Here is a 230,686-nt window from a genome sequence, read left to right on the forward strand (position 1 = left end):
CCTTCGCGTTGCCCCTGACAGCAGCCGGCTGTCAGATCTCGCCCTCGTTACCCGGACGGAAGCCCTTCATGAGCCTGCACGGTCTGCTGGATGTCGTCGTACATGACCCGGCGCTGTCCGAAGCGGTGAAGGCCGCCGGAGACGGCCACCGGATGCACATCGACCTGGTCGGCCCGCCCGCCACGCGGCCCTTCGCCGTGGCGGCGCTGGCCCGGGACACCGGACGGACCGTGCTCGCCGTCACCGCGACCGGGCGCGAGGCCGAGGATCTGGCGGCCGCGCTGCGCACGCTGCTGCCGCCGGACACGATCGCGGAGTACCCGTCCTGGGAGACGCTGCCGCACGAGCGCCTGTCGCCCCGCTCCGACACCGTGGGGCGCCGGCTGGCCGTGCTGCGGCGCCTGGCGCACCCGAGGGAGGACGACCCGGAGACCGGGCCGGTCTCCGTCGTCGTCGCGCCCATCCGTTCCGTGCTCCAGCCGCAGGTCAAGGGGCTCGGCGACCTGGAGCCCGTGGCGCTGCGGATCGGGCAGAGCGCGGACCTCGGCAAGACCGTCGAGGCGCTCGCGGCCGCCGCGTACTCCCGGGTCGAACTGGTCGAGAAGCGCGGCGAGTTCGCGGTGCGCGGCGGCATCCTGGACGTCTTCCCGCCGACCGAGGAGCACCCCCTTCGGGTGGAGTTCTGGGGCGACGACGTCGAGGAGATCCGCTACTTCAAGATCGCCGACCAGCGGTCGCTGGAGATCGCCGACCACGGCCTGTGGGCGCCGCCCTGCCGCGAGCTGCTGCTGACCGACGAGGTCCGCGAGCGGGCCGCCGCGCTCGCCGAGGCCCACCCCGAGCTGGGCGAACTCCTCAACAAGATCGCCGAGGGCATCGCGGTCGAGGGCATGGAGTCCCTCGCCCCGGTCCTCGTCGACGACATGGAACTGCTGATCGACGTTCTGCCCGAGGGCTCCATGGCCGTGGTCTGCGACCCCGAGCGGGTCCGTACCCGGGCCGCGGACCTGGTCGCCACCAGCCAGGAGTTCCTGGAGGCGTCCTGGGCGGCCACCGCGGGCGGCGGCGAGGCCCCGATCGACGTCGGCGCGGCCTCGCTGCGCGGGATCGCGGACGTCCGCGACCGGGCCCGCGAGCTGGAGATGATGTGGTGGTCCATCTCCCCGTTCGCCGCGGACGAGGAGCTCGGCGCCGACACCCTCAAGCTCCGGATGCACGCCCCGGAGGCGTACCGCGGCGACACCGCCCGCGCGCTCGCCGACACCAAGGGGTGGCTGGCCGACGGCTGGCGCACGGTGTACGTCACCGAGGGCCAGGGACTCGCCTCCCGTACCGTCGAGGTGCTGAGCGGCGAAGGCATCCCGGCACGCCTGGACGCGGACCTCGGCGAGATCTCCCCGTCCCTCGTCCACGTCTCCTGCGGCGCCATCGACCACGGCTTCGTCGACGCCGGGCTCAGGATCGCCGTCCTCACCGAGACGGACCTGACCGGCCAGCGCACCGCCATCAAGGACCTGGGCCGGATGCCGGCCCGCCGCCGCAAGAGCATCGACCCGCTGACGCTGGAGACGGGCGACTACATCGTCCACGAACAGCACGGCGTGGGCCGCTACATCGAGATGGTGCAGCGCACGGTGCAGGGCGCCACCCGCGAGTACCTCCTCGTCGAGTACGCCCCCGCCAAGCGCGGCCAGCCCGGCGACCGGCTCTACATCCCGACCGACCAGCTGGAGCAGGTCACCAAGTACGTCGGCGGCGAGGCGCCCACCCTGCACCGCCTCGGCGGCGCCGACTGGACCAAGACGAAGGCGCGCGCCAAGAAGGCCGTCAAGGAGATCGCCGGCGACCTGATCAAGCTCTACGCCGCCCGGATGGCGGCCCCCGGCCACGTCTTCGGCCCGGACACCCCCTGGCAGCGCGAACTGGAGGACGCCTTCCCGCACGCGGAGACGCCCGACCAGCTCACCACCATCGCCGAGGTCAAGGAGGACATGGAGAAGTCCGTCCCCATGGACCGGCTGATCTGCGGCGACGTCGGCTACGGCAAGACGGAGATCGCGGTCCGGGCGGCCTTCAAGGCGGTCCAGGACGGCAAGCAGGTCGCCGTCCTCGTCCCCACGACCCTCCTCGTCCAGCAGCACTTCGGCACCTTCACCGAGCGGTACTCCCAATTCCCCGTCAACGTACGGGCGCTGAGCCGCTTCCAGTCCGAGTCCCAGTCCAAGGCCACGCTCGAAGGGCTCCGCGAGGGCTCCGTCGACCTGGTCATCGGCACCCACCGCCTGTTCTCCTCCGAGACGAAGTTCAAGGACCTGGGCCTGGTCATCGTCGACGAGGAACAGCGCTTCGGCGTCGAGCACAAGGAACAGCTGAAGAAGCTCCGCGCCAACGTGGACGTCCTCACGATGTCCGCGACGCCCATTCCCCGTACGCTCGAAATGGCGGTGACCGGCATCCGCGAGATGTCGACGATCACCACGCCGCCCGAGGAGCGCCACCCGGTCCTCACCTTCGTCGGCCCGTACGAGGAGAAGCAGATCGGCGCGGCCATCCGCCGCGAACTGCTCCGCGAGGGCCAGGCGTTCTACATCCACAACCGGGTCGAGTCCATCGACCGCGCCGCCGCCCGCCTCCGCGAGATCGTGCCCGAGGCGCGGATTGCCACCGCCCACGGCCAGATGTCCGAACAGGCCCTGGAACAGGTGGTGGTGGACTTCTGGGAGAAGAAGTTCGACGTCCTGGTCTCCACCACGATCGTCGAGTCCGGCATCGACATCTCCAACGCCAACACCCTGATCGTGGAGCGCGGCGACAACTTCGGCCTCTCCCAGCTCCACCAGCTGCGCGGCCGCGTGGGCCGAGGCCGCGACCGCGGTTACGCCTACTTCCTCTACCCGCCGGAGAAGCCCCTCACCGAGACGGCCCACGAGCGCCTCGCCACGATCGCCCAGCACACCGAAATGGGTGCGGGCATGTACGTGGCCATGAAGGACCTCGAAATCCGCGGTGCGGGAAACCTCCTGGGCGGCGAACAGTCCGGCCACATCGCGGGGGTCGGCTTCGACCTGTACATCCGCATGGTCGGCGAGGCGGTCGCCGGCTACCGGGCCTCCCTCGAAGGCGAAGCGGAGGAGGAGCCGCCGCTGGAGGTCAAGATCGAGCTCCCGGTCGACGCGCACGTCCCGCACGACTACGCCCCCGGCGAGCGGCTGCGCCTCCAGGCCTACCGCTCGATCGCCTCGGCCTCCTCGGAGGAGGACATCAGGGCGGTGCGCGAGGAGCTCACCGACCGCTACGGCAAGCTCCCGGAGCCGGTCGAGAACCTCCTGCTGGTGGCCGGCCTGCGCATGCTGGCCCGCGCCTGCGGGGTCGGCGACATCGTGCTCCAGGGGTCGAACATCCGGTTCGCGCCGGTGGAGCTGCGCGAGTCGCAGGAGCTGCGCCTGAAGCGCCTGTACCCGAAGACGATCATCAAGCCCGCCCTCCACCAGATCCTGGTGCCGCGGCCCACCGCCGGAAGGATCGGCGGCAAGCCGGTCGTGGGACGCGAACTGCTGGCGTGGACGGGGGAGTTCCTGACGACGATCCTGGGGTCGTGAGCGGGCGGATGCCGGCGAGGGTCCATGAACGTGAGAGTTGACTCTCACGAATTGTGAGAGCATGCTCTCACGTCATGGACTCCAGTAATCGCCTGGGCGATATCGAGATCACTGATCCGCAGGCGATGCGTGCCCTGGCGCACCCCGTACGGCTGGCGATCCTCGACCACCTGCGCCGGAACGGGCCGGCGACCGCGACCGAGCTCGCCCCGGATGTGGAAGCGACGCCCTCGGTGACCAGCTGGCACCTGCGCCATCTCGCGGGCTTCGGCCTGGTCCGGGACAGCGAACCCGGACCGGACCGCCGCCGCCGGCGGTGGGAGGCGGTGGCGCGCGGCTTCCGGTTCGAGGAGCCGCAGGAACCGGCGGACGAGGAGGGCCGGTCGGCCGCGCGGGAGCTCTCGCGCCAGATGTTCCTGCGCTACGCGGACGTCCCGTCCCGCTGGGCCGCCGAGGTGGAGCCCGGACTCGATCCGGCCTGGAGCGGCCCGGCCGGGCTGGCGTACACACGCGTCATGGTCTCGGCCGACGAACTCGCCGCCATTCAGGACGAGATGGAACGCGTCCTCGCGCCGTACGTCACCCGTGACCCTGCCGACCGTCCCGCCGGCAGCCGTGGCGTCCGGCTGATGCGCTACGTCCTGCCGGAGGGTGACGGGGGAGTGGGCGAGGGCCAGCCGGGCCGGCCGTCATGACCGGCCAGGGTGCGCCTCCCGTCATCTCCCTCTGGCGGGACGGGCGGTTCTCCCGCTTCTGGGCGGGGCATTCGGTCTCGCAGTTCGGTGACCGGATCACCGAGCTGGCTCTGCCCCTGATCGCCGTCGGCACCCTGAACGCCTCGGCCAACCAGGTGGCGTGGCTGACCGCACTCATCTGGACCCCCAACCTGCTCGCGATCCTGCTGGGGGCCTGGGTCGATCAACAGGTCCGCAAACGGCGCCTGATGATCCTCGCCGACCTCGTACGCGCCGCAGTCCTGCTCAGCCTCCCGGCGGCCTACGCCCTCGGGGCGGTGACGCTCACGCACCTGTACGCCGTGGCGATCCTGACGGGAGCCGCCGGGGTGCTGTTCAACACCGCCTATCCGCCGTTCTTCGTACGCCTCGTACCGCGCGCCTCCTTCGTCGACGCCAACAGCAAGCTCAGCGCCAGCCGTTCGGTCTCCCAGGTGGCGGGCCCCGCGGTCGGCGGCGCGCTGATCCAGGCGCTCACCGCACCGGTGGCCATCGTGGTGGACGCCCTGACCTTCCTGGTGTCAGCGGTCCTGATCGGCCGGGTCCGGATCGAGGAACCGGCGGCGGCCACGGCCGACCCGGCCGCACCCTCCCTGGCGCGACGCGCGCGGGAGGGCCTCGCGTTCGTCGTACGTCACCCCGTGCTGCGGGCCACGCTCGGCTGCGCGGCCACCGTCAACTTCTTCACCTTCGTCGCGGGCAGCGGCCTGCTCGTGCTGTTCGCGAGCCGGAGCCTCGGCCTGTCCGCCGGAGTGATCGGCGCCGCGCTGGGGGCCGGCGCGACCGGCGCCCTGCTCGGCGCGGTGTGCGCCCCCGCGATCTCGCGGCAGCTCGGCGTGGGCCGCAGCATCGTGGTGGGCGCCGTGCTGTTCCCCGCGCCGATCGCGCTCGCCGCCGCCGCGGACGGCCCGCTCTGGCTCCGCGCCGGGGCGCTGGCCGCGGCCGAGTTCCTCTCCGGCTTCGGCGTCATGCTGTTCGACGTCAACCTCAACTCGCTCCAGGCGTCGGTCATCCCGGACGGCATGCGCAGCCGCGTCGCGGGCGCGTACAGCACGATCAACTACGGCGTGCGCCCCGTCGGCGCCGTCGTCGGAGGTGCGCTCGCCACATCCCTCGGCCTGAGGCCGACGCTCCTCGTCGCCGCGGTCGGCGGAGCCCTTTCGGTGCTGTGGCTCCTTCCCTCACCGATACCCCGCATCCGCTCCCTGGACGCGACCGGGGGTGCGGGGGCGGACGCGACCGGGGGTGCGGAGGCGGACGCGACCGGGGGCGCGGGCTCGGCGTCGACCGGCGCTGCGGATCCGCCCATATCTCTCCCCACTTGATCCGAGTGGGAGCTTTGCATTGATCTGGGCGCCATAGAAGCGGGTGGCTGGGGGAATTGGGAGTGCTACGGGCGAAGGCCCGACGCGGACGGCACCCGGTTGCCATGCCGCCGAAGGGGTACGCCTCAGTCGAGCGGGAAGCGGTAGACCGTCGACTCGCGGGCTTGGAAGCCGAGCCGTTCGTACAGCCGGTTCGCTGCTGCGCGGTCCGGCCGGGAGGTGAGGTCCACCGTCCGTGCGCCCGCCTCCCGGGCGATCCGCAGGGCCTCCTGCGTGAGGAGCGCTGCGACTCCCTGGCCTCGCGCCGCGCTGTCGACGACCACGTCTTCGACCCGGGCCCGCAACCCGGACGGCACGGGCAACAGCACCAGAGTCAGGGTGCCGACGATCACCTCGGACGCCCGAGCGACAAGCACCGTGTTGGCGTCCCACGTCACCATCCGGTCGACGGCGTCGTGGTCCAGGGGCTCGGCCGTCGCCGATAGCTGCGGCAGCAGCCGGCCGAAGGCGTCGACGAGTTCCTGGCCGGCTTCCCGGATGATCTCTACGCGGATGTCCACGGCAGGAGCCTATCCATCGACGAACCCCGCGCAGTGCCCACGGCCTCATGGGCCTCCGGATGATCCGCCGCCGTAGCGCGCCCGGCCTGCACCGGGGCTCAGGCCCAGCGGCGCTGCGGGTGGGCACGAACCACCGGTCACTCGTCGGCAGGGCTGTTCGGATCGAACAGCAGGTATGCGAGCGTCCTGAACACCGCCTCCGGGTCCCGGCCCTCCATTGCCCGGTTCAGGTTGCCGCTGAGCAGCAGGGTGGCGAAGCCGTGGGCCAGGGACCAGGCGGCCACGCCCGCGAGCCGGGCGTCGTCGCCGCGTCCGGCGGCGGGGAGTTCGGTGACGCCCGCCCGCAGCTCCGCCGTCGCCCGTTCCTTCGCGGCGAGCAGGTCCGGGTCGTCGCCGCGGTGGAGGTCCGGCTGGAACATCACTTGGAAGTGGGCCGGGTGCTCGGTGGCGAACCGTACGTACCGCACGCCTCGTTCCCGCAGGTCCGGGGCGTCGGCCAGGGCGTCGGCGAAGAGACCGTAGCCCTCGGCGGCGATGGCGGTGAGCAGGCCGGTGCGGTCCTTGAAGTGGTGGGCGGGGGCGGCGTGGGAGACGCCGGCCCGGCGGGCCAGATCGCGCAGGCTCAGCGCGGCGGGGCCCTCGGTGCGGATGACGTCGAGGGCGGCGGCGAGGAGGGCCCGCCGCAGGTCGCCGTGGTGGTAGGTGCGGTCGCTGCTCATGGACAGCACCCTACGCAGAATCTAGGCATTGACAAGTTTGCGAGGTGAGGTGCACTCTGGGGCTCGATGAATATCTAGTCAGTGACAAGATTGAAGCTGCTGCGGAAGGCGGAGACATGTCCGACGAGCTGGGTCGCGTACGGCAGATGTGGCACCTGTTGGAGCCCCTGCACGCTGTTCTCTACTACGCGCCGGAGGCCTTCGAGGAGGCAGCGGCGCTCGGGTACGCCGTCGACGAGCGCTGGCCGAGCTACTTCGCGTGGCGGGCGGCCCCTCTCGGGGAGGAGGGGGTCGGGGCCGGCCGGGTCGCGGAGACCTTCTACAGCTTCAGCCCGGCGATGGTGGACGAGTACGTTCCCGCCGTCTGGTCCGTCGCCTCGCCCGACACCGTGCTCGCCGCCCGGCGCCGGGCCGTCGACCGCACGTACCGGACGCTGCTGGGGGAGGCGGCCGCCGCTCCGGGGACGGCCGAGGCCGCCGCGCTCCTGCGGCGCGTGGCGGAGGCGGCCGACACGACGGGCCGCCCGCTCGCCGCCGCCAACGCCGCACTACCCTGGCCGGACGAACCCCATCTCGCGCTCTGGCACGCGGCGACCGTCCTGCGCGAACACCGCGGCGACGGCCACCTCGCGGCGCTCGCCGGCGCGGAGCTCGACCCGGTCGAGGCGCTGGTGTCGTTCGCCGCCATCGGTGCGGCGCGCCCGGAGGTGTTCGCGAGCCGGGGGTGGAGCGACGAGGAGTGGTCGCAGGCCCGCGAACGGCTGGTGAAGCGCGGTCTGTTGGTGGACGACGGTACGGCGACGGAGGCGGGCAGGGCGTTGCGTGCCGAGGTCGAGCGGCGCACGGACGAGGCGGCGGCCGCCCCGTGGCGGGTGCTGGAGGACGAGGAACGGGAGCGGCTCGTGGAGCTGTTGGGGCCGTTGTGGGTGGCGGCGATCGGTTCCGGGCTGCTGCCGATGGAGACGACGCTGGGCATCGGCAAGGTGTGATCCGGGACGCATCCGGAGCGAACGGATGCCATGAACACGTCCCGGCGGGGAAGAAGTCCGTAGGATTCCCGGGTTGGTTCGGCTTTCTCCCCGTCAGGACGGCTTCGAGTGATATCTCCCCGCGATTGTCGAGTGATCGTTCCCGCCCTCGGTGTGGTGGCGGTGCTGGCCCTGACCGGCTGTGATCCCGAATCGATCACGTCCGGTGCCGAGTCGCCGAGCGGCAGCTCGGACGGCGGCGGCCGGCCCGGCACCGGCTTCGGCGCCAGCCCGCTGGACAACCCCGACGGTACGAAGCCGGGCCTCGCCCCCCTCACCTCCGACGCGGACCGTGCGGCGGCCCGGAAGGTCATCGAGAAGGTGGCGACCAAGGGGCGCGGTCCGAAGACCGGCTACGAGCGGGACAAGTTCGGGTACGCCTGGAAGGACTCGGTCGACGGCATCCCGCTCTCGCGCAACGGTTGTGACACGCGAAACGATCTGCTGAATCGCGATGGCCGGAAGGTCAGGTTCCGCGACGGCTCGGACTGCGTGGTCGTCGCCATGACGCTCATGGATCCTTACACCGGCTCGGCCATCGACTGGCGCAAGCAGCAGGCCACCAAGGTCCAGATCGACCATGTCATGCCGCTGTCGTACGACTGGCAGATGGGCGCCGCCCGCTGGAACGAGGCCAAGCGGCAGCAGATCGCCAACGACCCACTGAACCTCCTTCCCGTGGACGGCCCGGCCAACAACGCCAAGCGCGACTCGGGCCCCGCGTCCTGGCTGCCGCCGTACAAGCCGGTGCGCTGCTCGTACGCGCTGCGGTTCGCGCAGGTCTCGCTGAAGTACGAACTGCCGGTCACGGCTGCCGACAAGAGCGCGATGCTTCGTCAGTGCGGAGGCTGAAGAGATTCCCTCCCCTCCCGCCCGAGCGCCGTCGAGACCCATGGTGCGGGTCTCGACGGCGTCGGACTTTCGAGGGTGTGACGCGATCTCCGAATCGCGACCCGGTGATCTTCGCCCAAGGTCAGGAATCGGCCCGCTGCGGGTCCAGCGCGAGAATCAGTTCACTCACGTTCTCGGCGATCCTCTGCCAGAAATCCCCTTCCCCCAGAAGGGCCACGCTCGGATCGTCGGGAGATTCCCGGTAATCCAGGACGAAGGGAAGGTCCGGTCCGAGATTCCCGATGATCACGGTCTTCATCCGTGACATGTGGCCGGGGGTGGAGTCTTCCTCGGATGTTCCGAAGTAGCACTGCAAGGTTTCTTCGTCGAGCTCTTCGCGCCACCACTTCGTCATTCCGGTCATGCCGGAAATCGAATGAAACGCGGGGCGGATCGGGGCCGGACCGAAAACCCTTTCGATTCTGGGGGAATGGGCCAGATCCATCCAGCTGCCATCCTTGATCGATGCGATCAGGTGGGCAGGGAGGGCCATGTCGAAAACCGACTCGCGGAGTTCTGCGCCGCCGTACATCTGGACCTCACCCGCCTGCCCGTGGCGCCGGCTACCGCGTCCATGATCGCCTGCCTTTCTTCGAGAGGGGCCATGGGGTCACCATTTCTTCTCCGATTCACGCTTCGAGAGAGCCAGGCCACGGAGATGCCGTCCTCCTCGAAGAATATGTTGAATCCGATGGTCTCCCTGGATCCGCTGAAGTGCCAGAAGTTGACCTCCCCATGCCCTCCTTGCGGGACGGCATTCGGGAATCTCGCAGGATCCTTGTCGTCGATGCTCAGGCGGGCATAGAACACTCCATCATTCGGGTTGTAGGCCCCGCTATAAACATCTCCCGTTGCCGCCTGGGAAAGTTCTGCCGAGTTGTCGAACCCGTCTGCATTGGAAATGATGTTCTCGTTGCAGTTGTGAACGAGAACCGGCGTTGCCCCCGCCAGCGCATAGTACGAGTGCTCGTCGAGGCCCCGCAGGTCGCCTGGCGGGGCCTCGACAAGAACTGATCTACCGCAATACATCGCCCTTCAGGGCCACACGCAGGCATGCGATCAGATCTTCGGCTGGTACGTCGACCCAAGCGGCCTCAGGTACGCCGACGCGGATAACTTCATAACGCCCACCATCCAGCTCCCGCACCAAGATCTGGCGACTCGCCCAGTCCAACGGGTCTGTGCGCAGCCGAACGGCACCGTGGGAGATCGTCGGGAAGAACTCTCGCAACACCTCATCCGCATGAACGCAGCGCAGAAGGTTCCACTGCCCGCGATAGAAGTCGCTCGTGAGGAGGTCGGACCATTGCGCGACGACAAGTTCTCCACTTTCGATCACCCTAGCGAATTCATCGACTTCCATGAATTCGAATCTCGCCTTCAGCTCGTCGAGCGCTACCCCCGCCCGCCATGCCGCGACCGCCTCCACGACCAGACCCAAGTCATCCGTGGAGCCAATCTCCCAGTCGAACCCGGGAATATGGACACCTACCCGGAACAGTCGCTCCTCGACCGAAGGATCAACCCACACGATTCCGCGCTTCGTCTCGACCCGGACGACGTCTGGCGCCAATGGGATCGCCCCGAGGTCACATCCGCGCAACCGAGCTTCCTCTCGCATAGCCGCCCCAAGCCCGCCCAGGGAAACCACGTCCGGATAGATACCCTCCCAACGAGTATTCACTCCGCCTCCTCAGCAGTGACAGGATCCAATAACCGAACCCTTCAATCGGTCCAGTTCTCCAAATACCGAGAAGTCCGGCATGGCGGTCGGGGCATCCAGCATCATGGCGCCCCCCGGACCCGACGGAGAGTAGAATTTCACCGATTCCCACGACCTCTGACCGCTGGCAACTGCCCTCGCAATCATGCCCATCTCATTGTCAGTAGCGAATCCAGCAGATCCAACCCTGAGGCCACGGCCAGCGGCAGCCATGAAGCCTCCCAGGTCATTCATCCCTGTCATGTTGACATGCAACGCCACATTCGGGTCGGCAATGGCCTTTTCTGCAATCTGCTCAACATCTGCCGGACTGACGGTGGAGTAGGTATCAAACCCATTTTCTCCAGCCCAGCTGTCGAGCTTGCCCTTATTCTGCCAGCCCAAGGCAATATTGCAGTTGTGAACGAGTACCGGAGTAGCCCCCGCCAGCGCATAGTACGTGTGGACGTCGCTGACGGTCAGGTTGTGAACGGTCGCGTCCTGGACCGTCCAGCGGGCGATCGCCGTGATCTGGACGCGCGTCCCCGCGCTGGTGCGCAGCCATTCGCCGGACTTGAGGTCCGTGGCCTTGATCCAGTCGTTCAGTTCGGGGACCCAGAAGGGGTGGCCGTCGGTCGCGGTGACCTGGGCCGTCCTGGTGCCCTTCTTGCCGTCGGTGTCGATCGTGACCTTGACCAGGTGCTTCAGGCCCTGGCCCTTGATCTCGGCCGTGACCGTCTCGGTCCGCGTCTCGCCGGTTGCCGGGTCGGTCGTGACGACCTTGTCGCCGGTCTTGACCTTCTCGATCGGCTTCGTCGAGCCGTCGGCCATCAGGACCTTGGTCCCCGGCACGAAGCTGTTGCACGTCCCGCCGGACTCGCCCGACGACCCGGCCTTGCCCGAGCCGCCGCTGCCGCTGGATCCGCCGCTGCTCTTGGCGGACCCCCCGGACTTCCCGCCCGGCTTCGAGCCGCCTCCGCCGCCGCCGTGGGACGACACCTTCGGGGCCGCCTTGGCCTGGGCCCGCTTCTGGACCCCGTTACCGGTCTTCTTCGCGGCCGCGAGCGCCTTGTCGGCGGTTCTCTTCGCGGCCTCGGCGGCCTTCTTCTTGGCTCGCTGCGCCGCCAGCTTCTTGGCTCGCTCGATCGCCAGCTTCTTCGCCCGTAGCGCCGCCGCCTCGGCAGCCTTCGCCGCCTTGAGGACGATCTGGGCGGCCTTCTTCGCCGCCTGGAACGACTCGACCGCCTTGATCGTGCGCTTGACCGCCTTGATCACCGACGGGATCTTGCCGAGCTTCGTCCAGGGGATGGCGTCGACCGCGATGCTGACGCACGACCACATGTCACCGCCGAAGCAGGCCATGGCGTCGTTGATGCCGATGAAGTCCTTCAGCGTCTCCCATGCCACGGCGAGGATCACCGAGGTCATGGACTTGCCCATCATCGACTGCGCCTGCGCGACCTGCGCCGCCGACAGACCCGCGCCGGCCAGCGCCGCGGCCCGTTCGGTCGCCGAGAGCGAGATGGCCAGACCCGTTGGGTCGGACATCGTCACCGGGTTGTTGTGCGCGTAGGAGTACCCGTTGGACTGCAGTACGTCGTTCAGGTCGAGCACCGGGTCGGCGGACAGGAAGCGTCCCACCACCGGGTCGTACAGGCGGGCGCCCAGCGGGACGAAGCCGGACGCGTTGTCCTCGACGGCGCCCAGGAAGCCGGTGTGCGCCCGGAGGCCGGCACCGACCGTGTCCGCGCCGCGCTGGTTGCCGAACGGGTCCTGCTTGCGGATCCGTACCTGCATTCCGCCGTCCAGGGCGACCTCGGCGTAGGTGCTGCCCTGGTGGTCACCGGTCTGGGCGACGAGCCGGTCGGCGTTGTGGCCGTTGGCGTAGCGCATGACCGCGCCGCCGGGAGCGGCGTAGGTGCGCTGGGTGGTGACCAGGACGCCGCCCTGCTGGACGGAGACCTCGGCCTCGCCCAGGTACAGCGTGGCCTGCTTCCCCTTGATCGTCAGCAGGCGGGAGCCGTCGGGGCCGTAGATGTAACGGGTGTCGTTCTGCGGCGCCCACAGTTGCTCGGCCTTCGTGCCGGCGCAGGCGGCCAGTACGACGGCGGTGCCATCCGCCGAGTCGGCGTTCTTGACCGACAGGCACAGTGTCGAGTCGACATGAATGAGCTGGCCGGAGGCGTTCCGCTTCAGCTCCTGGCCGGTCGAACCGTTGCACTTCTGGATCTGGACCGCGGACCCGGCGGCGGTGCCGGTGGGCTGGACACACCACTTGCCGTAGATGCTGAGCGTGCCCCGGTCGGGGTCGGTCTGTTCCTTACCCGGGGTGGGGGTGAAGCGCCAGTCCTGCGCCAGGGAGGAGTTGCAGGAGTACAACTCGACCGGTGTGCCCGCCACCGTCAGGCTGCTCGTGAGGTCGAGACACTTGTCGGCGAGGCCCACGTACGGGGTCTTGCCGCCGGTGCCCGCGCCCTTGATGCGGTCGACCTTGCCGTCGTACGTCCAGGTCAGGTCCTGCTTGTCACCGTTCTCCACGGAGGTGACGGACTTGGTCTCACCGGTCAGCTCGTACAGCCGATCCGCCTCGGCCTTGACCTGCGCGCCGGTCGGCGTGGTGTAGGTCTTCGACACCTTGGCCAGCGTGTGCGGCTGGGTGCCGTCGGCCTTGCCGTAGGCGTAGGTGGTCGTGGCGTCCTTGGTGGTGTTGCCGGTGAGGTCCTTCTCGGTCAGCTTGGTGCGGTTGCCGAGCAGGTCGTACTCGTACTCCTGCCAGTAGCCGGAACCGTCCTTGCCGGCGGCCACGCCGATCGCGCCGGCGCTGTCCTTCGGGCCGGTGCAGGCGGTCTGGTCCTTGGCGGTCCAGGCGGTCTTCAGCTGGCCCAGCGGGTCGTAGGCGAAGCACTGCCGTTCATCGATGCCGGTCGCGGCCTCCTGGATCGAGGTGACGTTTCCGGCCGGGTCGTAGGTGTACGACCGCTTGGAGACGAGGGTGCCGGGGACCACGGCCTTGTCGCCGCTCTGTTCGCGGTAGACCTGCTGGTCCTTCAGTTCGCCGCTGGACTCGTCGAACGTCGACTGCGTCCACACCCGGTAGGGCTGGGCGCCGAGCGTGGAGCGCAGCACCTGGCCGTAGGGGTCGTAGACCGTCTCGGCGCCGTACCAGTCCTTGCCGGAGACCGACAGCGGCTTGCCGTCCTCGTTGTAGCGGACGACGAGCTTCTCCGCCTCGAACGCGCCGACCTTCGGCAGCGTGGAGCTCTCCAGTACGCCGTCGGCGGCGTACTCGTAGGAGTACGTGTACGACTTGTCCAGGCCCCAGGTGTCGGCCAGCGTGGCCGGCAGGCTCATCGTGGTGGACGTCGGCTGGTAGTCCTTGGTGTAGCCGTCGACCGTCTGTGTGTAGGCCTGGCCGTCGGTGTAGCGGGTGGCGGTGGAGGGCAGGCCCTTGCCGCCGGGGGCCAGGTCGTAGCCGTAGTCGGCCAGGAGGGTGCCGTTCGCGTCGTTCAGCCGCTGCTGGGTGGGCCTCGACAGCTGGTCGTAGCCGTTCCATACGGTGACGCCCCGGGCGTTCCTCGTGGTGAGGACGCGGTCGTGGTTGTCGTACGTGTTCCGCGTCGTGCCCGTGTCCGGGTCGGTGGCGGTCTCCTGACGGCCCCGGCTGTCGTACGTCCAGGTCCACGGGTGCGCGGTGTCGGCTGAATTGACCGCCTTCGCCAGCTGTCCGCGGGCGTCGTACTGGTAGCGCATCGACGTGAAGCCGTCGGGTGCGGCCGGGTTGAAGGTGTCCACGCGGGACGTGCGGCCGAGGGCGTCGGTGTAGACCTGGTAGGACGAGGCGCCCTGCGGGTTGATCACCTTCGACCAGTCCAGGCCGTACTCGTAGCGGGTGGCCCGCTCCTCGACCGGCTGGGACGACGACTCGTGGGTCAGCGGGTCCTCGACCTTGAGGTAGGGCGTCTCCTTGAGCACGCGGCCGGAACCGTCGTAGGCGTAGCGGGTGATGTTGGGGACGGCCGTGTCGCTGACCGGGGTGAACAGATCGCCCGCTGTGGCCTCGTACGTCAGGTAGGCGTTGTTGGTCTGCCACACCTCACCGGAGCTGTTGTACAGCGTGTCGGTGATGAGCCGGCCGCCGCCGTCCGCCTGCTCCTGCGTCTGCCGCTCGCGGCCGAGGCCGTCGTAGAGCGTGACGGAGGTCTCGATGCGTTCGTCGTGGCCGCGCGTGTAGGTGGTGACGTAGGAGGGCTTGCGGTCCTCGCCGGCCTGGTACTTCGGCACCGTGTAGACCGCCTTGAAGTCCGGCACGGCTGTGTCGGAGGGGGTCCGGTCGGCGGCCCAGGCCTTCTCGAGCCGGCCCAGAGGGTCGAACTCGGCCTGGCTGACGTGCTTGTTCGCGTCGGTCGTCTTCAGGGTGGTGCCGCGGCCGGGCTCGACCTCGCGGATCTCGGAGTGTCCGGCGGCGTTGGTCTGGGTGACCTTGAAGACCTGGCCGGTGTCCGGCTCGTACGTGATCGAGCCGGCGGGCTTGTCGTCCTGGTCGGTCATGCTCACCACACGGCCGACCGCGTCGAACGCGGTGCTGCCGTCGGACTGCCAGCCGGTTCCGGTGCCGTTGACCGACCAGGTCCGGGACGCCTCGCCCTTCGTGGTGGACGCGAGCGCCGCACCGTAGGCCTGGCCGTCGTACGCGGTCCTGGTGCCGCCGCTCAGCGTCGACAGGGTGGCGAAGTCGGCCGCGGCGCAGGTGGTCGGGGAGACCAGGACCTGCTTGGACAGACCGATGAGGTTCTTCGCGGTGTTGTGGACGTACTCCGACTTGGTGCAGGACTCGTCGCCGGGCTTGCCCGTGTCGCCGAACGACTCCACCTGGACGGGCAGGCCGTAGACCGACTCGTAGGTGGTGTGGGTCTTCACCATCCGCTCGGTGCGGACGTCGTCGCTGTTCATGCCGGAGGACCTGGTGTACGCGATCTCGTCGGGTTCGGTCACCCGCCAGGCGCGCAGCGGGTCCAGGCCGTCGTCGCGGTCGCGGTGGGCGAGTTCGGTAGCGGCCGGGACGGTGAGGGAGCGGGAGACCCAGTCCGTGTCGGCGTCGTCCGCCTCGTCGTAGTCGAGTTCCTCGGCGATACGGCCGGCGAACGGTTCCCTGTCCTTGGCGATCTCGGCGCCCTTGATGTCCTTCACCGAGACGTCGTCACCCATGCCGCGGAAGAAGCGGGTGACGGACTTGGAGCGCGTGGAGCCGATCGCCTTGTCGTCGGCACCGGTGATCACCGAGGTCTGCTCGAACCCGGCGAACTGCGAGTAGGTGCGGGTGGACTTCTTGGTGAACTCGGCCTCGGCGAGCTTCCAGCCCGCGTTCTTGTACTGGTACGCGGTCTGCGTCGTGTACGCCCCGTTGACGTTGGGGAGTTCTTCGATGGTCCCCACCACGTACTTGTGGAACCAGTCGATGTCCTCGACCTCGGGGTCGGGGTGCCAGAACGACGGGTAGCACAAACGGGTGTTGGACTTCAGCGCCGCCTTGTCGGACTTGCCGGGCAGGTCGGTGCCGGTGGCGCAGTCACCGGCGGGCTGTTTGTAGGTGACGACGGTCTCGCCGCCGTACTCGTTGATGACGCGCGCGATGCGCAACCGGGAGAACCCGGGCCGCGGGTCGTTCGGGCGCTTCACCCGGTTCGGCATGTCCTCGGCGTTGGACTCGAAGCGCACCGCGTTCATGGGGACGTTCTTGTCGGTGCTGCCGTTGCGGGCGTAGCCGGTGCGCTGCACGGACTCCAGCCACAGGGCGGTGTTCGGACCGGTCTTCAGGACCGGGAAGTTCTGTGTCAGCGTGAACCGGTCGACCACCTGCCGTGCGGTGGTGTCCGTTCGGCGCTGCGCCGATGTCTGGATCTGCACCAGGCGCTTGCGGCTCCAGAAGGAGGGGCCGGCGTTCCAGCACTTCGTCTTGTAACTGGTGGTGACCTTGCGGCAGTTCAGGTCTGCGGGAGTGTCGTACCAGATGCGGTACTTGCCTGGGTCCTTGTCCTCGAAGTTGGCGTCCGAGCAGGTCAGAGCGCCTTCGTCGAGGCAGCGGTCGTCGACGGTGAAGTCGACGCGGGCCGGGGCGGGCGCCGAGAACAGGGTGTTCTTGCGCTGGCCGTATTCGATGTGGTCGAGCCAGCCGTCGCGGTCGTAGACGACCGGGGCCTTGAAGTCGAAGTTGCGGGCGTAGTAGTTCGTGTCCTTCTTCCACCAGAAGGACATGGCGTTCTCGTGGATGTCCTCGACGTAGTCGAGGCTCCAGCGCCAGCCCTGGGTGCACGCGGAGTGGGCCCAGTCACCGGCCTTGTAGCAGTCCTCGCCGTCGTGGTTGCCGTACACCGGGACGGTCAGCACCGAGTCGGTGACCGGCTGGCCGGAGGTCCAGCCGGGCAGCTTGTTCCGGCCGAACCAGTAGCGGGTGCCGTCACGGGTGGTGACGACCCAGTACTCGCCGTTCCTGGCGCCGTTGTCGTTCTCGGCGTCGGTCAGCCGCTCCACCTGGGAGCCGTCGCCGTTGGCCGTGAACCACTTGCCCTGGCCCTTGTCCCAGACCAGCTCGGTGGTCATGCCGCCGAGCGACAGGGTGGCGTTGTCGGAGCCCCAGCACAGGTCCGCGGTGCGGTGCGTCTTGTTGTTGGAGCCTTCCTTCTTGGAGTCCTCGCGGCAGTTGGCGTACGTCCGGGTGATCGATCCCGGGTTGTAGTCCCAGCCGTCGCCGATCCAGGAGGCCTGGTTGTTGGTGGAGGACGTACGGCCGTCGACCGACTGCGAGGAGTAGCCCAGGGAGATCTTGGGCGACAGGCCTCCGGGGCTCTCCGGCACCTGCACGTCGTAGGAGTACGTGAAGGCGCCCGAGGAGGAGCCCGCCGCCCAGGAGCCGGAGGACAGCAGCGGAGTCGCGGTGAAGTCGCCCGAGGCCGAGGCCCCGGTGTCCATCGCGCCGATGACCTGCGGGCCGGAGGCGTCCACGACCGGCAGGACGTCGCTGTCGCGGTAGGACGCGGAGCGGACGCTCGCGCCCGACGTCGTCGAACCGGTGTCGCCGCCCAGCAGGTCGGCGACCGGAACGGAACCGGTGAGGATCTTGCGGGTGGCCGACTTCTTCGCGGCCGCGGTCCGGGTGGGCGCCTTGCCGGCGGGGACCACCTCGACCGAACTGCGCAGCCGCTCCGGCTTCTTGTCGGCAGTGCCGGACATGGTCGTCACGCCGTCGTCGGTGGCGCAGTCGCCGGTGTCGGGCGCGTCGAGGACGCAGTCCGGGAGCAGGACGAGACCGAAGCGGTCGGCGGCCTGCGGGCCGTAGAGGTCGGCGAAGCCGGTGGTGTCGACGGCGATGGAGACCTGCGCCGCGGGGTCGGCACCGGCCGGCGGCGTGACCCTCATGATCATTCCGGAGACGCCCGCGTCCTGGGACGTGCTCGGCGCGGCCAGGCCGACCTTCCAGTCACCGGCGATCGCGGTCGGGTCGGTGCCCTCGGGCACGCCGACGGCGATGGGGAGGTCGTCGACGGCAACCGTCGTACCGGGCGCGGTGTCCGCTGTCAGCGTGGCGACACCCTCGTCGGGCGACCAGGGCGTGACGGCGGTCGGCTGGTACGGGTCGACGGGTACTTCGTCCGCGGTGGTGAGGTTCTTCTCGGCTTCCTCGTCCCCCTCGAGCGCGGTGCTCTCGGGCAGGTCGGGGAGCTCGACCTCCTCGCGGCTCATGCCGGGGCCGGGTATCGCCCACGCCTCGGCGCTGAGGCTGCCCACCGAAAGGGACAGCGCCAGCAGTAGGACGGTCGCCACCCGGCTCTGCCTGAGGCGACGTCGATGTGACTTCGTCCCGACCGGGCGTGAACGCCCCAGCCACGACGGCGGACTTTGAGCACGCATACGCGTCGACCCCACCCAAGGCATGCGAAGAACAACAGATGGTCCCGAACCCTCTGTCATGAACCCCGCAGATTTCAAGATCGGTCGAGAGGGGTGCGAACGGGTCCGTGTGATCTCCGTCATGCGGCATGCGCTGACATACCGTCAACTTCGCGGATAAGTCGATAAAATGTCGAGAAGCCCCGCCTACTGCACCACTTCGGGTGATCAAAAGCCGCAGATGACGCACAGTCAACGGCTGGTCATGGGCGCACCATCTCTTCGTCACGACTTCATAAATTCTCCATATGCGGATCTCGTGTGGAGTTCGTGTGATGGTGTGCGCGCCCATGCCCGTTCACTTGGTCCCACACGGGAGTAGACCGCCGCCGTGTCCGCGCCGCATCGTTTCCTCAGCCCCTTCGTGCGCACGCGCACCAGGTTGGCCCTCACCCTCGGCCTCGTCCTTGTCGCCCTGACCACCGCGCTGTTGCCGTGGCGGAGCTCTGACGAAGCCTCACCGCCCCTGTCGCACAAGGCCACCGAGGCACGACCGGCGGCAACCGGCCCACGCGACGAAGCCGCCGCCCAGGCCGAGGCCCTGCGCACCCACAAGCAGGTGCTCGTGGACACGGCCACCACCGCGACCTCGCAGACCTGGGCGCGACCGGACGGGTTGATGCGCACCCGGATCACCGCGCTGCCCGTCCGGGCGAAGACCGCCGAAGGCACCTGGGCCCCCGTCGACAACCGGCTGCGCCGGGTGGAGGGCGCCGCCGACGGCCTGGGTGTCAGGCCGGTCAACCCGGCTCAGCCCGTCCGCTTCTCCAGCGGCACCCCGGGCCCCCGGGCCGACCGCTCCTTCGTCCGCCTGCCACCGTCCGAGGATCCGAAGGCATCGGGGACCGCGTCCGCCGCAGGCCCGAAGGCGTCGTCCCGCACCGTGCTGGCAGAGTTGGAACTCGACGGGAACACCGTGGCCTACACCTGGCCCGGCCCACTGCCCGAGCCGGTGCTCGACGGGCCGCGCGCTCTGTACTCCGAGGTGCTGCCGGGCGTCGACCTGTTGCTGGTCGCCCGCGAGGAGGGCGGCTTCGCCCAGCTGCTGATCGTCAAGAACCGTGAGGCCGCGCAGAGCAAGGCGCTGACCACCGTGGCGTACGGGCTGAGTTCGACGACCGCGGTGTTCCATCACGACGAGGGCAGTGGACTCGTACGCGTGAAGGACCGCTCCGGCAAGGAGATCGGCTCGATCCCGACGCCCTTCGCCTGGGACTCCAACGGCCGTGACCCGGAGCTGGGTGAGGGCCGGTCCACGCCGCGCACCTCGGTCGCCACGCCGGCGGACGTGCTGAAGCTGTCCGGTCTGAGTGGCATCGAACCGGGCTCGCACCAGGCCCCGATGCCGGTCGAGTTGAAGGGCGACGGAACCGGCACCGCCCGGCTCGACCTGCATGTGGCCCGCAGCGGACTGCTCGACGACCCCGACGTGCGCTACCCGGTGTTCATCGACCCGCCGTTCAACGGTGACTGGCTGGGGTGGACCGTCGCCTACAAGCCGCACCCGAACACCAGCTTCTGGAACGGCACCAACTTCAGCTCCGGCACTTCGGACGCCCGCGTCGGCCACGAGAGCGAGACCAACGGCACGGCCCGCTCCTTCTGGCGGATGAGATACAGCGCCAGTCTGAAGGGCGCGACGATCAGCTCGGCGAGCTTCAAGGTGCTCAACAACCACTCCTGGTCCTGTACCAAACGTGAGTTCCAGTTCTGGCTGACGGGGGGAATCTCCTCCGGTACGACATGGAACAAGCAGCCGAGCTGGGCGACGGAGATCCAGCGCAATACGTTCGCCCACGGATGGTCCTCGTCCTCATGCCCGGACGACTACGAGGCGTTCGACGTCAAGTCCGCCGCTCAGAAGGGCGCGGACAACGGCTGGTCGAACATCACCTTCGGCATGCGTGCCACCAGCGAGTCCGACGATCAGACGTGGCGCAAGTTCAAGGCCACCAGCGCCGTGATGGAAGTGGACTACAACCGGCCGCCCGCCACCCCTTCCAGCGTCTCCAGCACCCCCGGCGGCACCTGCAACCAGACCACGGCCGGCGCCACGATCGGCAAGACGAACCTGGTCCTGTCGGCGAAGTCCACCGACCCCGACAACAACCTCAAGGGCCTGCGCTTCCGCTTCTGGAAGAAGGGCGCCAGCACCCCGACGGGCACCCTGGTCACCAGCCTCTCCAGCGGCAAGGCAACGCTGACCGTCCCCTCGACCACCCTGGTGGACAAGACCGTCTACTACTGGGACGTGCGCGCCGAGGACTCCGGCGGCAGGACGTCGGCGTACTACCCGACCAGCGGCAACCGCTGCACCCTCACCGTCGACGGCTCGGGGCCGCCGCCGCCCACCGTGGAGAGCGACGTCTTTCCCGAGGCCACACCCGACGGCCAGACCTGGGCCACGGTCGACTTCGGCAAGACCGGCCCCGTCACCTTCACCTCCGAGGGGGCCAGCAAGTTCCGGTGGTCCATCGACGGCGTGAACCCCAAGGACGTGGCCGCCACCAACGGCACCCTCACGCTCACCGCTTTCACTCCGTCCCACGCCGGTCCCAACGCGCTCCAGGTGTACGCCTACGACGCGCTCGGCAACCCGAGCAAACGCACCGACTACAGCTTCTACGTCCCGCCGCGGGACAAGGCGGACGGCCCCTTCGACACAGGCGGCGACAGCATCCCCGACCTGCTGATCGTGGACGCCGACGGCCACCTCCGCAACTGTGTGGGCGGACCCGAGGGCGACCTGTACGGCTGCCTGGCCGCTTCCTACGACGCGGACAAGCAGCCCCACCCGCAGGGGCACTGGTACGACCCGGCCACCGGCAAGGCGGCGCTGATCACCCACTACCAGGACGTCTACCCGGGTGATGGCTCCACCGACCTGTTCGCGGTCAACCCGGACGGCCGCTTCCGGCTGTACCCGGGCGACGGCTACGGCAGCTTCGACGTCACCCGGCGCCTGGAGGTCCGCCTGCCCTCGAACGCTCCGGCGCCGTCGACCTGGACGCAGATCAGGGCCACCGGCGACATCACCGGTGACAAACTGCCCGACTTCGTGCTGCGTTCCGGTACCCAGTTCTGGCTGCTGTCCGGCTACACCGGCGCCACGTTCCGGACGGCCACGCTGATGAACGACGACGCGTGGGGCCGCCGCGACATCGTCAACGTCACCGACATCAACGGCGACAAGACGCCCGACCTGCTGTGGCGCAACCTGGACAACGGCAACATGTACCTCCGCCAGGGCAGGCCCGGCACGGTCACCGGCAGTGTCGACGTGGCGTCGTTGAAGGTGGCGGCCGACTCCCTCACCGGGAAGGACGAGCCGTACGGCACGGGTTGGACGGAGGCGAGCATCGCGACCGCGATGGGCATCCCCGACGTCAGCGGCGACGGCATCCCCGACATCTGGTCCCGCTCCGGCACGGACGGCCAGACGCGGATCTACTTCCCGTCCCGAACCAACACCAACCCGGCGGTCAGGGTGGTCCTGTCGGTGGACTGGAGAACACTGAAGGCGCTGGGCTGACCCACCGGTCACCGGCCAACAGCCATGGGCTCCGGCCACCCCCTCAGGGGGTGGCCGGAGCCCATGGCTGTTCAGTAAGCCCTCCCGGTGTTACGCGGGCGCTTCGGTGCGGGTCAGAGCTTCAGGTCCCACTGGGTCGCTTCGTACGTGAAGCCGGGGTTGACCTCGACGGTCAGGTTCTTGGCGTCCGCGGGGGCGTCGAAGGCGTAGAGGACCGTGACCTTCTTGCCCGGCAGGACCGTGCCGCTGAAGCCCTCGCCGACCTTGCCGTCGAAGATCTCCTCGGCATCGACCCCGTCCTGCCCGGCGCGCGCCCCGACGCTGACGAGTGCGGAGTCGAACTTCTCCTTGCCCGCGTTCTCGATGACGACGGCCACGCGGTAGGCCTTGTTGCCCTTGGTGTGACCGGCGGCGAAAGAGCCCGCGGAGTACGAGGTCGCGTCGCCGACCGTGACCGTGAGGTCGTCGTCGTAGACCGCCGAGTCGCCGGCCTCCAGGGCCTCGGCGGTGTCCTCCTTCTTCCCTTCGTCCTTCTTCCCCTCGCCTCCGGTGCCCGCGGCGTCCGCGTTCTTGCCGGTGTCCTTGCCCGTGTCCCCGCCCGCCTTCGGCTTCGCGGAGGCCGTCGTGTCCGACACCGCCTTGTTCAGGTCGCTCACCGCGTCGTCGACCGCCTTGAACGTGATCACGGCGCCGACCACCGAGAGGATCAGCGCGATCAGTCCGAGGGCAGCGCCGAACGTGGCCATGTTCTTGTTCGTCGCCTCGCCCCTCTTGGCGCGGCCGCGGCCCACCAGGCCCAGGATCAGCGCGATCAGTCCGAGGATGCCTGCCAGCCAGAAGAGGAACGGGATCAGACCCGAGACCGCGCCGATGAGGCCGAGGATCAGCGCCGCGACGCCGAGCCCGTTGCGCGCGGGGCGCAGGCCGGGCGTCTGGGCGGGGATGTACGGCTGCTGCGGCTGCGACTGAGGGGACTGCGGCGGCTGGGTGTACTGGGACATGGCTGTGCCCTTCGGCAAGTGCGGAGTTGAGTGGTGAGCGGTTCCACGCGCCGCCTTGTGCAGCGACAGGTCAATGACATCATTTCTTGTGAACCGAGTCAACATGGTTCACGATGGTTGAGGGTGTCCGAGCCGTGAATCGAGTGGTGTGAACAGGTCGGTATGCTCGCCGACGCAGCAGTGAGCACGGACGGGCAGCAGCGGTACGAGCACCAGGGAGACAGCAAGTGCCGGAGAACGCGACAGAGGTGACCGCCGCAGGGATCGCCCGGCTGGCAGGGGTGGGGCGCGCCGCCGTCAGCAACTGGCGCCGCAGGCACGCCGACTTCCCCAAGCCCGTCGGCGGTACCGAGACAAGCCCGTCGTTCGCCCTGCCCGAGGTCGAGCAGTGGCTGCGCGACCAGGGAAAACTCGCCGAGGTCCCGCTCCGTGAGCGCGTCTGGCAGCAGCTGGCCGGACACCCCGCAGGCGCCGTCCCCGCACTGTTCCACGTCGGATGCGCCCTGCTCCTCGTGCGGGAGCGGCCCTCCGCCTGGCGGGAGATCACGGGGGTGTCGGACGAGCGGATGGCGGGCGTGCTCTCGCTCACGCTGAACGAGGTGCTCACCGACCGGTTCGGACCGGCCACCGGGACCGGGCGCGCGGTTCACAGCCCGGACCGCTCCGAGCTCCTGCCGTCCGTCCCCCTGCTGCGGGGCGCCGCGGAGCTCGCTGCCGCAGCCGGGGTCCGCGAGACGTTCGAGTTCCTGCTCGGGCGGCAGCTGGATGCCAATCCGCGCCAGTACACACTCACCCCGCCCGGCCTCGCGGAGCTGATGGCCGCACTGGCGGACACCGGAGGACGGCCCCCGCGCACCGTCCTCGATCCGGCGGCGGGTACCGGGGCACTGCTGGGCGCCGTCTCGCAGCCGGGTGCGCTGTACGCGCAGGAGAACGACCCGGACCTGGCGGCGCTCACCGCACTCCGGCTCGCCCTGCACGCCGACTCCGCCGACTGCGCGCTCACCGTGCGCACCGGCGACACCCTGCGCGCCGACGCTTTCCCCGGCCTCACCGTCGACGCCGTGCTCTGCCATCCGCCGTTCAACGAGCGCAACTGGGGACACGACGAGCTCGCCTACGACCCGCGCTGGGAGTACGGCTTCCCGGCCCGTACGGAGTCCGAACTCGCCTGGGTGCAGCATGCGCTGGCCCATCTGCGCGAGGGCGGCACCGCGGTCCTGCTGATGCCGCCGGCCGCAGCGTCGCGCCGCTCCGGCCGCCGTATCCGCGCCGATCTGCTGCGGCGCGGCGCCCTGCGGGCCGTCATCGCGCTCCCGGCCGGCGCCGCACCCCCGTACGGCATCCCGCTCCACCTCTGGGTCCTGCGCAAGCCGGATGCCGGGCCGCACCCCTCACCCGAACTGCTCCTGGTCGACACTGCCGAGCCCGCCGAACCGGCCTCCTCCCAGAGCGGCCGCGACCGGCTCGACTGGCCGGCCCTGCACGCCGCCGTGCTCGACGCCTGGCGACCGTTCAGCGGTGAGAGCGGTGAGGGCGGTGAGAGTGGTGAGAGCGGTGAGGCCGGTGAGCGCGGCGAGAACAACCGCTTCCGGCTCGGCACCAGCCGCGTCGTCCCGGTCATCGAACTCCTCGACGACGACATCGACCTGGCCCCCGCCCGCCACCTGCCCGCCGCAGCCGCGGCGGACGGACCCGCCGAGCTGATCGACGTACACGAACGGCTGACGAAGAGTCTCGGGCTCGCAGGCCGCCTCACCCCGCCGCCCGTCGAGGTCTCGGCCCCCGCCCGCTGGCCGCTCACCACCGTCGGTGAACTCGCCAGGGCCGGCGCCCTCCAGCTCCGCACCGGCGGCTCGGGCACCGGCACAGGACCCGTCCTCACCGAGCACGACGTCCTCGGCTCCGCCGCCCCCTCCGGGAGCCTGCCCGCCGACGGACCGCACGAGGAACCCGTGCTCGTCGAACCGGGCGACGTCGTCGTCCCCGTCCTCGGCGGCGGCTCCGTCGCCCGCGTCATCGACGACGCCACCGCGGGCGCCGCGCTCGGCCGCAACCTCCAGCTGCTGCGCCCCGATCCGGCCGCACTCGACCCCTGGTTCCTCGCCGGCTTCCTGCGCGGCACCGCCAACAACCGCCAGGCCAGCAGCTACGCCTCCACCGCGACCCGGCTCGACGCCCGCCGCCTCCAACTGCCCCGGCTGCCGCTGGCCGAGCAGCAGCGGTACGGCGAACGCTTCCGCACCCTGGCCGCGTTCGAGGACGCACTACGCCTCGCCGGCCAACTCGGCGGACGGCTCGTCCAGGGGATGTACGACGGACTGACGGACGGAACGGTCACGCCGAAGTGAGCGGAACCACAACGGTTCCGTACAACCCGGGGCCCCTTGTCGGTGTCGCCCTTTACGCTCGGTTCTGCGCGCACGCCCAGCTGCGCGCGGACGTCCCATGACCAGGAATCCAGGAGCAGCCATGTACGCCCCGGGCCAGCCGCCGACGGCGCCGCGCAGAGTCCCCAGCAGGGCCTGGATCGTGTCGATGCGCGTGCTGTTCACCGTGCTCTCGGTGTGTTCCTTGGGCCTGCTCCTGTGGGCTCCCCTGCTGCGGCTGGCGATCGTGCGCCGCAGAGCCTTCGACTGGTGGGTGACCGGAGCCGGCTTCGCATTCGTCTGCGTGCTGCTGCCGATCATCGGAAGGGACGGCGGCGACACCGACCCCCACGGAGTCGACAACGTCCTCATCCCGCTGCTGCTGCTCGCCATGGTGGGCGCCCCCGTGCACTACATCGTCGCCGACATCCGCCACTACGCGCAGCAGACGCGGCAGAACGTGAGGGGCGGCCCCATGCCGCCGGTGCCGGGCTACGCATACGCGCCCACGGTGCCCATGCAGACACCCGCACGGCCACTCGGACAGCCCCCGGCCCCGCAGCACTACGCACCGCAGCCCTATGCCCCGCCGCAGTACCAGCAGCCCCACCCCACACCTCAGCCCCACCCCGCACCCCGCCCCACGCCCCCCACCCACCAGCCGCAGCCGCCCACCTCCCAACCGCACCCCACGCCCCACCCCCAGCGCCTCGACCAGGTCCGCGCCGAGCTCGACGAGCTGAGCGACTACCTCCGTAAGGAGGAGGGCCGGTGAGCGGTCGCCTCATCGGCGGGCGGTACGAGCTGGCGACGATCCTCGGCCAAGGCGGCATGGGCCAGGTCTGGACGGCCTACGACCAGCGCCTGGACCGCCGGGTCGCGGTCAAGCTGCTGCGCCCCGACCGGGTCACCGGCCCCATCGGCAGCGACGCAGCGGGCGAGCTGCGCAGCCGCTTCGTCCGCGAGTGCCGGGTCACCGCGCAGGTCGACCACCCCGGCCTCGTCACCGTCCACGACGCCGGCAGCGACGGCGACGAACTGTTCCTCGTCATGCAGTACGTCGAGGGCGCCGACCTCGGCGACCATCTCGCCGAGCACGATCCGTACCCCTGGCAGTGGGCCGTCGCAGTCGCCGCCCAGCTCTGCGCCGTCCTGTGCGCCGTGCACGCGGTGCCGATCGTCCACCGGGACCTCAAGCCCCGCAATCTGATGGTGCGCCCGGACGGCACCGTCGTCGTGCTCGACCTCGGCGTCGCCTCCGTCCTGGACACCGACACCACCCGCCTCACCCACACCGGCTCGCCGATCGGATCCCCGGCCTACATGGCCCCCGAGCAGGCCATGGGCGGCGCCGTCGGCCCGTACACCGACCTGTACGCCCTCGGCGTACTCCTGCACGAACTCCTCAGCGGCGACGTGCCGTTCGTCGGCTCCACCGCCCTCGGCGTGCTGCACCGCCACCTCTACGAGCCGCCGGCCCCCGTCCGTACGATCCGCCCCGACATCCCCGAACCCCTCGAAGCACTCGTCCTGCGCCTGCTCGCCAAGGACCCGCAGCACCGCCCGGCCAGCGCCCAGGAGGTGTACGAACACCTCGCCCCCCTGCTGCCCACCAGGAACACAGGGCACCCCTCGGGCCCGCTCGACCCGACCCGCCCCTTCCTGCGCCCGCACGCCCCGTGGCCCGACCGCGCCACGACCCCGCCCGCCGACCGGCCCGCTCCGATGCCCGCCCGGCCCGACGTCGCGGCCGCCGTCGACGAGGTCAAGAGGCTGCTGGGCGAAGGCCGGATCACCCAGGCCGTCGACATGCTCGGCGGCATCCTCCCGGCCGCCGCCGAGCAGCACGGCGAGGGCTCCCCGGTCGTCCGCATCCTGCGCAAGCAGTACGCGGCGACACTGATGGACGACGGCCAGTACCGCCGCGCCCTGCCCGAACTGCGCCGGCTGGCCGACGACCGGGCCGCGGAGGCCGGCCCGGCCGACCTCCAGACCCTGCAGTTCCGATACGACGCCGCACAGTGCCTGGAACAGCTCGGCGAACCCGCCGCCGCACTCGCCGAGTACCGCGCGGTCCTCCCGTACTACGAGAACCAGTACGCGACGAACAACGGCCCGGCACGCTCGTACGAGATCCGCCACCGCATCTGCCAGCTCCTGCTGGCCCTCGGCGACCACACGGGCGCCCGCGGCCAGCTCCAGGCACTGCTGTACGACACCGAGCGGATGTACGGCCCGCACCACCCGCTGCCCGTCGAACTGCGCCGGCAACTGGAGCGCCAGCTGAAGGTCAGGGGCGGCTGAACCGCCGCCGGACCGAGAAAGGGGACGAGCGATGAGCGGTATGCCGCCGAGTGAGGAGCGCCGGGCCCTCCGGGCGGCACTGGCGGGAGTGGAGAAGGCCGAGTTCGGTGAGGTCGACATCGAGGCGGCCTGCGCGGCCTACGAGCGGGCCGGCTACGAAGTCACCCCTGCGCTTCGGGAGTTCCTGGGAAACTACGGCGAGACCGTCATCGGCCGGACAGCACCGGGAACGGGCGAGGAGCTTGTCCTGACGATCTCCGTCGTGGAGGCGATGGGCGTCCATCCACTGAACGTACGCAGTTACTCCCGTCAGCTCGGAATGCCTGCGGTGCCGATCGGAATCGCCCTGGTGACCGAGGAGAACGTGCTGCCGGCAGAGAACGGCGACATCATCTTCGCCGGTGACGCCGGGATGCAGCGCATCGGAAACGGGTTCGCTGCGGCGGTGGAGGCATTCGTCACCAGCACCTGGGACAAGACCTTATTCTGAGCAGAGTCCGTGCCCGCCATGAGCCACGCTCGTACGGACACGACCGGCTCGCATCGAAACGACATGAGAGGTGACCGTGGCTGTTCTGATCGACCACCTGGAGGCACGTCTGGGCCGACTGGCCGGAGCGTGGTCGGTCAGGGACGGCGCTCCCGAAGGCGCGGCGCAGGTGGGCTGGTTCACCGGTGGTGTCTTCGAGGACATCCAGTCCTGTGCCACCACCACCCTGCACCGGACGCACCTCGTATCACCCACCACCGGGGAGCCCCAGCACCTGGAACTGCTCGGCTGCGGCCGCCCCCTTGCCGGGGACGAGTACGGCCCGTTTCCCGGAGTGCTGGAGTGGGTGGCGGAGCGCCTGGCGACGACCGGGCGGGCGGTCCTTCGCGGGGACGTCGTGCCCTTGCCGATGCCGTTGACCCCGGGCGGTTCCCTGACCGCGCTGTACGCGGCCATGCCGGTCTGCTTCGACGACTCCTTCTTCTCCGTCACGTTGGAGAACGGGACACACGTGTCCGTGGTGTGGCTGGTGCCGCTGCACGGCATCGAGGCGGAGTACGTGGAGAAGCACGGCTGGCCGGACTTCGAGAGCGAACTGACGAAGCAGAACCCCGACCTGTTCGACCTCGGCCGCCCGCAGATGAGCCTGTAGAACCCGACGCCCGCGCGGCGCTCCGGCCCGTGCAAGGAGACGCATGTCCCGCACCACCCCCTCCCGTCCGGTGGACATCGAGAGGCTCTTCCCGGAGCTGGCCGCCCACCGGCGCACCACCACACGGCTGCACCCGCGTCCGGGAGCCCCCGGGCATCACGACAGTTCGGTGGGCGGGCCGCTGCTGTGGCCCGCCGCCGAACCATGGCCGGTCTGCACGGAGCGGCACCGGCGGGGATACGGGGAGCGGACGGCGGACGTACGGCTGAGCCGGCGCATCCTCGACGAGGCGTGGAGCCGGGTTCCCGCTCCGGGCCGGCGTCCCGGCCCCACGGACGAGGAGGGGGACGTTCTCCGGTCGTTCAAGCGGGCGCGCCATGCCCCCTCTCTCGGGGACACGGATCCCCTTCCGCTCCTTGCGCTGGCCCAGTTGTTCCGGCGGGACGTGCCCGACCTCGGAGGCCCGGCCGATCTCGATCTGCTTCAGATCCTGTGGTGTCCGTTCGACGCCCACCACGGGCGTCACGAGCCCGCTGTCGAACTGCGCCGACGCCGGTCGGTCGAGGTCGGCGAGGTCCTGGCCGATCAGCCGGAACCCGAGGTGGTGGGTTCAGAGGGGTACGTTCCCGCGCCGTGCCTGCTCGACCCCGAGCAGGTGGTCGAGCATCCGGACATCGGCCTGCTCCCGCCCGACGTGCGACAGCGCATCGACGCGTGGGAGGGCGACGAGGACGACCTGGACGAGGATGCGGTCCTCTACCGGTCCGACCTGTCGGTCGCGCCGGGCTGGAAGGCCGGCGGCTTCGCCTCCTGGAACGCGACGGACCACGTCGACCTGCGCTGTCCGTGCGGAGCCCGGACGGATCTCCTGATGACGGTGGCGAGCCAGGAATGGGACGGCGGGAACCACAGCTGGATCCCGCAGGAGGACCGCGCGACGGCGAATGTCATGGGCGCCAACGTCCCGACCCGGATCACCGTGGGCCGCTGGGGCTCCATGAACATCTTCGTCTGCCGGGCGGACCTCACCCACCCGCCGCAGATCGGCTTCCAGGGCTGAGATCCGCCATGTGCGCCATCTGTACGGCTACGGAGGCCGGGTCGCCGTCCGGTGTCGAGCACCGCCGTCCGTGACACCGCGCGTGCGGCCTCACCCGACCGGGCTCCGGGGCCAGTTCACCCAATCGTCGCCCCCAGGCCACACCCGCCATCCGCTCCCGACACTTTGACCGGCTGATGTACATTCGTGCTGATCTCCCTGGTGGTGCCCTGCTTCAACGAGGAAGAGATCCTCGAACGCTTCCATGAACGCGTGACGGATGAGCTGACCCGCCTCGGTCATGCGTTCCAGATCGTCTACGTGGACGACGGGAGTGCGGACCGGACCCTGCCGATCCTCCAGGAGCTGGCAGCCGCCGACCCCCGCGCCCGCTACGTCTCCTTCAGCCGCAACTTCGGCAAGGAGGCCGCCATGCTGGCCGGTCTCCAGCACGCCGAGGGCGACGCCGTCGTCATCATGGACGCCGACCTCCAGCATCCGCCGGAACTCGTCGGCCGCATGCTGCAGGAGCACGCACAGGGCTACGACCAGGTGATCGCCCGCCGCACCCGCAAGGGCGACCGCGTCACCCGCACCCTCACCGCCCGCGCCTACTACTGGCTGATCAACCGCCTCGTCGACGTCGAACTCGTCGACGGAGTAGGCGACTTCCGGCTGCTGTCGCGGCGGGCCGCCGACGCCGTACTCGAACTCACCGAGTACAACCGCTTCTCCAAGGGCCTCTTCGCCTGGGTCGGCTTCCCCACCTCGACATTCAGCTACGAGAACGCCGTCCGGGAACAGGGACGCTCCGCCTGGACCTTCGGCAAGCTGCTGAACTACGGCCTCGACGGACTCCTCTCCTTCAACAACAAGCCACTGCGCGCCGCGCTCTATCTCGGCATGCTCCTGATGTCCGTGGCCCTCGCCTACGCCGCCTGGATCGTCGGCGTCGCACTCGTGCAGGGCGTCGACACCCCCGGATACGTCACCCTGATCGTGGTCTTCACCGCCCTCGCCGGGGTCCAGATGGTGATGGTCGGGGTGGTCGGGGAGTACGTCGGCCGGATCTACTACGAGGTGAAGCGCCGCCCGCACTTCCTGGTGAAGGCCACCAACACCCAGGTCCGCAGGCCGGCCCCGGAGCCGGAACCCCTGGAGTCCGTACGCCGATGACGGTCAAGGCACAGCTGGCCCGTTTCGCCCTCGTGGGCGCCGTGAACACCGGCACGTACTACGGCTGCTACCTCGTCCTGCTGCACTGGCTGCCGTACATCGCCGCGCACGTACTGGCCTTCACGCTCAGCATGACCGGCTCGTTCTTCCTCAACTCCTACTTCACCTACCGCACCCGGCCCACCTGGCGGAAGTTCCTGCTCTTCCCGCTCACCAACGCGGCCAACTTCGTCATCACCACCGGCGGCGTCTACCTGCTGGTCGACCTGGCCGGATTCAGCAGCCGGTACGCCCCACTGGTCGCGGCCGCGGCCGCCATCCCCATCACTTTCGTCGTCTCGCGCACGATCATGCTGCGGCCGGACACCCCGCCGAAGCCGGTCGAACGGGTCGGCTGAGCCGGACGGTGCGGAGCCGGGCATTCCGTGTGGCAAAGTGTCCCGGTCATATGCGCTGAACCGGGCAAAGCCGTCGCGCCGCGCAGCCCCGGTGAGGCGCTGCCTCGCGGCATGACCTCTTGCGACCGGCTCACCGCACCCCAGTCCTTGATCATCCAGAGGTGTGTTGTGAACGCGAGAAGACGCCGGGCCCTGCTGAAAGCCGTCACGGTCATGCTGGAGCCCGGTGAACAGATCGAGGCGACGTCGCTGGTGAACCTCAGCGAGGTCTCCGTCAAGAAGAACGTGGCGATGGGCATCGCCGCGGCGGTCCTGAGCGGCGGGACGATGATCGCTGCCGCGGCCCCCCAGCCGATGTATCTCGCGGGCAGCCGCGAACGCCTCTTCCTCTTCCAGGCCAACCCGACCTTCGCGAAGCCGGACCGGCACCTGGCCACGTTCGAGATCAAGGACGTGAAGCGGACCGAGATCAAGCGCGGATTCGTGAAGCACTCGTTCATCCTGATCGACGAGTCCGCCGGGAGCGCCCTGCGCATCTTCTTCCCGTGGTTCGGCGTCAAGGACATGGACGCCGTGGCAGGACTCGTTCCTACGGCGACAGCGACGGTGTAGCGGCCAGACGGTCCGGGGGCGGGCCTCGACCCACGAGAGACCCGCCGAAACCCGGCGAACGCGCCGCCCGAGCCGCGCCGCCGGACGCCCACATCCCCAACTCCTCCCGAATCGTTGGTCGAATCAGTGGCCCGGACCAGTTCCACTGCCTAACATCGATCACCGCAAGGCTTTGTGCACCGCCGCACAATCTCCTCGGGAGGCTCCTTTGCACCGCCGCCGTCGCACCGCGCTCACCGTCTCCGCCGCACTGCTCGCCGCAGCGCCGCTCCTCGCCGCCTGCGGCAGCCAGGCCCACCCGGGCGCCGCGGCCCTCGTGGGCGGGGACCGGATCACGGTGGCCACCGTGCAGGGCCAGGTGGCCGACGTGCGCCAGGCGCAGGACAGCTCGAAGCAGGCCGCCCAGATCACCAACCAGTCCGGCCAGCTCGTCCGCGCCAAACTGCACGGGCTGATCCTGGACCGCGTCCTGGACAAGGCATCGGCGGACGCGGGAGTGACCGTCTCCCGTGCCGAGATCCAGCAGATGCGGCAGTCGGCCGTCGCCCAGTACAAGGGAGAGGCCGGACTGCGCGCCGCGGTGCTCCAGGAACGCTGGATCGCCCCGGACCAGATCGACGCCTTCCTGCGTGAGCAGGTCCAGCTGAACAAGCTCGGCCAGGCACTCGGCGCCGACCCGACGACCCCGGCCGGCACGAAGGTCCTCGGCGACGCGCTGACGAAGGCGTCCAAGTCGCTGAAGGTCGACGTCAACCCGCGCTTCGGCACCTGGAACAACCAGCAGATCCAGCTCGCGGAGTACAAGGCCCCCTGGATCACCCAGGTCACCAAGCCGGCCCAGTCGGCCGCGGAGGCCGGGGCCTGAGGACTGTCCGACGGCCGGGGTAGATTCGCATGGTGAACGCTGAAGACCCCGGCCGCATCGTCCTGCTCACCGCCAGCCACCGCGTCGCGCCCGGACTGCTGTCCTGGCCCGCCTGGCAGACCCTGCACGCCGCCGACCACGTGCACTGCGGGGAGCAGGACCAGCCCCAGCTGCCGTATCTGCGCGAGGCGGGCATCACCGTCACACCCGGCGTCCCCGACGCGCAGGAACTCGTGGACGCGTGCGCCGGCGGCCGGACCGTCGTCGTCCTCACCGGCGGCGAGGGCAACCAGCCGCTGACCGACCAACTGGCCAGGCTGGCCGGTTCGGGGCGGGTGCAGATGCCGAACCTGGAGCTGCTGCCCGGTTCGTACGACCTGCCCGGCGCCCGGCTCCTCGATCTGGTCCAGGTCATGGACCGCATCCGCCTCGAATGCCCCTGGACCTCGCAGAAGACCCACAAGGGCCTCGCCAAGTACGCCATCGAGGAGGCGTACGAACTCGTCGAGGCGATCGAGGACGGCAACCGCGAAGAGCTCCGCGAGGAGCTAGGGGACGTACTGCTCCAGGTCGTCTTCCACGCGCGCATCGCCGAGGAGGATGAGGAGGAGCCGTTCTCCGTCGACGACGTCGCGGCCACCCTCGTCGAGAAACTGATCCACCGACACCCCCACGTCTTCGGCGACGAGACCGCCGAGACACCGGAGGACGTCCACGCGCACTGGCTGCGAACCAAGGCGATCGAGAAGCAGCGCGAGTCGGTCACCGACGGGGTGCCGCTCGGCCAGCCCGGCCTGGCACTCGCCGCGAAGCTGGCAAGCCGGGTCCGTACCGCCGGACTCGACGTCCCGCTTCCGGGGAGCGGGGGCGAGGGTGACGACATCGGCTACCGGCTCCTCGCCCTGGCCGTGCGCGCCCAGGAGGACGGCATCGACCCGGAGGCGGCTCTGCGGGCCGCGGGGCGTGCGTACCGGGACGCGATCAGGGCGGCGGAGGGCGTCGGGTAGCAGCGGATAACGTCGGGGGGTGAACGACCGACCCGCCGACGCCCCCTCCGGCTGCCCCGCCCACGGCGGCGACGCAGCCGCGCCCGAACTCTTCACGTGGGAGTTCGCCACCGATCCGTACCCCGCCTATGCCTGGCTGCGCGAGCACAGCCCCGTGCACCGCACCACGCTGCCCAGCGGGGTCGAGGCCTGGCTGGTGACGCGGTACGCGGACGCCAGGGAGGCCCTCGCCGACAGCCGGCTGTCCAAGAATCCGGTGCACCACTCCGGGTCCGCCCACGCCAAGGGGAAGACGGGGATCCCGGGCGAGCGCAACGCCGAGTTGATGACGCATCTGCTGAACATCGACCCGCCCGACCACACCCGGCTGCGCCGCCTCGTGTCCAAGGCGTTCACCCCCCGGCGCATCGCGGAGTTCGCCCCGCGCGTGCAGGAGCTGACCGACCGGCTCATCGACGGTTTCATCGAGAAGGGGGAGGCGGACCTCATCCACGAGTTCGCCTTCCCGCTCCCCATCTACGCGATCTGCGACCTGTTGGGCGTTCCACGCGAGGACCAGGACGACTTCCGGGACTGGGCGGGCATGATGATCCGCCACGGCGGCGGCCCTCGCGGCGGGGTGGCCCGTTCCGTGAAGAAGATGCGGAGCTATCTCCTCGAACTGATCCACCGCAAGCGCGAGAACCCGGGGGACGACCTGATCTCGGGGCTGATTCGGGCGAGCGACCACGGTGAGCATCTGACGGAGAACGAGGCCGCCGCGATGGGCTTTATCATCCTGTTCGCCGGTTTTGAGACCACCGTGAACTTGATCGGCAACAGCGTGCACACCCTGTTGGGTCACCCGGAGCAGCGCGCGCAGCTCCAGCGTTCCCTGGCCGCGGGGGAGACGGAGCTGCTGGCCACGGGTGTCGAGGAACTGCTGCGGTACGACGGCCCGGTGGAGCTGGCGACCTGGCGGTATGCCACCGAGGCGCTGACCATCGGCGGGCAGCGGGTCGGCGAGGGTGACCCCGTACTCGTCGTGCTGGCGGCCGCCGACCGGGACCCCGAACGCTTCGACGGGCCGGACACGCTGGACCTTGCGCGGCGTGACAATCAGCACCTCGGATACGGGCACGGCATCCACTACTGCCTGGGAGCACCGCTCGCCCGGCTGGAGGGGCAGGCCGCCCTCGCCACGCTTCTGAAACGCCTTCCGGACCTGCGACTTGCGGGGGATCCTGCCGATTTGCGATGGCGTGGCGGGCTCATCATGCGCGGACTGCGCACGCTGCCGGTGGAGTTCACGCCGGGGCCGGCGCACGACGAAGGTGACACTCTGTCAACTCTGTGACTTTCACGTGATCTCTGCTGCATCGACTTGTGACACACGTTCGAGTCCCGCTAGGTTCACCGTCGACTCACCAGTCACTCGTCAGTCACACGGAAGGCATCCCCATGGGCTCCGCTAACGGCAGACACCGTCGCCCTCGGCAGGCACCCGCGATCATCGTCGCCGCAGGCGTGACCGGTTCGGCCATCGCCATCCCGCTGCTCGGCGCGGCAGGCGCGCACGCCGCAGACGCCTCGACCTGGGACCGGGTGGCCGAGTGCGAGAGCGGCGGCATGTGGAGTGCCGACCTCGGCAACGGCTACTACGGCGGCCTGCAGTTCTCGCAGGAGGTCTGGAAGTCGTACGGCGGTGATTCGTACGCCGAGCGCGCCGACCTCGCCAGCCGCTCGCAGCAGATCGCCGTGGCGGAGAAGGTCCTGGAGGACCAGGGTCCGAAGGCGTGGCCGAGCTGCGCGGTCATCTCCGGCCTCGCCGTGGACAGCGGTCTGCCGGGTGTGGACCCCGGGACCACGCCCTCCGCCGACCCGACCGGAAGCGCGGATCCGTCCGCGAGCGCCGACCCCTCCGGGGATGACGCCGCGTCGGACGACACGTCCTCGGACGCGACGGAGCCGACGGACGAGGCCACGGGTGACGCCGCGGACGAGGCCAAGGGCAAGGGCGGGACGCCGGACGCGTCCGCCTCTCCGTCGGCCACGCCCTCCACCACGCCCTCGGGTGACGCCTCCGGCGCCGAGGAGGACCCCGCCGGGGGTCAGGAGAAGGCCGGCAAGCACCGGGGCGCTCCGGCTCCCGAGGAGACCCGGGGGAGCGGTCGCGGCGCTGACCGGGACGCGGGGCGGCACGCCTCGCGCGGTGACAGTGACGCACGCGACACCGGAGCCCCGGCTGCTGACGGTACGTACACCGTGCGCGCGGGCGACAGCCTCTGGGCCATTGCCGACGCACAGGACCTGTCCGGCGGCTGGACCCAGCTGTACGAGGCCAACAAGGCGGAGGTCGGCTCCGATCCGGACCTCATTCTTCCTGGCCAGAGCCTCGATCTCGGCGTGAAGGCCGAGTGAGCGCGGTCTGATGATCAGCTGAAAACACCCCAAAAGTTGGGGTAGTTAAGAGGCCTATGTCCCACTTTTGACCGAGTGAGACATGGGTCTCTTTGCGTGAACTGGCGTGTCTTGTCCGGGAGGTCCCGCCGCATCCGTTCCGACCTGCGCAAACGATGGTTCTTCGGATGCAAGTAAGGGCTGTTTATCCGGTATGTCCATCTTTGGATATGAGGGCGGGTGTGTTTACGGTCGGAACCGCTCGCACCGCGGGCCCCGTCGATCGTCACGCCGAATCCTGCCGTCGGTCGAAGGGAACAGACGCGTAAAGCGCCGTAGGCAGGAGCGGGGGACCCAGGTAAGCGCCGGGCCCGGTCGTCGAACACGACGCATCGGGAGCGGCTAGGGGTTAAGTCGTGCGCTAGGACGTGCGACCGGGCAACTCACTAGGCCCGAACCCGACAGCTCACCTCGTAGGCGTCGGTGAGGAGAAGTCTCGATGCTGCTCAACAGCAAGGGCAACAAGCACCGTCGCCCGTCCAAGGCCGTCCGTATCGCCACGCTCGCCGGTGTCGCCGGTGCCGCCATCGCCGTGCCCCTGATGGGTGCCACCGGCGCCTCCGCCGCCTCCGTCTCCACGTGGGACGCCGTCGCCCAGTGCGAGTCCGGCGGCAACTGGTCCATCAACACCGGCAACGGTTACTACGGTGGCCTGCAGTTCTCCCAGTCCAGCTGGGCCGCCGCCGGTGGCACCCAGTACGCGGCCCGCGCCGACCTGGCCACCAAGGCCCAGCAGATCGCCGTCGCCGAGAAGCTCCTCGACCTGCAGGGCCCGGGTGCCTGGTCCTGCGCCGGCGCCGGCAACCTGAGCAACGACGGTGTCGACCCGGGCGTCGACACCGGCTCCTCCGCCGCCAAGACGGAGACCGCCCCCAAGGCCGAGGCCGCCCCGAAGCAGGAGTCGGCGCCGGTCCAGCAGGCCGAGCCGAAGAAGGCCGAGCGCACCGAGGCCCCCGCCACCAACCGCTCGGACCGCTCGGCCGCCCCCAAGGCCGAGTCGAAGACCGTCACCACCCCGACCGGCAAGAAGGTCGAGAAGGGTGACGGCGAGTACAAGGTCGTCACCGGCGACTCGCTGAGCAAGATCGCCGCCGACCACCAGGTCAAGGGTGGCTGGGAGCAGCTCTTCAAGCTGAACAAGGACATCGTCACGGACGCCGACCTGATCTACCCGGGCCAGCAGCTCCACCTGACGAAGTAGTCGCGATCTCTCCTCGCTGACCATTCCGGCCGCCCCGGCCCGGTGCGCACCTTCCCCCCGTGCGTACCGGGCCGGGGTCGGCCGGTTTCGGCGTTGATCGTTCAACTGTTGTAGTTACTCGTCAGTAAAATTCTGACCGTTTGCCCCACTCTGCCTGTCCTTGGGTCCTTTTTCGTCCCAGGGGACGGGCGGTCGGCCGGTTGAGGCGGCCAGGCCGGTTAGGCTCTTGTCGCAAGGCCAAAGCGACCCTGCACCACCAGCGTCATATCCCAGAAGGAGATGCCTCGTGCCGTCCATCGACGTCGTCGTAGCCAGGGAAATCCTCGACTCCCGCGGAAACCCCACGGTCGAGGTCGAGGTCGGCCTCGACGACGGCAGCACGGGCCGTGCTGCCGTTCCGTCCGGCGCCTCCACCGGTGCGTTCGAGGCCATCGAGCTTCGTGACGGAGACCCCAACCGCTACCACGGCAAGGGTGTCGAGAAGGCTGTCCTCGCCGTGATCGAGCAGATCGGCCCGGAGCTCGTCGGCTACGACGCGACCGAGCAGCGGCTGATCGACCAGGCGATGTTCGACCTGGACGCCACCGAGAACAAGGGCTCCCTCGGCGCCAACGCCATCCTCGGCGTCTCGCTCGCCGTGGCCCACGCCGCTTCCGAGGCCTCGGACCTGCCGCTGTTCCGCTACCTCGGTGGCCCGAACGCGCACCTGCTGCCCGTCCCGATGATGAACATCCTCAACGGTGGGTCGCACGCCGACTCCAACGTGGACATCCAGGAGTTCATGATCGCTCCGATCGGCGCGGAGTCCTTCTCCGAGGCCCTGCGCTGGGGCGCCGAGGTCTACCACACGCTGAAGAAGGTCCTGAAGACCAAGGGCCTGTCCACCGGTCTCGGTGACGAGGGCGGCTTCGCGCCGAACCTGGAGTCGAACCGCGCCGCCCTGGACCTCATCGTCGAGGCCATCAAGGAAGCCGGCTACGCCCCGGGCAAGGACATCGCGCTCGCGCTCGACGTCGCCGCCTCGGAGTTCTACAAGGACGGCAAGTACGAGTTCGAGGGCAAGTCCCGCTCGGCCGCCGAGATGACCGAGTACTACGAGGAGCTCGTCTCCGCGTACCCGCTGGTCTCCATCGAGGACCCGCTGTACGAGGACGACTGGGCCGGCTGGAAGGTCATCACCGACAAGATCGGCGCCAAGGTGCAGATCGTCGGCGACGACCTCTTCGTCACCAACCCGGAGCGTCTGGCCCGCGGCATCGAGGAGGGCTCCGCCAACGCCCTGCTCGTCAAGGTCAACCAGATCGGTTCGCTGACCGAGACCCTGGACGCCGTCGAGCTGGCCCAGCGCAACGGCTTCAAGTGCATGATGTCGCACCGTTCCGGCGAGACCGAGGACGTCACCATCGCCGACCTCGCGGTCGCCGTGAACTGCGGCCAGATCAAGACCGGTGCCCCGGCCCGCTCGGACCGCGTCGCCAAGTACAACCAGCTGCTGCGCATCGAGGAGATCCTCGACGACGCCGCGGTGTACGCCGGCCGCTCGGCGTTCCCGCGCTTCAAGGGCTGACACACAGCAGGCCCGGTAAAGCCCGGCGGGGTCAAGTGCCCCGGCCTCCGTCCGTCCCCGCACTCGGTCCCGTACCGTGTGCGGGGACGGACGTGCGTAATGGGGAGGCGGAGACATGGCCGCGAAGGACCGGGACCGGTTCTCCACCGCGACCCGGCTGCGGTTGCTCGGCGAGCAGACCGCGGCCCGCGTCTACCGGTCCCAGAACCGCCGGCAGGCCCGCCGCTCCCGGCTCACCGGCCGGGCCGCCTTCCTGGCCCTGATCGTCTGCTCACTGATCGTCGCTCTCGCGTACCCGATGCGGCAGTACGTGTCGCAGCGTGACGAGATCGCCGACCAGGAGCGGCTGGCGCAGGAGGCCGAGGCCCGTACCGAGGAGCTGCGCGACGAGAAGGCGCGGCTCCAGGACGACGCGTACATCAAGCGGCTGGCCCGTGAGCACCTGCACTACCTTCTTCCCGGGGAGACCGGCTACACCGTGGTCGACCCCGACGCGGTCAAGGAGCGCAACGGGAAGCCGGAGGAGTCCGACCGGCCGTGGCACTCCAATCTGTGGGACGGCGTCGACAGCGCCGACCGCGGCTGAGCCGCAGCCCCTCTTCGCCGTACACCCGTACACCCGCACACCCGTACATCTGCAGAACCGCAGTTCGAGCAGTCCGATCAGAACCCTAGGCAGGCATGGAAACGCCCCCTCCCCAGACCGAGTCCACCGCGCCCTCCGACGCGGACATCGCCGCGTTCCAGCAGCAGCTGGGGCGCCCGCCGCGGGGGCTGCGCGCGATCGCGCACCGCTGCCCGTGCGGCAACCCGGACGTGGTCGAGACGCAGCCCCGGCTGGAGGACGGTACGCCGTTCCCGACGACGTTCTATCTGACGTGCCCGCGCGCGGCCTCCGCGATCGGCACGCTGGAGGCGAACGGGGTCATGAAGGAGATGACCGAGCGCCTCGGTACGGACCCCGAGCTGGCCGCGGCGTACCGGGCCGCGCACGAGGACTACATCGCGCGGCGTGACGCCATCGAGGTGCTGGAGGGCTTCCCGAGCGCGGGCGGCATGCCGGACCGGGTGAAGTGCCTGCACGTGCTCGTCGGGCACTCGCTGGCCGCGGGGCCGGGCGTGAACCCGCTCGGGGACGAGGCGATCGCGATGCTGCCGGAGTGGTGGCGCAAGGGACCGTGCGTTTCGCCTTGCGGCGGGGCGGACGGGGACGAGGGCTGAGGTTCCTGCCGGGGGCTCTGCCCCCGGCCCCCGCTCCTCAATCTCCCCCGGACTTCGTCCGGGGGACCCCCAGGGGCTTGAAGTGCCGTCGGTGGGGCTTGAAAGACATGATGAGCCGGAGAGGCTGAAGAGATGACGCGTGTAGCCGCCATTGACTGCGGTACCAACTCCATCCGACTGCTCGTCGCGGACGCCGACCCCGTCACGGGGGAGCTCGTCGAGCTCGACCGGCGGATGGAGATCGTCCGGCTGGGGCAGGGGGTCGACCGGACCGGGCGGCTCGCCCCCGAGGCGCTGGAGCGGACCTTCGCCGCCTGCCGGCAGTACGCGGCGGTGATCAAGGAGCACGGTGCGGAGAAGATCCGCTTCGTCGCCACCTCCGCCTCCCGCGACGCGGAGAACAGGGCCGACTTCGTCCGTGGCGTGCTGGACATCCTGGGCGTCGAGCCGGAGGTGATCACCGGCGACCAGGAGGCCGAGTTCTCGTTCGACGGGGCCACCAAGGAGCTCGTCGGGCGCGACGACCTCGCCAAGCCGTATCTCGTCGTGGACATCGGCGGCGGCTCCACCGAGTTCGTCGTCGGCGACGACCGGGTGCGGTCCGCCCGGTCCGTGGACATCGGCTGCGTCCGGATGACCGAGCGCCACCTCATGCGGGACGGTGTCGTCGCCGACCCGCCCGCGCCGGCCGCGATCGACGCGATCCGGGCCGACGTGGACGCCGCCCTGGACCTCGCGGAGGAGACCGTCCCGCTCACCTCTGCGGCCACGCTCGTCGGCCTCGCCGGGACGGTCACCACGGTGGCCGCCATCGCGCTGGGGCTCGAGGAGTACGACTCCGAGGCGATCCACCACTCACGGATCTCCCTGGAGCAGGTCCGGGAGATCACCGGGCGGCTGCTCGCCTCGACCCATGCCGAGCGTGCGGCGATCGGTGCGATGCACCCGGGCCGGGTCGATGTGATCACCTCGGGGGCGCTGATCCTGCTGGCCGTGATGGAGCGGACCGGGGCACGCGAGGTCGTCGTCAGCGAACACGACATTCTCGACGGCATCGCCTTCTACGCGGCCCGCTGAGACCTGTCCCGCAGCCGGCCGCGAACGCTGCTCATCAGCACTCCGGCCTGCACTTTTGAGCCGCTCGGAACCCTTCTGCGGGCACCTTCGGGGACACGGCGCGACGAAGTTCGTGAACTTCTTCACAAGGAAATCGGCCCCCTGGGGCGGACTTCTGCTCCGAACGGGCCCACGGGAGGGTGTGCGGGGTCGCCCGCGCCGCATACGGGAGGGTTCCGGACGCGTTGCGGGAGTGTGAATCGGAGGGGTGGTCCACCTCGCTCGGCGGCTCAAGGGCCAGCTCACAAGCGGTGAACAACGTTCGCCAGGGTGTTGTGGTTCCCCTGCGGGGCCATGACCTGGGTCACGTGGGCGGCGAAGTGTAGCAGAGGGTGGGCCATACCTTGTGAAGGGGCTCACGAGCGTGCCCCCCGAGGGGGGTGGATACTCGATGGCATGAGCACCACGGAGCGTCCCAGGATCCTCGTAGTAGGCGGTGGGTACGTAGGCCTGTACGCAGCTCGGCGCATTCTGAAGAAGATGCGCTACGGAGAGGCGACCGTCACGGTCGTCGACCCCCGGTCGTACATGACCTACCAGCCCTTCCTCCCCGAAGCTGCTGCCGGCAGCATCTCGCCTCGGCATGTCGTCGTCCCACTGCGACGCGTGCTGCCCAAGGCTGAGGTTCTCACCGGCCGAGTCACGACCATCGACCAGGACCGCAAGGTCGCCACGGTTGCGCCGCTCGTCGGCGAGGCCTACGAGCTGCCCTTCGACTACCTGGTCATCGCGATGGGCGCCGTCTCCCGTACCTTCCCGATCCCCGGCCTGGCCGAACAGGGCATCGGCATGAAGGGCATCGAGGAGGCCATCGGCCTGCGCAACCACGTCCTGGAGCAGCTGGACAAGGCTGACTCGACGACCGACGAGGACGTCCGCCGCAGGGCGCTGACGTTCGTCTTCGTGGGCGGCGGTTTCGCCGGTGCGGAGACCATCGGCGAGGTCGAGGACATGGCCCGCGACGCGGCGAAGTACTACACGAACGTGAAGCGCGAGGACATGCGCTTCATCCTCGTCGACGCCGCCGACAAGATCCTTCCCGAGGTCGGCCCGAAGCTGGGCACCTGGGGCCGGGAGCACCTGGAGTCCCGGGGTGTCGAGGTCTTCCTCTCGACCTCCATGGACTCCTGCGTCGACGGTCACGTGGTGCTGAAGAACGGCCTGGAGGTCGACTCCAACACCATCGTGTGGACCGCCGGTGTGAAGCCGAACCCGGCGCTGGCCCGTTTCGGCCTGCCGCTCGGCCCGCGTGGCCACGTCGACACCAACGAGAAGCTCCAGGTGCAGGGCACCGACTACATCTGGGCCGCGGGCGACAACGCCCAGGTGCCGGACATGATCGGCCGCAAGGCCGGCAACCCGAACGCCTGGTGCCCGCCGAACGCCCAGCACGCGCTGCGTCAGGCCAAGGTCCTCGGCGACAACGTCATCTCCGGGATGCGCGGCTTCCCGCAGGGCGAATACAGCCACGCCAACAAGGGTGCGGTCGCCGGTCTGGGCCTGCACAAGGGCGTCGCGATGATCGTCATGGGCAAGGTGAAGATCAAGCTCAAGGGCCGTCTCGCCTGGTACATGCACCGCGGATACCACGGCATGGCGATGCCGACCTGGAACCGTAAGATCCGGATCTTCGCCGACTGGACCCTGGCGATGTTCCTCAAGCGCGAGGTCGTCTCGCTCGGCGCCATGGAGACTCCGCGCGAGGAGTTCTACGAGGCCGCCAAGCCGGCGCCGGCCCCCGCCGCCGCGAAGCCCGTGGGCGAGAAGGCCAAGGCCTCCTAGTCCACACCCGGACGGGAGGGCTCAGCTCCTCCGGTCCGGTCCGCGGATCTCCGTATCCGCGACAGACAGTCGCACGACGCCCGAAGGGGCCGTCCGCCATCCGTGGTGCGGACGGCCCCTTCGGCGTATCGGCGCAGGTCGGCGCGGCAGCCGCCGCGGGAGTGCGGGGGCCAGCCTCCCGGCGGATGCATGTGCGGTACAAGTATTTTGCCGTTCCATTGCGCAGTAGCGGTATGGCCGGGCCGCCGGAAACTGTTGTGGGGGGTGTACCTCGCCGTGGCGCCAAGGGTGCCGGGGCGTGGTCCGAGACATGTCTGGGCATGTCTGGGCACGTTGGGAAACACCATCACGGAGGTGTGCGCCATGGCAGACGCCGCATCGCGGCTGACCGCTCTCGCCCAGGAGTTGCTGGGAGAACCCCTGCCGGTCCGTATCCGGGCCTGGGACGGCAGCGAATCCGGACCCCCCGGTGCCCCTGTCCTCGTCATCAGGAACCGCCGCGCCCTGCGCCGACTGCTGTGGAAGCCGGGCGAACTGGGCCTGGCCCGCGCCTGGGTGGCCGGCGAGCTCGACATCGAAGGCGATCTGTACGCGGCCCTGGACCTGATGGCCGGGCTGATCTGGGAGCGCGGCGGCGACGCGAAGGACAGCGTCCATCCGGTCCGCGACCCGAAGCTGCGGTCCGCCGCCAAGGGACTGCTGCAACTGGCGGGCCCCTGGCCGCCGCCCCCGCCCCCGCCCGAGGAGGTACGCCGGCGTTCCGGCACCCTCCACACCAAGCGCCGCGACAAGGAGGCCATCAGCCACCACTACGACGTGGGCAATGACTTCTACGAACTGGTCCTCGGCCCGTCCATGGTCTACTCCTGCGCCTACTGGGAGGACGGCGGGAACCTGGAGGACGCTCAGCGCGACAAGCTCGACCTGGTCTGCCGCAAGCTCGCGCTGAAGGAGGACGACCGCCTCCTGGATGTCGGCTGCGGCTGGGGCTCCATGGCCATCCACGCCGCCCGCGAGTACGGCGCCCGCGTCACCGGAGTGACCCTCTCCGTGGAACAGGCCGCCTTCGCCAGGAAGCGCATTGCCGAGGAGGGCCTGACCGACCGGATCGAGATCCGGGTTCAGGACTACCGGGACGTCAGGGACGGCCCGTACGACGCCATCTCCTCGATCGGCATGGCCGAACACGTCGGCTCGGTTCGCTACCGCGAGTACGCCGACGACCTCTACGCACTCCTCAAGCCCGGCGGGCGTCTCCTCAACCACCAGATCGCCCGCCGCCCGGAGAAGGACGAGTCCGCCTACCACGTGGACGAGTTCATCGACGCCTACGTCTTCCCGGACGGCGAGCTGGCCCCGGTCGGCCGGACCGTCGCGACGCTCGAAGAAGCCGGTTTCGAGACGCGCGACGTCGAGTCGCTCCGCGAGCACTACGCCCTCACCCTGCGCCGCTGGGTCGCCAACCTGGAGGGGGACTGGGACAGGGCGGTACGGATGACCTCGCCCGGCAGGGCCAGGGTCTGGCGCCTCTACATGGCCGCCTCCGCGCTCTCCTTCGAGCACAACAAGATCGGCGTGAACCAGATCCTCGCGGTCCGCCCGGCCGACGGCGGGGGCGCCCGCATGCCGCTGCGCGCCCGCGACTGGAAGGCCGACGCGACCGGCTGATCCAGGACGGCACGGCAGAGGGCCGGTACCCGCCATGGCGGGTACCGGCCCTCTGCCGTGTCCTGTTCCGTGCTACTCCGTCTTGATCGCCGTCAGCATGTTCAGCTTCGCGGCGTTGCGGGCCGGCCACAGGGCGGCCAGCACCCCCACCAGACCGGCCAGGAGCAGGAAGAGCGCGATCCGGCCCCACGGCACGACCAGGACGTACTGCGGGATCTCCGCCGCCACCGTCTGACCGATCGCCCAGCCGAGGAACATGCCGAGCCCGATGCCGACCACCGCGCCGAAGAGCGAGATGACGACGGCCTCCAGCCGGATCATGCGCTTGACCTTGCGCCGGTCCAGGCCGATGGCCCGCAGCATGCCGATCTCCTGCTGCCGCTCGAACACCGACATGGCCAGGGTGTTGACGACCCCGAGCACCGCGATGATCAGCGCCATGGCCAACAGCCCGTACATGATGTTCATCGCGAGGTTGATGCCGCCGCCGAACATGTCACGGATGTCCTTGCGGTCCATGATGCTCATGCCGGGGTTGTCGCCCAGGGCGTCGACCAGCGCCTGCTCGTGGGCCGCGCTCGCGCCGCCGTCCGTCTTCACCCAGATCTCGCGGATGTCCGCACGGCCCTGGTGCGGGGCCACGACGTCACGGGGGATCAGGACCGGCGAGAGGAACTCGTTGTCCTTGTAGAGGGCGCCGACCTTCAGGTTGCCCTTCTTGTCGTCCTCGTACGTGACCGGGACGGTGTCCCCGGTCTTCCAGCCGTTCGACTTCGCGGTCTTGTCCGAGACGGCGATCTCGCCCTTGCCCAGGGAGTCCAGGGAGCCCGCGACGGTGTCGACGGTGAGGACCTTCTGCACATCGCCGGGGGTGACACCGGAGGCCGAGAGCGAGGTGTCGCCGATGTCCAGCCAGACGGCCTGCTGGGGCGAGAGGGCGGTGACGCCGGCGGCCTTCTCCAGGGCGGTGAGCGCCGACTCGTCGAGTGCGTCGCCGCTGGCCATCGAGACCATGTAGTCGGCCTTGATGTTGTCCGTCGTCATCTTGTCGACCGCCTGGCCGAGGGTGACGCCGAGCACCGAGATTCCGGTGACGAGGGTGAGCCCGATCGCCAGTGCGGACGCGGTGGCTCCGGTACGCCGCGGGTTGCGGACCGCGTTCTGCGCGGCCAGCTTGCCGGAGACCCCGAACAGCCGCAGCAGCAGCGGGCGCACCAGGGCGATCACGGGGCGGGAGAGCAGCGGGATCAGGATGATGACGCCGATCAGGGCCAGGAAGGCGCCGCCCGCGAGGAGAAGCTGACCGTTCGACCCGGCCTTCGCCGCGCCTGCCACGACAACCGCGCCGCCGAGCAGGGTGATGACGCCGCCGATCGAGTTGCGCAGCACGAGGGACTTCACCGTGGCCACCGCGTACTGGCTGTTCATCGCAGCGACCGGCGGGATCTTCGCGGCCCGGCGGGCGGGCAGCCAGGCGGCCAGCACGGTGATCAGGACGCCGACGCCGAAGGCGGCGACGACGGTGAGCGGCGCGATCACCAGCGGTCCGGCCGGGATCTTTCCGCCGATCAGGCTCATCGCGGAGCGCAGTCCGGTGGCGAGGCCGAGGCCCAGGGCGAAGCCGACGACGGACGCGATCAGGCCGACCACGGCCGCTTCGATCAGCACCGAGCGCTTGACCTGGCGGCGCGAGGCGCCGACGGCGCGCAGCAGTGCCAGCTCCTTGGTGCGCTGGGCGACCAGCATGGTGAAGGTGTTGGCGATCAGGAAGATGCCGACGAAGAGGGCGATGCCCGCGAAGGAGAGCAGCAGCTTGTTGAGGCTGCTCAGGGCGGTCTCGGTCTGGTCGGCCTGCTCGTCCGCGCGCGCCTTGCCGGTCTTGGCCTCGGCGTCCTTGGGCAGCAGCGGCTCGACGGCGGTCAGTACCTGCTGGTCGGAGGTGCCGGGGGCGGCGGTGACGGTGACGTCCCTGAACTCGCCCGGCCGCAGGAACAGCTTCTGGGCGACGGGGGTGTCGAACAGGACCAGGCTGCCGCCGGCGTTGACGGCGCCGTCCTCGGTGGTGAAGACCCCGGACAGGGTGTACTCCTTCACCGGCCCGTTGGTCGCGACCCGTACCTTGTCGCCGACCTCGTACTCACCCTTCTTCGCGGTGTCCTCGTCCAGGGCGACCCCGCCTGCCGCGGTCGGTCCGGAGCCGTCGGTGAAGGTGTACTGCGCGTCCTTGCCGTCCTTGCCGGGGGCGAAGTTGGAGCCGGTGTTGGACCAGCCGTTGCCGATGAGCTTGCCGTCGGGGTCCGCGACCCCGGCGAAGCCGTCGACCCGGCCGGTGGCGGAGGCCACGCCGTCCAGGGCCTGGATCCTCTTCAGGGTGGCGGCGTCGATGGCGGCGGACTTCTCGTCGCGCTGGTCGGCATGGGTGGTGACGGCGACGGCGATGTCGTCGTAGCTCTTCGCCGACTGGTTGCGGAAGGCGTTGCCGAGGGTGTCGGTGAAGACCAGGGTGCCGGAGACGAAGGCCACGCCGAGCATCACGGCGAGGACGGTCATCAGCAGCCTGGCCTTGTGCGAGAGCACATTGCGCAGGGCGGTACGGAACATGTCAGTCAGTCCTGGGGGAGGGGGCCGGAAGGGGGCGCGGGAGGGAGCCCGGGCTCAGCTGGTGCGGCCCTTGGCGTCGAACGCCTTCATCCGGTCCAGCACCCCGTCCGCGGTGGGGTGCGTCATCTGGTCGACGATCGCCCCGTCCGCCAGGAAGATCACCCGGTCCGCATAGGAGGCGGCGGCCGGGTCGTGGGTCACCATCACCACGGTCTGGCCCAGTTCGCGCACCGAGTTGCGCAGGAAGCCGAGGACCTCGGCGCCGGAGCGCGAGTCCAGGTTTCCGGTGGGCTCGTCGCCGAAGATGATCTCGGGCTGCGAGGCCAGGGCGCGGGCGACGGCGACGCGCTGCTGCTGGCCGCCGGAGAGTTCGGTGGGCCGGTGCTTCAGCCGGTCGGCGAGGCCGACCATGTCGATGACCTTGCGCAGCCAGTCCTGGTCGGGCTTGCGGCCCGCGATGTCCATCGGCAGCGTGATGTTCTCCAGCGCGGTCAGCGTCGGCAGGAGGTTGAACGCCTGGAAGATGAAACCGATCTTGTCCCGGCGCAGCTGGGTGAGCTGCTTGTCCTTGAGGGACCCCAGCTCCGTCTCGCCGATGCGTACCGAACCGCTGCTGAAGCTGTCGAGGCCGGCCACGCAGTGCATCAGGGTGGACTTGCCGGATCCCGACGGGCCCATGATCGCGGTGAACTCGCCCTGCGGGAAGTCCACGGTGACCCGGTCCAGGGCGGTCACCTTGGTCTCGCCCTCTCCGTAGACCTTGGAGAGTTCCGTGGCGCGGGCGGCCACCGCGGTGGCGCGGTGAGCGGTGGACATGGTGGTCACGGGAGACTCCAGGGTCGGGTTCGTACGGGACGGGCAGCCCGCCCGACGGCCCCGCCGGGCGGCGGAGGCCCGGGGCAGGGCACTGCTCCATCGTCTCCGCCGGCCGGCCGCAGGTCGTCACTCCCGGTGCCCGTTCCCGGGGCAGCCTTGAGTCGCATCGCGGGGGCCCGGTGTCCTCCTGCGGTATGACATCGGCCCCGAGGGCCGTCCGCGCCTCCTACCGCGGCGGGGCCGTCGACCCGCGCGGGACCAGGCGGGCCGCCGCGTCCTCGAAGCACGCCGCCGCTCCGTCGGTGACCAGGGACAGCAGGGTGCGCGCGGCATGCCCCCCGTACGCGGGGATGTCGCGGCTCAGCGCGGTGAGCGGCGGCCGGACCACCCGGGAGAGCTGGGAGTCGTCCCAGGCGACGAGGGAGAGGTCGCCCGGCACGTCGAGCCCCATCTCCTGGGCGACCGAGAGACCGGCCACGGCCATGATGTCGTTGTCGTAGACGACGGCGGTGGGGCGCTGCGCGGAACTGATCAGCCGTCGGGTGGCATGCGCCCCGTCCTGCCCGGAGTAGTCCGTGTGGACGATGACCGGTTCACCGAGGCCGAGTCCGGCGCAGATCTCGCGCTGGGCCCGGTCGCGCAGCTCCGTGTGGTTGAGGCCGGGCATTCCCGCGACCCGGGCGATGGACCGGTGGCCCAGCGCGGTCAGATACGTGAGGGTGTCCCGGAGCGCCGCGTGTTCGTCCGACCATACGGAGGGCAGGGGGCCGGCCGCCGAGGGGTGGCCGATGACCACGGCCGGCAGGCCCATCCCGGCGACGCCGTCGATCCGGGGGTCGGGGCTGCGCAGGTCGGCGAGGAACACGCCGTCCACCCGGCCCTCGCCCCACCAGCGGCGGTAGACCTCCAGCTCCTGCGCCGGATCGGTGACGACCTGGAGGAGCAGGGCGCAGCCGCGCGGCGAGAGTTCGCTCTCGATCCCGCTGATCAGCTCCATGAAGAACGGCTCCATGCCGAGCAGCCGGGCGGGCCGGCACAGGGCGAGACCGACCGCGTCGGCCCGGGCGCGGGTGAGGGCGCGGGCGGCGCTGTTGGGCTGCCAGCCGATCTCCTGCGCGATGGCCTTGATGGTGGCGCGGGTCGTGGGGGAGACGCCCGGCCGGTCGTTCAGCGCATAGGACACCGCGACCTTGGAGACCCCGGCGCGGCGCGCTATGTCGGCGATCGTGGGGCGGTGTCTGGGCAATGCGACCTCGCTTAACCGGTTCGTACTACATGAAACAACATGGTCTTCAGCTCTCGCGTGCGCGGCTTCTCTCTCGGAAGGATGATCGCCCAACTGCCCATGAAAATAAAGGAATGGGAGCGCTCCCGCTCTCTTGACATGCTCTCGCGGCGGCCTTAGCTTCACGGCACTTACCCGGTTCAGTAACTCCGCTCGGCAAGGACGGCGGGGAGAAGGAGGGACGATGGGCACGGGATTCCGGGGACGGACCGCGGCCACGCTCGCCGTGATCGCACTCGCCGCCACCGCGTGCACGGGGGGCGGCTCCTCGGCGGGCGGCTCGGGCGGATCGGGCGGCGGGGGCGGCGGTGCGCTTCCGCGCAACGAGACGCTCTACACCACCGGTACGCAATGGGGGCCACCGGCCAACTACAACCCGCTGCACAACTGGGACCACGCGACCGGCACCAAGGGGCTGGTCTACGAGACGCTGTTCCACTTCGACCCCAACGCGGGCAAGCTGACGCCCTGGCTGGCGGAGTCGGGCAGCTGGACCGGCGCCAAGACGTACGAGATGAAGCTCCGTCCGGGCATCACCTGGTCGGACGGCAAGCCGCTGACCGCCAAGGACGTCGCGTACTCCTACGGGATCGGCAAGATCGAGGCCTCGTCCTTCCACACCCTGTGGAGCTGGCTGTCGGACGCCAAGGCGGTGGACGCCACGACGGTCCGCTTCACCTTCAAGGAGGCCCGCTACCAGGAGTGGGACTTCACCCTCTACGGACAGCCGATCGTCCCGGAGCACATCTGGAGCAAGCGCGCCGAGAAGGAGATCCTCGACGGCGTCAACGACAAGCCGGTCGGCACCGGCGCGTACACGCTCAAGAGCCACTCCCAGGACCGGGTCGTCTGGCAGCGCCGCGACGACTGGTGGGGCGTCAAGGCGCTCGACATGAAGCCCGCGCCCCGTTACATCGTCGACGTCTCCAACCCGAGCAACGAGGTCGTCATCGGTCAGCTGGGCCAGGGCCAGCTGGACCTCAGCAACAACTTCCTGCCCGGCGCCTCCTCGCTGATCAAGAGCAAGAAGGTCGTCTCGTACTACGACAAGCCGCCCTACATGCTCTCCGCCAACACGGCCTGGCTGGTGCCCAACACCACGAAGAAGCCGATGAACGACGCGGCCTTCCGCAGGGCGCTCGCCGCCTCGGTCGACACCGGGAAGATCGTCAAGGGTGTGTACGGGGAACTGGTCAAGCCCGCCAACCCGACCGGTCTGCTTCCGCAGTGGGACAAGTTCGTCGATCAGGACCTGGTCTCCCGTGAGGGCTTCTCCTTCGACACCGACAAGGCCAAGCAGATCCTCGCGGACGCCGGGTACAAGGACACCGACGGCGACGGCCTGGTGGAGAACAAGGACGGCTCGAAGCTCAGTCTGAAGCTGGCCGTGCCCACCGGCTGGACCGACTGGATGGAGGCCGCCAAGGTCATCGCCTCGTCGGCCAAGGACGCGGGTATCAGCATCACCACCGAGTTCCCCGACGCGAACGCGCTCAACGAGACGCGCGGCAAGGGCAACTTCGACCTCGTCGTCAACAACGAGCGCCAGCTGTCCAGCACCCCGTGGACGTACTACGAGTACATGTTCCAGCTGCCCGTCCAGAAGCAGCAGAACACGGTCAACTTCGGCCGGTACGAGAACCCCGAGGCATGGAAGCTCGTCCAGGAACTCGGCGCGGTGAAGACCGATGACGTCGAGGGCATGAAGAAGGTCATCTCCAGGATCCAGGCGATCCAGCTCAAGGAGATGCCGGTCATTCCGCTCTGGTACAACGGCCTCTGGGCCCAGTCCACCACCGGAAACTGGACGAACTGGCCGTCGGATGCCGCGGGTGCGCCCAAGTACGCGCCGGCGCTGTGGCGCAACTGGCTGGAGATGGGCGGCTTCGAAGCCCTCACCCAGCTCAAGCCCGCCAAGTGACACGCCCGTTCTGAGAGAGCGGCCGCCCCTGCGCCGGCCGTTCCGAGAGAGCGGCCGACCGTGCGCCGGCCGTTCCGAGAAGGCGGCCGGCCCAGCACCGGCCGTTCCGGGAGAGCGGCCGGCCCCGCGCCGGTCGCTCTCGATTCCATGACCGCCCCGCCGCGCGTGTGCCGCCCTGACCGCCGCCTGCACGGCGGGGCTCTCTCCGGGGAGCTCCCTTGCGCCGCTACTTCGCCCGCAAACTTCTGATCTACGCACTGACCTTCGTCGTCGCCGTCACCGTCAACTGGATGATCCCGCGCTTCATGCCCGGCGACCCCGTCGCCGCCATGGTGGCCAGGGCCCGGGTCTCGCAGCCCGAGGCCGTCGAGGCCATGCGCGCCTACTACAACAACCTCTTCGGCTTCGACGAGCCCGTCTGGCAGCAGTACCTGCACTTCTGGAGCGCCCTGCTGCAGGGCGACTTCGGGCTGTCCATCTGGGTCTTCCCCAAGCCCGTCGCCGACGTTCTGCTCGACGCACTCCCGTACACGCTCGGGCTGATGATCCCGTCCGTCCTGCTCAGCTGGTTCGTCGGCAACTGGGCCGGGGCGCTGGCCGCCCGCCGCAAGGTGCTCGACAACACCGTGCTGCCCGCCGGGTATCTGCTGACCGCGATGCCGTACATGTGGATCGCCGTCATCCTCGCCTGGGCGCTCGGCTCCAAGGCGGGCTGGTTCCCGATCTCCGGCGGTTACAGCCTCGACATCCAGCCGAACTGGTCCACTGACTTCGCCTTGGACCTGCTCCAGCACTGGGTGCTGCCGTTCCTCTCGCTGTTCCTGGTCGCGCTCGGCGGCTGGGCGATCGGCATGCGCAACATGATCATTTACGAGCTGGAGTCCGACTACTCCTCGTATCTCTCGGCCCTCGGCGCACCGCAGCGGCTCATCCGCCGCTACGCCTTCCGCAACGCCGTCCTGCCCCAGATCACCGGACTCGCCCTCCAGCTGGGCGTCCTGGTGGCCGGAGCCCTCGTCACCGAGATCGTCTTCGCCTATCCGGGGCTCGGCTCACTGATCCTGGCCGCGATCCAGAACCAGGACTTCTTCCTGCTCCAGGGCGCGTTCCTGTTCATCGTCATCGGCGTACTGATCGCCAACTTCCTCATCGACATCGTGTACGTCGTCGTCGACCCCCGGACCCGTACCGGCATGGCAGGAGGCCAGTCATGAGCACCGTGCCCGAACCGGCCACCGACACCGGCCCCGCAGCGGGGCCCGCGGCCGCCGCGGCCACACCCGGCCGCGAGACGCTCCACTACGCGGTGCGCAACCCCAAGCTCATCATCGGGTTCACCGTCGTCGTGCTGCTCCTGCTCGTCGGCGTCTTCGGCCCGCCGCTGCTCGACAACGCCGACCCCAACGAATACGTGGGCCCGCAGGCGTCGCCGCCCGACGGCACGTACTGGATGGGCACCACCACCTTCGGCCAGGACGTGTACGCCCAGTTCGTGCACGGGCTGCGTGCCACCTTCCTGGTCGGCGTCGTCGGCGGGGCCATCGCCGCCGTCATCGCCATGCTCGTCGGCTTCCTGGCCGGCTACCGGGGCGGAGCGGTCGACGAGATCCTCAACATGCTCACCAACGTGGTCCTGGTGCTGCCCGCCCTCGCCGTGCTGCTGATCATCAACGCCTACCTCGGGGTCCGGTCGGTTGCCGTGCAGGGCCTGTTCATCGGGCTCACCTCCTGGCCCTGGGCGGCGCGCGCGATCCGCGCGCAGACGTTCTCGCTGCGCACCCGGGAGTTCGTGGACCTGGCCCGGCTCAGCGGCAGCGGCACCTGGCGGATCGTCTTCCGCGAGATCGCGCCCAACATGAGCTCGTACCTGTTCATGATGTTCATCCTGCTCTTCGGCGGATCCGTGCTGATCGCCTCCTCGCTCGACTTCATCGGGCTCGGCCCCACCGAGGGCGTCTCGCTCGGGATGATGCTGCAGAGCGCCCAGCAGTGGAGCGCGCTCCAACTCGGCATGTGGTGGTGGTTCGTCCCGCCGGGCGCCGGGATCACCGCGATCGTCGGCGCGCTCTACGTCGCCAACGTCGGCCTCGACGAGGTCTTCAACCCGAAGCTCCGGGAGGCCTGAGACATGACTTCCACCGTGACCGATCCCGGAGAGGCCCTGAGCACATGACCCTGACCGTGACCGACCTGCGGGTCCACTACCGCACCCTGCGCGGCGAGGTCCGGGCCCTGGACGGCGTCAGCTTCGATCTGGCCGACGGGGAGATCCTGGGCCTGGCGGGCGAGTCCGGCTGCGGCAAGACGACGCTCGGCAAGTCGCTGATCCGCCTCGACGGCCGGATGCGGCACGCGGGCGGCACCATCACCCTCGACGGCGACGACGTCCCGATCTCCGACGACCGGGCGATGAACGCCTTCCGCTTCCACCGGATCTCGCTCGTCCCGCAGTACTCCATGAGCGCCCTCAACCCGACCCGCCGCATCGGACGCATGATCCGCGAACTGCTCGCCTCGCGCGGCGTCAGCGTGGACACCACCGAACTGCACCGCCGGCTCGACCTGGTGGGCCTGGACCACGACGTCCTGAACCGCTATCCGATCGAGCTCTCCGGCGGCATGAAACAGCGCACCGTGATGGTGATCTCCACGCTCCTCGACCCGTCCGTCCTCATCGCGGACGAGGTCACCTCCGCCCTCGACGTCTCCACCCAGCGGGCCGTCGTCGGCGCACTCACCGGGCTGCGCGACAAGGGCCTGGTCACCAGCATGATCTTCGTGACGCACGACCTGGGCCTCACCTCGCACATCGCCGACTCGATCATGGTGATGTACGCGGGCAAGCTCGCCGAGAAGGCGCCCACGAAGGTCCTGACGACCGCGCCCCGCCACCCGTACACCAAGCTGCTGCTCGGCTCGCTCCCCGAGGTCGGTGCCCGGTACGCCGACAAGCCCCTCAAGGGCATCGCGGGCGCCCCGCCCTCCCTCCTGAACCCGCCGGCCGGCTGCCGCTTCCGCGACCGCTGCCCCATCTCCGACGACCGGTGCGCCGAGGAGCCCCCGGTCGTGGAGATCGCCCCCCGTCACTCCGTCGCATGCTGGAAGGCCTGATGCTGACCCTCGACCACGTCACCAAGACCTACCGCGCCGGAGCGTTCGGCGGCGGTTCCGTCACGGCCGTCGACCGGGTGTCCTTCACCGCCGCACCCGGCGAGGTCGTCTCCCTCATCGGTGAGAGCGGCAGCGGGAAGTCCACCATCGGCCGGATGATCCTCGGCCTGACCGGCGTCAGCTCCGGCAGCCTCACCCTGGACGGACAGCAGGTCCGGCCCGGGAAGGACTTCTACCGCCGCGTCCAGGGCGTCTTCCAGGACCCCTTCTCCTGCTACAACCCGGTCTTCCGGGCCGACCGCGTCTTCGCCCTCGTCCGCCGCGCCTACCACCCGGGCGTCCCCGACAAGGAGTGGGCCGACCGCGTCGAGAAGGCCGTACGGGACGTCCGCCTGGACCCCGGACAGGTGCTCGGCCGCTATCCGCACCAGCTCAGCGGCGGCCAGCTGCAACGCCTCCTCATCGCCCGCGCCCTCCTGCTCGACCTGAGCTTCCTGGTCGCCGACGAGATCACCAGCATGCTCGACGCCTCCACCCGCATCGACGTCCTCAACCTCCTGGCCGTCCTCAAGGAACGCGGCCTCGGCGTTCTCTACATCACCCACGACCTGGCGCTCGGCACCTACCTCGCCGAGAAGACCGTGGTGCTGCGCCGTGGCCGCGTCGTCGAACGCGGCGACACCCAGAAGGTGTTCGGCAACCCGCTCCACCCCTACACCCGCACCCTGCTGGCCGCCGTGCCCCGGCTCAACACCCCGTGGGACCCGCCGCAGCCGCTGGAGAGCTGCGCCTTCCACGAGGCCGGTTCGCCGGACACCGATCTGTACGAGACCGAGCCGGACCACTTCGTCGCCTGCGCCCAGCTCCCCGACTGCGGAAGGACCTCCGCATGACCCTCCGCCACCTGCCCCTGCACGACGGCTGGACGCTCACCGCGGACGGCCCCGTGCCCCTGGGGCTTCCCACAGGGGGCGTCCCCGCCACCGTGCCGGGCTGCGTCCACACGGACCTGCTCGCGGCGGGGCTGATCGACGACCCGTACCTGGACGACAACGAGAACCGGCTCGGCTGGATCGGCCGCACCGACTGGACGTACCGCACCACGTTCGACTGGACGCCGGACGGGCACGACCACGCCGACCTGTGCTTCGACGGCCTCGACACCGTGGCCACCGTCCTGCTCAACGGCATCGAGGTGGGCCGCAGCGCCAACCAGCACCGCAGCCACCGCTTCCCCGTCCACGCGGTGCTGACCGAGGGCGCCAACACCCTCGACGTACGGTTCACCGCCCCGTACACCTACGCCGAGGAGCTGCGCGAGCGGCTCGGCGACCGGCCCGGCGCGTACGCGGAGCCGTACGCCTTCATCCGCAAGATGGCCTGCAACTTCGGCTGGGACTGGGGGCCGACGCTGGTGACCTCCGGCATCTGGCGTCCCGTGGCCCTGGAGACGTGGAGCGGCCCGCGCATCGCGTCCGTGAAGCTGCTGCCGGACCTCGACGAGGCCGGGGTGCCTCGCCTGACCGCGGAGCTGGAGATCGAACACGACGGCCTGGAGCCGCTGTCGGGCGAGGTCGGGGTGATCGGGGCGGGCGCCGTCTTCGTCGCCAGGGAGGACGAGCACCGCATCTCGGTCACCCTCTCGGTGCCCCAGGCCGAGGTCTGGTGGCCGCACAGCCACGGCGAACAGCCGCTGTACGACGTCAAGGTCCGGGTGGGCGACGACGTCCGCCGGCTCAGGACCGGCTTCCGCGGCGTCACCCTGGAGCACGAGGCGTTCCGGATCTCGGTCAACGGCGAGCCGGTCTTCGTGCGCGGCGTCAACTGGATCCCCGAGGACTGCTTCCCGCACCGCGTCACCCGGCAACGGATCTCCGACCGCCTCGACCAGGCGGTCGCCGCCGGGGTCAACCTGATCCGCGTCTGGGGCGGCGGCCTCTACGAGAGCGACGACTTCTACGAGCTCGCCGACGAGAAGGGCCTGCTGGTCTGGCAGGACTTCCCCTTCGCCTGCGCCGCCTACCCGGAGGAGCAGCCGCTGTGGGACGAGGTGGCGGCCGAGGCCCGGGAGAACGTCACCCGCCTCGCCCCGCACCCCTCCCTCGTCCTGTGGTGCGGCAACAACGAGAACCTGGAGGGTCACGCCGACTGGGACTGGCAGAAGGAACTGGGCGACCGCACCTGGGGCCACGGCTACTACCACGAGCTGCTCCCGGCGATCGTCGCCGGGACCGACCCGACCCGCCCCTACTGGCCCGGCTCGCCCTACTCCGGCACCGAGGACATCCACCCGCAGGACCCGGCGCACGGCACGATCCACATCTGGGACGTGTGGAACCGGGCCGACTACCGGGCCTACGCGGACCGGGTGCCGCGCTTCGTCGCCGAGTTCGGCTTCCAGGGCCCGCCCGCGTACGCCACCCTGCGCCGCGCCGTCAGCGGCCCGCTGGCCCCCGACGCCCCGCTCCTGGCCCACCACCAGAAGGCCGAGGACGGCAATGCCAAGCTGCTCCGGGGCCTGGGCGACCATCTTCCGCAGCCGGGCGCGGACTTCGACGACTGGCACTGGCTCACCCAGCTCAACCAGGCGCGCGCCGTGGCGTTCGGCATCCGCCACTTCCGCTCCCACACCCCGTACTGCATGGGCACGATCGTGTGGCAGCTCAACGACTGCTGGCCGGTCGTCTCCTGGTCGGCCGTCGACGGCGACGGCCGCCGCAAGCCCCTCTGGTACGCCCTGCGGGCCGTGTACGCGGACCGGCTGATCGCCGTGCGCGACGGTGCCGTCCACCTCGTCAACGACGCCTCCACGCCCTGGGCCGGCACGCTGCGCCTGACCCGGCACGGCCTGGACGGGGCCGTGCTGGCCGAGGAAGAGGTGGTGGTGAGCACGGCCGCGCGCTCGGTCTCCCGGGTCCCGCTGCCGCCGTCGGTGGCCGAACCGGCCGACCGGACCCGTGAGCTCCTGGTCGCGCGCATCGGCGACACCCGGGCGGTGGAGTTCTACGAGGAGGACACCCGCCTCGCGCTGCCGCCGGCCCGGTACGACGTCACGGTGACGGAGAGCGGGGGCGAGGCGCCCGGCTACCGCGTCGAGGTGACGGCGCGCACCCTTCTGCGGGACCTCGCGCTCTTCCCGGACCGGCTGGACCCGGCGGCCGAGGTGGACGAGATGCTCGTCACGCTGCTGCCCGGTGAGAGCACGGTGTTCATGATCACAGGAGCGGTCCTGGCGGACCCGGAGGCCCTGGGCGCGCACCCGGTGCTGCGCTGCGTCAACGACGCCGTCACCCGGTAGGGGTGGCGCGGCCCTGGCGTTCCATGGCGCGACCCTGGCGAATCGGCTGTGTGGGTGCGGCGACTTTCCGTCAATTCGGATACGGTGCCGCCGCACCCGCCATCCGGCCCAGGCGTGTGACTATGCCGTCCGACTGTGCTGACGGACACTCAAGAGATCAATAAAATAGGACAACATCGAGCCACTGTCCGTCTGCCGGGGGGAAGCCCCCGGATAGGGTCATGTGCCAACGCGGAGCCGCGCGCCAAGCCCGGATGGTGGAATGCAGACACGGCGAGCTTAAACCTCGCTGCCCCTCGGGGGCGTGCCGGTTCGAGTCCGGCTCCGGGCACCATCGCGTGGTTCATCCCTGGGGAGCCGGCCGGCCGGCGGCGGTCCGCCGTTCGAGGGTCCTGAGGCCGGACCCGCCCTCGCCCGCACCCCGTTCCGTCCTCCGGAGCGGGAGGGGGCGAGCGCCCGGCGAGCGGCCCTCCTCCCGGTGGGAACCGGCACCGTCCGGGCCGGGGAAGCGAGGGATAAGGTTCCGGGCGAGAGGATTCCGCCCGGTGCACGCGAGCTGCGCCAGGGCCGGACACGGGCGCGTCGCCCGGGGGAGGAGCCGGATGCTGCAGGCGCTGGGGCTGAGCCCGTCCGAGGAGGCCGTCTACACGGCGCTGTTGGTCCGCCCGTCCGCCTCCGCCCGGGATGTCGCCCTGCAGGCCGGTCTCGGGGAGGCCGAGAGCGACAGGCTCCTGCTCGACCTTGCCGCGCGTGGTCTGGTCGCCGTCGTCCGTGAGTCCGTGACCGCTGTTCCGGAGGACGGGCCGCGGCCCGCCCGCTACCGGCTCACGCCACCGTCGGTCGCTCTGGCGCCACTCCTCGCCGAGCAGCGCAACGCCCTGCACCTGGCCGAGACCGCGTTCTCCAAGCTGACCGAGCAGTACCGCACCACCGCCGCGCGCACCGCCGGAGGCGTCGTGGAGGTGGTCGTGGGCGTGGAGCAGGTCGCTCACCGCTTCCTCCAGCTCCAGCGCGGGGCGCAGCGTGAGTTGCTCGTCTTCCTGGTCGGCGAGCCCATCGCAGTACCGCGCGAGGACACCGACACCTCGGAGAGTTCCGCGCTCGAACGCGGAGTCGATTTCCGGGTCGTGGCCGACAAGGGCTACCTCGCCGGTCATGAGGTGGTGCAGGACGTGCGGCAGGCCGTAGCGGCGGGCCTCGTGCTCCGGCTGGCCGACTCGCTCCCGCTGAAGATGGTCATCTCGGACCGCGAGCGCGCCATGGTGCCGCTGGACATGACGGAGTCCGGGGGCGAGCCGAGCGCGATCGTGGTTCATCCCAGTGGCCTGCTGACGGCCCTGGTCCACCTCTTCGAGAGGGAATGGGCCCAGGGAAGGCCGATGTTCACCCCCGGCGCGGGGGTGGGCGAGGAGCCGGCGGGCGATCAGCAGCCGACCGAGGAGGAACTGGAGGTCCTCGCCCTCCTGCTGGCCGGGATCTCCGACCGGCGGGCAGCCTCCGAACTGGGACTGTCCATCCGCACGGTGGAACGGCGGGTGCGGCGTCTCATGGATCTCTCCGGCGTGGAGTCGCGGCTCCAGCTCGGCTGGCACGCTGCGCGCGTCGGCTGGCTCTGAGTCGGCCCGCCCCCGCGTCGGCCCCTGCGGCTGGTCGGGCTGTGGAAGTGCCCTAGAAGGCCCCGACTGCCTTTCACGGTACGGAAGTTGGTCGTCCGGCATGCCAATTATGGCTGGATGTCGGACTTCCGCCACGTGGGAAACCCGCCAGGCGCGGGCACCCCTGAGCGGTCCATATCCCTGCCAGGATGCAGCCGCAGCACGGCATGTTCATGGCTTCAAGCAGGGAGAATCATGCATCCAGTAGGGCGAATAGCCTTGGGCGCGGCGACCGCCGCCGTCCTGGCCTTGACCGCGGTCACGCCTTCCGGGGCGGCGGGTACACCCACCGACGGCGCCTCGGGGAAGAGACCCCTCATCGGCAGCGGAACCCCGGCTTCCGGTGGCAAGCAGGTGACGGTCACCCTTGTCACCGGTGACAAGGTGCTGGTCACCACGGACCCGTCGGGCCGCAGCTCGGCAGCCGTCCTGCCGCGCAAGGACGGGTCGCAGCCGATCGTGCAGACCTACCAGCTGGGCAAGGACCTCTACGTCTACCCGGAGGGCGCCTCGCAGGCGATCGCCCAGGGCAGGGTCGACGAGCAGTTGTTCAACGTCAGCGGGCTCATACGGCAGGGGTACGACGACGCCCACGCCGACGCGCTTCCCCTCATCGCCACGTACGAGAACCGCGTCGACGTCGCCGCTGCCGCGCAGGCGACCCCTCGCGGGGCCGAGCGGGGTCTGAGCCTCCCGGCGGTGAACGGAGTCGCGCTCAAGGCCGACAAGGACGGTGCCGCCGCCTTCTGGCAGGACGTCAACGCACCCCGTTCACGTGCGGCCGCTCCGTTGAAGAAGCTGTGGCTGGACGGCAAGGTCAAGGCCACGCTGGACCGTTCCACCAAGCAGGTGCACGCGCCGGAGGCCTGGGCCGAGGGCTATGACGGCAAGGGCACCAAGGTCGCCGTGCTGGACACGGGCGTGGACGCCGAGCACCCCGACCTGGTGAACCGGGTCGAGGCGGCGAAGAACTTCACGGACTCCGCCGACACCGCCGACCGGCAGGGTCACGGCACCCACACCGCCTCCACCGTCGGCGGCTCGGGTGCGGCCAGCGACGGCAGGAAGAAGGGCGTCGCCCCCGGGACCGGACTGCTCATCGGCAAGGTCCTCAACGACGGCGGCTCCGGCCTGAGCTCGTGGATCATCGCCGGTATGCAGTGGGCCGTCGACCAGAAGGCCGATGTCGTCTCCATGAGCCTGGGCAACCCCGAGATCGGTGACTGCGCCGATCCGCTGGCCATGGCCGCGCAGGAGCTCTCGCGGAACACCCACAGCCTGTTCGTGATCGCCGCGGGCAACTCCGGCTCCGGCACCGAGACGGTGTCTTCGCCCGGCTGCGCGCCCGGCGTGCTGACCGTCGGCGCCGTCGACCGTGACGACACCACGGCGTGGTTCTCCAGCCGCGGTCCGGTGGCCGTCACCCACACCCTCAAGCCCGAGATCGCCGCCCCCGGCGTCGACATCTCGGCGGCCGCGGCGGGCGGGCGTGGCGTCTACGCGTACCAGTCGATGTCGGGCACCTCCATGGCGACCCCGCACGTCGCGGGCGCCGCCGCCGTCGTACGGCAGGCCCACCCCGACTGGACCGCACAGCAGATCAAGGCGGCCCTCGTGTCATCCGCCCGTACCGGCGGCAAGGTGGCGGGCGCCGACCAGACCGGTGCCGGCGTCCTCGACGTGCACGCGGCGGTCCACCAGAAGGTGCTCTCCGCACCCGCGGTCCAGGGCGGCAGCTACAACTGGCCGCAGGACGCCTCGGACCGCAGCACCGTCGAGGTGCCCTTCACCAACACCGGCGCCGACGACGTCGTGCTCGGCCTCAAGGTCAGCGGTGTGCACGGCAACGACGGCAGCGATGTCCGCTCCGGTGTCATCGAGCCGGCACTGGGCAAGGTGACCGTTCCCGCCGGGGCCACGGTCAAGGTGCCGGTGCGGATCGACCCCGCCGCCCGTCTCAAGGCCTCCCAGTACGGTGCCGTCACGGGCAGGATCATGGCCTCCGGCGGCGGCACCCACATCTCCGTGCCGGTCACGCTCTACGTCCAGCCGGAAACCGTCACCCTCCGCGTCAAGGTCGTCGACCGCAACGGCAAGCCCGCGGCCGGCGCCTCGTCCCTGGACCTGGTCAGCCTCGACACCGACAAGGGCGAGCGCCGCAGCAACCAGGGCGCGGCCGACCAGACGTTCAGCGTGCGCCCGGGCGACTACGCCCTCTCCGCGTTCGTGGCCACCAACAACGCGGAGAACACGGCCGACTCGATCAGCTACGTCGGGCGCCCGCAGCTCCGCATCACCGATGACACCACCGTCGTACTCGACGCCCGCAAGGCCCACCGGCTGAGCGTGCGCACCGACCGGCCCTCGAAGATCAGCCACACCACGTTCAGCTACGCACGCACCTGGGACGACACCTGGCAGCTGAGCGGCTCGCTCATGGCGGGCAGCGCCGTGCAGAAGTTCTACGCCTCCGTCGACGGCCGCGCCAAGAACGGCTTCTTCGAGTTCCGCCCCACCTGGCGCGCGACCGGTTCCGAGGGCGGCTCGCCCTACGTCTACAACCTCACGTTCCCGACCCAGGGCCCGCTGCTCTCCGACCGGACCTACCGGGTCGGAGACTCCAAGCTGGCCCAGGTCACCGAGAAGTGGAACGCCCTCGGCAAGGAGACCGACTACCTCGACGGACTGTTCATCGTCCCCTCCTGGAACCCCAACACCTCCATCACGGTCAACCTGCTCGACCCGGTCCCGGTGCCCGGCACCCGTACCGCCTACTACACGACGGGTGACGACGTCTGGCTGCACGGTGCGTTGACCAGCTTCCCGTTCGCCGCGTTCATGGGCGACAAGGACCGTACCTACAGTGCCGGGGAGCGGCGTTCCGAGGAGTGGTACGGCGGCCCCATGCGGCCGGGAGCGGCCCGGGACCGCGCCGGCGACCTGGCGCTGGCGGCCGAGCGGCAGGGCGACCTGATCGGCATCCAGACCGCCCTGTGGGTCGACGGCTCCGGTGACCACTGGTCCTACGGCGGATCGTTCGGCGACCTCGGCAACCTCGCGCTGAAGCGCAACGGTGAGCAGATCGCCACCAGCATCTATCCGTACGACGCGTTCGAGGTCCCGGCCGAGGACTCCGCGTACGAGCTCACCCAGAACCTGGAGAAGATCCCCACCTCGGACAAGCCCTGGCTGCGCTCCACCGCGGTCACCACCACCTGGAGCTTCCGCTCCCACCTGGAGCCGGAGGTCTACTCCCGCGGTCTGCCGATCCTCTTCCCGGCGTACGACCTGCCGGCGGACGGCATGAACACGCTGCCCGCGCGCGACGGCATCAAGGTCGGCCTGTCGGCCGAGGGCCACGCCGGGTACACCCCGGGCGCGATCACCGAGGCCTCGCTGTCGTACTCCTACGACGGCGGCGCCACCTGGACCGCGGCGCCGACGAAGAAGCAGGACGGCAAGTGGACGGCCGTCCTCGACCACACCGGCGCCACCGGTGAGCAGGTCATGCTGAAGGTCGGCCTCACCGACTCCCACCACAACGCGGTCACGCAGACCATCACCCGCGCCTACGACGTGCGGTAACCGCACCACAGCCCCCGGCCGGGCGGTCCCCACGACAGGGGACCGCCCGGCCTTCCGCGTGCGGGCGGAGAAGCAGTCGGGGCGCCACTCGTACGGGCGCACTTCAGCAGGGCGGCGGCCAGCCTCCCTAAGGCACCTCGACCGGAATGGATGATCGAGGCTTCCCGGTCCGCTGCCACGAACGGCACGCGCATGCGCGACCACATCGCTGCTGGAGGATGCCCGCATGTTCCGTCCGCTGCGTGCAGCGATGTCCTCGGCACAGAGCTCGGCGGACCACGACGACATCACCACCATCCGCACACCCGCCACCCGTGACGTCGTCCTGGCGACCTTGGCGACGACGGCCGTGGTGATCGTCCTCGGTCTGCTGACCGGGACCGCGGTGCTCCTTCTAGGGCTGCTGGTGTTCCTGCCGGCGTTCGCCGCCGCCCTGTGCAGCCCGCGCCAGACGGCGCTGGTCTCCGCCTGGGTGAGCCTCGTCGTCATCGCACCGGTGGTCTTCCAGCCCGGGGAACGGATCCTCGACCGGGTGATCCTGACGGTGTTCGCCGTCGGCTTCGGCGCGCTCGCCGTCTACGGTGCCCGGGTGCGCATCACGCGGGAGAACGCCCTGGTGCGGCTGCGGTCCACCGCCGCGGCGATGCAGAGGCAGATCCTGCGGCCGTTGCCGCTGCTCACCGACGATGTCCTCGTGGACGGCGTCTACGAGCCGTTGCAGCAGGACAAGCTCGTCGGGGGCGACATCTACGACGTGGTGGCCACTCCCTGGGGCACCCGGGTCCTGATCGGCGATGTCCAGGGGAAGGGGCTGCCCGCCATCGGCATGGCCATCGACGTGGTGGGGGCGTTCCGCGAAGCCGCCCACCGCGAGCCGACCGTGACCGCGCTCGTCGATGCGCTGGAAGCGGCGGTCGTCCGGCACAACGACTACGCCGGACAGCGCGGCGAGCCCGAACGGTTCGTCACCGCGCTCGTCCTGGGAGTCGACGCGGGTACCGACACCCAGGTCGTCGGCTGCGGCCACATCCCGCCCTACCTGCTGCACGAGGGCGCCGTCACGGTCGTCGGTGCGGGGGATGAGCACGTACCGCTGGGCCTGGCCAACCTGGTCGACGAACCACGCACGGTGGCGTGGTTCCCCTTCCCCGCCGGGGCCACACTGCTGCTGTGCACCGACGGCCTGACCGAGGCCCGTTCGCCCGAGGGCGCCTTCTATCCGCTGGAGGCGCGTCTCGACGGCCGCGGCGACATCACCGCCGGCCGGCTGATCAGCTCGCTGATCGACGATGTACGCGACTTCACCGCAGGGGCCCAGCAGGACGACCTGGCGGTCCTCGCGGTACGACGCACTCCGCGCCAGTCCTCGTAGGGCGAGTCCCTGCCGGAGCGCCGCCGGCCGACGCGCCGGTCCCGCCCGGACCCAGTGGGCCCACTGCCCTTCGCTCGTACGTCCACGATGGGGCCCCGCATTTGGGCCCACGGGCCCGTGCTCGAACACCTGCACCTCTCGTAGCCTCCGAGCCCTGAGGCCATCGGGGAGGACACAAACATGCCGCGGACGAGGTGTCGGGGGACCATGTCCTCGTGCAGTGCATGGGGTGACCGGGGTGGAACCGCCCTGGAGTACGTCGGCATGGTCATGGTGGCCGTGGCCATCGTGGGCGCCCTGCTGGTGACCGGCCTGGCCGGGCAGGTCAGCGAGAGGTTCTCGTGCGCCATCTCGTCCGTCACGGGCGGCGGGGGATGCACCGGCGGTGGCGGGGACGAGGCCGGCGGCGATCCCAACGCCGAGTTCGAGCCGCTCACCTGCGCCACGGTGACCAAGGCCGGAACCCAGGGTGGCAAGTTCGGGGTCTCGTTCGAGACGCTCGGTGTCGAGTTCGGCGGCGAGTTCGGGTTCGAGGAGACGACGACCAGGGCGAAGACGGACGTCAACAAGGACGGCAAGATCGACGACAACGACGAGCAGGTCTCGCTGACCTTCACGGACGCCGGGTCGATCAAGGGCACCGAGAAGCCCAAGGGCCGCATCAAGATCGGTGACGTGGGCAAGGACAAGGTGGAGATCGCCGCCGGTCTCACCGTCACCACGGGCGACACCTGGGTCTTCGACAGCCAGGAGGAGGCGGACCAGTTCCGCAAGGACCTCCAGGAGTACAAGAAGCTCAGCCGGCTGAACAAGCTCTCCAACCTCAGCCCGATCGTGGGCGGTTCCACCGAGATAGCCAGCTGGTTCGGCAAGGGGCCGAAGGCCGAGGAGAGCCGCCTCAAGCAGAACATCGAGGACAGGCTCGGCAACAAGCACATCACCACGCAGAAGATCAGCCTCGAAGTCGCCGCCCAGGCCGGGTTCCAGTTCGGCGCGGGCATGAACGCCCCCGACACGACGAACGCCGACGGCACGACCACTCCCGCTCCCAAGCCCGGCGCCACCGTCGAGGCCGGCCTCAAGATCTCCGAGGCCCAGGAAGTCACGCTGACGCAGAACCACATCAACAACACCGACGCGTACACCTACCAGGCCAAGGCCACCGGCGGTGCGTACGCGAAGGGCGAGGCCGGACCGGTCAAGGCGGGTGCGGAGGCCGCCGGTTCGGCGGCGGGCGCCATCACCGTCACGGTCGACAGCAAGACCGGCAAGGTGAAGAGCATCACGATGACGCGGACCCTGGAGGGCAAGGCGGAGGCCAACGCCGGTCTCAAGGGCGACGTCAACGGCAACGCGAAGGGCGGCGGGACCACCACCCAGGTCATCACCACCACCGTCCCCCTCGACGACAAGAACATGTCCAAGGCCGAGTCCGACGCCATCAAGGCCCAGATGTTCTCCGGCCAGGGCATGAACAGCGCCTTCAACTACCTCTTCACCGGCACTCCGGTGCCGACCGAGGACCCCGGTGCGGGCGACCCGTTCGGCCACTACGCGTTCAACCACGGTCAGGTCAGCAAGCAGGAGTACGACGGTTCCTCCTCGTCCGAGGAGATCGGTCTCGACGTCAACCTGGAAGTCGCCGGCATCAACGGCGCCTACACCAGCTCCGAGTCGCAGAAGAGCCTGACCAAGGCGGAGTTCCTGGGGGCTCCCTCCGGTGGCCGGCGCGCGTTCTTCCCGTACAGCTACTGTGCCAAATGATTCACAGGTACAAGGAGACGTGATCATGACCAAGCTTTCCGTCCGGCGGACGGTGCGGGCTGTCGCCGTCACCACCGCTGTGCTCACCACCGGCCTGATGCTCACCGCGTGCGGGGGCGAGGACAGCTCGGACAAGGCCGCGCCCGCCACACCGAGCGGCTGGAAGAAGCTCGCAGGACCGACGGTGTCGCTCGCCTACCCGGCGGAACTCACCGAGCAGAGCAAGGCGGAGCGCGGCAAGCTCAACGACGCCGCGGCGCTGCGGAGCGAGGGGGACCGCCCGACGGTGAAGGTGTCGATCCAGAGCGGCTTCGCCGACGCCTCGACCGGCGACGACGCGGCCTCGGTCGGCCGGGCCCTCCTCATGGCGACCACCGAGGTGAAGAGCACCAAGGACGCGGACATCCCGGGTGCGAAGGACGCCAAGCGCATCGACTTCACCTACACCGGTACGGGAGTGCCGCAGTCGCCCCCGAAGGGTGCGACGGTCGAGGGCGTGGTCATCACGGGCGTCGACTCCGACGGAAAGATCTACTCCGTCCGCATCGACGCCCAGGCGGGCAAGCTCAGCGACGCGGACCGGACGAAGATCGTCGACAGCATCCAGGCGAAGTAGCGCCCGAGACCCGGGCGAAGCAGCGCCCGAACGCCGGGCGACGACGAAGAGGCAGCCGAATGTCCCGATATGACATAGACCGTGGGTACGCCCCCGCCCCCGCATCCGGCCACGACCGGCCGCGGCTGCTGAACTTCATGCTGCCCTGGGCCGCCGGCATCGCCGTGATGCTGGCGTCGCAGCTGGCCCTCGCCATCCTCGTCTGGGACGTCATCACGGGCGACGACGTCTCCACCATGGACTCACCGGTCCGCACCGTCCTGCTGCTCCACCTGCCGGCCGCGGCCTGCGTCGCGCTCGGCGTCTGGGCTGCGGCGGCCGTGCACCAGGGGGCCTCACGGGAGTCGCGGGTACGGCACTGCGTCGCGGCGTTCACCCCGGCCGTAGCTCTTCAGTTGGTGGTCTTCTTCTCGCAGGGGAGCGACCTCACCGTCCTCACGTTCCTGGTGCAACTGGTCGTCCTGGTGGTTGGCTGTGCGGTGGGCTTCCTCGTCGACAGGCTGCGCAACGATTAGAAGGTTCTCCATGGACACGTCGCTCGTCATCACCGGTGTGGTCGCGCTGGTGGCGCTCAGGTCCCTGGGCCGGACCGCCCGGCAACTGCGCGGTGCCCGCGCGGGCGTGTCCGCTCCGGCACGCTGCGTCCGGGTGGACGAGCGCGACTCGGCGACGGGTTCGTCGGGCGACCGGCGTACCTCGTACGTCTTCGCGTTCACCGCGCAGGGCGGGGAGTGGGTCGAGTTCCGGAACGGCGGCAACACGCGCTTCCACGAGGGGGCGCGGGTCACGGTCCGCTACGACCCGGCAGACCCGCACCGGACGGCGACCCTGGCCGGCAGCCCGCGCGCGGCCCTGACCGAGGGTGTTGTCTCCCTGCTGCTGATGGGGCTGGTGCTGCTGATGTTCCTTACGGACTTCCCGGAGAGCCTGTTCGACTGACCGACCGGACCGCCGATTGTCAGTGCCCTCTGCTGTGATGACGTACGGAAGCGACGACGGTCGACGACGCACAGCGCGGAGGCGGAACAGTGGGCACGTGGGGCGCGGGCAACTTCGACAGCGACACGGCGGCGGATCATCTCGGGGACCTGGTGGGCCGGTTGGTGGCCGAGGTGACCGAGGCGATGGCCGGCGATCCGGTGGAGCTCGAACCGGATGAGTACGGGGGCGTGACCGTCCCCTGCAACCTGGAACTGCTGCTCGTCCTGGACCGCCAGGGCTGGGTGGGCGTGACCCTGCCGCCGGCCGAGCTGATCCGGAGCTGGCAGAAGACGTTCCTGGCGGTGTGGGAGTCGACGATCGACGGCCTGGAGCCGGACGCGGCATACAAGGACGAGCGCCGGAAAGTGCTCAACGAGACGTTCGAGCACCTGGCCGAGGCGTCGGCGGTGGCGGCGGGGGCGGTGGTGGAGTAGGGCCTCACGGCTGCGGGAACCGGACCTCGGGATATGCGGCGGCGGGTCCGTCGAGGAGTGCCGGGCGCGGATAAGCCGTTGATCGCGGAGCGGGCGACCGGCACGTTGGTGCCATGACCGGAACTGAGCACAAGAAGGACCTGCACGTGTACTTGCAGGACGCCCGCGACGCCTTCCTGTGGAAGCTGGACGGATTGTCGGAGTACGACATCCGGCGCCCCCTGACCCCGACCGGCACCAATCTGCTGGGCCTGGTCAAGCACGTCACCGGAGCCGAGGCGTTCTACTTCGGCGACGTCTTCGGACGCCCGGTCGACGCGCCGGAGCTCTGGATCGCCGGTCGAGCCGAGCCGAACGCGGATCTGTGGGCGACGGCGGACGAGACCCGTGCGGACACGGTCGCGCACTACCGCCGGGTGTGGGCCCACTCCGACGCGACGATCGACGCGCTGGACCTCGACGCGACGGGCCTGCTCCCCGGGGGAGAGGGCAAGGAGCTGACGCTCCACCGGGTCCTCGTCCACATGGTCGCCGAGACCCAGCGCCACGCGGGGCACGCCGACGTCGTACGGGAGCTGATCGACGGGGCCACGGGGCAGCGGGAGAAGGGCCGCAACATGGCGCCCGGCGACGCCGCGTGGTGGGCGGGTCACCGGGCCCGGGTGGAGCGTGCGGCGCGGGAGGCGTCGGGGGGCTGAGCGGGTCGGCTTCCCGTTGGTCCGGAAAGATCCTCCCCTGGCACTAGGGAGATTGTTTTGCCTACCCATTACTCTTGTGGGAAGGCCACGCTGGGTGGCCATGGAGGAGTGAGATGAGGAGCAGCAACCCGGTCTTCTCGCGACGGGGCTTCAGCCGCGACAACGGTTACGCGGGCTTCAACGCGTCACCGCAGGCCGGGGCCCCCGCAGCGGGTGCCAACCCGTACGCACAGGGCACCGCCCCGAACCCGTACGCCACGAACCCCTACGCCCAGCAGGACAGCCAGTACGGCGCCCCGCAGGCGCCGGTGCGCTCCGGTGTGATGACGATCGACGATGTCGTCACCCGCACGGCGCTGACGCTGGGCACGGTCGTGCTCGGCGCCGCGGCCGCCTGGGCCCTGCTGCCGGTCGACGAGGCCAACCTGGGCAAGTCGTACGGCATCGCGATCGGCGCCGCGATCGTCGCCTTCGTGCTGTCGCTCGTCCAGTCCTTCAAGCGCAAGCCCGTCCCCGCGCTGATCATCGCGTACGCGGCCTTCGAGGGCGTGTTCCTCGGGGTCATCTCCAGCGCGGTCAGCACGTACATCTCGCCGGGCGTCGTGATGCAGGCGGTGATGGGCACCATGTGTGTCTTCGCCGGTGTGCTGATCGCGTACAAGATGCGCTGGATCCGTGTGACCCGCCGGTTCTACGGCTTCGTGATGGCCGCGGCCATGGGCTTCATGCTCCTGATGGTGGTCAACCTGCTGTTCGCCGCGTTCGGCGGCGGGGACGGCCTGGGCTTCCGCAGCGGCGGCCTCGGCATCCTCTTCGGCGTCGTCGGCATCCTTCTCGGCGCGTGCTTCCTGGCCCTGGACTTCAAGCAGGTCGAGGACGGCATCGCGTACGGCGCTCCGCGCGAGGAGTCCTGGCTGGCCGCCTTCGGCCTCACCATGACCCTGGTGTGGATCTACCTGGAGATGCTGCGCCTGCTCTCCATCCTCAGCGGCGACGACTAGTCACACGCCGACACCTGATCGCGGGAACGGCCTGCAGGCTCCGGAACGACGGAGCCTGCGGGCCGTTCCTCATTTCCTCGGCGTCGCCTCGGCCCGTTGGCAACCAACCGGGAGGGGCGCGTAGGGTCGCGGGGTGCTCGATACGACGCCCCTGATCACCGCCGTGGACCGATTCGCCGACCGGCTGCGCGCCGCCCCGCAGAGCAGGCTGCAGCGGGGTGCGGCGGCCGAGGGGCTGGCTGTGGCCAGGGAGCTGGCGGTGCGGGCCCAGCGCGTCGAGGCGCCGGGGCGGGAGCCGCGGATCATGCCGGACGCCGGGATCTTCGCCATCGGCGACCAGCTCGCCGTCGCGGGGCGGGATCTGGCCGTGGCACTGGAAATGGCCCCGTCCGTGGAGCTGGACGAGGCCGTGCAGTTCGTCGGGGAAGCGGCCGCGCGGGCGTTCGCCTGAGCGGTGCGCGCGGGAGTTCGGCCGGGCGTTCGGTCGGGCCGTGTGCGCGGGCGTTCGGTCGGGTGGTGCGCGCCGGGTGACCGCGCGCGCCGTCCCGGGGCAGCGGCCGGCGAGAGCCGCTGTGCTGTGCCACGGGTGGGGTCGGGCCGGAGACCGGTCCGCGGGCTAGAAGCTCGCGATGACGCGGTCGGCCAGTATGTAGACGTTGTCCTTGCCGCACGAGAACGTCAGCGCGTACGCGCCCGAGACGCCGGAACCGCCCAGGAGCACGGGGTGCTCACCGGCCCGCAGCGACGCGGCCAGCTGCTCGGCCGTCTCGCGGTGCCCGGGGGTCATACAGAGCGTGGTGCCGTCGGCGAAGACGTACACGTCGAGCGTGCCGAGCGGCCCGGGGCGCACGTCGGAGAGCTCGGTCCGGCTGTCGGCCAGCTCCTCCAGGCGGTTCACCGTGCGCTCGTGATCGGTGACGACGGGCGTCTGCACCGGCACGAAGTCCGGGTGCGAGGGGTGGCGGCGGCGTGCCGCGGCCAGCTCGGGGGAGTCCTCGGCGAACTCGGCCGTCTCCGGGAGCTCGGCCATGTCGGCCAGTTCCGTCAGCTCGGCCAGTTCGGTCAGTTCCTCGAACGCCTCGGTGGCGTCGAGGTCCATCGACTCCAGCCCGGTGAAATCGCTCTGGCGCGGCATGAAGAACGGGGCGTCCTCGCCCAGCCCGGCCAGACCGCCCAGCAGGGACGGGGCGTCGGCGGCGTCGCGCGCCTCCTGCGTGGCCCAGAAGGCCCGCGCCTCGGCGAGCTCGCGCTCCCGCTCCTCGGCCAGGGCCTCGGCGACCGCTGCGCGTATTTCGGCGGCAGGGGTGGCTTCGTTACGGCTCTGAGGGGGGACGGCAGCACTGCGGGCGCGGCCGTCGGCCAGCTCCCTGCGCAGGGCGGATACCTGCTGACGCAGCCCGTGAGCGGCGTGCAGAGCGGCGGCGCCCACGGCCGTGGCAGCGGCGGTGGTCAGCAACAGGGCAAGAGGCATGGCGCTCACTGACATACTCCCGGTTTCAATCGATCCCCCGACTTCCTACATCAGCTTGTCCTGTACCGGCACCATGTGTCAGTGCATTACGTCACGAATTGGACAGGTCTTTGGGCCTGGGGTTTAACCCTGGTGCGGGTGTGACCTGCGGGAATGGCTCTCCCCCAGGAGATAGGTCACATCCTGGGGGAGATTCGGTCACGGTCGGGGCTCGGAACCGGCCATGCCGGCCGGCCGAAGAGCCCGGAAGGCGGTGTGGGCCCGGCGGACGCCGATGGCCGGTGATCCGGCGGATCCGGAGCGTCACGAAAACGTGGGGGGTTGCGGGGGCGGGGCGGCGCACCGACCTGCCCCGGCCCGCCCCCGCAACGACTCGGCCCGACCGGCCCGGATCAGCCGCTCATGCCGCTCGTGCCTTCGGCTCAGCTCAGCCGCTCGATGACCATCGCCATGCCCTGGCCGCCGCCCACGCACATGGTTTCCAGACCGAACTGCTTGTCGTGGAACTGCAGGCTGTTGATCAGCGTGCCGGTGATCCGCGCGCCGGTCATGCCGAAGGGGTGCCCGACGGCGATGGCGCCGCCGTTGACGTTGACCTTGTCCAGCGGCAGGCCCAGGTCGCGGTAGGACGGGATCACCTGGGCGGCGAACGCCTCGTTGATCTCGGCCAGGTCGATGTCGTCGACCGTCAGCCCGGCCCGCTTCAGGGCCTGCTTGCTCGCCTCGACCGGTCCGTAACCCATGATCTCGGGGGAGAGGCCGGAGACGCCGGTGGAGACGATCCGGGCCAGCGGGGTCAGGCCCAGCTCGCGCGCCTTGGTGTCGGACATGATCACGAGCGCAGCGGCACCGTCGTTGAGCGGGCAGCAGTTGGCGGCCGTGACCAGACCGTCGGGGCGGAAGACCGGCTTCAGGCCCTGCACGCCCTCCAGGGAGACACCCGCGCGCGGGCCGTCGTCCTTGGAGACCACCGTGCCGTCCGGGGTCGTCACCGGGGTGATCTCACGCTCCCAGAAGCCGTTCTTCAGGGCTTCCTCGGCGAGGTTCTGCGAACGGACGCCGAACTCGTCCATGTCCTGACGGGTGACGCCCTTGATCCGGGCCAGGTTCTCCGCCGTCTGGCCCATCGCGATGTACGCGTCCGGGACCAGGCCGTCCTCGCGCGGGTCGTGCCAGCTCGCACCCGACTCCTCGGCGCGGGCCGCGGTGCGGGCCTCGGCGTCGGCGAAGAGCGGGTTGTGGGTGTCCGGCCAGCTGTCGGAGTTGCCCTTCGCGAAGCGGGACACCATCTCGACACCGGCCGAGATGAAGACGTCGCCCTCGCCGGCCTTGATGGCGTGCAGCGCCATGCGGCTCGTCTGCAGGGAGGACGAGCAGTAGCGCGTGACCGTACAGCCGGGAAGGTGGTCCATCCCCATCTGTACGGCGATGATGCGGCCCAGGTTGTTGCCCTGCTCGCCGCCGGGGAGACCGCAGCCGAGCATCAGGTCGTCGATGTCCCTCGGGTCCAGCTCGGGGACCTTGGCGAGGGCGGTCTGGATGATCGTGGCGGTCAGGTCGTCCGCGCGCAGGTCCTTCAGCGAACCCTTGAAGGCCCGGCCGATGGGTGAACGGGCAGCAGAGACGATCACGGCTTCGGGCATCACGCGGCTCCATGAGGGCTGGAAGGCTGTCTGGCAGGACTGCTCTGGAAGTTACCCGGACGTACTGCTGAGGTCACCTGACCCGGCGTGTGATGCGGGCCTCTTTTCTAAGCAACCGCTCAGTTCGTCGATGTCCGGGGACGCGGAGCCTGCACGCCCCGGTCGCCGCCCTCATACGTGCCGGGGCGAGGTGCCCGTGTCGGTACCCGGGTGCCGCTCCATCCGGGTGGAGCCGCCCGCCTCCCCGTGCATCTCCGGGTGCGGGTGCGGTTCCGTGGCCGCGGGCAGGCGCCGCCGCCTGCGGTGCTTGAGGAGTGCCCAGGGCGCCCGGGCCCCCGTGACCTCCGTACCGGCCTCCCTGGCCGCCTGGGAGGCCGCCTTGGCCACCGGCAGCATGTCCTCGCGCCGGCCGCCGTCCAGCCGGTCGGTCTCCGGCCACAGCCCGAGCACCGCGCACAACGTGGGCAGGAGCGCCATCGCCGCCGTCGCGTAGCCCTCCGCCGACGGGTGGTAGTTGTCCGGGCCGAAGAGCTCCCGCGGGTTCGCCTCGAACTCCGGGCCCAGCAGGTCGCCCAGCGACACCGTGCGCCCGCCCTGCTCCACCGAACCGATCGTCTGGGCCGCCGCCAGCTGCCGGCTCACCCGCCGGGCCAGCCACCGCAGTGGCTGGTAGACCGGCTCGATCGTGCCCAGGTCCGGGCAGGTGCCCACGACGACCTCGGCCCCCGCCGTCCGCAGCCTGCGCACCGCCGTCGTCAGACAGCGCACCGACTGGGTGGCGGGCATCCGGTGCGTGACGTCGTTCGCACCGATCATGATCACGCAGACGTCCGGCACCCGGGCCGGATCCGCGAGCAGCAGCGAGACCTGCCGCTCCAGATCGTCCGACCGGGCGCCCGGCTGCGCGACGTTGCGCAGATCCACCGGCCGCTCCGACACCGCAGCCAGCCCCGAGGCGAGCAGCGCCCCCGGGGTCTGCCCGGCCCGGCGCACCCCCTGCCCGGCCGCCGTGGAGTCCCCGAGCAGCCCGAACCGCAGCGGGTCCGAGGGGCCGGCGAAGGCCACCCCGTACCGCCCGTCCGCGCTCGGCGGGACCGGCGCGATGCCACCGCCCACCAGCCGCTTCGCCAGCTGGACCTCCGCCAGCAGGACGCCTACCGCCGCGGCGCCCAGCAGCCCGACGCTGCCACCGCCATAGGCCGCGCCCGCCGCGATCCGCCGTGCCACCCTTGCCCTCGACACAGTCCGGTCCACCTCCTCGTCGCAGTACTGCCGTACACACAGCTAACTGCCCCCAAGTGGCCGTTGTTCAATCGCTTCGCCCAATCTCGTGCCCGTACGCATACTCTTGCCGCACCATCTCGGAGACCCCGGAGTACACGGTGCAATTCCACGATTCGATGATCAGTCTCGTAGGCAATACCCCGCTGGTGAGGCTGCGCAGTGTGACGGCCGGCATCCAGGCGACGGTTCTGGCCAAGGTCGAGTACTTCAACCCCGGCGGGTCGGTCAAGGACCGGATCGCCCTGCGCATGATCGAGGCCGCCGAACAGAGCGGTGAGCTGCAGCCCGGCGGCACGATCGTCGAGCCGACGAGCGGCAACACGGGCGTCGGCCTGGCGATCGTCGCGCAGCAGAAGGGCTACAAGTGCATCTTCGTCTGCCCGGACAAGGTGTCCACGGACAAGATCAATGTGCTGCGCGCCTACGGTGCCGAGGTCGTCGTCTGCCCGACGGCGGTCGACCCCGAGCACCCGGACTCGTACTACAACGTCTCCGACCGGCTGGTCCGTGAGACGCCGGGAGCCTGGAAGCCCGACCAGTACTCCAACCCGAACAACCCGCGCTCCCACTACGAGACCACCGGTCCCGAGCTGTGGGAGCAGACGGACGGGAAGATCACCCACTTCGTGGCGGGCGTCGGCACCGGCGGCACGATCAGCGGCACCGGCCGCTACCTGAAGGAGGCGAGCGGCGGCGCCGTCCAGGTCATCGGCGCGGACCCGGAGGGCTCGGTCTACTCCGGCGGCTCCGGCCGGCCGTATCTGGTCGAGGGCGTCGGCGAGGACTTCTGGCCGTCGGCGTACGACCGGACGGTCACCGACGAGATCGTCGCCGTGTCCGACAAGGACTCCTTCCAGATGACCCGCCGGCTCGCCAAGGAGGAGGGGCTGCTGGTCGGCGGCTCCTGCGGCATGGCGGTCGTGGGCGCCCTGGAGGTCGCGAAGCGGCTCGGGCCCGACGACGTCGTCGTCGTGCTGCTGCCGGACAGCGGCCGCGGCTACCTGAGCAAGATCTTCAACGACGAGTGGATGGCCGACTACGGCTTCCTGGAGGACACCGGCCCGTCCGCCCGCGTCGCCGACGTCCTCGACCACAAGGCGGGCCCGATCCCGACGCTCGTCCACATGCACCCGGAGGAGACCGTCGGCGAGGCGATCGACGTCCTGCGCGAGTACGGCGTCTCGCAGATGCCGATCGTGAAGCCCGGCGCCGGTCACCCCGACGTGATGGCCGCCGAGGTCATCGGCTCGGTCGTCGAGCGGGAGCTGCTGAACGCGCTCTTCGCCCAGCAGGCCTCGCTCACCGACCCGCTGGAGAAGCACATGTCGCCGCCGCTGCCGCAGGTCGGCTCCGGCGAGGCGGTCGAGGACCTGATGGCGGTGCTCGGCGGTACGGGCGCCGCGGACGCGGCGATCGTGCTGGTGGAGGGCAAGCCGAAGGGCGTCGTCAGCCGTCAGGACCTGCTGGCGTTCCTCGCCAAGGACGCGACGGCCGCGCCCGCCAAGCCGTAGCCGGGACGCGAGGCCGGAAGGGAACGCGGGCTTCGTGAAAACGGTACGAGCACGACACGTGGCCGCAGCACCGGCTTAACACGGCTCGGGCAGATTAGTGGGTGTCGGCAGGGAAACCCGCCGGCACCGAAACGGCGACACGGACTACGGAGCGGCTCCCGGACCTCCACCGTCGCCCGGATGCGAGACCGGCCCTGACCCGGACCGCGTCCTTCGCGGGGACCGCCGTCGTCCCGCCCCCTGGGAAACCGGGGGTGCGGCGGTCCCCGCGACACATCTATGCGCGGAGACCGCGCGAGCTCTCCTGATCCCCGTCTTCGTCCCCCGTCCGCGGCGCGGCCGTCCAGCTCGCCAGCAGCGCGATGCGCTCCGCCGTCTCCGAGCCGGGTTCCGGGGTGTAGACCACCAGGGACTGATCGGGGTCGCCGGGCACGCCGAGCGTCTCGTAGGGCAGCGTCAGCCCGCCCACGACCGGGTGGTCGATCCGCTTCACGCCGTACGTCTTCGCCTTCACCTGGTGATCCGCCCACAGCCGGCGGAAGTCCTCGCTCTTCATGGACAGTTCGCCGACCAGGGTGGCGAGCTGCCTGTCATCGGGGTGCAGCCCCGCGTCCAGCCGCAGATACGCGACCGTCTCCGCCGCGACGGCCGGCCAGTCCGGGTACAGCTCCCGGGCCGCCGGCTCAAGGAACGTCTGGCGCGGCATGTTGCGCTCAGCGGCGGGCATCCGGGAGAAGCCGACGAGCGCGTCGGCGAGCGCGTTCCACGCCAGGACGTCCATCCGGCGGCCCAGGAGGAAGGCGGGCGCCCGGTCGAGCGTGTCCAGGAGCAGCCGCAGCCCCGGCCGCACCCGCTGCGCGGCGGGCGGCGTCTCCTTGCGCGTCCCGGGACGGGCCACGGTGCGCAGGTAGGCGTGCTCCGTACCGTCCAGCCGGAGTACCCGGGCTATCGCGTCGAGCACGGCGTCCGAGACGCTGGGGCCGCGCCCCTGTTCCAGCCGGATGTAGTAGTCGACGCTCACCCCGGCGAGCTGGGCGACCTCCTCGCGCCGGAGCCCGGGGACGCGCCTTCTGCCGTAGGAGTTGAGCCCCACGTCCTCGGGCTGGATACGTGCTCGTCGTGAGCGGAGGAAGTCTCCGAGGTCGCCGTCCATGCCGCCGATCGTAGAAGACCGGCCCTCTCCCAGCCTGGTACTGCCGGACCCAGGAAAGACGCATCCCTGGGTAACCGGCGCGCGCCGTCACAGAGTGGAGCCCAGGCCGGGGAGACGCCCCGGCAGCACAGCACCAAGGAGTACGGACATGTCGTACGCAACGCTCTCGGGCCGCACCGCCGTCATCACCGGAGCCGCCAGCGGCATGGGGAACGCGACCGCCCGGCTGCTCGCCGCCCAGGGCGTCCGGGTGGCGCTGCTGGCCCGCCGCGCGGAGCGGCTGGAGGAGCTCGCCGCCAAGATCACCGCAGACGGGGGCCGGGCGCTCGCCGTGGCCGCCGATGTCACCGACCAGGCGTCAGTGGACGCCGCCGCCGAGCGGGTGCACACGGAGTTCGGCCGGGTGGACCTGGTGGTCAACGCGGCCGGTGTGATGCTGCCGAACCCCGTGGACGCGGGCCGCGCCGACGAGTGGCAGCGGATGCTCGACACCAACGTGACGGGCGTCCTGCGCATCATCCGGGCCTTCACGGCCGACCTGGTGGCGGCCGCCGCCGAGGGCCGCACCGCCGACCTGGTCAACATCTCGTCGATCGGCGCGCACATCACGTTCCCCAACTACGCGGTGTACGGCGCCACGAAGGCCGCGCTCACCTACCTGTCGGCCTCGCTGCGCACCGAACTCGGGCCGCGCGACGTCCGCGTCACGAACATCGAGCCCGGCCTCACCGACTCCGAACTGGCCGGACACGTCGACAACGCGGAACTCAGCGGCCAGCTCGACGGCATGTTCGACGCGCTCGGCGGGCTCTCCAGTGACGAGATCGCCGACCTGATCGCCTACACGACCAGCCGGGCACGCCACATCAACCTGCGCCAGGTGGTCGTGCTGCCGACCCGCCAGGCATAGTGCCCGCCGGATCAGTCCTCCCAGTCGGACGCCGGCCGCCGCTCCTTCTCGCGGCGCCCGAACAGCCGGCCGCCGTGGGCCGCCTGGAAGGCGTTGACGCCGACGATCCCGAGCCAGGCCACGACCAGCCCCTCGATCCCCGCGTTCGCGACACCGATGGCGGACAGCGGGATGGCCAGCACCAGCGAGATGATCCCGAACCCGAAGCGCTCACCGAAGTGCCCCAGCGGCGGCTCCGGAGTGCGCGCCCCTCGGGCGACGACGATCTGCTGTTCCGCGAGATGCCGCCGGACCCGCCGGTCCAGCGTGCCGTCGAGCCGCTGCTCGACCTTCTCCAGAAACGACTCGACGAGCGCGGACTCGTACTCTGCCCCCAGCTCGCCGCGGGCCTGAAGGGTGGCGTTGAGCTCCTTCTTGAGCTCGGTGTCGGGTGCGTCCATGGTCCTACGGTACGAACCGGTGGCGGCCGGGTCAGTGGGGCTAACCCCCCAGTTTCCGGGGGAGCGGGGGCCCCGCCCGGACCTACTGGTGCCAGGCCACGGCGAGGCCCTTGGAAGCCGCCATGACGAGGGCGAGGACCAGGGCCGGGACGGCGTATCCGGCCAGCGCCAGGGCCACGGCGCCCGCGCCGAACCAGCCGGTCTCGAAGACCACCCGTACCGCGCCGTGCACCTTGTGGGGCGCGTGGGGCGCGCCGAACAGCCACCACAGCGCGATCATCAGGGCCGGCCCGCCGATGCCGGCGAGCAGCCGCAGCGCCCATCCCGTGCCCAGGGTGAAGCCCCAGGTGGCGACAGCCCCGATGACGGCCGGCTCCGACAGGAAGACGATCAGCAGGTTGAGCGACTTCATGCCGTGTCCCCGAGGGCGGGTGTGCCGGTGCGGCGGGTCAGCCACCAGGCGGAGGTGAGGTGGACGCCCGCTGCGAGCGTCCCGCCGACCGCCATGCCGGGGATTCCCCGGCTGATTCCGATGTACGCGTCGCCGAGCTGCGCCGCGCCCGCCACCGCGAGGACCGGGACGAGCCCGCGCCGTTCCCCGCGCAGCAGGTACCCCAGTGCGGCGGCGAGCGGGACGGCGCGGACCGCGTACGCCTGGGCGTAGACCTGGAGTCCGGCCGTCGGTTCCGCGCCGGGCGGGAGCAGCAGCGCGGGGCGCACCACCCCGATCACGGCCGCGGCCGCCGAACCGGCCGCCATGGCCGCGTTGAGGACGATCAGTGAGCGTCGCATCTCGTCACCTCGTGAATCATTAAGACTCTGAATGATTTGCCGATGATATGGTGCGACGCGTGAAGGATGTCAAGCGGGACAAGCTGACCGACACCGTGACCTTCCGGCTCGGCACGGTCGGCGCGATCACCGCCGAGCTGTTCGCCGAGCGGATCGCCGTCCACGGGCTCAAGCCCAAGCACGCCGGGCTGATGGCCCTGCTGGCCAGTGGAGCCGCCGCCTCGCAGCAGGAGATCGCCCGCACCATGCGGGTCACGCCCAGCCTGGTCGTCGGCCTCGCCGATCACCTGGAGGAGCTCGGTGCCGTCGGCCGGGAGCGCGACCCCGGCGACCGCCGCCGCCAGATCCTCACCCTCACCGACCGGGGCCGCGAACTGCTCGACGTCTGCACGTCGACGGCGAGCACCATCGACGAGGAGCTGACGGCCGGCCTCGACGACGCGTTCGGGGACGGGCTCCGCGAGACCCTCGCCGTGCTGGCCGCCCGCGCAGGCCTGCCCGGATAGGTGCACGGCGGGCGACTGCATATGGACATTCAGTCGCCGTGCTGGCTGAATGGATTCGTCGGTGCCGGTCTCGGCGCGCACGGTCTACCGAGGGGACAGGATGAGCGGGAGCAGCCCGGCCGCACGGTTGCAGCAGCTGTTCGAGGGGCACAGGCTCACACCCACCCAGCGCCGCATCGCGCACTCGATGGTGCGCAGGGCCGGCGACGCCCCGTTCCTCTCCAGCGTCGAACTGGCCGAACTGGCCGGGGTCAGCCAGCCCTCCGTCACCCGGTTCGCCGTCGCCCTCGGCTTCGACGGCTATCCCGCCCTGCGCAAGCACCTGCGCGAGGTCGCCCCGGCCGGGCCCGCCGACGGCGGCGGGGAGGACACGTACAACGAGTACCAGCAGGCGGTGCTCGGCGAGATCGAGAATCTGCGTCACCTCGCCGAACTGCTCGCCGACCCGGGACCCGTCGAACGGGCCGGAAAACTGCTCGCCGCCTCGCGCCCCCTGCTCGTGCTCGGACTGCGCGCCGCCTCCTCCCAGGCGCGGGGTTTCGGGTACTTCGCCGCCAAGGTGCACCCCGATGTCCGGGTGCTCGACGAGGGCGGCAGCATGCTGCACGACCGGATCGACGCGGCCCGGCGGGCCGGCGCCACTGCGCTGATCTGCTTCGCGCTGCCGCGCCACCCCCGCGAGGTCGTGGACGCCCTCGGCTACGCGCGGGACCAGGGCCTGACCGTGGTGTCGGTCGCCGACTCCGCCTTCGCCCCCGTGGCCCGGCACAGCGACCTGCTCATCCCGGCCGCCGTGGGGACCGGGCTCGCCTTCGACACCGCCTGCGCGCCCATGCTGCTCGGGCGCGTGCTGCTGGAGGCCATGTGCGACGACCTGCCCGACGCGCAGGCCCGGCTGGAGGAGTTCGACGCGGCGGCGGTGGCGCGGGGCCTGTTCGTCGAGTGAGGGCTCGCCTTGGTGCGGGGTTCCTCGGTGCGGGGTTCCGTCCTCAATCGCCGGACGGGCTTGGGTGCGGGTGCCCCGCGGGGGTTCGCCGTGCCCCGGTGGGTGGGGGTCCGGGGCCCCTCCGGGGCGTCTCCTCAGACGACGAACGTTCCGCGGGTACGCGATGGACCCGGGTCGATGTTCGTCGTCCTGCGGGGACTCCCCTGCACGGCCCCGAACCCGGCCGCCCTGCGTCTGCGGAGCACTATCGCCGGTGTGCAGACGCACACGATGCAGGGTGGGGGCGTGCAGGGGAGTCCCCGCAGAAAATGGCGTACGACCCGGGTCCCTGTTCGTCGTCGGGTGCACACGCCATTTTTGAGGAGTCTCCCCGGAGGGCCCCCACCCCCACCCACCGGGCAGAGGCGCACCCGGCGGGGGACCCGCACACAAGCCCGTCCGGCGATTGAGGACGGAACCCCGCACCCCCAAACCCCGCACCCCCAAACCCCGCACCCCGTTTCTCAGAGATCGCTCATGTACGGCCCTTAATCTGCGCCCACGGAATTGAGCACAGGAGCCGTCGAGAGGGGCACGGACGTGGGGCGCGGAGCGCAGTCGTTGGCGAGAGTGGCCGTGATCGTACGGGCCGGAGCGGCGCCCATGTGGTGGCCGGGCCTGGTCGCGGCGGCCATCGGGGCACTGGTACCGGGACTCACCGGTCGGCGTATCGGACTGCTGGCAGGGGCGGCGCTGTTCCTGGTCACCCTGGCCGTCGTGGCGCTGTCGCGCGGGGGCCGGTACGCCTCGCTCGCCCGGGGCGCCACCCGGGCCGGCCGCACCGACTTCCTCCAGGACCGGGCCGTGACGGTACGAAACTGGCGCCGGGGCCACCGCTGGTGGCTGCTCGGGGCGTTCCTCGCGGCGGTCGCCAGTGCGTTCGCCGTGCCCGGGGCGGGCGGGCTGCTGCTCGCCGGGGCCGGTGCCGGGCTCTGGGCCAAGGCCGTCCGGATCGGGCAGCGGGAGCGCCGGGACGATGTCCTGTACTGGGTCCGCACGGACTGGGTGGGGCGCGGCCGCCCCGCCGGCAAGCAGGTCGAGGCCTACCGGACGACGGGGCCCGCGGCGGGCGACGCGGCGCCCGGTGGGGCGCGGCGCTCCCGCTGATCCGGGGTCAGATCTCCAGGTCGGCCTCGATCTTCTTCAGCTGGTGGCGGGCCATGGCCAGGTTCGCCCGGCCGGAGTCCAGTACGAGGTACAGGAACAGGCCGTTGTTGCCACGGGTCTTGAGCAGCCGGATCAGGTGGTACTGGGTGCCCAGCGTGATCAGGATGTCCTCGATCTCGTCCTGGATGCCGAGGTGTTCCATGGTGCGGAGCTTGGCCCGTACGACGTCGGTGTTGCCCGCGGCCGCGACCTCCAGGTTGAAGTCCTTGCCGCCGCCGAGGGTGCCCAGCGCCATGCCGCTCGTGTAGTCGACGAGGGCGACACCGGTGGTGCCCTCGATGGACGACATCGCTTCCTTCAGTGACGCTTCGGTGTTCGCCATAGTGCTCGTTTCCTTTCCCTGACCGGTCGGGACGACCGGTTCCGTTTCTGAGTCGTGCCGGGCTCGTGCGGCGTCATGTCGTGCGGTGCGGCAGGGGGCCGGGCTGCTGCGGGGTGCGGGGCACCGGGGCGCGCGGGCCGGGGGAGGGCTGGGGTGTCCGCTCCAGGGCGGCGTCGACGAGCTCGCCGATCCGGGAGCCGGACCTGCGGCCCTCCAGATGGAGCCGGCCGACGTTGATGCGGTCCTCGGCGAGCAGGGTCAGTACGGCGGAGGAGCCGGCGGCGTACGTCGCGATGTAGCCCGTCTCGCCGCGCACGAGGAGTTCGCGGAAGCCGCCGCGGCCGGTCGCGTCCGTCATCCGGATCGAGACGCCGAGCGCGGCCGCGGTCAGGGCGGCGACGCCCTCCGCCTCCACTCCCGGGGTGTCATGGGCCAGGACGAGACCGTCGGTACTGGCCGCGAGGGCGCCGGAGAGGAGCGGAACCCGGGCGCGTAACCGCTGGAGCTCGGCCAGGACATCCTGTGCTTCGGCCTCGGGCACCATCAGCTGTCTCCTCCCGGCACGCTGTCTGAGCGCGCGTATCACAGGGCCTCCAATGCGTCTCGGAGCCGGCGCAACAGGGCGACGTCGGGGTCGGCCGTGACCTCGGGGAGTGCGATGCGGCCGGCCGGGTCCGTCGGCTGCCGTACCGCGGCGACCAGACCCGCGGCCGCGAGCCGGCGCAGGTCGACCAAGGTGTGGAACGCCGACCTGCCCAGCTCCTGCGCGATGTCCGTCGCCGTACGCACTCCGTCCACGCGCTCCAGTACGCGGCGCTGGCGCGGTGGCACGGGGGAGTCGGCCGGCCGGTCGCTCCGTACGAGCGGGGCGCTGTCGGTCACGGCCTCCGGCCAGATTCGGTCCAGCAGCTCCCGGCGCCGGAGCGTCTCGCGCTGCACGGCGTCCACGGGGACGGGGCGGACCGGGCCGATCCAGTGGGCGACCCCGTAGCGGAAGCGGGCCGGGGTCCGGGTCGGGGCGAGGGCGAAGAACGCCGCGTCGTACAGGGCTCCCAGGTGGCACAGCTCCAGGGCACCGCCCGGCACCCGGCCGCTGTCCACGAGGTAGCGGCCCACCCGCCGCCCGGCACCGGCCTGGGCGACCGCGTCCCACCAGCCCTCGCGGTGCAGCGAGCCGCCCCGGGTGAGCAGGACGTCGATGCCGGGGGTGGCCGGGCTCTCGGCGTGCACCACCTTGCCGTCGGCCAGGTAGAGGGTGCCGCGGTCGCGCATCAGGGCGCCGGTGGCCCGTTCGGCGGCGAGGCGCTGGAGCATGGGCGAGAGGGCAGCGGCCGGGGCGGGGGCGGGCGAGGGAGCGGGCGTTCTCATGCCAGGACCAGCCGCTCGGCCATCTCGCCCAGCCGTATCCGGGCCAGGGCCAGATTGCCCTCGGCGCGGTCCAGCCACAGGTGGAGGAAGACGCTGCTGTCGAAGTCCGTCTCGACGAACCGGAGGATGTGGTACCCGGCACGGGTGGTGACGATGACGTCCTCGACCGGTGGCGGCGCTCCCGCAACTCCGCTGCCGTCCGCGTCGGTTGACGCGTCGGGTAAGCCGGTCGCGAAGGCGGGCTGCTCGGCCGCCATCCGCGCCACCTCCGCCGTCTCCGCGGCGGTGGCCTCGTGGTCGCCGTTGGGCGAGTCACCGATGGTGCCGAGAGCGAGACCGCTCGTCCAGTCGACCACGGCGGCGCCACGGGCGCCGGGCAGTCTCATGACGTCGAGCAGGCACTCGTCGATTCCGGGCACGCGGACTCCCCTCCGACGCTGCGTGCGGCTGTGACCCAGAGGTTACGCAACGTGCTCGCTCCAGGTGGAGGTTCTGGCATTTTCCATTGGTACATGCGAGCGGTCCGGGAAAATGCCCCGCCGTGGGCCGTGGAAGGGAGTGCGTGGTCCCTGTCCGCCCCGCCCTGTTGACTGGAGCTATTCAGCCACTCAAGATGTGAATAGAAAATTCACAGTCGCGAGGAGGCATTGCCATGTCAGGACCCCGCCCCGTACGGGCACCGCGCGGTACCGAACTGAGCGCCCTGGGATGGCAGCAGGAAGCCGCGCTGCGCATGCTGCAGAACAACCTCGACCCCGAGGTCGCCGAGCACCCCGACAAGCTCGTCGTCTACGGCGGCACGGGCAAGGCGGCCCGCGACTGGCGCTCGTTCGACGCCATGGTCCGCACGCTGCGGACGCTCAAGCAGGACGAGACGATGCTCGTCCAGTCGGGGCGGCCGGTCGGCGTCATGCAGACGCACGAGTGGGCCCCGCGCGTCCTGATCGCCAACTCCAATCTGGTCGGCGACTGGGCGAACTGGGAGGAGTTCCGCCGCCTGGAGGCGCTCGGGCTCACCATGTACGGCCAGATGACCGCCGGTTCGTGGATCTACATCGGTACGCAGGGCATCCTCCAGGGCACCTACGAGACGTTCGCCGCCGTCGCCGCGAAGAAGTTCGGCGGGACGCTGGCCGGGACGATCACGCTGACCGCCGGGCTCGGCGGCATGGGCGGCGCCCAGCCGCTCGCCGTGACGATGAACGACGGCGTCGCGATCTGTATCGACTGCGACCCGCGCGCCATCGAGCGCCGCATCGAGCACCGCTTCCTGGACGTGAAGGCGGACAACCTGGCCCACGCGCTCCAGCTGGCCACCGAGGCGAGGGACGCCCGCAAGCCGCTCTCCATCGGACTGCTCGGCAACGCCGCGGATCTGCTGCCCCGGATGCTCGCCGAGGGCGCCCCGGTCGACATCGTCACCGACCAGACCAGCGCGCACGACCCGCTGGCCTACCTCCCGCTCGGCGTCGACTTCGACGACATGGCCGACTACGCCACCGAGAAGCCCGCCGACTTCACCCTGCGCGCCCGTGAGTCGATGGCGAAGCACGTCGAGGCGATGGTCGGCTTCATGGACGCCGGTGCGGAGGTCTTCGACTACGGCAACTCGATCCGCGGCGAGGCCCAGCTCGCCGGATACGGGCGGGCCTTCGACTTCCCGGGCTTCGTGCCCGCCTACATCAGGCCCCTGTTCTGCGAGGGCAAGGGCCCGTTCCGCTGGGCGGCGCTCTCCGGTGAGGCCTCCGACATCCACAAGACCGACAAGGCGATGCTGGAGCTCTTCCCGGAGAACGAGTCGCTGCACCGCTGGATCAAGATGGCCGGCGAGCGCGTCCACTTCCAGGGCCTGCCCGCCCGCATCTGCTGGCTCGGCCAGGGTGAGCGCGACAAGGCCGGCGAGCGCTTCAACGACATGGTCGCCAGTGGCGAACTGGTCGCCCCGCTGGCCATCGGCCGTGACCACCTGGACTGCGGCTCGGTCGCCTCGCCGTACCGCGAGACCGAAGCCATGCTCGACGGATCCGACGCGATCGCCGACTGGCCGCTGCTGAACGCCATGGTCAACGTGGCCTCCGGCGCCTCCTGGGTCTCCATCCACCACGGCGGCGGCGTGGGCATGGGCCGGTCCATCCACGCCGGACAGGTGACGGTCGCCGACGGTACGAAGCTGGCGGGCGAGAAGATCCGCCGGGTACTGACCAACGACCCGGGCATGGGTGTCATCCGGCACGTCGACGCCGGTTACGACATCGCGGAGTCGGTCGCCGCGGAGCGCGGGGTCAGGGTCCCGATGCGCGAGGGCGGCCCGGACACGCAGGCAGGCACGGACGGGACCGCCGCGTGAGCCCCACCTTCCACGCGATGTGGGCGTCCCTGCGGAACATCGGCCGCAACGCCGAGTCCGGCGGCTACCGGCGCTACGCCTGGACCGGGGCCGACGCCGACTGCCGCCTCTGGTTCCGGATGCAGGCAGAGGCCCGCGGCCTCGACTGCGAGGTGGACCGCAACGGCAACCAGTGGGCCTGGCGCGGCGACCCCCTGGCCGGGGACGCCGTCGTCACCGGCTCGCACCTCGACTCCGTACCGGACGGCGGAGCCTTCGACGGACCGCTCGGCGTCGTCTCCTCCTTTGCCGCGCTCGACGAACTCCGCCGCAGGGGAGTGGAGTTCACCAGGCCGCTGGCCATCACCAACTTCGGTGACGAGGAGGGTGCGCGCTTCGGTCTCGCCTGTGTCGGCTCCCGGCTGGCCGCCGGGCAGCTGACCGTCGAGGCCGCGCACCGTCTGCGCGACGGTGACGGCGTCCCCCTGCCGCAAGCCATGGAAGCGGCCGGGTACGACCCCGACGCCATCGGCCCGGACCCCGAACGGCTGGCCCGTATCGGCGCGTTCGTCGAACTCCACGTCGAGCAGGGCCGCGCCCTCGACCTCACCGGCGACCCGGTCGGCATCGCCTCCGCCATCTGGCCGCACGGACGCTGGCGGTTCGACTTCCGGGGCGAGGCCAACCACGCGGGCACCACCCGGCTCGCCGACCGTCGCGACCCGATGCTCACGTACGCCGAGACCGTGCTCGCGGCCCGGCGGGAGGCGGAACTGGCCGGCGCGCTGGCCACCTTCGGCAAGATCGCCGTCGAGCCGAACGGCGTCAACGCCATCCCCTCCCTCGTGCGTGGCTGGCTCGACTCCCGCGCCGCCGACCAGGACACCCTGGACACCGTCGTCGCCGGTATCGAGCAGGCCGCCCGGGAGTACGCGGAGCGGGCCGGGATCGACCTCGACGTCGTACGGGAGTCCTTCACGCCCGTCGTGGAGTTCCAGCACGCCCTGCGCGACGAGCTGGGCGCGCTCCTGAAGGGCTCCGCCGTCCGGGACACCGGGCGCGACGTCCCCGTGCTCGGCACCGGAGCCGGACACGATGCGGGTATTTTGTCCGCTTCGGTCCCTACCGCCATGCTGTTCGTGCGGAACCCCACCGGGATCTCGCACTCGCCGGCCGAGTTCGCCGCCGAGGACGACTGCGTGGCCGGGGTGATCGCACTCGCCGACGTACTGGAAGGTCTCGCGTGCCGATGACAACGGAGCCGACAACGGAGCCGACGACGGAGCTCGCCACGGAGCCGGCGGGCAAGCCCGTCACCGTGACGTACTGGCTGTCCCATGCCTGGCTCGGCACCCATGTCGAACCGGACGTCGTCCTGGAGGTGGCCGGCGGACGGATCGCCGGGGTGCGGACCGGCGTCGACGCCCCGCCGCCCGGCGCGACCGTGCTGCGCGGGCTCACCCTGCCGGGGCTCGCCAACGCCCACTCGCACGCCTTCCACCGCGCCCTGCGCTCCACCGTCCAGGTCGGCTCCGGCACCTTCTGGACCTGGCGCGAGACCATGTACCAGGTCGCGTCCCGGCTCACCCCCGATACGTACTACGACCTGGCCCGTGCCGTGTACGCCGAGATGGCGCTGGCCGGCATCACCGCGGTCGGCGAATTCCACTATCTGCACCACGGGCCGGGCGGCGTCCCGTACGACAACCCGAACGCGATGGGCGAGGCCCTGATCGCGGCAGCCCGCGAGGCCGGAATCCGGATCACCCTGCTGGACACCGCCTACCTCGCCGCCGGATTCGGCCGTCGGCCCTCCCAGTACCAGACGCCCGACCGGCACCAGCTGCGCTTCTCCGACACCACCGCCGACGCCTGGGCGGAACGCGCCTCCCTCCTCAAGGGTGACGAACACGCCTTGATCGGCGCGGCCGTTCACTCCGTGCGGGCCGTCCCCGCCGACCAGCTCGCCACCGTCGCCCAGTGGGCCGAGGAGCGGCAGGCTCCGCTCCATGTCCACCTCTCCGAGCAGACCGCGGAGAACGACGCCTGCCTCGCCACCCACGGCCGCACCCCCACCCGGCTGCTCGCCGACCACGGGGTCCTCGGCCCGCGCACCACCGGCGTGCACAACACCCACCTCACCGGCGAGGACATCGAGCTCATCGGTTCGACGGCCACCGGCACCTGCATGTGCCCGACCACCGAACGCGACCTGGCCGACGGCATCGGCCCCGCGGTCGCCCTCCAGCGTGCCGGATCGCCGCTCTCGCTGGGCAGCGACAGCCACGCCGTGATCGACCTCTTCGAAGAGGCCCGCGCGATGGAGCTCAACGAGCGCCTGCGCACCCGGACCCGCGGCCACTGGACGGCCGCCGCACTGCTGCGCGCCGCCTCGGCCGACGGCCACGCCGCACTCGGCAGGCCGGACGCGGGCATCCTCGAACCGGGCGCCCCGGCCGACCTCGTGACCGTGGCCCTCGACTCCGTCAGAACCGCGGGGCCGGTGCCCCGACTGGCAGCCGAAACAGCTGTATTCGCCGCCTCCGCGGCCGATGTGCGGCACACCGTGGTCGCGGGCCGGCACATCGTCCGCGACGGACATCACGAGCTGGTCGGCGACGTCCCCGGAGCGCTCGCGAAAGCCATCGCGGCCCTGCACCACTGAGCACCCAGGCGGCGGCCACTCCGCCGCCCCCACGCAAGGAGAGCAGCCCCCCGATGACGACGACCGCCATCACCCACATCTCCGCACTGGTCACCAACGACCCCTCCCTCGGTGACAGTTCCCCCCTCGGACTGATCCAGGACGCGGCCGTCGTCATCGAGGGCGACCGGGTCGTCTGGACCGGTGAATCAAGCAAAGCACCCGCCACTGACAACGCCGTCGACGCGGGCGGCCGGGCCGTGATCCCCGGCTTCGTCGACTCCCACTCCCACCTCGTCTTCGCGGGCGACCGCACCCAGGAGTTCAACGCCCGGATGTCCGGCCGCGCCTACAGCGCGGGCGGGATCAGGACCACCGTCGCCGCCACCCGCGCGGCCACCGACGACGAGCTCTCCGCCAATGTCGCCCGCTACCTCGCCGAGGCGCTGCGTCAGGGCACCACGACCTTCGAGACCAAGTCCGGCTACGGCCTCACCGTCGAGGACGAGGCCCGCGCCCTGCGCATCGCGGCCCGCCACACAGACGAGGTCACCTTCCTCGGCGCCCACATCGTCTCCCCGGACTACGCGGACGACCCGGCCGGCTACGTCGACCTGGTCACCGGACCGATGCTCGACGCCTGCGCCCCGTACGCGCGCTGGATCGACGTCTTCTGCGAGAGGGGCGCGTTCGACGGCGATCAGGCCCGGGCGATCCTGACCGCGGGCCGCGCCAAGGGCCTCCACCCCCGGGTCCACGCCAACCAGCTCGGGCACGGTCCCGGCGTCCAGCTCGCCGTCGAGCTCGATGCCGCGTCCGCCGACCACTGCACCCACCTCACCGACGCCGACGTCGACGCCCTGGCCCAGTCGGAGACCGTCGCCACGCTGCTCCCCGGCGCCGAGTTCTCCACCCGGGCGGCCTGGCCCGATGCCCGCCGCCTCCTCGACGCGGGCGCCACCGTCGCGCTCTCCACGGACTGCAACCCGGGCTCCTCGTTCACCTCGTCCGTCCCGTTCTGCATCGCCCTCGCGGTCCGGGACATGGGCATGACCCCCGACGAGGCGCTCTGGTCCGCCACCGCGGGTGGCGCGGCGGCCCTGCGCCGCGGCGACATCGGCCGGATCGCCCCCGGCGCCCGCGCCGACCTGGTGGTCCTCGACGCCCCCAGCCACGTCCACCTCGCCTACCGGCCGGGCGTACCGCTGGTCCACGAGGTCTGGCGGAGCGGCGAGCGGGTCGTCGCACCGCGCAGCGTCTGATCAGGTCCCGGAGAACGCGGAAGGACCTGCCCCTCGGCGGGGCAGGTCCTTGATCCGGCAGTCGAACCGGCAGTCCCGCAAGCGCGCCGCGGGGTGCCCGTTCACTCCTCCAGGGTCAGTCCCTTGCGGAGCTTGACCAGGGTGCGGGAGAGCAGCCGCGACACATGCATCTGCGAGATGCCGAGCTCCTCGCCGATCTCCGACTGCGTCATGTTGGCGACGAACCGGAGCGAGAGGATCGTCCGGTCGCGGCCCGGCAGCGAGGCGATCAGCGGCTTCAGGGACTCGACGTACTCGATGCCTTCGAGTCCGTGGTCCTCGTAGCCGATCCGGTCGGCCAGTGCGCCCTCGTTCTCGTCCTCCTCGGGCTTGGCGTCCAGCGAGCTCGCGGTGTACGCGTTGCTCGCGGCCATGCCCTCGACGACCTCGTCGTGGGTGATGCCGAGGCGGTCGGCGAGCTCGCCCACAGTGGGCGATCGGTCCAGCTGCTGGGCGAGCTCGTCGCCCGCCTTGGCCAGGTCGAGCCGCAGTTCCTGCAGGCGGCGCGGTACGCGCACGGACCAGCTGGTGTCGCGGAAGAAGCGCTTGATCTCGCCGATGATGGTCGGCATCGCGAAGGTCGGGAACTCGACGCCCCGGCTGAGCTCGAACCGGTCGATCGCCTTGATCAGGCCGATGGTGCCGACCTGGATGATGTCCTCCATCGGCTCGCTGCGCGAGCGGAACCGGGAGGCGGCGAACTTGACCAGGGCGAGATTCAGTTCGACGAGCGTATTGCGTACGTAGGAGTACTCGTGCGTGCCCTCTTCGAGGGATTCCAGCCGGGCGAAGAGCGTCTTCGACAAGGCCCTGGCATCCAGCGGCCCCACTTCGGAGTAGGGCGGGATCTCGGGAAGTCCTTCGAGACCGGTCACGCCTTCGGTGCTGCGGTTGTCTTCGGTACTGCTGGTGTCACTGCCACTGCTGGTGGTGCTGTTGCGCGTGCCGTCCAGGACGACCGCAGCAGGGGAGTCTGATTCGGTCAGTCCCTGAGGACATGCTGACGTCGCGTCGTGGGTACGCGGTTCGTCGAGCCGGGGTGACATGGTCTCCTCCATCGTTCTCGGCATATGGCTGCCGATGCCCATACGTGTTCCTGCGGTGAAGCGGCGCCTCCAAAGCCGGCCGTGTTTTGGTGTCCCCCTACCCTTACCCGGTTCCTGCAGGTCGTTACAACCTCCAATTGACGCTATATGTCCGGTTTGTTGAGGTCTTCGGCTACCGCGTGGCGCACGAAACGCGTACTGTTTTAAGAGCGTCAGCGACAGCTGCAACTCATCTGCATGCGTATTGATGCAGACAGTGACGAGACGAAGAGGGACGGGCATGGACCGCGGGACGGTCGGCAGCGCGAACCGGGGTCGGCTTCAGGTCGAGGCCCGGACCGAGGGCCGCAGTGAGGTTGTCACGCCGGTGGGCGAGCTGGATCACCACACGGCGGACCTGCTGCGCGAGCCCTTGGAGTACGCGGTCGAGCAAGGGCGTGTGCGCCTGGTGGTCGACTGTTCGCAGCTCGAATTCTGCGATTCCACCGGGCTGAATGTGCTGCTCGGTGCCCGCCTCAAGGCGGAGGCGGCCGGGGGAGGGGTCCATTTGGCCGGAATGCTGCCGGTGGTGGCGCGGGTCTTCGAGATCACCGGGGCCGAGGCGGTTTTCACCGTCCACGCCTCCCTCGAAGAGGCCCTGGACACCTGATCGTGACGCGTTTCGACGCCACGGGCGCCCCTTCTGTTGCCCGTGTCACGCGTTCCGCATAGGCGGAGTGGGTGTTGTCACGAAACGGCCGGGCAGGAGACACCCCGGCGAGCCGTATCGGACCTGCGCGTTTCGTGTCCGTGCGGTACCTGTAGCAGTGTCCGTATCAGTATTCGTATCTGTATCTGTATCTGTTCGATGGCGACATGGTGAATCGGTGAGGTGAAGCGCTGATGAGCACCACCCGGCAGCATCCGCCGGGCGACCTCGGCCGCGAGCCGGAGGGCGCAGGCGTGGGTGCACGCGCCGACGCGGGCTTGCGCGCGGACGCGCGTTCCGGCGTTCCCTCCGCCGCGCACGTGGAGCCCGGGGAGCGGCAGTGGCGCACGCTGTCGCTCCGGGAGGCCAGCGGCATCGTGCCGACGGCCCGTGATTTCGCCCGCCAGGCGCTCCATGACTGGGGCTGGCTCCCCGCCTCGACCGCCGACCGCCGTGCCGCCGCCGAGGATGTCCTGCTGGTCGTCTCCGAGCTGGTCACCAACGCGTGCCTGCATGCGGACGGCCCCGACGAGCTCCGCATCGCCTGCACGCCGAAGGCGCTGCGGGTCGAGGTCGCCGACGGTGGCGCCGGGCAGCCCGCACCCCGCACCCCGCACCGGGCGGGACGGCCCGGCGGGCACGGCATGTTCATCGTGCAGCGGCTCTGCCTCGACTGGGGAGTCGTACGGGTTCCGGGCGAGCCCGGCAAGACCGTCTGGGCGGAGCTGGCCGCCCCCGCATAGCCCCCACGCAGGTTTTCCCTGCTCGTCCCCCCGGGCTCGTACGCCCCTCGAAGAGCGCGCCGGATCGGCGCGCTCTTTGTCTTCCCTCCACAAGGCCCCGGGCGTACCTTGAGCGCCCAATCTGATGTGTCGTCAGTTATTTGCGTCGTGCGAAGCGGCGCGCGGCGACTCCCGGCATGAGGGGAACTGAGGTGTCGTACCAGAAGCGAACAGCTCTCGCGCTGGCGTCCGGGCTGGCGAGCGCGGTGGTGCTGCTGGCCGCGCCCGCCGCCCACGCGACGGTCGTCGACGTCAACTACAAGTGCAAGACCCCGATCGGCGACAAGGCCGCCGTCTCGCCCATCGACATCAAGAGTGTCAAGAGCGGCAGCGGCTACAAGCTCACCATGTCCTTCCAGAAGGGGGTTTCCTCCAGTCCGGTCGAACTGGGCAAGGGGGCGATGAGCCCCAGTGCCGTGATCAAGGTGGGCGGCGCCGACCCGGGACAGGTGCAGGTCGCCGGAGCGCCCAACTCCGCGGCCATCCCCGCCAACACCCCCATCAAGATCAGTGACCTGTCGGGGACGTACACGCCGAAGAAGAGCGGCAAGGTCGACTTCACCGCCGGGGTGCTCACCATCAAGGCACTCGGTACGACGACGACCTGTACCCCGGCGAACAACCCGGGCCCCTCGCTCTCCCTCGACGTCACCGCGGCGGGCGGCGGCGGTACGAGCACGTCGGGCGGCAGCGAATCACTGCCCAAGACCGGCCCGCTGGACTCGGCGGTGGCGCTCGGCACGCTCGGCGGCACGGTGCTGCTGACCGGTGCGGCCGGCGTGCTGTGGCTGACCAGGCGGGGGCAGCGGGCCACGGGCTGACCCCCGCGCGAACCGCCGTCGCCGTCACGCACCAGGGAGCCGCCCATGCCGCCGTTGACCGGTCACGCCACCCGCCTCGTCCCAGCACCTGGCGTCTTGGGGCCTGCCGTCCCAGGACCTGTCGTCTCAGGACCTGCCGTCGCACGGCTTTCCGCCGTGCGACGTGTGGCCCGTGTCCTGCCGCTGCTCGCCGCCCTGTGGTGCACGGTCGCCATGGCGGCGGTGGCCGGGGCCACCGAGCACCCGGCCGGTCCGGCATGGACGGCACAGCCCGCGGTGAGCGGCCCCGGGCGGGGTGAGGGCAGACCGTACTTCTATCTGGAGGGTCTGCCCGGCAGCGTCCTGGAGGACCGGCTCTCGGTCACCAACCCGGGGCCGGAGCCGGTCACCGTACGGCTGCGCGGCGCCGACGCGTACAACACGGGCGACGGCGGGTTCGCGGTGCGCGGTGCGCACGGCTCCACCGGGACCGGGGCCTGGCTGCGGACGGCGAGCGAGGAGGTGACGGTGCCCGCCCGGACCCGGGCCGACGTGCCGGTCTCCTTCACCGTGCCCGAGGACGCGCAGCCCGGTGACCATCCCGGCGCGATCGTCGCCGAGAGCGGCGGCCGGTCCGTGGGCGTACGGGTCCAGCTGCGGGTCGGCGGGCCGACGCTGGCCGCGCTCACGGTGGAGGACGTGACGGTGAGCGGCGGGAGCATCCACTACGCGCTGGTCAACCGGGGCAACGCGGTTCTCGTGCCGCGCCTGTCCGTCAGCGCGGACGGGGTGTTCGGCACCCTGCTGCGGCGGGGCGCCCGCACCCTGCCCGTGGAACTGCTGCCCGGTCAGCGGGTGCGGCTCACCGAACCGTGGCGGGACGCCCCCGCCCTGGACTCCGTCACCGTACGGCTGCGCGTCACGGCGGCGGGCGGGGCGCACGGCGAGGCGACCGCCTCGGCGGCCTTCGTGCCCTGGGTGCCGGTGACCGGCGGCGCGCTGCTCCTCCTGGCCGCCGTCGCCGCCGGTGTGTACGGCCTCCGGCGCAGGCGAGGCACACGGCGGGGCACACGCGACGACGGGGCCGAACCGGCTCCGGATCCTGAACAGCACTCCGACGAGAGGCACTTGGTGAAGGCGGGAGCGGAATCGTGACTGGACGGACCGGACCGGCGGCATTCCGGAGCGACGGCCGCGGGCGGGCGGGCGTGCTGCTCGCCGTGCTGCTGGCCGCGATACTGCCCGCCCTGCTGCTGACCGCGACCGGGGCGCGGGCCGAAAGCCCGAGTGCGGCGGACCCGAAACCGGTGGTCACGCTCTCGGAGAAGCAGGCGGGCAAGGGCGGCGAGATCACCGTCAAGGGCAAGGGCTGGCGGCCCGACACCCTGCTCATGATGCTGATCTGCGGGCAGTCCACCCCGGCCCGGGGAGTGATCGGCGGCACCAACTCCTGTGCCAACGCCGACGGCCGCGCCGTCACCACCGACAAGAAGGGCGCCTTCGCGAAGAAGCTGCCGGTCGCCGAGCCGCCCGCGCCGTGCCCCTGCGTGGTCCATGTCGCCACGGTCACCGGCGAACAGGCCCTCGCCGACGCGGTGTTCGTGGTCGCGGGCCACCCGGTCGCCGCACTGCCGAAGCAGACGGGCGACGGAAAGCTCGCCGTCCTCGCGGCCACCCGGCTGGAGGGCGACAGCGGGATCCTCACCTGGTTCGGCGCACCGCCTTCGCGTCGGCTCGTGTTCACGGTCGGCAACCTGGGTTCCGCGGCGGTCAAGGACCCGGTCTTCCTGGTCGGCACCGCGCACGGCGTCTACTCCACGCAGTGGGAGGAACGCCAGTGGCGGGGGACCGTCGAGCCCGGCCGCAAGGCCCGTATCGAACTGCCCGTCGAGCTGACGGCGGGCGCCCACGGCGACTACCAGATCTCGTTGAAGTACGGCACGAAGGTGCTGGCCGAGCAGCCGTGGGGGGTCGGCCGCCCATGGGGTGTGACGCTCTTCTGGATCCTGCTCTGCCTCGTCGTGCCCGCTGCCGTCTTCCGTATCGGCATGGCGATCGTCGACAAGGTACGGCCGCGCCCCGCGCACGCGGGGGGCCGTCGGAGGCAGCGTTCGTCCCCGCGCGCCGGAGTGACCGTGAGGTTCCCGAAGCTGCGGCGTGCCCCGGCCCCGGCCGTGGGCCCCGCGCCGCCTGCGAGCACCACGACCACGGCCGCGCTGCCGTGGTTCACCCCTGATTCCGCACCGTCAGAGCACAGACCGACGACGAAGGGACATTCGTGAGTACGCAACGCAGGACGGTCGCGGCGGGAGTCGCGATGATGATCGGCGGGGCGGGCATGCTGCTGGGCGCGAGCCCCGCCCAGGCCGCCGACATCTCGTACAAGACGGAGTGCATACCCCCGGCCATCTCCGGACTGCCGCCCGTCCAGGGCACCACCAAGGTGCAGCTGACCGCGCCCGCCTCGGCGAAGGTCGGGGACACCGTCGAGGTCACGTGGAAGACGGTCCAGGCCGCCTCCAGCAACCCCGACGTCCTCGATCTCGACAAGGACACCGTCAAGCCGACCGGCACCGTCAAGCTGGGCGGTGCCGCCACCGGCGACCTGAAGATGGAGGGGCCGCGGCAGAACCCGGCGATCCCCAAGAACAGCCCGATGATCGTGTCGGACATGAAGGGCACCCTGAAGCTGGAGAAGGCGGGTGATCTGACGCTGACGCCGGACGCGTACGCCCTCAACGTGTCCAAGCCGATCTCCACGGACACCAAGTGCACCCCGAAGGAGACCGTCCAGCCGGGCGCGACGATCAAGGTCACGGACGGCGGCGGATCCACCACCGGAGGAACGACGGCCGGAGGAACGACGGCGGGTGGCACGACGGCGGGTGGCACGACGGCGGGTGGTACGACGGCCGGTGGTACGACGGCCGGGGGAACGACCGCGGGCGGCACCACGACCGGCGGCACGACCTCCGGCGGCACCGGCGGCACCGGCGGTGCGACCGACTTCCCGGGCAAGGAAGTCGTCGTGAACTTCGCCTGCAAGTCGCCAGGACCGGAGGAGGGCATCGCCTCCAAGGTGACGATCAACGCCAAGAAGAAGGGCGGGAGCTACGCGCTCACGGTCAAGACCGCCAAGGACGTGATGGACAGCCCGGCTCCGCTGCCCGCCGGCGCGCTCAAGCCGTCCATGAACATCGTCATCGGCGGCGCCGACAAGGGCTCCGTGACCGTCACCGGACCCGGGAACCCCAAGGCCCTGGAGAAGGACAAGCCGGTCAGCCTCACCGACATGACCGGCACGTACAAGCCGGGCGCCTCCGGCAAGGCCACCCTCACCCCCGGCGCCCTGACGATCGACGTCATGCTGGGAGGCTCGAAGATCACCATCCCGTGCACGGTCAAGGGCACCCCGCAGGCGTCCCTCGAACTCGACACCACCGCCCAGGAAGGCGGTGCGTCCGGTGGTGACACCGGGGGCTCCGGCGGAGCTGCGGCGGCGGGCGGCGGCACGGCGTCCGGCGGCGGGCTCGCGGCCACAGGCGCCGAGGACAACGGGTCCCTGCGCGCACTCGGCCTGGTCGCCGGTACGGCGATCCTGCTGGGCGGCGCCGTGTTCACGTTCACCCCGTGGCGCCGGCTGCGCTCGGGCCGGAGCTGACACCGGATCCCGTACGCATACGGAAGGGGCCGCCGCACCGTGGAAACGGTGCGGCGGCCCCTGCGCGTGGAACCGGAGGATCAGCTCGCGTCACTCATGTGCTGCGTGACCTTCTTGCGGTACATCCAGATGCCCACACCGGCGATGACCGCGAGGACCGCCTCGAAGGCGACCGCCCCCGTGGTGTTCAGGTCGACGCCGAGCTGCGGGGAGGTGAGCAGACCGGTCACCGAGTCGCCCGCGGTGACCGCGAGGAACCAGACACCCATCATCTGGGAGCTGTACTTCGCCGGAGCCATCTTCGTGGTGACGGACAGACCGACCGGGGAGAGGCAGAGCTCGGCGACCGTCTGGATGAAGTAGATCGCCACCAGCCACATCGGGCTGACCCGTCCGCCGTTGGCGGCGGTGTCGATCAGCGGGATCATGAAGACGACGAAGGAGATGCCGATCAGCACGAGGCTGGAGGCGAACTTGACGGCGGTGCTCGGCTCCTTGCCGCGCTTGTTCAGCCACAGCCAGCCCGAGGCGACCACGGGGGCGATCGCCATGATGAAGATCGGGTTCAGCGACTGGTACCAGGACGTCGGGAAGTCGAAGCCGAGCAGGCTGTTCGTCGTCGAGTTCTCACCGAAGATCGACAGGGTCGAGCCGTTCTGGTCGTAGATCATCCAGAAGACGGCGGCGACCACGAAGAACCAGACGTAGCCCGACAGCTTGGACTGCTCGGTCGCCGTCAGCTCCTTGTCGCGCTTCATGCGGACCAGGACGGCGACCGGGATGATCAGTCCGGCGATGGTGATCGGCAGCAGCGCCCAGTCGGCGAAGTTCCCGGTGACGCCGAGCAGGCTGTAGAACACGACCGCGACGATCAGCCAGACCAGGCCCTTGCGCAGGACGGAGCGCTTCTCCTGCTCCGTCGCCGGAGTGGAGACGACATTGCTCTCCGGGCTCAGGTGGCGGGTGCCGAGCATGAACTGGGCGAGGCCCAGAGCCATGCCTATCGCGGCGAGCGCGAAGCCGAAGTGCCAGTTCACGTTCTCGCCGACGGTGCCGATGGTCAGCGGGGCGAGGAAGGCGCCGATGTTGATGCCGATGTAGAAGAGCGTGAAGCCACCGTCGCGGCGCGGATCCTTCGGGCCGTCGTAGAGGTGGCCGACCATCGTGGAGATGTTCGCCTTCAGCAGGCCGGAGCCGAGCGCGACGAGCACGAGGCCCGCGAAGAAGGTCGCCGAGTTGGGCACAGCAAGCGTGATGTGGCCGAGGATGACGACACCGCCGCCGATGGCGACCGTCTTGCGCGGCCCCCAGAAGCGGTCGGCCATCCAGCCGCCGGGCATGGCGAGCAGGTAGACCATCGCCATGTAGACGGAGTAGATCGCCGTCGCCGTGGTGGCGCTCATGTGCAAGCCGCCGGGCGCGATCAGGTACAGCGGGAGCAGTGCCTTCATGCCGTAGAAGCTGTAGCGCTCCCACATCTCGGTCATGAAGAGAGTGGCCAGGCCGCGGGGGTGGCCGAAGAACGTCTTCTCGCCACCAGCGGTGCTCGCCGGGTCCTTCGTCAGGCTGGACGCCATGATCGATCCTTGCTTGCTCGGGACGCATCGCTCGCGAGAGGTATGCGCCCGGTGGGGGGAGGCCGGCACCGACGCGGGTACGCCCACCGCAATCGGGATCCACGCCCGGAGCACCCTCATCGGCGTCCGGGCCCGGCCCACAGGTCATTCACTGAAATTCCGGACTGGCGGGTACCAGCCCTGCACATGCAAAAGGACCTTCGGCGCTTTAGCTGCCCAAAGGTCCTTGAGTAGTGCAACAGGCGTTGAAACACCATACGACACGACTGAGAGGGATATGAAAGGACTTGAGACATGGATCACAGGTCCAGGTGCAACCACACTCCCACATTCGAAGGTCTGGACAGGAACGGGTCGTAGACCCGCAGGGCTCTTGGATCACCTCACTCCTTGTCGTCCGCGCGGACTACCATCACTGCATGACCCGTGTACTGCTCGCCGAGGACGACGCATCCATCTCGGAGCCGCTGGCCCGCGCCCTGCGTCGGGAGGGTTACGAGGTCGAGGTCCGCGAAGACGGCCCGACCGCTCTCGACGCCGGCCTCCAGGGCGGAATCGACCTGGTCGTGCTCGACCTGGGGCTGCCCGGAATGGACGGCCTCGAAGTTGCCCGCCGGCTCCGCGCCGAGGGCCACACCGTGCCGGTCCTGGTGCTCACCGCCCGCGCCGACGAGGTGGACACGGTCGTCGGCCTCGACGCCGGTGCGGACGACTACGTCACCAAGCCCTTCCGGCTGGCCGAGCTCCTGGCCCGGGTCCGGGCCCTGCTGCGCCGCGGCGCCACCGAGCCCGCCCCGCAGCCCGCCACCCACGGCGTCAGGATCGACGTCGAGTCGCACCGGGCCTGGATGGGCGACGAGGAACTCCAGCTCACCGCCAAGGAGTTCGACCTGCTGCGGGTCCTGGTCCGGGACGCGGGCCGGGTCGTCACCCGCGACCAGCTGATGCGCGAGGTCTGGGACACCACCTGGTGGTCCTCCACCAAGACCCTCGACATGCACATCTCCTGGCTCCGCAAGAAGCTCGGCGACGACGCCGCCAATCCCCGGTACATCGCCACCGTCCGGGGCGTCGGCTTCCGCTTCGAGAAGAGCTGACGTACAGAAGCAGTCATGCGCCGACGCCTGATCAACTCCACCCTCGCCGTGGTGCTCGTGGTGATCGCCGTCTTCGGCGTCTCCCTCGTCATCGTGGAGACCCGCACCATCAGCAACAGCGCCCAGGAGAGCGTCGACTCCGAGGCGCTGCGGCTGATCAGCGTCATCGAGAGCCGCCTCCTCGGCGCCGAGCGGATCAACCCCGGCGTGCTGGCCGAACAGATCGACGACAAGCGCTACGCCCTGGTCAAGATGCCCGGCCGCGCCCCCATCGAGGTCGGCGAACGCCCCAGCGGCAGTGTGATCACCGCCACGGAGGAGGGCGAACACGGCGAGAAGGTCACCGTCGAGGAGTCCCGCACCTCCGTCACCCGCGAGGTCGGCCGCACCTTGATGATCATCGGTGCGGTGGCGCTGCTGGCCATCGTCTCCGCCGTGCTCCTGGCCGTACGCCAGGCCAACAAGCTGACCTCCCCGCTCACCGACCTCGCCGAGACCGCGGAACGCCTGGGATCGGGCGACCCGCGCCCACGCCACAAGCGGTACGGGGTGCCGGAGCTCGACCGGGTGGCCGACGTCCTGGACTCCTCCGCCGAACGGATCGCCCGGATGCTGACCGCGGAGCGCCGGCTCGCCGCCGACGCCTCCCACCAGCTCCGTACGCCGCTCACCGCGCTCTCCATGCGGATCGAGGAGATCTCCGTCACCGACGACCCCGAGACGGTGAAGGAGGAGGCGAACATCGCCCTCACCCAGGTGGAGCGGCTCACGGACGTGGTCCAGCGGCTGCTGACCAACGCCCGGGATCCGCGGACCGGCTCCGCCGTCGTCTTCGACCTCGACGAGATCGTCAAGCAGCAGATCGAGGAGTGGCGCCCGGCCTACCGGAGCGAGGGACGGGCCATCGTCTGCTCCGGCAAGCAGGGCCTGAGTGCCGTCGGCACACCGGGCGCGGTCGCGCAGGTGCTGGCCGCGCTGATCGAGAACTCACTCATGCACGGCGGCGGTACGGTCGCCCTGCGCACCCGGGTCACCGGAAACCAGGCGGTCATCGAGGTCACGGACGAGGGCCCCGGGGTCCCCGCCGACCTGGGCGCGAGGATCTTCGAGCGGACCATCAGCGGCCGCAACTCCACGGGCATCGGCCTCGCGGTTGCCCGCGACCTGGCGGAGGCGGACGGCGGCCGCCTGGAACTGCTCCAGCAGCAGCCACCGGTCTTCGCGTTGTTCCTCAGCCAGGTGGCCCTGGACAGAAAGACACCGGATCGCCCGGTGAGGTGACCGGCTACGTGCGGGCCGTATCGGCCTCGATCCGTACCACCGCGGCCGGCGCGGGAGCGGGCGCCGGAGCGGGTACGGAAACGGCACGAGCCGCCCGCGCGACGTCCTGCGTGCTCACGACGACGTCGTCCGTGCTCACGATCGCGTCCTGCGTGCTCCCGACCGCGTCCTCCGTGCTCACGACCACGTCTTTGTCAGGCAGCGCCCTGAAGACCCACGTCCGGTAGGACCAGAAGCGGAACATCGTCGCGATGCCGATTCCGAGGATCTTGAAGACATTGCTCTGGACCGGGCTGTTCCAGCCGAACCCGTATGTCGCGGCGTACAGCACACCGGTCTCGATGACCGCACCCACGGCGCTGAACAGCAGGAACAGGGTCAGCTCCCGGGTCCGGCCGCTCTTGTCGCGGTCCCGGTACGTCCAGTAGCGGAAGCCGACGTAGTTGCAGAGGATCGCGACGAACGTCGCCATCAGACCCGCACGCACCGTCGGAATGTCCGTGTAGCGCCACAGCAGGTTGGATACGGCGATATTGACGACCAGGCCGACCGCGCCGACCACGCCGAACTTGGCGACCTCCCGGGCCAGCAGATCCAGCCGGGTCCGCAGTGCGCCCCGTTCGCTCATGGTGATCGCTCAGCCCGTCTGTCGGTTCGGCTTCAGGTTCCGTCAACCAAGCCATGCTAACCAGGTGGCCCGCCGGCTGCCTGTGAGTACCGGTACAGGTGTGGCGAGGTCGTGACACCGGGATCACCTTCCCGGCCCGCCCGCGGGGCATAGCCCAGGGCATCGTCGGGAGGTCCCGGACGGTGCGGATACCCTGGAGGAGTGACGTTCCCGGTAGTCGGCATGGTCGGTGGCGGTCAGCTCGCCCGTATGACCCACGAGGCGGGCATCCCCCTCGGCATCAAGTTCAAGCTCCTCAGTGACACCGCTCAGGACTCGGCGGCCCAGGTGGTGAGCGAAGTCGTCGTGGGCGACTATCGCGACCTGGACACGCTGCGCGCCTTCGCGCGCGGCTGTGACGTGATCACCTTCGATCACGAGCACGTGCCCACCGAGCATCTGCGGGCCCTGGAGGCGGACGGCATCCCCGTGCGCCCCGGCCCCGACGCCCTGGTGCACGCCCAGGACAAGGGGGTGATGCGCGCGAAGCTCACCGAGATCGGCGCGCCCTGCCCCCGCCACCGCATCGTGAAGGACCCGGCCGACGCCGCGGCCTTCGCCCAGGAGGTCGGCGGCTTCCCCGTCATCCTCAAGACGGTGCGCGGCGGCTACGACGGCAAGGGGGTCTGGGTGGTCCGCTCCGAGGCGGACGCGGCCGACCCCTTCCGGGCCGGCGTCCCCGTCCTCGCCGAGGAGAAGGTCGACTTCGTACGGGAGCTGGCGGCCAACATCGTCCGCTCGCCGCACGGCCAGGCCGTCGCCTACCCGGTCGTCGAGTCGATCCAGGTCGACGGCGTCTGCGACACGGTCATCGCGCCGGCCCCCGAGCTGAGCGAGAAGCTCGGAGGCGAGGCCCAGCAGCTCGCCCTCCGTATCGCAGCCGAGCTCGGAGTCGTCGGCCACCTCGCCGTCGAGCTCTTCGAGACCCGCGACGGGCAGATCCTCGTCAACGAACTGGCGATGCGCCCGCACAACTCCGGGCACTGGACCCAGGACGGCGCGATCACCTCGCAGTTCGCCAACCACGTCCGGGCCGTCCTGGACCTTCCGCTCGGTGACCCGCGCCCGCGTGCCACCTGGACGGTCATGTCCAACGTGCTGGGCGGCGACTTCCCGGACATGTACCAGGCGTACCTGCACTGCATGGCCCGTGACCCGCAGCTCAAGATCCACATGTACGGCAAGGACGTGAAGCCCGGCCGCAAGGTCGGCCACGTCAACACCTACGGCGACGACCTGGCGGACGTGCGCGAGCGCGCCCGGCACGCGGCCGACTACCTGCGAGGAACGATCACCGAATGACCGCACAAGGTTCCGCTCCCGTCGTCGGCATCGTCATGGGCTCGGACTCCGACTGGCCCGTCATGGAAGCGGCGGCCAAGGCCCTCGACGAGTTCGAGATCCCCTACGAGGTCGACGTCGTCTCCGCCCACCGCATGCCGCGCGAGATGATCGCGTACGGCGAGAACGCCGCGGGCCGCGGCCTGCGGGCGATCATCGCCGGTGCGGGCGGCGCAGCCCACCTGCCCGGCATGCTCGCGTCGGTCACCCCGCTGCCCGTCATCGGTGTGCCCGTCCCGCTGAAGTACCTGGACGGCATGGACAGCCTCATGTCCATCGTGCAGATGCCCGCCGGCATCCCGGTCGCCACCGTCTCCATCGCGGGCGCGCGCAACGCGGGCCTGCTGGCCGTCCGCATCCTCGCCGCCCACGACAGCGAGCTGCAGACCCGCATGACGGAGTTCCTCTCGGACCTGAACGACCAGGCCACCGAGAAGGGCAAGCGCCTGCGCAACAAGGTCGGGAGCCACGACTCCTTCGGCTTCGGGAAGTAGGAACGGTGACGGACCGACTGGACCTGGCCCGGGAACTCCTCGCCGAGTACCCCGTCGTCGACGGCCACAACGACCTGCCGTGGGCACTGCGCGAACAGGTCAATTACGACCTGGACGCCCGCGACATCGCCACCGACCAGTCGGCCCATCTGCACACCGACATCCCCCGGCTGCGCGCCGGGGGAGTCGGAGCCCAGTTCTGGTCCGTCTACGTGCGGTCCGACATGGCGGGCGACGACGCCGTCAGCGCCACCCTGGAACAGGTCGACGCCGTCGCCGAACTGCTGGAGCGCCACCCCGCCGACCTGCGCCGCGCGCTGACGGCCGACGACATGGAGACGGCCCGCTCCGAGGGCCGGATCGCGTCGCTGATGGGGGCCGAGGGCGGCCACTCCATCCACAACTCGCTGGGCACCCTGCGTGCCCTGCACACCCTCGGCGTCCGCTACATGACGCTGACCCACAACGACAACATCGCCTGGGCGGACTCGGCGACGGACGCCCCGGGCGTCGGCGGACTCTCCCCGTTCGGCCACGAGGTCGTACGGGAGATGAACCGCACCGGCATGCTGGTGGACCTCTCGCACGTCGCCGCGACGACGATGCGCGACGCGCTCGCCACCTCGACCGCGCCGGTGATGTTCTCGCACTCCTCCGCACGGGCGGTCTGCGACCACCCGCGCAACATCCCCGACGACGTCCTCGCGCAGCTCCCGGCCAACGGGGGCATCGCCATGGCGACCTTCGTGCCGAAGTTCGTGCTGCCGGAGGCCGTCGCCTGGACGAAGTCCGCCGACGAGAACATGCGCGCCCAGGGCCTGCACCACCTGGACACCACCGAGCGGGCCATGAAGATCCACGCCGCGTTCGAGGCGGCGAACCCCCGCCCGATGGCGACCGTGGCCACCATCGCCGACCACCTCGACCACATGCGCGAGGTCGCGGGGATCGACCACATCGGCATCGGCGGCGACTACGACGGCACCGCGTTCCTCCCGCGGGGCCTCGAAGACGTCTCGGGCTACCCGAACCTGATCGCGGAGCTGCTGGGCCGCGGCTGGTCCGCCGCCGACCTGGCCAAGCTCACCTGGCAGAACGCGGTACGGGTACTGCGCGCCGCCGAGGACGTGGCCCGGGAGCTGCGGACCCGCCGCGGCCCGTCCCACGCCACGATCGAGCAGCTGGACGCGCCGAAGGCCTGAACCCCGGCCGTCAGCAGGCGCAGAGACAGAACGGGTGGCCCGCCGGATCGGCGTACACCCGGAAACTCCGCTCCCGGTCCGCCGCGTCGAGCACGGTCGCACCCAGAGCCAGCGCTTCCCGCTCCGCCGCGTCCAGATCAGGCACCTTCAGGTCGAGGTGCGACTGCTGCGAGCCGTCCGCACTCGGCCACCGCGGCGGTACGAAGCCGGGCGCGGCCTGGAAGGCGAGCGGCGTGCCGAAGTCGCCGGTGAGGTCGACCCACCGGTCGTCGTTGTCCTCCATCACGGTGACCTTTCCGCCCAGCAGCCCGGCGTAGAAGCCGGCGAGGGCCAGGGGGTCCGGACAGTCCAGGACGACTGCACCCAGGGTGGCGATGGCCATGACGTTTCCTCCTTGGACGGATCTGATCGGTCGGCTGAGGAGCGGCGGAGACGGTGCGCGGGTGCGGGTCAGGCCTTCGGTCGGCCCATCGCCCGGTACGTCCACCCGGCGTCGCGCCACACCGCCGGGTCCAGCGCGTTGCGCCCGTCCAGGATGATGCGGCGGCCGGTGACCTCGCCCAGCTCCTCCGGGTCGAGCTCACGGAACTCGCGCCACTCGGTGAGGTGCAGCACGACATCCGCGCCGCGCACGGCGTCCAGGGCGGTGTCGGCGTAACCGAGGGTGGGGAAGAGCCGCCGGGCGTTGTCCATGCCCTTCGGGTCGAAGACGGTGACCTGGCCGCCCTGGAGGTGGATCTGGCCGGCGACGTTCAGCGCCGGGGAGTCGCGTACGTCGTCCGAGTCGGGCTTGAACGTCGCGCCGAGCACGGCCACCCGCTTGCCGAGGAACGAATCGCCGCCCACGGCCTCCCGGGCCAGCTCCACCATGTGGCCGCGGCGGCGCATGTTGATGGAGTCGACCTCGCGGAGGAAGGTCAGGGCCTGGTCGGCGCCCAGCTCACCGGCGCGCGCCATGAAGGCGCGGATGTCCTTGGGCAGGCAGCCGCCGCCGAAGCCGATGCCGGCCCGCAGGAACTTCTTCCCGATGCGTTCGTCGTGGCCGATCGCCTCGGCCAGCTTCACCACGTCGCCGTCGGCGGCCTCGCAGACCTCCGCCATGGCGTTGATGAACGAGATCTTGGTGGCCAGGAAGGAGTTGGCGGAGGTCTTCACCAGCTCGGCGGTCGGGAAGTCCGTCACGACGAACGGGGACCCCTCGGCGACCGGTACGGCGTACACCTCGCGCAGCAGCTTCTCGGCCCGCTCGCTCTCCACACCGACGACGATCCGGTCCGGGTGCAGGGTGTCGTTGACGGCGAAGCCCTCGCGCAGGAACTCCGGGTTCCAGGCCAGCTCGGCGCCCTCGCCCACCGGTGCGAGCTCGACGAGCCGGGCCGCGAGCCGGGCTGCGGAGCCGACCGGCACGGTGGACTTGCCGACGACCAGGACGGGCCTGGTCAGATGCGGTGCGAGCGATTCGAAGGCGCTGTCCACGTAGCTCATGTCGCAGGCGTACTCGCCGTGCTTCTGCGGGGTGTTCACGCAGACGAAGTGCACATCCCCGAATTCCGCCACCTCTTCCCACGAAGTGGTGAACCGCAGCCGTCCGGTGGCGCCCTCGATGCCCGCGACGTGCTTCTTCAGGATCTCTTCCAGCCCCGGCTCGTACATCGGGACCCGGCCGGCGGACAGCATCTCGATCTTCTCGGGCACGACGTCGAGCCCGAGCACCTCGAAGCCCAGTTCCGCCATGGCCGCGGCGTGGGTGGCGCCGAGATAGCCGGTGCCGATCACAGTGATCCTGAGGGCCATGTAGTGCTCCAGTGAGATGCGGACAGACGTGCGGTGAACGAGCATAGTCCTGCCCTTGAATCGTCCCATTCCGGCTGTCGTGAAGCTCACGGCCCGCACACATATGCCTTTACCGGAGCGGGCGCCTAAAATTGGGTTACTTAACGGTAGTTAGCATCTTGGGGAGTGAGCGTCTTGGCGGGTTCGACCGATTTCGACCTGTACCGTCCGGCCGAGGAGCACGACATGCTCCGTGAGACGGTGCGAGCCCTCGCCGAGGCGAAGATCGCCCCGTTCGCGGCCGCGGTCGACGAGGAGGCCCGCTTCCCGCAGGAGGCGCTGGACGCCCTCACCGCCGCCGACCTGCACGCGGTCCATGTCCCGGAGGAGTACGGCGGCGCCGGCGCCGACGCGCTCGCCACGGTCATCGTGATCGAGGAGGTGGCCCGCGCCTGCGTTTCCTCCTCCCTCATCCCGGCCGTGAACAAGCTCGGCTCGCTCCCCGTGATCCTCTCCGGCTCCGAGGACCTGAAGAAGAAGTACCTGGGCCCGCTCGCCAAGGGCGACGCGATGTTCTCGTACGCCCTCTCCGAGCCCGACGCGGGCTCCGACGCCGCCGGCATGAAGACGAAGGCCGTGCGCGACGGCGACTTCTGGGTCCTCAACGGCGTGAAGCGCTGGATCACCAACGCGGGCGTCTCCGAGTACTACACGGTCATGGCCGTCACCGACCCGACCAAGCGATCGAAGGGCATCTCGGCCTTCGTCGTCGAGAAGTCGGACGAGGGCGTCTCCTTCGGTGCCCCGGAGAAGAAGCTCGGCATCAAGGGCTCCCCGACCCGCGAGGTCTACTTCGACAACGTCCGGATCCCGGCCGACCGCATGATCGGCGAGGAGGGCACCGGCTTCGCCACCGCGATGAAGACCCTGGACCACACCCGCATCACGATCGCGGCCCAGGCACTCGGCGTCGCCCAGGGCGCGCTGGACTACGCCAAGGGCTACGTCCAGGAGCGCAAGCAGTTCGGCAAGCCGATCGGCGATTTCCAGGGCGTCCAGTTCATGCTCGCCGACATGGCCATGAAGCTGGAGGCGGCCCGCCAGCTCACCTACTCGGCCGCCGCCAAGTCCGAGCGCCTCGACTCCGACCTCACGTTCTTCGGCGCCGCGGCCAAGTGCTTCGCCTCCGACGTCGCGATGGAGATCACCACGGACGCGGTCCAGCTGCTGGGCGGCTACGGCTACACGCGGGACTACCCGGTGGAGCGGATGATGCGCGACGCGAAGATCACCCAGATCTACGAAGGCACGAATCAGGTCCAGCGGATCGTGATGGCCCGCAACCTGCCGTAGCGCGCCTGAGCGCCTGCGCAGGCACGTGCGCACCGGAACAACCGGCGCCCCGCACCCGGATCGTCCCGGGGGCGGGGCGTTTCGCCTTCTGGCGTCAGCGTGTTCGGGGCGGACCGCTGCGCCGCGGGTCCACCGGCCTGCGTGGCGGCTTCTCCATCCTGGTCCATTCGAGTCCGAAGCCGTACGCCCGGTCGATCTGCTCGTGCGTGGTCAGATCCGGATGGCCGGGAAACCAGCGGACCTCCCGGCGGACCCGGAAGCCGGCCGCGTCCGGGGTGACGAGGGCTATGGCGCAGGCGGCCGACCCGGCGGGGGAGTCGTCGAGCTGGATCCGGCAGCCGGGGTCGCCCGGCGCGGTGACCGTCGCCGTCGCGCCCAGCCGTCGGAAGTCGGCGGCGCCCTCGTAGAGGTACACGAAGAGCAGCAGCCGGTCGAAGAGCGCGCGGTGCTGCGGATTCACCCGGAGCGTCTCGCCGTCGGACGATTCCCCCGTCCGGTCGTCCTGGTCGAGGGCGACGTACGGCCACGAGGTGAGCGATCCGTAGTCGTCACCCAGGGACTGCACCACCTGGACCGTCCCGTCCTTGAACGAGACGAGGCAGCACAGGTTCACATCGGCGCCCGGCCCCGGCAGCCAGTTGAGATTGGCCTGAAGAGCACCCCTCCCACCGAGCCGGCTGTCCGGCGCGGCCCGTGTCAGCTCGGCCGGACGCGGATCGGTGCTGGTCGTGGAGTCCGGCACGGGTCCCCTTCGCGCACGTCCACTCGGACCGCCCAGCCGGATCACGCCACGCGGTCTGTCATCGGTACCCATGAGGCCCCCCAGCCGGCTGTTCCGTCGGGAACGAGGGTCTGGATTGTATGCCTGAGCCCATGAGCGCTGCGATACGCTCTGCGCCCACAGCGGTACTTGAGGTTTGCGCCGCTGTGCGGGGGACTAAGGCGTTTCGTGATCGCCCGTGAGCGAGAGACGCGAGGTGGGGAGTCCCCTGTGCGTCTCTCAGAGGGATGGGCATGCCCGTAAGCACATTGATGGACAGTCAGGACATCGCCCGCCAGATCAGGGGGCTCGCATCCGAGCCGGGACTGGCCCCCCGGAGTGACGAACTGTCCGCACTGGCCGATGCGTTCACCGGCAAGGGGGCCGCGGATCTGGACCCGTGGGCGGAGCTGGACCTGCTGCACGCGTACGCACGGCCGGAGAGCGTCGGCCTCGTGGGCGGCGGCGCCGAGGAGCATCGGGCGTGGTCCTGGCTGGAGGCGCTGCTCGGGGCGCTGGTCTTCGTACCGCTGATGATGACGTGGTACGGCCTGACACAGGCGTCCAGTGCCTATCAGGCGCTGACCGGCGCCGACCCCAAGTCGGCCTCCAGGCCCTTCCTGCAGTTGTGGCAGTCCGGCTTCGACGGCCATCTGACCGGTGCGTTCACCTTCGGGCACGTCGCCATGGGCGCGACGTGCGCGATCGCGTTGCTCTTCGCGCTCGTACTGGTGCACGGGCTGCGGAAGTCCGCTGTCACCCGCCGCGAGGAGAGTGCGCAACGGGATGCGGAGAAGCTGCGTGCCCGGCTCGTTCCGGTGCTGACGCGCGCTCAACTCGTACTGAACGCACACCGGTTGTCGTCACCGCAACGCTTTGCTGCCGAGCTCACCGAGGCGGCCGCCACGATGACCCGTCTCGGCAACCGTGCGGCCAAGGTGCACAAGGACCTTTCGGCCGCAGCCGTGGTCGTGGGCGGTGCGCTGGAGAAGGCCGAGGGGCGCCTCGCCGGGATCGACAGCTCGGTACGTCCGCTGGAGGACGCGGCGGACCGCATCGCGGAAGCCGTCCGGGACGGCGGCAAGCAGGTCGAGTCCGCGGTGAGCGGCAGCGGCGTCATGGTGCGCAAGGCGCTGGAGGACGTCCGGGACGTCAACGGTGCGGTGCGGGACGTGCTCGACTCGGCCGGCGACCGCGTGGAGGACTCCGTCAACACGCTGGCCGCATCACAGCGTTCGTTCACCACCGGCATCGAGGTGGCCGCCGATGTGTCCGCCCAGGTGCTGAGCCGGCTCGGTGACGTCGCCGAGGAGTCGGCCCGCGGCGTCGCGGCATCGCAGGACGTCGTACGCAGGCTGGCGGACCAGGCGGGAGCGTTGCACGAGGTGGCGGAGCGGTTCGGTGGACTCGTGGACGCCCTGCGGACCGTGCCGGCGCCGGCCGACCGGCGGGGCCGGGCCGCGGTGCGGCTGGAGAAGGCGCCCCAGCCCGAGGACGCCGTCCCGCCGCAGGGAAGCACGCGATGAGGGCGCCCCGCTTCAACCCGCTGCACCTGGCGGGATGGCTCTTCGCCGACATGCTGCTGGTGCTCGCCCTGGTGGCGATGGGGGACCGCGGCGACCCACTGGCAGCCGAGGCGGCGGCGAAGCCCGCGGCCTCCGCATCGGCGAAGCCGAAACCCTCGACCCCTCCGAAGCCCAAGGGTCCGCGTGCGGTGCGGAACAAGCCCGTGAAGGTGTCCATCGACGCAGCGCCGGGGGACCGGCAGCGCATCCAGCAACGGCTGCGTGCGGCGACGGCCGCGTACCGGGGCCGTCAGGCCGCGTTCGTTCTCACCTTCGGGCGGCACGCGGATCCGGGCGCCGGCGGCGCCTACGCCCATGAGGTCAACTCCCTTCTGGCGAAGGCGCGTCCGGACATGTTCAAGGGAGCCACCACGCGCGACTTCTGGAAGGGCGGGTCCTCTTCGGGCCACGCCGACATCGAGATCTACTTCTATACCTACTGACCGGCAACACCGGAGGTACGACCGTGCAGATCCTTCCGTTCTACCTGCTCTGCGACGAGTCGGGCTCGATGTCCGGCGACCCCATAGACGCCATCAACGACGCCCTTCCCGAGCTGCACCACGAGATCAGCACCAACCCGACGGTCGCCGACAAGACCAGGTTCTGCCTGATCGGCTTCTCCGACCACGCCACCGTGCTGCAGTCGCTCGTCGACCTGAGCGACATCGACCAGGTTCCGGCGCTGGCGGCCGGCGGGCTGACCTCGTACGGCGACGCCTTCCGCACCCTGCTGCGGTGCATCGAGACCGACGTGGCCGCGCTCAAGGGGGAGGGGCACGAGGTCTATCGCCCGGTGGCCTTCTTCCTCTCCGACGGCATCCCCACGGACGACGGCTGGGAGCAGGCGCTCAAGGAGCTGGAGCAGTCCCGCTTCTGCCCGAAGATCATCGCGTTCGGCATCGGTGATGCGGAGAGGGCGACGATCGGCCAGGTGGCCAACTTCCGGGCGTTCATCCAGAAGGACGCCGCGGTGTCACCCGCTCAGGCCCTGCGCGAGTTCGCCTCCAGCCTGACCCGTTCCATCGTGCGGTCGGCGAGCAGCATTGCCGCCGACGGCGGATCCGGCTTCACGCTGGCAGTGGACGAGACCGTGCCGGGATTCGCGACCGTTTCGCTCGACAAGCTCTGAGGACGGGATGATGCAGCAGCAGGGGATGGGCGGGGCAACCGGGTCCGGCAGGGACGGCGGGAGCGACGACCCGTTGCAGGACACGTGGAGTTCGGTCGAGGCGATGGTGTCGACCGGGCACCAGCAGCCACCGCAGCAGTTGCCCGGCCCGCTGCCACCCCAGCAGTCACACGCGCAGGTTCCCTCTTCGCCCTCTGCGCCTCCGGCGCGTGTTCCCGCCCCGCCCCTTCCGCCTCCCGCGGCCTCCGCGCGTGTTTCCGCCTCGGCCCACGCTCCCGCGCCCTCCGCGCTCGTCCCCGTGACCGATTCCGCCCCCGTGGCGGAGCCCACGCCAGTGGCAGCACCGGTGGCAGCGCAGCCGGTGCCGCTGCTCGGGGACCCGCGGCACAGCGGGAAGCGGCCCCCCAGCTACGCCCCGATTCCGCAAGGTCTGCGAAGTGCGGGCGAGGACCCGGCCGCGGCGGTCCTGCCCGACATCGTGGTGGACGGTGCGGCTTACGGCCCGCTGACCGTCAGGGCCGCCTCCGTGCGCGGGGACTCCCACCGCTATCTGGGTGAGCCCCGTCAGGACGCGCTGTGCGTCACCCGGATCGGCGGTCCGGACAGTGGGGAGCTGCTGCTGCTCGCGGTCGCGGACGGCGTCGGATCAGCTGCCCGTTCCCACGTCGGCTCCAACGAGGTCTGCCGGCGCGCGGCCGCTTACCTGGACCGGGTGGCGGACAGCCTGCTCGGCGCACTGCGCTCCGGCGACCTGCCCGCCTTCACCGAACTGGCGAACGAGGCGGTCGCCAGCATCGCGGTGCTCCTCGCCGATCAGGCCCTTCGGGAAGGGCACCGGCCGGAGGCGTACGCGACCACGCTCCGGATCTTGCTGGTGCCGCTCGACCCTGCCGTCCGCACCCGCGGATTCATGGCCGTGGGCGACGGCGGAACGGCACTGCTGCGGTCCGGGACATGGCACCTCGACGTCACGCACGAGGAGGACCCGGAGGCGTCGGGGATGATCGACACCCGTACCGCCGCGCTGCCGCTCGCCCGTACCGCGGTCACCCGACTTCTCAGTTGCCTGCCGGGTGACGTACTCGTACTCAGTACCGACGGGCTGTCCACACCGCTGTCCGGGGACCAGGAGATGCGTGACTTCCTGAGGGAGGCGTGGGGGAGCGGTACGGTGCCGGGCCCCGCCGACTTTCTGTGGCAGTCGCAGTTCCGGGTGAAGTCGTACGACGACGACCGGAGCGCGGCCGTGCTGTGGGAGGGTCCCGCGTGAGTGTGCACGACGGCCTGGACGTTCCGTACGCATCGCTGAAGGTGTTCGACAAGATCGGCGACGGCGGACAGGGGGAGGTACACGCGATCGGCGGGCCCGGTGCGCTGCTCTACAAGAGCTACCGGGAGCCGCACAAGGTCGACGGCGGGGCACTGGCCGCACTCGTATCGCTGCGGCAGGCCCTCGGCCCGGCCGACCGCGACCGGCTCGACCGCGAGGCGGCGTGGCCGCTGTGCAGGGTAGTGGAGGGGAACGGGGCCATCGGCTTCCTCATGCACCGGGCGCCCGATGCCATGACCTGGACGACGGCCAAGGGCGAGAGCAAGCTCGTGGAGCTTTCCTACCTGCTGCGGCCCCCGAAGGCCGCCTGGCAGGCGGTCCAGCAGCCCTCGCCGGCCGAGCGGTATGCGCTGGCAGTGGCGCTGGTGGCGCATTTCGAGTGGCTGCACGCGATGGGCCTGGTGATCGGGGACCTTTCCCAGGCCAATGTGCTGTGGACGGTCCGTCCCGCCCCTGCCGCCTATCTGCTGGACTGCGACGGAGTCCGGCTGTCCGGGCACGGCCCGGTGCTTGAGCAGGCGGACACTCCGGACTGGCACGATCCGCTCGCCCCGCCGGGAACCGTATCCGTCGACAGCGACCGCTACAAGGCGGCCCTGATGATCGGTCGCGTGCTGGCCCAGGACGCCTACGTCTCGCCGGGAAAGCCGTTGGTCCCGGTGCCGGGCGTGCTGGACGAACGGCGGGAGTCCGCGGTGCGGCGCCTCTGGCAGCAGGCGGAGGGACCGTGCGGCACCCGCCCAGGACTGGGGCAGTGGCGCACCGCGCTGGCCGGCCGCGACGTGATCAAACTGATCGCCGCCCGCCCGGCCCCGCGCCCGGCGGTCGACCGCTCGAAGTTCGACGGCGAACGTCAACGGGGCACGATCAACTTCCGGGACTGACGGGACTGACGGGACTGACGGGACTGAACGGAGCGGGGTGCGCGGTCGGTCCTGCGGACCCCACCCTGTGCCGTCCTACGCGCCCTCACGCCGCCGGACCAGCTCCGCGATCCAGACGGGCGCGTACGGGGATGTGCAGCCCGGGGGAGTCGGATAGTCCTTGAGCACCTCAAGGCGCTCACCTATGCCGATGGCACGGGCGCGGTATGCGGGGTGCTCGATCCCGATCTGGGCCAGGCAGTGGTTCATCGCCCACTGCAGGCGGTCCGGGGCGTCCTTCATCTCAGCTTCGATGACATCGAGCAGCCCCGCGAGGTCGAGGCCCTCGGGCTTCTTCGCCACGCGCTCGGTGGTCAGCGCCCAGCCGGCACTGGCGACCACCGGATCCGGATCGGCTGACCAGACGAGGCGCAGCTCCTCGGCGTGCGGGCTCTTCTTCACCACGTAGTTCACGAGCCAGTCGTGCACCTTGGGCCGACGCGCCTGGCGCAGCATGACGTCCAGCTCGTCACGCGCGAACGCCTTCGGGCGGCAGATCAGGATCGCCAGCAGTCGCGCCGCGGTGTCACCCGTCGCCCAGAGCTGACGCGCGAGATCCTGCTGCGTCTTCAGCCGCTTCGCGAGCGCGCGCAGCTTGCCGAGGTTCACCCCGTGATCGTCGCCGTGCTTCTCGTTGACCGCGCGCGCCTTGGGGTCTTCGAGCGCGGCGAGCTCGGCCATCACCTCGGCCACTGTCGTACTGGTCACGGGAGCCTTCTGTTCCTCACGTACGGGATTCAGGTTACGACGGGAGGCGTCCGCCCCGGCCTGAGCGCGGGTACTGCCGCCGCCCACGGGGCAGCGGCGCAACCGGCCGGGCGGGGGCTACTGGTCGGCGAAGACTTCTTCGGCGGTGGTGGCGGTGGCGGCGCGTTCGAGCCACTGGTGGACGAGGTGAGTGTCGGTGCAGGCGGTGATCTTCTCGCGGGCCTCTTCGGTGAGCACGATGCCGCGCACGTCCAGGACCAGCAGGAGGCTGTCGGCTCGGCCTTGGGCTCGGCCTTGGTCTCGGATTTCTTCGGACATGAAGGACTTGTAGAAAGAGGTATCCACGGCCACCAGGTTCCTCCATTGTTGTGCGGCCGGGCGGTTGCCCAGGCCTTGTGCGGTGAGCTCGGCGATGGGTTCGGCAATGGTTTCGGGCACGTCGCGGAGTGCGGCGGAGAGTGTTTTCAGTATGGCATCGACGTCCGGATTGTCGGCGTGTGTGATGGCGGCGAGGGTGGCGAGTGCGAGGTCTTTGCGGGCTTCGGCGACGTTGGTGATGACGGGCATGTTGTGGGGTCCGGCGACGAGTGGGTTGAGGGTGAGGGTGGGCCATTGGGGGAGGCCGATGGTGATGGGGGTGGCGGCCCATTGGGCGGTGGTGTGGTCCTGGCAGACGATCAGGAGGAGTACGGGGAGGGCGCCGTATCGGTTGTGGAGGTAGCTGACGTAGTAGGGCCAGCTGGCGGTTTTGCGTGGGTCTTTCTTGCCTTGGGCTTCGATGGCGAGGAGGTAGGGGCCGTCGTGTTGTGTGTCGATGCGTAGGAGGGTGTCGACGCGGCGTTCGACGGGGCTGTTCTCGGTGAGGTCGGTGGGCAGGACCGTTGCGGATGTGGGTGGCGGGATGTCGATGCCGAGTACTTCGGAGACGCGGGAGAAGAGGCCGGGGTACTCCTGGAAGATGCGGTGCATCGCCTCGTGGGGTGAGCTGACCATGGGGTCCGTTCCGGGGGTCGGGTGCCTGTCAGGCGGTTGTGTGCAGGTCGGTGTGTTCGGTCTGGCAGTCGCGGCAGTGGCCGGGGGTGGTGGCGCGGAAGGCGCGGTCGCAGGTGTCGCAGTTCTGGAGTGGGATGACGACGACCTTGCGGCTGGGCGGCGGGGCGAGGTCTGCGGTGCTGGGGAGTGGGGGCGGCAGGAGCGTCAGGATGCGGTGGCGGACGAACTTCGCCGGGTGCTTGACGGGGTTGGGGAGGTCGTTGGTGAGTGCGTGGCGGATGGTGTCGGGGTGGGTGTCGCGCTCGAGCCAGGTGGCGATGCCGGGGGCGAGATCCTTGATGTGGGTGTCGGTGAGGGCGAGTTGGGGTGCGTGGCGGCGTAGGTCGGCGAGGACGGCTGCGGCTGTCTGAGTCAGCCGCCTGGTGGGTGCGAGCGGCTGAGGGAGCGGTGGCTGCGGTGTCCTGGGCGCGGGGGGTGCCGGTACGTGGACGGGTGCGGGGGGCGACGGGGCGGGTGTGGGCTCCGGGCGTGGGGTCGCTGTTGGGGAGTTGGGAGCGGTTTGGGCGGTTCTTGGGGTTGGTTCGGGTGTGGTGGGCGCCTGAATCTCTTCCAACTTTGCGGCTGGGGTGGGTGCGGGCCGAGGTGTGGTGGTGCGGGGGTGGTTGTACGAGGTGGTGCGGGTGACGAAGCGGCCGTCGGGGAGGCGCACGCGGCTGCGGTCGAGGTAGCCCGCGGCTTCGAGTTCGCGTAGGGCGCTGGTGATGCGTGCTTCGCTCTCGGGGAAGCGGTCGGTGAGGACCTTGATGCCGACTTTTGCCCCGGCGGGCAGTGACTGGATGTGTGCGGCGAGCCCGATCGCGATGAGGGAGAGTTCGCGGTTCTGGGCGAGGTGGTTGCCGATGACCGTGAAGCCGGAGCTGTGGCGGATGTTGACGTGGATGACGCCGGATGTCGGCGTGACGTCGGGAAGGGTGCCGGGGGAGCCGGACTGGGCGCACGGGGGCGCGATAACCTGCGGGGTATCCATTGGGAAGGGACTTCTTCCTCGTGGTCAGGCCCCTGCTCGGGATTCTCAGTCCCGGCGGGGGCCGTCTCAGTTCTGTGGTTGTCGCGGCGAGCATATGCCAGCCAACCCGTCCCGAATCCAGCCCAGTTGTCATTGTTCACTCGCGTGGGTGACGCAGGTCAGGACCGGGGTGGGGTGGGGTTTGGTTGGGTCCTTTCACTGAGTTCTTTAAAAGCCTTTAGACGTCGTGGGCAGCCGCGTCGTGGTTCACCGGGTCGTGGTCCCGGGGGTCGTGGGCATTCACGACCCGGTGGGATCGAGCCCTTGCGTACGGTGATTGTCCGGGGCTTGTCCAGTGCCGTCCCGGCTGTCCGGAGTGACGTGCGGGGAACAGAAGCATTGAAGTGGGTCAAGAGCAGCTGCAGCGACAGCAGCAACGGCAGCGAGTGCGTCGAGGTCGCCGCCGCCCCCCGCACCGTCCAAGTCCGCGACTCCAAGAACGCGCACGGCCCCCGGCTCACCTTCGAACCGCAAGCGTGGACGGACTTCGCGGCGTACATGTCGCAGAGCTGAGCCCCCGGGGCCCCGTACGGCCGGTGCGAACCTTCAGCCGGTCCCGGTCGGCGTGATTCGTCCGCAGCTCCGGGCAACCGTGACAGAGGACTCACTATCGACCAATTCCCGGACGGGCACGCGTGGTTGCTTCGCGCCTACAATCCAGCGGTGATCACGCCGACCGGCGTGGACCGAAAGGACCGGCGAGTTGACCACGCACATACCGGGGCGCAGACCCCGGTCCCAGCACAGACGCAACACGAGCCGACGGGCGGCCTCATGCCGTTGAGCGACGACCGACGGCAGGCGAGGACGGTGGCCGACCTCCCCGAACCGCTGGGGAAGCTGCTCTGGCGGCGGCACACCGTCTACCGCGAACGCGGCGGCACCGTGGTGATCCGAGGCGAGGACGCCGGCCGGTGGATCAGCCTCGCCTCCCACGGGTCCGGCCGGGTGCGCATCCGTGCAGGCCGAATCCTGGACGGCGGAACCACCGCCCCGGCCCGAGCCGAGACCACCGTCCCCCTCGACGGCGACATGACCCGTCTCGCGGCCTGCTGCCGCGGCCTGTTGGCCGAAACGGCCGGCGCGAGGGCGGCGGAGGGTGCGACGGCCTCACCGATGACGGACCGGCCGCGGCGAGGGCCCCGGAACGGCAGGCGCAGGCAGGGGACGGCCGTCCTCGTCTGCGCCGCCGTCGTGGTCGGGCTGATCGCCGTCTCGATGCTCGGCTGAACCGAGAGACGGCGGGGCGGTCCGGTGGCGTACCTTCCCTGTTCATGACGGACATCGACAAGCTCACCGGCCTGTTCGAGGCGCTGGGCGCAGACGACGCCGCGGGCTGGGCCGACTCGGAGGCCGAGGAGAACATCCCTCAGCTGGCCCGGTACCGGTTCCTGCGCATGGTCTGGCAGGACATCGACGCGTGGAGCTCGGCGGCCCCCGACTGGATCGCGGCCTACCGGAAGGAAGGCCTGGCGAGCGGGGCCGTCGAGCGGGCGGTCCGGCTCGGGCTGACACCCGGTGAACTGGGGGAGATAGCCCGGGAGGTGGCGAAGGAGACCGCGTTCGGTCTCCTCTACGGGCTGGCAGACCCGGCGGACGGCGATCTGCCGCCCCAGGTCGAGGCGCAGCTGCCCGGGTGGCGCCTGGCCGAACTGTCGCCGGAGGGGAAGCCGACGGGGCGGATTCTGGACGCGCTCTACGAGGACCTGGACGAAGTGGAGCCGCAAGGCCCGACCGGAGGTGCCGTATGACCGCGTTCGACGTGAGCGAGCGGCGCATCTGGGGCGGGCGGGCCGAGAGTTACGCCCGCACCTTCGCCCGCCTCTGCGCCCATACGGTCCCCGACCTGCTGGACGCCGCAGTCGTCGGCGCCGGGACGCGGCTGCTCGACGTGGGCTGCGGCAGTGGCAGCGTGACGGTGGCGGCCGTCGGACGGGGTGCGGTCGTACGGGCCGTGGACGCCGAAGCCGGCATGGTCGCGGCCACCCGGCGGGCGGCGCCCGGAGTCGAGGTGCGCACCGGTACGCTGCCCCAGCTTCCGTACCCCGACGGCGAGTTCGACGCCGTCGTGGCGAACTTCGTGCTCAACCACGTCGGCCGGCCGCTGGAGGCCCTCGTGGAACTGCGCCGGATCACCCGCCCCGGCGGCCGGATCGCCGTCACCATCTGGCAGGCGCCGTACGCTCCCGGCCAGGCGCTGATCGGCCGTGCCGCCGCGGCCGCCGGACTGACCCGGCCCGACTGGCTGGCCACGGTCGACGAGGAACACAACTTCCCGCGCACCCCGGACGGGCTGGGCGCCCTGTTGACGTCGGCCGGACTCGGGGACGTACGCAGCGCACCGCTGTCCTGGGACCACCGGGCCGACGCCGACGACTGGTGGGCCGGGCCCGCGTCCGGTGTCGCCGCGACCGGGCAGCTGGTCAACAGCCGTGGACCGGAGGGGGTGGCCGCCGCGAAGCGGGAGTACGACGTGATGTGCGAGGAATTCGTGGGCGAGGACGGGCTGTTGGTGCTGCCGCATGTGGCGGTGCTGGCCCACGGGAAGGTGTAGGCGCACAGCACGGGGTCCGGACGGTTCGGTTCAGCCGTCCGGGCCCCGTGCGATGTTCCGATGTGTACGGTCAGCTACCGGTGACCGTGACCTTCTCGTCGTTGTTGAGCTGCTCGACCAGCTGCTTGACCTTGGCCTTGTCCCAGAGCAGGTTGCCACCGCTGGAGCCGGAGATCGGAATGTTCAGCGACGCGCCGTCACCACCCGTGACGCCCTTCATCGCGAAGAACATCTGGCTCAGGTCCCAGAGGGACATGTCCTTGTCGACGACGAGGGTGTCGAGACCGGCGCCCATCGTCGGGTACAGCTTGAACGGGTTGATGATCGTCGACGGTGTCGCCGTCTGGCTCGCCAGTGCCGCGAGGAACTTCTGCTGGTTCTTCGTACGGTCCAGGTCCGAGGTGAAGGCGTGCCGGGTCCGGACGAAGGCGAGGGCCTGCTGGCCGTCGAGGGTCTGCTTGCCGGCCTGGAAGTCGGCGCCGGAGTACTTGTCCTTGAACGCCTTGGGGATGTCCAGCTCCACGCCGCCGATCGCGTCCACGATCTTGGCGAAGCCGCCGAAGCCGATCTCGACGTAGTGGTCGATGTGCAGCCCGGTGTTGAACTCGACGGTACGGACGAGGAGCTCGGGGCCGTCCTCGGCGTACGCGGCGTTCAGCTTGGTCGTACGGCCCTTGCCCTCGTACCTCTTGCCGGAGTCGGAGCCGACGAAGGACGGGATCTCGACGTTCGAGTCGCGGGGCAGGGAGACCAGCGTCGGGCCGTTGGAGCCGTCGTGCAGGATCATCATCGAGTCGGTGCGCTTGCCCTCGGCGGAGCCGGTGTGCAGCTTCTTCTTGTCCTCGGCCGTCATGCCCTCGCGGCTGTCGGATCCGACGATCAGATAGTTCGTGCCGTCTCCCGACTCCGGCCGCTCGATGACCTTGGACAGGTCGACGTCGCGCTTCAGCTTGGAGTCCGCCCAGAAGTACGTACCGATGGAGACGGCGAGCACCACGACCACGAGGCTCAGTACGCCGATCTTGATCCGGCGGCGCCAGTCGGGCGCGGCCGCCGGGCGGCCCTGTACGTAGCCGCCGTCGCCGGGTCCGCGACCGCCGCCGCTGTGACCGCCGCCACCGCCGCCGCCGTAGACCTGGCCCGTGTTGTAGCCGCTGTCGTACTCGGGGGCGTCGCCGTAGCCGCCGGGCTGCTGCGGCACCGGTCGCTGCCTCGGCGGCGCCGGGCGCTGCTGGGGCGGGGCGGGGCGGCGCTGGATGTGCGGCATCGAGCGGGCGCTCTCGGGCCGGTCGCTCGCGCTTCCCTGCCCGTAGCGGTTTCCGCTGCGGTTGTCGCCGTTCCAGCCCTCGGGCCTATCGTTCATGCGATCCAGTGTGCAGGTCCGGGCCACTGCTATTACAGGGTGTGAGGGAAATCGGACCAGGGCTGTTGCGAAGCTGATGCATTGCGACGCTCTCCGGGCCCCCGCATAAGGTGGAGGGCATGACAGATCAGGCCACGAGCCCGGAATGTGACATTCCGGGCAAGCCCACCGCAGCCTCCCGGACCACCCTCAGCCACATCATGACCGGCAGCGACACGAACCTGCTGGGTACGGTGCACGGCGGCGTGATCATGAAGCTGGTCGACGACGCGGCGGGCGCGGTGGCCGGCCGGCACTCCGGCGGCCCCGCGGTGACGGCCTCGATGGACGAGATGGTCTTCCTGGAGCCGGTCCGCGTCGGTGACCTTGTTCACGTCCGCGCCCAGGTGAACTGGACCGGCCGCTCCTCCATGGAGGTCGGCGTCCGGGTCATGGCCGAGCGGTGGAACGAGTCGACCCCGGCCCAGCAGGTCGGCAGCGCGTATCTGGTGTTCGCCGCGGTCGACGCGGACGGCAGGCCGCGCCGGGTGCCGCCCGTGATCCCGGAGACGGAGCGCGACAACCGGCGCTACCAGGAGGCGCAGATCCGGCGCACCCACCGCCTCGCCCGGCGCCGCGCGATCAAGGAACTGCGCGAGAAGCGCGCGGCCGACGGCATCGAGGACTGAGCTCCCGGTCCGCGCAGCCGACGGCACCGAGGACTGAGCCCCGCTCCGCGCAGCCGACGGCGCCAAGGGACGGGCCCCGGTCCGCGCAGCCCCCTATGGGCAGACCACCTCGTCGCCCTTCACCGCGCCGAACCTGCCCGGATCGGGCTCCTCGGCCCGGACCCGCTCCACCTTGCGGTAGTCCGCGCCCGCCGTCACCTTCATCGTGCCGCCCTGCCCCTTCACGGCCTTCAGCTCGGCCCCCGGCAGCGCCGCCGCCAGTGACTTCGCGGACCGGTCCCAGCGCGGGTCGTACGTGACCAGGGTGTGCTTGAGGTCGCGCTGCGGCGCGGTGAGCGGGGCGCGGGTGGTGTCGAAGCCCGTGGCGTGCAGCGCGGCGTCGACCGTGGAGCCGAGGCCGTCCTTGGGGGTCCCGTTGTAGACCTGGACCCGGATCTGCTTCGGCGGGACGTCGACCTTCTTCGCCGGCGCCTGCTTGGGCCGCGCGACGGTCAGCGGCTTGTCGTCCCGCAGCGCCTGGAACAGCTGCTTGGACTTCTTCGCGTCCCACTTGACCGTCGAGCCGATGCCCTTGACCTGGTACGCGACGTCCCCCATCGGCACCGAGGTGAATTCCGACGAGGCGGCGGAGAAGCCCCGCATCGCCTGGCCGAGATCCAGCATCTGCTCCGTACCGAAGCCCTTGTCGGCCCGTACCGACTTCAGCATCGTCGAGGCGACCTCCCGGAACTTCACCGGGTTCAGCAGCACCCCGCTGCTCGTCGCCTGCTTGATCAGCGAGGCCATGAACTTCTGCTGGCGCTGCATCCGGCCCAGGTCGGCGGCGCCGTCGATGTGCCGGGAGCGTACGTACTGGAGCGCCTGGCCGCCGTCCAGCTCATGGGTGCCGGCCGCGAGATCGAGACCGGTGTAGGAGTCCTTCATCGGCCGGGCGGTGCAGATCTTCACGCCGCCCAGGGTGTCGACGGTCGTCATGAAGCTGGTGAAGTCGACCTCCAGATAGTGGTCGATCTTGACGCCCGTCATGTGCTCGACCGTCCGCACGGTGAGATTCGGCCCGCCCTCGGCGTACGCGGCGTTCAGCTTCACCGGGTGGGCCGCGTGCTCCTTGCCCGTCGTCGCGTCCCGGTGCTCGGGGATCTCGGCGTAGCTGTCGCGTGGCAGGCTGACGACGCTGGCACGCTCCTTGTCCGCCGACAGATGCACCAGCATGATCGTGTCGGTGCAGTGGCAGGGTGCGCCGCCCAGCCGGTACTTCTTCTTCTCCTCTGCGGTGATCTTGTCGCGGCCGTCGGTGCCGACCAGCAGCATGTTCATGCCGGTGCCGCCCGCAGGCCGGTTCTTCATGTCCTTGAACGGGTCGATCCGGTCGATCCCGGACTCCAGATTGGTCACCACGGCGTGGCCGATGCCGCCCGCGCCGAGCACCAGCACGGAGAGCGTCGTCGCCACCCGCATGCCCCAGCGTGGTCTCTCGTCCTGCTTCTTCCTGGGCCGTCCGGGCTGCGGGGGAGCGGCGCGGGGCCTCGGCGGACGGGGGGAGCGGTGCGGCGTGGGCACGGGGGGACACCTCCGCGGTGCAAGGGGGACCTTTCGCACAGTAGGCCCATACGATCTGCATCCCGGGCAGCAGGCGGGCGGCGCGCGCCGGTGTCCCCCATTCGCGGTAACGTGGCGGCCGAATACCGCCGCCTGGTGGGGTGCGAGACCCCCGGCGCTCCCGAGGACCCCCCGAGGACCACATGTCTGCCGCGCAGCACCCCGCCGTCTCCGTGATCATGCCGGTACTCAATGAGGAGCGGCACCTCCGGAACTCCGTCCGGCACATCCTGGAGCAGGAGTACGCCGGTGAGATGGAGGTGGTGATCGCGCTCGGCCCGTCCACGGACCGTACGGACGAGATCGCCGCCGAGCTGGTCGCGGAGGACCCCCGGGTCCAGACCGTGCCGAACCCCACCGGCCGCACCCCCGCCGCGCTCAACGCCGCGATCAAGGCCTCCAGTCACCCGATCGTGGTGCGCGTCGACGGCCACGGCATGCTCTCGCCGAACTACATCGCGACCGCCGTCCGGCTCCTGGAGGAGACGGGCGCGCAGAACGTCGGCGGCATCATGCACGCCGAGGGCGAGAACGCCTGGGAGGACGCCGTCGCCGCGGCCATGACGTCGAAGATCGGCGTCGGCAACGCGGCCTTCCACACCGGCGGCGAGGCGGGACCGGCGGAGACCGTGTTCCTGGGCGTCTTCCGCCGCGAGGCCCTGGAGCAGGCGGACGGGTACAACATCGAGTTCATCCGTGCCCAGGACTGGGAGCTGAACTTCCGCATCCGCGAGGCCGGCGGCCTGATCTGGTTCTCGCCCGAGCTGCGCGTGCAGTACCGCCCGCGTCCCTCCGTCCGGGCGCTCGCCAAGCAGTACAAGGACTACGGCCGCTGGCGCCACGTCGTCGCCCGTTACCACCCCGGCTCGATCAACCTGCGCTACCTGGCCCCGCCGACCGCCGTCGTCGCGATCGCGGCCGGTCTCGTGGTGGGCGCGGCCGTCACCCCGTGGGCGCTGGTCGTTCCGGCCGGTTACGTCGCGGCCATCGTCGCCGGGTCCCTCCCGGCGGGCAAGGGCCTGTCGCTGAAGGCGCGGGCGCAGATCCCGGTCGCGCTGGCGACCATGCACATGTCGTGGGGCTACGGCTTCCTGACCAGCCCGCGCTCCCTGGCGAAGCGCGTCATCGCCAGCCGCCGCCCGGCGATCACGGAGCCGAACACGCCGGTGGCCTGAGCCGCCGACCGTACGAGAGGGGGCGCCCGGTTCGCCGGGCGCCCCCTCTCGTCTGTCCCGCGCGTCCGCTACATCTGGCGGTACGGCCAGTACACGTCCATGCAGTCGTCCGTCTTGGCGCCGTTGACGGACTCGGTGCCTTCCAGCGGGTCGCTGTCGTCCTCCACGGCCTTCGGGAACGTGGAGCCGGTCCGCCAGTCCGAGCCGACCGTGAGCGTCAGCCCCGCTCCGTCCGGTGTCTCCGTCACGGCACTGGCCGGCATCCCGAGCGCCTTGGCGACGGACAGCGCGTCCGACTTGCCCTGGGCACCGGCGCTGTGCGGATAGGTCACCTCGGTCGTCGCCGCGGACCCGAGCTCGGTCGAGGTGTCCGCCTCGCTGAAGCCCTTGGCCTTCAGCATGTCCCGGACGACCCCGGCGCGACCTTCCGTGGCCGCCTGGCCATCGCCGGCGGTGCCGTTGACGACGGTCACACCGAGCGAGGCGGGGGCGCCGGCCTTCGGGCCGGCCTTCACCTTCTTCGCCGCCGCGGCGCGGTCCTTGGGGTCGAGCGACTGGTCGTCGCGCAGCAGCGCCCAGAGCTTCTCGGAGGCGCCGGGCTTCGGCAGGACGTGCGCCTCGGGGTTCTTCGGGTCGGGGATCCGCGGCATCGTCAGCATGTTCAGCTTGTCCATCGGCACGTTCTTGAGCTGCATGCCGAGGTCGAACAGCTTCTTCACCGTGCCGATCTCCTCCGAGACCTGGAGCGACTTGGTCGCGGTCTCGGCGAGGTTCATCAGACGCCCGGTGTCCGTGAACGCGTTCTGATTCTTCAGCTCACGCATGACGGAGTTCAGATACATGTGCTGGGCCTTGGACCGGCCGAAGTCGCTCTCGAAGGCGTGCCGGGTGCGCAGCCACTTCAGCGCGTCCTCGCCCTGGATCTTGTGCCGGCCCTTCGTCAGCCTCAGGTGCGAGCCACCGGGCACGTTCGGCTTGGACACGTCGTTGACGTCCTGCTTCACACACACCCAGGCGCCGCCCACGGCGTCCGCCATGTCCACCACACCGGCGAAGTCGACCATCATCCAGTGGTCGATGTAGACCTTGGTGAGCTGCTCCCAGGTGTCCAGCGTGCAGCCGGGGCCGCCGCGGAGCGACTCGTTGATGATGCCGTTGGTGGCGGCGTACTTCTGGTGGGTATCGGGGTTCTCGCAGGCCGGGATGTCCACCCGGGTGTCCCGCGGGATGCTGATGACCGAGGCGTTCTTCCGGTCGGCCGACACGTGGAGCAGCATCTGCACATCGGCGAGCGGGGTGTTGCCGACGCTCTTCTTCGAGCCGCCGAGCTTCAGGTTCTCCGCGCTGTTCCGGCTGTCGGAACCGATCAGCAGGATGTTCAGCGGGGTCTGGCCCGCGGCGTTCGGCGCCTTCTTCTTCGCCCCGCTGTTGCCCGCACTGCGCTCCCCCTTGCGGAGGTTGCTGTTCAGGTGCTCGTACCAGAGATAACCGGCCGCGCCGGTGCCGAGTATGAGGAACGCGAGGGAGAAGGCTATCCAGCGCAGTACGCGGTGCTTCTTCCGCTTGGGGGCGCGGCGGGGCCGGCCACGGCGTCCGCCGTGGCTCCCGGCGCGATGGCCGCCGCCCCCGCTTCCTGCGGACTCCGGTTTCGCGGCGTCCCCGCCGCCGTCACCGTCCTTGTCCTTGCCCTCGTAGAGGCCGTCGTCCCAGCCGAGTTGGCCGGCATGCCGGACGCGTGGTCGCGTCCCCTCCCCGGGCGTACTGCTCCGTCCCACCAGGACCCCCCTGCTGTTCAGACTCGCGGTATCGCGCAGTGACCGGGTGTCACTTGGCGCACTCTGCCTTGTCGGCGCTGGCCTTCGGAATGTCGATCTTCGCCGGGCCGGTGATGGGGGTGCCCGCGCCCTTGAAGTCGGCCCCCAACGTCAGCACCATCGCCTGCAATCCCACGGCATCCTTGGTGCCCGGCTTCATTGCCGAGGCGGGAAGCCCCATCATCTCGGCGAGCGCCCGGGCCTGGTCGGCCTGGTTCGGTGCGTACGCGAGCGTCGTCTTGGCAGCCTTCGCCGGGGCGTTGGCCTTGTTCGTGGACTTCAGGACGCCCTTGTCGTTCTGCAGCCAGGTGACGGTCTGCTGGGCGGCGCCGGAGATCCCGCCACCGTTGTAGACATCGACACGGACGTCGGCAGCTGCCGCCTTGGTTCCCTTGAGGAGCGCGTCCTGCTTGATCTTGGCGGCCTTCTTCTGCGCGGCCACCTCGGTCAGCGAGGTGTCCTCCTGCATCATCGAGAGCAGCTGGGGCGACTTCACCGGGTCCACGACCACCGTGATCGGCGTCGGCTCCGCCGGGTTGTCGATCACCGGCAGCGTGACGAACGTGATGTTCTTCGTGTCGATCTTGGTGAGCTCCTTGGCGAGCGAGCTCAGCTTCGGTACGGAGCCGATGGCGGAGTCGACCGTCAGCGCCTTGGTCGCCGAGTCCGCCAGCTTGAACAGCTTCGTCGGGCTGGTCAGCGTGTCGTCCGACTTCATCTGCCGGATCATCGAGCCGATGAACTGCTGCTGGCCCTTGATCCGGTCGAGGTCGCTCCCGTTGGCGTAGGCGTGCCGGGTCCGTACGAACGCCAGCGCCTGCTCGCCCTGAACGGTGCTCGGGCCCGCCGGCAGGTCCAGGTGCGACTTCTCGTCCTTGACCGCGTGGGCCAGGCAGATGTCGACGCCGCCGACCGCCGTGGACAGTTCCTTGACCGCGTTGAAGTCGACCATCATGAAGTGGTCGACGGTCAGCCCGGTGAGTTCCTTGACGGTGTCCATCGTGCAGCCCGGGTCGCGGCCGTCCTGGCCGAGGCTGGTGTTGAAGCGGACGTTCTGGGTGCCCGGGATGGTCTTCTCCGAGCCGTCCTCCTGCTTGGTCTTGCAGTCCGGGATGTTGGTCATGAGGTCGCGGGGGATGCTCATCGCCGTGGCGTTGGTGCGGTCCTTGGACACGTGGAACAGGATGTTGGTGTCCGCGTGGCCGACGCTGCCCGAGTCGCCGTAGCCCTCGTTGCCCTTGCCGGTGCGCTTGTCCGTACCGATGACCAATATGTTGAGGGGCGCGTTGGCCGTGATGACGTCCTTGTTGCCGCGGTCGCCGATGTCCACGGTGCTCAGGTTGCCGTTGAAGTGCTGGTACAGCCAGTACCCGCCGGCCGAGACACCGACGAGCAGGAAGGCCATCACGCCGCCCGTCCAGAGCAGCGCCTTCTTGCGGCGGGCCTTCGGGGCCTTGCGCTTGCGCCGGCCCGTGCTGTTCTCGGCGGGTCCGGAAGCCTCCTGGCCGCGCGGGCCGGAGGCCGAACGGCGGCCGCCCTGCCGCGGCACCTCACGGCCGCGACGCGCACCCTCGCCCGCCGCACCGCGACGCTCGCCGTCGCCGTTGGCACCGCGACGCTCGCCGTCGCCGTTGGCACCGCGACGCTCGCCGTCGCCCTCACGGGGAGCACCTCTGCGCCCGGAACTCCGCGGAGCCGAAACCCCTGACGCTCTGCCCGAATCCGCTCCGGAATGATTCAGTCGCAGTTCGTAGTCGCCGGTGTCCGGGTTGAGAACCCATTGGTCTGCGGGATCGATTTCTTCCGCCCGCCCACGGCCTTGTGCATCCACGGTCGCTTGAGTCCTCCGTCGGTGCCACGCGAGGCGCCTCCCCCGATAAGGCGCTCAGTCTTTCGCTCCGGAAGTGCGCGGCCAGGTGGCCGGTAGCACCGGATCGCGTCACACTATCCGTCCCGTTCGCCGTCGAGCGACGGGCGTGACATATTCCACGACCCTTACAACCGGGCATTCTTCCCATTGCACGCCGAACGCTGTTGTCCGCTTGGTCATTGCTTTACTGCTTGCACAGGTCGGTTGCCGCGTTGTTCCCCGAGTAGGTGGGTGTGGGAGTCGGACCGGAGGCGTCGGCGGCGTCGGTGACGTCGGCGTCCTTCCCGTCGTCATCCTTCAGCTGGTCCGCGGGCACGACGGCGACGGGCTTGTCGTCGCGCAGCTGCTTGAAGAGCTTGTCCGCGTCGGGCTGCACCAGTTCGTCCCGGTTCCGGTTGGCGCTGTACGGCTGCCGGGGGACGGTCAGGAACTGCACCTTGTCGGTCGGTACGTTGCGCATGCCCCGCACCAGGTCGTAGAGGTCCTTCAGGCTGTCCAGCCCCGGGTCGGTGGTCAGCGCCTTGGTGGCCGCGTCCAGCACCGGGTAGAGCCGGGTGGGGTTGAGCAGGACCCCGTTGCTCTGCACCTTGTTCACCAGAGCGCCCAGGAACTGCTGCTGGCGGTCCATCCGTTCGGTGTCGCTGCCGTTGCCGATGGACTTGCGGGCCCGTACGTACCCCAGGGCCTGCTCGCCGTTGAGCTTCTGGCGGCCCGAGGGAAGCTTGAGGTGTGCGGCGCTGTCGTCGATCGGCTGCTTGAGGCAGATCTCGACCCCGTCCACCGCGTCGACCATGTTCTTGAAGCCGTTGAAGTCGACGACCATGTGGTGATCGATGCGGATTCCGGTCATCTTCTCGACCGTGCGGATGGTGCAGGCGGTCCCGCCGAACTCGAAGGCCCAGTTGAACTGTGCGAACTGCGGCTTGCTCACACTTTTGTCCGACTTGTGGCACTCCGGGATGTTCACCATCAGATCGCGGGGGAGCGACATGGCCGTGGCGCTTTTCCGGTCCGCGGCAAGGTGCAACAGGATCGTGGTGTCCGAGCGCTGGCTGCCGCCGTCGTCGCGGCCGTACTTGCTGTTGTCCCCGGCCCGGCTGTCGGAACCGATGAGCAGGATGTTCTGTGCGTCATGGACGACGGAGGAGGGGCGCTCCTTCTCGTACGCCTTGAGTTCGGCGGCCGCGGAGGTGTCCGTCCTGATGTTGCCGTCCAGCTTCTTGTACAGCCACCAGCCGGCGCCCGCGGCGACGAGTACGACGAACGAGGCGCCCAGCGCGGTCCAACGCAGCCAGTGGCGCTTGCGCTTGACGACGATGTCGAGGGTCGGACCCGCTTCGGAGCCCTCCGGCAGCGGTCCGTGCGACGGGCCGCTGCCCGACCCGCTGCGTGTCTCGCCACCCGGGGGGCCCTCGGAGCCGCTGCCCGGGACGTGCTTCTCGCCGGGCCCTTCGACAGGTCCTTCGACAGGCCCCTCGCCGGGCGACCCGTCCGGCGCCCGGCCCTCGCCCGCGGCCGAGTTGTCCGGCGTCTGGTTCCCGCCCGTGGCCGAGTCGTCGGGGTCGGCCGGCGTGCCGGCGCTTTCGGTCACGTCTGCGTCCATCCTTCGTGTGCGGCAGCGCGATGGGCCGCCGATCGCAGAAGTAGACGGCTGAACCTCACGCTTGGTTGTGCCTTGAGTGGTCTGTACCGCAGATCATGTACCGGAGTTGGCGTTCAGGCCGGAGGGCTCGGCCCAGGCTGGGCCGGACGGGTGGCCCTCAGGCCGCTTGTCATACCGCGGTGTTGAGTTGGGACGGCCACACCCGGGTGAACGGGGCGCAGGGCGAGAGCTGGGCGCACCCGGCCGTCACGCGCTCAGCGTGACCCGCTCGCTCTCGACGCGCTGGGCCAGCCCGTCCTCGCCCAGCTGCCCGAGGTGCCGGCACAGCACCACGGAACCTCCGGTGGCGAGCGGCGCGAAGAGTCCGGCGCTGAGGCCGTCCCAGGTGTCGTACGTACGCCCCGACAGCAGCCGTGAACCGGCGCCCAGGCCCAGCGCCGCACCGTCCTCGCGTGCCCGCGCGACCAGCTCCGCCCCGGTGAACCCGACGCCACCCACGGTCAGCGCCGGTCCATCCGGGTCGACGGGTGCGAACGGGGCGAACCTGTCGCCCTGCCCCGGCACCTCGACGGCGTAGTCCGCGAAGCCCTCGGGGGCCTGCGGGAACCTGCCGCCCAGCGGGCGCAGCGCCAGCGCGATCCGCTCACCGCGGCAGGCCCGTGCGGCGTCCAGACTGTCCGGCCCGGAGACGACGAGATCGGCGGCGGCGGGATCCCCCTGCACATCGGCGACCACACCGACCGAGGCACAGGCCAGCAGCCAGACCGCGGACTGCCAGTGCGCGGGCAGCAGCAGCGCGAGCCGGTCGCCGGGCTCCGCGGCGAGGTCGCCCTGCAGGAGGTTCGCCGTCTTGGCCACCCAATTGGCGAAGGTGGCCACCGACAGTTCGACACGCTCTCCGGTGGCGTCGTCATAGAAAGTGACCATGGGGCGGGCCGGGTCCGCGGCAAGCGCGGAACGCAGCAGGTCGGCAGGGGTGCGGTCGCTGGCGTTCATTCGCAGAAGGGTACGCGGCGGTGCCGGGAGGGGCCGGGAATCGCGGGCGCCGGGTACACCGGTTCGGCAGACGGGCCGTCAATTGCCCCGGGATATCCCGGTCGCCGGAGTAGTCCCCTTATGCCCAGGATCATATGTATGCGTGCCTTCATTGCATCCTCCATTGGTGTCACCTGCGCGGCAGCTCTCGTACTGCCGCTCGCCGCGCCCGCGGGCGCCGCGCCCGACACCCCCGTCCACCCGGCCACCGCGGGATCCGTTCCCGCCGATGCGTCCGACCCGGCCCAAGTGCCCGGTTCGACGCAGTCCCTGGCCCTGAACCCGCTGGCCTCCCCCTCCGTACGGGCCACCGGCGCACCTGCCGCGGCAGCCGCCGAGCAGGGGCTGCCCGAGCGTGACGTCGAGCCGTTCTCCCTGGTCGGAGTCGTCTGGGACGACGTCGACACCGAGCTCCACGGCACCGCCCAGGTCCGGACCCGTGCCACCGGCACCGACCACTGGTCCGACTGGCAGGACCTGGAGACGCACAACGCCGAGCACTCCGCCGACCCCGGCACCGCCGAACGCGAATCCGGCGCCGCCCGCGGCTCCACCGCCCCGCTCTGGGTCGGCGACTCCGACGGCGTCGAGGTCCGGGTGCGCCCCGAGACCCCCGTCCCCGGCGAGGCCGCCGAACCCCCCGTCCCGCTGCCCGCCGGCCTGCACCTGGAACTCGTCGACCCCGGCAAGGACCCGCAGGAACTCCCCGCCACCGGCGCGGCGGGCGCCGACCGCACCACCTCGCTCGACGCCACCGTGCTCCCCGCCCTGAGCAGGGCCGAGACCGACGAGGCCGCCGGCTTCGCACCCGCCGCCAAGCCGTACATCGGGCCCCGGCCGCGCATCATCACCCGCAAGGGCTGGGGCGCCGACGAGAAGCTCCGCGAAAGCGGCTTCGCGTACACGAAGTCCGTCAAGGCGGCCTTCATCCACCACAGCGCCACCGGCAACAACTACAAGTGCTCCCAGGCACCCTCGGTCCTGCGCGGGATCTACCGCTACCACGTCAAGAGCAGCGGCTGGCGCGACATCGGCTACAACTTCGCCGTCGACAAGTGCGGAAACATCTACGAGGGCCGCGCCGGAGGCGTGACGAAGGCCGTCATGGGCGCGCACACGCTCGGCTTCAACACCAACACCATGGGCATCGCCGTGCTCGGGACCTTCACCAAGTCGAACCCGCCGGCCGCCGCCGTCAACGCCGTATCCAAACTCACCGCCTGGAAGCTCGGCCTGTTCGGCGCCAACCCCAAGGGCAAGGTGACGCTGGCCTCGGGCGGCAGCAACAAGTACAAGAAGGGCAGGAAGGTCAAACTCAACGTCATCTCAGGACACCGGGACGGATTCGCAACCGAATGCCCCGGAGCGCGTCTCTACAAGAAGCTCGGCACGGCCCGGACCAGTTCGGCCAAACTGCAGGGCCGCTGACGCGAAAGGAGCCGTGAACCGGCGCCGGCCGCGCCGGAGGCCTGCTGCGGGCTGCTGACCGGGGGACCCCTCCACCGGTCTGCATACACTGGCCAGCCGAAAGAAGCGGTTGTTCGCCGGCCCGGCCCCAGCAGGAAGCAGAGACAGTGCTGTGACAGAGGCAAAAGAAGCGATCCTCCTGGTCGGCGGCAAGGGAACCCGGTTGCGCCCGCTCACGGTGCACACTCCGAAACCCATGGTTCCGGCGGCAGGCGTTCCCTTCCTCACGCACCAGCTGGCGCGTGCCCGGGCCGCCGGAGTCGAGCACATCGTCCTCGCGACGTCGTACCTGGCGGAGGTCTTCGAGCCGTACTTCGGTGACGGTTCGTCGCTCGGCCTCCACATCGAGTACGTCACCGAGCGCGAACCGCTCGGCACCGGCGGCGCCATCCGCAACGTCGCCCGGCGGCTCACCTCGGGCCCGGACGAACCGGTCCTCATCTTCAACGGCGACATCCTCACCGGCCTCGACATCCGCGCCCTGGTCACCACGCACACCGACTCCGGAGCGGACGTCTCCCTCCACCTCACCCGGGTCGACGACCCACGCGCCTTCGGCCTCGTGCCGACGGACGACACCGGCCGGGTCACCGCGTTCCTGGAGAAGCCGCAGACACCCGAGGAGATCGTCACCGACCAGATCAACGCGGGGGCGTACATCTTCCGCAGGTCGGTCATCGACACGATCCCGGTGGGCCGCCCGGTCTCCGTGGAACGCGAGACCTTCCCCGGACTGCTCGCCGACGGCGCACACCTCCAGGGCATGGTCGACTCCACGTACTGGCTGGATCTCGGCACCCCACAGGCGTTCATACGCGGCTCCGCCGACCTCGTCCTCGGCCGCGCGCCCTCCCCGGCCGTCCCCGGCCGGTGCGGCGACCGCCTCGTGCTGCCCACCGCCTCCGTCGCCCCCGACGCCAAACTCTCCGGCGGTACGGTCATCGGCGCCGACGCCGTCATCGGTGCGGGTGCCAGGATCGACGGCTCCGCCGTGCTCGCGGGAGCCATCGTCGAACCGGGCGCCGTGATCACGGACTCCCTGGTCGGAGCGGGTGCCAGGATCGGCAGCCGTACGGTGCTGACCGGCGCGGTCGTCGGCGACGGGGCCAAGGTCGGCGCCGACAACGAACTGCTCGAAGGCGTCCGCATCTGGTGCGGGGCCCACCTGCCCGCCGCGTCGGTGCGGTTCTCCTCGGACGAATGACCGGACCGGCCACCCCCTCGCGAACCACCCGAGTGGCCGGAATCAGCCGTACCCTCGACAGGCAGCCCCGACTACCGAGGACCTCACCCGTGGCAGGACGATTCGCTCCCCGCAGCGCCCCGCGCGCGGCCGTCCCGCACCAGACGGCGGCGACGCCCGTACCGGCGCCCCTGACCCGCGACTGGACCCCGCCGGGCCCGCTCGACCTGCGGCTCGTCCTGGGCCCGCTGCGCCGCGGCCCCGCCGACCCCACGTTCCGGATGTCCGCCGACGGCTCGGTCCGCCGGGCCAGCCGCACCCCCGCAGGCCCCGGCACTCTCCATGTCGTCGCCCGTGACGGCCGGATCCAGGCTGCGGCCTGGGGTCCGGGCGCGTCCTGGCTGCTGGACCAGCTCCCCACGCTGCTCGGCGAGGCGGACGACCCGGCGGCCTTCACCCCGCGCCACCGCCTGCTCGCGGTGACCCACCACCGTCGTCCGGGCCTGCGACTGCTGCGCACCGGCCTGGTGCTGGAGTCCCTGATCCCGTCGGTCCTGGAGCAGAAGGTCACCACGGACGAGGCGTACCGCGCCTGGCGGCTGCTGGTGCGCACCTACGGAGAACCGGCGCCGGGCCCGCAGGAGTACGGCCTCTACGTCATGCCGGACGCCCGCACCTGGTCGCTGATCCCGTCCTGGGAGTGGCACCGCGCGGGCGTGGACAGCAAGCGCTCGGCGACGATCCTGCGCGCGGTCCGGGTGGCCCGCCGCATGGAGGAGGCGGCCGCCATGGAACTGCCCGAGGCCATGGCCCGCCTCCAGGCGATCCCCGGCATCGGCCCCTGGACAGCGGCCGAGACCCTGCAACGGGCGAACGGCGCGGCGGACGCGGTGACGGTCGGCGACCTCCACCTCCCCGGCATCGTCGGCCACGCACTGGCCGGCAACCGGAACGCCGACGACGAGGAAATGCTGACCCTCCTGACCCCTTACGAGGGCCAACGTCACCGGGCGACCCGCCTGATCATGCTCTCGGACAACACCCCGCCCCGCCGAGCCCCGCGCATGCAGCCGCGCAACATCGCCCGCCTGTGACACGGGGTCCGGGTCAAATCAAGCGGGTCCGGCAAATCAAGCCCGTTCGGCAAATCAAGCGGGTCCGGGTCAAATCAAGCCCGTCCGGCGATTGAGGACCGGGGTCCGGGGCAGCGCCCCGAAACCACCCCGCACCGGCCACCGCCCAACCGCACCGGCCACCGCCTCACCGCACCGCGACAAACGCCTCCGCATCGCGCCCCGCCCGAACCGAAGGCGCCACCGCGGCCCGCCCCACGGCCACCGCCCCCAGCGGATCCCACGACGCCGGCAACGACAGCACCTCCCGCACGACATCCCGGCAGAACATCGTCGAGGACACCCACGCCGACCCCAGCCGCTCGCCCGCCAGCGCCACCAGGAAGTTCTGGATCCCGGCGCCCGCGGCGACCACGAACATCTCGCGCTCCGCCCCGTCCCGCCGCGCGTCCCCGTACGTGTGGGAGCCGTCCATCACCATGCACGGCACCACCAGATACGGCGCCCGGCGCAGCACATCGCCCCGCTTCACCCGTCGAGCGATCGACTCCTCGCTCTTGCCGTCGCGCCGCAGGTCCGCGATCCACGCGTCCCGCATCGCGTCCAGCAGCCGGGTCCGGGACTCCGGCGACTCCAGCAGCACGAACCGCCAGGGCGTCGTGTGATGGGGCGCGGGCGCCGTCACCGCCGCGGCCACCGCACGCCGCACCGCCCCCGGGTCCACCGGCTCGTCGGTGAACTCGCGCACCGTACGCCGCTGGGTCACCGCCTCCCGTACCGCCTCGGACGTCCCCAGCCGGAACATGTCGTCGGCCGCGACCCGCACCATCGCGCGGGCGCCGGCGGCATCGGCCGGGTCCAGGACATGGCCCAGCCCCCGCACGACCGCGACCGGCAGCCCGTCCGCCTTGCCCTTCACCAGATCACCGGCCGAGGCCAGCTCGTCCGCGGTGGCGACCACGGTCGCGCTCAGCGGATTGCCGTACGCGTCGCTGCCGCCCCGCAGATCGTCCAGCACCCGCACCCCGGCCGCGCCGATCGCGACATCGGTCAGCCCGTTGCGCCACGGCCGCCCGAAGGTGTCCGTGACGACGACGCCGACATCGACGCCGAGCGTGTCCCGCAGCCCCTCCCTGATCGTCCGCGCCGAGGCGTCCGGGTCCTCGGGCAGCAACAGGACCGTCCCGGCGGGAGTGTTCGAGGCGTCGACCCCGGCGGCGGCCATGACCAGGCCCTGCCGGTTCTCCACGATCCGCAGCGTGCCGCGCCGCGCCACCACCCGTACCGTCTCGGCGTCGATCGCCGCCTCCCGGTCGGTGGCCTCGACGATCCGGCCCTCCGCCTTGGAGACGATCTTCGAGGTGACGAGCAGTACGTCACCGTCGGCGAGACCGGGCTCGGTGGCGGCGATCAGCTTGGCGAGATCGTCCCCGGCCCGCACCTCGGGCATCCCGGGCAGGGCCCACACCCGGAAGGAGGGCGCGGCGTCAGGAGCCGCGCTCATGCCCGTACCTCCTCGGCGAGCGCCAACGCCTGCCGCGCCATCTCGGCGGTCGCGGCGACATCGGTCATCATCAGCGGTACGGAGCGGCAGGGGATACCCGCGGATTCCACCTCGGCCACGGCACCCGCGTCCACGGTGTCGACGAGCCAGCCGTCGAGCAGCCCGGAACCGTAGTGCTGGGCAACCGCCGCCGCCGTCGACTCGACGCCCACCGCGGCGAGGACCTTGTCCGCCATCCCGCGCACCGGTGCGTCACCGACGATGGGGGAGAGGCCGACGACCGGCACCCCGGCCTCGGCGATGGCTTCGCGGATCCCGGGCACGGCGAGGATGGTCCCGACGGACACGACAGGGTTTGACGGCGGGAAGAGGATGACGTCGGCCCCGGCGATGGCCTCCAGGACGCCCGGAGCCGGCTTGGCCTGCTCGGCGCCGACGGGCACGATGGCCTGCGCCGGGACGGCGGCGCGCAGCTTCACCCAGTACTCCTGGAAGTGAATGGCCCTGCTCTCGCCGTCGACGTCGACCGCCACATGCGTCTCGACCCGGTCGTCGGACATCGGCAGCAGCCGGACGCCCGGCTTCCAGCGCGCACAGAGCGCCTCGGTGACGGCGCTCAGCGGATAGCCCGCGCCGAGCATCTGCGTACGGACGATGTGGGTGGCGAAGTCACGGTCGCCGAGCCCGAACCACTCGGGGCCGACGCCGTACGCCGCGAGTTCCTCCTTGACGTGGAAGCTCTCGTCGGTACGGCCCCAGCCCTGCTCCTCGTTGATGCCACCGCCGAGGGTGTACATCACGGTGTCGAGGTCGGGGCAGACCTTGAGGCCGAACAGATGGATGTCGTCACCGGTGTTGCCGATCACCGTGATGTCCGCGTCGGGCGCGGCCTCCTTGAGGCCACGCAGAAAACGAGCACCACCGATACCGCCGGCCAGAACCACAATGCGCATGCGGACAGTTTGTCAGGCGGAGCCCGACGGGTGGAGGCGGGCCGTCAGACGGTGGCGGGCACCGCGGTGCACTGCGCGGTGTGCATCGGCATGTCGGTCAGGCCCGGGTAGTAGACGTGCAGGCTCACGGCCGGTTCGAGGGAGCCGTTGACCACCTCGTGGACGTAGCCGGGGGCGAAGACGCGCTGTGCGCCGGCGGCCAGTGTCCGCGTTCCGCGTTCCGTACGCTCGGTCAGTTCGCCGTCCAGGACGGTCAGTACGCCGGAGGACGGGCCGTGATCGTGCAGGCCACTGCCCTGGCCGGGGACCCAGCTGAGCAGCCAGACCTCGTAACCCGGCCCGGTGCGGAGCCGGTGGTACCAGCGGGTGGTGGCGTCGTACCGGACGAGCGGGGCCCACTGGGCGCGGTCGGCGGCGATGGTGCGGGCGAGCCCGACGAATTCCGCCACCGTGGCGGGGTGCTCACGGGCGGGACGCAGGAGGTGCTGGACCTCAAGGAGGTCGCCGGCGATCTGGAGGTCGCTGTCGCTGTTCATGGGTGCGGTGGTTCCTCGGCAGGGGTGCAAGTCGTGCAGTGCGGATGCAGGGGTGTCGCAGGACCAGAGGGACCGGGTGACCACAGAGGCGGGAAGCCGCGTGGGGGAGGGTCCGGGGTCCGGGATGAGCTGTGTCGGGCTGGAGCGCGGGGGCTTCAACAGCTGAGACAGCTGGAACAGCAACAGCGAGCCTGAACAGCGCTGCGGAACCCACGGAGGTGGGTGGCACGCATGGCTGAGGTCACTGGCATGACATCAAGGAGAGCCGGAGAACCTCCGACTGTCAACCCAATGCCCGATTTGGGGGTAATGTTTCACCTCATCCGGTTACTCCGTGCGGAGAAAGGTTTATGCAGTCTCCGTACCGGAGATGTGGCGCAACAACCGCAGCTCCAAACGCGGTCGCGCCCCTGTGACCCGACTGTGATCTTGATCGCTTCGGTGATCGAATCGCAACGTGTCCGCCCTCCCGGGAGTTCTTCATCCGTGGCGAGCGAGGGCGTGAGGAGCCCGTGGCATATGTCATGTTTTTGGTGATTTGCACACTTTACGCATACGCTTGGTTCCGCAGAGTGAATCCCGGGCCCAATAGCAGATCTGAGCTTGACTGGCCCGAAGCTACACACTTGTAATTTCACTCGTGTCGTTCGGCCGATTCGATAACGGCCGCATCACGGGGACGCAAGAGACAGACGAGGGGCGCACATGACCGAGCTGTTCCAGCAACTGCTGGTCGAGGACGCGGACGAGGAACTCGGCTGGCAGGAGCGCGCACTGTGCGCCCAGACCGATCCCGAGTCCTTCTTCCCCGAGAAGGGCGGATCCACCCGCGAGGCCAAGAAGGTCTGCCTCGCCTGTGAAGTCCGGTCCGAATGCCTTGAGTACGCCCTTTCCAAGGACGAGCGATTCGGTATCTGGGGCGGTCTCTCCGAGCGTGAGCGACGGCGCCTGAAGAAGGCCGCGGTCTGACCCGGCCCCTCCGGGAACGCCTCAGCCGCAAGAAGCCGAACCCCGGGGGCGGGCCGCCCCCGGACCGGCCGCCCATGGCCCGCCGCCTGCGCTCTGCCCGCAGGCGGCGGGCCATTGCCGTACTCCCCGGCTTCCCGGGACCCGGCCCCGGTGCCCCGCTGTTGCTGTGCCGGACCCGGTCGCCGACCGCCCTCCACCGCTGTGCCGCCGCCCTCGTTCAACCGCTCCGCGCCACCCCGGTTATCCGTACCGTTAGTGTGGGGCCCCGTCCGAGACGCGCCAACGACCCGACAGGGCGCGCGTGTACACCGATGCAGCCCCCGGGGGACATCCCCCGGACCCGGCCGGAGGGCCCGTACCTCGATGTCCGTGCACAGCCAAGCAACGGCGCCGTACGCGGCTGCCGCCGCCCCAGAGTTCCCCCGGCACGTCGTCACCGCCGTGCTCGTCTCCCACGACGGCGCACGCTGGCTGCCCGACGCGCTCGCCGGGCTGCTCGGGCAGGAACGCCCCGTACAGAACGTCGTCGCCGCCGACACCGGCAGCGCCGACGACTCCGCTCGACTGGTCACCGAGGCGCTCGGCGCCGACCGGGTCCTGCACCTCGCGCGGCGTACGAGCTTCGGCACCGCCGTCGACGAGGCGAGCCGCACCGCCGGCGTCCTGACCCCGGACGACCTGCCGTACCTGAAGCGTCCGAGCGGCTGGGACCCCGTCACCAGGACCTGGCGCGACGACGCCTACGACCTCCCCGAACTCCCGCACGGCGAACCGGTGCAGTGGCTCTGGCTGCTGCACGACGACTGCGCCCCCGAGCCCGACGCCCTCGCCGAGATGCTGCGCGTCGTCGACAACGACCAGCACGCCGCGATCGTCGGACCCAAGCTCCGCGGCTGGTACGACCGCCGCCAGCTCCTCGAAGTCGGCGTCTCGATCGCCAACAGCGGGCGCCGCTGGACCGGCCTCGACCGGCGCGAGCAGGACCAGGGCCAGCACGACCAGGTCCGTACCGTCCTGTCCGTCTCCACCGCGGGCATGCTGATCCGCCGGGACGTCTGGGAGGAGCTCGGCGGCTTCGACCGCAGGCTGCCCCTGATGCGTGACGACGTCGACCTGTGCTGGCGCGCCCACATGGCCGGGCACCGGGTGCTCATCGCCCCCGACGCCGTCCTGCGGCACGCCGAGGCGTCCGCCCGCGAACGCCGCCCCATCGACTGCGCGGGCCGCTCGGTCTCCAGCCCGCACCGCGTCGACAAGGCCGGCGCCGTCTACACCATGCTGGTCAACGCCCCCGGCAAACGACTGCCCTGGGTGCTGCTCCGGCTCCTGCTCGGCACGCTGCTGCGTACGCTCGCCTACCTCGTCGGCAAGGTGCCGGGACAGGCGCTCGACGAGGTCACCGGCCTCCTCGGAACGCTGCTGCGCCCCGGCCGCATCCTCGGCGCACGGCGCAGCCGCGGCAAGGGAGTCGTCGATCCTGCCGAGATGCGCGGACTCTTCCCCGCGCCCGGCGCCACCGTCCGCGCGACCGTCGAGCAGGTCGCCGGGAACTTCGGCGGCGGCACGGAGGCCGAGTCCGGCGGCTCGCGGCACGGCGCCGTCGAGTCGGGTCCGGGCGGCGACGACGCCGACTTCCTGGAGATCGACCAGTTCGCCAAGCTGAAGCGCGTCGGGCGCAAGCCCGGCCCGGTGCTCTTCGCCGTCCTGCTCCTGGTCTCCCTCGTCGCCTGCCGCAGCCTCCTCGGCGGCGGCGCACTCGCCGGCGGCGCCCTGCTGCCCGCGCCCGGCGACGTCTCCGACCTGTGGGGCCGCTACGCGGACGGCTGGCACACCATCGGCACCGGCGGCACCCAGACCGCCCCGCCCTACCTGGCCGTGATCTCGGCCCTGTCCGCGCTGTTCCTCGGCTCCACCGGCTTCGCACTCACCCTGCTGCTGGTCTGCTCGGTCCCGCTCGCCGGACTCACCGCGTACTTCGTCTCCCGCCCGCTGCTCCCCTCGCGGCTGCTGCGGGCCTGGGCGAGCGTCGCGTACGCCTTCCTGCCCGCCGCGACCGGCGCCCTGGCGACCGGCCGCCTCGGCACCGCAGTCCTCGCGGTCCTGCTCCCGCTGATCGCCCGCGCGGCCGTGTCCGCGCACGGCATGCGGGGCGGCGGCGACAACCGCGGCAGCTGGCGCGCCACCTGGGCGTACACCCTGCTGCTCACCTTCGCGATGGCGTTCACCCCCATCGTCTGGCCGCTCGCGGTGGTCCTCGGCATCGGTGTGCTGGCGCTGCGACGCAACGACATCACGGCCTACGCCCTCCGCTTCCTCGCCGCGGTCGGCACCCCGCTGCTGGTCCTCGCGCCCTGGTCGCTCTCGCTCCTGTCCAGCCCCTCCTCCTTCCTGAAGGAAGCGGGACTGGAGACCGGTTCGGGATCGGCCTCCGCACTGGACCTGCTCGGGATCAGCCCCGGCGGGCCCAAGGCGGCCGGCGGCGTCCTGCTCCTCGGCATCGTGCTCGCGGCACTGGCCGCGCTGCTGCGCGGGGAGCGGCAGTTCGCCGTACGGAGTGCCTGGGTCGTCGCCCTGGTGGCCCTGGCCTTCGCCGGGATCGCCAACGGTTCCGGCTGGGCGGGACCCGCCACCCTCGTCTACGGTGCCGCGCTCATCGCCGCCGCTCTGGTCGGCGCGGACGGTGCCCGGATCCGCGTCGCCGAGCTCAGCTTCGGCTGGCGCCAGCCGGTCGCTGCCCTGATCGCACTGGCTGCCGTGGTGGCCCCCGTGCTGGCCGCCGTCGGCTGGATGATCGGCGGCGCCGCGGGACCCCTGGAGCGTCGCGACCCGGTGCAGGTGCCCGCGTTCGTCGCCGAGGAGAGCGGTACCCGGGACCAGCCGCGCACCCTGGTGCTCGGCGGCACCTCGCCGACCTCCGTCGCGTACACCCTGGTCCGCGGCTCCGGCGCACGGCTGGGCGATGCCGAACTGGCGGCGGCCGGCAGCGGCAACAGCCACCTCGACAAGGTCGTCGCCAACCTGGTCGCGGGCTCCGGCGCCGACCAGGGCAGTCAGCTCAGCGGCTTCGCGATCCGTTACGTGCTCGTGCGGGACGGGGCGCCGAAGCAGATGAGCCGGGTCCTCGACGCGACCCCCGGCCTCAGCAGGCTCAGCCAGCTCGACGGCAGCGCGCTGTGGCGGGTGGACCGCCAGGTCGCCCGCGTCATGATCGTCCCGTCGGCCGCCGGTGACGAGCCGCTCCCGGTGGGTTCCGAGCCCGTCGAGGCGCACACCGCGATCCCGGAGGGCAAGGCGGGTCGTGTGCTGCGGATCGCCGACGCCGCCGACCCCGGCTGGCAGGCCACGCTCGACGGGCGGACGCTGACCCGCAAGACCGTCGACGGCTGGGCCCAGGGTTTCGAACTCCCCACCGAGGGCGGCAGGCTCGACCTCACGTACGAGACCCCCTTCACGCACTCCGTGTGGATCTGGGTCCAGGTATCGCTCGTCGTGGTCCTGCTGGTCCTGGCACTGCCGGGCCGCCGCCGGGAGATCGACGACGACCTGCCCGAGGAGGACGTGGCGGTCCCCGCCGAGCCGGTCGCCGGCGAGGGACGCCGGGCCCGCAGGCTGCGCGCGGCCGCGCTGGCGGAGGGCGAGGGCGACGACGGCGAGGGCTTCGACGCCGGCGGACCCGTGGAGGCGGGGGAGCGGGCGGAGTACATCCCGGCCCAGCAGACCGGCCCGCAGACCCCCGGCCCGGAGCCGCTCGACGCCGACGACGGCCAGGACGTGTTCGTCCCCCAGCAGGCCGACGGCGACACCGGCCAGTACGCGGCGGTGCCCCAGCAGCAGTACGGGGACTGGGACGCCCAGCAGTACCAGGGCGCCGACTACCCGCAGTACCAGGAGGGCCAGTACGGTGCCCCGCCGCAGCAGCAGCCCGACGGCGCCGCCGGCTACGACCCGTACGGCTATCAGCAGCAGGGCGAGTACGCCCCGTACGACCCCAATGCCCAGTACGGCAACGCCCCGCAGAACAACAGCGGTCCGTACGACCCCAACGCCCAGTACGGCAACGCTCCGTACGACCCCGGTCAGTACGACACCGGCCAGTACGGCGCGGACCGGTACGGCACCCAGGGCGCCTACGACCCGCAGAACCCCGACGAGAACCCCGACGGGAACCCCGCCCCGGACCAGAACCCGTGGCCGACCCGTAACGCATCGCGAGGCGAGTCCGAGTGAAGTCCACCAGCCTGTCCCTCATCGCCGGGGCCGTCGCCCTCGCAGCCGTCACCGGATTCGCCGCGGTCACCGCGCCGGACGACGGGGCCACGACGGTGACGAAGTCAGCCGCGCGGCTGCCCGTGGAGCGCTCCAGCCTGCTCTGCCCGGCCCCCGGCCTGTCCGATCTCGCCGAGACGCAGTACACCTCCTTCACCCCGGCCGCGAAGAGCGGTGACGCGGCGGAAGCGGCCGGCACAGCGGAACTCCTGTCGTCCACGGCCGCCAAGGACGACACGAAGGACTCCGGCAAGAGCAAGGACAAGAAGACCAAGAAGGCGGACCCGGACAAGCCGGTCGTCCTCCTCGAGAAGCCCGGCAAGCCGGCCACCGCCGAGGTGTCCGGCGCGGACGCCCCCGCCCTCGTCGGCACCGCCACCGGCCCGCTGGCCCCTGGCTGGACCGCCCAGCAGACCACCACCGTCGAGGCGGGCGACTCCCGCGGCCTGCTCGGGGTCAGCTGCACCGCACCCGACACGGACTTCTGGTTCCCGGCCGCGAGCACGGCGAAGTCCCGCGAGGACTACGTCCACCTCACCAACCCGGACGACACCGCCGCCGTCGCCGACATCGAGCTGTACGGCCCCGACGGCACACTCAAGTCGGACGTGGGCGAAGGCATCACGGTGCCCGCCAGTTCCGGTGTCCGCGTTCTCATCTCGACGCTGACCAGCAAGGCCGCCGACGACGTGACCGTCCACGTCACCACCCGGACCGGCCGGGTCGGCGCCGTCGTCAGGTCCGCGGACAGCAAGACCGGCAGCGACTGGCTCGCCGCGTCCACAGAGCCGACGGGCACCCTCGTCCTGCCCGGCATCCCGGCGGACGCCACCTCGGTGCGGCTCGTGGCGTTCGCCCCCGGCGAGGACGACGCCGACCTCACGGTGAAGCTGCTCGGCAAGACGGGTGCCATCTCACCGGTGGGTCATGAGGACCTCCACGTCAAGTCGCGGATGACCGCCGGCGTCGACCTGAAGAACCTGACCAGGGGCGAGCCGGGCTCCCTGCTCCTGAGCCCCGCCGAGGACGGCAAGGCCACCCCGGTGGTGGCCGCGCTGCGGGTGGTCCGCGGCAAGGGCGCCAACCAGGAAGTCGGCTACATCCCGGCGACCGGCCCGGTGGGCGCGCAGGCGACGGCAGCCGACAACCGGGCGAAGGGTTCGGTCCTCTCGCTCACCGCCCCCGGCGCCGCCGGCACCGTGAAGGTCACGGCGTCCGCGGGCAGCAAGGGCGGCACACCGGTCACCAAGACGTACGAGGTCCCCGCAAGCACGACCGTCGCGGTCACCCCGCCCGTACCGGCAGGACTCAAGGGCACGTACGCGCTGACCGTCGAGACGCAGTCGGGCGGCCCCGTCCACGCCTCCCGCACACTCACGATCCCGATGGGCGGCATCCCGATGTTCACGGTGCAGACGCTGCCGGACGACCGGGGAACGGTCGAGGTACCGGCCGCCGAACAGGACCTGTCGGTCCTGGACGACTGAGAGCCGTCGACGAGCGAACCGGGGCGGGCCGCGAAACCGGCCCGCCCCCACCCGTCTACGACCGCCTACTCCTGCCCGTACCGGGGATCGACCGACTCCGGCGAGAGCCCGAGCAGCTCCGCGACCTGCTCGACCACGACCTCGTGCACCAGCAGCGCACGCTCGTCACGGTTCTTGGCGCGGATCTCGACGGGGCGCCGGTAGACGACGATCTGCGCGGGCCGCCCCTTCTCGGCGGACAACGCGCTCCCCAGCGGCACCGTCTCCTCCACGGTCCCCGGTACGTCGAGGACCACGAAGTCGACCTCGGCCAGCTGAGGCCAGCGCCGCTCCAGACGTTCCACCGAGTCCTGCACCAGATCGCGGAAACTGTCGGCCCTGCTGGCCGAGAGCGGCACCTGGGGTGGGGCGACGGGGCCACGCATGCCGCGGCCGTGTCGGTCTCGGCGCCGCGGTCGGGGCTCGGACGGGTGGGGCGGTACGGGACTGTCCATCACTGACGCAGCGTAACCCTCCGCCGGGCGAGCGGCCCGTGGCTGTCCGGGAGGGAGCCGGCCTGTCCGTTCCTGAACGATCCGGCCATGGGACGACCCGTTTCAGGCCCCGCTCCCGATCGCTGATTCCCTGCCGTATGACAGCTTTTGCGCCGAGTGATGACCGGAATCGTCGCCGTCATGACCTGAACTCCTCTCCTCCCGTGCAGGTCAGGGGAGTTGCCCGGCGCGAGCCTGTGCCCGAGGTCACAGGGCGACACGGTGGGGTGAGCCGGTGGAGAGTCGTCGCAGCCCGCTCAAGAGTGCGGTACCGTCCAACATCGTGAGCCCTGTACGTCGCTGTTCGCGCACCGCGTGCGGCCGCCCTGCCGTCGCGACACTGACGTACGTCTATGCCGACTCGACTGCGGTCCTCGGCCCGCTCGCCACCTACGCCGAGCCCCATTGCTACGACCTCTGTGCCGAGCACAGCGAGCGCCTGACCGCGCCCCGTGGCTGGGAGGTCGTCCGGCTCTCCGACCCCTCCGCGCCCACCCGTCCCAGCGGTGACGACCTCGAAGCGCTGGCCAACGCCGTACGGGAAGCAGCGCGTCCGCAGGACCGCGGGGACGGCCCCAGGGGCCGCGGCCCGCGCACCGCGGATCCGGTGGAGGTCGCCCGCAGGGGCCACCTTCGCGTGCTGCGCTCACCCGACTCCTGAGTCGGGACCGCCTCCCCGGAGCATGGGGCGCTCTCCGCCGCCGGGTAGTTTGGCGGTCCGAAGAGACCTCAGGAGGCCCGGCCCGTGACCGCAGATCTGTCGCAGCTCGTGAAGGCGTACGACGTGCGCGGTGTCGTGCCCGACCAGTGGGACGAGGCGCTGGCCGAGCTGTTCGGGGCGGCGTTCGTCGAGGTGACGTCCGCGGACGCGATCGTGATCGGCCACGACATGCGCCCCACGTCCCCCGCCCTGTCGGGAGCCTTCGCCCGGGGCGCGGCAGCCCGCGGAGCCGACGTCACCCTGATCGGCCTCTGCTCGACCGACCAGCTGTACTTCGCGTCGGGGTCGCTGGACCTGCCGGGCGCGATGTTCACGGCCTCGCACAATCCGGCGCAGTACAACGGCATCAAGATGTGCCGGGCCGGCGCGGCCCCGGTGGGTCAGGACACCGGCCTCGCCGAGATCCGCACCCTGGTCGAGAAGTGGTCGGAGACCGGCGCACCCCAGCCGGCCGCCACCCCCGGCACGGTCACCGAACGCGACACGCTCACCGACTACGCCGCCCACCTGCTGTCCCTGGTCGACCTGTCGGCGATCCGCCCCCTGAAGGTGGTCGTGGACGCGGGCAACGGCATGGGCGGCCACACGGTCCCGACGGTCCTCGCGGGCCTGCCGCTGGACCTCGTACCGATGTACTTCGAGCTGGACGGCACGTTCCCGAACCACGAGGCCAACCCCCTCGACCCGAAGAACATCGTCGACCTCCAGGCCCGGGTACTGGCCGAGGGCGCCGACCTCGGCCTGGCCTTCGACGGCGACGCGGACCGCTGCTTCGTCGTGGACGAGCGGGGCGCGGGCGTCTCCCCGTCGGCGATCACCGCCCTGGTGGCGGCCCGGGAACTGGCCCGCAACGGCGGCCGGGGGACGGTCATCCACAACCTGATCTCCTCCCTCTCGGTCCCGGAGGTCGTACGCGAACACGGCGGCACCCCGGTCCGCACCCGGGTCGGCCACTCCTTCATCAAGGCGGAGATGGCCGCACACGGCGCGATCTTCGGCGGCGAGCACTCCGCGCACTACTACTTCCGCGACTTCTGGAACGCCGATACGGGCATGCTCGCCGCCCTCCACGTCCTGGCCGCACTCGGAGGCCAGGAGGGACCCCTCTCGGCCCTGGTGTCCCAGTACGACCGCTACACGGACTCGGGCGAGATCAACTCCACGGTCGACGACCAGCAGGCCCGCACCGAAGACGTACGGGCAGCGTTCGCCACCCGCGAGCACGTGACCACCGACGACCTGGACGGCCTCACGGTCACCTCCCCGGACTGGTGGTTCAACCTCCGCCCCTCCAACACGGAACCCTTGCTGCGCCTGAACGTCGAGGCGGGCGACGAGGAGACGATGACGGCGGTACGCGACGAGGTCCTGACGCTGATCCGCAAGCCTTCCGCCTCATCTTGAGCTTTCTGCCCCTCCGGCGTTCCTTTTCAGCCCCTCCGGCGTTTGAGGAGCGGGGTCCGGGGCGGAGCCCCGGTTACGGGAAGGGGCGGGTAGGGGACAAGGACCGCCGCAGGCGCACCCCACCCACCCCGCCCCCGCCCCACCCCCCTCCGCCCCGCCCCGGCGCCCCGCACCCCCCGCCGCCCCGCCGGGGTGGCCGGGCCGCGCCCCCGCCACCCCAGCGGTAGGCTGACCTCGCCCGATCCACGCGGCACGAACAAGATCAACTGAACAGCCGGAACACGCACACGCACCACCCACTCCGCGCCCGACCGCCGGACCGCCCGAAGGGACCCACCCCATGCCGCTCGAAGCCGGCCTCCTGGAGATCCTGGCCTGCCCGGCCTGTCACTCCCCCCTCGACGACCGGTCGGCGGCCGACAGCCCCGAGCTGATCTGCACCGGCACGGACTGCGGCCTGGCCTACCCGGTACGGGACGGCATCCCCGTCCTCCTCGTCGACGAGGCCCGCCGCCCCGCGTAACCCCGGCCCCACCCCGCACGGTGATCGGCACGTGATCGGAGGACCGTCCCCATGCTCGACGAGTCGTTGCTCGACGCCCCGGAGGCCCTGGCCCGAGCCGACCGCCGCGGCCTGCTCCGCGGCGCTGCCGAAGCCGGGGCCCGGGTTCGTACCGCAGCCCGCCACGCGACGGAGGCCGGGATCAGCGAGCTGAACCCGGAGGGCCGCCCGCGCGCCGTCCTGGTCGCAGGTTCCGGCACCGCCGCATCCGGCGTCGCCGACCTGATCGCGGCCCTGGCCGGGGCCTCCGCCCCGGTCACGCGTATCCACCCGACCGGCGTCGCCCCCGCCGCAGGCGCGATGCGATGGACGCTGCCCGGCTGGGCCGGCTCCGTCGACCTGCTCCTCATCGCCACGGCGGACGGGTCCGAACCGGGCCTCGCCCTCCTCGCCGAACAGGCGTACCGCCGCGGCTGCACCGTCGTGGCCGTGGCGCCCCGGCAGTCGCCGCTGCGCGAAGCGGTCGACGGGGTGCACGGCCTCGTCGTCCCGATGGCCTCCGCCCCGCACGGCGAGTACGACGCCGAGACCTCGGCCGCCGGCCCCGGCACCCTCTGGGCCCTGTTCACCCCGCTGCTCGCGCTCCTCGACCGCGTCGGCCTGGTCACCGCGCCCCCGGAGGCGCTGCAGAGCGTCGCCGACCGCCTGGACCGCACGGCGGAGCGCTGTGGACCGGCGATCGCCACGTACAGCAACCCGGCCAAGACCCTCGCCGCCGAACTCGCGGACAGCCTGCCCCTCGTCTGGACGGAGGGCGACGCCGCGGGCCCGGTCGGGCGCCGGTTCGCCGCGGTCCTGGCCGAACTCTCCGGCCGCCCGGCCCTCTCGGCCGAACTCCCCGAGGCGCTCCCCGCCCACGGTGCCCTGCTGGCGGGGGCCTTCGCCGCCGGGGCCGACCCGGACGACTTCTTCCGCGACCGGGTCGAGGACTCCGAAGCCCTTCACGCCCGCGTCGTCCTGCTCCGCGACCGCCCCACCGGCGGCCTGAGCGCAGCCCCCGCGGCGCGCGAACTCGCCCTGGGCCACGACACGGCGATCAGCGAACTGGAGCCGGAGGAGGGCACCAGGCTCGAAGCCCTCGCCGAACTCCTCGCGGTCACCGACTTCGCCGCCGTCTACCTGGCCCTCGCCTCGGCAGCCCGCGCCTGAACCACGGCACCACACCGCGCACTTACCACCACACCGCGCACTTACCACCACACCGCGCACGCAGCACCACACCGCGTACACAGCTCAACGCATGCACTCAGTTCAACGCACGCACTCAGTTCAACGCCACACATCTCACAAGGCACGAGGACGATTTCCATGGACCGGCTCTCCAACACCGTGCGCCCGTACGCCTGGGGCTCCACCACTCTCATCCCGACCCTGCTCGGCGTCGCCCCCACCGGCGAGCCGCAGGCGGAGATGTGGATGGGCGCCCATCCCGGAGCCCCTTCCCGGATAACCCGCACCGGTGCCGCGGACGCCACTGCGGCAGCCCCCGCGGAACAAGCCCTCACCGATGTCATCGCCGCCGACCCGACCGGCGAACTCGGTCAGGCCGCCGTCGAGAAGTTCGGCCCCCGACTGCCCTTCCTCCTCAAACTCCTCGCCGCCGGAGCCCCGCTCTCCCTCCAGGTCCACCCCGACCTCGCCCAGGCACAGCAGGGTTACGCGGACGAGGAGCGCCGGTCCGTCCCGATCGACGCTCCCCACCGCGTCTACAAGGACGCCAACCACAAGCCCGAACTGATCTGCGCGCTCACCCCCTTCGACGGCCTGTGCGGCTTCCGGCGCCCCGTCGAGGCGGCCGAGGCGATGGAGGCGCTGGGCGTCGACTCCCTCAAGCCGTACGCCGATCTGCTGCGCGCCCACCCCGAAGAGGCCGCCCTGCGCGAGGTCCTCACGGCGATCCTCACCGCGGACCCGGCACAGATGGCGGACACGGTGACGGCCGTGGCGGCCGCCGCCGAACGGATCGGCGGCAGCTACGCCCCGTACGCACGCGCCGCCCACCACTTCCCGGGCGACGCCGGCGTGGTCGCGGCCCTGCTGCTGAACTACGTACAACTCCAGCCCGGCGAGGCCCTGTTCCTCGACGCCGGAGTCCCGCACGCCTACTTCGGCGGCCTCGGCGTCGAAATCATGGCGAACTCGGACAACGTGCTGCGCTGCGGACTGACGCCCAAGCACATCGACGTGCCCGAACTGCTCCGCATCGTCCGCTTCGAGGCGACCGACCCGGGAATCCTGCGGCCCGAGGCATCCCCGTCCGGCGAGGAGCTGTACGAGACGCCGGTCGACGAGTTCCGGCTTTCCCGCTTCGACCTCTCGCCGGGCGCCGCCCCCGTCGACCTCACCGCGGCCACGCCCCAGATCCTGCTCTGCACGGCGGGTGCGCCGAAGGCCGGTGAGATCGGCCTCGTACCGGGAGACTCGGTGTTCGTACCGGCCGGAGAGAAGGCCGAAGTGTCCGGTGCGGGCACACTGTTCCGCGCCACTGTGGTGGCCTGACGTACCGTCCGCATCAGCGACTGCAACAATGTCCGGCCGTACCGCGGCCGCCGGAGCCGCAGCACCGAACGAAGGGACACCAGGCACCCATGAGTGCGTCAGGCGGAACCAAGGCGATCGTGGCGGCACTCGGCGCCAACCTCGCGATCGCAGTGGCCAAATTCGTGGCGTTCCTGTTCAGTGGCTCGTCGTCGATGCTCGCGGAGAGCGTCCACTCGCTCGCCGACTCGGGCAACCAGGGACTGCTGCTGCTCGGCGGCAAGAAGGCCAAGCGCGAGGCCACCCCCCAGCACCCCTTCGGGTACGGGCGCGAGCGCTACATCTACGCCTTCCTCGTCTCCATCGTCCTGTTCTCGGTCGGTGGCATGTTCGCGGTGTACGAGGGCTACGAGAAGATCAAGCACCCGCACGAGATCGAGGCCTGGTACTGGCCGGTCGGCGTTCTGATCTTCGCGATCATCGCCGAGAGCTTCTCCTTCCGTACGGCGATCAAGGAGTCCAACGAGACCCGCGGCTCGCTCTCCTGGACCCAGTTCGTCCGCCGTGCGAAGGCCCCGGAACTCCCCGTCGTCCTGCTGGAGGACCTCGGCGCGCTCATCGGCCTGATCCTCGCGCTCGCCGGCGTCGGCCTGGCCCTCGGCACCGGCAACGGTGTGTGGGACGGCATCGGCACCCTGTGCATCGGCATCCTGCTGATCGTCATCGCGATCGTCCTGGCCGCCGAGACGAAGTCGCTGCTGCTCGGCGAGGCCGCCGGTACCGACCAGGTCGAGAAGATCAAGGCCGCGGTCGTCGACGGCGAAACCGTCACCGGCGTCATCCACATGCGTACACTCCACCTCGGCCCTGAGGAACTGCTGGTCGCCGCCAAGATCGCGGTCCAGCACGACGACAGCGCCACCGAGGTCGCCAACGCCATCAACGCCGCGGAGTCCCGCATCCGCGAGGCGGTCCCGATCGCCCGGGTCATCTACCTGGAGCCGGACATCTACAACGCCGCGGCGGCTGCGGCCGGCGTCAACCCGGCCAAGCAGCTGGGCGGAGCAGCGGCCGACGGCACCCCCGGCGACGTCCCCGACAACCCGGCCGACCCCACGGAATCCGGCCACTGACCGCACCCGACAAGCCGATGAGGCCGCTCCCGGACCTGGTGGACTGGGAGCGGCTGGGCCGTTCGGTGTAGATTCGTGGGCAGAGTCAGACGTCGCTGCTGATGGCGGTCGATCGGTCCGTACGCCGGACCGGCCGAGGGAGAGAGGGCCTCCGACGGACTGCGCTGCGAACCGCTCGGGCATTCGTGTGCCCACCGCGTGTCGCAGAGCCGCCCTACCCACCTCGACCCATCACGAGGAGCAGCCCGTTATGACGACGGTCGCCAATCGACAGGACTTCAAGGTCGCCGACCTCTCCCTCGCAGCCTTCGGCCGCAAGGAGATCACCCTGGCCGAGCACGAGATGCCCGGCCTGATGTCGATCCGCAAGGAGTACGCCGCGGCGCAGCCGCTGGCCGGTGCGCGTATCACCGGTTCGCTGCACATGACCGTGCAGACGGCTGTGCTGATCGAGACGCTGGTCGCGCTCGGCGCCGAGGTCCGTTGGGCCTCCTGCAACATCTTCTCCACCCAGGACCACGCCGCCGCGGCGATCGCGGTGGGCCCCAACGGCACCCCGGACGCCCCCGCCGGCGTCCCGGTGTTCGCCTGGAAGGGCGAGTCGTTGGAGGAGTACTGGTGGTGCACGGAGCAGGCGCTGACCTGGCCGAACACCCCCACCGGTGGCCCGAACATGATTCTCGACGACGGTGGTGACGCCACCCTCCTCGTCCACAAGGGCGTCGAGTTCGAGAAGGCCGGCGCGGCCCCGGACCCGTCGACCGCGGACAGTGAGGAGTACGCGTACATCCTCACGCTGCTGAACCGCACCCTCGGCGAGTCCCCGCAGAAGTGGACCCAGCTGGCGTCGGAGATCCGTGGTGTGACGGAGGAGACCACGACGGGTGTGCACCGGTTGTACGAGATGCACCGTGACGGCACGCTTCTGTTCCCGGCGATCAATGTCAATGACGCGGTGACGAAGTCGAAGTTCGACAACAAGTACGGCTGCCGTCATTCGCTGATCGATGGCATCAACCGTGCCACCGATGTCCTGATCGGTGGCAAGACCGCTGTCGTCTGTGGTTACGGCGATGTGGGCAAGGGCTGTGCGGAGTCGCTGCGGGGGCAGGGTGCCCGGGTGATCATCACGGAGATCGACCCGATCTGCGCGTTGCAGGCGGCGATGGACGGTTACCAGGTCGCCACCCTCGACGACGTCGTGGAGCAGGCGGACATCTTCGTCACGACGACGGGCAACAAGGACATCATCATGGCCGCCGACATGGCCCGGATGAAGCACCAGGCGATCGTCGGGAACATCGGTCACTTCGACAACGAGATCGACATGGCCGGCCTGGCGAAGATCGACGGGATCGTCAAGGACGAGGTGAAGCCTCAGGTCCACACCTGGACGTTCTCCGACGGCAAGGTCCTCATCGTGCTGTCCGAGGGCCGCCTGCTGAACCTGGGCAACGCGACCGGCCACCCGTCGTTCGTGATGTCCAACTCGTTCGCGGACCAGACGCTGGCCCAGATCGAGCTGTTCACCAAGCCCGAGGAGTACCCGACCGATGTCTACGTGCTGCCCAAGCACCTCGACGAGAAGGTCGCCCGTCTCCACCTCGCCGCGCTCGGCGTGAGGCTCACGACGCTCCGTCCCGAGCAGGCCGCGTACATCGGTGTCGAGGTCGACGGCCCGTACAAGTCCGACCACTACCGCTACTGATCCCAGCCACCACTCGCGAGGGTCCGCCGGTGACCACTCACTCCACCACCGGTCGGTGACGACCGGCCACCGGCAGACCCCCCAGTGCCTGCGGACGCACACGCGTCAGCAGCCCCGGTGACTCAGCAGCAGTTACGAACGCAGGCCCCCGCACCCCCGTGTCGGGGGCCTGCGCCGTACCGCACCCGCACAGCCCGAGGAACCCGAAGGACCCCATGCCCCGCGGCCGATATTCGCTCCACGATCTCCACGACCACACCCCCCTCGGTGAAGAACACTTCCACTGCGCACCAGGCCCCTCCGGCTGGCGCTATGTCTCCCAGACGACCGCCCCGTCCGGCGATCACCTCGGATCCGTGGACCTCACTCTCGACGAGCTCGGCCGTCCCATCCGTCTTGAACTCCACGCCGCGAGCTGGCAGGTCCGTGGCGCCGCCCTCGAAGGCGTCACCTGGGTGCGCACCGACCCGACCGGCACTCACGCCACCGAAGGCAATGTCCGCGCCCACGCCTTCAGCGGCACGTCCCCCGCGTTTCTCATCGCCACCGCACGTCTACTGCGTCTCACCCCCGCCTCCCCGCCGACCAGGCTCCGCATCGTCACCTTCACGGACCCCGTGCTCGCCCCCCGTACCGTCGACCAGTCCTGGGCCCTGGTGAACAGTGAAGCGCACCCCACTGACAACGGCCCCCTGACCGTGGACGCGTACCAGGTCAGCGCCCTGGACACCGGTGAGCAGCACACCGTCCACATCGCCGGCGACGTGGTTCTCTCGGCCCCCGGTATCGAGCTCGAAGAGCTGGAATCCCCGCCCTCGGACCGCTAAGCGGGCGGGGCGAATCCGGTAGTGGAGGGCCGCACCGGATCCACCCCGGGAGCCGCTGCCGCGCTGTCCGCCCCGGCAGGCCGGACATGGGCCACCTGCGCACGAGGGGGAGGGGCCATCGGAGCGTGGTGAGTCGCCGGGGCCGCAGCGGGGTCGGCGCCCCACGGCGCTTCCGCACCCGCACCGGCCGCGCCGAATGCGCCGGCCACGTCCGCCGTCCTGGTCTGAGGCCCCGCAACGACGGGGTCGCCGAGGGTTCCAGGGGCTGCGGCAAACGTCCGGCGCGCATCCCGCGCCTGCCGTTCGTTCACCACGGCGGCCAGGAACGCTGCGGCCGGCACATCCCCCGGCGCCGGAACCCCGGTCCGCGCGGCAAGGTCACCGGCCAGCCGCTCCGCCATGGCCCGCCCCACGCCACCGTCCAACTGGTGCATCCGCGTCAGGTACTGCCGCACCGCAAGCCACAGAGCGTCCGGGACCGCCGACAGATCAAGTCCGGCGAACCGCCCGACCAGCCAGGGCGGCGGAGGCGGCACGGCTGCCGCCCTGCCTGCCGGAACCCGCTCCCGTATGACGAGCGTTCCCGCGAAGACGTCCCCGAGCCGCCGCCCGCGCTCCGAGACCAGCGACGCGATGGAGGCGACCACACCGAGCGTCGCGAGGATCTCCACCACCCCCATCGCCCCGCGCACCAGCGCATGCCGGAACCGGATCGGGCCCCCGTCGTCGCGCACCACCCGAAGCCCGCACGCGAGCTTCCCCAGCGAACGGCCGTGGCTGAGCGTCTCCACCGCGATAGGCCCTCCCACGAGAACGAGCAGGAAGGTCGCGACGGCCACCGCCGCCACGGCTGCCTCGTCGAGCGTGGCCGTCGCGACGGCCAACCCGATCGACACCAGCACGAACGCCGTCCCGACCACCACAAGATCAATGGCCAGAGCCAGTGCCCGGCTCGGCAACTTCGCCGTTCGCAACCCCAGCACGACCGCGTCCCCGGTCACGAGCTCACTCATCGCCGCCCACCCTTCGCCGACCATCCCTGCCCCTAGGGGCCACAGTCTGCCAAGCTGACCCGCAACGCGCCGCAGTTGTACGCACCCGTACACACCCATGCCAGGAGCAGCAGCCGACCATGGACCTCGACGTCTTCGTCAACGCCCATCGCATCGAGTGGGACCGTCTGGACCACCTTCTGCACCGCGGGCGCAGGCTCACGGGAGCGGAAGCCGACGAGCTCGTCGACCTCTACCAGCGCACGGCGACCCATCTCTCCCTGATCCAGTCCAGCGCACCCGACCCGCTGCTCACCGCACGCCTCACCCAGCTGGTGGCCCGAGCCCGCTCGACCGTGACCGGCACCCGCCGCGCCTCCTGGCGCGACGCCGCGCACTTCCTCACGGCAGGCTTTCCCGCAGCGGTCTACCGCTCGCGGCACTGGTGGATACCGACCGCGGTCCTCTCCGTGCTCCTGGCCGCAGTGATGGGCTGGTGGATCGGCACCCATCCGGAGGTCCAGTCAGCCATTGCCGCACCGGAGGATCTCCGCCGCCTGACCAGCCCGGGAGGGGAGTACGAGACGTACTACTCCAGCCACCCGGCAGCCTCGTTCGCCGCTCAGGTCTGGACGAACAACGCTCAAGCAGCCGCCATGTGCCTGGTGCTGGGCGCGTTCCTCTGCGTTCCGGTGATCTGGATCCTCTTCGTCAACGTGCTCAACCTCGCGGTGGGAGTGGGACTGATGTCGTCGGCGGGCCGACTCGATACCTTCCTCGGCCTGATCCTTCCCCACGGGCTGCTGGAGCTCACTGCGGTCTTCGTTGCGGCCGGCACGGGACTCCGCCTGGGCTGGACGGTCATCGACCCCGGCCCGCAGACCCGGCGTACCGCCCTGGCGCAACAGGGGCGGGCAGCCATCGGCATGGCCATCGGCCTTGCCATCGTCCTCTTCGTATCCGGCGTCATCGAAGGCTTCGTCACCCCCTCCGGCCTTCCGACCTGGGCCCGTATCACCATCGGAATCACCGCCGAGCTGGGCTTCCTCGCCTACGTCTACATCCTGGGCGGCAGGGCGGCCCGAGCCGGCGACGCAGGCGACATCGCAGCAGCCGAACGAAGCGCCGAACTGCCGGTGGCCGCCTGATGTGCGTACGGACCTGCTGGCCTGCTACTGTCTCTCTCGCCCCAAAAACCGTTGACACGGCGGACTGGGGGAGGTAGATTTGACTAGTTGCCTTGAACTGGACAAGTTCGAGTCCAACCGTTAGATTTACCCCGCTCTCACCGGAAATTGAATTTCCGCAGAGCCATTGATTCCCACTCTCTGAAACATGAAGCCGATTAGCTCGGCGTTATTGCTTCTGATAAAGTCGAATCAGCCGAAAGGCAAGGCCACTTCAACGGCCACCGGAATTCAAATTCGAACCGGAAACGGAACGGAATGAGTCTGGTAAGGTTGAAACCGCTGGAAAGGGAAAGCGCGAAAGCGAAGAACTGGAAAGCGAAAACGCGAGGCCCGCTTCGACCGGGAATCGGACACGAAAGAGTCTGATAGAGTCGGAAACGCAAGACCGAAGGGAAGCGCCCGGAGGAAAGCCCCAGAAAATGTTCTGAGGGTGAGTACAAAGGAAGCGTCCGTTCCTTGAGAACTCAACAGCGTGCCAAAAGTCAACGCCAGATATGTTGATACCCCGACCTGCTTCGGCAGGTTCGAGGTTCCTTTGAAAGTCCTAACAGGTCTCTGGCCTGGTAGGCAATGCACACAGCGAGGATTCAGTGGACGACCGGTTATATTCCGACATGGTCGTTCCGCTCTCGTGGTGTCTACCCGATTACGGGAAAACATTCACGGAGAGTTTGATCCTGGCTCAGGACGAACGCTGGCGGCGTGCTTAACACATGCAAGTCGAACGATGAAGCCCTTCGGGGTGGATTAGTGGCGAACGGGTGAGTAACACGTGGGCAATCTGCCCTTCACTCTGGGACAAGCCCTGGAAACGGGGTCTAATACCGGATAACACTTTCCCTCTCATGGGGGAAGGTTAAAAGCTCCGGCGGTGAAGGATGAGCCCGCGGCCTATCAGCTAGTTGGTGGGGTAATGGCCTACCAAGGCGACGACGGGTAGCCGGCCTGAGAGGGCGACCGGCCACACTGGGACTGAGACACGGCCCAGACTCCTACGGGAGGCAGCAGTGGGGAATATTGCACAATGGGCGAAAGCCTGATGCAGCGACGCCGCGTGAGGGATGACGGCCTTCGGGTTGTAAACCTCTTTCAGCAGGGAAGAAGCGAAAGTGACGGTACCTGCAGAAGAAGCGCCGGCTAACTACGTGCCAGCAGCCGCGGTAATACGTAGGGCGCAAGCGTTGTCCGGAATTATTGGGCGTAAAGAGCTCGTAGGCGGCTTGTTGCGTCGGTTGTGAAAGCCCGGGGCTTAACCCCGGGTCTGCAGTCGATACGGGCAGGCTAGAGTGTGGTAGGGGAGATCGGAATTCCTGGTGTAGCGGTGAAATGCGCAGATATCAGGAGGAACACCGGTGGCGAAGGCGGATCTCTGGGCCATTACTGACGCTGAGGAGCGAAAGCGTGGGGAGCGAACAGGATTAGATACCCTGGTAGTCCACGCCGTAAACGTTGGGAACTAGGTGTTGGCGACATTCCACGTCGTCGGTGCCGCAGCTAACGCATTAAGTTCCCCGCCTGGGGAGTACGGCCGCAAGGCTAAAACTCAAAGGAATTGACGGGGGCCCGCACAAGCAGCGGAGCATGTGGCTTAATTCGACGCAACGCGAAGAACCTTACCAAGGCTTGACATATACCGGAAAGCATCAGAGATGGTGCCCCCCTTGTGGTCGGTATACAGGTGGTGCATGGCTGTCGTCAGCTCGTGTCGTGAGATGTTGGGTTAAGTCCCGCAACGAGCGCAACCCTTGTTCTGTGTTGCCAGCATGCCCTTCGGGGTGATGGGGACTCACAGGAGACTGCCGGGGTCAACTCGGAGGAAGGTGGGGACGACGTCAAGTCATCATGCCCCTTATGTCTTGGGCTGCACACGTGCTACAATGGCCGGTACAATGAGCTGCGATGCCGCGAGGCGGAGCGAATCTCAAAAAGCCGGTCTCAGTTCGGATTGGGGTCTGCAACTCGACCCCATGAAGTCGGAGTTGCTAGTAATCGCAGATCAGCATTGCTGCGGTGAATACGTTCCCGGGCCTTGTACACACCGCCCGTCACGTCACGAAAGTCGGTAACACCCGAAGCCGGTGGCCCAACCCCTTGTGGGAGGGAGCTGTCGAAGGTGGGACTGGCGATTGGGACGAAGTCGTAACAAGGTAGCCGTACCGGAAGGTGCGGCTGGATCACCTCCTTTCTAAGGAGCATCTAGATTCCGTAAGGAATCCAGAGCCACTACGCCGGCAAATGTTCGGCGGTGGTTAGCTCATGGGTGGAACGTTGACTATTCGGCACGACAGGTTGTTCTCACTAGTACTGCTTCGGCGTGGAATGTGAGGGTGATCGGTCGGGTCGGGCACGCTGTTGGGTATCTGAAGGTACGGGCTCATTTGAGTCTGTCCTTCGGTTGCCGGCCCCAGTGCACTCGTTCTTCGGAACGGGGTGATGGGTGGCTGGTCGTTGTTTGAGAACTGCACAGTGGACGCGAGCATCTGTGGCCAAGTTTTTAAGGGCGCACGGTGGATGCCTTGGCACTAGGAACCGATGAAGGACGTGGGAGGCCACGATAGTCCCCGGGGAGCTGTCAACCAAGCTTTGATCCGGGGGTTTCCGAATGGGGAAACCCGGCAGTCGTCATGGGCTGTCACCCACTGCTGAACACATAGGCAGTGTGGAGGGAACGAGGGGAAGTGAAACATCTCAGTACCCTCAGGAAGAGAAAACAACCGTGATTCCGGGAGTAGTGGCGAGCGAAACTGGATCAGGCCAAACCGTATGCGTGTGATACCCGGCAGGGGTTGCGCATGCGGGGTTGTGGGATCTCTTTTTCATGGTCTGCCGGCCGTGAGACGAGTCAGAAACCGTTGATGTAGGCGAAGGACATGCGAAAGGTCCGGCGTAGAGGGTAAGACCCCCGTAGCTGAAACATCAACGGCTCGTTTAAGAGACACCCAAGTAGCACGGGGCCCGAGAAATCCCGTGTGAATCTGGCGGGACCACCCGTTAAGCCTAAATATTCCCTAGTGACCGATAGCGGATAGTACCGTGAGGGAATGGTGAAAAGTACCGCGGGAGCGGAGTGAAATAGTACCTGAAACCGTGTGCCTACAAGCCGTGGGAGCGTCGCGCATCGAGCTTGCTCGGTGCGTCGTGACTGCGTGCCTTTTGAAGAATGAGCCTGCGAGTTTGCGGTGTGTTGCGAGGTTAACCCGTGTGGGGAAGCCGTAGCGAAAGCGAGTCCGAATAGGGCGATTTAGTAGCGCGCTCAAGACCCGAAGCGGAGTGATCTAGCCATGGGCAGGTTGAAGCGGAGGTAAGACTTCGTGGAGGACCGAACCCACCAGGGTTGAAAACCTGGGGGATGACCTGTGGTTAGGGGTGAAAGGCCAATCAAACTCCGTGATAGCTGGTTCTCCCCGAAATGCATTTAGGTGCAGCGTCGTGTGTTTCTTGCCGGAGGTAGAGCACTGGATAGGCGATGGGCCCTACCGGGTTACTGACCTTAGCCAAACTCCGAATGCCGGTAAGTGAGAGCATGGCAGTGAGACTGTGGGGGATAAGCTCCATGGTCGAGAGGGAAACAGCCCAGAGCATCGACTAAGGCCCCTAAGCGTACGCTAAGTGGGAAAGGATGTGGAGTCGCAGAGACAACCAGGAGGTTGGCTTAGAAGCAGCCACCCTTGAAAGAGTGCGTAATAGCTCACTGGTCAAGTGATTCCGCGCCGACAATGTAGCGGGGCTCAAGCGTACCGCCGAAGTCGTGTCATTCCAGCATGTACCCCCAACGGGGGCTGGGATGGGTAGGGGAGCGTCGTGTGCCGGGTGAAGCAGCCGCGGAAGCGAGTTGTGGACGGTTCACGAGTGAGAATGCAGGCATGAGTAGCGATACACACGTGAGAAACGTGTGCGCCGATTGACTAAGGGTTCCTGGGTCAAGCTGATCTGCCCAGGGTAAGTCGGGACCTAAGGCGAGGCCGACAGGCGTAGTCGATGGACAACCGGTTGATATTCCGGTACCCGCTTTGAAACGCCCAATACTGAATCAGGCGATGCTAAGTCCGTGAAGCCGGCCCGATCTCTTCGGAGTTGAGGGTAGTGGTGGAGCCGACGAACCAGACTTGTACTAGGTAAGCGATGGGGTGACGCAGGAAGGTAGTCCAGCCCGGGCGGTGGTAGTCCCGGGGTAAGGGTGTAGGCCGTGTGGTAGGTAAATCCGTCACACATTAAGGCTGAGACCTGATGCCGAGCCGATTGTGGTGAAGTGGATGATCCTATGCTGTCGAGAAAAGCCTCTAGCGAGTTTCATGGCGGCCCGTACCCTAAACCGACTCAGGTGGTCAGGTAGAGAATACCGAGGCGTTCGGGTGAACTATGGTTAAGGAACTCGGCAAAATGCCCCCGTAACTTCGGGAGAAGGGGGGCCATCACTGGTGATCCGATTTACTCGGTGAGCTGGGGGTGGCCGCAGAGACCAGCGAGAAGCGACTGTTTACTAAAAACACAGGTCCGTGCGAAGCCGTAAGGCGATGTATACGGACTGACGCCTGCCCGGTGCTGGAACGTTAAGGGGACCGGTTAGCTGACTTTCGGGTCGGCGAAGCTGAGAACTTAAGCGCCAGTAAACGGCGGTGGTAACTATAACCATCCTAAGGTAGCGAAATTCCTTGTCGGGTAAGTTCCGACCTGCACGAATGGCGTAACGACTTCTCGACTGTCTCAACCATAGGCCCGGTGAAATTGCACTACGAGTAAAGATGCTCGTTTCGCGCAGCAGGACGGAAAGACCCCGGGACCTTTACTATAGTTTGATATTGGTGTTCGGTTCGGCTTGTGTAGGATAGGTGGGAGACTTTGAAGCGGCCACGCCAGTGGTTGTGGAGTCGTCGTTGAAATACCACTCTGGTCGTGCTGGATGTCTAACCTGGGTCCGTGATCCGGATCAGGGACAGTGTCTGATGGGTAGTTTAACTGGGGCGGTTGCCTCCTAAAGAGTAACGGAGGCGCCCAAAGGTTCCCTCAGCCTGGTTGGCAATCAGGTGTTGAGTGTAAGTGCACAAGGGAGCTTGACTGTGAGACCGACGGGTCGAGCAGGGACGAAAGTCGGGACTAGTGATCCGGCAGTGGCTTGTGGAAGCGCTGTCGCTCAACGGATAAAAGGTACCCCGGGGATAACAGGCTGATCTTCCCCAAGAGTCCATATCGACGGGATGGTTTGGCACCTCGATGTCGGCTCGTCGCATCCTGGGGCTGGAGTCGGTCCCAAGGGTTGGGCTGTTCGCCCATTAAAGCGGTACGCGAGCTGGGTTTAGAACGTCGTGAGACAGTTCGGTCCCTATCCGCTGTGCGCGTAGGAATATTGAGAAGGGCTGTCCCTAGTACGAGAGGACCGGGACGGACGAACCTCTGGTGTGCCAGTTGTCCTGCCAAGGGCATGGCTGGTTGGCTACGTTCGGAAAGGATAACCGCTGAAAGCATCTAAGCGGGAAGCCTGCTTCGAGATGAGTATTCCCACCCTCTTGAAGGGTTAAGGCTCCCAGTAGACGACTGGGTTGATAGGCCAGATGTGGAAGCCCGGTAACGGGTGGAGCTGACTGGTACTAATAGGCCGAGGGCTTGTCCTCAGTTGCTCGCGTCCACTGTGTTAGTTCTGAAATAACGAACGGCCGTGTTTTTATCCGGTGTTGGTTAATTTCATAGTGTTTCGGTGGTCATTGCGTTAGGGAAACGCCCGGTTACATTCCGAACCCGGAAGCTAAGCCTTTCAGCGCCGATGGTACTGCAGGGGGGACCCTGTGGGAGAGTAGGACGCCGCCGAACTCCTTTTGATAGTTAAGCCCCGTGCCCTTGTGGCACGGGGCTTTTCTGCGTTCCGGACCAGAACGAACCTGGACCCATGTCAGCGGGCACAGCCAGTACATCTTCTTTGTGCCCGCTGACTCGTATATCGGCGGTGTCGCTACAGCCGCCCCGCTGCCTTGAGAGCCAAGTAGGCATCCGAGAGAGCCGGCGCGAGGTTGTCCGGGATTGCGTCGACGACGACCACACCATGACGCCGGAGCTGATCCGCAGTTTGACGCCGCCGAGCCTGAGCCTGGGCGCCAGCAGCAGCGTCATAGATGGCGTCCACTGTTCCTCTCGCACCTGCCATGTCTTCGACGTGCGGGTCTCTCACGGCCGCCAGCAGCACGGTATGCCGCTGGGTGAGACGTGGGAGTACGCGCAGCAGGCCCTCTTCGACAGGCGCTGCGTCAAGGCTGGTCAGCAACACGATCAAGGAGCGCCGGGGAGCGTTGGTCAGTGCGGCGGCGCTCAGGCCGCGTGAATCGGTTTCCACGAGCTCCGGCTCCAGCGGAGCCAAAGCGTCGACCATCGCCGACAGGATGTCTTCGGCTGACCGGCCTCGAACCTGGGCCCGTACACGGCGGTCGTAGGCGAGGAGGTCCACACGATCGCCGGCGCGGGTGGCGAGGGCGGTGAGGAGTAGTGCCGCGTCCATCGATGCGTCGAGACGAGGGACATCGCCCACCCGGCCCGCTGATGTCCGGCCGGTATCGAGGACGATGAGGATATGACGGTCGCGCTCGGGGCGCCAGGTACGTACGGCGACCGCTGACTGGCGAGCAGTGGCCCGCCAGTCGATCGAGCGGGTGTCGTCACCGGGAACGTAGGCGCGCAGGCTGTCGAATTCCGTGCCCTCGCCCCGGGTGAGAACGCTTGTACGGCCGTCGAGTTCGCGCAGTCTGGCGAGGCGGGACGGCAGGTGCTTGCGGCTTGTGAAAGGTGGCAGGACACGCACTTTCCAGGGAGCGTGATGACTGCCCTGGCGGGCTGCGAGTCCCAACGGGCCGTAGGACCGGATGGTGATGCGCTCGGCCTGGCGGTCGCCACGGCGGGTGGGGCGCAGAAACGTGGTGACACGCCGACGCTCGCCGGGCGGGATATCAAGTCTGTGGCGCGACGCGGCCTGGTCCGCGCCCGGGAGCCAGCTACTGGGAGGCCATGCGTCACGGAGGTGTGCCCGCAGGCGACGGCGGGAAGGATTGACTACGGTGAGTTGCACCTCAGCGCCGTCACCGAGTCGAACGGTTGTATCGCCGGATCGGGTGAACTGAAGCGGACGCACTGGTGCTGCCAGGGCATAGTCGCACAGAATAGCTAGAGAGAGCGGGGCGTTGACCGCGAGCATGCCCGTCCAGCTCGGGGCCAGGATGCCTACAGGGAGTGATCCCAGAGCGGCGAGCAGAGCGGTGCGTCCGGTAAGAGCCACCATTCACCGCCTCAACGGGGTACGGGGACGTGGGCGAGAACCGCGGTGATGACGGAGTCGGGGGTGACTCCCTCCATCTCCGCCTCGGGCCGCAGCTGGATGCGGTGCCGGAGTGTGGGGAGGGCGAGGGCTTTGACGTCGTCGGGGGTGACGTAGTCGCGGCCGGTCAGCCAGGCCCAGGCCCGGGCAGTGGACAGGAGAGCAGTGGCACCTCGGGGCGAGACCCCGAGGGCGAGTGAGGGGGATTCGCGCGTGGCACGGCAGATATCCACAACGTAGCCAGCGATCTCAGGGGAGACGGTGGTCTGGGAGACAGCGGTGCGTGCAGCCTCCAGATCGGCCGGCCCTGCGACCGGGCGTATGCCTGCCGCCTGCAGATCGCGGGGGTTGAAGCCGTTCGCATGGCGGGTCAGGACGTTGATCTCGTCGTCGCGGGACGGCAGCGGGACCGTCAGCTTGAGCAGGAACCGGTCCAACTGGGCTTCGGGGAGAGGGTATGTGCCCTCGTACTCCACTGGGTTCTGGGTGGCTGCAACGAGGAAGGGGTCCGGCAGGGGGCGGGGAATTCCGTCGACGGTGACCTGGCGTTCTTCCATTGCCTCCAGAAGGGAGGACTGCGTCTTGGGAGGCGTCCGGTTGATCTCGTCGGCGAGCAGGAGGTTGGTGAAGACCGGCCCGGGCTGGAAGGAGAACTCGGCGGTGCGGGCGTCATAGACGAGTGACCCGGTGACGTCGCTGGGCATCAGGTCGGGGGTGAACTGGACACGTTTGGTGTCGAGTTCGAGAGATGCTGCGAGCGCCCTGACCAAGAGGGTCTTGGCCACACCAGGGACGCCCTCGAGCAGGACATGGCCGCGGCAGAGCAGAGCGACGACGAGACCGGTGACCGCCGGGTCCTGCCCGACCACGGCCTTGGCGATCTCGGAGCGCAGCGCTTCCAGGGAGGCGCGGGCAGCTGCGTCGCCGCTGACGGTCCCGGTTGTCCCGGTGGGAATGGGGGGCGGGGCGCTCATGAGGTACGGACCTCTCTTTCGAGGGTGTCGAGTTGGTCTGCCAGAAGGACGAGAGCGGTGTCGTCGGAGGGGGCCGAGCCGAAGAGCAGTTGGTGGAGGCCGGTGTCGCCAGGGTTGTGGCGTGCGGACACGGCGGGGAGGAGTGTCGCGGGGGAGTGCGCGTCGATCGGGGAGACGCCGACGAGGGGAGCGATGCGGGTGCGTGTGGCGTTGCGCAGCGCATCGGCGGCCCGGTCGCGGGCGTTGGCCTTGCGCTGGAGGCGAGCACGGCCCTCTGTGGATTCGGAGGCACGGATGGCCACAGGCAGCCGTTCGGCGACCACGGGACCCAGGCGTCGTGCCCGCCAGATCGCGGCAAGCACGGCGGCGAGGGCGAGTTGCAGGGTCCCCCAGAGCCAGCCCGACGGGATGAGATCGATGAAGCTGCTTTCGTCCTCCGCGCTGTCGCCGTCCACGCTGCTGTTGTCGTTGCCGCTGGCGCTGTCTGCGGCTGAGGGGTCGCTGAGCGAGGGGAGGTACCAGATCAGATGTGGGCGCGAGCCAAGGAGTTGAAGGGCCAGGGAGGCGTTGCCTTCCTTGTCCAGGCGGTCGTTGTAGAGGAGGTCGGGGGATCCGAGCAGCACGGTGTCACCCGATGCGGGCTGCCCCAGCATGAGCAGGGAAGGAAGGCCATCGGACGGGTAGCAGGCGAAGGTGTCGAGGCCGTCCGATGTGTAGCGGAAGCCTCCTGTCTCTGCGTCGCCGGCCTGTCGTGCGCCGGGCAGGGAACACTGCGGGGCCCGTGTGGAGACCGGGGCGGAGGACTTGGCGCGCACACCGGGGGCCAGTGTGCCGACCGAGGTCGGGCCCGCAGCGAGGAGCACCGTTCGGCCGCCCGTATCGGTGGTCATGGCGCGGAACACGCTCTGCTGATGTGGCGTCAGGACATTGGGGGCGGCAACGAGCAGTGTGGCGTCGGGGCCGGCCGCAGACGTGGCGGCCTGGAGCGTGGTGACGACGCGGACGGAAACGCCGCGGTCCTTGAGGAGTTCGGCTACAGCCCTGCTGCCGTAACGGTCCGCGGAGCGGGGGTCGAGCCGGCCGTGCTGGTCTCCGGAGCGGGTGGCCGCCAGGGCGATTCCCGCAACGACGAGCACGAGGAGAGCGAGCAGCAGTCCGCGAGCGCGGCTCCAGACCTGGCGCGGAGAGGGAGAGGTGGATGTGGAGCGGGTTGTGGGCGTGGTCATTCGGCAGCCCCTGGGAGCGTGCCGGAAAACTGTGGTGTGGCGGACTCCAGGTCGAGGTCCAGGGCGAGCACGGTCAGATACGCCTGCCGGTCGGCGGAACGGCCCCCGTATGTGACGTCGTCGAACGCCTGGGCCGCCGCCCGGAGCCGTGCGGCGTGGGCAGGGAGGGTACGGCCCGCTTCCGCGGCGGCTTCGTCGGCGGTGCGTCCGGGGCGGGCGTCGAGCAGGGCGCGCTCCTCCAGAGAACGGACGATGGCGCGCATCCGCTCCTGGACGGCTTGGATCCACCGGCCGGCGGCGGCATGGGCCTCGGCGGTGGCGCGGTGTTCCGGCGCACTGGAGGGGCCGCTCTCGAAGAGGGCGTCCGCCGCTCGCAGGCTGCGCTGCGGGGTGCCCAGACGCCACAGAAGCGCGGCGGCCAGAGCGATGACGATCAGTACGAGTACGACCAGTCCCGCAGGTCCGCCCGGTGCGGCGCCGGAGGCGGACGAGAGGAGGTCGCCGATCCAGCCCCACAGGTGGTCCAGCGCACGCTGGAGCGGGTTCGGATCGTTCTCGTGGTACATCGGTTTGGACAGTTCGTGCCGTGCGGCCTCGCGAGCGGGCACTCGTGGGATGTCCACGGGTATGTCGCCGCTCGCCCGGATCAGTAGCTCTGCCGCAGCTGCCGTTGTGCCACCCGCCCCCGACACGGTGTCAGCTCCTGTTGTCGTAGCCCGGCAGACCGGCTGCCCGGGCGAGGTCGAGATCGAGCGCTTCGCGCCGGATGCGCTGGTCCACGTAGAGAAGGGCCATGACACCGGCGGACAGCGGATAGGTGATCGTGGCGATGACCACGTCGCCGATGGCGGAGACGATCAGGAACGGCCAGCCGAAACTGGTGGCTCCCTCGGTGAGGAAGGAGCCAAGACCGCCGTCGTCCACGGCCATCCCGACGAGGCCGAACGGGATGCCGATCACCAGCGTCACGATGAGCGTCAGCAGCCCGGTGAGCGCGAGGATGCCGAACGTCCGCCACCAGGCGCCGCGGACCAGTTTGGCGGAGCGGCGCATCGATGCGGTGATCGACTGCCGTTCCAGCATCAGCGCCGGGGAGGCGAGGCAGTAGCGGACCCAGAGCCAGAGGAGCACACAGCCTGCTGCGAGCAGTCCGATGAAGGCGAGACCGACACCTGCTGTGTCGCCGATCAGGTAGCCCGGGAGGATGCCCACGGCCATGATGCCCACGGCCATGACGGCAAGCAGGAGGGTCAGCCCCAGGAGCGGGAACAGCCGGGGCCGGGCCTCGGCCCAGGCGTTGGAGAGCGTGACGGGACGGCCCAGCACCGAGCGGCTGATCACCACCGTCAGTACCGCGGTGGTGAAGGTCGTGGCGAGCATCGTGATGAGCAGGGGCGGGGCGGTGTTGAGCAGGCTGGAGCGGAGCGATTCGGTGGCCTGACGCAGGGCCTCCGAGCCGGTGGCGTTCCGGTCGATCGACGGGGGCTCCGGCAGCAGGTACCGCTGCACGAGCAGGTTGGCGAGCTGGGCGATGACGGAGACGGTGAGAGTGATGCCGAGCACCGTGCGCCAGTGTGCGCGCATGGTGGAAACGGCACCGTCAAGGATCTCGCCGACGCCCAGTGGCCGGAGGGGGATAACGCCCGGCTTGGCCGCGGCCGGCGGGCGTCCCCATCCGGGGCCCTGCGGGGGAACGCCCCAGCCGGGGTAGGGAGGCGGCGTGCCGGGGCCGGGTCCGGAAGAACTCGGCGGGGACCACTGCCCTGCGGGAGGCCGCGTGGAAGACCAGTTCCCCGCAGGCCCGCTGCCGTCGACGGGCTCGGAAGGCCGGGGGACGCCTGCCTCCTGGTCGTCGGAGGGGGCAGATCCGGGCGAGGCCCAGCCCGGAGTGTCGTTCATTCTTGCTCCTTCACGGTCCTGTCCGCGCACTGGGGCGTCAGGTTGGCAGCCATCGTGCCACGCGTTGCACCCGTCCGGGACTGGCGCTGTATCTCCTTCGTTCCTTCATGCGCGGGCGGCTCACGGGGCAGACTGGACGGATGGCTGATCAGGACGCGCAATCGCCGGTGGGCTGCGAGCCCGCCGCGCTTCCCGTACTTCGCTGGGACGAGCCTCCGGAAGGTCCTGTACTGGTGCTTCTCGACCAGACGAGGCTGCCGGCGGAGGAGGTCGAACTGGCCTGCACCGACGTTCCCGCGCTGGTGGAGGCGATCCGGACGCTGGCGGTGCGCGGAGCGCCACTGCTGGGCATCGCAGGGGCCTACGGGGTGGCTCTCGCCGCCGTGCGGGGATACGACGTGGCTGAGGCCGCGGGCATGCTGGAGCAGGCGCGGCCCACCGCGGTGAACCTCGGGTACGGCGTCCGGCGTGCGGCCGGGGCGTACTGGGCGGCCGTCGACAAGGGGGCCGGCCCGGAGCAGGCGGCGGCTGTGGCGCTGGACGAGGCCCGAGCGCTGCACCGGGAGGACGCTGTGGCCAGCGGGCACATGGCCCGGTTCGGGCTCGCTCTCCTGAATGAACTGCTTCCCGGCGGCGGTCACCGGTTGCTGACCCACTGCAACACCGGGGCGCTGGTCTCCGGGGGCGAGGGAACGGCTTTCGCGGTCGCGCTCGGGGCGCACCGGTCAGGCCGGCTCAGGCGCCTGTGGGTGGACGAGACCCGTCCTCTGCTGCAAGGGGCCCGGCTGACCGCGTACGAGGCGGCGCGCAACGGCATGCCGTACAGCTTGCTCACGGACAACGCCGCGGGGTCGCTGTTCGCCGCCGGGGAGGTGGACGCCGTGCTGATCGGGGCGGACCGCATCGCTGCGGACGGATCGGTGGCCAACAAGGTGGGGAGCTATCCGCTCGCAGTGCTCGCGAAGTATCACCACGTACCGTTCATCGTGGTGGCACCGACCACGACCGTGGATCTGCATACCGCGGACGGTGCGTCCATCACGGTGGAACAGCGACCGGCAAGGGAAGTGACTGAGCTCACATCACCGCAGCTGGGGGCTGACGGGAGAGGAATCGGTGGAGTGCCCGTGGCCCCGGTAGGGACCCCGGCGTACAACCCCGCCTTCGACATCACGCCGCCGGAGCTGGTCACGGCGATCGTCACGGAGGAGGGCGTAATCTCCCCGGTCACAGGGGTCGGACTGGCAGAGCTGTGTGCCAGATCATCGCAGGTAACGATTAGCTAATGGGATGATGTCGTTTATGAAGGGACGCGTCCTTGTCGTCGACGACGACACCGCACTGGCCGAGATGCTCGGGATTGTGCTGCGTGGTGAGGGGTTCGAGCCGTCGTTCGTAGCGGACGGCGACAAGGCACTTGCTGCATTTCGTGAGGCAAAGCCGGACCTGGTCCTGCTGGATCTCATGCTGCCCGGTAGGGACGGCATCGAGGTCTGCAGGTTGATCAGGGCCGAGTCCGGTGTGCCGATCGTCATGCTCACTGCCAAGAGCGACACGGTTGACGTGGTGGTGGGCCTGGAGTCAGGGGCCGACGACTACATCGTCAAGCCGTTCAAACCTAAGGAGTTGGTTGCCCGGATCAGGGCACGTTTGCGTAGGTCCGAGGAACCGGCACCGGAGCAGCTGACCATCGGGGACCTGGTCATAGATGTGGCCGGGCACTCGGTAAAGCGGGACGGGCAGTCCATTGCCCTGACCCCGCTGGAGTTCGACCTGCTGGTCGCGCTCGCCCGCAAGCCGTGGCAGGTCTTCACCCGTGAGGTACTCCTTGAGCAGGTCTGGGGATACCGTCACGCCGCTGACACCCGTCTGGTGAATGTGCACGTGCAGCGGCTCCGCTCCAAGGTCGAGAAGGACCCGGAGCGGCCGGAGATCGTAGTGACCGTCCGAGGTGTCGGTTACAAGGCCGGACCGAGCTGACATGTCCCTGGGTAGCACTGCTCCGAAGCCCGGGGAGCCGGGAGTCCGTGCGGAGCGGGCTGCCGGTTCAGGGCACACGTCATCTCCGGTCGGGCGTTTCCTGCAGGGCGGCCGGTTGTTCCATGACCGGGCGCCCGGCGGGCCGCTGCCGCGGCTGCTGATGCGGTGGGTGCGGCGTCCGCTGCTGCCCGCCGTGCGGCTGTGGCGGCGCAACCTCCAGTTGCGGGTCGTCGCCGGCACGCTGCTGATGTCGCTCGGTGTGGTGCTGCTGCTCGGCCTCGTCGTGATCGGGCAGGTGCGTAACGGCCTGCTGGACGCGAAGGGCAAGGCTGCCCAGACACAGGCCGCCGGCGGGTTCGCGGCCGCCCAGGAGAAAGCGAACGCTCCGCTCACCCCCGGTGCGCAGGGCGGCGACGCCGCAGATGGCACGACGGCCAACAACTCCTGGCGGACCGAGCTCGTCGACCAGCTCGCCAGTGGTGGGAAGAACGCTTTCAACGTGGTGGCGCTCAGCGCCGACGAGGGGTCCCGTGCGCCACGCGGCTCCGGCAGCGTCGAGGCCGCGAGTATTCCGCAGGAGCTGCGCGAGTCGGTGAACAAGGGCCCGGGAGCGTTTCAGACGTACTCGCAGATCAAGTACGCGAACGGGCAGGAATCGCAGCCCGGTCTGGTCGTGGGCAAGCGCCTCTACGACATCGACCGCAATCCGTATCAGCTGTACTACGTCTTCCCGCTGACGCAGGAGGAGAAGTCCCTGACGCTGGTCAAGGGCACGCTGGCGACCGCGGGTCTGTTCGTGGTCGTGCTGCTCGGGGCCATCGCGTGGTTCGTGGTGCGCCAGGTCGTCACCCCCGTACGCATGGCGGCGGGGATCGCCGAACGGCTCTCGGCCGGTCGGCTCCAGGAGCGGATGAAGGTCACCGGCGAGGACGACATCGCCCGGCTCGGTGAGGCCTTCAACAAGATGGCGCAGAACCTTCAGCTGAAGATCCAGCAGCTGGAGGAGCTCTCCCGGATGCAGCGGCGCTTCGTCTCGGACGTCTCGCACGAGCTGCGGACTCCTCTGACGACCGTGCGGATGGCCGCCGACGTCATTCACGAGGCACGTGTCGACTTCGACCCGATCACGGCGCGTTCCGCGGAGCTGCTCGGGGACCAGCTCGACCGCTTCGAGTCGCTGCTGTCCGACCTGTTGGAGATCAGCCGGTTCGACGCGGGCGCCGCGGCGCTGGAGGCGGAGCCGATAGACCTGCGGCAGGTCGTGCGACGGGTGATCGGTGGCGCCGAGCCGCTGGCCGAGCGCAAGGGCACCCGGATCAGAGTGGTCGGCGACGAGCAGCCGGTGATCGCGGAGGCCGACGCGCGACGGGTCGAGAGGGTCCTGCGCAACCTGGTCGTCAACGCCGTCGAGCACGGCGAGGGGCGCGATGTCGTGGTGCGGATGGGAGTGGCCGGCGGAGCGGTCGCCGTGGCCGTCCGGGACTACGGCGTGGGGCTGAAGCCCGGCGAGGCGACGCGCGTGTTCAACCGCTTCTGGCGGGCCGACCCGGCCCGCGCACGCACGACCGGCGGCACCGGGCTGGGGCTGTCCATCGCCGTCGAGGACGCGCGGCTGCACGGCGGGTGGCTGCAGGCATGGGGCGAGCCCGGCGGGGGTTCGCAGTTCCGGCTGACGCTGCCGCGTACGGCGGACGAACCGCTGCGCGGTTCGCCGATACCGCTGGAGCCCGAGGACTCGCGGCGCAACCGTGAGAACCGGGAGCGGGCCGCGGCTGCTCCCGCCCAGGGCAGCGACCACCGGCTGGGGGCGGTGCCCTCGCAGCCGGTCGGCACGGACCGGGCAGCACTGCCCGTACCGGCCCGCGCGTCCATGCCGGCCCGGACCGCACCGGCCTCGGTCCATCCGGCAGCCCTGCCGGGCAACGGCGCGCGTGTGGTGCCGCGTCCCGCCGAGGAGCGGCCCGGCCGTCACAACGACTCTCCGGGGCAGGATCCGGGGCGGGAGGACACGACTCGTGGTCACTGACCGTGGTCAGGGCGGCCGTGGCCGTGCGGTGGGGGTGACCGTGCTCCTCGGATGCGGCGCCGTGCTGCTGTCCGCGTGCGGCTCGATGCCCGTCACGGGGGACGTCAAGGCGGTGGACGCCTCGCAGCCCGGCGACTCCCAGGTGCAGGTGTATGCGGTCGCTCCGCGCGACGGCGCCACTCCGAACGAGGTGGTCGACGGCTTCCTGGAGTCGATGACCAGTGACGACTCCGATTTCAGGACCACGCGCCAGTACCTCACGAAGGAGGCGTCGAGCGGCTGGAAGCCGAGCGCGCTCACCACGGTGCTGGCCAAGGCGCCCAACCGGAGCGACCGGCCGGTCCACGACAGCGACCGCGGTACCAACGAGGTCAGCTACACCCTGACAGGCGAGAAGGTGGCGACGGTCGACGACCAGAACGCCTACCAGCCGCTCGCGCCGTCGGACTACTCCGGCACGCTTCACCTGGTGCGGCAGAAGGGTCCGGACGGCAAGGAATGGCGCATCGACATGGTGCCGGACGGACTGGTGCTCGGGCAGTCCGACTTCAAACGGCTCTACCGTTCCGTCAACAAGTTCTACTTCGCCACCGGGCGGACCGAGGCACAGTCCACGCTGGTCGCCGACCCCGTCTACATCCGTAACCGGACCGATCCGGCCACTGGCATGGACACGGTGACGCAGGCCGTCCGCAGCCTCCTGAGGGGCCCCACCGACTGGCTGCGGCCAGTGGTCGCATCCCGCTTTCCCACTGGTACCGGGCTGCGGAAGGGCGTCACGTCCCTGACACCCGACGACCGGAACGTGCTGAAGGTCCCGCTCGACAAGAAGGCCGACGGGACCGGGCAGCGCACCTGCCGGATGATGGCCTCGCAGGTGCTCTTCACCCTCCGCGACCTGACGTCCGCACGCGTCGAGCAGGTGGAGCTCCAGCGTTCCGACGGATCGGCGCTCTGTGTGCTGGGGGCGGACCAGGCCGAGGAGTACGCCCCCGACGGCTCGTCGGGCGGGCCCGACAGCCAGTACTTCGTCGATGCCAAGGGGCACGTGGAGCGCATTCCGGGGAGCACCCGGGGCAGCGGTGAGCCGGAGCCGGTGGCCGGTCCGTTCGGCAGCGGCTCGCTGAAGGTGAGTGCGGTCGGCGTGGCCCGGGACGAGCAGTCGGCGGCCGTGCTCTCGCAGCACGGGGACGCGCTCTACGTCTCCTCCATAGCGGCGGACGGCGAGCTTCCCGTCCCGGTGGTGACGAGCAAGGCCGGCAAGTCCACGGACCGGCTGACGGCACCCAGCTGGGACGGCCGGGGCGACCTCTGGGTCGCCGACCGCGACCCCGGCAACTCACGGCTGCTGCGGCTGGCCGACGGCACGGGCAAGCCCCAGGAGGTCACTGTGCCGAGCCTGGACGGCGGCCGGATCACGGCACTGCGCCTGTCCTCGGACGGGGTGCGCATCGCGCTGCTGCTGACGCGGGAGGACGGGACGGCGTCGCTGAAGATCGGCCGGATCGAGCGGAAGGGCCCGCAGGGCAAGGAGCAGGTCTCCGTGGTGGATCTGCGGCAGGCCGCGCCGCAGCTGGCCGATGTGACCGCGATGTCGTGGTCGGGCGGCAGCCGCCTCGTGGTGGTCGGCAAGGAGCAGGGAGGGGTGCAGCAGGTCCGCTATGTGCAGGCGGACGGCTCGACACCCTCCTCGGGTGTACTGCCCGGCGTCAACCAGGTGCGGGCCATCGCGGCGGCGGACGACGAACAGCTGCCGCTGATGGCGGACACGGTCGGCGACGGAATAGTGAAACTGCTGCCCGGGGACAACTGGCAGACCGTCCTGAAGGAAGGTTCGGCGCTGGTCTACCCGGGCTGACGCCCGCAGCCGGTGTGGTGGCCGGCGTTGCCCGGAGCGGCCCGGGGACGTTGTCCACAGGGGTGGTCGGGATGCCTCGGCGCGTGCACAGTGGAGTCATGCGCGGGTGGTGGCGGGAGATCGCCGGGCTGGTCCTGCCGGTGGACTGCGGAGGCTGTGGCAGGCCGCGGACCGAGCTGTGCGAGGAGTGCTGCGCGCAGCTGTACGGCGGCGTGCCGCGCCGGGTGAGGCCCGACCCGGAGCCCGCAGGTCTGCCCGTGGTGCATGCGGCCGCCGGGTACGAGAACGCGGTACGGGCCGTGCTGCTGGCCCACAAGGAGCGAGGTGTACTCGGCCTCGCCGGAGCCGCCGGCAGAGCGCTGGCGGGTGCTGTGAGGGCCGGGGCGGGGTCGTCGGCCGGTGCGGGGCCGCTCTTTCTGGTGCCCGTACCGTCGGCGCGGCGGGCTGTCGCCTCGCGCGGGCATGATCCTGCCCGCCGGATCGCGCTGGCGGCCGCGGCGGAACTGCGGCGTACGGGCACGCCCGCCCGGGTGGCCGGGGTGTTACGGCAGCGGCGTCCGGTGGCCGATCAGTCGGGGCTCGGAGCCAGGGAGCGCCGGGTGAATCTGGCGGGCGCTCTGGGGATGGTGGCCGGGGGTGAACGGCTGCTTGCCGCCGGTCGGGTGGTGCTGGTGGACGACCTGTTGACGACAGGTGCCTCACTGGCCGAGGCGGCACGGGTGATCGAAGCGGCCAACGGGTGGGGGAGCACCGTCTCCGGGGTGCGTCACGCGGCCGTGGTCGCAGCTTCTCCGTCCGCCTTCGAAATAAACCGGAACTGGAACTGAACTTGCATCGTTGCAGGTAGTGAGTGGGTAAAAAGACCTGAACGGAGGTACGTGCGAGTAGCGGGTGCCGACATCCCACCGGGCAGGCTATGTTCGGTTGTGAGGAATGGTGAATGCCAGGCCTCGACGAATGCACCACCAGGTTTCGGGCAGGCGACCCACCGAAGTTCGGAAACCGGGAATTCGGTGGGGTGGAGACCTTGCCGACGGGGGAGGAGGAGGTGGAAGTCACCGAGTCCGCGGCTCCGGCCATCACCGGGGCCTGGTGCAAAAGGGAGATGCTCCGCCGCTGAGCGGAGCGATCCGGGAACGGAGTTCTGCGTGGACATCGTCGTCAAGGGCCGCAAGACCGAGGTGCCCGAGCGGTTCCGCAAGCACGTGGCCGAGAAGCTGAAGCTGGACAAGATCCAGAAGTTCGACGGCAAGGTGATCAGCCTCGACGTGGAGGTGTCCAAGGAGCCGAATCCTCGTCAGGCAGACCGTTCCGACCGAGTGGAGATCACACTCCGCTCGCGTGGACCGGTCATCAGGGCAGAAGCGGCCGCAGGCGACCCGTACGCAGCGTTGGACCTGGCCACAGGCAAGTTGGAGGCGCGGCTGCGCAAGCAGCACGACAAGCGCTACAGCCGCCGCGGCACAGGTCGTATCCCCGCTGCGGAGGTCGGCGAAATGGTGCCGGACGCGGCGTCGTTCAACGGCGACGGCGAGCTGGTCGCCGACGAAGCGGTACAGCCCGTACCCACCACCAGGATCGGCTCGCTCGAGGTACAGGGCGAAGGACCGCTGGTGATGCGCGAGAAGACGCACGTCGCGGCACCCATGTCGCTCGACCAGGCGCTCTACGAGATGGAGCTGGTCGGTCACGACTTCTATCTGTTCGTCGACTCCGAGACGAAGGAACCCAGTGTCGTCTACCGGCGGCATGCTTACGACTACGGTGTCATCCACCTGAGGACCGACCCTCTGGCCGCCGATGAGGCGGGCGGCGCGGGCGGTGCGCTCGGCGGCTGACGCCACCACTTTGTGGTGCCCCTGGAGCGCCTGTGCGCCCCCAGGGGCACCTTCGTGCGACCACAGGATCACCGCTCTGACGTCCAGGCATGAAATCATGGCGGCCCAAGCCAATCGGTGCTCTGTGAACTGCCGTTGGCGGACAGTTTGTGAACTTCAGGCCGTGGCCTTCAGGGGGAGGAACGATGGCGGACACCTTCGGGCCCGTGCGCGATGCGAATGATGCCGACGACGCTGCCGGTGCCCGCACCGGCGCGTACGACGACAGCGGTTCCCGCAAGGAGCCGATCCGAGTTCTTGTGGTCGACGACCATGCCCTGTTCCGCAGAGGACTGGAGATCGTCCTCGCGCAGGAGGAGGACATCCAGGTCGTCGGTGAGGCGGGCGACGGGGCGGAGGCGGTCGACAAGGCGGCCGACCTGCTGCCCGACATCGTCCTGATGGACGTACGCATGCCCAAGCGGGGAGGCATCGAGGCCTGCACCTCCATCAAGGAGGTGGCCCCCAGCGCGAAGATCATCATGTTGACGATCAGCGACGAGGAAGCGGATCTCTACGACGCCATCAAGGCTGGGGCCACCGGCTATCTCCTCAAGGAGATCTCCACGGACGAGGTCGCCACCGCGATTCGCGCGGTCGCCGACGGGCAGTCCCAGATCAGCCCCTCCATGGCGTCGAAACTGCTCACCGAGTTCAAGTCGATGATCCAGCGGACCGACGAGCGCCGGCTGGTTCCGGCGCCCCGGCTCACCGAACGTGAGCTCGAGGTCCTCAAACTGGTTGCTACGGGCATGAACAATCGGGATATCGCCAAGGAACTCTTCATTTCCGAGAACACCGTGAAGAACCACGTCCGCAACATTCTGGAGAAGCTCCAGCTGCACTCGCGGATGGAAGCCGTGGTCTACGCCATGCGGGAGAAGATCCTCGAGATCAGGTGACCGGACCGGGGGTAAAGCCCCGGGAATGCGTGGTCACGCCAGGACGCGGGAGATTTCCCGGGTGAGCGGTCCGCGTAGCTCCGGTGCGTCCACCCGCTCCAGCCGGACCTCCGTGCAGCCGACCCAGGAAGCGGCTTCCACCAGCGCCTGCGCCATCGGCGCCACGGCCTTCGCGTCCGCCAGGGAGACCTGCCGGGCGACCAGCGTCGTGCCCTCGCGGGCCGGGTCGACCCGGCCCTGCAGCCTGCCGCCCGCCAGCAGCGGCATCGCGAAGTAGCCGTGGATCCGCTTGGGCTTGGGGACGTAGGCCTCCAGACGGTGGGTGAAACCGAAGATCCGCTCGGTCCGGGCACGCTCCCAGACCAGTGAGTCGAACGGCGACAGCAGCGTCGTGCGGTGGCGTCCGCGCGGCTCGGCGGCCAGCGCGGCCGGATCCGCCCAGGCCGGCTTCGCCCAGCCCTGCACCGTGACCGGGACCAGTCCGGAGTCCGCCACCACGGCGTCGAACTGCTCGCCCTTGAGCCGGTGGTAGTCGGCGATGTCCGCGCGGGTGCCGACGCCCAGTGACTGCCCCGCGAGCGCCACCAGCCGGCGCAGGCACTCGGCATCGTCCAGATCGTCGTGGAACACGGCATCGGGCAGGGCACGCTCCGCGAGGTCGTAGACCCGCTTCCAGCCGCGCCGCTCGGTGCACACCACCTCGCCGTACATCAGGGCCCGCTCGACGGCCACCTTCGAGGCGGACCAGTCCCACCACTCCCCGCCGTTCTTCGCGCCGCCCAGTTCCGTCGCCGTCAGGGGGCCCTCGGCGCGCAGCTGCTTGATGACGGTGTCGTAGGCCCCGTCCGGCAGGTCGTGGTGCCACTGCGGGCGCGCGCGGTAGGCGCGGCGGCGGAAGGCGAAGTGCGGCCATTCCTCGACCGGCAGGATGCAGGCCGCGTGCGACCAGTACTCGAAGGCCCGGCCACCCGACCAGTACGCCTCCTCGACCGTGTGCCGGCCGACCGCGCCCAGGCGCGCGTACGGAATCAGTTCATGCGACCGTGCGAGCACCGAGATCGTGTCGAGCTGTACGGCCCCGAGGTGCCGCAGGACCCCGGGCACCCCGGCCCGGCGGTCCGGGGCGCCGAGGAAGCCCTGGGCGCGCAGCGCGATCCTGCGGGCCTGGTCGGCGGAGAGTTCGGCTGCGGGAGGCTGCACAGACGTCATGCCCCGCACCCTAGAGGGCGGCACTGACATCCCGGCCGCGGCCGCCCCCTCACGGTTGGGCGGGGGCGGTCCCGGCCGGGAGGTACACGTCGGTGCCGGGCAGGCCGAGGTCGGACGGGAGCAGGGCGCCGGTCCACGCATCGCGGCGTACACCCTTGTTGATCACTCCGGAGCGCTGGTCGCCCTCCATCCGGAATCCGGCGCGCAGCGCGACGGCCCGCGAGGCGAGGTTGCCGGTCTCGGCCCGCCACTCCAGCCGGTCCCCGCCGAGCGAGGCGAAGGTCCAGCGGGCGGCGCAGAGGACCGCCTCAGTCGTGTAGCCGAGACCGCGGTGCTCCCTGGCGGTCCAGAAACCGACCTCGTACGTGCCCGGCCCGGTGCGTCGGTTGATGCCGAGCGCACCGGCCACGGCGCCGCTGTCGCGCACCGTCACGGCGAAGTTGTACATGGAGTCGTCCTGCCAGCCGCCGGGCGAGATCTGCCGGGCGAAGAGCTCCGCGTCCGCGAGGCCGTACGGCGAGGGGACGACCGTCCAGCGCTGGATGTCGGGGTCCTGGCAGGCAGCGTGCAGCGCCTTCGCGTCGCCCGGGACGAAGGGGCGCAGCAGCAGGCGGTCGGTGGTGAGAGTGATCGGCTCCATGTACGGATTCTGCTGAGCGAGCGGCCGCGTGGCGAGTACTTTTCGGGCTTCCCGGCACCTTCGGCACCCTTCGGCCGTTGACTCGGAAGGGCGCTGCGGGGTCAACGCAGTGGCAGCCCTCCCGGCGCGGCGGGGTCCTCGCTTACGATGGCCGTTGCGGTGGGGCCCACCTGCCGTGCCCGCGCCAGAGTCCATAACACGACCCAGTGCCAGGCCCGACCGGCAAGGAGACCAGCCTCAGTGTCCGTCTTCAACAAGCTCATGCGTGCAGGCGAAGGCAAGATCCTGCGCAAACTGCACCGCATCGCGGACCAGGTCAGCTCCATCGAAGAGGACTTCGTCAACCTCTCCGACGCCGAGCTGCGGGCGCTCACCGACGAGTACAAGGAACGGTACGCGGACGGCGAGAGCCTGGACGACCTGCTTCCCGAGGCATTCGCGACTGTCCGTGAGGCCGCCAAGCGGGTCCTCGGACAGCGCCACTACGACGTCCAGATGATGGGCGGCGCAGCCCTGCACCTCGGTTACGTGGCCGAGATGAAGACCGGCGAGGGCAAGACCCTCGTCGGCACCCTGCCCGCGTATCTCAACGCACTCTCGGGCAAGGGCGTGCACCTGATCACGGTCAACGACTATCTGGCCGAGCGCGACTCGGAGATGATGGGCCGGGTCCACAAGTTCCTCGGACTGAGTGTCGGCTGCATCATCGCCAACATGACTCCGGCCCAGCGCCGCGAGCAGTACGGCTGCGACATCACGTACGGAACGAACAACGAGTTCGGGTTCGACTACCTCCGCGACAACATGGCCTGGGCGCAGGACGAGCTCGTCCAGCGTGGCCACAACTTCGCGATCGTCGACGAGGTCGACTCGATCCTGGTCGACGAGGCCCGTACGCCACTGATCATCTCCGGCCCCGCCGACCAGGCGACCAAGTGGTACGGCGACTTCGCCAAGCTGGTCACCCGCCTGGCCAAGGGCGAGGCCGGCAACCCGCTCAAGGGCATCGAGGAGACCGGCGACTACGAGGTCGACGAGAAGAAGCGGACCGTCGCGATCCATGAGCCCGGTGTCGCGAAGGTCGAGGACTGGCTCGGTATCGAGAACCTCTACGAGTCGGTGAACACCCCCCTCGTCGGGTACCTCAACAACGCCATCAAGGCCAAGGAACTCTTCAAGAAGGACAAGGACTACGTCGTCATCGACGGCGAAGTCATGATCGTCGACGAGCACACCGGCCGTATCCTCGCCGGCCGCCGCTACAACGAGGGCATGCACCAGGCGATCGAGGCGAAGGAAGGGGTGGACATCAAGGACGAGAACCAGACGCTCGCCACGATCACCCTCCAGAACTTCTTCCGCCTCTACGGCAAGCTCTCGGGCATGACCGGTACGGCGATGACCGAGGCCGCCGAGTTCCACCAGATCTACAAGCTCGGCGTGGTGCCGATCCCGACCAACCGGCCGATGGTCCGGGCCGACCAGTCGGACCTGATCTACCGCACCGAGGTCGCGAAGTTCGCCGCCGTCGTCGACGACATCGCCGAGAAGCACGAGAAGGGCCAGCCGATCCTGGTCGGCACCACCTCGGTCGAGAAGTCCGAGTACCTCTCGCAGCAGCTCTCCAAGCGCGGTGTGCAGCACGAGGTCCTCAACGCCAAGCAGCACGACCGGGAGGCGCCGATCATCGCGCAGGCCGGTCGCAAGGGCGCCGTCACGGTCGCGACGAACATGGCGGGCCGCGGTACGGACATCAAGCTGGGCGGTAACCCCGACGACCTGGCCGAGGCGGATCTGCGCCAGCGCGGACTGGACCCGGTCGAGCACGTCGAGGAGTGGGCGGCCGCGCTGCCCGCGGCGCTGGAGAAGGCCGAGCAGGCGGTGAAGGCCGAGCACGACGAGGTCAAGGACCTCGGCGGGCTGTACGTCCTCGGTACCGAGCGCCACGAGTCGCGGCGTATCGACAACCAGCTGCGTGGTCGTTCCGGTCGTCAGGGTGACCCGGGCGAGTCCCGTTTCTACCTCTCCCTCGGCGACGACCTGATGCGTCTGTTCAAGGCGCAGATGGTCGAGCGCGTCATGTCGATGGCCAATGTGCCGGACGACGTGCCGATCGAGAACAAGATGGTGACGCGGGCGATCGCGTCGGCGCAGTCGCAGGTCGAGCAGCAGAACTTCGAGACGCGTAAGAACGTCCTGAAGTACGACGAGGTGCTCAACCGGCAGCGTGAGGTCATCTACGGTGAGCGGCGCCGGGTCCTGGAGGGTGAGGACCTGCAGGACCAGATCCGCCACTTCATGGACGACACGATCGACGACTACATCCGCCAGGAGACGGCGGAGGGGTTCGCCGAGGAGTGGGACCTGGACCGGCTGTGGGGCGCGTTCAAGCAGCTCTACCCGGTGAAGGTCACGGTCGCCGAGCTGGAGGAGGCCGCCGGGGATCTCGCCGGTGTCACCGCCGAGTTCATCGCCGAGTCGGTCAAGGACGACATCCACGAGCAGTACGACGAGCGTGAGAAGACGCTCGGCTCCGACATCATGCGTGAGCTCGAGCGGCGTGTGGTGCTGTCCGTCCTGGACCGCAAGTGGCGTGAGCACCTCTACGAGATGGATTACCTCCAGGAGGGCATCGGCCTCCGTGCCATGGCGCAGAAGGACCCGCTGGTGGAGTACCAGCGCGAGGGCTTCGACATGTTCAACGCCATGATGGAGGGCATCAAGGAGGAGTCCGTCGGCTACCTGTTCAACCTGGAGGTCCAGGTCGAGCAGCAGGTCGAGGAGGTTCCCGTCCAGGACGCGGCGACTTCGCTGTCCAAGGAGGACGCCGTTCCGGCGGCGCGTCCGGAGATCCGGGCCAAGGGGCTCGACGCTCCGCAGCGTCCGGACCGGCTGCACTTCTCCGCTCCCACGGTGGACGGGGAGGGTGGTGTCGTCGAGGGCGACTTCTCCAACGGTGACGGTGACGGCGCCGGATCCGCGGAGTCGGACGGGCTCACTCGGGCGGAGCGGCGCAAGGCGCAGAAGAGTGGTGGCGGTGGTGGGCGGCGCCGCAAGAAGTAGCGTGCGCTGATTGTTGTCTGCGGCCGGGGCCGGGCACCGTTGGGTGTCCGGCCCCGGCCGTTGTGTGTTCGGGGGTGGGCGGGTGCGGGGTGGGTGGGGTGCGCCTGCGGCGGGCCTTGTCCCCTACCCGCCCCTTCCCGTAACCGGGGCTCCGCCCCGGACCCCGCTCCTCAAACGCCGGAGGGGCTGGAAGGGGTTCGGAGAGGCCGAAAGGGGCGGAGGGGGCGGAAGGACTGGAAGGGAACGCCGGAGAGGCCGAAAGGGGTGGATGGGGCCGGAGGGGCTGGAAGGGAACGCCGGAAGGGGTGGATGGGGTCCGTGGGGCTGGACTGGGTGGCTGGAGGGGGTGGGACGGGGTCCTCGGGGCCGGATTGTTGTCCGAGAGGAGGTGGGCGGGCTCGTAGGGGCCGGTTCTTGCCCCGGGAAGGGGTCAGGAGCGGCGTACCGGGGTGTTGCCCAGTTCCACCGCGGCGCAGCGCCAGCGGAGGTCGGGGCCCTGTTCCAGGCGGAAGGCCATGGCGAGGACCTGTTCGCCCGCCGCGATGCTCGCGCAGGCCTCCACGACGCCCGGAGCCGGCTGGGTGCCTCGGCACATGCGGATGACCGGGCGGGCGCCGCGGCTCCTGAGCGGGGTGGTGGGGGTCAGGTCGGCGAGCTGGTCGTAGGCGTCGCCGATCGTGTGTCCGAGCATCCAGTGGACTGGGCGCTGGCCGCTGAGTACCGCCAGGAGGCGTTCCGCGAACCACTGGTGGGGCCGGATCCGCTGGGGCATCCGGCGGCGTTGTGCGGGTACGGCTTCGGGCCTGCGTGCGTCGTGCCGTCCGGCAGGACGGGTCCTGTTCGTGGTCATCGCTGTCGCCCCCGTGCTTCAGAGGCCCGGATCAGTACCGGGCGGTAACTTCTGCTGGTGATCTTCTACGGGGACGGCGGAGGCCGCCGCAAGCGTCGGTAGGCCGGGGGTGGAGAGCCCTGAGTTCACCTATCCGGGTGGCGGGGCCGGTCCGGTGAGGGGGCCGGGGGCGGGCCGGGCAGGGTGAGGGCCGGTTGCCGGGTGGACGGGGCAGGGCCAGGACACGTAACCCCAAAGGGGGACGCCCCACGTATCCTGAGGGCGTTCCGACTACGAAAGCGGCCCAGCCATGCGCGTGTACGTCCCCCTGACCCTCTCCGGGCTCGCAGCGGCGCACCGGGCCGGCGAAGTCGGCCCAGGACCGTTGACCGCCTACGCGGTGACCCCCGCGCTGCGGGAGTGGTACGTCTCCGACGACATCGAGGAGCTGGAGTACGCGGCGCTCAACCGGGCCGCGTCCGCGTCGCTGCGGCTGATCGCCGGGGACCCCGCGGTCGCCCGCCGCCGGGTCGTCGTCGCCGTCGACGTGCCGGACGGGGCCGCGGTCGCCGACCCGGACCACATCCTCGACGCCTCCTCACTCGGTGAGGTCACCATCGCCTCCGCGGTCGCACTGACCGCGGCCGCCGCCGTGCACGTCGACTCGGATGAGGCCGACAAGGACGTCACGGCGGCGGCGGCCGCCCTGGGAGCGGCGGACCTCGGTGACGACGACGCCCAGTTCACCGTCGACGGTGCCGAGGACCACGAGCTGCTGTGGTTCGGGATCCAGGAGATCCCGAACCTGATCTGACCGGGTGAGGCCCCGGCGGAGGGCTCGTCGCCGGGCTGTCGGGACCGATGTCGGTGGCAGCGGGTATTTTTCTTGCATGGGGACGCACGGGAAGCACCGCACACATCTGGTCTGGGACTGGAACGGCACTCTGCTCGACGACAACACCGCGGTCGTCGGTGCGACGAACGCCGCGTTCATGGAGATCGGCCTGGCGCCGATCACGCTGGAGCAGTACCGGGAGATGTACTGCATCCCGATACCCCGGTTCTACGAGCGTCTGATGGGCCGGCTGCCCACGGAGACCGAGTGGGAGCGGATGGACGGGGTCTTCCACCGCAGCTACACCGAGCGGCGCGAGGCCTGTGGGCTGACCGAGGGGGCCGCCGAGCTGCTCGCGCAGTGGCAGCTGGCCGGCCGGAGCCAGTCCCTGCTGAGCATGTACGGGCACGAGCACCTGGTCCCTGTCGTGCGGGGATACGGCATCGAGCGGCATTTCGTGCGCGTCGACGGTCGTACCGGGCCGTCCGGCGGCAGCAAGGCGCAGCACATGGAGCGGCACTTCGCGGCGCTGGACGGGATATCCCCCGAGCACACGGTGGTCATAGGTGACGCCGTGGACGATGCGGTGGCCGCGGCCCATGTCGGAGCGAAGGCGGTGCTCTTCACCGGCGGCTCGCACAGCCGGACCAGCCTGGAGGCGGCCGGGGTGCCCGTCGTGGACACCCTGGCCGAGGCCGCGGCCCTCGCCCAGCAGCTGGGCGAGTAGCCGGCGGCCCGTGGGGGCGGACTCAGGCGACCGGGGCCTTGGTGCGGAGCACGGTGAGGAATTCACGCATCCAGGCCGAGTGGTCCGGCCAGGCGCGGGACGAGACCAGGGTGCCGTCCACCACGACCTCGGTGTCCTGGAAGGTGGCCCCGGCCGTCCCCATGTCGGGTTCCAGTGCGGGATAGGCCGTGACCTGTCGGTTCTTCAGCGCGCCGACCGCTGCCGTCATCAGCGGTCCGTGGCAGATCTGGGCCACCGGGCGGTCGGTGTCGAAGAACGCCGAGAGGATCGTGCGGAGATCGGCGTCGTTGCGCAGGTACTCGGGGGCGCGCCCTCCCGGGACGACGAGGGCCACGTAGTCGTCCGGGTCGACCTCGGAGAAGGCCAGATCGGCCGGCCAGGTGTAGCCGGGCTTCTCGGTATAGGTGTCGAAGCCGGGCTCGAAGTCGTGGACCACGAAGCGGAGCGTCTTGCGGGAGGGAGCGGCGATATGGACCTCGTAACCCTCCTCGCGCAGCCGCTGGTACGGGTAGAGGACTTCGAGGGACTCGGCGGCGTCGCCGGTGACGATCAGGATCTTCGGTGCCATGGCAGGGCTCCCCACGGTGCGTCGGCCTGTTCTTTTTACCGGTACCAGAGTGCGACAGCGACGGCCCTCGCGCTGTCCAGAGTGTCAAAGTTCGTGGCCTTCTTTTGTACACATGCGGCCCGTGACGGTTACGGGGGCGGGCGAGATAGCCTGGGTCCGTGATCAGCGCGATACGCCTCGGGGGCAGTGAAGCCCCCGGCCTGCGCCCGGAGTGCCACCGCACCCGGGCCATGACTGATCCCCTCCGCCCGGCCCGACTGCCAAAAATGGCCAATAAGGTCCCGGGTATATCTCATAGCGGCATAGCGTCGACTCAGACCGGAAACCCCGTGTCGTGGCGGTACGTCGTCTTTTTCACCTACGTCACGCAACGGCGCGCGACAGGAGCCAGAGGACATGCAGACCAAGCTGGACGAAGCCAAGGCCGAGCTGCTCGCACGGGCCGCCAAGGTAGCTGACAACAGCCCGGGCGGTGGTGTCGGTGGCCCGGGCGGTACCCCCCGGGTGCATGTCGCGGCCACCGGCGCCGACGACGGCACCGGGGCCGGGCAGGAGCGTCCGCGCCAGGACGTACTGCTCGCCTATCTCCAGCGCTACTACCTCCACACCGCTCCGGAGGACATCGCAGGCCGGGACCCGGTCGACGTCTTCGGTGCCGCCTCCTCCCACTACCGGCTCGCCGAGAACCGCCCGCAGGGCACGGCCAACGTCCGGGTGCACACCCCGACCGTCGAGGAGAACGGCTGGACCTGCAGCCACTCCGTCGTCGAGGTCGTCACCGACGACATGCCGTTCCTGGTCGACTCCGTCACCAACGAGCTGTCCCGCCAGGGCCGCGGCATCCATGTCGTGATCCACCCCCAGGTCATCGTCCGCCGTGATGTCACCGGCAAGCTGATCGAGGTCCTCACCGAGGGCGTCGGCATCTCGACGGACCCCCAAGCCGGCCGGAAGAACGCCAAGGGGGCGAAGGACGCCAAGGCCGAGCTGCCGCACGACGCGCTCGTCGAGTCCTGGATCCACGTCGAGATCGACCGCGAGACCGACCGCGCCGACCTCAAGCAGATCCAGACCGACCTGCTGCGGGTCCTGTCCGACGTACGGGAGACCGTCGAGGACTGGGAGAAGATGCGGGACGCCGCGCTGCGCATCGCCGACGACCTGCCCGGCGAGCCGCTCGACGACCTTGCCGACGACGAGGTGAACGAGGCCAGGGAGCTGCTGCGCTGGCTCGCCGCGGACCACTTCACCTTCCTCGGCTACCGCGAGTACGAACTGACGGACACCGACGCGCTGGCCGCCGTGCCCGGAACCGGCCTCGGCATCCTGCGCTCCGACCCGCACCACAGCGAGAACGAGGCGCACCCGGTCAGCCCCTCCTTCGACCGGCTGCCCGCCGACGCCCGGGCCAAGGCCCGCGAGCACAAGCTCCTCATCCTGACCAAGGCCAACAGCCGGGCGACCGTGCACCGGCCCAGCTACCTCGACTACGTCGGCGTGAAGAAGTTCGACGCCGACGGCAACGTCACCGGTGAGCGCCGCTTCCTCGGACTGTTCTCGTCCGCCGCCTACACCGAGTCCGTGCGCCGGGTGCCCGTCATCCGCCGCAAGGTCGCCGAGGTGCTGGAGGGCGCGGGCTTCTCGTACAACAGCCACGACGGCCGCGACCTGCTGCAGATCCTGGAGACGTACCCCCGCGACGAGCTGTTCCAGACGCCGCCCGACCAGCTGCGCTCCATCGTCACCTCGGTGCTCTACCTCCAGGAGCGGCGCCGGCTCCGGCTCTACCTGCGCCAGGACGAGTACGGGCGCTACTACTCCGCGATCGTCTACCTGCCGCGCGACCGCTACACCACCGGTGTGCGCCTGCGGCTGATCGACATCCTCAAGGAGGAGCTGAACGGGACCAGCGTCGACTTCACCGCCTGGAACACCGAATCGATCCTCTCCCGGCTGCACTTCGTCGTACGGGTGGCCCCCGGCAGTGAGCTGACCGGCCTCACCGACGCCGAGGCCGACCGTATCGAGGCCCGGCTCGTCGAGGCTGCCCGCTCCTGGGCCGACGGCTTCCAGGAAGCGCTGGGCGCCGAGTGCGGAGAGGAGCGCGCCGCCGAGCTGCTGCGTCACTACGGGCACTCGTTCCCCGAGGGCTACAAGGCCGACCACTCGCCGCGCTCCGCCGTGGCCGACCTGGTCCACCTCGAAGCCCTCAAGGAGGACGAGAAGGACTTCGCCCTCAGCCTGTACGAGCCGGTCGGCGCCGCCCCCGGCGAGCGCCGGTTCAAGATCTACCGGACCGGCGAGCAGGTCTCCCTGTCCGCCGTCCTCCCGGCGCTCCAGCGGCTCGGTGTCGAGGTCGTCGACGAGCGTCCGTACGAGCTGCGCTGCGCGGACGGTACGCACGCCTGGATCTACGACTTCGGGCTGCGCATGCCGCAGGCCACGGCCAACGGCGGCTACCTGGCCGACGACGCCCGCGAGCGGTTCCAGGAGGCCTTCGCCGCCGTGTGGACCGGCGAGGCGGAGAACGACGGCTTCAACGGGCTGGTGCTGAGCGCCGGTCTGAACTGGCGGCAGGCCATGGTGCTGCGCGCCTACGCCAAGTACCTGCGCCAGGCCGGATCCACGTTCAGCCAGGACTACATGGAGAGCACCCTCCAGAACAACGTCCACACCACCCGGCTGCTGGTCTCGCTCTTCGAGGCCCGGATGTCGCCGGAGCGCCAGAGCGCCGGTACGGAGCTGACCGACGGGCTCCTCGAAGAGCTCGACGGGGCCCTGGACCAGGTCGCCTCGCTCGACGAGGACCGGATCCTGCGGTCCTTCCTCACCGTCATCAAGGCCACCCTGCGCACCAACTTCTTCCAGCGCGCGGAGAGCGGAAAGCCGCACGGCTATGTGTCGATGAAGTTCGACCCGCAGTCCATCCCGGATCTTCCGGCGCCCCGCCCGGCGTTCGAGATCTGGGTGTACTCGCCGCGCGTCGAGGGTGTCCACCTGCGCTTCGGCAAGGTCGCCCGTGGCGGTCTGCGCTGGTCCGACCGGCGCGAGGACTTCCGTACGGAGATCCTCGGCCTGGTCAAGGCGCAGATGGTGAAGAACACCGTCATCGTGCCGGTCGGCGCCAAGGGCGGCTTCGTCGCCAAGCAGCTGCCCGACCCGGCCGTCGACCGTGACGCCTGGATGGCCGAGGGCATCGCCTCGTACCGCACCTTCATCTCGGCGCTGCTCGACATCACCGACAACATGGTCGCGGGCGAGGTCGTGCCCCCCAAGGACGTCGTCCGGCACGACGAGGACGACACCTACCTCGTCGTCGCCGCCGACAAGGGCACCGCGAAGTTCTCCGACATCGCCAACGAGGTCGCCGTCGCGTACGGCTTCTGGCTCGGTGACGCGTTCGCCTCCGGCGGTTCGGCCGGCTACGACCACAAGGGCATGGGCATCACCGCCCGCGGCGCCTGGGAGTCCGTCAAGCGGCACTTCCGGGAGCTCGGCCACGACACACAGACGGAGGACTTCACCGTCGTCGGCGTCGGCGACATGTCGGGCGACGTGTTCGGCAACGGGATGCTGCTCTCCGAGCACATCCGGCTCGTCGCGGCCTTCGACCACCGGCACATCTTCATCGACCCGAAGCCGGACGCCGCGACCTCGTACGCCGAGCGGCGCCGCCTCTTCGACCTGCCGCGCAGCTCCTGGGCCGACTACGACAAGGGACTGATCTCCGCGGGCGGCGGCATCCACCCGCGCAGCGCCAAGTCGATTCCGGTCAACGCGCACATGCGCGAGGCGCTCGGCATCGAGGCCGGGGTCACCAAGATGACGCCCGCCGACCTGATGCAGACCATCCTCAAGGCCCCCGTCGACCTGGCGTGGAACGGCGGCATCGGTACGTACATCAAGTCCTCCGCCGAGTCGAACGCGGACGTCGGGGACAAGGCCAACGACGCGATCCGCGTCAACGGCGAGGACCTGCGGGCCAAGGTCGTCGGCGAGGGCGGCAACCTCGGCGCCACCCAGCTGGGCCGGATCGAGTTCGCCCGTACCGGCGGGCGGATCAACACCGACGCGATCGACAACAGCGCCGGTGTGGACACCTCCGACCACGAGGTGAACATCAAGATCCTGCTCAACGGTCTGGTCCGGGACGGCGACATGACGGTCAAGCAGCGCAACAAGCTGCTCGCCGAGATGACCGACGAGATCGGCCACCTGGTGCTGCGCAACAACTACGCGCAGAACACCGCGCTCGCCAACTCGGTCGCCCAGGCGCCCTCACTGCTCCACGCACAGCAGCGCTTCATGCGCCGGCTGGGCCGCGACGGGTACCTGGACCGGGCCCTGGAGTTCCTGCCCACCGACCGGCAGATCCGCGAACTGCTGAGCGCGGGCAAGGGGCTCAGCCAGCCCGAGCTGGCCGTGCTGCTCGCCTACACGAAGATCACGGCGGCGCAGGAGCTGATCGGTACGAGCCTGCCGGACGACGCGCACCTGCAGAAGCTGCTGCACGCCTACTTCCCGCAGCAGCTGCGCGAGCGCTTCCCCGACGCGGTCGACGGGCACGCGCTGCGGCGCGAGATCATCACCACGGTCCTGGTGAACGACACGGTGAACACCGGTGGTTCGACCTTCCTGCACCGGCTGCGGGAAGAGACCGGTGCCTCGATCGGGGAGATCGTGCGGGCCCAGTTCGCGGCCCGGGAGATCTTCGGTCTCGGCGCGGTGTGGGACGCCGTCGAGGCGCTCGACAACAAGGTCCCCGCCGATGTGCAGACCCGGATCCGGCTGCACTCGCGCCGGCTCGTCGAGCGCGGCTCGCGTTGGCTGCTCGGCAACCGTCCGCAGCCGCTGGAGATCGCCGGGACGATCGACTTCTTCCGTGACGGTGTCGAGCAGGTCTGGGCCGAGCTGCCCAAGATGCTGATGGGCGCCGACCAGGAGTGGTACCAGGGAATCCTGGACGAGCTCACCGAGGCGGGGGTCCCGGACGCGCTGGCGCAGCGCGTCGCCGGATTCTCGTCGGCCTTCCCGGCGCTCGACATCGTGGCGATCGCCGACCGTACGGGCAAGGCCCCGCTGGCCGTCGCCGAGGTGTACTACGACCTCGCGGACCGGCTGGGCATCACCCAGCTGATGGACCGGATCATCGAGCTGCCGCGGGCCGACCGCTGGCAGTCGATGGCCCGAGCCTCCATCCGCGAGGACCTGTACGCCGCGCACGCGGCGCTCACGGGCGACGTGCTGAGCGCGGGCAACGGGTCCTCCTCGCCGCAGGAGCGGTTCGAGGCGTGGGAGGGGAAGAACGCGGCGATCCTGTCGCGGTCGCGGTCCACGCTGGAGGAGATCCAGGGGTCGGACGCGTTCGACCTGGCGAACCTGTCGGTGGCGATGCGGACGATGCGGACGTTGTTGCGTACGCACGCGTAGGGGTGTGTGGGGCGAGGCGGCTGCCGGGTGCGTTCCGGTGGCCGCCTCGCCTTGTCCTCAAGCGCCGGACGGGCTGGGTGGGTGCTGCCCCGGCCGGGGCGGGGGTTTTGTCCTCAAGCGCCGGACGGGCTGGGTTTTGCCGGTGTGGGCTTTGAGGTGGTGGGTTGTGGGCCCTGAGGTGGCGGGTGCGGCCGGGGCGCGGGTTTTGTCCTCAAGCGCCGGACGGGCTGGATTTGCCGGGTGCGGGCTTTGAGGTGGCGGGTTGTGGGCCCTGAGGTGGCGGGATTGGGGCGGCCCTTGAGGTGGCGGGTTTGGCCGGGCGCGGGCTTTGAGGTGGCGGGTTTGGCCGGGGTGCGGGGCTTGAGGTGGGTTACTTCTTGCCGGTGAAATTCTCGTACGCCGCTACGACTTCCTTGGCCGGGCCGTCCATCCGCAGGGTGCCCGCCTCCAGCCAGATCGCCCGGTCGCAGGTCTCGGTGATCGACTTGTTGTGGTGGCTGACCAGGAAGACCGTGCCGGCCTGCTTGCGCAGTTCGATGATCCGTTCCTTGCTGCGCCGCTGGAACCGGGCGTCGCCCGTGGAGAGAGCCTCGTCGATCAGGAGGACGTCGTGGTCCTTGGCCGCGGCGATGGAGAAGCGCAGCCGGGCACCCATGCCGGAGGAGTACGTGCGCATCGGCAGGGTGATGAAGTCGCCCTTCTCGTTGATGCCGGAGAAGTCGACGATGTCGGCGTAGCGTTCGCGGATCTGCGCGCGGCTCATGCCCATCGCGAGCCCCCCGAGCACGACGTTGCGCTCGCCTGTCAGGTCGCTCATCAGCGCCGCGTTCACGCCGAGCAGCGAAGGCTGGCCCTGGGTGTGGACGCGGCCCTTCGTGGCGGGCAGCAGCCCGGCGATCGCCTTGAGCAGGGTCGACTTCCCCGAGCCGTTGGAGCCGATCAGCCCGATCGCCTCTCCCTTGTACGCGGCGAAGCTGACCCCCTTCACGGCGTGCACCTCGCGTACCCCGGGGGACTGCCGGCGCGAGGCGAGCCGGCTGAGGGCCGAGGTGGCGCTGCCCTTTCCGGTGCGGGCGCCGTTGACCTTGTACGTGATGTGGACGTCGTCGACGACGACGGTCGGGACCCGGAGGTCTGTGCGGTCAGCCACGTCCGTAACTCTCCTCGGCCTTCCAGAAGTAGATGAATCCGCCCACGCCGCACAGCAGCGCCCAGCCGGTGGCGATGGCCCACACGTGCGGGGGCAGCTGTTCGCCCCCGAAGCTGTCGATGAGGGCGAACCGCATCAGGTTGATGAAGACGGCGGCCGGATTGACCTCCAGCGCCAGTTTCACCAGGTGCGGTACCTGATTGCCCTGGAGCATCGTGCCGACGCTCCACATCACGCCCGACGCGTACATCCAGGTGCGCAGGATGAACGGCGTCAGCTGGGCGATGTCCGGGGTCCGTGCGGCCAGCCTGGCCATGACCATCGAGATGCCGGTGTTGAAGACGGCCTGCAGGGCCAGGGCCGGCACCGCCAGCAGCCAGGCGGGCTGCGGGTACTGGCCGAACACCAGCAGGATCAGGACCAGCGCGCCCAGCGAGAAGAGCAGCTGCTGGAGCTGTTGCAGGGCCAGTGCGATCGGCAGTGAGGCCCGCGGGAAGTGCAGGGCCCGCACGAGGCCGATGTTGCCGCTGATCGCACGGGTGCCGACGGTGATCGACTGGCTGGTGAAGGTCCAGATGAAGACTCCGGTGACCAGGAACGGGACATAGTCCGGGACGCCGTGCTTCGTCTTCATCAGGACGCCGAAGATGAAGTAGTAGACCGTCGCGTTGAGCAGCGGGGTCATGATCTGCCAGATCTGGCCGAGCTTCGCCTGGCTGTACTGGGCGGTGAGCTTGGCGGTGGCGAACGCGGTGATGAAGTGCCGCCGCCCCCACAGTTGCCGGACGTACGCCGGCAGGGTCGGGCGGGCTCCGCTCACGGTCAGTCCGTGGCGGGCCGCCAGGGCGGCGAGCTCGCCCGGGGCGTATTCGGGCGGGGAGGCGGACGGCGGGGCGTCCGCCGGGGCCTGGGCTGTTGTCTGGCTCACCACGATCGCTTTCGACGGAAGGCGGGAAGGCGGGAAGGCGGGGAAACGGAGGGGCGGGGAGGGGAACGATCAGTAGCGACGGGACGGGACCGTATCGTCGCAACGCCGAGGGTAGGACGGACCGACGTCGCTACGCAACCGTTTCGTCGTCACGGACTATGATTCGGCCATGACCACCGACCCGGGAAGCCGCCGCCGTGCCCCCGCCGGAGCCGCCGTGCTGCGCGAGGACGTGACCGATGCGATCCGCACCGCGGTCTTCGAGGAGCTGGCCGCGGTCGGCTTCGCCCGGATGTCCATCGAGGGCATCGCGCGCCGCGCCGGCGTCGGCAAGACCGCGGTCTACCGCCGCTGGAAGTCCAAGCTGCACCTGGTCCTGGACCTGGTCTCCGCCGTCGCGGTGCAGGGCATGCCGGCCCCGGCCACGGGCTCGCTGTACGGGGACGTCCGCGCCGTGCTCGAACTGGCCGCGTACGCCCTGCGCCACCCGCTCGCCTCCCAGGTCATCCCGGACCTGCTCGTCGAGGCGGCCCGCAGCCCGGAGATCTCCGACACCATCAAGGCCGCCCTGCTCGACCCGCAGCAGGGCATCGCCGCCGTGGTCGTACGGGACGCCGTCGCGCGCGGGGAGCTGCCGCAGGGCAGCGACCCGGACCGCGCCCTCGATCTGATCGTCGGGCCCCTCTACTGGCGGCTCGCGGTCGTGAGGGGCGAGCTGCCCGCGGGCTATCTGGACGATCTGGCGGCCTCGGCCGTCGCCGCCCTCACCCGCTGAGCGCACACCGCGTCCTGCGGGGCCGCGGCGTCAGCACGACGATCGCGACATCACTCGTTGGGGACCGTAACCGGTGACCCCCGGCCGTTCACGGGGTTGAGCCATACGGATAGCCAGGCCCCCGATGAACGGACGTGCTCACCATGCCGCCACGGCTCAGTGTCGTTGTCCCCGTCTACAACGTGGAACCCTTCCTGACGGACTGTCTGAAGTCCCTCGCGGAGCAGACCGTCACCGACCTCGAAGTGGTCATGGTCGACGACGGTTCCACCGACGGCAGCGCGGCCCTGGCCGCCGGGTTCGCCGCACAGGACGACCGCTTCCGGCTGGTCAGCCAGGAGAACGGCGGACTGGGGCACGCCCGCAACACCGGCGTCCGCAACTGCGACCCCGAAAGCCGCTACCTCGCCTTCGTCGACAGCGACGACGTCGTCCCGCCGCGCGCGTACGAACTGCTGCTCGGCGCCCTGGAGGAGACCGGCTCGGACCTGGCGTCCGGCAACGTGCTGCGGCTGCGGGCCGGTGGCAGGCTCCAGCAGTCGCCGATGTTCCGCACACCCATGGCGACCACACGGCTGCGCACCCACATCACCCGTGACCGGCAGCTCGCCGGGGACCGGATCGCCTGCAACAAGGTCTTCCGCCGCTCCTTCTGGGACGAGCACGCGTTCGCCTTCCCCGTCGGCGCGCTCTACGAGGACATCCCGGTCGTGCTGCCCGCCCACTTCCTGGCCGGCTCCGTCGACATCGTGAAGGACCCCGTCTACCACTGGCGGGACCGCCCCGGATCGATCACCGCAGGCCGGGCCGTCGTGCGCGGGGTCCGGGACCGGGTCGCGCACGTACAGGGCGTCTGCGACTTCCTGGCGGAGAACCGCACCGCCGCCGACAAGAACCACTATGAGGCGCACGCCCTCGCCAACGACCTCTGGTACTTCATGGAGGTCCTGCCCGAGGGCGACGACGCGTACCGCGACGCCTTTCTGACGCATACCAACGCGTTCCTCGACCAGGTCGACCCGTCGGTGCTCGACGGGCTCCCGCTGCGGCTGAGGCTGATGTGGCACCTCGTGCGTGAGCGCCGCACGGAAGAACTGCTGGCCCTGCTCGCCTTCGACAAGCGGGAGCCCGGCGCGTTCGCCGTACGGGGCCTGCGGCGCCGGCGGGCCGCCTACCCACCGCTGAGCCGTCCGGTGCCGAGCCGGGTGCTGCGCCTCGGCGACGGCGATCTGCCGCTGGTCGCCCGGCTGCGGGAGGTGCGCTGGCAGGACGGAAAGCTGCACCTGAAGGGGTACGCGTACATCCGTAACCTGCCCGTCGCCTCGGGCCGCTCCGAATTCCGGGCCGGCTGGTTGCGGGCGGCCGGCGGGCGGCAGGTGGTCCCGCTGCGCCTGCGCCGGACCGGCGAGCCGGAGGCCACCGCGCTCTCCCGGCAGAGCCTGCACGACTACGACCGGTCGGGCTTCGAGACGGTTCTCGACCCCGCCAGGCTCCGTATCGCCGCGGACGGCCCGGCCGATCACATCACCTGGCGCCTGGAGCTCGGCGTCGCGAGGAACGGGATGCTGCGGCGCTCCGTACCCACCACCGCGGAGGCCCCCGTGGCGCCGCCGGTGCACCGGCCGGACGGCGACCACCGGATCGTGCCGGTCTTCGAGGCCGACCGGCTGGTCCTGCACGCCGAGCGGATCGACGCACGCTTCGAGACCCATCGCGCGGGTGAGACGGGCGACGGGACGGCCACCGTCGTCGTCGACGGCATGCTCCGGGACCGGCTCGGCCGCCAGGATCTGCGGCTGGGCCTCACCCACCGCCCCTCCGGCACCACCTTCGAGTGCCCGGTGACGGTGCACGAGGACGCCGCGCCCTCGGCGGCGGGCTGGCGGCGCTTCACCGCCGGGATCCCGCTCACCGCACTCCTCGACGCCAGGCCGGCAGCCGGCGAGGCGCGGTCGGGCCTCCCGTACAGCGTCCATCTCATCGGCCCCGGCGGCCGCCGGACCCCGATCGATGTGCCAGGTCCTGTCCCCTCGGGCCGGTACCCGCTCGCACCGGTCGCCGACGAGCCCCGCGAGCTGGCCCTCACCGTGAGCGCCCGCGGCAATCTGCTGATCAGCGACCGCTCCGTACAGCCCACCGTCGAACTGGCCGCCTGGACGCAGGACGGGAAGCTGCTCCTGGAGGGAGGCTTTCCCGACGATCCCGGGCGCCCGGTCGAGCTGGTGGCCCGGCACAGCGGCCATCACGAAGAGGCGGTCTTCCCCGTCGAGTTCACCGGACCGCAGGACGAGCGGCGGTTCACGGCCGAGCTGCGGCCGGACGCCATCGAGGTGTGCGGGGGCGGAACGCTGCCACTGGGGGAGGGCAACTGGTACTTCTTCCTCCGCGAGAAGGGCGCCGCCGACGAGAGCGGCGACATCGCCCTGCGCCTCCCGGCCGCCGTCCATCACACCCTGCCCGCGGCCCGCACCCTGACGGGTCGTTCGTACGTCATCGAGCGCCGCTTCCACGACCAACTGCTGCTGAGCTGCGCACCCCCGCTCGGCGCCGGGGAGCGCGGCCCGCGCGCCAAGCGGCTGCTCAGCAGCGCCTACGCGGCGCAGCGCGCCGCCGCGCTGCGCGGGACCGTGCTGTTCAGCAGCTTCGACGGCCGCCAGTACTCGGACTCACCGCGCGCCGTCCACGAGGAGCTGACCCGGCGCGGGACCGGTCTGGAGCATCTGTGGGTGGTGCGCGACGGGCAGGCGCGCATCCCGGCCGGCGCCACCGCCGTGGAGCACGGCTCGCGGGCCTGGCACGAGGCACTGGCCCGCAGCCGGCACATCGTCACCAACACCCAGCTGCCCGAGTGGTTCGAGCGGCGCGAGGGCCAGACCGTCGTCCAGACCTGGCACGGCACCCCGCTCAAGCGCATCGGCCTCGACCTCGCCGGCACCGCCCAGGCGAACCCCGCCTACATCGCCACCCTCGAACAGCGCGCCCGGCAGTGGAGCTTCCTGGTCTCCCCGAACACGTACTCCACCCCCGTGCTGCGCCGCTCCTTCGGCTTCGAGGGCGACGTCCTGGAGTGCGGCTATCCCCGCAACGACCTCTTCCACGCCCCGGACCGGACCAAGATCGCCGCCGCGGTACGGGAGACCCTCCAGATCCCCGACGGCAAACGGGTCGTGCTCTATGCGCCGACCTGGCGCGACGACCAGCCGAGGAACCGCGGCCGCTACGCCATGGACCTGCGGCTCGACCTCGCAGCAGCCGAGCGCGAACTGGGCGCGGACACCGTCCTGCTGGTGCGCCGTCACTACCTGGTCGCCGACCGGCTCCCGGACAGCGGTACGGGATTCGTCCGCGACGTCTCGCGCTACCCGGAGGTCGGTGAACTGATGCTGATCAGCGACGCGCTGGTGACGGACTACTCCTCGCTGATGTTCGACTTCGCGCAGACCGGCCGCCCGATGCTCTTTCACACCTACGACCTGGAGCACTACCGCGACACGCTGCGCGGATTCGCCTTCGAGTTCGAGTCGCGGGCCCCCGGCCCCCTGATTCCGGACTCCGGGGATCTCGTCGAGGCGCTGCGTGACCCGGTCCGGTCGACCGCGGGACACGCGGGGGCGTACGAGGCGTTCCGGCGGGACTTCTGCGACCTCGACGACGGCCGGGCGGCCGCCCGGGTGGCCGACCGGATGCTGTAGTCCGCACCCCTGTGCCGCACCGCTCCCCGACGGGTGCGGATGCGCGGTGAACTGCGGGGTGACGCGGTGGTGAACGTGAATTGACGCACGGACTGTCCGAACTGCGTGAACCGTTCGAGTGATTCGGAGAATGTGGCGTTTGCACGGATGCGCAGGGAATCCGAGCTGTGGGCCGGACAAGTATGTTCATCGGTGCGTTGCAGGGCGTCGTCGGGTTGCTACGTTCTGTTTTCATGGGTATCCGAATGTGGTGCGAAACCTTGGATGTGCGACGAGCCAGAGCCGCTGTACTTGTTGCCGCGGCGGTCGGTCTTCTCGTGCGCACGGTCATCGCGGCGAATGTTCCGGGACCCGCCGATGTGCGCTTCTTCCAGGGATTCGCCCAGGCCGTCGCCGCACACGGGCCCATTCGAATCTATGAGCAGTCGATGCCCGGTCTGCCCGTCTACAACCACCCGCCACTGGCCGGCTGGATGCTGCTCGGACTGAACAGTCTTTCGGGATTCGGAATGTCGTTCGCCACGCTGATCAGGTGGCCTGCTTCGATTGCCGATTTCCTCTGCGCCCTGCTCGTGTTCGAAATTGTCCGCAGGCGTGCCGCGCTGCGTACCGCGGTGCTGTGCGCGGCCGGCGTGGCCGTCAGCCCGGTGCTGATCGCCACGTCCGGCTATCACGGCAACACCGACGCGGTCGCCGTCATGTTCGCCCTGGCCTCCGCCCACCTGCTGGCCGACCGCAGGTCCCCGCTCGCGGCGGGGGTGGCCGCGGCGCTGTCGATCAGCGTCAAGTTCGTCCCGGTGGTGGTGATCCCGGCGCTGCTCGTCGCCGCCCTGCGCGGCGGCCGGCCGGTGCTGGTCCGCTTCGCCGCCGGGTTCGCCGCCGTGTTCGCACTCGTGTGGGGGCCGGTCCTCGTGACCGTGCCGCAGGACCTCCAGCGGAACGTGCTGGAGTACGCGGGCGGCGGCTACCGCTTCTGGGGGCTGGTCCGCTTCGCCGACGTGTTCGGCCTGCCGGAGTCCTTCATCGCCTTCATGCAGGGTGGCGGCCACTTCCTCTTCGTCCTGCCGTGCGTGGCCGCCGGCGTCTGGCTCGCGTGGCTGCGGCCCGCGCAGCTGCCGGGCGTCGTCGCCGTCACGCTGGGCCTGCTGCTGCTTCTGTCCACCGCCTCCGGCCTGCAGTACCTGACCTGGGCGGCGGCCGGAATGTTCGTCCTCGGGCCCTGGGAAGGGTTCGCGTACAGCTGCGTGCTCGGACTGACGGCCGTCCTCGGCTACAGCGGACGCTCCGCCGTGAGCTGGAGCGAGCCGGTGCTGTATCTGGGCGCCGCCGGCTGGATCGTCCTCGCGGCCGGACTGACCACCGGCGTCCGCCGCCTCCTTTCCGCGCGGCCGGGCGTGGCCCGGACCGGCCGCTCCGGCGGGGCGCAGGTCTCCGCTCCCCGTACCTCCCAGCCCTCCGGTTCCGCCGTCACCTGACCGCGACGCCGGAGCGGCGCCCGCCACCGTCCCCTCCCGATCACAGCCACGAGCACCGAGCGCAACTGGAGAACGCCCCGTGAAGGAAAGCCCGAGTCCCAGGATCGGCATCCTGGTGGTCGCGTACAACGCGGAGACCACGCTGGAGAAGACCCTCGACCGGATTCCGGAGGATTTCCGGTCCCGGGTCGACGAGATTCTCATTCTCGACGACGCGAGTCATGACGCGACCTTCACCGCCGGCTGCCGGTGGTCGCAGGCCGAGGGAATGCCGCGGACCGTGGTGATGCGGCACACCAAGAACCTCGGTTACGGCGGGAACCAGAAAGCCGGATACGCGCTGGCCGCCGCACATGGACTCGATATCATCGTGCTGCTGCACGGCGATGGGCAGTACGCCCCCGAATTGCTCCCCGAAATGGTCGCACCGATCGAACGCGGCGAATGCGAAGCCGTGTTCGGATCGCGGATGATGAAATCGGGCAGCGCTCTCAAGGGCGGAATGCCGATGTACAAGTGGCTGGGCAACCGCATTCTCACCCGGCTGGAGAACGGGCTGCTCGGATCGGAGCTCACCGAATTCCACTCCGGATACCGCGCCTACAGCGTCGAGGCACTGAAGAAGCTGCCCGTCGACCGGAACACGGACGCCTTCGACTTCGACACCCAGATCATCGTCCAGCTGCTCAACGCGGGAATGCGGATCAAGGAAATCCCCGTGCCCACGTACTACGGCGACGAGATCTGCTACGTCAACGGCATGAAATACGCGAAGGACGTGGTCAAGGACGTCCTCGAATACCGCCTCGCGGTCAAGGGTTTCGGCACCTGCGCCTGGATCCCCAAGCCCGTCGAGTACGCCTTCAAGGAGGGCGACGGCTCCTCGCACGCGGTCATCCTGGAGAAGATGCGGAAGATGCCGCCCGGCCGGGTCCTGGACCTCGGCTGTTCCGGCGGGCTGTTCGCACAGCGCCTCGAAGCCCTCGGCCACGAGGTGACCGGGGTGGACTACGTCGAGGTGCCCGGTGTGCGCGAGAAGTGCAGCCACTTCCATCTCGCCAACCTGGAGGAGGGGCTGCCGGACGGGATCGGCACCGGCTTCGACTACGTGGTCGCCGGGGACGTCATCGAGCACCTCTCCCGCCCCGAGCAGGTGCTCGCCGAGGTCGCCACCGTGCTGCGGCCCGGCGGCGAGGTGCTGCTCTCCGTGCCGAACTTCAGCCACTGGTACTCACGGCTTCGGGTCGCCGTCGGGGCCTTCGACTACGACCGCCGCGGCATCCTCGACGAAACGCATCTGCGCTTCTTCACCCGGTCCAGTCTGCGCCGCACCGTACGGGCCGCGGGCTACGACGTCCTGGACATCGCCTCGACCGGGGCGCCGTTCTGGTCACTCCTGGGCCGCGGTCCGCTCGCCGCCGTACTCGGCGGGGTGTCGAGGCTGCTGACCCGGATCCGACCGACCTTGTTCGGCTATCAGCACGTCGCACTGCTCACCCCGCATGCGGCCGAGACGATCATCGCTGGAGAGCACGTCGATGTACAGGACATCCTCAACCGACAGTACGTCCCCGCCGACCGGGTCCGCGTCTGAGGCGACGATCCCCGAACCCACCCCCGCCCCGGCATCCGAGTCCCGGGCGGTCGCAGTCAGGAGCAAGGCCTTGACCCTCCCCAGTCTGATCCTGCTGCTGTTCGCCGTGTTCTCGTCGGCGGGTGGCCAGATCATGCTCAAGCACGGGATGAAGGGCGCCGTCGCCACCGCCGGGCGGGACGGCGGTTCGGTCGCGCTGCGCGCCGCCACCAGCCCGTGGGTCGTGCTCGGCCTCGTCGTCTTCGCGGTGTCCGCACTCGCCTGGATGTCGACGCTGGCCAAGGTGCCGCTCTCCATCGCCTATCCGTTCAACGCCCTCGGCTACCTGCTGATCGTGGGGGCCGGGGCGACGGTGCTGCACGAGCGGACCTCGATGTGGACCTGGGGCGGTTCGCTGCTCGTGGTGGTCGGCCTCGCCACGGTCATGGCGGGGCAGCAACGCTGAGAGCGACCTGCACATGCCGAAGGGCCCGCCACGGCGGGCCCTTCGGCATGTGCGACGGAATCAGACCGTGGCGGGCTCCTCGCCCAGCAGCACCCGGCGCACCACGCGCTCGGCGGCGCGGCCGTCGTCGTACGGGCAGAAACGGGCACGGAAGGCCGTCAGCAGTGCCCGGCTCGCGGGTCCGTCCCAGCTGCCGTCGGCGAAGACCCGCGCCAGCTCGTCCGTGGTCGTCGCCACGGCGCCCGGGGTCTCGCCGGGCCTCCCGGACAGCAGGTCGAAGACGACCCCGCGGACCGTGCGGTACGTCTCCCAGTCCGGGGCGTGCACCACGATCGGGCGGTTCAGGTGCGCGTAGTCGAACATCACCGACGAGTAGTCCGTGATCAGCGCGTCGGCCGCCAGGCAGAGGTCCTCGATCCGCGGGTGGTCGCTGACGTCGATGACCGACGCGTTCGCGGGCAGCCCCGCGCCCCCGTAGAAGTAGTGCGCACGCACCATGACCACGGTGTCCGGGCCGACCGCGGCGCAGAACCGTTCCAGGTCCAGGCGGCTGGTGAAGGCGGCCTCGTAGTCGCGGTGGGTGGGCGCGTACAGCAGGGCGCGCTGCCCGGGGCGGATACCGAGGCCCTCGCGGATCTCCAGGACCCGTTCGGGGGTCGCCGACGCGAGCACGTCGTTGCGCGGGTATCCCGTCTCCAGGCTCCGTGCGGCGCCCGGGTAGGCGCGGGCCCACACCTCGGTGGAGTGCGGATTGGCGGAGACGCTCCAGTCCCAACGGTCGATCCGCTTGAGCAGCCGGTCGAAGTTCAGCCCCTGCGCCGCCGCCGGGAAGTCCTGCTGGTCCAGGCCCATGATCTTCAGGGGGGTGCCGTGATGCGTCATCACATGGACCTGGCCGGCCCGCTTGACCACGTGGTCGGGGAAGTTGACGTTGTTGAAGAAGTACGTGGCGCGAGCCATGGCCGCCCAGTAGCGGCGGGTGCCGGGCACCACGTGGTCGATGCCCTCCGGCAGCGAGTCCAGCTGGTTCCTGGAGACCACCCACACCCCGCGCACCCCCGGCGCCAGCTCCCGGGCCTTGCGGAAGACGGCCTCCGGATTGCAGCTCACGCCGCGGTTCCAGTACGCGGCGTAGACGGCGAGTCCGCGGTCCAGCGGGAGCTTGCGCTGCCACCAGTAGTAGCGCCTGCTCAGACTGCGCTTGGCCCGGTCCCGCACCGCGTCCGGCGTGGCCCGCAGCCCGCGGCGCAGGGCCAGGGCCGTGTCGAGGGTGCCGAGCACGGCGTACCGTCCGCCGCCGATCAGCCGGGGCCGCAGCCCGCGCGCGCCGCCCGGGAAGCGGTGCCCGGCGGGCCGGTACGCGCGGTGGAAGGCGGCGACGGAGCGTACGTACCGTCGGCGCCGGCGCGTCACCGAGGGGTAGCCGGACAGCAGCTCCTGGACGGCCCGTTCGAAGAGCAGCGGCTGTACGGGGAGCAGCCGGGGGCGCTCGCGGACGAACTCCATCAGCCCGGCGTACGCGTCGACGAGTCCGGCCGGTGCCGAGCCCGGCAGCGCCTCGTCGTCGAGGGCCGGCAGATAGCGCTGCTGGCGGTGCTCGACGCAGGCGGTGGACAGGACGGCCACGGACTCGGCCGCGGCGAGCGTCTGGAGGGCGTACATCCGCTCCCCGTGCTGTCCCGGAGCGAAGGTCAGCTTCTCGCCCTCGTGCAGGACGCGGCGCACGGCCCGGTTCCAGGACACCGGGGCGATGTCGAGGAGTGCGGACTGTCCGGGCGCGGTCAGCGGGCCGTCGGAGAGTTCGCCCAGCAGCTCCAGCGACCTGCTGGGCCGGGGGCGCCCCCGGAACGGCCGTTTGTGATGGCCGAACAGCAGCAGATCGGGGTCGTCCGCCGTCCCGAGCCGGTCGGCGATCGCCCGCAGCGCGTCCGGAAGGAGGACGAAGTGGGCCTCCAGGAACATCAGATAGTCCCCGACGGCCCGCTCGGCCCCGGCATTACGGCACCCGTCGGGACCAGCGCCGTCCGCGAGGTGGATGGCCTGCACCCGGCCGTCGCGGGCGGCGAAATCGTCGAGCAGCAGCCCCGAACCGTCCGGCGCCCCGTCGTCGACACCGATCACCTCGATGTCCGTGAACGTCTGGGAGAGCACCGACTCCAGGCATTCGCGCAGACTTCCCCGGGCGCGGCGGACAGGGATGATGACACTCAGGCGCGGCATACGGACTCTTTCTCGGACACGGGCGTGCGGAGCAGCATGGACCGGGGCGCAGCGCGTGGAGGCGCGCCCGATGGTGGGGGCGGGTACTCCGTAAACGCCCGATGGAGTGACGGGGTTACGCCGGACTCCGTCAGCCATGCGAAACGCCGGAAAGGGGCAGTCCTGCCGGCGTAAGCAGGACTGCCCCTGGTTGACGTGCGTATGTGCGACTCGTGCGGTGGTGCCGTGGTGCGGCTACTTGACCGCGCCCGCCATCACGCCGGAGACGAACTGGCGCTGGAAGGCGAAGAACACCGCGAGCGGAATCACCATCGACATGAAGGCGCCGGGCGCCAGTACGTCGATGTTGTTGCCGAACTGCCGTACCTGCTGCTGGAGCGCCACCGTGATCGGCGGGGAGTCGGAGTCCGCGAAGATCAGCGCGACCAGCATGTCGTTCCACACCCAGAGGAACTGGAAGATCCCGAGCGAGGCGATCGCCGGTCCGCCCAGCGGCATCACGACCCGGGTGAAGAGCCGGATCTCGCCCGCCCCGTCGAGCCGCGCCGCCTCCAGCAGCTCCCGCGGGATCTCCGCGAAGAAGTTGCGCAACAGGAAGATCGCGAAGGGCAGGCCGAAGGCCGTGTGGAAGATGATGACGCCGAAGGTCGTCTCGAAGATCCCGACCGCGCCGAAGAGCTTGGAGACCGGGATCAGGGCGACCTGCACCGGGACCACCAGCAGCCCCACGACCACCAGGAACCACCAGTCGCGGCCCGGGAACTCCATCCAGGCGAAGGCGTATCCGGCGAGCGAGCCGATCACCACGACCAGGACCGTCGAGGGGACGGTGATCAGGACCGTGCTGAACAGCGAATCGGTGAACGTCGGATTGTCCAGCAGCCGGGAGTAGTTGTCGAAGGTGAGCTCGGAGGGGACGGTGAAGATCTTCCACCAGCCGGTCGCCGCGATCCTGTCCGCGCTGCGCAGCGAGGACAGGAACAGCCCGACGGTCGGCATCAGCCAGAACAGGGCCACCAGGATCAGGACCACGCGCATCACACCGCCGCCGGCCAGGGCCGCGATCCGTGCGCCGAGGGGCCGCCCGGCCTTCGCCGTACCGGTGTCCGGGGCGTCGCCCGTTCCGGCGGGCGCGGCCGTGGTCGAGGGTGTCGTCATCGGCGCCCCTCCTTCCGTATCCGCCTGATGTTGAAGAGCATCACCGGGACCACCAGCAGCAGGAGAAGTACGGCGATGGCGCTGCCGATCCCCAGATCGGCATCCGTGCCGAAGGAGGACCGGTAGAGCTGGAGCGCCAGCACGTTCGCATCGTCCTGCGAGGAGCCCGGCGCGATGATGAAGACCAGGTCGAAGACCTTCAGAACGTTGATCATCAGCGTCACCAGCACCACCGCGAGGACCGGGGCGAGCATCGGCACGGTGATCCGGCGGAACACCTGCCACTCGTTGGCCCCGTCCACCCGGGCCGCTTCCAGGAGTTCGCGCGGCAGACCCGCCAGGCCGGCCGCGATCAGCACCATGGCGAACCCGGCCCACATCCAGACGTAACTCCCGATGATGCCGGGTGTCACGAACGACGGGCCGAGCCATTCCACCCCGTTGTACGGCTCCTTGAAGTTCGAGGCAGGGAGCCGGAGTTCGGCTCCGTCCGCGGCGGCGGGCAGGGTGAACACCCCGTCGGCGCCGGCCGTGGCGGAGGCGACCACCTTGCCGTCCTTGACGGCCTCCACCTTGATGCCCTTGAGCCCGAGCTCCTTGGCGTCGATGACGTTGGGTTTACCGCCGCCGCCCTTCGTGAAGTCCAGCCAGGCGGTGCCGGTGATCTTTCCGTCCCCGCTTGTCTGCGGGGCGCGGGCCGGCTTCGCGTCGGTGGGCATCTTCGCGGGGAGCACCCCGACCAGCGGCAGCTGGACCGGCTCCCCGGCCCGCACCGGCACCTTCGTCACGAAGGAGCCGCCGTCCGCCGCCTTCAGCGGATGGACGGGCAGCGGATGCGCCTTGGGGAAGCCCGCCGAATCGGCGAACGTGTCGTGCACGCCCACCCATACGGCGTTGGCGACGCCGCGCTCCGGTGCCGCGTCGTACACCAGCCGGAAGATGATGCCTGCGGCGAGCATCGAGATCGCCATCGGCATGAAGACGACCAGCTTGAACGCCGTGCCCCAGCGGATCCGTTCCGTCAGCACCGCGAAGATCAGCCCGAGCACGGTGGCGACCGTCGGGGCGAAGACCACCCAGATCGCGTTGTTCTTGACCGCCGTACGGATGGTGTCGTCCGTGAACAGCGCCTTGTAGTTGTCGATCCCGGCGAATCCGGTGCCCGCCTGGTCGAAGAACGACCGGTAGACGGAGTACACGATCGGATACACGACGAGCGCGCCGAGCAGCACCAGCGCGGGCAGCAGGAAGAGCGCCGCGATGACCCTGCGGGTGCCGGTCACGCTCCTGCGGGTGGGCACCTTGCGGCCGGGCGACTCCCCGGGCACGGGCTCCCCGGGCAGGGGCTTCCTGGGGGCGGGGACCGAGGCCCCGCCGGACGGTTGCTTGTCGGGTGACTGATTGCCGGGCGTTTGATTGTCGGCGGGGAGCGCCTCGTCGGCGCCCCCCGCTGCTGCTGTCGTCATCGCGTCAGCTCTTGTACGCCTTGGCCGCGTCGGACTCCAGTTTCGCCTGGGTCCCCGCGATGTCCTTCGGGTTCTTCAGGAAGTCCTGGAGGGTCTTCCACTCGCCCTTTCCGGGCGTCCCGCCGAACGACTGCGGAGCCTGGTCGGACATGTCGAACCGCACGGCGTCACCGGCCGCGATCAGCGCCTTCGCGATGGTGCGCTGCACCTCGTTGGGGTACGCGGCGGCGTCCAGGGACTTGTTCGGCGAGATGAACCCGCCCTGCTCGGCCCAGATCTTCGCGGCGTCGGTGGAGGCCAGCCAGGTCAGCAGGGCCTGGGCGCCCTTGCCGTCCTTCAGGATCACCGCCGCGTCGCCGCCGGTCACCACGGGCGACTCGGCGCCGACCGCGGGGAACGGGAACACCTTGGCGTCCGTACCGACCTTGGCCTTCGTCTGCGCGATGTTGATGCTGACGAAGTCACCCTCGAAGACCATGCCGCCCTTGGGCTGGTCCCCGCCGGTGAAGGTCTGGGTGACCGAGGCCGGGAACTCCGTCTGCAGCGCGCCGTCCGCGCCGCCCGCGATCAGGGAGGGCTTGCCGAAGAGCTGCGCCAGGGTGGTGAGCGCGTCCTTGACGGACGGGTCCGTCCACTTGATCTTGTGCTGGGCCAGTTGGTCGTACTTCTCGGGGCCCGCCTGGGAGAGGTAGACGTTCTCGAACCAGTCGGTGAGCGTCCAGCCGTCCGCGCCGCCGACCGAGACCGGGGTGACGCCCGAGGCGGACACCGTCTCGGCGGTTGCCAGGAAGTCCTTCCAGGTCTTCGCCTCGGACGCTCCCGCGTTCTCGAACACCTTGGCGTTGTACCAGATCAGGGACTTGTTGGCGGCCTTGAAGTACACGCCGTACTGGGTGCCGTCGACCGCGCCGAGGTCCTGCCAGACCTGCGAGTAGTTCTTGGTGAGCTGGGCCTTCGCCTCGGCTCCGACCGGCTTGGCCCACTTCTTCTCGACGGCCTGCTTGATGGCGCCGACCTGCGGGATCATCGCCACGTCCGGCGGCTGGCCGCCCGCGATCTTCGTACCGAGGAAGTTCACGATCGGGTCCTGCGCCGGGACGAAGGTCACCTTCGCGCCCGTGCGCTTCTCGAACTCTGTGAGGACCTTGACGAAGTTGGCCTGCTCGGGCCCGGTCCAGACCGCGGCGACCGAGATCTTCTCGCCGTCCAGTTTCGGTAATACGACGCTCGGCGTGGTCCCGGTGTCCTTGGACGAGCCTCCCTCGCCCTTCGTGGCCTTTCCGCCGTCACCGTCGTCGCTGCAGCCGGTGAGGGCCAGCGCGCCGATGGCGGTGAACACCAAGGCGGCCCTGCGAATCCGAACCGTTGTGCGCATTCCTGCCCCGTCTCTTCTGTGCGCGTGCACGGACCGGCACCGGCCGGACTCCCGGTAGTGCCGGTCATTCATCACGTCGTCCTGTGCGCACAGTCCTACGCCGGGGATCCGGGCGCCGCAATACCGCCAGAGGGCCCAACTCCTTGATCGTGATGGGCTCGTGACGTGAGGTCAGGGCAGGTGTGAGGCGATTGGGGCGACGGACCCACCGGGTGGGCCCGCCCAGTAGGCCCACCCGGTGGGCCCACCGTCGCTCGTGGGTCCGCGGGCGGTGGCGGCGGCCGGTCGTTCAGGAGTGCGCGGGCGGCAGTGGCGGCAGCGGCTCGGCGTTCACCGAACGGGCCGCCCGCTCCAGCGCACTGGCCAGCAGCGCCAGGTCCGTCGGCCCGTTGCCCAGCTCGCGGACCGGGCGACGGGTGGGCGGATCGCCCATCCGCTCCCACTCCAGCGGTACGACCGTGGGCCGCAGCGTCGCCGTACGCGGGATGCGGCCGGTCACCCGGCCGCCCTGGAACGGTGTCACCCGCCCGTCGGGATGGCCCAGCCGCCCACGGCCCGGCGCCGGTTCGTCCGGTGACGGCGGCACCACGGGCGGGTCGAGTACGACGCGCAGCCGCGCTCCTCGGGCCAGTTCGGTGTCCTCCGTGCGGTCCGGGCGGGCGGACGTGGCGACCAGGTGGATGCCGAGCCGGCCGCCGTCCCTGGCCACCGTCTCCAGCGCCCGTACGACCGAACCCGCGGCCGGCCGGCCCGGGCTGCCCAGCGCCGGGGCGATCAGCGCGTCGAAGTCGTCCACGAGCACGACGAGCCTGGGCAGCGGCGAGGGGCCCGGGTCCGTCGCCCGCGCCGAGGTGGTCCGCAGCCGCAAGGTGCCGCTCATCGCGGACTCGACGTCCCCGTGCTGCTCGGACGGGCCGGGGGGCCGCTGCCCGACCATGCGCTGCGCCACCTCGTACCGGCTGTGCCAGTCGGCGAAGTCGAGGCCGCCGAGGAGCTCGGCCCGCCGCTTCACCTCGCCGCCCAGGGCCTGGGCGAACTCCCGCATCCGGACCGGATCGGAGGCCACCAAGTGCGTGAACGCGTGCGGGAGTTCGGTGCAGGGGTGCAGGCTCTCGCCGCGCTCCCCGCCGGCCCCGTCGACCAGCAGGATGCCGAGCCGGTCGGGCCGGTCGGCGGCGGCCAGCGAGGCGGCGACCGCCCTCAGCAGTTCGGTACGTCCGCTGCCGCCGGGCCCCTCGATGAGCAGATGCGGTCCCTCGTCCGAGAGATCCACACTCACCGGGCCCCGGGGCCCGGCCCCGAGCACCACGACGGGCCGCCCCGCCGCCCCGGCCGGGGCGCTCGCAGAGGTGGGGGCGGGCCGGGGAGCGGACGTGGCCGCCGGCCCGGAATCGGAACCGCGCGCGGCGACCTGGGGCCCGTCGCCCTGGCGCGGCCCGCTGACCCGGTTCGAGGAGCGCCCCGATCCGGCGGTACGCAGGCTGTCGGCGCCCGCGACGTCGTCGGCCCCGCCCCAGGAACGGGTGTCGGAGCCCGGCAGGGTGCGGGAACTCGGGGTGTCCCCGGGCCCCCCTTCGTAACGCTGCGCACCGACGCGGGGATAAGGGGTGCGGCCGGAGCCGGTGTTGTCGGGGTAGGGGGTGCTCCCGGAGTCGGTCCTGCCGGGGTACGGGGTGCGGCCGGAACCGGTGCTGCCGTACCCGTCGCCGCGGGCGGGGGCGTGGCGCGGCACACCTGCGTGGGTGTCGTTGCTGCGGGGGTAGGGCGTGCGGCCGGAGCCGGTGTTGTCGGGGTACGGGGTGCGGCCCGAGCCGCGGTCGTCTGTTGTGCCGGGGTACGGCGTGCGGCCGGAGCCGGCGGGTTCCTGGTACGGCCCGCTGTCGGGGTAGGGCGTGCGGCCGGAGCCGCGGTCGTCCGTCGCGCCGGGGTACGGCGTGCGGCCGGAACCGGTGTTGTCGGGGTACGGCGTGCGGCCCGAGCCCCAGCCGCGGCCGTCGTCGTCCGTGTCGCGTCGTGCGCCCGCGTGCGGCGGGTCGGTGGGGGTGCGCTGGGCGCCCACGCGGGGGCCCGTGGCGCCCGGGTGAGCGGTGCGGCCCGAGCCGCGGGCGTCGTCGGCCGTCGCTCCCGTACCGCCCGTCCAGCTGCCCGCGCCGCGGACCGTCGCGCCCGGCTGCTCGTCCGCCGCGGAGGCCCAGCGGGCCATCAGGGAGGCCGGGGTGGCGCGGGCCAGGCCCAGCTCGTCCAGGAGGCGGGCGGACGGCGGGAGCGCCACCGCCGCGCGGTGGCCCGGCAGCGCGGTCGAACCCTCGGCGCGCAGCGGGGCCAGCGCCCGCGCGAACCGCTCGGCCCAGTGCGCCGACACCGCGTCCACCGCGGCGACCGTGCCGTGGCCGGCCGCCCGGCCGCCCGCGGTGCGCAGCAGCCGTATGGCCGTCGCCACATCGCCGCTGAGCATCGCTACGGCCCCGCACTCGCGGAAGGCGATCGAGGCATGGCAGGCCGCCTCGTACGTCGCGGCGACCGGCGAGGTGGGGGTGGCGGCCGGGGTCTCCGCCAGACAGATCAGATGGATGCCCGCCGCCGCACCCGCCGCGGCCAGCCGGGCGGTGTTCTCGCGCAGCACCGCGGAACCGGGGTCGCCGTCGACGATCACCACGGTGAACGGGCCCTCGTAGTGCCGGGCGGCCTCGGCGACCGTACCGGGATCGAAGCTTGCCCAGCCGGGGCCGAGCGGGCCCTCGTCCAGGCGGCGCACCAGCTCCGTCGTCCGGGCGACCGCCTGCTCACGGTCGTACGCCATCAGCAGCCGGCAGTCCTGGCCGTGCATCGGCCGCAGATGCGGCAGCCAGCCGAGCCAGGACCATTCGCGCCGCCGCTCGTCCATGCCGCGTGCCCGGTCCGTGCTGATCAGCACGATCTCCAGATCGGCGGGGGAGTGCAGTGCGGCCAGCTGGGCCACGGCGGAGCGGGCGAGCCCCGCCAGCCGTTCCCGCGGCCCGGCGAGCCCCAGCGAACCGGCCTCCCGCAGCCCCACCGTCACCGGCACGGCGGGCAGGTCGGCCCGCTCGGTCGTGCCCAGCCGGACCACCAGCGCCTCCGGGTGCGCGGTGTCGCGCTCCCACAGCCGGGGGCCCGGGCCCAGCGCGGTCAGCAGGACGGAGGCCGGATCCGGCCAGGTGCCCTCGGGGGCGGAGGGCGGCGCGGTGAACGTCGCGGGGGGAGCCGGGGGACCGGCCTCGTCGGGCGCGTTCTCGTGCACCGGATCGCCCTTGCTGCCCGCGAGCCGGCGGGCCCAGGCGCCTATGCCGCCACGACGGGGCGCCACGTCGTCCGGCACCCGGCCGGTGCGCGCGGAGCCGGAGCGCGGCCGTGCCGGGGACCGCCCGTCGGGGTCGGCCGAGTGCTCGTGTCCGTGGGCGGCGTCCGGGCCGTCGTGGTCCTCAGGCCCGCCGTACGCCGGTCCGTAGCCGTGGTCCGGGGTCGGGAGGGCGGTGGCCGGCGCCGCGGCCACCCGCAGATGGCCCTCGCCGTCCGGCGCCGTCGCCAGCGTGGGGGTCCGCGCACCGGAGGTGAGACGGAGCGTCGATTCGCCGAGCCGGAGCAGCGCGCCGGGGCTCAGCCGGACCGGACGGTCGCGGACGTCCGTGCCGTCCAGGGAGGTGCCGTTGGTGGAGCCGAGGTCGGCGACGGAGACCCGGCCGTCCGCGGAGACGGTCACCGCGCAGTGCAGCCGGGACACATCGGGGTCGTCGAGCGGGACGTCGGCGTCGGCCGAGCGGCCGATCCGGATCTGCCCGCCGTGCAGCAGGTGGACCCCGCCCGCGTCCGGCCCGGCGATCACGTGCAGCTGGGCCGGGACGGCGTCGTCCGTCGTCTCGTCCTCGCCCGGGACCTGGAGTGAGAGCACCGCCCCGTCGACCAGGGGTGGCTCACCGAGGGCGCACCGCTGCGCGTCGAGCCGCTCCCGCCCGGCGAACAGCACCACCGCGCCGCTGCCGAGGGAGCCGTCGGGCCCGGAGACGGACGCGGCCAGGTTGGATGCCACGGTGGCCAGTGCCGTCCCCGCGGGGGCGGTGATCAGCACGTCGCAGGCGCGTGCGGGGGTCTGGCCGCTGCGCGGCGCGAGGACGGTCAGCCGGATCTGCATCGCCGTCAGCGGTCCCTTCTGCGCGCGGTGTCCGGCAGGGGAGACGCCCTGTGATTCCCCCCACCCGGCACGGACGCGTCGTCCGGTACAGGTTCGTCACGTACCGCAGGGCTCCCGACCCCACAGTTCCGTGCTGGAGGCATCCTCGCACCTGCCACTGACAACACGCCCGGGGGTCACCGCTAAGTGATCTTGAAAGGTCGGCTGTGCGCCCAAAAGTGCCTGCTTGGCCGGTTCCCGGGGCGCTCACAAGAGGCCCGTGCTGCACTCGGCGTGAACCTGAATTGTGACCCGGACTGTGATCCGGACCCTGCCCCGGTCCGTGATCCGAACCGTGACTCGGAGCCGTTCCGTCGGACTCCTCCGCGGCAACCATCGGCCCGGGACGAGCGTCTTCTTCCGCAACCGGCGCTCCGGGACGGCAGGCGGACTGCCCAGCGGACCGCGTGGCGGACCGCTGGGCAGACCGCACTCCTCCGGGGAATTACGGAGAATGTCGACAAAAAGGTAACCTGCCCGACCCGGCCGTCCACTCCGGCCGCCCCACTAGAGTGGGCCGGAACTCGGGACGGATCCGGGGGACCGCAAGCACCACGATCAGCAGGGAGCGCATGACGTGCGGCCGGTAGGCAGCAAGTACCTGCTCGAGGAGCCGCTGGGACGCGGCGCCACGGGCACCGTCTGGCGCGCCCGCCAGCGAGAGACCGCGGGCGCCGAGGCGGCCGTCGCAGGCCAGCCCGGCGAGACCGTGGCGATCAAGGTCCTCAAGGAGGAGCTCGCCAACGACGCGGATGTCGTGATGCGGTTCCTGCGCGAGCGCTCCGTCCTGTTGCGGCTGCGGCACGACAACATCGTGCGCACCCGCGACCTGGTCGTCGAGGGCGATCTCCTCGCCCTCGTCATGGACCTGATCGACGGCCCCGACCTGCACCGCTACCTCCGCGACAACGGCCCGCTCACCCCGGTCGCCGCCTCGCTGCTCACCGCGCAGATCGCGGACGCGCTCGCCGCCAGCCATGCCGACGGCGTCGTCCACCGCGACCTGAAGCCCGCCAACGTGCTGCTCGACGAGCGCGACGGCCAGATGCACCCGATGCTCACCGACTTCGGCATCGCCCGCCTCGCCGACTCCCCGGGCCTGACCCGGACCCATGAGTTCGTCGGGACACCGGCCTATGTGGCGCCCGAGTCGGCCGAGGGCCGCCCGCAGACCTCCGCCGTGGACATCTACGGCGCCGGAATCCTGCTGTACGAGCTGCTCACCGGCCGTCCGCCGTTCGCCGGCGGCACCGCGCTGGAGGTCCTGCACCGGCACCTCAGCGAGGAGCCCCGCCGCCCCAGCACCGTCCCCGCACCGCTGTGGACGGTGATAGAGCGCTGCCTGAGCAAGGACCCGGACCGTCGGCCCAGCGCCGAGAACCTCGCCCGTGCGCTGCGTACCGTCGCCGCCGGCATCGGCGTGCACGCGAACTCCGCGCAGATCGCGGCCGCCGACGGGGTGGGCGCCCTGCTCGCGCCCGACCCGGCGCCCACCGCGGTCCCGGAGACGCCGGGAGCGGCCGACCCCACACAGGTGCTGCCGAGCAACGCCGGCTCGTACGACCCGAACGCGGCCACCAGCGTCATGCAGCAGAACGCCGGGCCGGGCGGCGGCCACGCCGACCCGACCGCGGTCATGCCGCCGGTCCCGCCGCGCCCCGAGGGGACACCGCAGCCCGACGGACCGCACCCGTGGCAGTCCCAGCTCCAGGCCGCCCGCGACCGCAACGAGCAGACGCAGGTCCAGTACCTCGACCCGAGCCAGGACCCACTGCGCCGCCGCCCCCAGCGCCAGCAGCCGCAGCAACCACCGCGTCACCAGCAGCAGTACCCCCAGCAACAACAGCAACAGCCGCAGCAATACCGGCAGCAGCCGCAACAGCAGCAGTACCAACCCCAGCCCCAGCAACAGCAGTACCAGCCGCAGCAACAGCGCCAGCAGTACGCGCCGCCGCAGCAGCCCCAACAGCCGCAGCAGCCGGCCCAGCGCGCGCCCCGCGAGCCGAGGCAGCGCAACGCCAACCCGATGAAGATCCCAGGGCTCGGCTGCCTGAAGGGCTGCCTGTTCACGCTGGTGCTGCTCTTCGTCGCGAGCTGGCTGATCTGGGAGCTCACCCCGCTGAAGGACTGGATCGGCCAGGGGCAGAGCTATTGGCACGCGATCACCGACGCCTTCGACACCGTCACCGGCTGGATCTCGAAGCTCGGCGGCGACAGTGGGGACAGCGGCGGCAGCGGAACCTGACCGGACAACCGACCGGGCACCGCACGCGGGCACCGCACCCGGACACTGACCGGACTCTGTAGCTATATCGACTTCTGCGGACCAATTCCGAGGCAATTCGCCCGCAGAAGTGAAGGTTGGCGCCATCCAGGGCACGCAACCCCCCGATCGCCGCGTAACTTTGTCGACCGGGGGTTGTTGTGCGAGGGTCCATCGCCAGCCGCTGAGGGAGCAGTCTTGGCACGGAATATCGGCAGCCGGTACACCGCCCACCAGATTCTGGGGCGCGGCAGCGCCGGCACGGTGTGGCTCGGCGACGGCCCCGAGGGGCCCGTCGCCATCAAGCTGCTCCGGGAGGACCTCGCGTCCGACCAGGAACTCGTGGGCCGCTTCGTCCAGGAGCGCACCGCCCTGCTCGGGCTCGACCATCCGCACGTCGTCGCCGTCCGCGACCTCGTGGTGGACGGCAACGACCTGGCCCTGGTGATGAACCTGGTCCGCGGTACGGACCTGCGCACCCGGCTCGACCGCGAACGCCGACTGGCCCCCGAGGCGGCCGTCGCGATCGTCGCGGACGTCGCCGACGGCCTCGCCGCCGCGCACGCCGCCGGGGTGGTCCACCGCGACGTCAAGCCGGAGAACATCCTGCTCGACATGGAGGGCCCGCTCGGCCCCGGCAACTCCCACCCCGCGCTGCTCACCGACTTCGGCGTGGCCAAGCTGATCGACACCCCGCGCCGCACCAAGGCCACCAAGATCATCGGTACGCCGGACTATCTGGCCCCCGAGATCGTGGAGGGCCTCCCGCCGCGCGCCGCCGTCGACATCTACGCCCTGGCAACGGTGCTGTACGAGCTCCTCGCGGGCTTCACGCCCTTCGGCGGCGGCCACCCCGGCGCCGTTCTGCGCCGCCACGTCACCGAGACCGTCGTCCCGCTGCCCGGCATCCCCGAGGAGCTCTGGCAGCTGCTGGTCCAGTGCCTCGCCAAGGCCCCGGCCTCCCGGCTGCGCGCCTCCGAACTGGCGGCGCGCCTCCGCGAGCAGCTCCCGCACCTGGCCGGAATACCGCCCCTGGACGTGGACGAACCGGACGACGAGTCCGAGCCCGAGTCGCACGGCCAGGCCTACGACGAGCAGCAGTACACCCCGGCACCCGAGGAACCCCGCCGCCGCGGCGCGGTCCCGCTGGTCCCCGGCTCGTCCCCCGACTCCAACCGGGACACCCACACGAGCATGCGCGTCCCGGCCCCCGACGAACTCTCCGGCGGCCCCCGAGGCACCGCCCGCGCCCCCCGAGCCCCGGGCAAGCCCCGCCCCGGCTCGGCCCGCAACAAGTCGGCGGCCATCCGCAAACGCCGCCTCACTCTGAGCGCTGCGGCGCTGGTGCTGGTCGCGGCGGTGGGGGTGGGCGGCTGGCTGGCGCTGGGCGGCGACGACGCGGGGTCTCAGTCCCCCCAGGACACGAAGAACTCGGCACCGGCGGCGCCGTAAGTCTTGTCGTCCGCGGTGGCGATGGTGCCGACGACTTCGCGGACCTGGATCTTTCCGGTCTCGGGGTCGGTGACGGCGAGCTTGTCGCCGTTTTCCACGTCCACGACGGGCTTGGTCTTGCCGTCGGCTTCCAGAACCGTGGTGCCGGGCAGGACGCCGTGCGGGATTGGGTAACCGCCCCCGGCGACGAGGGGGCGCCGGGGCTCACGGTGCGCCACCACGAACAGTCCTCCCGGGCGGGGCGATGTCCACCTCCGACCCGCAGGGGTGGACATCGCCCTGCGCCGGTTCTGCCGGCCCTTCTCAGGCTTGCGGGACGTACTCCAGCAGTGGCGGAATCGACGCGTCGCCAACCCCCTCCATGGTCATGACGACTCGCCTGCGACAGGATTTTCCGAGCCATTTCATAAATCCTTCAAGATTTACGAAATCGTCGGCACTCCTCACTAGCTGCGGATCGAACGTGAATTCCATTTCGTGAGCACGGAAAAAATAGCACCAGAACGTGATATTTCCGACCGTGATAGTCAAAGTCGCCGATGCATCCTCATCTTTTTCCAGGAGTGCAAACAGATCTGCCGGGTCGATCGCGGGGTCGTCAATAGTTGAGTTGGGATCAACTGAGAGGGTGACTTCGGCGCCTAGTGCCGGGAGCGATGACATCATCAGCCGCCACTCGTGGATGCTGGTGTCGAATACGTATATGTCCCGCAGTGCACCGTCCACTTCAAAGTGATCGGCGTTATATTTCATGATGAACCACTCCCGGCTTAGCGACTTAGAGGAATCCTGCGAACGCCAGGGATCCGTTCTTCATGCGCCATCTGGCGCCCCACCCTCCGTCAATCTTGATATCTAGAGTCGACCCTCCATATTTTAGGGGGTCCTTGAGGTGGGGGTTGATGGCCCTTGTCGCATTGGGGCTCGTGAGAACCTCATGGATAATTTCTTCCGCGATCTCGGAGCGCTCCCTGTCCGTCACCTTGCCGAAATTATACAAATCGGTGTGTGCCTGGCCTCGCTTTGCCAGGTTTGACGAGTGTTTCTGAAGAGCGCGCCCCGCTTCCGACAACTGCCGGGAGAAAGTCTTGGTTGCCACCGCTGCGAGATCATCTTCACCCGCGCCTGTCAGGCAGTTGTGAACCAGGACCGGCGTAGCCCCCGCCACCACATAGTACGTATGCACAACCCCGACCGTCAGGTCGTAAGTGACCCCCGACGCCCGGTAGTTCCGCACCGCCGACACCACCGCCGTCGCCCCGCCCGGACGCTGGAGCTCCGTGCCCGGCTTCAGGTTTCTGGCATCGGTCCAGCGGTGGTGGGTGGCGTCCCAGAACGGGTGGTGCCACGTGGTCGTGAGCTTGACGGGGCGAGGGGTGCCGGCGCCCGTAGCGGGAGCCGCGACCGGCCCGACTGCGTGCGAGGCGGCCGGTTCAGGGGTCAGGAGGAGGTCCGTGAACTCCTTGTCGTCCTTCGTGACGATGTGGCGTTCGACCTTCTCGGCAGCCGTGACCTCCGTCTGCGGGTCCGTGGAGGTGACCTCGTCGCCCGGTCTCAGGTCCGCGATGGGTTTCGTCGTGCCGTCCGCCAGGAGGACGTGCGTATCGCCCTTGAAGCTGTGCTTCGTGCAGGCGGCGGCAGCCGATTCCATGGCCTTGACCTGGGAGCTGGCCGCCTTCGCCGAGGCCTCGGCCGCCCGGACCAGGTCCTCGGCCTCCTTGACCAGCTTGTCGGCCTTCTTCAGGGCCCGCCAGATCTTGAATGCTTTCCAGCCGGCCTTGATCGCCTTCGCGATCTTGCCCCAGGGCACGGCGTTCAGGGCCGTGTTGACGCAGCCCATCACGTCGCCCTTGGTGAAGCAGTTCACCGCGTCCGTGAGGCCGATGACGTCAGCGACCAGGCTGATGACCTTCTGGGTCAGGCCCTCCCGCTGCTTCTTGGCCGCCGCGGCGACGGCGCTCGCCGTCTTCACCTCCTGGGCCGCCTTGGCCGCCTCCGCCTGCACGTTCTGCGTCGTGTTGCCGATGTGCCCCCGGCCGCCGTTGTCGTCGCCGACCGCGAGGCCGTCGGAGCACCGGCCCTTGTGGCAGGTGGTGCGGTTGGGGCCGCCCGGGTCGACCGGCCCGTCCGTGATGATCCGGCCGGAGCCGTCGCCGTACGGTGTGCCGATGCCGCACAGGTCCGCCGGGCACAGGCCGGACGGGTCGCTCAGGGTGACGGGACTGTTGTTGGCGTACGCGTACGCGTTCCAGCTCTCCGGGTCGCCCGCGCTGATCAGCGGATCCGGGTTCAGGAACCGGCCCACCGACGGGTCGTACTCCCGGGCTCCCAGGTTCGTCAGGCCCGTCGCGTCGTCCTGCTGGCCGCCGACGTACCCCTTCGTGCCCTGCCAGTCGGCCGCCGCCGTCCGTACCTCGCCGAACGGTTTGTACTGGCGGCGGGTCACGGCCTGCGTGCCCGCGTCGATCTGCAACTGGCCGGTGTTCTGGCGGTCGGAGACGACGTAGTCGACTCGGTCACCCTTGGCGTCGGCCGTGTGGACGGCGATCTGCTGCCCGCCCAGCGCGACGTAACGGCTGCCCTCCGCCTTGTCCGCGCCCGCCTTGAGCGTCAGCTCCTGGTCTCCCGTGCCCGTATGTCGACACCGTGGATGTGACTCCTCCCCGCCCTGAAGGGCGGGGCTTCTCGCTATGCCGTGTTGGCGTGGCGACGGACCAGCCCGGCCCGTAGAACGTTGAGTGCCCCGACCTCGTCGGCGTGTGCCTGGTGGCCGCAGTCGACGCAGTGGAACTTCTCCTGTGTGGGCCGGTTCTCCTTCGCGGTGTGCCCGCATGCGGGACACCTGCGGGAGGTGTTGCGGGGGTCCACGGCCATCACTTCCCGCCCGGCACTCTCAGCCTTCGCGTTCAGGATCGTCAGGAACACCCCCCAACCGGCATCAGCGATCGAACGGTTCAACCCGGCCTTGGCCCCAGCCCCGTTGGGCAAAAACATGCCCGCGGTTTCGGGGTCGGGTCTCGGCGTGGGGGCTTTGCTCATGTTGCGGATCTTGAGGTCTTCGTGCGCGATGAAGTCGTGCTCACGGACCAGGGTGAGCGCGGTCTTGTGCGCGTGGTCGAGCCGCCGTCGCCGCACCTTGCCGTGCAGGGCTCCCACCTTCTCCACCGCCCGCTGGTGGTTACGGGTGCGGTCCTTTGCCTCGCAGCGTGGGAACCGGGACAGGGCCCGCTGCGCGCCCTCCAGCCTGGCGGCGGCCTTGCGGGCGTGGCGCGGGTTGGGGATGTGTACACCGTTGGAGTCGGTGAGGAACCAGGCGATCCCGAGGTCGATGCCGATGTCGGACCCGGTCGCGGGCAGCGGTTCGGGCAGGGGCTGGTCGGCGGTGATCACGACGAACCATTTACGGCCCTCGCGCTTCACGCTGACGGTCTTGACCGTGCCCAGCACCGGGCGGTGCTGGTTGACCTTGACGTGCCCGACGCCCTGGAGGCGGACCCGGGTGACCGGGGTGTGCGGGGTTGAGTCCCAGCGGCAGCCGTCCCCGTCCCTGGGGAAGTCCACCGTGTCGAACCAGTTCACCCCGCGAAAGCGCGGGTAGCCGGGCTTGTCCCCGGCCTTGATCCGGCGGAAGAACGCGGCGAACGCCTTGTCGAGTCGCCGAAGTGTGGCCTGCTGCGAGCTGAACGACCAGCGGCCCTGCCGCTCGGGGTCGAAGGCCCGGATGTCTTTGAGCTGCCCGGACTGCATCCCGTACTTGATGCTCGTCTTCGAGGGGTGCCGGTAGGCGTCACGGCGTTCCTGCAACGCACCGTTGTAGAGCGAGCAATGATCACGCAGCATCTCACCGAGCGCGATCGCCTGACCCACCGTGGGCCGCAACAGAAACTTGTACGCACGAATCAACCAGCCCACCCCCTACGCTCGGCTCCACGAACCAACGTATCGCTGACAAACATCAGCACGACGCGAACCATCCCGCCTCACTCGCAAGAGTGGCAACGCCTGCCAGTCCTTCGAGGCGGAGTTACACCCATTGAGCATCGTCAAGCACTACATCGAGCAGCAGAAACGTCCGCTCCGACCATCACGTCAGAGCAGCCACGAGATCGCATTCCCGCCCGGCCTGAAGGCTGGGATTCCCTGCGAAGACCAGGGATGGAAGCGGCGCTCGCAGTGCCGGACGCCACGAGCACTCTGGATCGCCTCCTCCGCTCCTCGGCAATGGCGCAGCACCGGCCGACTTCGACGCCGGTGATCACGTGAACCTCACCTGGAACGGATATATCGCGGCGGCGAGCGCCTTCGGGCCTTCGGTCCTGGTCCCGGACGTCCTACCGGGCGGCTAAGGGCTGTCCCGTCCCTCCCGGGCCCCCCGTTCCACGGGGTCCGGGAGGTCTGCTGCCCGCCCGTACGCGATCGTGATCATGCAGTCCGAGGAACGCCCGCGCCGACAGCCGTTACGCTGGACCCGTGGCAGTCGTCGATATTTCCGAAGAGCTGAAGTCCCTCTCCTCGACCATGGGGTCGATCGAGGCCGTCCTGGACCTGGATGCGCTGAGGGGTGACATCGCCGTGCTCGAGGAGCAGGCTGCCGCTCCGTCCCTCTGGGACGACCCGGAGGCGGCGCAGAAGATCACCAGCAAGCTTTCGCACCTCCAGGCCGAGGTCCGCAAGACCGAGACCCTGCGCGGCCGGATCGACGACCTCGGAGTCCTCTTCGAGCTCGCCGAGGACGAGGGCGACGCCGACGCGCTCGCCGAGGCCGAGACCGAGCTGGAGTCCGTCCGCAAGGCGCTGGACGAGATGGAGGTCCGCACGCTCCTCTCCGGTGAGTACGACGCGCGCGAGGCCCTGGTCACCATCCGCGCCGAGGCCGGTGGCGTCGACGCCGCGGACTTCGCCGAGAAGCTCCAGCGCATGTACCTCCGCTGGGCCGAGCGGCACAACTACAAGACCGAGGTCTACGAGACGGCGTACGCCGAAGAGGCCGGCATCAAGTCGACCACCTTCGCCGTCGAGGTGCCGTACGCCTACGGCACGCTCTCCGTCGAGCAGGGCACGCACCGGCTCGTCCGGATCTCCCCGTTCGACAACCAGGGCCGCCGCCAGACGTCCTTCGCGGGCGTCGAGGTGCTGCCCGTGGTCGAGCAGACCGACCACATCGAGATCGACGAGTCCGAGCTCCGCGTCGACGTGTACCGCTCCTCGGGCCCCGGCGGCCAGGGCGTCAACACCACGGACTCCGCGGTGCGTCTGACCCACCTCGCGACCGGCATCGTCGTCTCCTGCCAGAACGAGCGCTCGCAGATCCAGAACAAGGCGTCCGCGATGAACGTCCTCCAGGCGAAGCTCCTTGAGCGCCGCCGCCAGGAGGAGCAGGCGAAGATGAACGCGCTCAAGGGCGACGGCGGCAACTCCTGGGGCAACCAGATGCGTTCGTACGTCCTGCACCCGTACCAGATGGTCAAGGACCTGCGTACGGAGTTCGAGATGGGCAACCCGGAAGCGGTCTTCAACGGCGAGATCGACGGCTTCATCGAGGCGGGCATCCGCTGGCGCAAGCAGAGCGAGAAGTAGTGAAGTAGTCCCGCCGGGGCGGGACGTACGCGAAGAGGGGCGCGGAAGCCGAGGCTTCCGCGCCCCTCTTCGCGTATCCGCGGTGCGGTCAGGAAGCGGTGCGGCCGAGGCACTGCTTCAGTTCGTCGACCTCGTAGAAGTAGCTGCCCTTGGCCACCGGCTCGCAGCCCTTTTTGAACGCGGTCTGCTTCTCGTTGTAGAGCATCCGCACGAGGTACTTGTTCCCCTTCCGGAACAGGTCCCACTGGATGTTCGTGGCCATGGACGCCACCGACTCGCCGCGCCACGGGTTGTCGGCGTACGTGTACGGCCGGGCCTCCGTCACGGCCTTCGTGCTGCCGGGCAGACCCATGAGCGCGGCCAGCGGGATGATCTCCTCCGCGTGGGTGAAGCGCAGCTCCGCGCCGGCGTTGCTGGTTCCGTTCCGCTTGGCGTCGATCTTCGTGAAGAAGTCGTCGAGCAGGACGTTCGCCATCCTGTACGTGATGTCGCTGTCGTCGAAGCCCGGCCCCTTCTCGTAGAAGTCCTCGGCGTCGCTGAGGTACGCGAACCACTTGGCGTCACGGGGCGCGATGTAGCGCTTCATGTTCCAGTCGCCCTCGTCGGCCATGGCCGGGGCGATGCTGTAGAGGGCGTAGACCGCCTGCGCGAGCTCCACCTCGGTGCCGATCGAGTCGAACTCGCCCGCCGAGATCCGCTTGACGAACGCCGGCTTGAAGATCTTCCTCAGTACGTTGCGGGCCGCGGTGTGCGAGGCCGGCTGGTCGGTGATCGTGTCGAGGGTGGCGGCGAGCCGCTCGTCGTTGTCGACGTAGTCCCGGTACTCCGCGCCGCCGGCCGACTTGTGGAAGTAGAGCAGGTCCGCATCGGTCCTGGCAGGCGTGATGAGCGATGCCAGGGCCGGGTCGTTCGCGGCGAGGGCCTCGGCGAACAGGTTCCCGCTGTCGACGGCCCGGTCCTTGCCGGAATTGGTGACGTTGATCTGCTCGGAGTCCTTGGCGATCTGCTTGAAGAGCCCGGGAAGCCGCTTCTCCAGCCGTACGGCGGTGTCCTGGATCTCGCGCACGCCCCGCCCGCTGAGCTGCCCGTAGCCGATCTTGTCCATGGCGGCGAGCAGCGCCTTCGTCTCCCCGCCGAACCGCTCGCCGGCAGCGGTGAGCTGTCCCTCGCTCCGCGCCTTCTCCCACAGGGCCAGGATCAGGTCGCCGTCCTCGCTGTCGGACGCCGCGCGGGAACCGTGGCGGGAGACGTTCTCGGTGAACACGGGGACGAAGCCCTTGGGAGCGGGCTGGTACGACCGCGGGTTCTGCTGCGGTGCGTACGGGGTCTTGGTGGCGTAGTAGCCGGAGGAGTCCGACTGGGCCTGCGCCGGCAGCGCCGCAGGTATCAGGGCGGAGACAGCGAGCGTCAGGGAGAGTGCGGCGGTTCGCTTCTGCATGGGTTCACCGGGTTCGGGACGGAGTCGGTTCGGTCGGATGCCCAGATCATGATCCTTTCGGATGAACCGGGCATGGCCGCAGGGCGACCGGCAGGCGTCCGAAACGGGCCTTGGGTAAAGGGGAGTTGGCCTGGTGAGTTGCGTGGGCGGCGTGGTGAGTGCGTCACAGTCGTGGTTCTGAACGAGGGTCAACTCTGTCCAAAACGGTGCACATTGCATAGAACGGCCTTGACGTAATCCTTAACTCTGGACAGGGTGCTAGGGCAGCGTGCGTATGTCTGGGACGGGTGTGATCGGGGGCGGGCGGCATGGCCACGGCACGACGTGGGCCGGCGTTCGGAGCAAACCCCGCTGGGCCATGCCCCGCATATGGCTGCTCCATTGACGAGAACAGCTACTGGGGGTAGCAGCACATGACGAAGAAGACGCGAGTCCGCGTTGCGCGGATAGCCGCGGGTGCGGTCATTGCCGCCGGCGCCTCGCTCACCGCCGCGGGTGCGGCACAGGCCATCGGTATCGGCGTCGGTGTGGAGGCCGGCGACAACGGTCTCCACGTCGGCGTGCAGGCCGGTGAAGGTGACAACGCCGGACCGGGCGGTGGCGTCGACGCGGGTACGGACGCGGGCGCCGATGCCGGTACGGATGCGGGTACCGATGCCGGTACTGACGCTGGTACCGACGCCGGTACGGATGCGGGCGCTGACGCTGGTACCGATGCCGGTACTGACGCTGGTACCGACGCCGGTACGGATGCGGGCACTGACGCTGGTACCGATGCCGGTACTGACGCTGGTACCGACGCCGGTACGGATGCGGGCACTGACGCTGGTACCGATGCCGGTACTGACGCTGGTACCGACGCCGGTACGGATGCGGGCACTGACGCTGGTACCGATGCCGGTACTGACGCTGGTACCGACGCCGGTACCGATGCCGGAACGGACGCGGGTACTGACGCTGGTACCGATGCCGGTACGGACGCGGGCACTGACGCCGGTACCGACGCGGGCGCTAACGCAGGCTCGAACGCCGGCACCGATGCGGGCAGCTCCACCAACGGTTCCACGACCGGTTCTGTCACCGGCTCCAACGATGGCGACGCCGGCACCTGCACCGTCTCCCTCGACGGTGCCGAGTGCGTCGACTCCGACAACACCGACACCGACTCGGTCGGCAACCAGCCGGTCGAGCAGGGCAAGGGCAAGGACGAGCTCGCCGAGACCGGTGCAGCCGAGACCACGTTCCTGCTGATCGGCGCCGCGACGATGATCGCCGGAGGCATCGGCTTCCGGATCCTCCCGCGCCTGGTGAACGGCCGCACCGCCGCCTGACGGGCAGCAGCGGTACGCGTACACGTACACGTACGCAAACAGGGGCCCCGGATACCGCGATCGGTATCCGGGGCCCCTGTGCATGCGTGCACGCGCCTGCGCGTACGAGGACGAACGTTTTGCCGGCCCGGCAAAAGCGCGGGCGGGCGGCGGACAGGTCGGTGCGCTACACGGTCTGGTGCGCCAGCAGCGCCAGCGCGGCCAGCAGCACCACCATCAGGGCGATCAGCATCGCCGGGCTGAGCCCCGCGAACGATCCCTGCTCCTGTTCCTGCTGCAGTCGCGCGCGGCTTGCCCGGCATACGGGACAGCGCCCCTCGCTCACGGGCGCCGCGCAGTTCGCGCATACCAGTCGGTCATAGGTCATGCGCTTTCCTCCTCCCGCGCGGCGGAGCCGCACAAGCCTTCTCTCCGCACAACGCTCACGGAAACGCAACCGTTCCCCCTACCACTGTGCCAGCTCGCACGGATTTCGGCGCGGCCCGCCGGATACCTCCGGTCGGATCCCAGTACGATCTCCGGTCCGATCCCGGTCCGATCCCGGTCCGAACCTCTTCCGACGCTGCCCGAGCGCTGCCGTTTCACCGTAAATCACCCATCCCGGTACGCGCGCCTGCACGCCTGAGCCCGGTTCGCGTATGGTCACGCACACCTACTCCCGGCCGACCGTGGTGCATCCGTGATCCGATTCGACAACGTCTCCAAGACCTACCCGAAGCAGAGCCGTCCCGCTCTACGGGATGTGTCTCTCGATATCGAGAAGGGCGAGTTCGTCTTCCTGGTGGGCTCCTCCGGCTCCGGCAAGTCCACCTTCATGCGTCTCATCCTCCGCGAGGAGCGCGCCAGCCAGGGCATGGTTCACGTCCTCGGCAAGGACCTCGCGCGCATGTCCAACTGGAAGGTGCCGCACATGCGCCGCCAGCTGGGCACGGTGTTCCAGGACTTCCGCCTCCTTCCCAACAAGACCGTCGCGGAGAACGTGGCGTTCGCCCAGGAAGTGATCGGCAAGCCGCGCGGCGAGATCCGCAAGGCGGTCCCGCAGGTCCTCGACCTCGTCGGTCTCGGCGGCAAGGAGGACCGGATGCCCGGTGAGCTCTCCGGTGGTGAGCAGCAGCGCGTGGCGATCGCGCGGGCCTTCGTCAACCGGCCCATGCTGCTGATCGCGGACGAGCCGACCGGCAACCTCGACCCGCAGACCTCGGTCGGGATCATGAAGCTGCTGGACCGGATCAACCGGACCGGCACCACCGTGATCATGGCGACCCACGACCAGAACATCGTCGACCAGATGCGCAAACGCGTCATCGAGCTCGAGCAGGGCCGTCTCGTACGCGACCAGGCGCGCGGCGTCTACGGCTACCAGCACTGAGCACCCAGCACTGAAAGGACGCCATGCGCGCCCAGTTCGTCCTGTCGGAGATCGGCGTCGGCCTCCGTCGCAACCTCACGATGACCTTCGCCGTCGTCGTCTCCGTCGCCCTCTCGCTTGCCCTGTTTGGTGGCGCGCTGCTCATGCGCGAGCAGGTCAGCACGATGAAGGACTACTGGTACGACAAGGTCAACGTCTCCATCTACCTCTGTGGCAAGGGGGATGCGGAGACGGTGGTCCAGTGCGCCAAGGGTGCGGTCACCGATCCGCAGAAGAAGCAGATCGAGAGCGATCTGAACAAGATGGACGTCGTCGACACGGTGACCTACGAGTCGTCCGACGAGGCGTACAAGCACTACCAGGAGGAGTTCGGCGACTCCCCGATGGCCGGCAACATCACGCCGGACCAGATGCCGGAGTCGTACCGCGTCAAGCTGCACGACCCCACGAAGTACAAGGTCGTCGCCACCGCCTTCGCCGGGCGTGACGGGGTGCAGTCCGTCCAGGACCAGAGAAGCATCCTGGACAACCTCTTCGGTCTGATGAACGGCATGAACGTCGCCGCGCTCTTCGTGATGGCGCTGATGCTCGTCATCGCCCTGATGCTGATCGTGAACACCGTCCGGGTGTCCGCGTTCAGCCGACGGCGGGAGACGGGCATCATGCGGCTCGTCGGGGCCTCCGGCTTCTACATCCAGATGCCGTTCATCATGGAGGCCGCGTTCGCCGGTCTCATCGGCGGCGTACTGGCCTGCGTCATGCTGCTGGCCGGGCGCTACTTCCTGATCGACGGCGGTCTCGCCCTCCAGGACAAGCTGAACCTGATCGACTTCATCGGCTGGGAGGCCGTGCTCACCAAGCTCCCGCTGGTCCTGGCGATCGGGCTGCTGATGCCCGCGGTCGCCGCTCTCTTCGCGCTGCGCAAGTACCTCAAGGTGTGACAAGCGCCCCAACGGCGCGCGGGCAACGGGCCGTGCGCCGTCGGGGCGTTGTCCTAGACTCGGCGCCATGCCGGGCCCCGAGTGTCGCGTCGGGCCCCGCGGTCTTCGCCGCGGGGCGGCCCTGACATTGGTCTTCGCGAGTGTGCTCGCCACGGCTGCCGCCACCGGCTCGCTGCCGCACGGGGGCGGGCACGACACCGAGGTGGAGACCCGGTCCGTCGCTGCCGCCGCCGACCGTGACGCGGTGGCCGATGCGGCGGCCGAGGCCGTGGCCGACGGCAAGTCCGGTACGGAGGCGGCCGAGGAGGTCGTCAGCCGCAGCGGGGACCGCTGGGGGGCGGTCTACGACGAGCGGGAGTACGAGGAGTTCGAGCAGGCCCTCGACGGCTCGTACACGGGCGTCGGGATCGCCGCCAGACGCTCCGCCGACGGGCTGGTCGCGGTCGCCCGGGTCCAGCCGGGCAGCCCCGCCGCACGGGCCGGAATCCGTACGGGCGATGTGCTGCGCACGGTCGACGGCAGCCGGGTCGACCGGCGCCCGGTCTCCGATGTGGTGGCGCTGCTGCGGGGTGACCGGACGCGCGCGGGCGCGGGGAGCGCCGTCGTGCTGGGCGTCCAGCGGGGCTCCGTCACCCGGACCGAGACACTGCGGCGGGCCCGTCTCGCCACCGAGGCCGTCTCCGTGCGGCGGCTCGGACCGGACCGTTCCGATTCCTCCGCAGCTGTACTGATCGAGGTCGACTCGTTCACCAAGGGATCCGGCGCCGCGGTCCGCGACGCGGTCCTGAAGGCGCCGGCGGGTGCCGGTGTGCTGCTGGATCTGCGCGGCAACTCCGGCGGACTCGTCGCCGAGGCCGTCACCGCCGCCTCCGCCTTCCTGGACGGCGGCCTGGTCGCCACGTACGACGTGCACGGCAAGCAGCATGCCCTGTACGCCGAGGCGGGCGGCGACACCGAGCGGCCCGTCGTCGTCCTCGTCGACGGTGGGACGATGAGCGCGGCCGAGCTCCTGACCGGCGCGCTGCAGGACCGGGGCCGGGCGGTCACGGTCGGTTCGCGGACCTTCGGCAAGGGGTCGGTCCAGATGCCGAGCCGGCTCGCGGGAGGTTCCGTGGCCGAGCTGACCGTGGGGCATTACCGCACTCCGGCGGGGAGCGGCGTCGACGGCCACGGCATCACCCCGGACCTCGCGGTGAGCGCGGGGGCCCAGCAGCGGGCCGAGACAGTATTGAGTGGCCTCGGGGGTGGGTCGTAGTGCGAAAATGGCCGCACTATGGCTAAGGAAAAAGACACCGGGCGCAAGATGGTCGCGCAGAACAAGAAGGCGCGCCACGACTACACCATCCTCGACACCTACGAGTGCGGCCTCGTCCTCATGGGCACCGAGGTCAAGTCTCTGCGCATGGGCCGGGCCTCCCTCGTGGACGGCTTCGTGCAGATCGACGGCGGCGAGGCGTGGCTCCACAACATCCACGTCCCCGAGTACGTCCAGGGGACCTGGACCAACCACTCCGCCAAGCGCAAGCGCAAGCTGCTGATGCACCGGGCCGAGATCGACAAGCTGGAGTCGAAGTCCCAGGAGACCGGGCACACGATCGTGCCGCTCGCCCTGTACTTCACCAACGGCCGGGTCAAGGTCGAGATCGCGCTGGCGAAGGGCAAGAAGGAGTACGACAAGCGGCAGACGCTGCGTGAGAAGCAGGACACGAGGGAGACGAACCGGGCGATCTCGGCGGTCCGCCGCCGTCAGCGGAGCGCCTGAGCGCACCGCGCCAGTGGCTGCCGGCCGGTGCGGCAGGAATACGCTGGCATCGTCGTGCGTTGGTCACGTACGATGGCACTGCACCCCACGGGGTGTGCACCACCTTTGAAAAATCAACATGGGGATGATCGGTTTCGACAGCGGATGTCGAAGCAGGGGAAGCGAGTCGAGGAAGCGGCAATGATCTCGTAAACCATATGTCGCAAACAATAATCGCCAATTCCAAGCGCGATTCCTCCGCCTTCGCCCTCGCTGCCTAATTAGCAGCTAAGCGAAGACTCTGCGGAGTGTCAGCCCGGGGGTGATCCCGACCCGGATCCTGGCATCACTAAGGGATCTAAACTTCTAAGCCCGGTCACGGGGCCTAGGAGGAAATCAAACAGTGGCTGGGCCTGTCGGAGGCTTGTTCGTGTGACCTCCGGGGCCGAGAAAAGCGTAGCGAACTGCACTCGGAGAAGCCCTGGTTCCGCACCGTTGGACGCGGGTTCGATTCCCGCCATCTCCACAATTCCCATGTGAACGAGGACCCCGCTGCCACCGGCAGCGGGGTCCTCGTTTTTGTGTCCCCGCAACGTCGTGCGGCCGAGGGCGACCGGCGTGCAGGGGCGTGCGCCCCCGGCGTGCGCTCCCGGCGTGCGCTCCCGGGCCGTGCTCCCACGGCTGACCTGCTCGGGGCAGTGCCCGCACCACGGTTCGAAAACAGATGTATCTCTCATGATGAACAACACCGGTACGTGGGGTGGGAGTGTCCTCGGCGTGCGCTACATTCATGGCCCGGGTGCACTGTGGTAAGGGGCGCACGTGGACAGGGTGGGGGCCCGGTCCGGCGGCACAAGTCCGGTCAGTTGCGCGCACCCGGTCCTGAGTGGGGGAAGTGCGTACAACTGTGGAAACTTGGCGTGAAGGTGCCCGTACGGGGCACACCCACGAGCCGAACGAAGTCACCATCCAGCTCGACGGTCTGGGACGACAGCTCTCCGAGCTGCTCCCGGAACCCAGCGCTCCGGAGGCCTCCGACGGTCCGGTCTTCGTCGACGAGAGCGGCCGGCGCGGCAAGACGCTCCGGCGGCTCGGCTGGGTCCTGGCCGCGATCTGTGTCGGTTACGCGGTGACGCTCGTCATCGCCCTGCTCGGAGGCGACTCCATGGCGCCCGTCCTGCCGCTCTCCGGCCAGGAGGAGCAGCAGAAGGCGGAAGAGGTACGGACGCCGGTCACGCCGGTGGAGAGCCCGGGTGCCCAGGTCTCACCCGGGGCGACCTCGGACGTCCTGCCGTCCGGCACCCCGGGGACCGGAGAGAGCGCGGCCGGCACCGGCGGCGCTGCCGTCGACGGGAGTTTCCCGGCCGCGCAGACCGGTTCCTCCGCCCCGGCCCGTGTCGTACCGTCCGCGCAGCACGCCGACGCGGCATCGAGCTCCAGCGGTGGCGAGCCGGCCGGCGAGACGTCCGCCTCCGCGTCGGCCGCCGGCCCCGGGACAGCGAGCGCCGATCCGACGCCCACGTCCCCGGGCCCCGTGACCTCGCCCGTCACCACATCCGATCCTCCTGTGCAAGAGCAAGAAGGCGCCAGCTAGGGCCTCTTGTTCGGACCATGCCGGGCTCGCGGGGGCCGGCACGCACATCTGCCGCGTTGTCGTCGGTCGCCAACGCTCCTTCCCCAAGCTCTCGGCTTCGCTCGAGCAGGGGAGACCCCATCCGACTCCCTCCTCCGCCTTGCAGCTGCACGCACCGGCCCCCGCTCCCTGATCCGGCCTGGTCCGAACGAAAGGCCCCTAGATGACCACCCCCGCCCCGCGGGGCAGGCACCACCGTAAGAAGCAGACCCGGCGGCGCAGACTTCCCATGCGCTACATGCTGCCGTTCCTGTTCCTCGTTGCCCTGCTCGCCATGTTGATGCTGCGCGGCTACGTGCACAGCGAAATCCTCGCCGACCACCGGATCCAGCCACCTGCGGCCACCGACCGGGTGCCCGAGCAGGTGCTCGACGGCGGCCCGGTCATCGACGCGCGCAGCGCCACCGAGCCCGCCGAGACGCTGCGGATTCCCGACCACCGGATCGTGCTGACCTTCGACGACGGCCCCGACCCGGTGTGGACCCCGCGGGTGCTGGACGAGCTGAAGAAGTACCACGCGCACGGCGTCTTCTTCGTCACCGGCACCATGGCCTCGCGCTACCCCGATCTGGTCGAGCGCATGGTCGAGGAGGGGCACGAGGTCGGGCTGCACACCTTCAACCACCCCGACCTCTCCTACCAGTCCACCCGCCGCATCGACTGGGAGCTGTCGCAGAACCAGCTGGCGCTGGCGGGCGCCGCCGGCATCCGTACGTCCCTGTTCCGGCCGCCGTACTCCTCGTTCGCCGACGCCATGGACGACAAGTCCTGGCCGGTCACCCAGTACGTCGGCAGCCTCGGCTACCTCACCGTCGTCAACAACACCGACAGCGAGGACTGGAAGCGGCCCGGGGTCAGGGCGATCATCGACCGGGCCACGCCGGAGAACGGCGAGGGCGCCGTCATCCTGATGCACGACTCCGGAGGCGACCGGTCGCAGACCGTCACCGCCCTGGGGAAGTTCCTGCCGAAGATGCAGGAGCGGGGCTACGAGTTCGACAACCTCACCGCCGCCCTCGGCGCCCCCAGCGCGCACACCCCGGTCACCGGGTACGCGCTCTGGAAGGGCAAGGCGTTCGTCTACGCCGTCGAGGTCTCGGAACACATCACCGGTGTGATGGTGGTGGGTCTCGCCGTCATCGGGGTGCTGGTCCTGGCCCGTTTCGGCCTGATGCTGCTGCTGTCCTTCGCGCACGCCCGCCGGGTCCGCAAACGCGACTTCAGCTGGGGCGAGCCGCTCACCCGCCCGGTGTCCGTCCTGGTGCCCGCGTACAACGAGAGCAAATGCATCGCCAACACGGTGCGTTCGCTGATGGCGAGCGACTATCCGCTGGAGGTCATCGTCATCGACGACGGTTCCACGGACGGCACCGCCGACCTCGTCGACCGGATGCGGCTGCCGGGTGTCCGGGTGGTGCGCCAGCGCAACGCGGGGAAGCCCGCCGCACTGAACAACGGCATCGCGCACGCCCGTCACGACATCATCGTGATGATGGACGGCGACACGGTCTTCGAACCGTCCACCGTCCGCGAGCTGGTGCAGCCCTTCGCCGACCCGCGGGTCGGGGCCGTCGCGGGCAACGCCAAGGTCGGCAACCGCGACTCCCTGATCGGCGCCTGGCAGCACATCGAGTACGTGATGGGCTTCAACCTCGACCGCCGGATGTACGACATGCTGCGCTGCATGCCCACCATCCCCGGTGCGGTCGGGGCGTTCCGCCGTGACGCGCTGAACCGGATCGGCGGCATGAGCGACGACACCCTCGCCGAGGACACCGACGTCACCATGGCCCTGCACCGGGACGGCTGGCGCGTCGTGTACGCGGAGAACGCCCGCGCCTGGACCGAGGCACCGGAGTCCGTCCAGCAGCTCTGGTCGCAGCGCTACCGGTGGTCGTACGGCACGATGCAGGCCATCTGGAAGCACCGCCGTGCGGTGATCGAGCGCGGCCCGTCCGGCCGTTTCGGACGCGTCGGGCTGCCGTTCGTCGCCCTGTTCATGGTCGTCGCCCCGCTGCTGGCCCCGCTCATCGACGTCTTCCTGCTGTACGGGCTCGTGTTCGGCCCCACCGAGAAGACGGTCGTCGCCTGGCTCGGTGTCCTCGCGGTGCAGGCCGTCTGCGCCGCGTACGCCTTCCGGCTCGACCGGGAGCGCATGACCCATCTGCTCTCGCTGCCCCTTCAGCAGGTCCTCTACCGGCAGCTCATGTACGTGGTGCTGCTCCAGTCCTGGATCACCGCTCTCACCGGCGGCCGGCTGCGCTGGCAGAAGCTGCGCCGCACGGGGGTCGTGGAGGCGCCGCGTGCCCTGCCGAGCCAGGGGACCGGACGCAGCACCGACCGGAGGCCCGTCGCGTGACCTACCCCAGCCCCAACCCCAGCCCCACCCCGCCCGATTCGGGCCCGCGCGAGAACCACAGGCCGTACGAGCCGCACGGCGCCTACGAGCCGTACCAGGCGTACAAGCCGTACGACCCCTACGGCCCCCGGACCCAGCCGTTGCCGCAGCAGGCATCGCCGGACCGGGCCGTGCCGCCGGGCGCCCCGGACGCACCGGTCTCCCTGGTGCCGGGGGCGGAACCCGCGCCCGGGCCGAAGAAGCCCGGCCGGGACCGCTACTTCGACCTGCTCCGCGCCCTCGCGCTGTTCCGCGTCGTCCTGTACCACCTCACCGGCTGGGCCTGGCTGCCGATCGTCTTCCCGTCGATGGGCGTCATGTTCGCCCTGGCCGGCAATCTCATGGCCCGCTCGCTGAAGCGGCCCGCCGCACAGGTGATCCGCAGCCGCGTCCGCCGTCTGCTGCCGCCGCTCTGGCTGCTCGGCGCGATCGGGGTCACCGGCATGGTGCTCCAGGGCTGGGGGCCGGACGCCGACGGGCACCCCGGCTGGTGGTGGACCCATCTGCTGCTCTGGATCCTGCCGCTGAGCGATCCGCCGTTCGCCGAGGAACTGCCGGGCATCCACGGCTTCCTGGGCGAGACCTGGGGGAGCGACCTCGCCGGGCCCCTCTGGTACATCCGTGCGTACCTCTGGTACGTCCTGATGTCGCCGCTGATCCTGCGGGGTCTGCGCAAGATGCCCTGGCCGACCCTGCTCGCCCCCTTGGTGATGGCCTTCATCATGTCCAGGGAGATGATCTCCACCCCGGAGCGCATTGACTCGGCGATCACCGACTTCAGCACGTTCGGTGCCTGCTGGGTGCTCGGGATGGCCCACCAGGAGGGGATCCTGAAGCGGCTGCCCTCCTACCTCGTGCCGTCCCTCGCCCCGGTCGTCGCCGCGCTGGGCCTGTGGTGGGCCTCGCACGAGGGGTTCCGGGCCGGGTTCGACCTGGACGCCATTCCGCTGGCGCAGGCCCTGTGGTCGTTCGGCTGCGTCCTGCTCCTGCTGCACTACAGCCCGTCCTGGACCCAGTGGCCCAAGCGGCTGCAGGCCTGGGACACCACGATCACACTGCTCAACTCACGTGCGGTCACGATCTATCTCTGGCACAACGTCTGCATCCTCGTCGCCGCCACGGTGTACGACCGGCTGTGGGCCGTCGACTTCCTGGGCGAGAACGTGCCCTGGCTGCTGGAGAGCTGGGTGCCCGTCCTGCTCTTCGCCTGGGCGCTGATCGCGGTGTGCATCCTCGCGTTCGGCTGGACCGAGGACGTGGCGGCGAAGCGCCGGCCGCAGCTGTGGCCGAACGGCGCCCCGAAGAGAATGCGGCGGCCTGGGGCGGCCCGGAGCCGGCCCGAGGGGCAGTCGGCCCGAGGCCGCTGAACGCGGCCGCCGAACACCGTCTCACCGGGCCGCCCCCGGCCCGGTGAGAGCAAGGTTGCGCACCGGTCACCTCGCGGCACCACACCGAAACGCGCGCTCTCTAGCGTCGGGGACAACACCCCGACCACCCGTGGAGGCGCGTGATGGCTGGCCGTTGGATCGAGCATTGGGAGCCGGAGGACGAGACGTTCTGGCAGGAGAAGGGCGAGCGGATCGCCCGCCGGAACCTCTGGTTCTCCGTACTCTCCGAGCACATCGGGTTCTCGATCTGGACCCTGTGGTCGGTGATGGTCCTGTTCATGGGGCCGGAGTACGGGGTGGACCCGGCGGGGAAGTTCTTCCTGATCTCCACCGCCACACTGGTCGGGGCGCTCGTGCGAGTGCCGTACACCTTCGCCGTCGCCCGCTTCGGCGGCCGGAACTGGACCGTGTTCAGCGCGTTCACCCTGCTGGTGCCGACGGTCGCCGCCTTCATGGTGATGGAGCCGGGGACCTCGTACCCCACCTTCGTGGCCGTGGCCGCGCTGACCGGCATCGGCGGCGGCA

At 70.0% G+C, this 230,686-nt stretch carries 180 protein-coding genes, 1 tRNA gene, 3 rRNA genes, 1 other RNA gene and 1 riboswitch (1 of these 186 only partly in view); of the genes, 123 read left to right on the forward strand and 62 right to left on the reverse strand.

The window, feature by feature from the left end:
* Positions 1–68 precede the first annotated feature (68 nt).
* From mfd to OG912_RS21140, 3 genes are all read left to right on the forward strand, one after another.
* Positions 69–3,599, forward strand: a complete 3,531-nt coding sequence (gene mfd / locus OG912_RS21130) for a transcription-repair coupling factor (RefSeq protein ID WP_327710741.1) — start codon at positions 69–71, stop codon at positions 3,597–3,599.
* 74 nt (positions 3,600–3,673) lie between these two features.
* Positions 3,674–4,294: an ArsR/SmtB family transcription factor gene (locus OG912_RS21135; RefSeq protein WP_327710742.1), complete on the forward strand. Its 621-nt coding sequence runs from the start codon at positions 3,674–3,676 to the stop codon at positions 4,292–4,294.
* The gene (locus tag OG912_RS21140) at positions 4,291–5,658 is read left to right on the forward strand and encodes an MFS transporter (RefSeq protein ID WP_327710743.1); all 1,368 of its coding nucleotides are present in this window, start codon (positions 4,291–4,293) and stop codon (positions 5,656–5,658) included. Before OG912_RS21135 ends, OG912_RS21140 begins: the two co-directional genes overlap by 4 nt.
* A gap of 125 nt (positions 5,659–5,783) precedes the next feature.
* Here OG912_RS21140 and OG912_RS21145 read toward each other — a convergent pair whose 3' ends face one another.
* Together OG912_RS21145 and OG912_RS21150 are read right to left on the reverse strand one after the other, a co-directional pair.
* Complete coding sequence (locus OG912_RS21145) at positions 5,784–6,218, reverse strand: GNAT family N-acetyltransferase (RefSeq protein WP_327710744.1); 435 nt, start codon at positions 6,216–6,218, stop codon at positions 5,784–5,786.
* Between the two features lie 137 nt (positions 6,219–6,355).
* Positions 6,356–6,937 carry a TetR/AcrR family transcriptional regulator gene (locus OG912_RS21150; RefSeq protein WP_327710746.1) on the reverse strand — a complete coding sequence of 194 codons (582 nt, stop codon included), beginning with the start codon at positions 6,935–6,937 and terminating at the stop codon, positions 6,356–6,358.
* Positions 6,938–7,053: 116 nt separating this feature from the next.
* On the opposite strand from OG912_RS21150, the gene OG912_RS21155 reads away from it, so the two are divergent.
* Both OG912_RS21155 and OG912_RS21160 read left to right on the forward strand, forming a co-directional pair.
* Positions 7,054–7,926, forward strand: a complete 873-nt coding sequence (locus tag OG912_RS21155; RefSeq protein ID WP_327710747.1) for an SCO6745 family protein — start codon at positions 7,054–7,056, stop codon at positions 7,924–7,926.
* Between the two features lie 132 nt (positions 7,927–8,058).
* Positions 8,059–8,817 carry an HNH endonuclease family protein gene (locus tag OG912_RS21160; protein ID WP_327710748.1) on the forward strand — a complete coding sequence of 253 codons (759 nt, stop codon included), beginning with the start codon at positions 8,059–8,061 and terminating at the stop codon, positions 8,815–8,817.
* A gap of 121 nt (positions 8,818–8,938) precedes the next feature.
* Here the strand turns inward: OG912_RS21160 and OG912_RS21165 are convergent, their stop codons facing one another.
* From OG912_RS21165 to OG912_RS21175, 3 genes are all read right to left on the reverse strand, one after another.
* Complete coding sequence (locus OG912_RS21165; RefSeq protein WP_327710749.1) at positions 8,939–9,388, reverse strand: hypothetical protein; 450 nt, start codon at positions 9,386–9,388, stop codon at positions 8,939–8,941.
* A gap of 483 nt (positions 9,389–9,871) precedes the next feature.
* The gene (locus OG912_RS21170; protein ID WP_327710750.1) at positions 9,872–10,540 is read right to left on the reverse strand and encodes a DUF6193 family natural product biosynthesis protein; all 669 of its coding nucleotides are present in this window, start codon (positions 10,538–10,540) and stop codon (positions 9,872–9,874) included.
* Positions 10,541–10,549: 9 nt separating this feature from the next.
* Positions 10,550–18,376: a ricin-type beta-trefoil lectin domain protein gene (locus tag OG912_RS21175; RefSeq protein WP_327710751.1), complete on the reverse strand. Its 7,827-nt coding sequence runs from the start codon at positions 18,374–18,376 to the stop codon at positions 10,550–10,552.
* A gap of 457 nt (positions 18,377–18,833) precedes the next feature.
* Between OG912_RS21175 and OG912_RS21180 the strand changes: the two genes are divergently transcribed.
* Positions 18,834–22,034: a DNRLRE domain-containing protein gene (locus OG912_RS21180; protein ID WP_327710752.1), complete on the forward strand. Its 3,201-nt coding sequence runs from the start codon at positions 18,834–18,836 to the stop codon at positions 22,032–22,034.
* A 113-nt stretch (positions 22,035–22,147) separates the two neighbouring features.
* On the opposite strand, the gene OG912_RS21185 is transcribed toward OG912_RS21180, so the two are convergent.
* Complete coding sequence (locus OG912_RS21185) at positions 22,148–23,035, reverse strand: DUF4352 domain-containing protein (protein WP_327710753.1); 888 nt, start codon at positions 23,033–23,035, stop codon at positions 22,148–22,150.
* Positions 23,036–23,262: 227 nt separating this feature from the next.
* On the opposite strand from OG912_RS21185, the gene OG912_RS21190 reads away from it, so the two are divergent.
* The 20 genes from OG912_RS21190 (at position 23,263) to OG912_RS21285 (ending at position 44,941) form a co-directional block, all read left to right on the forward strand.
* Positions 23,263–25,386 carry an N-6 DNA methylase gene (locus OG912_RS21190; protein WP_327710756.1) on the forward strand — a complete coding sequence of 708 codons (2,124 nt, stop codon included), beginning with the start codon at positions 23,263–23,265 and terminating at the stop codon, positions 25,384–25,386.
* Positions 25,387–25,483: 97 nt separating this feature from the next.
* Positions 25,484–26,179 carry a hypothetical protein gene (locus OG912_RS21195; protein WP_327710758.1) on the forward strand — a complete coding sequence of 232 codons (696 nt, stop codon included), beginning with the start codon at positions 25,484–25,486 and terminating at the stop codon, positions 26,177–26,179.
* Complete coding sequence (locus OG912_RS21200) at positions 26,176–27,708, forward strand: serine/threonine-protein kinase (RefSeq protein ID WP_327710760.1); 1,533 nt, start codon at positions 26,176–26,178, stop codon at positions 27,706–27,708. The genes OG912_RS21195 and OG912_RS21200 overlap by 4 nt, the downstream gene beginning before the upstream one ends.
* 31 nt (positions 27,709–27,739) lie before the next feature.
* Entirely contained in the window at positions 27,740–28,198 is a 459-nt protein-coding gene (locus tag OG912_RS21205) for an SUKH-3 domain-containing protein (protein WP_327710761.1), read from the forward strand.
* Positions 28,199–28,274: 76 nt separating this feature from the next.
* Positions 28,275–28,850, forward strand: a complete 576-nt coding sequence (locus OG912_RS21210) for a suppressor of fused domain protein (RefSeq protein ID WP_327710763.1) — start codon at positions 28,275–28,277, stop codon at positions 28,848–28,850.
* A 43-nt stretch (positions 28,851–28,893) separates the two neighbouring features.
* The gene (locus OG912_RS21215) at positions 28,894–29,910 is read left to right on the forward strand and encodes a hypothetical protein (RefSeq protein WP_327710765.1); all 1,017 of its coding nucleotides are present in this window, start codon (positions 28,894–28,896) and stop codon (positions 29,908–29,910) included.
* A 186-nt stretch (positions 29,911–30,096) separates the two neighbouring features.
* Entirely contained in the window at positions 30,097–31,065 is a 969-nt protein-coding gene (locus OG912_RS21220) for a glycosyltransferase family 2 protein (protein WP_326736604.1), read from the forward strand.
* Complete coding sequence (locus OG912_RS21225) at positions 31,062–31,463, forward strand: GtrA family protein (protein WP_327710767.1); 402 nt, start codon at positions 31,062–31,064, stop codon at positions 31,461–31,463. Before OG912_RS21220 ends, OG912_RS21225 begins: the two co-directional genes overlap by 4 nt.
* 168 nt (positions 31,464–31,631) lie before the next feature.
* Positions 31,632–32,075, forward strand: a complete 444-nt coding sequence (locus OG912_RS21230; protein WP_326736602.1) for a hypothetical protein — start codon at positions 31,632–31,634, stop codon at positions 32,073–32,075.
* Positions 32,076–32,283: 208 nt separating this feature from the next.
* Positions 32,284–32,940 carry a SurA N-terminal domain-containing protein gene (locus tag OG912_RS21235; protein WP_326736601.1) on the forward strand — a complete coding sequence of 219 codons (657 nt, stop codon included), beginning with the start codon at positions 32,284–32,286 and terminating at the stop codon, positions 32,938–32,940.
* A gap of 32 nt (positions 32,941–32,972) precedes the next feature.
* Positions 32,973–33,947 carry a nucleoside triphosphate pyrophosphohydrolase gene (locus OG912_RS21240; RefSeq protein ID WP_327713496.1) on the forward strand — a complete coding sequence of 325 codons (975 nt, stop codon included), beginning with the start codon at positions 32,973–32,975 and terminating at the stop codon, positions 33,945–33,947.
* Between the two features lie 19 nt (positions 33,948–33,966).
* The gene (locus OG912_RS21245; RefSeq protein ID WP_327710770.1) at positions 33,967–35,283 is read left to right on the forward strand and encodes a cytochrome P450 family protein; all 1,317 of its coding nucleotides are present in this window, start codon (positions 33,967–33,969) and stop codon (positions 35,281–35,283) included.
* 104 nt (positions 35,284–35,387) lie between these two features.
* Positions 35,388–36,347 (forward strand): transglycosylase family protein, encoded by a 960-nt coding sequence (locus tag OG912_RS21250; protein ID WP_327710772.1) that lies wholly within the window; start codon positions 35,388–35,390, stop codon positions 36,345–36,347.
* Positions 36,348–36,647: 300 nt separating this feature from the next.
* Positions 36,648–36,821, forward strand: a riboswitch (cyclic di-AMP (ydaO/yuaA leader).
* Between the two features lie 4 nt (positions 36,822–36,825).
* A complete protein-coding gene (locus OG912_RS21255) occupies positions 36,826–37,587 on the forward strand; it encodes a transglycosylase family protein (protein ID WP_327710774.1) in 762 nt (253 codons plus the stop codon).
* Between the two features lie 286 nt (positions 37,588–37,873).
* A complete protein-coding gene (gene eno, locus OG912_RS21260; protein WP_073738482.1) occupies positions 37,874–39,154 on the forward strand; it encodes a phosphopyruvate hydratase in 1,281 nt (426 codons plus the stop codon).
* A gap of 115 nt (positions 39,155–39,269) precedes the next feature.
* Positions 39,270–39,740 (forward strand): FtsB family cell division protein, encoded by a 471-nt coding sequence (locus OG912_RS21265; protein WP_327710775.1) that lies wholly within the window; start codon positions 39,270–39,272, stop codon positions 39,738–39,740.
* Between the two features lie 95 nt (positions 39,741–39,835).
* Positions 39,836–40,375 carry a DUF501 domain-containing protein gene (locus tag OG912_RS21270; RefSeq protein WP_327710776.1) on the forward strand — a complete coding sequence of 180 codons (540 nt, stop codon included), beginning with the start codon at positions 39,836–39,838 and terminating at the stop codon, positions 40,373–40,375.
* A 132-nt stretch (positions 40,376–40,507) separates the two neighbouring features.
* Entirely contained in the window at positions 40,508–41,452 is a 945-nt protein-coding gene (locus tag OG912_RS21275) for a Ppx/GppA phosphatase family protein (protein WP_327710777.1), read from the forward strand.
* A gap of 435 nt (positions 41,453–41,887) precedes the next feature.
* Positions 41,888–43,273 carry an NAD(P)/FAD-dependent oxidoreductase gene (locus tag OG912_RS21280; protein WP_326736593.1) on the forward strand — a complete coding sequence of 462 codons (1,386 nt, stop codon included), beginning with the start codon at positions 41,888–41,890 and terminating at the stop codon, positions 43,271–43,273.
* Positions 43,274–43,636: 363 nt separating this feature from the next.
* The gene (locus OG912_RS21285; protein WP_327710778.1) at positions 43,637–44,941 is read left to right on the forward strand and encodes a cyclopropane-fatty-acyl-phospholipid synthase family protein; all 1,305 of its coding nucleotides are present in this window, start codon (positions 43,637–43,639) and stop codon (positions 44,939–44,941) included.
* A gap of 72 nt (positions 44,942–45,013) precedes the next feature.
* On the opposite strand, the gene OG912_RS21290 is transcribed toward OG912_RS21285, so the two are convergent.
* From OG912_RS21290 to OG912_RS21300, 3 genes are all read right to left on the reverse strand, one after another.
* Complete coding sequence (locus OG912_RS21290) at positions 45,014–47,542, reverse strand: ABC transporter permease (protein ID WP_327710780.1); 2,529 nt, start codon at positions 47,540–47,542, stop codon at positions 45,014–45,016.
* 54 nt (positions 47,543–47,596) lie between these two features.
* Complete coding sequence (locus tag OG912_RS21295) at positions 47,597–48,367, reverse strand: ABC transporter ATP-binding protein (RefSeq protein ID WP_326736590.1); 771 nt, start codon at positions 48,365–48,367, stop codon at positions 47,597–47,599.
* Positions 48,368–48,584: 217 nt separating this feature from the next.
* Positions 48,585–49,604, reverse strand: coding sequence for a LacI family DNA-binding transcriptional regulator (locus tag OG912_RS21300; RefSeq protein ID WP_327710782.1), 1,020 nt, complete (start codon positions 49,602–49,604; stop codon positions 48,585–48,587).
* A 223-nt stretch (positions 49,605–49,827) separates the two neighbouring features.
* Between OG912_RS21300 and OG912_RS21305 the strand changes: the two genes are divergently transcribed.
* The 18 genes from OG912_RS21305 (at position 49,828) to OG912_RS21390 (ending at position 70,530) form a co-directional block, all read left to right on the forward strand.
* Positions 49,828–51,564, forward strand: coding sequence for an ABC transporter substrate-binding protein (locus OG912_RS21305; RefSeq protein ID WP_327710783.1), 1,737 nt, complete (start codon positions 49,828–49,830; stop codon positions 51,562–51,564).
* A gap of 218 nt (positions 51,565–51,782) precedes the next feature.
* Positions 51,783–52,778 (forward strand): ABC transporter permease, encoded by a 996-nt coding sequence (locus OG912_RS21310; RefSeq protein WP_326736587.1) that lies wholly within the window; start codon positions 51,783–51,785, stop codon positions 52,776–52,778.
* The gene (locus tag OG912_RS21315) at positions 52,775–53,689 is read left to right on the forward strand and encodes an ABC transporter permease (protein WP_327710785.1); all 915 of its coding nucleotides are present in this window, start codon (positions 52,775–52,777) and stop codon (positions 53,687–53,689) included. Before OG912_RS21310 ends, OG912_RS21315 begins: the two co-directional genes overlap by 4 nt.
* Positions 53,690–53,733: 44 nt before the next feature.
* Positions 53,734–54,675, forward strand: a complete 942-nt coding sequence (locus tag OG912_RS21320; RefSeq protein WP_327710787.1) for an ABC transporter ATP-binding protein — start codon at positions 53,734–53,736, stop codon at positions 54,673–54,675.
* Positions 54,660–55,568 (forward strand): ATP-binding cassette domain-containing protein, encoded by a 909-nt coding sequence (locus OG912_RS21325; RefSeq protein WP_327710788.1) that lies wholly within the window; start codon positions 54,660–54,662, stop codon positions 55,566–55,568. Before OG912_RS21320 ends, OG912_RS21325 begins: the two co-directional genes overlap by 16 nt.
* On the forward strand, positions 55,565–57,973 hold the full coding sequence (locus OG912_RS21330) for a glycoside hydrolase family 2 protein (protein ID WP_327710789.1): 2,409 nt from the start codon (positions 55,565–55,567) through the stop codon (positions 57,971–57,973). Before OG912_RS21325 ends, OG912_RS21330 begins: the two co-directional genes overlap by 4 nt.
* A gap of 248 nt (positions 57,974–58,221) precedes the next feature.
* Positions 58,222–58,307 (forward strand) — tRNA-Leu (locus tag OG912_RS21335).
* Positions 58,308–58,575: 268 nt separating this feature from the next.
* A complete protein-coding gene (locus OG912_RS21340; RefSeq protein WP_327710790.1) occupies positions 58,576–59,589 on the forward strand; it encodes a helix-turn-helix domain-containing protein in 1,014 nt (337 codons plus the stop codon).
* Positions 59,590–59,823: 234 nt separating this feature from the next.
* Complete coding sequence (locus OG912_RS21345; RefSeq protein ID WP_327710791.1) at positions 59,824–63,213, forward strand: S8 family serine peptidase; 3,390 nt, start codon at positions 59,824–59,826, stop codon at positions 63,211–63,213.
* Positions 63,214–63,439: 226 nt separating this feature from the next.
* On the forward strand, positions 63,440–64,585 hold the full coding sequence (locus OG912_RS21350) for a PP2C family protein-serine/threonine phosphatase (protein ID WP_327710792.1): 1,146 nt from the start codon (positions 63,440–63,442) through the stop codon (positions 64,583–64,585).
* 207 nt (positions 64,586–64,792) lie between these two features.
* Positions 64,793–66,349 (forward strand): hypothetical protein, encoded by a 1,557-nt coding sequence (locus OG912_RS21355; protein WP_327710793.1) that lies wholly within the window; start codon positions 64,793–64,795, stop codon positions 66,347–66,349.
* 25 nt (positions 66,350–66,374) lie between these two features.
* Positions 66,375–66,965 (forward strand): hypothetical protein, encoded by a 591-nt coding sequence (locus OG912_RS21360; protein ID WP_327710795.1) that lies wholly within the window; start codon positions 66,375–66,377, stop codon positions 66,963–66,965.
* Between the two features lie 59 nt (positions 66,966–67,024).
* The gene (locus OG912_RS21365; protein WP_327710797.1) at positions 67,025–67,480 is read left to right on the forward strand and encodes a hypothetical protein; all 456 of its coding nucleotides are present in this window, start codon (positions 67,025–67,027) and stop codon (positions 67,478–67,480) included.
* A 10-nt stretch (positions 67,481–67,490) separates the two neighbouring features.
* On the forward strand, positions 67,491–67,904 hold the full coding sequence (locus OG912_RS21370; protein ID WP_327710798.1) for a DUF3592 domain-containing protein: 414 nt from the start codon (positions 67,491–67,493) through the stop codon (positions 67,902–67,904).
* Positions 67,905–67,993: 89 nt separating this feature from the next.
* Positions 67,994–68,380, forward strand: coding sequence for a DUF4259 domain-containing protein (locus tag OG912_RS21375; RefSeq protein ID WP_327710799.1), 387 nt, complete (start codon positions 67,994–67,996; stop codon positions 68,378–68,380).
* A gap of 113 nt (positions 68,381–68,493) precedes the next feature.
* Complete coding sequence (locus OG912_RS21380; RefSeq protein ID WP_327710800.1) at positions 68,494–69,078, forward strand: DinB family protein; 585 nt, start codon at positions 68,494–68,496, stop codon at positions 69,076–69,078.
* A 113-nt stretch (positions 69,079–69,191) separates the two neighbouring features.
* Positions 69,192–70,079, forward strand: a complete 888-nt coding sequence (locus OG912_RS21385; RefSeq protein ID WP_327710802.1) for a Bax inhibitor-1/YccA family protein — start codon at positions 69,192–69,194, stop codon at positions 70,077–70,079.
* A 133-nt stretch (positions 70,080–70,212) separates the two neighbouring features.
* Positions 70,213–70,530 (forward strand): hypothetical protein, encoded by a 318-nt coding sequence (locus OG912_RS21390; RefSeq protein WP_327710803.1) that lies wholly within the window; start codon positions 70,213–70,215, stop codon positions 70,528–70,530.
* Positions 70,531–70,695: 165 nt separating this feature from the next.
* Here the strand turns inward: OG912_RS21390 and OG912_RS21395 are convergent, their stop codons facing one another.
* The 3 genes from OG912_RS21395 to OG912_RS21405 form a co-directional block, all read right to left on the reverse strand.
* Positions 70,696–71,565, reverse strand: coding sequence for a hypothetical protein (locus OG912_RS21395; protein ID WP_326736571.1), 870 nt, complete (start codon positions 71,563–71,565; stop codon positions 70,696–70,698).
* A 407-nt stretch (positions 71,566–71,972) separates the two neighbouring features.
* Complete coding sequence (locus OG912_RS21400; RefSeq protein WP_327710806.1) at positions 71,973–73,193, reverse strand: acetyl-CoA C-acetyltransferase; 1,221 nt, start codon at positions 73,191–73,193, stop codon at positions 71,973–71,975.
* Between the two features lie 171 nt (positions 73,194–73,364).
* Positions 73,365–74,420 carry an SGNH/GDSL hydrolase family protein gene (locus OG912_RS21405; RefSeq protein WP_327713497.1) on the reverse strand — a complete coding sequence of 352 codons (1,056 nt, stop codon included), beginning with the start codon at positions 74,418–74,420 and terminating at the stop codon, positions 73,365–73,367.
* 155 nt (positions 74,421–74,575) lie between these two features.
* Here OG912_RS21405 and OG912_RS21410 point away from each other — a divergent pair, with 155 nt between their 5' ends.
* Positions 74,576–75,988, forward strand: a complete 1,413-nt coding sequence (locus OG912_RS21410) for a cystathionine beta-synthase (RefSeq protein WP_327710808.1) — start codon at positions 74,576–74,578, stop codon at positions 75,986–75,988.
* Positions 75,989–76,265: 277 nt separating this feature from the next.
* Here the strand turns inward: OG912_RS21410 and OG912_RS21415 are convergent, their stop codons facing one another.
* Positions 76,266–77,141 (reverse strand): helix-turn-helix transcriptional regulator, encoded by an 876-nt coding sequence (locus tag OG912_RS21415; RefSeq protein ID WP_326736568.1) that lies wholly within the window; start codon positions 77,139–77,141, stop codon positions 76,266–76,268.
* Between the two features lie 148 nt (positions 77,142–77,289).
* Between OG912_RS21415 and OG912_RS21420 the strand changes: the two genes are divergently transcribed.
* A complete protein-coding gene (locus OG912_RS21420; protein ID WP_326736567.1) occupies positions 77,290–78,051 on the forward strand; it encodes an SDR family oxidoreductase in 762 nt (253 codons plus the stop codon).
* An 11-nt stretch (positions 78,052–78,062) separates the two neighbouring features.
* Here OG912_RS21420 and OG912_RS21425 read toward each other — a convergent pair whose 3' ends face one another.
* The 3 genes from OG912_RS21425 to OG912_RS21435 form a co-directional block, all read right to left on the reverse strand.
* Positions 78,063–78,491, reverse strand: coding sequence for a hypothetical protein (locus OG912_RS21425; protein ID WP_326736566.1), 429 nt, complete (start codon positions 78,489–78,491; stop codon positions 78,063–78,065).
* A gap of 82 nt (positions 78,492–78,573) precedes the next feature.
* Positions 78,574–78,903 carry a YrdB family protein gene (locus OG912_RS21430; RefSeq protein WP_327710811.1) on the reverse strand — a complete coding sequence of 110 codons (330 nt, stop codon included), beginning with the start codon at positions 78,901–78,903 and terminating at the stop codon, positions 78,574–78,576.
* A complete protein-coding gene (locus tag OG912_RS21435) occupies positions 78,900–79,283 on the reverse strand; it encodes a hypothetical protein (protein ID WP_327710812.1) in 384 nt (127 codons plus the stop codon). The genes OG912_RS21430 and OG912_RS21435 overlap by 4 nt, the downstream gene beginning before the upstream one ends.
* 59 nt (positions 79,284–79,342) lie before the next feature.
* On the opposite strand from OG912_RS21435, the gene OG912_RS21440 reads away from it, so the two are divergent.
* From OG912_RS21440 to OG912_RS21450, 3 genes are all read left to right on the forward strand, one after another.
* A complete protein-coding gene (locus OG912_RS21440) occupies positions 79,343–79,789 on the forward strand; it encodes a MarR family winged helix-turn-helix transcriptional regulator (protein ID WP_327710813.1) in 447 nt (148 codons plus the stop codon).
* 100 nt (positions 79,790–79,889) lie between these two features.
* Positions 79,890–80,735 (forward strand): MurR/RpiR family transcriptional regulator, encoded by an 846-nt coding sequence (locus OG912_RS21445; RefSeq protein ID WP_327710815.1) that lies wholly within the window; start codon positions 79,890–79,892, stop codon positions 80,733–80,735.
* Positions 80,736–81,344: 609 nt separating this feature from the next.
* Positions 81,345–81,881 carry a hypothetical protein gene (locus tag OG912_RS21450; protein ID WP_327710817.1) on the forward strand — a complete coding sequence of 179 codons (537 nt, stop codon included), beginning with the start codon at positions 81,345–81,347 and terminating at the stop codon, positions 81,879–81,881.
* Positions 81,882–81,888: 7 nt separating this feature from the next.
* Here the strand turns inward: OG912_RS21450 and OG912_RS21455 are convergent, their stop codons facing one another.
* The 4 genes from OG912_RS21455 to OG912_RS21470 all read right to left on the reverse strand — a co-directional run bounded on the left by OG912_RS21455 (position 81,889) and on the right by OG912_RS21470 (position 84,050).
* Positions 81,889–82,263: a hypothetical protein gene (locus OG912_RS21455; RefSeq protein ID WP_327710819.1), complete on the reverse strand. Its 375-nt coding sequence runs from the start codon at positions 82,261–82,263 to the stop codon at positions 81,889–81,891.
* A gap of 73 nt (positions 82,264–82,336) precedes the next feature.
* Entirely contained in the window at positions 82,337–82,807 is a 471-nt protein-coding gene (locus tag OG912_RS21460) for a roadblock/LC7 domain-containing protein (protein ID WP_326736560.1), read from the reverse strand.
* A 38-nt stretch (positions 82,808–82,845) separates the two neighbouring features.
* Positions 82,846–83,631, reverse strand: coding sequence for a transcriptional regulator (locus OG912_RS21465; RefSeq protein ID WP_327710822.1), 786 nt, complete (start codon positions 83,629–83,631; stop codon positions 82,846–82,848).
* Positions 83,628–84,050, reverse strand: a complete 423-nt coding sequence (locus OG912_RS21470; protein ID WP_326736557.1) for a hypothetical protein — start codon at positions 84,048–84,050, stop codon at positions 83,628–83,630. The genes OG912_RS21465 and OG912_RS21470 overlap by 4 nt, the downstream gene beginning before the upstream one ends.
* Positions 84,051–84,283: 233 nt before the next feature.
* Between OG912_RS21470 and hutU the strand changes: the two genes are divergently transcribed.
* From hutU to hutI, 4 genes are read left to right on the forward strand one after another with little or no spacing between them, the layout of a single operon-like run.
* Complete coding sequence (gene hutU, locus OG912_RS21475) at positions 84,284–85,978, forward strand: urocanate hydratase (protein WP_327710823.1); 1,695 nt, start codon at positions 84,284–84,286, stop codon at positions 85,976–85,978.
* Between the two features lie 17 nt (positions 85,979–85,995).
* The gene (locus OG912_RS21480) at positions 85,996–87,210 is read left to right on the forward strand and encodes an allantoate amidohydrolase (protein WP_327713498.1); all 1,215 of its coding nucleotides are present in this window, start codon (positions 85,996–85,998) and stop codon (positions 87,208–87,210) included.
* Positions 87,207–88,622, forward strand: a complete 1,416-nt coding sequence (locus OG912_RS21485; protein ID WP_327710824.1) for a formimidoylglutamate deiminase — start codon at positions 87,207–87,209, stop codon at positions 88,620–88,622. The genes OG912_RS21480 and OG912_RS21485 overlap by 4 nt, the downstream gene beginning before the upstream one ends.
* A 53-nt stretch (positions 88,623–88,675) precedes the next feature.
* Positions 88,676–89,863: an imidazolonepropionase gene (gene hutI / locus OG912_RS21490; RefSeq protein WP_327710825.1), complete on the forward strand. Its 1,188-nt coding sequence runs from the start codon at positions 88,676–88,678 to the stop codon at positions 89,861–89,863.
* Between the two features lie 101 nt (positions 89,864–89,964).
* Here the strand turns inward: hutI and OG912_RS21495 are convergent, their stop codons facing one another.
* Positions 89,965–90,948, reverse strand: a complete 984-nt coding sequence (locus OG912_RS21495) for an RNA polymerase sigma factor SigF (protein ID WP_327713499.1) — start codon at positions 90,946–90,948, stop codon at positions 89,965–89,967.
* 280 nt (positions 90,949–91,228) lie between these two features.
* Between OG912_RS21495 and OG912_RS21500 the strand changes: the two genes are divergently transcribed.
* The 6 genes from OG912_RS21500 (at position 91,229) to OG912_RS21525 (ending at position 96,879) form a co-directional block, all read left to right on the forward strand.
* Entirely contained in the window at positions 91,229–91,597 is a 369-nt protein-coding gene (locus OG912_RS21500; RefSeq protein WP_327710827.1) for an STAS domain-containing protein, read from the forward strand.
* A gap of 233 nt (positions 91,598–91,830) precedes the next feature.
* Positions 91,831–92,379 carry an ATP-binding protein gene (locus tag OG912_RS21505; RefSeq protein ID WP_327710829.1) on the forward strand — a complete coding sequence of 183 codons (549 nt, stop codon included), beginning with the start codon at positions 91,831–91,833 and terminating at the stop codon, positions 92,377–92,379.
* A 191-nt stretch (positions 92,380–92,570) separates the two neighbouring features.
* The gene (locus OG912_RS21510) at positions 92,571–93,239 is read left to right on the forward strand and encodes a peptidase (protein WP_327713500.1); all 669 of its coding nucleotides are present in this window, start codon (positions 92,571–92,573) and stop codon (positions 93,237–93,239) included.
* A gap of 213 nt (positions 93,240–93,452) precedes the next feature.
* Positions 93,453–94,373, forward strand: a complete 921-nt coding sequence (locus OG912_RS21515) for a COG1470 family protein (RefSeq protein ID WP_327713501.1) — start codon at positions 93,453–93,455, stop codon at positions 94,371–94,373.
* Positions 94,370–95,500, forward strand: coding sequence for a hypothetical protein (locus tag OG912_RS21520; protein ID WP_443061002.1), 1,131 nt, complete (start codon positions 94,370–94,372; stop codon positions 95,498–95,500). Before OG912_RS21515 ends, OG912_RS21520 begins: the two co-directional genes overlap by 4 nt.
* Positions 95,501–95,538: 38 nt before the next feature.
* On the forward strand, positions 95,539–96,879 hold the full coding sequence (locus OG912_RS21525; protein ID WP_327713503.1) for a hypothetical protein: 1,341 nt from the start codon (positions 95,539–95,541) through the stop codon (positions 96,877–96,879).
* Between the two features lie 80 nt (positions 96,880–96,959).
* Here OG912_RS21525 and OG912_RS21530 read toward each other — a convergent pair whose 3' ends face one another.
* Entirely contained in the window at positions 96,960–98,456 is a 1,497-nt protein-coding gene (locus OG912_RS21530) for a peptide MFS transporter (protein ID WP_327710830.1), read from the reverse strand.
* 419 nt (positions 98,457–98,875) lie between these two features.
* Between OG912_RS21530 and OG912_RS21535 the strand changes: the two genes are divergently transcribed.
* Both OG912_RS21535 and OG912_RS21540 read left to right on the forward strand, forming a co-directional pair.
* Positions 98,876–99,553 carry a response regulator transcription factor gene (locus OG912_RS21535; protein WP_018524728.1) on the forward strand — a complete coding sequence of 226 codons (678 nt, stop codon included), beginning with the start codon at positions 98,876–98,878 and terminating at the stop codon, positions 99,551–99,553.
* 15 nt (positions 99,554–99,568) lie between these two features.
* Positions 99,569–100,834 carry an ATP-binding protein gene (locus OG912_RS21540; protein ID WP_327710832.1) on the forward strand — a complete coding sequence of 422 codons (1,266 nt, stop codon included), beginning with the start codon at positions 99,569–99,571 and terminating at the stop codon, positions 100,832–100,834.
* 4 nt (positions 100,835–100,838) lie between these two features.
* Here the strand turns inward: OG912_RS21540 and OG912_RS21545 are convergent, their stop codons facing one another.
* Complete coding sequence (locus tag OG912_RS21545) at positions 100,839–101,462, reverse strand: GtrA family protein (RefSeq protein WP_327710834.1); 624 nt, start codon at positions 101,460–101,462, stop codon at positions 100,839–100,841.
* A 201-nt stretch (positions 101,463–101,663) separates the two neighbouring features.
* Between OG912_RS21545 and OG912_RS21550 the strand changes: the two genes are divergently transcribed.
* Genes OG912_RS21550 through OG912_RS21560 form a run of 3 tightly spaced genes read left to right on the forward strand, consistent with a single transcriptional unit; the run spans position 101,664 to position 104,538 of the window.
* Entirely contained in the window at positions 101,664–102,803 is a 1,140-nt protein-coding gene (locus tag OG912_RS21550; protein ID WP_326736548.1) for a 5-(carboxyamino)imidazole ribonucleotide synthase, read from the forward strand.
* A complete protein-coding gene (gene purE / locus OG912_RS21555) occupies positions 102,800–103,336 on the forward strand; it encodes a 5-(carboxyamino)imidazole ribonucleotide mutase (protein ID WP_327710836.1) in 537 nt (178 codons plus the stop codon). The genes OG912_RS21550 and purE overlap by 4 nt, the downstream gene beginning before the upstream one ends.
* 5 nt (positions 103,337–103,341) lie before the next feature.
* Entirely contained in the window at positions 103,342–104,538 is a 1,197-nt protein-coding gene (locus OG912_RS21560) for a dipeptidase (protein ID WP_327710837.1), read from the forward strand.
* 10 nt (positions 104,539–104,548) lie between these two features.
* Here the strand turns inward: OG912_RS21560 and OG912_RS21565 are convergent, their stop codons facing one another.
* Entirely contained in the window at positions 104,549–104,920 is a 372-nt protein-coding gene (locus OG912_RS21565; protein WP_326736545.1) for a VOC family protein, read from the reverse strand.
* Positions 104,921–104,988: 68 nt separating this feature from the next.
* Positions 104,989–106,332 (reverse strand): UDP-glucose dehydrogenase family protein, encoded by a 1,344-nt coding sequence (locus tag OG912_RS21570; protein WP_327710838.1) that lies wholly within the window; start codon positions 106,330–106,332, stop codon positions 104,989–104,991.
* 174 nt (positions 106,333–106,506) lie between these two features.
* Between OG912_RS21570 and OG912_RS21575 the strand changes: the two genes are divergently transcribed.
* Positions 106,507–107,664 carry an acyl-CoA dehydrogenase family protein gene (locus OG912_RS21575; RefSeq protein ID WP_219570827.1) on the forward strand — a complete coding sequence of 386 codons (1,158 nt, stop codon included), beginning with the start codon at positions 106,507–106,509 and terminating at the stop codon, positions 107,662–107,664.
* 94 nt (positions 107,665–107,758) lie between these two features.
* Here the strand turns inward: OG912_RS21575 and OG912_RS21580 are convergent, their stop codons facing one another.
* Complete coding sequence (locus OG912_RS21580) at positions 107,759–108,406, reverse strand: tellurium resistance protein TerA (RefSeq protein WP_327710839.1); 648 nt, start codon at positions 108,404–108,406, stop codon at positions 107,759–107,761.
* A gap of 272 nt (positions 108,407–108,678) precedes the next feature.
* Here OG912_RS21580 and OG912_RS21585 point away from each other — a divergent pair, with 272 nt between their 5' ends.
* From OG912_RS21585 to OG912_RS21605, 5 genes are all read left to right on the forward strand, one after another.
* Positions 108,679–109,950, forward strand: coding sequence for a methyl-accepting chemotaxis protein (locus OG912_RS21585; protein WP_327710841.1), 1,272 nt, complete (start codon positions 108,679–108,681; stop codon positions 109,948–109,950).
* Positions 109,947–110,432, forward strand: a complete 486-nt coding sequence (locus tag OG912_RS21590; protein WP_327710842.1) for a hypothetical protein — start codon at positions 109,947–109,949, stop codon at positions 110,430–110,432. The genes OG912_RS21585 and OG912_RS21590 overlap by 4 nt, the downstream gene beginning before the upstream one ends.
* Before the next feature lie 23 nt (positions 110,433–110,455).
* A complete protein-coding gene (locus tag OG912_RS21595) occupies positions 110,456–111,121 on the forward strand; it encodes a vWA domain-containing protein (RefSeq protein ID WP_327710843.1) in 666 nt (221 codons plus the stop codon).
* 298 nt (positions 111,122–111,419) lie between these two features.
* Entirely contained in the window at positions 111,420–112,391 is a 972-nt protein-coding gene (locus OG912_RS21600) for a protein phosphatase 2C domain-containing protein (RefSeq protein WP_327710845.1), read from the forward strand.
* Positions 112,388–113,335, forward strand: coding sequence for a hypothetical protein (locus OG912_RS21605; RefSeq protein ID WP_327710847.1), 948 nt, complete (start codon positions 112,388–112,390; stop codon positions 113,333–113,335). The genes OG912_RS21600 and OG912_RS21605 overlap by 4 nt, the downstream gene beginning before the upstream one ends.
* Before the next feature lie 75 nt (positions 113,336–113,410).
* Here the strand turns inward: OG912_RS21605 and OG912_RS21610 are convergent, their stop codons facing one another.
* The 3 genes from OG912_RS21610 to OG912_RS21620 all read right to left on the reverse strand — a co-directional run bounded on the left by OG912_RS21610 (position 113,411) and on the right by OG912_RS21620 (position 116,102).
* Positions 113,411–114,055: a DNA alkylation repair protein gene (locus OG912_RS21610; RefSeq protein ID WP_327713504.1), complete on the reverse strand. Its 645-nt coding sequence runs from the start codon at positions 114,053–114,055 to the stop codon at positions 113,411–113,413.
* Between the two features lie 144 nt (positions 114,056–114,199).
* Positions 114,200–115,075 (reverse strand): hypothetical protein, encoded by an 876-nt coding sequence (locus OG912_RS21615; protein WP_327710849.1) that lies wholly within the window; start codon positions 115,073–115,075, stop codon positions 114,200–114,202.
* A gap of 28 nt (positions 115,076–115,103) precedes the next feature.
* The gene (locus OG912_RS21620) at positions 115,104–116,102 is read right to left on the reverse strand and encodes a helix-turn-helix domain-containing protein (RefSeq protein WP_327710851.1); all 999 of its coding nucleotides are present in this window, start codon (positions 116,100–116,102) and stop codon (positions 115,104–115,106) included.
* 378 nt (positions 116,103–116,480) lie between these two features.
* Between OG912_RS21620 and OG912_RS21625 the strand changes: the two genes are divergently transcribed.
* From OG912_RS21625 to OG912_RS21640, 4 genes are all read left to right on the forward strand, one after another.
* Positions 116,481–116,654, forward strand: a complete 174-nt coding sequence (locus tag OG912_RS21625) for a DUF397 domain-containing protein (RefSeq protein WP_327710852.1) — start codon at positions 116,481–116,483, stop codon at positions 116,652–116,654.
* 267 nt (positions 116,655–116,921) lie between these two features.
* Positions 116,922–117,371, forward strand: a complete 450-nt coding sequence (locus tag OG912_RS21630; protein ID WP_327710853.1) for a hypothetical protein — start codon at positions 116,922–116,924, stop codon at positions 117,369–117,371.
* A gap of 44 nt (positions 117,372–117,415) precedes the next feature.
* A complete protein-coding gene (locus OG912_RS21635; RefSeq protein WP_326736539.1) occupies positions 117,416–117,892 on the forward strand; it encodes a hypothetical protein in 477 nt (158 codons plus the stop codon).
* Positions 117,889–118,695 (forward strand): class I SAM-dependent methyltransferase, encoded by an 807-nt coding sequence (locus tag OG912_RS21640; RefSeq protein ID WP_327710854.1) that lies wholly within the window; start codon positions 117,889–117,891, stop codon positions 118,693–118,695. The genes OG912_RS21635 and OG912_RS21640 overlap by 4 nt, the downstream gene beginning before the upstream one ends.
* 70 nt (positions 118,696–118,765) lie before the next feature.
* Here OG912_RS21640 and OG912_RS21645 read toward each other — a convergent pair whose 3' ends face one another.
* Positions 118,766–120,058 carry an LCP family protein gene (locus OG912_RS21645; RefSeq protein WP_327710855.1) on the reverse strand — a complete coding sequence of 431 codons (1,293 nt, stop codon included), beginning with the start codon at positions 120,056–120,058 and terminating at the stop codon, positions 118,766–118,768.
* A gap of 119 nt (positions 120,059–120,177) precedes the next feature.
* Here OG912_RS21645 and OG912_RS21650 point away from each other — a divergent pair, with 119 nt between their 5' ends.
* Entirely contained in the window at positions 120,178–120,726 is a 549-nt protein-coding gene (locus tag OG912_RS21650) for an acyl-CoA thioesterase (protein WP_326736536.1), read from the forward strand.
* Positions 120,727–120,819: 93 nt separating this feature from the next.
* Here the strand turns inward: OG912_RS21650 and OG912_RS21655 are convergent, their stop codons facing one another.
* Positions 120,820–122,286, reverse strand: a complete 1,467-nt coding sequence (locus OG912_RS21655) for an LCP family protein (RefSeq protein ID WP_443061003.1) — start codon at positions 122,284–122,286, stop codon at positions 120,820–120,822.
* Positions 122,287–122,468: 182 nt separating this feature from the next.
* Between OG912_RS21655 and OG912_RS21660 the strand changes: the two genes are divergently transcribed.
* Positions 122,469–123,500, forward strand: coding sequence for a glycosyltransferase family 2 protein (locus tag OG912_RS21660; protein ID WP_327710856.1), 1,032 nt, complete (start codon positions 122,469–122,471; stop codon positions 123,498–123,500).
* A 68-nt stretch (positions 123,501–123,568) separates the two neighbouring features.
* On the opposite strand, the gene OG912_RS21665 is transcribed toward OG912_RS21660, so the two are convergent.
* The 4 genes from OG912_RS21665 to OG912_RS21680 form a co-directional block, all read right to left on the reverse strand.
* Complete coding sequence (locus OG912_RS21665; RefSeq protein WP_327710857.1) at positions 123,569–125,275, reverse strand: LCP family protein; 1,707 nt, start codon at positions 125,273–125,275, stop codon at positions 123,569–123,571.
* Positions 125,276–125,324: 49 nt separating this feature from the next.
* Complete coding sequence (locus OG912_RS21670; protein WP_327710858.1) at positions 125,325–127,145, reverse strand: LCP family protein; 1,821 nt, start codon at positions 127,143–127,145, stop codon at positions 125,325–125,327.
* A 223-nt stretch (positions 127,146–127,368) separates the two neighbouring features.
* Positions 127,369–128,775, reverse strand: a complete 1,407-nt coding sequence (locus OG912_RS21675) for an LCP family glycopolymer transferase (protein ID WP_443061004.1) — start codon at positions 128,773–128,775, stop codon at positions 127,369–127,371.
* Positions 128,776–129,033: 258 nt separating this feature from the next.
* Positions 129,034–129,783, reverse strand: coding sequence for a TIGR03089 family protein (locus OG912_RS21680; RefSeq protein ID WP_327710860.1), 750 nt, complete (start codon positions 129,781–129,783; stop codon positions 129,034–129,036).
* A 138-nt stretch (positions 129,784–129,921) separates the two neighbouring features.
* On the opposite strand from OG912_RS21680, the gene OG912_RS21685 reads away from it, so the two are divergent.
* The 3 genes from OG912_RS21685 (at position 129,922) to OG912_RS21695 (ending at position 133,566) form a co-directional block, all read left to right on the forward strand.
* Entirely contained in the window at positions 129,922–131,250 is a 1,329-nt protein-coding gene (locus tag OG912_RS21685) for a peptidoglycan recognition protein family protein (RefSeq protein WP_327710861.1), read from the forward strand.
* A 151-nt stretch (positions 131,251–131,401) separates the two neighbouring features.
* A complete protein-coding gene (locus tag OG912_RS21690) occupies positions 131,402–132,493 on the forward strand; it encodes an NDP-sugar synthase (protein WP_327710862.1) in 1,092 nt (363 codons plus the stop codon).
* An 89-nt stretch (positions 132,494–132,582) separates the two neighbouring features.
* Entirely contained in the window at positions 132,583–133,566 is a 984-nt protein-coding gene (locus OG912_RS21695; RefSeq protein WP_327710863.1) for a DNA-3-methyladenine glycosylase family protein, read from the forward strand.
* A gap of 166 nt (positions 133,567–133,732) precedes the next feature.
* On the opposite strand, the gene OG912_RS21700 is transcribed toward OG912_RS21695, so the two are convergent.
* The 3 genes from OG912_RS21700 to OG912_RS21710 are packed head-to-tail and all read right to left on the reverse strand — an operon-like array spanning position 133,733 to position 136,538.
* Positions 133,733–135,049 carry a coenzyme F420-0:L-glutamate ligase gene (locus OG912_RS21700; protein WP_327710864.1) on the reverse strand — a complete coding sequence of 439 codons (1,317 nt, stop codon included), beginning with the start codon at positions 135,047–135,049 and terminating at the stop codon, positions 133,733–133,735.
* A complete protein-coding gene (cofD, locus tag OG912_RS21705) occupies positions 135,046–136,002 on the reverse strand; it encodes a 2-phospho-L-lactate transferase (protein WP_327710865.1) in 957 nt (318 codons plus the stop codon). The genes OG912_RS21700 and cofD overlap by 4 nt, the downstream gene beginning before the upstream one ends.
* A 44-nt stretch (positions 136,003–136,046) precedes the next feature.
* The gene (locus OG912_RS21710) at positions 136,047–136,538 is read right to left on the reverse strand and encodes a cysteine dioxygenase (protein ID WP_327710866.1); all 492 of its coding nucleotides are present in this window, start codon (positions 136,536–136,538) and stop codon (positions 136,047–136,049) included.
* Positions 136,539–137,243: 705 nt separating this feature from the next.
* On the opposite strand from OG912_RS21710, the gene OG912_RS21715 reads away from it, so the two are divergent.
* From OG912_RS21715 to OG912_RS21725, 3 genes are all read left to right on the forward strand, one after another.
* Complete coding sequence (locus OG912_RS21715) at positions 137,244–137,507, forward strand: WhiB family transcriptional regulator (RefSeq protein ID WP_018103995.1); 264 nt, start codon at positions 137,244–137,246, stop codon at positions 137,505–137,507.
* A gap of 363 nt (positions 137,508–137,870) precedes the next feature.
* Complete coding sequence (locus OG912_RS21720) at positions 137,871–141,734, forward strand: glycosyltransferase (protein ID WP_327710867.1); 3,864 nt, start codon at positions 137,871–137,873, stop codon at positions 141,732–141,734.
* A complete protein-coding gene (locus tag OG912_RS21725) occupies positions 141,731–143,260 on the forward strand; it encodes a DUF5719 family protein (RefSeq protein ID WP_327710868.1) in 1,530 nt (509 codons plus the stop codon). The genes OG912_RS21720 and OG912_RS21725 overlap by 4 nt, the downstream gene beginning before the upstream one ends.
* Before the next feature lie 65 nt (positions 143,261–143,325).
* Here OG912_RS21725 and OG912_RS21730 read toward each other — a convergent pair whose 3' ends face one another.
* Entirely contained in the window at positions 143,326–143,754 is a 429-nt protein-coding gene (locus OG912_RS21730; protein WP_327710869.1) for a metallopeptidase family protein, read from the reverse strand.
* Positions 143,755–144,028: 274 nt separating this feature from the next.
* On the opposite strand from OG912_RS21730, the gene OG912_RS21735 reads away from it, so the two are divergent.
* The 8 genes from OG912_RS21735 (at position 144,029) to OG912_RS21770 (ending at position 152,626) form a co-directional block, all read left to right on the forward strand.
* Positions 144,029–144,454 carry a DUF3499 domain-containing protein gene (locus OG912_RS21735; RefSeq protein ID WP_327710870.1) on the forward strand — a complete coding sequence of 142 codons (426 nt, stop codon included), beginning with the start codon at positions 144,029–144,031 and terminating at the stop codon, positions 144,452–144,454.
* 84 nt (positions 144,455–144,538) lie between these two features.
* Positions 144,539–145,918, forward strand: coding sequence for a phosphomannomutase/phosphoglucomutase (locus OG912_RS21740; RefSeq protein ID WP_327710871.1), 1,380 nt, complete (start codon positions 144,539–144,541; stop codon positions 145,916–145,918).
* A 340-nt stretch (positions 145,919–146,258) separates the two neighbouring features.
* Complete coding sequence (locus OG912_RS21745) at positions 146,259–146,441, forward strand: Trm112 family protein (RefSeq protein WP_148018973.1); 183 nt, start codon at positions 146,259–146,261, stop codon at positions 146,439–146,441.
* A 51-nt stretch (positions 146,442–146,492) separates the two neighbouring features.
* Positions 146,493–147,629, forward strand: a complete 1,137-nt coding sequence (locus tag OG912_RS21750) for an SIS domain-containing protein (protein WP_327710872.1) — start codon at positions 146,493–146,495, stop codon at positions 147,627–147,629.
* 159 nt (positions 147,630–147,788) lie between these two features.
* Positions 147,789–148,979, forward strand: a complete 1,191-nt coding sequence (gene manA, locus OG912_RS21755) for a mannose-6-phosphate isomerase, class I (RefSeq protein WP_327710873.1) — start codon at positions 147,789–147,791, stop codon at positions 148,977–148,979.
* 89 nt (positions 148,980–149,068) lie between these two features.
* The gene (locus tag OG912_RS21760; protein ID WP_327710874.1) at positions 149,069–150,091 is read left to right on the forward strand and encodes a cation diffusion facilitator family transporter; all 1,023 of its coding nucleotides are present in this window, start codon (positions 149,069–149,071) and stop codon (positions 150,089–150,091) included.
* A 250-nt stretch (positions 150,092–150,341) separates the two neighbouring features.
* On the forward strand, positions 150,342–151,799 hold the full coding sequence (ahcY, locus tag OG912_RS21765) for an adenosylhomocysteinase (protein WP_327710875.1): 1,458 nt from the start codon (positions 150,342–150,344) through the stop codon (positions 151,797–151,799).
* Positions 151,800–152,014: 215 nt separating this feature from the next.
* The gene (locus OG912_RS21770) at positions 152,015–152,626 is read left to right on the forward strand and encodes a hypothetical protein (RefSeq protein WP_327710876.1); all 612 of its coding nucleotides are present in this window, start codon (positions 152,015–152,017) and stop codon (positions 152,624–152,626) included.
* Here OG912_RS21770 and OG912_RS21775 read toward each other — a convergent pair.
* The gene (locus tag OG912_RS21775) at positions 152,623–153,639 is read right to left on the reverse strand and encodes an RDD family protein (protein WP_327710877.1); all 1,017 of its coding nucleotides are present in this window, start codon (positions 153,637–153,639) and stop codon (positions 152,623–152,625) included. The genes OG912_RS21770 and OG912_RS21775 overlap by 4 nt on opposite strands.
* Before the next feature lie 119 nt (positions 153,640–153,758).
* On the opposite strand from OG912_RS21775, the gene OG912_RS21780 reads away from it, so the two are divergent.
* The 4 genes from OG912_RS21780 to rrf all read left to right on the forward strand — a co-directional run bounded on the left by OG912_RS21780 (position 153,759) and on the right by rrf (position 160,613).
* Positions 153,759–154,766, forward strand: coding sequence for a stage II sporulation protein M (locus OG912_RS21780; protein ID WP_327710878.1), 1,008 nt, complete (start codon positions 153,759–153,761; stop codon positions 154,764–154,766).
* A gap of 701 nt (positions 154,767–155,467) precedes the next feature.
* A 16S ribosomal RNA gene (locus OG912_RS21785) occupies positions 155,468–156,993 on the forward strand.
* A 299-nt stretch (positions 156,994–157,292) separates the two neighbouring features.
* Positions 157,293–160,417 (forward strand): 23S ribosomal RNA (locus OG912_RS21790).
* Positions 160,418–160,496: 79 nt separating this feature from the next.
* Positions 160,497–160,613, forward strand: a 5S ribosomal RNA gene (gene rrf / locus OG912_RS21795).
* The 16S, 23S and 5S rRNA genes sit together here, the layout of an rRNA operon.
* 139 nt (positions 160,614–160,752) lie before the next feature.
* On the opposite strand, the gene OG912_RS21800 is transcribed toward rrf, so the two are convergent.
* The 5 genes from OG912_RS21800 to OG912_RS21820 are packed head-to-tail and all read right to left on the reverse strand — an operon-like array spanning position 160,753 to position 166,201.
* A complete protein-coding gene (locus OG912_RS21800) occupies positions 160,753–162,063 on the reverse strand; it encodes a DUF58 domain-containing protein (protein ID WP_327713506.1) in 1,311 nt (436 codons plus the stop codon).
* Positions 162,064–162,074: 11 nt separating this feature from the next.
* Positions 162,075–163,076, reverse strand: coding sequence for an AAA family ATPase (locus tag OG912_RS21805; RefSeq protein ID WP_327710879.1), 1,002 nt, complete (start codon positions 163,074–163,076; stop codon positions 162,075–162,077).
* Positions 163,073–164,302, reverse strand: a complete 1,230-nt coding sequence (locus OG912_RS21810) for a DUF4350 domain-containing protein (protein ID WP_327710880.1) — start codon at positions 164,300–164,302, stop codon at positions 163,073–163,075. Before OG912_RS21810 ends, OG912_RS21805 begins: the two co-directional genes overlap by 4 nt.
* Positions 164,299–164,994, reverse strand: coding sequence for a DUF4129 domain-containing protein (locus tag OG912_RS21815; protein WP_327710881.1), 696 nt, complete (start codon positions 164,992–164,994; stop codon positions 164,299–164,301). Before OG912_RS21815 ends, OG912_RS21810 begins: the two co-directional genes overlap by 4 nt.
* Positions 164,995–164,998: 4 nt before the next feature.
* A complete protein-coding gene (locus OG912_RS21820; protein WP_327710882.1) occupies positions 164,999–166,201 on the reverse strand; it encodes a glycerophosphoryl diester phosphodiesterase membrane domain-containing protein in 1,203 nt (400 codons plus the stop codon).
* 140 nt (positions 166,202–166,341) lie between these two features.
* On the opposite strand from OG912_RS21820, the gene mtnA reads away from it, so the two are divergent.
* The 7 genes from mtnA to OG912_RS21855 all read left to right on the forward strand — a co-directional run bounded on the left by mtnA (position 166,342) and on the right by OG912_RS21855 (position 174,844).
* Entirely contained in the window at positions 166,342–167,487 is a 1,146-nt protein-coding gene (mtnA, locus tag OG912_RS21825; RefSeq protein ID WP_327710883.1) for an S-methyl-5-thioribose-1-phosphate isomerase, read from the forward strand.
* A gap of 4 nt (positions 167,488–167,491) precedes the next feature.
* Positions 167,492–168,181 carry a two-component system response regulator MtrA gene (mtrA, locus tag OG912_RS21830; protein WP_005316841.1) on the forward strand — a complete coding sequence of 230 codons (690 nt, stop codon included), beginning with the start codon at positions 167,492–167,494 and terminating at the stop codon, positions 168,179–168,181.
* Position 168,182: 1 nt separating this feature from the next.
* A complete protein-coding gene (mtrB, locus tag OG912_RS21835) occupies positions 168,183–170,207 on the forward strand; it encodes an MtrAB system histidine kinase MtrB (RefSeq protein WP_327710884.1) in 2,025 nt (674 codons plus the stop codon).
* Positions 170,208–170,292: 85 nt separating this feature from the next.
* Positions 170,293–172,065 carry an LpqB family beta-propeller domain-containing protein gene (locus OG912_RS21840; protein ID WP_327713507.1) on the forward strand — a complete coding sequence of 591 codons (1,773 nt, stop codon included), beginning with the start codon at positions 170,293–170,295 and terminating at the stop codon, positions 172,063–172,065.
* A 98-nt stretch (positions 172,066–172,163) separates the two neighbouring features.
* Complete coding sequence (locus OG912_RS21845) at positions 172,164–172,892, forward strand: ComF family protein (protein ID WP_326736506.1); 729 nt, start codon at positions 172,164–172,166, stop codon at positions 172,890–172,892.
* Between the two features lie 321 nt (positions 172,893–173,213).
* Positions 173,214–173,903, forward strand: coding sequence for a ribosome hibernation-promoting factor, HPF/YfiA family (hpf, locus tag OG912_RS21850; RefSeq protein WP_326736504.1), 690 nt, complete (start codon positions 173,214–173,216; stop codon positions 173,901–173,903).
* 185 nt (positions 173,904–174,088) lie between these two features.
* Positions 174,089–174,844 (forward strand): response regulator transcription factor, encoded by a 756-nt coding sequence (locus OG912_RS21855; protein WP_326736503.1) that lies wholly within the window; start codon positions 174,089–174,091, stop codon positions 174,842–174,844.
* 33 nt (positions 174,845–174,877) lie between these two features.
* On the opposite strand, the gene OG912_RS21860 is transcribed toward OG912_RS21855, so the two are convergent.
* Both OG912_RS21860 and OG912_RS21865 read right to left on the reverse strand, forming a co-directional pair.
* Positions 174,878–176,053, reverse strand: coding sequence for a winged helix-turn-helix domain-containing protein (locus tag OG912_RS21860; protein WP_327710885.1), 1,176 nt, complete (start codon positions 176,051–176,053; stop codon positions 174,878–174,880).
* A 49-nt stretch (positions 176,054–176,102) separates the two neighbouring features.
* Positions 176,103–176,693 (reverse strand): GNAT family N-acetyltransferase, encoded by a 591-nt coding sequence (locus tag OG912_RS21865; RefSeq protein ID WP_327710886.1) that lies wholly within the window; start codon positions 176,691–176,693, stop codon positions 176,103–176,105.
* A gap of 240 nt (positions 176,694–176,933) precedes the next feature.
* Between OG912_RS21865 and secA the strand changes: the two genes are divergently transcribed.
* On the forward strand, positions 176,934–179,756 hold the full coding sequence (gene secA / locus OG912_RS21870) for a preprotein translocase subunit SecA (protein WP_327710887.1): 2,823 nt from the start codon (positions 176,934–176,936) through the stop codon (positions 179,754–179,756).
* A gap of 430 nt (positions 179,757–180,186) precedes the next feature.
* On the opposite strand, the gene OG912_RS21875 is transcribed toward secA, so the two are convergent.
* Positions 180,187–180,606: an Rv3235 family protein gene (locus OG912_RS21875; protein WP_326736499.1), complete on the reverse strand. Its 420-nt coding sequence runs from the start codon at positions 180,604–180,606 to the stop codon at positions 180,187–180,189.
* A gap of 289 nt (positions 180,607–180,895) precedes the next feature.
* On the opposite strand from OG912_RS21875, the gene OG912_RS21880 reads away from it, so the two are divergent.
* Both OG912_RS21880 and OG912_RS21885 read left to right on the forward strand, forming a co-directional pair.
* The gene (locus OG912_RS21880; protein ID WP_326736498.1) at positions 180,896–181,399 is read left to right on the forward strand and encodes a DUF6912 family protein; all 504 of its coding nucleotides are present in this window, start codon (positions 180,896–180,898) and stop codon (positions 181,397–181,399) included.
* 76 nt (positions 181,400–181,475) lie between these two features.
* Positions 181,476–182,147, forward strand: coding sequence for an HAD family hydrolase (locus OG912_RS21885; protein WP_327710888.1), 672 nt, complete (start codon positions 181,476–181,478; stop codon positions 182,145–182,147).
* Between the two features lie 22 nt (positions 182,148–182,169).
* On the opposite strand, the gene OG912_RS21890 is transcribed toward OG912_RS21885, so the two are convergent.
* On the reverse strand, positions 182,170–182,736 hold the full coding sequence (locus OG912_RS21890) for a DJ-1/PfpI family protein (RefSeq protein ID WP_327710889.1): 567 nt from the start codon (positions 182,734–182,736) through the stop codon (positions 182,170–182,172).
* Between the two features lie 396 nt (positions 182,737–183,132).
* On the opposite strand from OG912_RS21890, the gene OG912_RS21895 reads away from it, so the two are divergent.
* On the forward strand, positions 183,133–188,166 hold the full coding sequence (locus tag OG912_RS21895; protein WP_327710890.1) for an NAD-glutamate dehydrogenase: 5,034 nt from the start codon (positions 183,133–183,135) through the stop codon (positions 188,164–188,166).
* 370 nt (positions 188,167–188,536) lie between these two features.
* Here OG912_RS21895 and OG912_RS21900 read toward each other — a convergent pair whose 3' ends face one another.
* Positions 188,537–189,316, reverse strand: coding sequence for an ABC transporter ATP-binding protein (locus OG912_RS21900; RefSeq protein ID WP_327710891.1), 780 nt, complete (start codon positions 189,314–189,316; stop codon positions 188,537–188,539).
* Positions 189,309–190,247 carry an ABC transporter permease gene (locus tag OG912_RS21905; protein WP_443061005.1) on the reverse strand — a complete coding sequence of 313 codons (939 nt, stop codon included), beginning with the start codon at positions 190,245–190,247 and terminating at the stop codon, positions 189,309–189,311. The genes OG912_RS21900 and OG912_RS21905 overlap by 8 nt, the downstream gene beginning before the upstream one ends.
* 166 nt (positions 190,248–190,413) lie before the next feature.
* Here OG912_RS21905 and OG912_RS21910 point away from each other — a divergent pair, with 166 nt between their 5' ends.
* The 5 genes from OG912_RS21910 to OG912_RS21930 all read left to right on the forward strand — a co-directional run bounded on the left by OG912_RS21910 (position 190,414) and on the right by OG912_RS21930 (position 198,225).
* Entirely contained in the window at positions 190,414–191,019 is a 606-nt protein-coding gene (locus OG912_RS21910) for a TetR/AcrR family transcriptional regulator (RefSeq protein WP_326736492.1), read from the forward strand.
* 143 nt (positions 191,020–191,162) lie between these two features.
* Positions 191,163–194,711: a bifunctional glycosyltransferase/CDP-glycerol:glycerophosphate glycerophosphotransferase gene (locus tag OG912_RS21915; protein ID WP_327710893.1), complete on the forward strand. Its 3,549-nt coding sequence runs from the start codon at positions 191,163–191,165 to the stop codon at positions 194,709–194,711.
* Between the two features lie 317 nt (positions 194,712–195,028).
* Complete coding sequence (locus tag OG912_RS21920) at positions 195,029–196,186, forward strand: glycosyltransferase family 39 protein (protein ID WP_327710894.1); 1,158 nt, start codon at positions 195,029–195,031, stop codon at positions 196,184–196,186.
* A gap of 79 nt (positions 196,187–196,265) precedes the next feature.
* Positions 196,266–197,780, forward strand: a complete 1,515-nt coding sequence (locus OG912_RS21925; RefSeq protein WP_327710895.1) for a bifunctional glycosyltransferase/class I SAM-dependent methyltransferase — start codon at positions 196,266–196,268, stop codon at positions 197,778–197,780.
* Positions 197,781–197,850: 70 nt separating this feature from the next.
* Positions 197,851–198,225, forward strand: a complete 375-nt coding sequence (locus tag OG912_RS21930) for a hypothetical protein (protein ID WP_326736488.1) — start codon at positions 197,851–197,853, stop codon at positions 198,223–198,225.
* A gap of 60 nt (positions 198,226–198,285) precedes the next feature.
* On the opposite strand, the gene OG912_RS21935 is transcribed toward OG912_RS21930, so the two are convergent.
* The 5 genes from OG912_RS21935 to OG912_RS21955 form a co-directional block, all read right to left on the reverse strand.
* A complete protein-coding gene (locus OG912_RS21935) occupies positions 198,286–200,445 on the reverse strand; it encodes a bifunctional glycosyltransferase/CDP-glycerol:glycerophosphate glycerophosphotransferase (protein ID WP_327710896.1) in 2,160 nt (719 codons plus the stop codon).
* 234 nt (positions 200,446–200,679) lie between these two features.
* Complete coding sequence (locus OG912_RS21940) at positions 200,680–201,603, reverse strand: carbohydrate ABC transporter permease (protein WP_326736486.1); 924 nt, start codon at positions 201,601–201,603, stop codon at positions 200,680–200,682.
* The gene (locus OG912_RS21945) at positions 201,600–203,069 is read right to left on the reverse strand and encodes a carbohydrate ABC transporter permease (RefSeq protein ID WP_327710897.1); all 1,470 of its coding nucleotides are present in this window, start codon (positions 203,067–203,069) and stop codon (positions 201,600–201,602) included. Before OG912_RS21945 ends, OG912_RS21940 begins: the two co-directional genes overlap by 4 nt.
* A 4-nt stretch (positions 203,070–203,073) precedes the next feature.
* Entirely contained in the window at positions 203,074–204,444 is a 1,371-nt protein-coding gene (locus OG912_RS21950) for an ABC transporter substrate-binding protein (protein ID WP_327710898.1), read from the reverse strand.
* Between the two features lie 289 nt (positions 204,445–204,733).
* Entirely contained in the window at positions 204,734–208,591 is a 3,858-nt protein-coding gene (locus tag OG912_RS21955) for an FHA domain-containing protein (protein WP_327710899.1), read from the reverse strand.
* Positions 208,592–209,207: 616 nt separating this feature from the next.
* Here OG912_RS21955 and OG912_RS21960 point away from each other — a divergent pair.
* Entirely contained in the window at positions 209,208–210,875 is a 1,668-nt protein-coding gene (locus OG912_RS21960) for a serine/threonine-protein kinase (RefSeq protein WP_326736482.1), read from the forward strand.
* 216 nt (positions 210,876–211,091) lie between these two features.
* Positions 211,092–212,345 carry a serine/threonine-protein kinase gene (locus OG912_RS21965; protein ID WP_327710900.1) on the forward strand — a complete coding sequence of 418 codons (1,254 nt, stop codon included), beginning with the start codon at positions 211,092–211,094 and terminating at the stop codon, positions 212,343–212,345.
* Here the strand turns inward: OG912_RS21965 and OG912_RS21970 are convergent.
* The 4 genes from OG912_RS21970 to OG912_RS21985 all read right to left on the reverse strand — a co-directional run bounded on the left by OG912_RS21970 (position 212,300) and on the right by OG912_RS21985 (position 216,248).
* The gene (locus OG912_RS21970; RefSeq protein ID WP_327710901.1) at positions 212,300–212,566 is read right to left on the reverse strand and encodes a hypothetical protein; all 267 of its coding nucleotides are present in this window, start codon (positions 212,564–212,566) and stop codon (positions 212,300–212,302) included. The genes OG912_RS21965 and OG912_RS21970 overlap by 46 nt on opposite strands.
* Before the next feature lie 82 nt (positions 212,567–212,648).
* Entirely contained in the window at positions 212,649–213,098 is a 450-nt protein-coding gene (locus OG912_RS21975) for a hypothetical protein (protein WP_327710902.1), read from the reverse strand.
* Positions 213,099–213,123: 25 nt separating this feature from the next.
* Positions 213,124–214,818: an RHS repeat-associated core domain-containing protein gene (locus tag OG912_RS21980; RefSeq protein ID WP_327710903.1), complete on the reverse strand. Its 1,695-nt coding sequence runs from the start codon at positions 214,816–214,818 to the stop codon at positions 213,124–213,126.
* Between the two features lie 215 nt (positions 214,819–215,033).
* Entirely contained in the window at positions 215,034–216,248 is a 1,215-nt protein-coding gene (locus OG912_RS21985) for an RNA-guided endonuclease InsQ/TnpB family protein (protein WP_327710904.1), read from the reverse strand.
* Between the two features lie 567 nt (positions 216,249–216,815).
* Here OG912_RS21985 and prfB point away from each other — a divergent pair.
* Complete coding sequence (prfB, locus tag OG912_RS21990) at positions 216,816–217,922, forward strand: peptide chain release factor 2 (RefSeq protein ID WP_326736475.1); 1,107 nt, start codon at positions 216,816–216,818, stop codon at positions 217,920–217,922.
* A gap of 88 nt (positions 217,923–218,010) precedes the next feature.
* Here the strand turns inward: prfB and OG912_RS21995 are convergent, their stop codons facing one another.
* The gene (locus tag OG912_RS21995; RefSeq protein WP_327710905.1) at positions 218,011–219,360 is read right to left on the reverse strand and encodes a histidine-type phosphatase; all 1,350 of its coding nucleotides are present in this window, start codon (positions 219,358–219,360) and stop codon (positions 218,011–218,013) included.
* A gap of 413 nt (positions 219,361–219,773) precedes the next feature.
* Between OG912_RS21995 and OG912_RS22000 the strand changes: the two genes are divergently transcribed.
* Positions 219,774–220,691 carry a hypothetical protein gene (locus OG912_RS22000; RefSeq protein WP_327710906.1) on the forward strand — a complete coding sequence of 306 codons (918 nt, stop codon included), beginning with the start codon at positions 219,774–219,776 and terminating at the stop codon, positions 220,689–220,691.
* A 166-nt stretch (positions 220,692–220,857) separates the two neighbouring features.
* Here the strand turns inward: OG912_RS22000 and OG912_RS22005 are convergent, their stop codons facing one another.
* Complete coding sequence (locus tag OG912_RS22005) at positions 220,858–221,058, reverse strand: hypothetical protein (protein ID WP_326736472.1); 201 nt, start codon at positions 221,056–221,058, stop codon at positions 220,858–220,860.
* Between the two features lie 312 nt (positions 221,059–221,370).
* Here OG912_RS22005 and ftsE point away from each other — a divergent pair, with 312 nt between their 5' ends.
* The 9 genes from ftsE to OG912_RS22050 all read left to right on the forward strand — a co-directional run.
* Entirely contained in the window at positions 221,371–222,060 is a 690-nt protein-coding gene (gene ftsE, locus OG912_RS22010) for a cell division ATP-binding protein FtsE (protein WP_024489199.1), read from the forward strand.
* A gap of 23 nt (positions 222,061–222,083) precedes the next feature.
* Complete coding sequence (gene ftsX, locus OG912_RS22015; RefSeq protein ID WP_327710907.1) at positions 222,084–223,001, forward strand: permease-like cell division protein FtsX; 918 nt, start codon at positions 222,084–222,086, stop codon at positions 222,999–223,001.
* Between the two features lie 67 nt (positions 223,002–223,068).
* Complete coding sequence (locus OG912_RS22020) at positions 223,069–224,256, forward strand: S41 family peptidase (RefSeq protein WP_327710908.1); 1,188 nt, start codon at positions 223,069–223,071, stop codon at positions 224,254–224,256.
* 18 nt (positions 224,257–224,274) lie between these two features.
* Complete coding sequence (gene smpB, locus OG912_RS22025) at positions 224,275–224,763, forward strand: SsrA-binding protein SmpB (RefSeq protein WP_326736469.1); 489 nt, start codon at positions 224,275–224,277, stop codon at positions 224,761–224,763.
* Between the two features lie 120 nt (positions 224,764–224,883).
* Positions 224,884–225,271: a transfer-messenger RNA gene (ssrA, locus tag OG912_RS22030) on the forward strand.
* A 378-nt stretch (positions 225,272–225,649) separates the two neighbouring features.
* A complete protein-coding gene (locus tag OG912_RS22035) occupies positions 225,650–226,336 on the forward strand; it encodes a hypothetical protein (protein ID WP_327710909.1) in 687 nt (228 codons plus the stop codon).
* 268 nt (positions 226,337–226,604) lie between these two features.
* Positions 226,605–228,734 carry a glycosyltransferase gene (locus OG912_RS22040; protein ID WP_443061099.1) on the forward strand — a complete coding sequence of 710 codons (2,130 nt, stop codon included), beginning with the start codon at positions 226,605–226,607 and terminating at the stop codon, positions 228,732–228,734.
* Between the two features lie 203 nt (positions 228,735–228,937).
* On the forward strand, positions 228,938–230,140 hold the full coding sequence (locus tag OG912_RS22045) for an acyltransferase family protein (protein ID WP_327713508.1): 1,203 nt from the start codon (positions 228,938–228,940) through the stop codon (positions 230,138–230,140).
* A 143-nt stretch (positions 230,141–230,283) separates the two neighbouring features.
* A protein-coding gene (locus OG912_RS22050; RefSeq protein ID WP_327710911.1) for a nitrate/nitrite transporter crosses the window boundary here: on the forward strand, positions 230,284–230,686 show its 5' end (the start). Its footprint extends 929 nt past the window's final position; the window shows 403 of its 1,332 coding nt (coding positions 1–403); it begins with the start codon at positions 230,284–230,286; its stop codon lies beyond the right edge, outside the window.

The organism is Streptomyces sp. NBC_00464 (genome assembly GCF_036013915.1).
Classification (GTDB): Bacteria; Actinomycetota; Actinomycetes; order Streptomycetales; family Streptomycetaceae; genus Streptomyces.

Excerpts from the sequence above, each read along its gene's own strand:
- OG912_RS21155 (WP_327710747.1), top strand. The coding sequence starts at position 7,054 with ATGTCCGACGAGCTGGGTCGCGTACGGCAGATGTGGCACCTGTTGGAG.
- OG912_RS21745 (WP_148018973.1), top strand. The coding sequence starts at position 146,259 with ATGCCGCTCGAAGCCGGCCTCCTGGAGATCCTGGCCTGCCCGGCCTGT.
- OG912_RS21640 (WP_327710854.1), top strand. The coding sequence starts at position 117,889 with ATGACCGCGTTCGACGTGAGCGAGCGGCGCATCTGGGGCGGGCGGGCC.
- OG912_RS21400 (WP_327710806.1), bottom strand. The coding sequence starts at position 73,193 with ATGCCCGAAGCCGTGATCGTCTCTGCTGCCCGTTCACCCATCGGCCGG.
- OG912_RS21645 (WP_327710855.1), bottom strand. The coding sequence starts at position 120,058 with ATGAACGATAGGCCCGAGGGCTGGAACGGCGACAACCGCAGCGGAAAC.
- manA (WP_327710873.1), top strand. The coding sequence starts at position 147,789 with ATGGACCGGCTCTCCAACACCGTGCGCCCGTACGCCTGGGGCTCCACC.
- OG912_RS22000 (WP_327710906.1), top strand. The coding sequence starts at position 219,774 with ATGACGAAGAAGACGCGAGTCCGCGTTGCGCGGATAGCCGCGGGTGCG.
- OG912_RS21500 (WP_327710827.1), top strand. The coding sequence starts at position 91,229 with ATGGACCGCGGGACGGTCGGCAGCGCGAACCGGGGTCGGCTTCAGGTC.
- OG912_RS21540 (WP_327710832.1), top strand. The coding sequence starts at position 99,569 with ATGCGCCGACGCCTGATCAACTCCACCCTCGCCGTGGTGCTCGTGGTG.
- OG912_RS21975 (WP_327710902.1), bottom strand. The coding sequence starts at position 213,098 with ATGAAATATAACGCCGATCACTTTGAAGTGGACGGTGCACTGCGGGAC.
- OG912_RS21140 (WP_327710743.1), top strand. The coding sequence starts at position 4,291 with ATGACCGGCCAGGGTGCGCCTCCCGTCATCTCCCTCTGGCGGGACGGG.
- OG912_RS21330 (WP_327710789.1), top strand. The coding sequence starts at position 55,565 with ATGACCCTCCGCCACCTGCCCCTGCACGACGGCTGGACGCTCACCGCG.
- OG912_RS21720 (WP_327710867.1), top strand. The coding sequence starts at position 137,871 with ATGTCCGTGCACAGCCAAGCAACGGCGCCGTACGCGGCTGCCGCCGCC.
- OG912_RS21355 (WP_327710793.1), top strand. The coding sequence starts at position 64,793 with ATGTCCTCGTGCAGTGCATGGGGTGACCGGGGTGGAACCGCCCTGGAG.
- OG912_RS21505 (WP_327710829.1), top strand. The coding sequence starts at position 91,831 with ATGAGCACCACCCGGCAGCATCCGCCGGGCGACCTCGGCCGCGAGCCG.
- mtnA (WP_327710883.1), top strand. The coding sequence starts at position 166,342 with ATGGCTGATCAGGACGCGCAATCGCCGGTGGGCTGCGAGCCCGCCGCG.
- OG912_RS21225 (WP_327710767.1), top strand. The coding sequence starts at position 31,062 with ATGACGGTCAAGGCACAGCTGGCCCGTTTCGCCCTCGTGGGCGCCGTG.
- OG912_RS21150 (WP_327710746.1), bottom strand. The coding sequence starts at position 6,937 with ATGAGCAGCGACCGCACCTACCACCACGGCGACCTGCGGCGGGCCCTC.
- OG912_RS21545 (WP_327710834.1), bottom strand. The coding sequence starts at position 101,462 with ATGAGCGAACGGGGCGCACTGCGGACCCGGCTGGATCTGCTGGCCCGG.
- OG912_RS21135 (WP_327710742.1), top strand. The coding sequence starts at position 3,674 with ATGGACTCCAGTAATCGCCTGGGCGATATCGAGATCACTGATCCGCAG.
- OG912_RS21305 (WP_327710783.1), top strand. The coding sequence starts at position 49,828 with ATGGGCACGGGATTCCGGGGACGGACCGCGGCCACGCTCGCCGTGATC.
- OG912_RS21875 (WP_326736499.1), bottom strand. The coding sequence starts at position 180,606 with ATGACCACGAACAGGACCCGTCCTGCCGGACGGCACGACGCACGCAGG.
- OG912_RS21455 (WP_327710819.1), bottom strand. The coding sequence starts at position 82,263 with ATGGCGAACACCGAAGCGTCACTGAAGGAAGCGATGTCGTCCATCGAG.
- OG912_RS21890 (WP_327710889.1), bottom strand. The coding sequence starts at position 182,736 with ATGGCACCGAAGATCCTGATCGTCACCGGCGACGCCGCCGAGTCCCTC.
- OG912_RS21635 (WP_326736539.1), top strand. The coding sequence starts at position 117,416 with ATGACGGACATCGACAAGCTCACCGGCCTGTTCGAGGCGCTGGGCGCA.
- purE (WP_327710836.1), top strand. The coding sequence starts at position 102,800 with ATGACCGCACAAGGTTCCGCTCCCGTCGTCGGCATCGTCATGGGCTCG.
- OG912_RS21435 (WP_327710812.1), bottom strand. The coding sequence starts at position 79,283 with ATGCGACGCTCACTGATCGTCCTCAACGCGGCCATGGCGGCCGGTTCG.
- OG912_RS21415 (WP_326736568.1), bottom strand. The coding sequence starts at position 77,141 with ATGGACGGCGACCTCGGAGACTTCCTCCGCTCACGACGAGCACGTATC.
- OG912_RS21380 (WP_327710800.1), top strand. The coding sequence starts at position 68,494 with ATGACCGGAACTGAGCACAAGAAGGACCTGCACGTGTACTTGCAGGAC.
- hutI (WP_327710825.1), top strand. The coding sequence starts at position 88,676 with ATGACGACGACCGCCATCACCCACATCTCCGCACTGGTCACCAACGAC.
- OG912_RS21420 (WP_326736567.1), top strand. The coding sequence starts at position 77,290 with ATGTCGTACGCAACGCTCTCGGGCCGCACCGCCGTCATCACCGGAGCC.
- OG912_RS21485 (WP_327710824.1), top strand. The coding sequence starts at position 87,207 with ATGACAACGGAGCCGACAACGGAGCCGACGACGGAGCTCGCCACGGAG.
- OG912_RS21515 (WP_327713501.1), top strand. The coding sequence starts at position 93,453 with ATGGCGGCGGTGGCCGGGGCCACCGAGCACCCGGCCGGTCCGGCATGG.
- mtrA (WP_005316841.1), top strand. The coding sequence starts at position 167,492 with ATGATGTCGTTTATGAAGGGACGCGTCCTTGTCGTCGACGACGACACC.
- OG912_RS21995 (WP_327710905.1), bottom strand. The coding sequence starts at position 219,360 with ATGCAGAAGCGAACCGCCGCACTCTCCCTGACGCTCGCTGTCTCCGCC.
- OG912_RS21385 (WP_327710802.1), top strand. The coding sequence starts at position 69,192 with ATGAGGAGCAGCAACCCGGTCTTCTCGCGACGGGGCTTCAGCCGCGAC.
- OG912_RS21215 (WP_327710765.1), top strand. The coding sequence starts at position 28,894 with ATGTCCCGCACCACCCCCTCCCGTCCGGTGGACATCGAGAGGCTCTTC.
- ftsX (WP_327710907.1), top strand. The coding sequence starts at position 222,084 with ATGCGCGCCCAGTTCGTCCTGTCGGAGATCGGCGTCGGCCTCCGTCGC.
- OG912_RS21495 (WP_327713499.1), bottom strand. The coding sequence starts at position 90,948 with ATGTCACCCCGGCTCGACGAACCGCGTACCCACGACGCGACGTCAGCA.
- OG912_RS21760 (WP_327710874.1), top strand. The coding sequence starts at position 149,069 with ATGAGTGCGTCAGGCGGAACCAAGGCGATCGTGGCGGCACTCGGCGCC.
- OG912_RS21460 (WP_326736560.1), bottom strand. The coding sequence starts at position 82,807 with ATGGTGCCCGAGGCCGAAGCACAGGATGTCCTGGCCGAGCTCCAGCGG.
- OG912_RS21715 (WP_018103995.1), top strand. The coding sequence starts at position 137,244 with ATGACCGAGCTGTTCCAGCAACTGCTGGTCGAGGACGCGGACGAGGAA.
- OG912_RS21700 (WP_327710864.1), bottom strand. The coding sequence starts at position 135,049 with ATGAGCGCGGCTCCTGACGCCGCGCCCTCCTTCCGGGTGTGGGCCCTG.
- OG912_RS21270 (WP_327710776.1), top strand. The coding sequence starts at position 39,836 with ATGGAAACGCCCCCTCCCCAGACCGAGTCCACCGCGCCCTCCGACGCG.
- OG912_RS21685 (WP_327710861.1), top strand. The coding sequence starts at position 129,922 with ATGCGTGCCTTCATTGCATCCTCCATTGGTGTCACCTGCGCGGCAGCT.
- ahcY (WP_327710875.1), top strand. The coding sequence starts at position 150,342 with ATGACGACGGTCGCCAATCGACAGGACTTCAAGGTCGCCGACCTCTCC.
- OG912_RS21770 (WP_327710876.1), top strand. The coding sequence starts at position 152,015 with ATGCCCCGCGGCCGATATTCGCTCCACGATCTCCACGACCACACCCCC.
- OG912_RS21365 (WP_327710797.1), top strand. The coding sequence starts at position 67,025 with ATGTCCCGATATGACATAGACCGTGGGTACGCCCCCGCCCCCGCATCC.
- OG912_RS21275 (WP_327710777.1), top strand. The coding sequence starts at position 40,508 with ATGACGCGTGTAGCCGCCATTGACTGCGGTACCAACTCCATCCGACTG.
- OG912_RS21525 (WP_327713503.1), top strand. The coding sequence starts at position 95,539 with ATGATCGGCGGGGCGGGCATGCTGCTGGGCGCGAGCCCCGCCCAGGCC.
- OG912_RS21855 (WP_326736503.1), top strand. The coding sequence starts at position 174,089 with ATGGCGGACACCTTCGGGCCCGTGCGCGATGCGAATGATGCCGACGAC.
- OG912_RS22005 (WP_326736472.1), bottom strand. The coding sequence starts at position 221,058 with ATGACCTATGACCGACTGGTATGCGCGAACTGCGCGGCGCCCGTGAGC.
- OG912_RS21430 (WP_327710811.1), bottom strand. The coding sequence starts at position 78,903 with ATGAAGTCGCTCAACCTGCTGATCGTCTTCCTGTCGGAGCCGGCCGTC.
- OG912_RS21940 (WP_326736486.1), bottom strand. The coding sequence starts at position 201,603 with ATGACGACACCCTCGACCACGGCCGCGCCCGCCGGAACGGGCGACGCC.
- OG912_RS21885 (WP_327710888.1), top strand. The coding sequence starts at position 181,476 with ATGGGGACGCACGGGAAGCACCGCACACATCTGGTCTGGGACTGGAAC.
- OG912_RS21585 (WP_327710841.1), top strand. The coding sequence starts at position 108,679 with ATGCCCGTAAGCACATTGATGGACAGTCAGGACATCGCCCGCCAGATC.
- OG912_RS21350 (WP_327710792.1), top strand. The coding sequence starts at position 63,440 with ATGTTCCGTCCGCTGCGTGCAGCGATGTCCTCGGCACAGAGCTCGGCG.
- OG912_RS21185 (WP_327710753.1), bottom strand. The coding sequence starts at position 23,035 with ATGTCCCAGTACACCCAGCCGCCGCAGTCCCCTCAGTCGCAGCCGCAG.
- OG912_RS21425 (WP_326736566.1), bottom strand. The coding sequence starts at position 78,491 with ATGGACGCACCCGACACCGAGCTCAAGAAGGAGCTCAACGCCACCCTT.
- OG912_RS21775 (WP_327710877.1), bottom strand. The coding sequence starts at position 153,639 with ATGAGTGAGCTCGTGACCGGGGACGCGGTCGTGCTGGGGTTGCGAACG.
- OG912_RS21290 (WP_327710780.1), bottom strand. The coding sequence starts at position 47,542 with ATGTTCCGTACCGCCCTGCGCAATGTGCTCTCGCACAAGGCCAGGCTG.
- OG912_RS21710 (WP_327710866.1), bottom strand. The coding sequence starts at position 136,538 with ATGAACAGCGACAGCGACCTCCAGATCGCCGGCGACCTCCTTGAGGTC.
- OG912_RS21865 (WP_327710886.1), bottom strand. The coding sequence starts at position 176,693 with ATGGAGCCGATCACTCTCACCACCGACCGCCTGCTGCTGCGCCCCTTC.
- OG912_RS21915 (WP_327710893.1), top strand. The coding sequence starts at position 191,163 with ATGCCGCCACGGCTCAGTGTCGTTGTCCCCGTCTACAACGTGGAACCC.
- OG912_RS21935 (WP_327710896.1), bottom strand. The coding sequence starts at position 200,445 with ATGCCGCGCCTGAGTGTCATCATCCCTGTCCGCCGCGCCCGGGGAAGT.
- OG912_RS21895 (WP_327710890.1), top strand. The coding sequence starts at position 183,133 with ATGCAGACCAAGCTGGACGAAGCCAAGGCCGAGCTGCTCGCACGGGCC.
- OG912_RS21860 (WP_327710885.1), bottom strand. The coding sequence starts at position 176,053 with ATGACGTCTGTGCAGCCTCCCGCAGCCGAACTCTCCGCCGACCAGGCC.
- OG912_RS22040 (WP_443061099.1), top strand. The coding sequence starts at position 226,605 with ATGCGCTACATGCTGCCGTTCCTGTTCCTCGTTGCCCTGCTCGCCATG.
- OG912_RS21345 (WP_327710791.1), top strand. The coding sequence starts at position 59,824 with ATGCATCCAGTAGGGCGAATAGCCTTGGGCGCGGCGACCGCCGCCGTC.
- OG912_RS21250 (WP_327710772.1), top strand. The coding sequence starts at position 35,388 with ATGGGCTCCGCTAACGGCAGACACCGTCGCCCTCGGCAGGCACCCGCG.
- hutU (WP_327710823.1), top strand. The coding sequence starts at position 84,284 with ATGTCAGGACCCCGCCCCGTACGGGCACCGCGCGGTACCGAACTGAGC.
- OG912_RS21615 (WP_327710849.1), bottom strand. The coding sequence starts at position 115,075 with ATGGTCAGCTCACCCCACGAGGCGATGCACCGCATCTTCCAGGAGTAC.
- OG912_RS21360 (WP_327710795.1), top strand. The coding sequence starts at position 66,375 with ATGACCAAGCTTTCCGTCCGGCGGACGGTGCGGGCTGTCGCCGTCACC.
- OG912_RS21610 (WP_327713504.1), bottom strand. The coding sequence starts at position 114,055 with ATGGCCGAGCTCGCCGCGCTCGAAGACCCCAAGGCGCGCGCGGTCAAC.
- OG912_RS21650 (WP_326736536.1), top strand. The coding sequence starts at position 120,178 with ATGACAGATCAGGCCACGAGCCCGGAATGTGACATTCCGGGCAAGCCC.
- OG912_RS21265 (WP_327710775.1), top strand. The coding sequence starts at position 39,270 with ATGGCCGCGAAGGACCGGGACCGGTTCTCCACCGCGACCCGGCTGCGG.
- OG912_RS21565 (WP_326736545.1), bottom strand. The coding sequence starts at position 104,920 with ATGGCCATCGCCACCCTGGGTGCAGTCGTCCTGGACTGTCCGGACCCC.
- OG912_RS21570 (WP_327710838.1), bottom strand. The coding sequence starts at position 106,332 with ATGGCCCTCAGGATCACTGTGATCGGCACCGGCTATCTCGGCGCCACC.
- OG912_RS21680 (WP_327710860.1), bottom strand. The coding sequence starts at position 129,783 with ATGAACGCCAGCGACCGCACCCCTGCCGACCTGCTGCGTTCCGCGCTT.
- OG912_RS21590 (WP_327710842.1), top strand. The coding sequence starts at position 109,947 with ATGAGGGCGCCCCGCTTCAACCCGCTGCACCTGGCGGGATGGCTCTTC.
- OG912_RS21445 (WP_327710815.1), top strand. The coding sequence starts at position 79,890 with ATGAGCGGGAGCAGCCCGGCCGCACGGTTGCAGCAGCTGTTCGAGGGG.
- OG912_RS21370 (WP_327710798.1), top strand. The coding sequence starts at position 67,491 with ATGGACACGTCGCTCGTCATCACCGGTGTGGTCGCGCTGGTGGCGCTC.
- OG912_RS21195 (WP_327710758.1), top strand. The coding sequence starts at position 25,484 with ATGACCAGGAATCCAGGAGCAGCCATGTACGCCCCGGGCCAGCCGCCG.
- OG912_RS21810 (WP_327710880.1), bottom strand. The coding sequence starts at position 164,302 with ATGACCACGCCCACAACCCGCTCCACATCCACCTCTCCCTCTCCGCGC.
- OG912_RS21840 (WP_327713507.1), top strand. The coding sequence starts at position 170,293 with ATGCCCGTCACGGGGGACGTCAAGGCGGTGGACGCCTCGCAGCCCGGC.
- OG912_RS21465 (WP_327710822.1), bottom strand. The coding sequence starts at position 83,631 with ATGAGAACGCCCGCTCCCTCGCCCGCCCCCGCCCCGGCCGCTGCCCTC.
- OG912_RS21820 (WP_327710882.1), bottom strand. The coding sequence starts at position 166,201 with ATGAACGACACTCCGGGCTGGGCCTCGCCCGGATCTGCCCCCTCCGAC.
- OG912_RS21950 (WP_327710898.1), bottom strand. The coding sequence starts at position 204,444 with ATGCGCACAACGGTTCGGATTCGCAGGGCCGCCTTGGTGTTCACCGCC.
- OG912_RS21730 (WP_327710869.1), bottom strand. The coding sequence starts at position 143,754 with ATGGACAGTCCCGTACCGCCCCACCCGTCCGAGCCCCGACCGCGGCGC.
- OG912_RS21750 (WP_327710872.1), top strand. The coding sequence starts at position 146,493 with ATGCTCGACGAGTCGTTGCTCGACGCCCCGGAGGCCCTGGCCCGAGCC.
- mtrB (WP_327710884.1), top strand. The coding sequence starts at position 168,183 with ATGTCCCTGGGTAGCACTGCTCCGAAGCCCGGGGAGCCGGGAGTCCGT.
- OG912_RS21660 (WP_327710856.1), top strand. The coding sequence starts at position 122,469 with ATGTCTGCCGCGCAGCACCCCGCCGTCTCCGTGATCATGCCGGTACTC.
- OG912_RS21535 (WP_018524728.1), top strand. The coding sequence starts at position 98,876 with ATGACCCGTGTACTGCTCGCCGAGGACGACGCATCCATCTCGGAGCCG.
- OG912_RS21285 (WP_327710778.1), top strand. The coding sequence starts at position 43,637 with ATGGCAGACGCCGCATCGCGGCTGACCGCTCTCGCCCAGGAGTTGCTG.
- OG912_RS21910 (WP_326736492.1), top strand. The coding sequence starts at position 190,414 with ATGACCACCGACCCGGGAAGCCGCCGCCGTGCCCCCGCCGGAGCCGCC.
- OG912_RS21320 (WP_327710787.1), top strand. The coding sequence starts at position 53,734 with ATGACCCTGACCGTGACCGACCTGCGGGTCCACTACCGCACCCTGCGC.
- OG912_RS21880 (WP_326736498.1), top strand. The coding sequence starts at position 180,896 with ATGCGCGTGTACGTCCCCCTGACCCTCTCCGGGCTCGCAGCGGCGCAC.
- OG912_RS21780 (WP_327710878.1), top strand. The coding sequence starts at position 153,759 with ATGGACCTCGACGTCTTCGTCAACGCCCATCGCATCGAGTGGGACCGT.
- OG912_RS21395 (WP_326736571.1), bottom strand. The coding sequence starts at position 71,565 with ATGTCAGTGAGCGCCATGCCTCTTGCCCTGTTGCTGACCACCGCCGCT.
- OG912_RS21480 (WP_327713498.1), top strand. The coding sequence starts at position 85,996 with ATGTGGGCGTCCCTGCGGAACATCGGCCGCAACGCCGAGTCCGGCGGC.
- smpB (WP_326736469.1), top strand. The coding sequence starts at position 224,275 with ATGGCTAAGGAAAAAGACACCGGGCGCAAGATGGTCGCGCAGAACAAG.
- OG912_RS21280 (WP_326736593.1), top strand. The coding sequence starts at position 41,888 with ATGAGCACCACGGAGCGTCCCAGGATCCTCGTAGTAGGCGGTGGGTAC.
- OG912_RS21315 (WP_327710785.1), top strand. The coding sequence starts at position 52,775 with ATGAGCACCGTGCCCGAACCGGCCACCGACACCGGCCCCGCAGCGGGG.
- OG912_RS21945 (WP_327710897.1), bottom strand. The coding sequence starts at position 203,069 with ATGACGACAGCAGCAGCGGGGGGCGCCGACGAGGCGCTCCCCGCCGAC.
- OG912_RS21530 (WP_327710830.1), bottom strand. The coding sequence starts at position 98,456 with ATGGCGTCCAGCCTGACGAAGGACCCGGCGAGCACCGCTGGTGGCGAG.
- OG912_RS21955 (WP_327710899.1), bottom strand. The coding sequence starts at position 208,591 with ATGCAGATCCGGCTGACCGTCCTCGCGCCGCGCAGCGGCCAGACCCCC.
- mfd (WP_327710741.1), top strand. The coding sequence starts at position 69 with ATGAGCCTGCACGGTCTGCTGGATGTCGTCGTACATGACCCGGCGCTG.
- OG912_RS21805 (WP_327710879.1), bottom strand. The coding sequence starts at position 163,076 with ATGAGCGCCCCGCCCCCCATTCCCACCGGGACAACCGGGACCGTCAGC.
- OG912_RS21325 (WP_327710788.1), top strand. The coding sequence starts at position 54,660 with ATGCTGGAAGGCCTGATGCTGACCCTCGACCACGTCACCAAGACCTAC.
- OG912_RS21165 (WP_327710749.1), bottom strand. The coding sequence starts at position 9,388 with ATGTACGGCGGCGCAGAACTCCGCGAGTCGGTTTTCGACATGGCCCTC.
- OG912_RS21620 (WP_327710851.1), bottom strand. The coding sequence starts at position 116,102 with ATGGATACCCCGCAGGTTATCGCGCCCCCGTGCGCCCAGTCCGGCTCC.
- OG912_RS21845 (WP_326736506.1), top strand. The coding sequence starts at position 172,164 with ATGCGCGGGTGGTGGCGGGAGATCGCCGGGCTGGTCCTGCCGGTGGAC.
- OG912_RS21255 (WP_327710774.1), top strand. The coding sequence starts at position 36,826 with ATGCTGCTCAACAGCAAGGGCAACAAGCACCGTCGCCCGTCCAAGGCC.
- OG912_RS22020 (WP_327710908.1), top strand. The coding sequence starts at position 223,069 with ATGCCGGGCCCCGAGTGTCGCGTCGGGCCCCGCGGTCTTCGCCGCGGG.
- cofD (WP_327710865.1), bottom strand. The coding sequence starts at position 136,002 with ATGCGCATTGTGGTTCTGGCCGGCGGTATCGGTGGTGCTCGTTTTCTG.
- OG912_RS21340 (WP_327710790.1), top strand. The coding sequence starts at position 58,576 with ATGCTGCAGGCGCTGGGGCTGAGCCCGTCCGAGGAGGCCGTCTACACG.
- OG912_RS21205 (WP_327710761.1), top strand. The coding sequence starts at position 27,740 with ATGAGCGGTATGCCGCCGAGTGAGGAGCGCCGGGCCCTCCGGGCGGCA.